This window comes from Rhizobium sp. ARZ01, from assembly GCF_014851675.1.
Lineage (GTDB): Bacteria > Pseudomonadota > Alphaproteobacteria > Rhizobiales > Rhizobiaceae > Mycoplana.
This window is the reverse complement of record NZ_JACVAE010000001.1, coordinates 401781-630683: the sequence shown is the minus strand read 5'-3', so window position 1 is coordinate 630683 and position 228903 is coordinate 401781. Positions and strand designations below refer to the sequence as shown.

Sequence of the window (228903 nt, the reverse complement as noted above, 5' to 3'; positions counted from 1 at the left end):
GAAGATCGAAGGCAAGTTCTCGCTGCGTGCCTCCATCACCGGCATGATCATGATGCAGGACGTGTTCGTTCCGGACGAAAACCTGTTGCCGGAAGTCTCCGGCCTCGCAGGTCCCTTCGGCTGCCTCAACCGTGCCCGCTACGGTATCGCCTGGGGTGCGATGGGTGCTGCAGAATTCTGCTGGCACGCCGCCCGCCAGTACACGATGGACCGCAAGCAGTTCGGCAAGCCGCTCGCCCAGATGCAGCTGATCCAGAAGAAGTTGGCCGACATGCAGACGGAGATTTCGCTCGGCCTGCAGGGCGCACTGCGCCTCGGACGCCTGTTCGACGAGCATCGCGCCCCGGCCGAACTGATCTCACTGATGAAGCGCAACAACTGCGGCAAGGCGCTCGACATCGCCCGCGTCGCCCGCGACATGCACGGCGGCAATGGCGTTTCCGACGAGTACGGCGTCATCCGCCACGTCATGAACCTGGAAGCCGTCAACACCTACGAGGGCACGCACGACGTTCATGCGCTGATCCTCGGACGCGCACAGACCGGCCTTCAGGCGTTCCAGTAAGCAACTTTCCGATCTTCTTCGCAACGATGCCAACGCCCCGCCTCGAGCGGGGCGTTGTGCTTTTGGCGCTGCGATGCCGGCAGGAAGTCCCGCCCGACGCTCATTTCCCAAAGAATCGGGCATCAAGTCGCAGAAGCAGCAGCCGAGCCATTCGGATAAAGGACCGCTCCTGGCCCCAAAGGGGGCCCGAGCTCAGGACATCGCGCTACCAGGTGGACGCCCCGAAGGGCGTCCACTGCAATCTTGTCATTCGCCCGCTCGATGCGACGACCGCATCTCCTTCACCTGCTGCATAACCTGTTCGAGGTTGTAGCTGGCCGGGTCCTGCATGGGCGGATAGTCGATGTAGCTCTCAAGCTCCTTCAGCCAAAGCGCCTGACCGATCGGCAGGAGGTTCCAGTCGTAGATGTAGGCGGTCGACGGAGAGCCAATCGTGCCGCCCGTTCCCATTACCGTCTTTATCTGCGTTCCGACGGAGACTTCAAATGGGTCGCGTTTGATGTTGACGACCTGAGTCCAGTGGTAGGGAATCACTCCGACGAGGAAGCCTTCCACGTTGTCGGACACCATCGCGAAGTACATCTTCCAGTTCTTGTAGCGAACGGCCGACGGGTCCTTGCCCGAGTAGTAGAAGAAGGTGTCGCGGGCCGATTTATCGGACTTGCCTTCGAGATAGTCGCGCTGGTTGACGCCGTCGAGCGTCGTCTTGGCTATGCCCGGATAAGCACCTTTCTCGATCTGCGCCTTCAGTTCGTTGCCCTTCGGGCCGCCGGCGATGTCGACCAGTGTCGGCAACCAGTCGAGCGAGGCGAAGATGTCGTTCTTGACCGTCCCAGGTTCAATATGGCCCGGCCAGCGCACGAGCATCGGCGCGCGCATGCCGCCCTCCCATGTCGTCAGCTTTCCGCCCTTGAACGGCGTTACGCCGCCATCGGGGAAAGTCTGCGTTTCGGCACCATTATCGGTGGTGAAGGCGATGATGGTGTTGTCAAGCTGCCCCATTTCTTCGAGCTTTTTCAGCACATAGCCGATGTTGTCATCCATCTGCTTCATGCCGGCTTCATTGAGACCCCAGTCCTTGCCGCCGGGCTCGCCAATCATGTTTGCGTACTTGTCCGACAGCACGGTGGTGATGTGCATGCGGGCCGGGTTGTACCAGACGAAGAACGGCTTGTTGGTTTTCTTCGGGTCGTTGCGGTCGAGGAAGTCGATGACGTGGCGCGAGATTTCTTCGTCCACGGTCTTCGAGCGCTCCAGCGTCAGCGGGCCTTCGTCCTTGCAGGTCTGTTTGGCGGCGGTCCCATCCGGCGAGGTGCAGAACAGCACGGGACGCGGCGGCGTCAGGCAAGGTGTCGTCGCCGGATCGACGGCCGCGGGATCATCGGGAATGCCGGGGATCGAGGTGTTCCTGCAAACCGGCGCGACCGTCTGCTCGGTCGGGGTCTTGTTGATGTCGGGGAAGCTCACTCCCTGCATGGCATCGAGGTGATAGAGATAGCCCCAGAATTCGTGGAAGCCGTGCGCGGTCGGCAACGCGTCAGTGTGGTCGCCCAGGTGGTTCTTGCCAAACTCGCCGGTGTTATAGCCAAGATCGCGCAGGAACCACGCTAGCGACGGCGTTCCCGGCCGCAGGTAGGACGGGCTTCCTGGCAGTTGCGGCGGGATCATGCCGGTGCGTAGCGGATGCATCCCGGTGAAGAAGGCGTTGCGACCAGCCGTGCAGCTTTGCTCGGCGTAGTAGGTCATGAATTTCGCACCCTCATTACCTATGCGATCGATGTTGGGCGTTTCGCCCACCATCAGGCCTTGGTGATAGATGCCCGGCTGCATCCAGCCGATGTCGTCGCCCATGATGAACAGAATGTTCGGCTTCTGTGCTTGCTGGGCGTTGGCCGGGCTCGCTCCGACCAGGAGCGCCGCGGCAAAGGTTGCCAATACGGCACTACTGCTGCCAATCTTGCGCTGCATCTGCTTTCTCCCTCAATAAAGGCCAGAACAACCGAACGCGGAATATGACGACGATGTGCCGAACCGACAGTTCGGTCTCCGGTGTTGGTTTGGATGTGCTAGACGCCTTCTGCGGCCCTCCTTTCCCATCGCAGTCAAAGCAACGAAAAATGCGCCCCAAAGCCCGTATGCAAGTCTCGTAGCGAGACCAGTGCACCGCCTCGAATAGATTGATGTCCGCGCCTTATGCTGAATATTAGCGTTATCTCACGAAATGAGCTGCTCTTCCAGATTGAAAGCCGCAGCGATCTCGCGGTGATCGTTGTCCGGCTGGAAAACGCTCGACCCTTCTGACGCGAAGCGGTCTCTGCTGCTTTAGGCTGAGTTGGGTTGGACCATTGTTTCCCATCTGTCGGAAAGCGCGTGCAGAGGGTGTTCGCGCTCAATTTCCCAGAATTGCGATACGTAAATTTTTACATGGCGCCTTTAGCGATTTCCAACACATAGGTGCAAAACTCCCCGCATGGTCGTTTGGGGGCATGATGCCCATTTCCGGGAGAGCATATGGTGGAGTTGGTAGACAAGCGCCAAAGCGGCGGCCTTTACGAGCGCAAATGGGAGCGCTTCAAGGTGAACCGGCAGGGCATGCTGTTGTCCGTCGGCCTTGATCTCGCGGTCCCCAAGACCCGGAGTTGCAAGCTGATCGATATCTCGCAAGGCGGCGCCAGCTTTTCCGTCAACACGACGATCGGGCTCGGACAGCACTACTATCTGACAATCGTCGGTGTCTTCGCCAAGGTCGGTTGCGCGGAAATGTACCGCAACGATCATCGCATCGGTGTCCAGTTCATCAAGGAAATCGACGAGGAACTGCTGCACGAGATCGTGCGCGCCGACTACTTCACCGGCGGCGTCGCCACGAAGAAAAAGGATGCCCCGCTCCCCTATACCAAGGGCATCGTCCGACCGCAGTTCAACCTGCAGCGCGCCTGACCGCCAAGCCGGGCGCGGGATCGCCAGCGGCGCCCGCAGCCCGCCTCTACCGCAGTGTCGTCGACGACACCGCGATAACACCTTGAAAACAACACATAATCCTTACAGAAAATCGATTTGGAATTTTGCCGGCATGCGTTAGTGTGCCGCCGGCCTGCGCTGTCGGCCTGCTCGACGCACGCAAGCAAGCTCTTCCTTGACGTCACTCAACAAGGTGCTCGCAGAATGTCCGGCTTCTCCCGCTTCACCCCGCTCGTCAACGCGCTTCCCTCCACCATCCCCTTCGTGGGGCCGGAAGCGATCGAACGGCAGCGGGGGACCAGGGTGAAGGCGCGCATCGGTGCCAATGAGAGCGGCTTCGGCCCCGCACCCTCGGTGCTGGCGGTGATAGCGCGCGCGGCCGGCGAAACCTGGATGTACAACGATCCGGAGAATTTCGAGCTGCGCGAAGCACTTGCCCTCCACCACGGTGTCTCGCGCGACAACATCGCGATCGGTGGCGGCATCGACGGGCTGCTCGGTGAAATCGTCCGGCTTGTCGTTGAGCCGGGCACGCCGGTCGTGACGTCGTTGGGCGGCTATCCGACGTTCAACTACCATGTGAATGGCTATGGCGGGCGTCTCGTGACCGTTCCCTATGTCAACGACCGGGAGGATCTGGACGGCCTTCTTGCCGCAGCCAAGCGCGAGGACGCGCCGCTCGTCTATTTCGCCAATCCGGACAATCCGATGGGAAGCTGGTGGGATGCCGACAGCGTCGCCGCCTTCGCCCGTGCACTGCCGGAGCACAGCCTGCTGATCCTCGACGAGGCCTATTGCGAGACGGCACCTGCTGGCTCCACGCCTGCGATAACGGCTTTGATCGGCCAACCGAACGTTCTGCGGATGCGGACGTTCTCGAAGGCCTACGGGCTCGCCGGCGCGCGCGTGGGTTATGCGATCGGCACGATCGGCAACGCACAGGCTTTCGACAAGATCCGCAACCATTTCGGTATGGCGCGGATTTCGACGGCGGCAGCGCTCGCGGCACTTGCGGATCAGACCTACCTGCACGAGGTGGTTGGCCGCATCGCCGCGGCGCGCGACAGGATCACGAAGATCGCCACACAGAACGGCCTGCGCCCCCTGCCCTCTGCCACCAATTTCGTTGCGATCGACTGTGGGCACGACGGCAACCACGCCCGCGCGATTGTCGACGGGTTGATGGAGCACGGTATCTTCATCCGCATGCCCGGCGTAGCGCCATTGAACCGCTGCATACGCGTCAGCGTCGGCCCAGAGGCGGAGATGGCACTGTTTGAAGAGATGCTTCCGAAGGTGTTGAAGACGGTGAACAGCAAGCGGTAGGCAGCAGCTTGTCATTTTTGGACAGCAGCGCCTTCTTCGAGGTTCTTGTAGGTTTTTGATTTCCTACTGCCTACCGGGCTGTTTTCGTCGTCTCAGTGTGTCGTCATCCAGTCGCGGGCGGCACGAAGCGCCAGCGCGAGATCGGTCTTGGTCATCGTCGCAGCGAGATCGGCGCGCAGCTCAGCGGCACGATCGCAACCCTTGATAGCGGCGATGTTGAGCCATTTGTGGGCAGCGACCAGATCGACGTCGCATCCGCGACCGGTCGCATAAGTCAGCCCCATTTCGCAGAAGGTATCGGCGCGGGTCTCGCCGCCCATCATGGCGGCCATTTCGGAGTTCTGGATGTCGAAGCGTGCCATTGTCGTTGTCCCTGTCCTGTTGTCTTCTTGTTGTATCGCCCTGTTTTGTGGAACCTTTCGAGAGCCTGCCGTCTTCTGCGGCATGTGCTTCCCGAAGGTTTTGTCGGCCGGTGTTTCCCGTGCTCGTCTTATGGCTCCACTATGCCAGCGCCCCTTCAATGGGCGCTTAAAATGCATGATTAATTTGCGACAAACAAAGTTCAAACAGTTGGTAAACTTGGGTTTTCGTTAAGCATCGGACGGTCTGGAACGCCGCGGATTTGTGTCAAAATTTACGCATTCTTCAACTTGCAATTTCAACCATTCACTAACCACGGAAAACGGTCGCAAGTTTCACCCGAGCAATAATTGGTCCTGCCCCACTGAGGAGATAGCTGGAAAATCCACGATTTCGCGCTGATTGGTGATTTACCTTTACGTGCGCGTAAGATAGCTTTCGCTGGCGTCGGAGGAGACGCAGGGGATCAGGAGCGCCGCAACGAGGCGGGAAAGCTCCGGCAACGGGAGGAAGACATGCTACGTATCACCATTCTGGCCGCCGCCCTTGGCCTCGGTCTTGGCAGCAGCGCTTTGGCGGCCGAGCCGATCGAGGGCAACTGGAGGACGGCAAGCGGCGAAACCGCCGCGATCGACAAATGCGGTGGCGGTTTCTGCATCACGCTCAAGTCGGGCAAGTTCGCCGGCAAACGGATCGGCCAGCTCGACGGCACCGGCGGCGAGTATTCCGGCTCGATCACCGACCCGGAAGACGACAAGACCTATAGCGGCTCCGGCTCGGTGAGCGGCAACGCGCTGAAGATGAAGGGCTGCGTGCTCAAGGTCTTCTGCAAATCGCAGACCTGGTCGCGGCTTTGAGGGGGTACCCGCGAGGAGCAAAGGTCTCCCGCCGGTTCGGTGAGCAACTTCGCAAAGTTGGCCTACCCATCTTCTCGTCACACCGGCCTTGAGCCGGTGTCCAGCCACGCCGCGTCTGCGGCGCGAAAGGTGCTTTTTCTCGCGCAAGGACTTGCGCGGCTGGATGCCGGATCAAGTCCGGCATGACGGAATCTCTTGGACGCGGCGCCCTCACCGCGCCCGCTGACCGAACAGGATCTTCTGCGCTTCCCTGTCCTCGGCAAGGTTTGCCTGGCGAGCACGCTCCTCCTTGCCGACCTCGATGCCGCGCTGGACCGCCGGACGGGCGAGAACGGCGTCGAACCAGCGCTTCAGGTGCGGGAAGTCTTCCAGATTCTGGCCCTGGTTCTCATAGGGACGCACCCAACCGATGCAGGCCATGTCGGCGATTGAATAGTCGCCAGCGAGGAACTCGTGTTCCGCCAACCGCTTGTTCATCACGCCATAGAGACGGTTCACCTCGTTGGTGTAGCGGTCGATGCCGTATTCGATCTTTTCCGGCGCATACTGGCGGAAATGGTGCGCCTGACCGGCCATCGGCCCGAGCCCACCCATCTGCCAGAACAGCCATTCGTCGACCTGCACGCGGGCGCGCTCTTCGGCCGGGTAGAATTTCCCGTACTTGCGGCCGAGATACTGCAGGATGGCACCGGATTCGAACACCGAAATCTGTTCGCCACCCGGGCCATCGGGATCGATGATCGCCGGCATGCGGTTGTTGGGGGCGATATTGAGGAACTCCGGCGCGAACTGCTCGCCCTTGCCGATGTTGATATACTTCACCTCGTAGGGAGCGCCGAGTTCCTCCAGCATGATGGTAATCTTGTAGCCGTTCGGGGTCGGCCAGAAAAAGAGTTCGATCGGCTTGGTCATCCGGTTCTCCATTCGATGTCAGATGGAGTTAGCGATCGCCATGATCGGCTTCAAGGCGCGCCGCCGAATTCATCCACTCCGGCCAAGCCGAACTTCGGCGGCCTCCAAGCCGACTTTCCTGAACGCCAGATGAACCGCCCTCTCAGGACGCGTTCAGTCGCGCCATGCGAGAAGGGCATCACGGAAAGACAATCTCAGGGAACGAACGATGGAAATCCTGGCCCGCCGACTGACGATCATCACGCTGCTGATGACTGTTTTTGCGATCTCGGTCGCTGCAGCAGTCGAAACCGATCAGCGCCGCCACGAGTTGAACAAGCACTACGGCACGGCAAGCGCCTGCTCGATCCCGACAATCTGCTCCGCCGCCCTTTAACCTCACCGCAGCAAGGACGCCCGCCATGCCGATCGCGCTTCTCGCCAGCCTTGCCGTCAGCCTGCGAATCCTCGTGCTCGCCGCACTGATGGTCGCGCCGCTTGCAGCCGTCACTTTTGCCGCAAGCAACGGCGTCCTCGGCGCCGGCAAGCAGGGCGCCGGCCTGGTGCTCTTCGTCACGCTGCAGCGGCAGGCGATGAGCTGAGCCGGGATAGTCGACAGCGAGGCCAGATGCGGCACATTGCGGCGCCAGCGCCCCCGAAAAAGATTTCGAATTCTCCAGTTGTACGGTAACTCTTGGGCACCTTTATTGGGAGCCCGCATGCAATCCATCCTAATCTACGGCGCCGCGGCCCTTGCAGAAATCGCCGGCTGCTTTTCCTTCTGGGCCTGGTTGCGCCTGGAAAAGTCGGCGCTCTGGCTTGTTCCCGGCATGGTATCGCTTGCGGCCTTTGCGTGGCTTCTGACGCTGATCGATTCGAGCGCGGCCGGCCGCGCCTACGCCGCGTACGGCGGCATCTATATCGCTGCGTCCCTCCTGTGGCTCTGGTTTGCGGAAGGCTTTGCCCCCGACCGCTGGGACCTGACGGGTGCTGCAATCGCTGTTGCCGGAGCCATCGTCATTCTTGCCGGTCCACGTTGAATTTTACACAGAATCGCTCGAAAGCGACCCGGTTGACCGCCTCCGGACGTTACAATCTTGTCGTTTGCGTGCAAGCTTCGCCGAACTATAATGATTCATGAGCAAACGAATCTTGTCCCAGACCGCCCTTCCATTCGCCACACCAGATCTCTTCGAGCCGCAGACCTTCGACGACCCGGTCAAGGCGGTCGAGTGCCTGGAAGCACTCTATGAGCGCAACACGCGCTTCCTGACGGATGCGTTTGTCGGACTTGCGCGGACTGGAACGCCGGTGTGCCGCTATCGCGCGTGCTATCCGCAGGTCAGCGTCGAGACGACGAGCTTCGGCCATGTCGATTCGCGGCTGTCCTACGGCTACGTCGCCTCGCCGGGCGTCTACACCACAACGATCACCCGCCCGAAGCTCTTCCGGCATTATCTGAAGGAACAACTGGGCCACCTGATGCGCAACCACGGCATCAGCGTCACGGTGTCGGAATCCTCCACGCCGATCCCATTGCACTTCGCCTTCGGCGAAGGCGCCCATGTCGAGGCGGAGGTCGCCGAAAACATCACCGTACCGCTGCGGGACCTGTTCGACGCACCGGACCTGACGAACACGGACGACGAGATCGCAAACGGTTCCTACGAAGCCGGCCCCGGCGAGGATTCACCGCTTGCGGCCTTCACGGCCCAGCGCATCGACTACTCGCTTGCTCGCCTCAGCCACTACACGGCGACCAACGCCAACCACTTCCAGAACTTCGTACTCTTCACGAACTACCAGTTCTATGTCGATGAATTCTGCGCCTGGGCACGGTTGCAGATGGCCGAGGGCGGCAATGGTTATACGGCCTTCGTCGAGCCCGGAAACGTCGTCACCCAGGCCGGAAACGACAAGCCGGATACGGACCTGACGCTGGCGCGGCTGCCACAGATGCCGGCCTACCATATCAAGCGCAAAGGCCACGGCGGCATCACGCTCGTCAACATCGGCGTCGGCCCCTCCAACGCCAAGACGATCACCGACCACATCGCCGTACTGCGCCCGCATGCCTGGCTGATGCTCGGTCACTGCGCCGGGCTTCGCAACAGCCAGACGCTCGGCGACTACGTGCTTGCCCATGCCTATGTGCGCGAGGATCACGTGCTCGATGACGACCTGCCGGTGTGGGTGCCGATCCCGGCGCTGGCCGAAGTGCAGGTCGCGCTCGAAAGCGCCGTCGCCGAGGTGACGGGGCTCGAGGGCTACGACCTGAAGCGCATTATGCGCACCGGCACGGTCGCCACGATTGACAATCGCAACTGGGAATTGCGCGACCAGCGCGGACCGGTGAAGCGGCTGTCGCAGTCGCGCGCGATCGCGCTCGATATGGAATCGGCAACGATCGCGGCCAACGGTTTCCGCTTCCGTGTGCCCTACGGCACCCTGCTCTGCGTCTCCGACAAGCCCCTGCACGGGGAGTTGAAATTGCCCGGCATGGCAACAGCCTTTTACCGGACCCAGGTCAACCAGCACCTGCGCATCGGCATCCGGGCACTGGAGAAGCTCGCCGGCATGCCGACGGAAAAACTGCACTCGCGCAAGCTGAGAAGCTTCTTCGAGACAGCGTTCCAATAGGCCGTCATCGCGCCTTCGAGGGAAGCCACGACAGGACGATGGAGAGTGCGGTGCCGACGCAGGCGCTGGCCACGATCAGCAGATGTGCATTGATGGCCGCCTCCGCCATCGCCGCAAGCGATACCTTGTCGGCGGCCGCGCCGAACGCGACCGCACCGGCCGCAATGCCGGCCGGATAGGTGCCGACACCACCCGGCGCATGCAGCGGAAGGACCGAGGATAGCTCCCCGCCGAGCGCACCACCAAACGTCGCGGTGAGCGGCGTCACGCCGAGCAGGCCGAGTACCCAGGCGAGCACGATCACCTTCACCCCCCAATTCAAAATGGTGAAGGCCCAGGCGCGGACGAAGCCAGCAGTGTCCGCCGGGATGCCGGCCTCGATCTCTTCCAGAAACTTTTCCAGCCTCTGCGGCAGGGCACTATTCAGGTGGCGGAAGATCAGGGCCTTGGCCGCAAAGAACGCAAGCGGCGAAACAAGGAACGCAATCCAGACGAACCAGGCGATCCCCCTGTTTTCGGCCCCCAACACAAGGCCGACGCCAGCTGCGGCACAAAGCGCGTGCAGATCCAAGAGCCGCATGACCAACAGCGCCGCTGTCGCACGCGGCAAGGGCACGGCGAACTGCGAACGCATCAGAAGCGGAAAGCTCGTCTCCCCGGCCCTGAACGGCAGCATGATGTTGAGGAGATTGTGGACTTGGGTGAGACGAAAGAGCTTCAGGAACCGGCGCGAGGTTTCGGCGGGAAAGTAGTCATATATGCGCTGGGCGCGAACGAGATAGGTGGCGGTCAAAAGCACAAGTGCGGCTATCGTGGTCCCGGCTCCCACCTTGGACCACTGTGACAACAGCTGCCCCCATCCCCATTGCCACTGGATGAAAGCGCCATAGATAGCGAGACAGGCGAATGTCAGCAGGCTCATGGCGTGGCGGGAAAGCCAGTATCGTTTGCTTGAATTCGGTGGCGACATCATCTTAGCTTGCTATCATGAGATCATATAATAACTTAGCGACTTGCATTTCCTGTTGGATTGCAAACGCTTTCGTATCACGACACACATTTTGAGAGAACGCAGCCGAATGAACTGACGCAATTGCTAGCCGGAGAAAGGGAAACAATTGCTGGATGAATCGCAGGCAGTGGTCGCGGGTACGCTGGAGCTCCCCGCAATTGAAATCTCGATAGTCGTTCCCGTCTTCAACGAAGAAGAGAGCGTTGAGCTTCTAGTCGACCGCGTCTGCGAGGCCATGCAAGGTTTCGAAAAGACCTGGGAGCTGATCCTCGTCGACGACGGCAGCACGGATGGTACACTCGCCAAGGCTCGCGGCTTGGTCGATCGTCCGGGCTTGGAGATGTCCATCATCGAGCTGCAGCGCAACTTCGGCCAGACTGCCGCAATGCAAGCAGGCATCGACGCCGCAAACGGTCGTCTGATCGCAACTCTCGACGGCGACCTGCAGAACGATCCGCGCGACATCCGTGCCATGGCAAAGGCCTTGGAGGATCGCGAACTCGACCTTCTCGTCGGTTGGCGCAAGAACCGCAAGGATGGGCTCTTCCTGCGCAAGATCCCCTCGTGGTGCGCAAACGCGCTAATCGGGCGGATTACAGGCGTGCGGCTGCACGACTACGGTTGCAGCCTGAAGGTCTATCGCGCCTCGATCATCAAGCAGGTCAAGCTGATGGGCGAGATGCATCGTTTCATTCCCGCCTGGGTCGCGGGCGTGGTTCCGAGCTCACGGATCGGCGAGATGGTGGTGACGCACCACCCGCGCATGTTGGGAAACTCGAAATACGGCCTTTCCCGCACGTTCCGGGTCATTCTCGACCTTTTGTCCGTGCTGTTCTTCATGCGCTACAAGGCGCGACCCGGCCATTTCTTCGGCTCGATCGGGCTGGCCGCGGGTGCGCTGAGCATGTTGATCCTCACATATCTCTTCATAGACAAATTTGCCTTCGGCGCCGACATCGGCTCGCGGCCACTCCTCTTCGTCGGCGTCATGTTGTTTTTGTCGTCGATCCAGCTCATCACCACAGGCATCCTCTCCGAAATGATGGCACGGACCTATTTCCGCGACGACGACACGCCGAACTACATTGTTCGCCACACCTTCCGGCACGGCTGACATGGTTCGCTTCCTGCGCACAGCGCCGAACGCGGTCTTCGTCCTGCTAGCCGCATATTTTCTGCTGAATTTTCTCGTTCGCCTCGCCATGCCTGATTCGCTGGAGCGGGACGAGGCGCAGCAGATCCTGCTGTCGCAGTGGCTCGCGGCCGGCTACGACACGCAGCCCCCGTTCTATAATTGGGTGCAGTACGCGATCATCAAGATCACGGGGCCGAGCGTTTTCGCAATCAGTCTTCTGAAAAACCTGGTGCTGTTCCTCGCCTATCTCTTCTATGGACTGGCGGCACGCACGGCGTTGAAGAGCCGCGATCTGGCGATCATCGCGACGCTATCGTTGCTGACGATCCCGCAGATCGCCTTCGAGGCACAACGCGACCTGACCCATACGGTCGCCGTCATTTTTGCGGCCTCGCTCTTCTTCTATGGCCTTTTCCGCACGCTCGCAGCCCCCGGTGCCGCATCCTATCTTCTGACCGGCGTGGCGATCGGCATCGGCATGATCTCGAAGTACAATTTCGCCCTCCTGCCGGCTGCAGCCCTGGTTGCCGTGTTGCTCGACCGGGAATGGCGCGCGCGCCTGTTCGACTGGCGGCTGCTCCTGACGATCGCCGCAAGTATCGCAATTGTCGCACCGCACGCACTCTGGCTGCTGGACCACATTGGCGTTGCGAGCGAAAGGACGATGGAGAAGCTGGCTGAAGAGGGAACCGGCCTGTCGTCCCAGATACTCGGCGGCTTCGCTTCCTTGGCGTTGGCCATCGTCGGATTTTCCGCCCTGACCTTCGTCGTTTTCGCCGCCGTATTTCGCGGGCAACTGCTGAAGGCCCTTTCGCAAGGCAGCCGCTGGACGCGACTGATCGAGCGGATGATGCTCGCCTTTCTGCTAGCGCTCGCCCTGCTGATCGTGTTCGGCGGAGCCGCACACATCAAGGATCGCTGGCTCACGCCGTTGCTTTTGATCCTGCCTCTCTACCTCTGCCTGAAGGTGGAAGCGGCTGGCGGGGGGGATGCTTCTCAGTTGAAGCGCTTTCTCCCCGTTCCCCTTCTCATCATGCTCGCCGTGCCAGCCATCCTCTTCGGCCGCGTCGCAATGGCAGGGCTGACAGGAGACTATCAGAAGCTGAACGTTCCCTATGCCGCCTTTGCGGCACATGTCAGGGAGATGGACAATGTTACGCCTGCCGCAATTCTGACAGCGGAAGCACACCTCGCCGGTAATCTGCGCCTGCAGTTTGCCGACGTGCCGGTGCTTTCGGATAACTATCCCGGCTTTGCACCCAAGGTGGGCTTGAGCAGCGAGTCGCCGCTACTGGTTGTCTGGCGCAACGAAAGCGGTACCGAGACGGGCATCCCCCCGAATCTGGCCCTCTATGCAACACGCGCGCAAGAGGTTGCCACTGCCGATCCGATCGTGCGTGCGATCGAACTGCCCTACATTTACGGTCGTGCGGGCGATACCTACGGCTTCGGCTACGCGCTGATCTATCCGGCGGCTCCGCCGCAATCCGACGCTGCCAAGCCCTGACGTGCGCCCTGATCCGGGCACGTTAACACTAGGAATCCGGCGTCAAAACGAAACGGGCCCGGCGCCGAGACGGCGCGCGGGCCCGATGGAGTTCAGGAGATTTCGATCCTCAGCCCTTCATTACCTTCCACCCGTGATCGAGACCCTTGCGGGTGATCTCGATCATCTGGTCGATCTCGCTGCGGGTGATGACCAGCGGCGGGGAATAGAGCATGCGGTCGGCGGTAGCGCGCAGGACGAGGCCGTTGGCGAGGCAGTGGTTGCGCACTTCGACGCCCGCCTTCTCCTTGTCCTCGAAGCGCTTGCGGGTCGCCTTGTCCTCGGCAAGCTGAACGGCAGCCATCAGGCCGACGCACTGCGTCTGGCCGACCATCGGGTGATCTTCCAGCGACTTCAGGCCGGCAGCGAGATAGGGTCCGACGTCGTCGCGGACGCGCTCGACCAACTTCTCGTCCTCGATGATGCGGAGGTTCTCCAGGGCCGCAGCCGCGCAGACCGGGTGGCCGGAATAGGTGAAGCCGTGGTTGAAGTCGCCGACTTCGTTGACCAGGACGTCAGCGACGCGATCGCTGACCATGACGCCGCCGATCGGCAGATAGCCGGAGGACAGACCCTTTGCGATCGGCGCCATGTCCGGCTCCACGCCGAAATACTGGTGGCCGAACCAGCTTCCGGTGCGACCGAAACCGCAGATGACTTCGTCCGTTACCAGCAGAATGTTGCGCGCCTTGCAGATGCGGGCAATCTCCGGCCAGTAGGTTTCCGGCGGCACGATGACGCCGGCCGCCCCCTGGATCGGCTCAGCGACGAAGGCTGCGATATTGTCCTCACCCAATTCGTCGATCTTCGCTTCCAGTTCACGGGCCATCTTCAGGCCGAACTCGGCCGGCGAAAGGTCTCCGCCCTCGCCGTACCAGTAGGGCTGGCCAATATGGACAATGCCGGCGATCGGCAGGTCGCCCTGCTCGTGCATCCACTTCATGCCGCCGAGCGAGGCGCCGGCGACGGTGGAGCCGTGATAGCCGTTCACCCGCGCAATCACCGTTTTCTTCGTCGGCTTGCCCATGGCAGCCCAGTAGACACGCGCCATGCGGAACCAGGTGTCGTTGGCTTCCGAGCCCGAGCCGGTGAAGAAGACGCGGTTGATGTTCGGACCGGCATGGGACGTGATCTTCTGCGCCAGAAGCACCGTCGGCGGCGTCGTGGTGCCGAAGAAGGTGTTATAGTAGGTCAGCTCGTTCATCTGCTTGTAGGCAGCGTCGGCAATTTCCTTGCGTCCATAGCCGATGTTGACGCACCAAAGACCGGCAAAGCCGTCGAGATACTTCTTGCCGTGATTGTCATAGATGTAACAGCCTTCGCCACGCTCGATGATGCGGGTGCCAGCCGCATTCAGCTTTTTCATGTCGGAGAAGGGGTGAAGATGATGCGCGGCATCGAGGGCACCAAGATTGGAGACGGCTGCAGGCATAGTCGACATGAATGGCTTCCTTGGGCTTTACGGGGTTCTCGCCAATTCCACCTCAAAACCGGCGAAAAATCCCTGACTCATTGAACGACGGGTCAGAATGGGTTAGGAAAATGCCTATCTGACAGGCATTTGGCAATAGAGCGGCACAAGAATCGCTCACCGCCGGATGACCTTTGAACAACCCGCCAGAGTGAAACTTGACCATGATCAACGAAAACCCGGTGGCCGGCACCACGCCCGCCAATGCTCCCTCCCGTATCGAAATCCTGCTCGTCGGCATGAACGGCGATCTACGCGGCAAGCAGATCCCGATCGAAGCGGAAAAGAAGGTCTGGGAAGGGACAGTCCGCTTGCCCTCATCGACCCAGTCGCTCGACATCTGGGGCGACGACAACGACGACATCACCGGGCTTTCGCTGTCGGTCGGCGATCCGGACGGCCAGTGCATTCCCGATCGCCGTTCGCTTGCCGCCATGCCCTGGGCGCCGGCAGGCTCGAAGCAGGTGCTCGCCACCATGCACGAACTTGACGGCACGCCGAGCTTCATGTGCCCGCGCGCGATCCTGGCTTCGTTGCTGAAGCGTTTCGAGGAGCGCGGGCTGACGCCGGTCGTTGCGACCGAACTCGAGTTTTACGTGATGGAGGATGATTGGCGTGTGACCGGCAAGCCGCGCCCGCCGGAGCGGCTGATGTATCGCGGCCAGCCGAACGGCTACCAGCTCTATGACATGAGCGCCGTCGACGCGCTTGAAGACTACCTGCAGACCGTCCGCACCTGGGCGCGCGACATGGAACTGCCGGCGGATGCGACCACCGCGGAATTCGGCCACGGACAGTTCGAGATCAACCTCCTGCATCGCCCCGATGCGCTCGCCGCCGCCGACGACTGTATCTACCTCAAGCGCATCGCCGAGCAGGCCGCGCGCCGGCACGGATTGAAATCCACCTGCATGGCCAAGCCTTATGCCGACCAAGCCGGCTCCGGCCTGCACGTGCACGCCAGCATCATCGACAAGGACGGCCGCAACATTCTCGACGCGAAGGGCGGCGATCCGAAGAAGCTGAAGTCGATCTGCGCCGGCATGCTGAAGACGATGCGCGACGCGCAACTGATTTTCGCGCCCTTTGCCAATTCCTACCGCCGCTTCCAGCCCGGCTCTTTCGCGCCCGTGGACATCGACTGGGGCTTCGGCCACCGCGGCACCGCGATCCGCATTCCGGACAAAGACGGCCCGGCAGCCCGCGTCGAACATCGCGTCGCCGGTGCCGATGTCAACCCCTACCTGCTGCTGACAGCCATCCTCGGCGGCATCCTGCTCGGCCTCGACGAGGACCTCGATCCCGGCATGGCAACCGAGCCCGGCAAGGATCCGGTCGGAGTCGGGCGGCTGACGCACGACTTCCTCACGGCGGTCGAGGATTTTCGCGCCTCGCCCTTCATCGCCGACGTCTTCGGTCCGGCCTATCAGAAGCTCTACGGCGACACGAAGCGGAAGGAAGCAATCACTTACCTCCGCACGGTCTCGGACTTCGATTACCAGACCTATCTGGCTCGGATCTGAGTTCAGGCCGCAGCCTGCGGCTTTGGCGTTGATTGTGCCGCCACCTGCGGCACGATCACCTTCAATTCGCCGGCGTGAAGTCGAAGCGAGACATCGCGGCCCATCGGCAGCAACTCGCCGTCGATGACACAGTTGACGGCGCGATCCATCTTCGGGAAATGCAGTTCGACGGCGCTGCCGGTCATCTCGGTCACGGTCGCATTCTCCCGCAGCTTGCCGCGCAGGATATCATAGGCGAGGCGCGCAACGCCCGAGGTCGCCAGCGGTTGCGCGACGTAGAAGCCGAGGTGTCCGCCCGTGATGTCATCCGCATAAAGCAGCGAATCATTGCCGAAACGGTTGTTCGACACATTGATGGCCGAGACCATCCGATGCTCGCGGACACCGTCGACATCGAACTCGACCTCGAATTGCGGTGGGTCCAGCATGACACCGATGGCCGCCCGAATATTGGCGGCAATCTTGCCGGGCCGCGAGCGGTAGGTCATGGCGTTGCGCAGCCGCACCATGCGGGCATGCATTCCTGCGGAAAACTGATGGACAAATGCACGGCCGTTGGCGCTGCCGATATCGGCATCGGCGACGGTGCCATGAGCGAGCGTTTCAACCGCCTGCCAGATGTTGAGCGGAATGCGCAGCGAACGGGCGAACAGGTTCATGGTGCCGGCGGGCACGACGCCGAGCGAGATGCCGCTCTCCCAGGCAAATCCCGCCGCAGCCGAGATCGTACCGTCACCGCCGCCGGCGAGCATCGCATCGAGGTCGGTCCGTCCGGCGCAGCGACGCAGAGCCATCTCGATATCGGCGCCCTCGACGACGTCGCAATCCAGGTGATGGCCCGCAGCGGCGAAGACCGTCTCGGCATACCGTACGTAAGCTTCCATGTCAGTGGTGCGGAAGGTGCCTCCGTCCTTGTTGAATATCGCCTGGATCCGCATCGCTTTTCTCCGAACCGTCGCGCCAGCACCCTCCCCGAAACGTTCCCAGTAATTAAATAGTTGCAAAACGGCAAAATAGCAGCAGACGCCGACGGCGACCGTCTTTTGCCGGCAATAGCAGTGCTGCCATGCAAAAATTAGCGATAGGAATTGCCGCAAATAGTGCTACTTTTGCCGCGGCCCTCGTTCTTCGTGGGCCGATCCTATTGCTTTCCCAAGAATGGCCGCCGGCCGGACCGTCTGCAATGCACCCAGGAGGAGGGTTGCGGCGCACACATCCGCTGTTTGCCGCGATTTGGGCCATCACAGGAAGCCGACGTGACCGACTTGCGCATCGCATCCGCCCCCTCCTCCGGGCAGTCCATCCTCTCCCCTCTCACCGTCGCGCTGATCATCATCGCGCTTGCCGTTGGCAGCTTCGGCATCGGGACAGGCGAATTCGCGATCATGGGTCTGCTGCCGGACGTGGCGACGACTTTCGGCGTCACCAATGCGCAAGCAGGCTACGTCATCAGCGCCTATGCATTCGGTGTCGTCGTCGGTGCACCGGTTCTCGCGGTGATCGGCGCGCGCTTTCGCCGGCGTGACCTGCTTCTGGCCTTCATGGCGGTGTTCGCGGTCGGGAACAGCGCAAGCGCGCTTGCGCCCACCTTCGAGAGCTTCCTGTTGATGCGCTTCCTGACCGGCCTGCCGCACGGCGCCTATTTCGGCGTCGCAGCACTCGTCGCGGCATCGATGGTGCCGGTGAACAAGCGCACGCAGGCGGTCGGCAAGGTCATGCTGGGCCTGACACTCGCCACCCTGATCGGCACGCCGCTCGCCGCCTTCTTCGGGCAAATGCTCGACTGGCAGTACATGTTTGCCGCCGTCGGGATCACCGGCATCCTTACCGTCATCCTGATCGCCATCTTCCTGCCGCGCGACGAGACTCCTGTCGGCATCAACGCATGGACTGAGCTCGAGGCGCTGAAGCGCAAGCAGGTGTGGCTGACGCTCGGCATTGCCGCGACCGGTTTCTGCGGCATGTTCGCCGTCTTCACCTACATCTCGCCGATCGTCACCGAGGTTGCGGGCCTTTCTCTTTCAATGGTGCCGGTCATCATGGCGGTGTTCGGCTCGGGCATGATCGTCGGCAATATCTTCGGCGCCAAGCTCGCCGACCTTTCACTGGTACGCACGATCGGATGGACACTGTTCATCTATTTCCTCGTGCTCGTCACCCTGTCGATGACGGCGCATATTCCGGCGCTGCTCTTCGTCTGCTGCTTCCTCATCGGCTGCAGCTTCGTCGTCGGGCCGGCGCTGCAGACGCGGCTGATGGACGTCGCCGGGAACGCGCAGACACTTGCCGCCGCCTTGAACCACTCGGCCTTCAACGTCGCCAATGCACTTGGCGCGCTGTTCGGCGGCCTCGCCATCAGCCACGGCTACGGCTACGCCTCGATGGGTTTCGTCGGTGCGATCATGGCGGTCTGCGGCTTCGCCGTCTTCTTTGTCTCCATCGCCCTGGAACGTCGTGACCGGCACATGGCGGCGCTGGCGGCCTGCCCGGCCGAATAGACGCAAAACGGGTGTTACCGCGGTGACACCTCCAAATTCGTGCTCTGATAGACATGTCTCCAGCGACCCGCCGACGCGATCCGAATGGATCTGGCGGGACGACACCGGGGCCGCCGCCCGGCACCGGTAGATCCAACATGTCACTCGGAGATTGAAATGCCCCGCTTTATCGATTCGCTCACCGGTTCCGACTGGTTCGGCTATTTCGCCCGCATTGTGCTGACGTCGATGTTCTGGATGAGTGGCCTTGCCAAGATGCTCGACTTCGACGCTGGTGTCGCGGAGATGGCACATTTCGGGCTGGAGCCGGCGCCGTTCTTCAACGCAGCCGTCGCACTGACGCAGCTCTTCGGCTCGGCCTTCATCATCGCCAACCGCCTGACCTGGCTGGGAGCCGGCATGCTTGCAGTCTTCACTGCGCTGACCATCCCGATCGCGCACGCTTTCTGGGCCATGGAAGAGCCGATGCGCACCCTCGAATTCTACTTCGTCGCCGAACACGTCACCGTCATCGGCGCGCTGATGGTCGTCGCCTGGAAGTCCAACCACCCGGAGACATCGAATACGGTTGCCGCTGCGGCGTAGCGGCAAAGGGGGCGCCGCCCTCCCCCCACAACTCCGGGGCGGCGCCCTGCTTACTTCAAGTCCGGCAGCCTCAAGGGGCCGCCGGTCTTTATCGTGCGGATGGCGAAGTTGGAGCGGATGTCGGAGACGCCCGGCAGCGTCAGCAAAGTATCGGTCAAAAGCCGCTCGTAAGCGGCCAGATCGGCAACCACCACCTCCGCCAGGAAATCTGCATTCCCGGAGATCAGGAAACAGGAAGCCACCTCGGGAATAGCGAGCAGCGCTTCTTGCTGCGACAGCGCGTTGTGCAAATTGTGACGGTCGACCTTGATCTCGACGAGCACGGTCAGGCCGAGGCCGACCTCCTTGCGATCTATGTCCGCCCGATACCCCTTGAGGATGCCTGATTTTTCCAGATTGCGGATGCGACGCAGACAGGGCGAAGGCGACAGATTCACCCGCTCGGCGATCTCGACATTGGTGGCACGCGCATCCTCCTGAAGGATGCGCAGGATGGCGATATCGAATTTATCCAGATTTGGCATCTTTTGTTCTTTTGAAAGCATACTATGGCAGATAATTGCGCATAGTATTCATCTTCAGCCACACTTCGCAAGGACATGCCTCGGCATTCGGCAGTAGTTTTTCTGCAGAAACAATCCGCATCCGCTGCCGAGGAATGCCGCATGTCCGTCTCGACATTTTCGCCTACTGAGCGCACCTCGACCGCAGCCGGTTATGCCGGGGCGATCGTCACCGTGCTCATATGGGCAACCTGGGTGCTCGCCACCCGCCATACCGCCTCCACATCTCTGACGACGGTTGACGTCGGCCTGCTCCGCTACGGTGTTCCCGCCATCGTCCTGGCACCGATCTGGGTCCGCATGGGCCTGTTGCCCAAAGGCGTGCCGTTGCGGCTGATCGTCATGATGGTCGCCGGCGCGGGCGCGCTGTTCTTCCAGGTGACGGCCTATGCGCTGCATTCAACGCCCGCCGCCGCGGGCGGTATTCTGCTTGGCGGCTCGATGCCGCTTGCGACCGCCGTGATCGGCATCATCCTGTTCGGGGAACGTCCGGACCGGATGCGCGTGCTGGGTCTCCTCGCCATCCTAGCAGGGCTTGCGATCCTGCTCGGCAAGGCCCTGTTCTCAGGCGGCATGACGCTTACTGGCTTCGCGTTGCTGCCATTTGGCGGGCTGCTGTGGGCAGGCTATACGCACGCATTCCGGCGCTCGGGCCTGACACCGCTGCAGGGCGGCGCCCTCATCACGAGTTGGTCGACATTCATCCATCTCGGCCTGGCTGTGATCTTTGGCACGACGCTCGCCGCGGCACCGCTGTCGGAAGTGGCGGTGCAGTTCACCAGCCAGGGCATTCTCTCCGGCCTCGTGGCCACCTTCGCTTACGGAACAGCCATCCGCGCCCTCGGCGGCACGCAGGCGGCTGCGTTCACAGCAATTACGCCGGTGCTGGTGACGCTTGGCGGCGGGCTGCTGCTCGGCGAACCGCTCGGCATGACGGAGATGGCCGCCGCCGTCGTCACCGGCGCCGGTGTCGCGCTCTCCACCGGCATCCTGTCGAAGCGGGCGTGAGACCAAGGCAGCCCGAAAGAAAAAGGCCCCGGCGAGCAATCACCGGGGCCTTCGGCGGTAAACTACTGTCATTGGTAGCGCTCCCTCCCTCCGTCACCCCGGACTTGATCCGGGGTCCAGCTGCGCCGCGTCCGCGGCGCGTAAGAGTCATTGCGCGCAAGGACTTGAGCGCGCTGGATGCCGGGTCAAGCCCGGCATGACGGATCGGTTCGCCCGCGCTCGTTGTCCGCACAACTGACGCTCACCCATGCACGATCTCGCGGTGGCGCTGGAGCCGCTTGCCGTAGGCCTGGCTGACCCGGTCGAAGATGATGGCGATGCCGACGATGGCCAGGCCATTGAAAATACCGAGCGTAAAGTACTGGTTGGCGATGGCCTTCAGCACCGGCTGGCCAAGCCCCTGAACGCCGATCATCGAAGCAATGACGACCATGGCGAGCGCCATCATGATCGTCTGGTTGATGCCGGCCATGATGGTCGGCAGCGCCAGCGGCATCTGCACGTTCTTCAGTTTCTGCCAGCTCGAGGAGCCGAAGGCGTCCGCCGCCTCCAGCACGTCCTTGTCCACCAGCCGGATGCCGAGGTTGGTCAGGCGGATCATCGGCGGGATCGCGTAGATCACCACGGCGATCAGCCCAGGCACCTTGCCGATGCCCAGCAGCATCACGACCGGAATCAGATAGACGAAGCTCGGCATGGTCTGCATCACGTCGAGGATCGGATTGACCATGTTCTGGAAGCGATCGGACCGTGCCATGACAATGCCAAGCGGGATGCCGATCGCGATCGACAGAACGGTGCAGACGAAGATCATCGAGATCGTCTTCATCGTATCATCCCACATGTCGAAGTAGCCGATGATGAGCAGCGTGCCGATGCAGCCGGCGACGATCTTCCAGTTGCGGCTGGCCAGCCAGGCGATCAGTGCGATCACGATCAGCACGATCGGCCAGGGCGTGCGCGTCATCAGCCGCTCGGACTGGATCAGGAAGAACTGCAAGGGCTCGAAGAAGGATTCGATGGCTTCGCCATAGGCGCGCGTGAAGGATCTGAAGCCCTCGTCGATCGCCTTCTTCAACTGGCGCAAAGAATCGTCGTTCATATGCGGAAAGCTGGTGAGCCAGTCCATGCCTGTTCCCCTTATAGTCATTGTTCTGCGCCATCGTTTTGTCTTCCGATGGCGGAAAAGACGACAGGCGGCGCGATGGTCGCGCCGCCTGCGGTCAAACTTTCCAGATCAAAGGGATGCCTTGATCTTCTCGGCCGCATCCGGCGATACCCATGGGGTCCAGAGCGCTTCGTTTTCCTTCAGGAACTGCTTGGCGCCATCCTCACCGCTCGCCTGATTGTCGGTCATCCAGGCCATCAGCTTGTTGACCGTGTCGTTCGACCAGGAGCGCTTGTTCAGATAGTCCATGACGTCGGTGCCGGCGCGCTCCGAGAAGCTTTTGGTCACGAGCGTCTGCACCTTGTCCTTCGGCCAGTCATTCTTCTTCGGGTCCGGGCAATCGGCAACCGTGTTGCAGCGCTTCCACTCGGCTGCATCATAGGGAACGCCATGCTCGAGCTTGACCATCTCGTACTTGCCGAGAAGGGCGGTCGGCGCCCAGTAGTAGCCGACCCAGCCCTGCTTGCGCTCATAGGCCTTGGCGATCGAGCCGTCGAGGCCGGCAGCCGAGCCGGTGTCGATCAGGCTGAAGCCTGCACCTTCACCGCCATAGGCCTTGTAAAACTGCGTCGTCGCGACCGTACCGCCCCAGCCCTGCGGGCCATTGTGGACGGCACCCTTGCTGGAGTCTTCCGGGTCCGGGAAGAGTTCCGGATGCTTCAGGGCGTCATCGATCGTCTTGATGTCCGGATTGGCGTCGGCGATGTACTTCGGGATCCACCAGCCCTGCACGGCAGCGTCGGAAAGCGCCTGGGCGGCGCCAACGAGCTTGCCCTCTTCCAGACCACGGTTGACGACGTCGGGGAGCAGGTCGACCCAGCCTTCCGGCGCCAGATCGGGCTCACCCTTTTCGATCATCGAGGTGATGGTCGGAACGGTATCACCAACGATGATTTCGGCGTTGCAGCCGTAGCCTTCGCTGAGAATGATCTTGTCGAGGCTCGCCAGAACCTCGGCGCTCTGCCAGTTCATGCTGGCGATCGTGACATCGCCGCATTCGGCCGATGCCGCGCCGGCCATGCCGAACAGGCCCAATGCGAGACAGGTGGTTGCAAGCAGGTGTTTCATGTCGGTTCCCTCTTATAGCGGCGGTGGACGCACCCCCGATGTCCGACTGCACCGCCGCAACCGGCATCATGATCCGATCTGCGGGGCATCGCCGGCCACTCCCACCGGCGAATTTGAGTCTGCTCCGCAAACAGGAGTTTTGCAGGAGTGTAAAGGAATGTCGATCAATAAGCGCCCGAGATTGGTCCGGTTGCGTCATCCGCGATGAAATTTGCCGACGCAATGATTGAAATGCAGTTAGCGCCCCACGCTATGCGCGTGGAACGCTAATTGAATGATTGAATTTGACTTTTTGCAATAGCGCGTCGGCTCAGGCCTGCACGACGACGACCTGTCCGCCCACTTTGACACGTTCGTAAAGGTCGATCACGTCATGATTGAGCATACGGATACAGCCGCTCGACATGGCATGCCCGATCGACTGCGGCTGATTGGTGCCGTGGATGCGAAACAGGGTGTCGTTGCCGCCGCGATAGAGATAGATGGCGCGGGCACCGAGCGGGTTGTTCAAACCACCTTCCATGCCGCCTGCATACTTCTGATAGCGGTCCGGGTCGCGGCCGATCATGTTCGGCGTCGGCGTCCAGTTCGGCCATTCCGCCTTGCGGCCGATGGCGGCATTGCCCGACAGCGCCAGACCGGCACGCCCCACGCCAACGCCATAGCGCATGGCGCGACCGTCACCGAGCACATAGTAGAGCCGGCGTGCCGGTGTATCGACGACGACGGTACCGGGCGCGTGATCCGTCTCATAGGCGACTTCCTGGCGACGCAATTCCGGCTTCACCTTTTCAAGCGGCATCGGCTGCAGCGGAAATTTCTCCTCCGGCAGCGCTGCATAGTTGACCTGGTGATTCGGGGCATTGGTCGTGCAGCCGGCAAGAAGGGCGGATACGCCCAGAAGCAGGCCGCGGCGGGAAATCGACATAAAATATTCCTTAAGATTCGTTTGGCGCGGCGAACCTAGGAAAATTATGGTTAATGCCCGGTTAAGCTGCGGAAATTGCAAAAGAATGCCAATGAGTTGAGAGGCTGCTCAACGGCAATTGCAAACGCACGCGTTGCGTTTCGACCATGGCTTGATGCGCCGAAACGCAAAAGGGCCGCCCTCTCCACGTCGAAGGTGGGGATGGGCCCCCATTTCTGACTGATCGGGCGGGCCGGGCCGAACATTACATGTTCGGATAGACCGGCCCTTCGCCGCTTGTTCCTGGCGGTGGTCCAGGCGGGCCGAACCGAACATTACATGTTCGGATAGACCGGCCCTTCGCCACCTTGCGGCGGCACCCAGTTGATGTTCTGGTTCGGGTCCTTGATGTCGCAGGTCTTGCAGTGGACGCAGTTCTGCGCGTTGATCACGAACACGTCCTTGCCGTCCTTCTGCACCCATTCGTAGACGCCGGCCGGACAGTAGCGCGTCGAGGGGCCGGCATAGACATCCAGTTCCGAAGTCTTCTGCAACTCCGGGTTCTTCACCTGCAGGTGGATCGGCTGGTCTTCCTCGTGATTGGTGTTCGACAAAAACACCGAGGAGAGACGATCGAAGGTGAGAACACCGTCGGGCTTCGGATAGTCGATCTTGTTGTGCTTCTCGGCCGGCTCGAGCGAGGCGGCGTCAGTCTTGCCGTGCTTCAGCGTGCCGAAGAAGGAAAAACCGAACAGCGTGTTGGTCCACATGTCGAGCCCGCCGAGAGCGACACCGATCGCCGTGCCGAACTTCGACCACAGCGGCTTGACGTTCCGGACCTTCTTCAAATCCGAACCGATGGCGCTGTCGCGCCAGCCCTGTTCGATCTCGATCGGCTCGTCATGGGCGCGGCCGGCCGCGATCGCGTCCGCCAGCTTCTCGGCGGCGAGAATGCCCGACAGCACCGCGTTGTGGCTGCCCTTGATGCGCGGCACGTTGACGAAGCCGGCCGAGCAGCCGATCAGCGCTCCACCGGGGAAGGACAGCTTCGGCACCGACTGGTAGCCGCCCTCGGTGATGGCACGGGCGCCATAGGAGAGACGCTTGCCACCCTCGAACGTGCCGCGAATAGCCGGATGCGTCTTGAAGCGCTGGAATTCCTCGAAGGGGTACAGCCAGGGGTTCTTGTAGTTCAGGTGGACGACGAAGCCGACGGCGACGAGGTTGTCTTCCAGATGATAGAGGAAGGAGCCACCGCCGGTCTTCATGCCGAGCGGCCAGCCGAAGGAATGCTTGACGAGGCCCGGCTTGTGGTTTTCCGGCTTGACTTCCCAAAGCTCCTTCAGCCCGATGCCGAATTTCTGCGGCTCGCGGTCCTTCTGCAGGTCGAATTTCGAAATCAGCAGCTTGGCGAGCGAGCCGCGCACGCCCTCGCCGATCAGCGTGTACTTGCCGAGCAGCGCCATGCCGCGCGTATAGTTCGGTCCCGGCTCGCCGTCGCGGCCAATGCCCATGTCGCCGGTGGCGACGCCGATGACGGCACCCTCGTCGTTGTAGAGCACTTCAGTCGCGGCGAAGCCCGGATAGATCTCGACGCCGAGTGCTTCCGCATGGGTCGCAAGCCAGCGACAGACGTTGCCGAGCGAGACGATGTAGTTGCCGTGGTTGCTCATCAAAGGCGGCATGGCGAAGTTCGGCAGACGGACAGATCCGGCGGGGCCGAGAAGCAGGAACTGATCGTCCGTCACTTCGGTCTTGAACGGATGGTCGCTTTCCTCGCGCCAGTGCGGCAGCAGGCGGTCGATGCCGATCGGATCGACGACAGCACCCGACAGGATGTGCGCGCCAACTTCCGCGCCCTTTTCAAGGACGACGACCGAGAGCTCCGGGTTGACCTGCTTCAGCCGGATTGCCGCAGCCAGACCCGCGGGCCCCGCGCCGACGATCACCACGTCGAATTCCATGCTCTCGCGCTCGGGCAGCTCCATCGCTTCAGTCATCTTATCTTGCCTCCAGTTTCCGCCATCCCCCGACGGGCAGCCATGCTTTGGATTTTCTCATGACAAATGCACACAGTCTTGTCGAGCCAAGCGGCGACAGTCATTAATCGGATTTGCGCATAAGATCATGCACGGACGGCGATCAAATCGGCCTGACACTGCCGATCCGCCTTGCTTTTGCCTGCCCGTCATGGGAGGAGGCGCGCCCTTCCGCCTCTCCACCGCATCGGATAGTCCATGACCACCGCCTTCGGCCTCGATTTCGGCACCACCAATTCCGTCCTGGCGACCGCCTGCGGCACAGCGACGCACTCGGTGCGTCTCGACACGCCCGCAGGCGAAACCGATACGCTGCGGACGGCCCTCTCCTTCATGAAAATGAGTGCGCACGCGCTCACATTCGAGGCGGGCCAGGCCGCGATCGCCCAGTTCATCGACAACCCCGGCGAATGCCGCTTCCTCCAGTCGATCAAGACCTTTGCCGCCTCACCGCTGTTCCAGGGTACGCTGATCTTCGCCAAGCGCTACCAGTTCGAAGATATCATGCATGCCTTTCTGTCACGGCTTCGCGACTACGCGGGCGCCGCCTTCGACGGCCAGGCCGGACGCGTCGTCGTCGGGCGCCCGGTGCGTTTTGCCGGCAGCAACCCGGACGAGGCGCTGGCAACCGAGCGGTACAATGCGGCGCTGACCCGCTTCGGCTTTCCCGAGATCCACCACGTCTACGAACCGGTCGCCGCCGCATTCTATTTCGCCCGCAACCTCGACCGCGACGCGACCGTTCTCGTCGCCGATTTCGGCGGCGGCACCACCGACTATTCGCTGATCCGCTTCGAAAGCCATGCCGGGCGGCTCACGGCAACCCCGCTCGGCCATTCCGGTGTCGGCGTCGCCGGCGACAATTTCGACTTCCGCATCATCGACAACATCGTCTCGCCTGTTATCGGCAAGGGCACGCTGTTCAAGAGCTTCGACAAGCTGCTCGAAGTACCCTCCGGCTACTATGCGAATTTCGGACGCTGGAACCAGTTGTCGATCTTCAAGACGCTCCGCGACTTCACCGAGCTGAAGAAGCTGGTGCGGGTCAGCCTCGAGCCGGAAAAGCTCGAAGCCTTCGTTGATCTGATCGAGCATGACGAGGGCTATCCGCTCTACCAGGCGGTGTCCGCGACGAAAATGCGCCTCTCCGCCGCCGAAGAGACGGAATTCTCCTTCGCCCCGCTTGGCGACAAGGCGACGCGGATCGTCCGTCGATCGGACTTCGAGCAATGGATCACCCCCGAACTGGAGCGGATCGAGGAAGCGCTCGACGACGTACTCGCCAAGACCAACACCGAAAGCGCCGACATCGACAAGGTGTTCCTCACCGGCGGCACCTCGTTCGTCCCCGCCGTGCGGCGGCTTTTCGAGAACCGCTTCGCTCGCGACCGGATCGAAAGCGGCGGCGAACTGCTATCGATCGCCCACGGCCTGGCGCTGATCGGCGAGCGCGATGATATCGCTGACTGGACCGCCAAGCTCCCTTGATTTTAATGCGGTAGAATCCGCTGATATAACACATTGAAATGCTGTTATATTTCAACCGATGACCGTTTCCTGTCCGGTGAATTTATAACACATTGAAATGCTGTTATATTTCAACCGATGACCGTTTCCTGTCCGGTGAATTGTGCGCTAAGGTCAACGCAATTCGACAATAGGGAGAGCAGTCATGGATCTCGGCATCAAAGGAAAGCGGGCGCTGGTTCTGGCCTCATCGCGCGGGCTTGGACGCGGTATTGCCGTCGCGCTTGCACGCGAGGGCGCCGACGTCCTGATGTGCGGACGCAACGCCGACGAGCTTGCGGCAAATTGTGCGGTAATCAATGCGGAGGGTCTCGGGCGCGCATCTTTTGCCGTAGCGGATCTTTTCGAAGCTGATATCGTCGATACGCTCGAGACCGCGGTTTCCAAGACTTTCGGCGGGCTCGATATCCTCGTCAACAATTCCGGCGGGCCGACGCCGGGGTCCAGCGAGGACATGACGGCCGACAAGCTGGAGACCTACTTCAACGCGATGGTGCTGCGGCTCATCACGCTGACCAACCGGTTCGTGCCGCAGATGAAGGAGCAGCAGTGGGGCCGCATCCTGACGGTCGCCTCCTCTGGCGTGATCGAGCCAATTCCTGGGCTGGCGCTTTCCAACACGCTGCGCCCGGCCCTTGCCGGCTGGTCCAAGACGCTGGCGAATGAAGTCGCGCAATACGGCGTCACGGCCAACATGCTCCTGCCGGGCAGCATTTTTACCGATCGCCTGAAGAGCCTCGATGCGGCAGCGGCCGAGCGCAGTGGCAAGTCGGTCGAGGAGGTGAAGGCAGAGTCGGAGCAGGCGATCCCGGCACGCCGTTACGGGACTGTCGAGGAGTTCGCCGCCACGGCCGCCTTCCTCTGCAGCCAGCCGGCGAGCTACGTCACCGGAAGCATCATTCGTTGCGACGGCGGCGCGGCGCGTTCGGTCTAGTACCGGGCAGTTCGTTTTCCTCACGCGTCGGCATCACAAGTGGTGGGCGCCGAGCGGCCAAGGCTTCCGCCGGCGAGGCCATTCCTGTATGGCTACGGGATGATCTCCGCCTCCGACCTCAACGCCGCCGAACTGGCCGCCCTGCTCGCGTTTCACGCAGACGCGGGCGTGGAGTGGCTGCTGGAGGAAGAGGCGATCGACCGGATCGCGGAATTCGAGGCCATGCGCGCCGCACACGCTGCGCGACAACGTGAAGGCAACGCCGCGACCCAATCCGATAGCGGAGCAGCCAGGGGAGCCGGCGACACGGCCCGCCGAGCTTCGCGGGAACCGGCGCCCGTCGCCCCGGCTGTCGCCATACCGGACAGCCAGGCCGTCGCCGAAGCCGCTTTTGTCGCAAGCAGTGCCCGCTCGCTTGTCGAACTGAAGACAGCGATGGAAGCCTTCACCGGCTGCAACCTGAAGAACAGCGCTCGCGGTTTGGTCTTTGCCGAGGGTAATCCGCAGCCCGACGTCATGGTGATCGGGCCGATGCCGAATGCCGACGATGACCGCGAGGGACTGCCCTTCTGCGGGCGGCAAGGTGCAATGCTGGACCGTATGCTCGGCGGCATCGGCCTTGATCGCACCGACGTGCTTCTGACCAATATCATCCCCTGGCGCCCGCCGGGCAACCGGGTTCCGTCGGGACCGGAAAGCGACATATGTCGGCCCTTCATAGAGCGGCAGATCGAGCTGGCCGAGCCGACTCACCTTTTGATTCTCGGCAATTTCGCCGCGCGATTCTTTTTCGGCGGCACGCAGACCATCCACCAGCTGCGCGGCGAATGGCGGGAAATCGTCATTGCCGGACGAAATATCCCGGCATTTGCCACGCTGCACCCGCAGGATCTGGCCGCCGCGCCGATCAGCAAGCGCCTTGCCTGGCAGGACCTGCTTGCATTCCGTGCAGGTCTCGCGCCATCGGGCGCTCAACCCGCCTGACAAAAACTTCCGATATTTCAGCTTCTTAACTTGCGACCCGTTCGAGCAGCACAAGGCTGAATCGCTTGATTGGCGTGGATTATGAACGAAATATTACTGAAGCCATGAAAATTGCGCATATCAGCCGGGCACAATGTCGCATTGCAATAGTTATGCTGCACTGCGATATTACACACAGGGAGGACAGATTAAGGGATATTGAATCATGACCGCCCGCCTTCGCCCCATCCATTCGAGCTTTGAGACGCTGCGCTATGCCGGCTTCCGTCCGGCGAATGGTTTTGGCGGCCTGCGCTTTCCGGCTACTGAGCAGCTGACCGCTTCCGGTTACGCCCGCATCAATCGCCCGGCCAACATCTTCGCCGAGTTCGTCCAGCGCTAAACCGCGAATTCCGCAAGGACGCCCCACCGGGCGTGCCCCTGCGTCGACACTGGATCGGAGTTTCGCCATGACAAGATTGCGCAAAATCATCTCGGACCTGCAGGACATTCGCACAGCGGTGAACGCCGCACGCGAATACAACGTACTCGCCTCGCTGCCGCGGGATGCGGCCCAGCGGCGCGACCCGCTCAAGGCTTTCATGCCGAACTGAGCCTGCCGCAACGACGATGACCAATGCACTCAGGGGGCGCTTCGGCGCCCCTTTTCTGTTTGTTGACAAGGCCTTGCTCCGACCTTTCTTCTTCGAGAATGCTGAACTGTTTCGTCATGCCGGACTTGATCCGGCATCCAGCCTGCTCAAGTCCTTGAGCACAAAAAGACTCTTCGCACCGCAGACGCGGCGCGGCTGGACCCCGGATCAAGTCCGGGGTGACGGAAGGAGGGAACGCAGCGCGAGGACAACCAGCTCGCCAGCATTCTAAGCGGCGCTTCGGCGCCCCTTTGCTTTGCGTCATCAATTGTCGCAATGGACAGCGTTACAGGGCTTGTTTAACAGCCACACTCACCCTGTTCGCTCCAGCCATCCCGGCGTGCGCCCCTTCCTGCGGAATTCCATGCTGAAGAGCCTCGTACCCTTCCTGAGCCTGCTGTTGTCCACGCTCTTGATGATGGTGGCGTTCGGGCTGCAGAGCTATGTCATTCCGGTGCGTTCGGTGGCGGAGGGCTGGTCGACGCAGACGATCACCTGGATCGCCACCGGCTATACGCTCGGCTTCACAGTCTCGTGCATCGTCACGCCGAAATTCGTCCTCGCCGTCGGCCATGTTCGCGTCTTCGTCGCTCTGGTCACACTCCTTTCGATCGCGATCCTTCTCTGCTCGCTGCTGGTGGACTGGCGGGCCTGGATGCTGTTTCGGACCATCTCCGGCTTTGCCATCTCAGGCAGCTACCTCATCATCGAGAGCTGGCTGAACGAGCGCGTGACGAACGACAATCGCGCCTCGGTCTTCTCGCTCTACGTGATGACCACCATGGTCGGCAGCGTCGGCGGCCAATACCTGGTGCCGCTTGGCGACCCGACCAACACGTCGCTCTTCATCCTTTGTGCCATTATCTTCTCCGTCTCGTTGCTTCCGACGGCTTTGACATCCTCGCCGCTGCCGGCACCTCCGACGCAGGCGCGCTTCAACGTCCTGAAGCTCTACAGGCGTTCTCCGGTCGCCGTGGTCGGTGCCTTCCTGGCGGGAGCGCTTTCCGGCGGCTGGCTGAACCTCGGTGGCGTCTTTACACAGCGGATCGGCCTGACGACCGCCCAGGGCGCGACCCTGCTTGCAGCCGTTCTCGTCGGCAGCACGCTGTCGCAGATCCCGATCGGGCGCGCCTCCGATCGGGTGGACCGGCGACTGGTAATGGTTGTCTGCGGCGTCGTCGGGGTCGTCGCCTGCCTCGGGATGATGGCGGTGCAGGGCAGCTCACCGACTGTGCTGTACATCATGGCGGCTGCTTTCGGTTCGGTGATCTTTCCGATCTATGCGCTGAACGTGGCGCACGCGAACGATCTCGCCCAGCCCGACGAATATGTCGAGGTTTCGTCCGGCATGATGATCGTCTACGGCATGGGCACGATCTCCGGCCCGTTGATGGTCGGACCGGTGATGGACCGTTTCGGGCCGAGCTCTCTGTTTGCCGTCTTTACCTTGTATTTCGCACTCTACGGCGGATACGCCGCCTGGCGGATGACGCGCCGCGATGCGGCAACCGGGCTGGTGGCAAAGACCGATTTTCGCGCGATGTCGGTTCAGCCACTCGGGGCGGAAGCCGCCGCAGCCGTTTCGCCTGCCGATGGGAGCAGAGAAGCCATCGTCGCGGACACCACCACGCCGCAGTGGTCCAAGACGTAGGCAGAGCTCGGAGGCGCCCATAAGGGCATAGGCCGGCCGCCTGCTAGGCTCAGGACTCATTTAGTAAAGCCGGAAGATGACAGCGGCTGCGATGCCAATGGCCGAGAAAAAGGTGTGAGCACATCGGTCGTAACGCATCGCACTGCGCCACCAGTCCTTGAGCTTGGCGAACAGGTTTTCGACCTTGTGGCGCCGACGGTAGAGGACCTTGTCGTAGGCGAAGGGCATCTTGCGGCTCTGCGATGACTGGATGCATGGCTTGACGCCCCTGGCCTCGAGTTCCTCGCGAAACCAGGTGCTGTCGTATCCGCGATCGGCGATCAGGTGATCGGCGGGAGGCAAGGCGTCGGCACGAGACGTGCGCCCTTGTGGTCGCTCATCTGACCTGCTGACAGAAGCGATCGGCCGTCCGTCTCCGTCGCATACGGTGTGGAGTTTTGAGTTCAGCCCGCTTGGTTCGCCCGATACGACGGGGAACATCCCCTTTTTAAGCAGGCTCGCCGCCGTACGGTGGGCTTTCAGATGCGTCGCGTCGACCATGATGCGCTGCGGCGCCGGCCCCTCGCCGGCGAGCCCAGCGAAGATGCGGTCGAACACACCCAGCCGATCCAGCGGATGAAGCAGTTGTCGAGCGCCTTGTGCGGACCGTAGCCCGACGGCGCATCCTTCCACTGAAGGCCGTTGCGGATCACGTAGACGATCCCGCTCACTACCCATCGGTCGTCGACCCGCGCAACACCATGCGAAAGCGGGAAATGCGGCGATATCCGCGCCATCTGGCCCTCGCTTAGCAAAAACAAATCACCCCTCACGGCCTCCTTCTCGGAAGCCGAGCACAGCACGGTGAGGAAGAGTTGCCCAGCAATGCGGTATTGCTTGCCTTCGACAACGTGTATGCCGAACACTACTCCCTCGCCCTCCCCGAACACTTCGAGCGAGGGCTGGAAAAGAAACTACCAAGCGATGCCACCAAGCTCGGCCTCTCGACCCTCACATTCGGCTCAACAGATCGGATTGAAAAGAAGCATCCAGTCGCCGCATGAATTTTTCGGCGCAGCACATGTGCTCTTCCATGATATGGGCAACGGCATTTCGATCTTGCGCCTTCAATGCCAGCAACAGCGCCTGATGGCTTTCAACATTGTGGTCGCCGAATTTTTCGTGCTCCTTCAGGCTCTCCGTGCGGTAGTTCACTAGGTCGCGCAAGAGGCTATTGAGGAAGCGGCACATGAACACCAGGAGCGCATTGTCGCTCACTTCGCATAATATGTCGTGGAACTCGGTTTCAGCCGACCGGCCGATTGGCCGGTTGCGGGTCCGGTTGGCCTCGATGCAGATGTCGATGTTCTCCTGCAGACGCCGGTAGTGCTCGTCCGTCAGCTTGCCCACGACATTCAGCGCGAGGGTGACTTCCAGCGTCTTGCGCAGTTCGTAGACGTCCTTGAAGTCGATCGTCTGGAAATGCAGATATTGCCTGAGTTGCTGCATGACGACTTCCAGCGATGCGGGCTGGATCTCCGGTCCGCCGTTAGGGCCGGACTGCATGGCGATCAGGCCTTCGACCTCGAGTGCCTTGAGCGCTTCACGAATGGTTCCCTTGGAGCAGCCGTAACGTTCCATCAGGGCGCGCTCGTGCGGTAGGCGGTCGCCGGGCACCATTTTGTCGCGGGCTATCCAGCGGCGAAGATCCTCAGCCACCTGATCGGACAGCTTGATCCGTTTGACTTTCGTTTGCGCCCTCGCGATGGGCTCGGAAGAGTGGCTCATTGTCGCCCTTGTGGTTGCCAGACCACGTCCGCATCCAGCGGATAAATCGGCCTGGCAAGTTTTTGAAATGAAAAGAGATCGTAGTTCGAGCTTGTTACGCCGCTGCTGGCACATTCTATAACCACTTTGGCGCGTGGTTCAAATACCGGCCGGCAATACATGCGCGACTTGAGGATCAGGTAACGCGAATCGAGAGGAGCGATGTCGGCGCAGTGGAATACACCCAGATCCCATGGCTCGTGCGGCTGCTCAGTGACGAGAATCGTGGCTTGCGAGGTCTTGAGAACGGCGGCGCGTCCCATGTGGCACAATTGCCCGGTATAGATCGGTCCAGAAACGATATACTCGCCCGCGCTCAGCGCGTGAACGATCCCTTCGAGTTGCAGCGGCGCACGGGGCGGTACAAAACCCTCGGCCGGCGTCTTGTTGCCGAGGGCGACGGCAATGTGCGCGCCCGTTCCCGCCTGCGTCAGTTGCTCGACAACCTGCGGATCGCAGAACGGCCCGGCAATGATGCCCTCCAGCCCGGCCTCGAGGGCTGCTTCCAGAACATCCATGTTGTCGCAGGTGCCGCCGGACATGCAGTTGTCGCCATGATCGAGTAGCAGCACCGGACCGGAGCCCGGCTTGCCGCCGGCCTCTAACGCCGCCGCAATGGATCGGGCAAGCGGAGCCTCATCATAAATGAAATCCGCGCGCCGTTGCCATGCGGCCAGCGCGATGTCGCTGGCAACAGCCTGGGCGGTCGGTTCATTCGCGGCAACCACGACGATCGACATGCCGGTTTCCGCGAGATCGGCGATAGCAAAGCCGCCAAACACCGTTACGGCTAAAACATCGTCGCGCTTCTCGGCTTCGCGCGCCAGATTGACGATGTCGGTCATCGCGCAATCTTCATTGGTGTTCATCTTCAGCGTATGCGCCAGCATCGGCGGGTGACACCAGGCCTGCTTTGGCTGGAGATTCCGGTGAAGGACCTGGTCGATGATGTCAGTCACGTGACGACCGGTGTCATACATGTCGATGTGCGGATAGGTCTTGAAGCCGACAATGCAGTCGCAGTTGGCGACCATGCGTTCGGTGATGTTGCCGTGCAGATCGAGCGCAACGCCGAGCGGTATGCCGGGGGCGGCCTTTCGCACGCGTTCCAGCAATTCGCCTTCGCCGTCGTCATGGCTTCGGGTCACCATCGCGCCATGCAAGTCGAGCAGGATCGCATCGCATCCAGAGGCGACGGCATTGACGATGGCTGCTGCCATCGCTTCGAATGCCGCGTCATCGACCGGGCCGCTCGGATTGGCCGTAGCGGCCAACGGCGTGCTCAGCTCCGCCCCTATGCGTTCCGCGTAGTCGTGGAACGCACCGAGCGCCGTGTTCGAGCCTTTGCCGAAGGCGCGCGCATCCTCGCCCCACTTGGGGGCGAAGGATTCGAGCGTCGTCGGCACGGGTGAGAAGGTGTTGGTTTCGTGGTTCAGGCGGGCAACAACGATACGCATTTCCATATTCCGATTTCAGGCCGCTTTGCGGACGTCCGCGTGGCGGCGGTCATATTCCAGCACTGCGTCCAGCAAAACCTGGACGCCCGCGGCGCATTCATGCGATGCGGTCGCTTCCGCCTCATTGTGGCTAAGGCCGCCTTCGCTGGGCACGAAGATCATTGTCGTCGGCACCAGGCGCGCGACATGCACCGCGTCGTGGCCCGCTCCGGAAATGATATCGCGCGCGGTGAGCCCGGCCTTGTCGGCGGCATAACGCACCGCATCGATGCATTGCGCGTCAAAGGCGACGGCATCGGTTTTGGCGATCCGCTTCACCTCCGCTTCCAGGCCGATGGTCGCGGCCGCCTCGGCGATGCAGGCTTCGACCTCACGTTCCATCTGGTCGAGCGCGGCATCTTCCGGGTGACGCAGGTCGATAGTGAAACGCGCCTGCCCCGGAATGACATTGTTGGAATTCGGCGCGACTTCGATGAAGCCGACCGTGCCGACGGCCGAGGGCGCGAAACCATGAGCGACCCGGTCGACCCCCTCGATCACTCTGGCCGCCCCCAGCAACGCGTTGTTTCGCATCGACATCGGGGTTGAACCCGTATGGGCGGCGCGGCCCGTCAGCGTCACCTCATACCAGCGCATCCCCTGCACGCCCTGCACTACGCCGATAGTCTTGTTTTCCGCCTCGAGGATCGGCCCCTGCTCGATATGCAGTTCGAACATCGCGCCGAAGGGCACATCGCCGGCTTTCACGTCGCCGCGATAGCCGATGGCTTCCAGTGCAGTGCCGAACGCCTCGCCTTCGACATCCGTGCGCCCGTCGGCATAGTCGCGGCTGTAGACGCCGGCGTAAACGCCTGAGCCGAGCATTGCCGGGGAAAAGCGCGAGCCCTCCTCGTTGGTCCAGTTTACCAGCATCAAGGGCGCATCGGTCGTATAGCCGGCGGCATGCAGGGTGCGGAGCACTTCCAGCCCCCCAAGCACACCCAGAATCCCGTCAAACTTACCGCCGGTCGGCTGCGTGTCGAGATGGCTGCCCATGGCGATCGGCAAGAGATCCGGATTTTGCCCCTGGCGCAGGGCGAACATGTTGCCCACCTCGTCGACCGTCACCGACATGCCCAGGGCCTCGCATTGTGCCGTGAACCAGTCACGGACCTGTTTGTCGTGGTGGCTCAGGGTCAGGCGCGCGACGCCACCATTGGGCAAGCCGCCCATGGCGGCCGTTTCCATCAACGTGTCCCAGAGGCGCGCTTCATTGATGATCAGGTTGGACATGAGTGCTCCATATTTCCACGCTGGGCAGCCGGGGCGACGCGTTGCGCGTCCCCTCGGTCCACTGTGTGGTCCACTTACTGTTTGGGTGGGTACGCGCTAGTTCGCCTTGACGCCCAGGTATCGGTCGCGCGCATCCTCGTCGGCTATGAATTGAGCGCCGGTGCCGTGATAGGCGATCCTGCCCAGTTCAAGGATGTAATGCCGGTCGGCCAGGGCCGTGCAAACGGCGAGGTTCTGTTCGACCAGCAGGATCGGCACGCCCGCCGCCCGGATCTTCTTGATCTGGTCGACGATCTCCTCGACGATGACGGGAGCCAGTCCTTCGACCGGCTCGTCCAGCATCAGCAGCTTCGGACCGTTGAGCAATGTGCGGGCGATGGACAGCATCTGCTGTTCACCGCCGGACAACTGGCCGCCGCCGTTGCGCCGGCGTTCCTCCAGCCGCGGGAAAATGCCGTATATGTCCTTCAGCGACCAAGGAGACGATTTGCGCTGCGCGATGCGCAGGTTCTCCTCGACAGTCAGCAGGCCGAAAATCCCGCGATCTTCCGGCACCAGCGACAGGCCGTTCTGGGCAATGCGGTAGGCCGGCCAGCCGGTGGTCTCCTTGCCCGACATCCAGACCTTGCCGCGCTTCGGCGTCAACAGTCCGGATATGCTCTTCAGCGTCGAGGATTTTCCGGCGCCGTTGCGCCCGAGAAGCGTGACGATCTCGCCGTCGCGCACCTCCAGCGAAACGCCCTGAATGATATGGCTCTTGCCGTAGTAGCTGTGGATGTCTTCCACCTGGAGAGCGGCACTCATGCGATATCTCCCGTAATCATGTTGCCGAGATAGGCGCGCTTGACCTCCGGATCCTCACGCACCATCGCCGGTGGCCCTTCGACGAGCTTTCGCCCGGCGCGCATCACCGTCACCGTGTCGCTGATGTTCATGACGATGCCCATGTTGTGCTCGATGAACAGAACCGTGTGGTCGCGGCCGAGATCGCGGATGAGGGTCTTCATGTCCTCGATATCGTCGATGCCCATGCCCGAGGTCGGCTCATCCATCAGGATGACGCGCGGCTTCGACGCCATCGCCATCCCCACCTCCAGGCGTCGCTGCTGGCCGTGCGAAAGCTCGCCCGCGGCGCGACCGGCGACCTGGGTGAGCCCCAGCCGCTGCATCATCTCGTCCGCGATGGCGAGGGCCTCGCGATTGCTTTCGGCGCTCCGCCACGGTGCCAGCGCCTGCCAGGGCGTTTTGCCCTGCGCGGCGAGCCGCAGGTTTTCCTTTACCGCAAGGTTCGGAAACAGGCTCGTCACCTGAAACGAGCGGGCAATGCCAAGCCGAACGCGGTCGTCGGCCGAGGTGTCGGTGATATCCTGTCCGTGCAGGTTGATCGTGCCTGTCGTGGCGCGAACCCGCCCGGTAAGGGCGTGGAAAAGCGTTGTCTTGCCGGCGCCATTGGGCCCGATGATCGAATGGACGCTGTTCTTCGCAATCTTGAGATCGACATCGGCAAGCGCCACGAACTTGCCGTAGCTGATCCCCAGCCCCTTGGTTGCCAGCGCGATTTCACTGTTGTTCTCGTGGCGATCGAGAGGCTGACTCATAGCACCCCTCCTTCGTGTTTCGCCGGTGCAGCGGCGGGTGTTGAACGGGATGAGGCAAGGAGGCCGACGAGCTTCTCGAGGAGACCCCACAGTCCCTTCTGCATGAACAGCGCCACGACGATCAGGCTCAGGCCAAGCAGCAGCAGCCAACGCGGCCAGACGGTGGACAGCAGGTCTGCGAGGACAAGATAGGTGCCCGCCCCCAGAACCGAGGCGAACAGGCTGGTGCTGCCGCCAATGATCGTCATGATGAGGATGATCTCGCTGTTGTGATAGTCGATGCTCGTCAGCGGCGCGACGCCGATCAGCATCGCATGCAGCGACCCGGCGAATGCCGTCACGGCTCCCGAGATGGCGAATGCGGTGATCTTGAACGCCCGCACCGGAAAGCCGACAGCGGTCGCCCGTTCCTCGTTTTCGCGGATGGCGATCAGCGTGCGGCCGAACGTCGATTGCGTCGTGCGCAGCAGCAACGCAAAGACCGCCAGGAAGCAGACCGAGACGAACACATAGTAGGCCCAGGGCTGGTTCAGGTCATAGGCGCCGATTGCCGGCCGCGGAACGTCGAGCAGTCCGTTGTCGCCGCCGGTCAGTCCGCTGAACGTATAGGCGAGGAAGAAGAACAGCTGCGAAAACGCCAGGGTCAGCATCACGAAATACACGCCTTGGCGACGGATCGACAGCCAGCCCACACCCGCGGCAATGATCGCGCCGAGCGCCACCGAAAGCGGCAACATGACCACGACGGGGATCTGCGTCTTGGTCAGCAGGATGCCGGCGACGTAGCTGCCGACGCCGAAGAAGATGCCCTGACCAAAAGACAATAGGCCGGTATAGCCGAGAAGCAGGTTGCAGGCGGAGACAGCCAGGGCGAAAATGAGGATTTCGCTGGCGAGAATGCCGGAGCGCAGGAACAGGGGCAGCAGCACGACCGTCAGCGCGGCCAGGGCGAACTGGAAAATCGGATTGTTCAGGTTTTTCATGCTCAAGCCCTCCCGAACAGGCCGCGTGGCATCGAAACGATGACCAGCGCCATGCCGAGATAAATGATCAGACGGGCGCCTTCCGGCCAGATCGTCGCCATCAGGCTTTGCAGCACGCCGACGAGAATGCCGGCCACCAGCGCGCCGATGTAGCTGCCCATGCCGCCGATGACGACGACCACGAAGGCGATGCCGAGCGCTTCGACGCCCATGAATGGCTCGACGCCGCGGATCGGCGCGACAAGCGCGCCGGCCAGCCCGGCGAGGCCCGCGCCCAGCGCGAACACGGCGGTATTGATGCGCAGGGTGTTGTAGCCGAGCAACGACATGTTTTCGGACGATTCCGAACCGGCACGGACGATTGCCCCGAGCCGGGTACCTTCCAGGACCCACCAAAGCAACGCGGCGAGAATGGCGGTGAAGACGATGACGAATATCCGGTACTGTGGATAGATGAAGTCGCCGAGGATGAACACGCCGCTGAGGGCTGCCGGCGCTGCAACGCTGCCGCCAAGCGGACCCCAGAGGATGATGACCAGCTCCTGGATCATCAGCGCGAGGCCGACAGTCACCAGGATGTGGAACGTGTGCGGCAACTTGTAGATGCGACGCAACAGCACCGCCTCGGTCAATGCCGCGAGCGCGGCGACAATTACCGTTGCCACGGGCATCGCGACCCAGAAGCTGAAGCCGCGTTCCACCATGTCGTAAGCGAGATAGGCCCCGAGCAGGTAGAACGCGCCATGAGCGAAGTTCACGAACTGAAGCAAGCCGAAAATAATGCTCAAGCCCACGGCAAGCAGAAAATAGAGCATGCCGAGCCCGATGCCGTTAAGCACCTGAAATAGATACGTCACCGCTGTTCTCCTGAAAACGGAAAGCGAAAAGGCAAGGCGGATGAAGGGGAAACAGAGAAGCTCGAGCAGCTCGCGCTCTCTGTTTCGACTCCCTCACTCGATCTCAGTTGAGATTTCGGGTCAGCGCACAACCGTTGGACCGCTACGCCCTACCCTTTGGGATCAACCCATTTTGCAACCGGCAGCTTCCGGCGTCAGGAACGACTTGCCAGCGCTAATCACTTCAGCGTAGTCGCCCTTGTCGGTCATCGCGGCCTTGGCTTTGCCCTTGAGGAGATAGTAGTCCTTGATCACCTGATGATCGCCGGCGCGGATTTCTTCCTCGCCGGTCAGGCCGGCGTATTTCTGTCCGCGCAGCACTTCCGCGACCGCAGGACCCTCGACGCTGCCCGCCTTGATGGCGGCCTCGACCAGGAGCTTCGTCAGGAGATAGGAGCCCGCGAGGGAATAGTTCGGCAGGATGCCGAATCGCTCTTGCGTCTTGGCGACGAGCTGCTTGTTGAGCGGTGCGTCGACGCCGTGCCAGTACTGCGCGCCGAAATAGACGCCTTCGCAGAGATCGGCGCCGAGCGCATCGAACTGCTCCAGGCCGGAAGCCCAGGCAATCACGATCTTCATGCGCTCCTTGAGGCCGAAACTGATCGCCTGGCGCAGCGTATCGGACGACTGCGAACCGAAATTGAGGATCAAAAGCGCATCCGGCTTGGCGGAAACGGCGTTGGTCAGATAGCCGCTGAATTCCTTCTCGGTCAGCGAATGATAGCTGTTGCCGACATGCTCGACGCCCTTTTCCGCGAACACGTTCTTGGCCGCGTTCAACAGGCCGTCGCCGAACACATATTGCGGGGTGATCGTGTACCAGCGCTTGACGTCCGGCATCTGCTCGATGATCGGGCGCACCGTCTGCTCGATGGCGCCGAACGTTGGAACGCTCCAGCGGAACGTACCCTTGTTGCAATCGGCCCCGGTGATTTCATCCGCCCCGGCCGTGGTGATGAGAACGCCATTGCCCTTGGCGGCTTCCTTGCCCATGGCAAGGGATTCGGAAGACAGAATGCCGCCGGCAAACAGCTTCACGCCGTCCTGCCCGAGCGCGTCCTGCACCTTGCGCACGGCAGTGGCCGGCTTTCCTTCGGTATCCATGTCGATGGTGGTGATCTCGCGGCCGTGTGCCGCCGCCATTTCCTCGGCAGCCAGGATGGCGCCCATCGAGGCAAATTTCCCGTTGGCGGCGAAAGCGCCGGAAATCGGCACCGGAATACCAACCTTGATCGCGTCCCCCGCGGCTAGCGCGCGCGTGATTACGCCAGGCATCGCCAGCGCCGAGCCGGCCAATGCAGAATAGGTCAAAAATTTACGACGATTAATCATGTGCTTTTTCCTCCTCAACCACGTCCTCTATCGTGATCATGCATACTATACGCATAGATTTTTTGTGCTGTCTACCGCGGCACGCTCGTCACGAGCACTCCTCGAGACCTGTTGAATTCACAGCGAAAATCGATAGTCGAAACGATCCGATCGAAGAGCTACGGACTCACCGACATGCCAAGTACGGCAGCGTGAACGGCGTTCAGGCAAAGCGGATAAAAAACTGGAGGCGAAGAATGCCTTGATTCGGCGCGCTGTTTTCTGAGAAAACCCTGGATAAGATGATCCTTGGCGAGTCTGCCAAATGAAACCCCTGAGCTCCGCTCGTCGCCGCGCCATTCCAGGAATGAATACTGCGGCGGCACGAACCGCCACGGGTGAATGTTGTCGCCCGACTACGAACATTTTCGAAGCGGCAGGTGAGAATATCGCTTGCACGCGTCAGAAAATGATCGACGCAGCTGCTCTCCTCATGCTCAACCGGCTCGCATGTCCCAGACACCCTCTTAGCCGTCCGTCTGGATCCTCTACGTCGCGGTCCCTGTCGGACTGCAACGGCAGCGTCCGTATCCTCGTTGCGTGCCGCCTCCTGCATCCGCTCATAGGCGCTGCGCACCCGGCGCCAGGGTCGTCGACTTGGGTCTGGACGATTTCATCGAGAACATCGCCGCTCTGATCGACGGCGCGCCACAACTAGTGCTTTCCGGCCGGCGCTGGGAATCGTCGCCTCGTCAAGATGCCAGATATCTCCTCGCGAAGACCTCGTCCGACGCAGGTGCTTTGCGTAGTGGACAGAATTGCGGCCCTATCGCCCTGCGCGCAGCCTCGGCCCCATCGCGCCCGCCGCATCCCCCTTGACCGCGGGCAGGGGCCCGTATCAGCAGGGCGCTCGGCGCACGCTCACAACTCTACGATGCCGTTGGAAAACGTATCGAAGAACTGATCGGCAAGCTTGCGGGAGGTTGCCTGGATCAGTCGGCCACCGAGCGCGGCAAGCTTGCCGCCGATCTCCGCGTTGGCTTTATAGGTAAGAACAGTGGCCGCGCCCGCCTCTTCGAGGTTGACTACGCAGTCGCCCTTGGCAAATCCGGCAATGCCACCATTTCCCTTGCCGACGATCCGGCAGCGGACAGGGGCATCAATATCAACGATCTCGACGGTCGCCGCAAAGGTTGCCGATACGGGGCCGATCTTCAGCTGCACCTTCGCGTCGAAGCTGGTCTCGCCGGTTTGCGTCAGTTCTTTGCAACCGGGTATGCACACGCGAAGGACTTCCGGGTCGAACAGTCTTTCCCAGATCTGCGCGCGAGGTGAATCCAGGTGATATTCGCCAGCAATTTCCATAGCTTCCTCCCGCCCGTTACGGTGATATCCCGCGGGCTTGCAAACGTTTCATGTCGTTTTGAGACCGGAGCGAAACGCACCGGCTAGACCGCGCAGTATCGCTCCTGAATGTCCTTGTCGGCCAAAAGCGTTGCTGCGTCACTCCGATAGACGACCTCTCCTTGGTCAACGATCACCGCACGATCCGCGAGGTTCAGCGCCCATTCGACGTTCTGCTCCACCAGCAACAGGGTCGTTCCCTGTTCGCGCAACCGGCGGAACAACGCACCCATCTCCTCGACGAGAACGGGCATGATGCCTTCCGAGGGTTCATCGAGCAGGATCATCTTCGGCCGTGCGATCATCGCACGCGCAATCGCCAGCATCTGCTGTTCACCACCAGACATCGTTACGCCCTCCTGGTTGAGGCGTTCCTGCAGGCGGGGGAAACTTTGCGCGATCTCCTCGATCGCCCTCGCCTCGTCGATCCCCTTGCGATCGGCGACGAGGCCGAGCTGGAGATTCTCCAGAACGGTGAGACCGCGAACGATGCGACGTTCCTCCGGTACATAGGCGAGCCCCATCGCATAGCGCTGGTGCGCCTTCATCTCCTCGATGTTCTTTCCGTCAAACCGCATCGTGCCGGTTGTACGCGGCATCAATCCCATGATCGACCGTATGATGCTCGTCTTACCGGCACCGTTGCGCCCGACAAGCGCGACGATCTCGCCCTGCTCGACCGAAAACGAGATGTTGTGGAGTACATGGCTCGCGCCATACCAGCCGTTGAGGCCGTCCAGTTCAAGCATAGCCATCGTTCTGTCCCAGGTACACGCGGCGAACTTCGGCGTTCGCCTGGATTTCCTTCGGTGTTCCGTCGGCCAATAGCTGGCCGTGATGCAACACGAGCACACGGTCGCTGAGACCCAGGATCATCTTCATCTTGTGCTCGACGAGAAGGATTGTCCGCTCAGCGGCGAGCTTCTCGATCAGCGTCACCATCTCTCGGGTTTCTTCCGGCCCCATACCAGCCGTCGGCTCATCGAGGAGGAGAAGCGCCGGCTCGGCAACCAGCGATATCGCGATCTCCAGTGCCCTCTGCTGCCCATGCGCAAGAAACTTGGCGAGCGTGTCGGACTTGGCAGAAAGGCCGACGGACACGAGCGTCCGCTGCGCCTTCTCCTCGACGTCGTGGAGTGTGCCGCGATCGGTCCAGACGTTGAAGCGCGACCGGAACGCCTGCGCCGCAACACGAACGTTCTCCAGAACGGAAAGGTTCGGGAAGATGTTGGTGATCTGGTAGGAACGCGCAATGCCGCGATGGACATAGTCATGCTGGGCAACGCCAGCCATGTCGGTTCCCCGGAACTTGAGCGTTCCAGTCGACGGCTTCAGGGCACCGGAGAGAATGTTGAAGAAGGTACTCTTGCCGGCACCGTTCGGACCGATGATCGCGGTGATCTGTCCTTCGCGGAAGTCGGCCGTTATGCCCTTCAGCGCCACCAAGCCACCGAACTGTTTGCCGACATCTGTCACGCTCATGATCGGTGTGGTCATCGGCCTGCCCTCCAGGAGACGACGGTTCCCCAGATGCCTTTCGGCAGATAGAGGACGAAGAGGATAAAGATGATGCCGACAATGATCTGCCAATGGGAGGTCCAAAGGGAAAAGACGTCTTCCATGGACAGGAAGGCCAGAGCACCGACGAAAGGCCCGAAGAAGCTTCCGGCGCCACCGAGCAGCGTCATCATCACGATCAGACCAGAGGTGTGATAGTGCAGCGAATCGAGCGGCACGATCGACAGGTGCATGGCCGACAACGTACCGGCGAGACCGCAAAGCAGTCCGGATAGGACAAAGGAGAGAAGCTTTGCCCGCTCGACGTTGTAGCCGCAGGCGCGAGCGCGGGTCTCGTTCTCGCGGATCGCCTCGATCACGGCGCCGAAGGGGGAATTCAGCACACGTGACACGAACCAAAGTGCCAGCGCCACGACGACCATGATTGCATAGTACTTGGTGATCGGATTGAGGAAATCGACCGAGAGCCCCCCAAAGTTCAGGGTGCTGACGGTAAAGCCGCGCAAACCGTTTTCTCCACCGGTCCAGGAGGATGCCTGCAACGCGGTGTAGTAGACGAGCTGCGAAAGAGCGAGCGTTACCATCGAGAAATAGATCCCCCGGGTCCGGATCGCCAACGCGCCCATCACGACGGCAAGAACGCCCGCGGCAAGAACGCCCGTCAACATCGCGACGAACCAATGCATACCGAACGCGCCGATGGCGATGCCCGTAACGTAGGCTCCGACGCCGAAGAAGGCGGCATGACCAAAAGAGAGAAGCCCGGTATAGCCGAAGAGCAGGTTATAACCGACGGCCACGAGGCCATAGATGAGCACGTTAACCGCCAGCGCCTGCGACGGCAGGATCCAGGGTAGGATGCATAACGCCAGGATGGAAAGCGGCACGCGCCAGCGAGCAAAGTTCGAGGTCTGTGTCGAGGGACGCGCGGTCCCATCGGATGCGGGTATGGTGTTTTGTGCGACGGTCATGTCGATTTCTCCTCAAAGGCCGGGCGCGGCGCGGCCGTAGAGGCCATTCGGCTTGACGAGCAGGACCAGTGCCATCAGCGCGAACATCACGATGGTCGCCATTTCCGGTGCGAAGAGTGACGTCATGCTGACGGCAACCCCGACGACGAGGCCCGCAACGACGGCGCCTGCAAGCGATCCCATTCCCCCGATGACCGTCACCACGAAGGCTTCGGCCAGCACGAGCGATCCCATTTCCGGGCTGACGTTGCGCATCGGCGCGGCAAGCACACCGCCTAGTGCGGTGATACCGACGCCGATGCCGAAAACGATCAGCCACAACCTGCCGATATCGACGCCCAGCACACGCATGATCAATGGATCGGCGGAACCCGCGCGCACGATCAGGCCGAATTTCGTCTTCTCGAGACCGAGCCAGAGCAGCAATAGAACGAGCACGACGACGCCAACGACGAAGAGGCGATAGACCGGGAAAAAGCCGATGCCGAGATCCACGACGCCGCGAAGCTGGGCGGGCGTCGAGAACGGGATTCCGTCCGTGCCGAAGAAGATGCGCACGGCCTCCACCAGCACGTAGCCGAGCCCGAAGGTCAGCAGCAGTGGATCGTCGGGTGAACGGCCATAGAGCGGGCGGATGAGGAAGCGCTCGATGAGCATGCCGAAAGCGCCAATCAGAATGGGCGCGATCAAGAGCCCCCACCAGAAGCTCCCCGACAGACCAGCCACATAGAGCCCGGCATAGGCCCCCACCATGAAGAGGGCGCCGTGCGCGAAGTTCACGATACCCAGCATGCCGAAGATGATCGAGAGCCCCAGCGCAACCATGATAAGGATCGCGCCGAGGGCAAGCCCCGAAAACAGCTGCATGGCGATCAGTTCGACTGTCATGTCCTCATCCGCCTCTCGATGTCAGTTTGGAAAACCGAGCTCGGAACAGCTCCGAAGGATGCTCTCCGCAGCCGGTTCGTTGGCCACGATGTTGAAGAGGTCAACGTCGCTCTTCATGTCGGCTTTGGCCTTGGCTTCGAGGACGAGGACCGACTGGACCGACTGGTGATCGCACTGGCGATAGTATTGCTCGCCCTTGGCAACGTCGTATTTCAGTGCTTCCAACGCGGCGATCACCTTCTGGGTGTCGGTTCCGCCCGCCGCCTCGATCGCCATCAACAGCGAGGCGATGCTTGTGTAGCCATAGGCGCCATAGTCGGTCGGCACGGCGCCGTCATAGGCGCTTCGGAACGCGTCGTTGAAAGCCTTCGCCGACGGAACGGTCTCTTCCTGACCCCAGTAGTAGTTCGCACCGCCGACGACGCCCTCGAACACCTCAGCGTCGACCGCAATCCGCTGGTTGTGCAACAGGACAGGCACGACGATCTTCATCTGATCCTTCACGCCGAAATCGACCGCCTGCTTGAGCGAGTTCGCCTGATCGCGGCCGAAGTTGCAGATGCAGAGAATGTCCGGGCGCATCGCCAGGATGCTTGGAATGAAGGTGGAGTAGTCGGGGGCGCCGAACGGATGCAGAATTTCGCCGACCGTTTCAGCGCCGATGGCATCTGCCGCACGCTTGAAGCCGCGCAGCATCTCATGACCGTAGGCATAGTCCGCAACGAGATAGGCGACCTTCGAGCCTTTCTGGAAAGTGTGCTTCGCCACGACGGCGGTCGTCATGTGCGGATTGAGCGCCTCATGGAAGGTGTACGGGCTGAAGTCCTTCACCTCGTTGATCGTATCGGACTGGCTGATCGAGATATAGAGCATGTTGCGGGCGCGGGTCACTTCGTTTACCGCAAGCTGCACGGCGCTGGACAAGGCACCGACGATCGCATGCACCTTGTCCTTCTCAATCAGCTCCAGCGTGCGCGTTGCAGCTTCGCCTGCGTTGAGTTTGTCGTCGCGCACGAGCAGCTCGACCTTCCGGCCGGCAACGCCACCCTTCTCGTTGGCAAGCTTGACGGCCAGCTCGGCGCTGCGAACCTGATCGTTAGCCTCCGCTGCGAACGGCCCGGTGAGCGGCGTGGGAAAGCCGATACGGATTACCTCTTCCTGCGCCCGCGCTATCCACGGCATGGAGAGCGCACCGACACCACCTGCAAGCCCAACGAGTGCCGCCCGACGGCTCAGTGGCAACGCCCCCAGCCTTTCAATACCCTTCGTCATCCTATTCTCCTCCCTGACTTCGGATTTCATTCAGATTGCACCAAGCGCCCTCAGAACCCGCGCCGGTGTCATCGGTATCTGCGCAATCTCTGCCCCCCGGCCAGCGAGTGCGTCGTTGACGGCATTCATGGCTGCTGCGGATGCGGCGGCTGTGCCCGCCTCGCCACAGCCCTTGGCGCCCAGTTCCGTGTCCCTGGTGGGTGTTTCCACATGGGCAATCACGATGTCCGGCATTTCACAGGCCATCGGCACGAGATAGTCGGCCAGCGAGCCATTGGTCACCTGTCCGTCCTCGTTATAGAGACACTCCTCGAAGAAGGCCGCGCCGAGCCCCTGCACCACGCCACCGCGGATCTGTTCGTCGACGAGCAGGGGGTTGATGATGCGACCACAGTCCTCAACGACCCAATGTTTGATAACCTTCACGAAGCCGGTCTCGGCATCCACCTCCACGAGGCAACCCTGCGCACCGTTCGTGAAGGCGAACGGATAGCCTTGCGGTGCAAAATGATGCGCTACGGAAAGCTGCGCTTGCGTACCAGCCGGCAACGTATCGGAGCGGAAAAACGCAATGCGCGCGAGTTCCGGGAGGCTGAGCCGTTGTTGGCCGTCGTCCGCACTGACGATCCAGCCGTCGCGAATATCGAGGCGCAAAGCGTTGCCCTGCAATATGATGGCTGCGATGGAAAGCAGATTGGCCTTGAGCCTGCGTGCGGCCTGCAGCGCAGTTTCACCGCCGATGCCAGCTCCCCGGCACGCCCAGGTGGCGCCGCCATGCGGCGTCGTGTCGGTATCGCCGGTCATCACCCGCACCGTTTCCCGCGCAACGCCGAGTTGGTCGGCAACGATCTGGCCAATGATCGTTTCCGTTCCCTGCCCTTGCTCCGTCACGGAGATCGCGCAGTGTATGTCACCGGAGGGTGTCAGCTTGATGATCGCGCCGTCCTGCGCCGAGATTCTCGCACCGCCCACTCCATAGAATGCCGGACCCGGGTTCGTGATCTCGACAAAGAGCGCAATACCGATGCCGCGCAGAACACCCCGTTCCCGCAGCGCCGCCTGCTCGCGGCGAAGGTCGTCGTAGCTCATGAGCGTCTTCAGCCGTGACAGGCAGACTTCGTGCGAGAGCTGCTCGAACCGGTAGCCCGTCGGCGACTGACGCGGATAACTGTCGTCCGGAATGAGATTGCGCGCTCGGATGTCGAAAGGATCCAGTCCCAGTCTGCGCGCAGCCGAATCCACGAGACATTCGGTAACGGCGCAGGCGATCGGATGGCCGACGGCTCTGTATTGGCTGGTCTGCACTTTGTTTTGGAAGACCACGGACAATTGCGCACGGTAGGAGGAAAAGTCATAGGGGGCGCCCATGAGGCGGACCACTTGGTTTCCTTCCACGACGCTCGTGCGCGGATAACTTGAAAAAGCCCCGACAGCGGTGACGTCATCGACGTCCATGGCAAGGATTTTCCCATCGCCACTGAAGGCTAACCGGGCATGCACGCGATGGTCGCGGGCATGAATGTCGGAGGTAAAGGCCTCCATACGGTCAGCGACAAACTTTACCGGACGGCCAAGCAGTATGGACGCTCCGACAACGGCCATCTCTTCGTGATAAACGTGCAGCTTCATCCCGAAAGATCCGCCGATATCGGGGGCGATGACACGGACGTTCCCGTCCGGAATGCCGTAGTGCCGGGCGTAGACATCTTGAAACTGATAAGGCGTCTGGGTCGCGTGGTGGGCGGTCAGCCTGTTCTCGCTCGGGTCGTAGTCGGCGACGATCGCGCGCGGCTCGAGCGTGACGGCCGTATGCCTTCCGAAGAGGAAGTCTTGCCCGACTTCAACAGCGGCCGCTTTGAACGCCTCGTCCACGCCGCCGCTGTTGATCTGGCTTGAGAAACACAGGTTGTCGCCGAGTTCCGGCGAAATCACCTCGGTATTTTCCGACATCGCCGCGCGCGGATCGGAGATCGCCGGAAGCTCTTCAATGTCCATCATCACCAGTTCGGCCGCATCTTCCGCAATGGCGCGGCTATCCGCGACGATGATGACGACGGGATGCCCCGACCAGAGAACCTTTTCGACCGCCAGCGGAAGCTGGGGAAGCGACTTCATATTCTTGAAGTGCTCGAGCGTACCGACCCAGGGGGTACAGATCTTCGCGAGGTCTGCCCCCGTCAGCACGGCGCGGACCCCCGCCAGTGCTGCCGCTTCCGCCGTGTCGAGCGACAGGATGCGTCCGTGGGCATAGGGGCTGCGGACAAACGCCGCATGCAGCATGCGTGGAAGAGACAGGTCCGTGACATAGCGGCCCTTGCCTTCGAGTAGGCGCTTGGCATTGGGCCGCGAGACGGATCGGCCGATATAGGAGTTGGGCCGATCGAGGGAGAAAAGGGCGCTCATGACCGCTCCTCCGCCGGCGTTGCGTATCGCTGCCTGGCTGTTGTCTCGATGGCATCAACGATCGCCTCATACCCAGTGCAGCGACAATAATTTCCAGACAGGGCATCGCGGATCTCGTCCCGGCTCGGCATCCCTCCGGCTGACAAAAGTCCATAGGCGCTCATCAGCATTCCGGGCGTGCAGAAGCCGCATTGAAGGGCGTTTCGTTCGTGGAAATTTCCCTGGAGATCGGCGATCGCCTGGCGCGTCGTAAGCCCCTCGATCGTCTCGACCGCACATCCATCCGCCTGAACGGCGAACATCAGGCAGGCGTGCACCGGCACATCGTCCAGCAGGACGAGGCAGGCGCCGCAAACCCCCATCTCGCAACCGGTATGGGTACCGGTCAGCTCGACCTCCTGCCGAAGGAAGTCGGCAAGCGTCATCCTCGGCGCAACGAGGCACTCGACCGTTTCCCCGTTTATTTCGAGAGAGACCGGAACTTTGCCGTTCATCCAATTGCCTCCAACCGACCCAGGAGGCGCCCGAGCAAAACGCGCGCCAGATGCCGGCGCATCGACGCCGGAATCTGGTCGTCGTCGGCAGGATCCAGGTCACTCTCGAGGGCATCCTGAGCCTCGCAAATAGTGCCGACATCAATGGAGCGGCCAAGCAGAACCTGCTCCGCCGAACGCGCACGTATCGGGGTGGGTCCGACTGCAAGAAAGGCGATACGCATATGCTCGACTGTCGCGCCATCGAAACGCGCGTTCACGCCAGCGCCGACGATGGCATAATCGCCCCTGCGCCTCGCCAGTTCATCAAACGCCGCACGCGTGTCGCCGCTCGATGTCGGAATATGAACCGCGACGATCACCTCGCCCGGCTGAAGGGCGGTCTCATAGAGATCAACGAAGAAATCCTCGGCAGCCACCCGGCGCACACCCTCAGGTGAGGCGATCTCGATGACCGCATCAAGCGCAAGCGCCATCGCCGGAAACTCCGCTGCAGGGTCGGCCAACGCCAGACTGCCGCCAAACGTCCCTTTGTTACGGATCGCCGGATGGGCGACGTGAGGGGCAGCCTCTGCGAGCAGCGGCGCATGCGTCCGCACAAGATCAGACGCCAGGATTTCACAATGCCGCGTTGCCGCACCGATACGCAAAGTGCCTTCTTCGAGCGAGATCCCCTTCAACTCCTCGAGCCGGCCGATGTCGACAAGAAGCGTCGGCGCCTGCAAGCGCAGCGCCAGTGCAGGTACAAGGCTCTGCCCTCCAGCGACAAACACGGCATCACCGTCCGCCGCGGCGAACGCCTTCATGGCATCCCCGACGGATTGCGGTCGCACATAGTCGAATGCCCTCGCCTTCAATTTCTCCCCCACCATGACCACGCAAATTTTGTGACCAGTTGGTTACAATAACCACACACCACATTGAGGCGTCAAGAAAAATTACCAGATGGTCTCAATTGCAGTTGAACATTGTCCGGGTTAGAAAGATTCGTGCGGCTGTATTCTTAGGTCGGCACGTTTTCGAGTAGGTCAGATGACGAAACAGAAGACATCTGGAAAAGACGGCAGGAAGTCGGGGGCCAACAGACCCAAGCACTACATGCGTGCGAACGAGCGTGAGCAGGTCATTCTGGAAGAGGCCGTCCGTTTCTTCGCCGAACATGGCTTCGAGGGCCAGACCCGGGAACTCGCCAAGCGCATGGGTATCACCCATTCGGCGATCTATCGCCATTTCCCCAGCAAGGAAGCTCTGATTGAGCGCGTCTACGAGCATATTTACCTCAGCCGCTGGGATGCGAACTGGGCAGGGCTCATCACAGACCGCAATCAATCACTTGAGGCGCGGCTGACGGAATTCTACCTGCAATATGTTGAACGGGTTTTTCACTACGACTGGGTCCGGATCTTCGTCTTCTCCGGCCTGAAGACGTTCGCCATCACCACTCGCTACCTGGACATCGTCCGGCTGCAGATCATCGAACCGGCCTGCCTGGAACTGCGGCACGAACTTGGTCTTCCGACCTGCGATGAAGTCTCTTTGTCAGAACGTGAGACAGAACTCTTCTGGGGCCTGCATGGCCGGATATTCTACCTTGCGATCCGCCGCTTCATCTACGCAACGCCGACGCCCACCGAACTCGAGCAGATCGTTAGGGACGGTGTCCTGAGTTTCATGATGGGTTGCCCGACAGTCATGACGAAGATCGTGCGAACGCCAATCAGCAGTCCCGAAAACCCAGAAGGGTTATCCCGGTGATATCAGGTTAACCGCGTAAGACTCCGACGACTTTCGATATCAAGCTGGCGACGACACCAGCCAGCACTTCAGCGCCCAGCGTCAGATCCAGCCTGTCGGTGTCTTCAGCGAGATTGTGGCTGATGCCGCCCTTGGAAGGCACGAACATCATGGCAATGAGAAGAACGCTCGATACATTGGCCGCATCGTGAAGAGCACGAAATGGACGAAAAGAGTAGTCTTTGGTGGCAGGATTGCCGGAAAGGTCACGCTGCCAAAAGGACAAGGCTTGCCGCGATTAATATTAGGCCGGCAACGAGCGGCGCACGCGCATTGCTGCGCATGGCTACGATTTCATCCAGTTGCTCACCTTCAGCCAAGCGTTCGAGCGCCTCCTTGCGGTAAGGCACTGCGCCGCTCTGGCCGTTTGTTTCATTGCCCACAATATTGGACCTAAGGTCCTGCTCCTCGGCCCAGTCGCGCTCTGCGCTGGCGACGTTGCCGGCTTGCAGGTTCTCGTAGGCGGTCTCGCCGCTGATCAGACCATTTTCCCAGAGCCCTATGATCGCCTTTTCATCTGTTCCGGAGAGATGGACCGCTCGACAAGCGTCTTGGGCGGCGTGACAACGATGTTGCTTATCTCGGTGTCGCCTAGCCTTGTGGCGTCATGTACCGGCGGGCGGCCTTTCTCTGCAGGCCGAGCCGGTGCTCGCGGATGATGATGAAGACCCCTGCGGAAATAACGATCACCGTGCCGATCAACATGGTCAGCGTTGGAATATCGTCAAAAAGCACGTAGCCAAATGCCATGCCGAGCACGATCGACGTGTATTCGAACGGGGCGATGGTCGAGACGTCGGCGTAGCGGTAGCTTGCAGTCAGCAACAATTGCGCCACGCCGCCGCAGAAGCCGGCAAGGGCGAGCAAGGTCAGTGCCATCCCGCTGAGTTCCACCCAGCCGAAAGGCAGGGTCGCCAGCGAGAAGACGGCGGCTGACAGCGAGAAATAAAGCACAATGGTCGGTGTTTTTTCCGTTCGCACCAGTTTGCGCACCAGAACCATGGCGATCGCACCGAGCATGGCCGATGCGAGAACGGCCGCGGCACCGAACGCCTCGGCCGTCCCGACCCCGCCTTCGCTGAACAGTGTCAGCCTCGGCCAGGTGATGATCATGACGCCGACCAGCCCGACAAGCACCGCCGACCACCGGTAGATCCCGACCGTCTCCTTCAGGAAGATTGCGGCGATCATCACCGCGATCAGCGGCATGGCGTAGCCAATTGCGATCGCTTCCGGCAGCGGCAGATGGACGAGGCCGTAGAAGCCGAAGCTCATCGAGACGATGCCGACGAACCCGCGCGCCAAGTGGCCGAGAATGTTTTCCGTTCGGAATGCATCGACAAGTTCGCCGCGGGTCGCAAGGTAGATCACGATCGGCACCATGGCGAATGCGGAGCGGTAGAAGGTGATCTGGCCGGTCGTGATGTCCTTGCCGGCCGCCTTTATCAGCGTCGCCATGCACACGAATATCACGACGGAGGAGACCTTCAGGAAGATCGCCCTCATCGGCTGTTGTTCTGCGAATTCCATGGGAAGGCGGTCTCTTGTTCGCGGCCCCGACGGGGACCGGCGACACCATCGGCGTCAATTGCGCGGCAAATCATCTTCGGGCGGATAGTAGCGCGGCATTCTTGAAAGAGGGATCAAAATTCGTGATGCGGCAGCACAGCTTTTGATGGTGGAGCCCCCAGAGCTCACCCCGTTTCAAGGCGGTATCCGGCCCTGAAACGATGCCCGGGCAGCGCATTCCTTGTGGACTGGAGGCACAGCCAAGCCCTGCCCGAAGCAGCAGCATTAGCCACCATTCAGCGCCTTCCAGATCGTCTGCGGCGTCGCCGGCATGTCGATATGGTCGATGCCGCGTGCCCGGTACAGTGCGTCGACAACCGCGTTCATGACAGCCGGACAGGCGCCGATCGTCGCTGCTTCCCCCGCTCCCTTGATACCGAGCGCATTTGTCGTCGAGGGCACGTTGCGCGTCTCGAACTTGAAGAACGGCAGTTCCTCGGCACGCGGCAGACCGTAGTCCATGAGCGTCGCCGTGAGAAGCTGGCCTTCCGGCGAGTAGACAGCCTCCTCGTTGAGACACTGGCCGATGCCCTGAACGATCCCGCCATGCACCTGGCCGAGCAGGAGAACCGGGTTCACCGTCACCCCGAAATCGTCGACGACCTGGTAGTTCACGATCTCCACCCGACCCGTGTCGGGATCGATCTCGACCTCGACGATGTGCGTGCCGTTTGGATAGGTCGCCTCGTCCTGCACGATGTCGGAAACGGAGATCAGGTCGTCCTCGGATTTCGCGGCCGCAGCAATCCCAGCAAAGCTCAACGCCTGGTCGGTGCCGACCACCCGCGCCTCTCCCGCGACCAGTTCGATATCCTCGGCCGAAGCTTCCAGTTCATCGCCGGCGATGCGCTTCATCTTCTCGGCCAGTCCCTCGCTGGCGGAGGCGACTGACACACCGCCAAGCGGGATGGAGCGCGAGCCGCCGGTACCCCCGCCCTTCATCAATTCGGCCGTGTCTCCTTGCCGCACGATGATCTTGTCGAAGTCGATCCCGATCTTGTCGGCGATGAACTGGCTGTAGGCTGTCGCATGCCCCTGCCCGTTCGTCTGCGTGCCAATGAACAGCGTGATCGTGCCGTCACCGTTCAGCTTCAGCTTCGCGGGCTCCGAGCCGGCGAAGGCGCAAGCCTCGACATAGGTCGACATGCCGATACCGCGGATGAGCCCTCTTGCTTTACTCTGCTCTGCGCGCGCCGCAAAACCGTCCCAGTCGGCAAGTTCCATCGCCTTGGTCATATGACCGTCGAATTCGCCAACATCATAGAGACGTCCACCCTGGGTCTTGTAGGGAAACTGCTCGGGCCGGATGAAATTGCGCCGACGGAATTCCGCCGGTGACATTCCGCTCTCGCGCGCAACCTTGTCGACCAGTCGCTCGATCACATAGGCCGCCTCCGGCCGTCCCGCGCCGCGATATGCGTCGACCGGCGTCGTGTTGGTGTAGAAAGCGCGGATGTGCATGTCGAGCAGCGGAATGTCGTAGACGCCCGTCGCCATGATTGCCGTCATGGTGGGGATCATCGGCCCGTACTGCGAGAGATAGGCGCCCATGTTCGCGTCCATGCGGATGCGCAGCGCCGTAATCTTGCCGCCGGCGTCGAGAGCCGCCGCGGCCTGCACGATGCTGTCGCGTCCATGGGAATCGGCCAGGAAGTGCTCGGCGCGGCTACTGACCCATTTGACCGGCCGACCAAGACGCCGCGCGGCTTCCATCACCAGCGGATATTCGCGGTAGTTGAAGGCCTTCGTGCCAAACCCGCCGCCGACGTCCGGGGTAATGACGCGGATCTTCTCCAGAGGCATACGGAAGACGTGCCCTGCGAGCGAGTTGCGTACCCCATGCACGCCCTGCGATCCGCAGGTCAGCGTGAAGCTCTGGCTCCCCTCGTCCCATTCGCCGATCGCGGCGCGCGGCTCCATGTAGTTGGCGACAAGCCGGTTGTTGACGAGCCTGATCTCGGTGACGTGATGCGCCTTTTCAAAAGCTTCTGCCACGGCCGCCGGGTCGCCGGTCTGATGCTCGTAGACCAGATTGGTGGCAAGCTCCGGCCACACCAAAGGCACGCTCTCGCCCTCGGCCGCCGCAAGCGAAACGTTGGCGTCCTCCATCTGCCAGTCGATCTCGATCAGTTCGGCCGCATCTTCGGCCTCGCCTTGCGTGTCGGCGACGATGAAGGCGACGGCGTCGCCGACATGGCGCACCCGGCCGCGACAGAGCACTGGGGCGTTGCGAACCTCATGCTTGCTGCCGTCGGGCTGGGCGACGCGCACAAGACAGGGAACATCGCCGAGATCGGCAATATCCTCGGCAGTCAGGATGAGGCGAACGCCCGGCGCCTCACGTGCGGCGTCGAGCGACGTGATCTCGAACGCCGCCGCCGCATACGGCGAACGCAGTACAAATCCGCGCAACTCGCCCGGCCTCGCGATGTCACTGGTATAGGAGCCTTCGCCCTTGAGAAGCGGAAGATCTTCCTTGCGCAATGCAGAAGCCCCCACTCCGAATTTCGGTGTAGCGATCATGCCGGCAGTGTCCCGAAGGTTTCGATAAAGCAGTCGCGACGGCACGCCGTCACCATTGTCTAAATGTTAGGCTGGTCCAGAAAAATGTCGAGGGGGCGCGCCCGCATTATTCCCCTAGTTGAAATGCAAACGGGTGATGCTCGGCAATGAGATGTTAAGCCGTAGCAAATATCAAGGGTGCGAGCCTAAGACCAATCCGTCCTTTTGCCTCTCGTCCTGTTGCTCTAAAACGGGATAGGCTGAAGGACACGAACAGGACATATCATGCGCACTGAGAGCGGCCGGATCATCCATCTGACAGACTACCGCCCGACAGACTTCGTTCTTGAACGCGTCGACCTCACATTCGAACTCGACCCGACCGAAACCAAGTGCACATCGCGCATGCTCTTCCACCGCCGCGAAGGCGCCGCCCCCGAAGCCCCACTCGTGCTGGACGGCGACGAACTGAACATGACCGGCCTTTTGTTCGACGGCATGCCGATGGAGCCGGAACGGTTCACGGAAGAAAACGATGTTCTGACGATCCGTGACCTTCCCGAGACCGGGTCCTTCGAGATCACCGTCGACACGGTCATCAATCCGGAAGCCAACACGCAACTGATGGGGCTCTACCGGACAAACGGTATCTACTGCACCCAGTGCGAGGCCGAGGGCTTCCGCCGCATCACCTATTTCTACGACCGACCGGATGTGCTCTGCGTCTACACGGTCAACATCATCGCCGACAAGGAAAGCTCCCCGCTGCTTCTCTCCAACGGCAACTTCCTTGGCGGTGCGGGCTATGGCGAGGGCAAGCACTTTGCGGCCTGGTTCGATCCGCACCCCAAGCCCAGCTACCTCTTCGCGCTCGTCGCCGGCGACCTCGGCGTCATCGAAGACACATTCACCACCATGTCCGGCCGCGAAGTGGCACTGAAGATCTATGTCGAGCACGGCAAGGAGCCGCGCGCGACCTATGCCATGGACGCGCTGAAGCGCTCGATGAAATGGGACGAGGATGTGTTCGGCCGCGAATACGACCTCGACATCTTCATGGTCGTGGCCGTGTCGGACTTCAACATGGGCGCGATGGAGAACAAGGGGCTCAACGTCTTCAACGACAAGTACGTGCTCGCCGACCCGGAAACGGCGACCGACGCCGACTACGCCAACATCGAGGCGATCATCGCCCACGAATACTTCCACAACTGGACCGGCAACCGCATCACCTGCCGCGACTGGTTCCAGCTGTGCCTGAAGGAAGGGCTGACGGTCTATCGCGATCATGAATTCTCAGCCGACCAGCGCTCGCGCGCCGTCAAGCGCGTGGCCGAGGTGCGGCACCTGAAGTCGGAACAGTTTCCCGAGGATGCGGGCCCCCTCGCCCACCCGGTGCGGCCGACGAAATATCGCGAAATCAACAATTTCTACACGACGACGGTGTACGAGAAGGGCGCAGAGGTGACGCGCATGATCGCGACCATCCTCGGACGCGATCTCTTCAAGAAGGGCATGGACCTCTACTTCGAGCGCCATGACGGGGACGCCGCGACGATCGAAGACTTCGTCAAGTGTTTCGAGGATGCGAGCGGCCGCGACCTCACCCAGTTCTCACTCTGGTATCATCAGGCTGGCACGCCGCTCGTCACCGTCTCCAGCGCCTTCGACCCGGCGAAGGGTACGTTCACGCTCTCGCTCGAGCAGATGGTGCCGCCGACGCCCGGGCAATCCGCCAAGGAGCCGATGCACATTCCGTTGCGCTTCGGCCTTCTTCTCCAAGACGGAACAGAGGCAAAGCCGTCTTCCATCGAAGGCGCCGAAGTCACCGGCGACGTCCTGCATCTGACCGAGCGCAAGCAGACCGCCACGTTCAACGGCATCGCCGGCCGTCCGGTCGTCGCCCTCAACCGCAACTTCTCCGCCCCGATCAACCTGCACTTCGAGCAGGCTCCCTCGGATCTCGCCCACGTCGCGCGGCATGACGGAGACCTGTTTGCACGCTGGCAGGCACTGAACGACCTCGCATTGCCGGACCTGGTCGAAGCATCGCGCAATGCCCGCGCCGGTACCGCAATTGCGGTGAATTCGCTCCTGGTTGACACGCTGATCGCAATCGCAGGGGATGAAAGCCTGGAGCCGGCCTTCCGTGCACAGGTCCTGGCACTTCCGAGCGAAGCTGACATCGCACGTGAACTTGGCAGCAACAATGACCCGGACGCGATTCGCGCCGGCCGCGAGGCCGTCCTTGCCTTCGTAGCCAGCGAAGGGGCCACCCTTTTTGCCGCGCTTTTCGACCGGCACCACATGAAGGGAAGCTTCATGCCAGATGCCGCTAGTGCCGGCCACCGGGCGCTTCGCAATGCGGCCCTGACCTACATCGCCATTGCGGAAGGGCTGCCTGGGCGCGCTGCCCAAGCGTTTGCCGACGCCGACAACATGACGGACCTCAGCGCAGCGCTCACGGTCCTCGCCCACCGCTTCCCCGAAGCGGCCGAGACACAAGCTGCCCTCGAAACCTTCCGCGCGCGGTTTGCCGAGAATGCGCTCGTCCTCGACAAGTGGTTCGCGATCCAGGCAACGATACCGGGTGAAGGCGCTCTCCAGCGCGTGCAGCACCTGATGGAGAGCCCGCATTTTAACCCGGCCAATCCCAATCGCGTACGCGCGCTGGTCGGAACCTTTGCCTTCTCCAACCCGACCGGCTTCAATCGCCTCGACGGCGAGGGCTATCGCTTCCTGGCATCGCAGATCCTTGAGATCGATCCGAAGAACCCACAGCTCGCCGCCCGGATCCTCACCTCGATGCGCTCCTGGCGCTCGCTGGAGGAGGTGCGCGCGGAACATGCGCTCAATGCGTTGCGAAAGATTGCAGCGGGCGAGAAGCTTTCGGCTGATGTCTCCGACATCGTCGAGCGGATGCTGAACGGCTGACGGCCAAAAAGGGCGACGTGCAAGCGCTCGACGTCCGCCGACGCAACCTGTCGGCGGACTACAACTTCTCAACCCTCAAAATTGGTTAAAAAATCCTTACCCTTTCCTCTGGACAAGGCGAATCGCGAATGATTCATTAGCTTAGATTCGGACGAACGGTGTTTCGAATCACCAGAAGAAACAGGGTGTTGGATATGGCGGACGCGCAGCGGGGACGCGCAGCCGGGGGGCGGATTCGTCTCAAATTTCCAGGCGTGGCTGCCTGGGACGAGGATCTGGCGGGGCATGCCCGGATTTTCGCCGGCCCGGCCACCTTGCGCCTGTCTCGCGCGGAGCCGGTCATCAAGCGATCGATCCCGATCCTGGTCATTGCCTTTCTGATTGTGGTTGGCATTTCGCGGCTGGCCGGCCTCGTGCTGGAGTATCAGCGCATGGATGCGGGAGTGCGCGACGGCACGTCGTTGATGGCTGCTGCCGTTGGTGCGCTGTACGCTGCCGACGACACGCTGTTTTCCGACGGGCAGCGCAATCAGGTCGAGCGCACGCTTTCCAAGCACCTGCCGCAGGACCGGTTGCCTGAAGGCGCCCTGGTTCTGTTTGCTCAGAAGAGCGGTCGTGTTTTCGCCAGTTCGCTTTCGGGCGCGGGGTTTGTCGGCATGTCGGTTGCGCGGATTGCACCCGATGTCGCTGCGGCCCAGTATTTCGGCGAGCCATCCGGGATCATGCGTGCCCGTATCGGCGATGCCGAACATTATTTCTCGATCATCGACGTCCAGAAGGGCGGTGGATTTGTGCTGGTCGCGAGCCCGCTCGACGGCATCGACGCGCAGTGGCGCAGCGAGTTGTCGCTGAATGTCACGCTCTTTGCCGGGATTTCGGCCATTCTCGGCTTCATTCTCTATGCTTATTTCCTCCAGTCGAAGCGCGCACGCGACGCGGACGCGATCTTCGCCGAGTCCAATCTGCGGGTCGAGACGGCACTGGCGCGTGGCCGATGCGGGCTTTGGGACTTCGACCTGTCGGGCCGGCGATTGTTCTGGTCGCGCTCCATGTACGAAATGCTCGGCATGACCGCGCGTGACAACTACCTGTCCTTTGGTGAGGCGGCTCGCCTGATGCATCCCGATGACGATGGCATCTATCAGGTCGCACGCGCGGTTGCGAAGGGCGAGGCGCGTCAGGTCGATCAGGTGTTTCGCATGCGCCATGCGGACGGCCACTATGTGTGGCTCCGCGCCCGCGCCCAGCTGATCCGGATGGGCTCCGGCCGCACGCACATGATCGGCATCGCCATGGACGTGACCGAGCAACATCGGCTCGCCCAGCGGTACCAGGAGGCCGATCAGCGGCTCGCTGTCGCAATCGAGTGCACCTCGGAAGCCTTCGTCCTCTGGGACAAGGACGACCGTCTTGTCATGTGCAACGCCCATTATCAGCAGGCCTATGGCTTACCGGACGAGGTGCTGGTTCCCGGCACCGAGCGCATCGTCGTCCACGCCGCGGCAGCCCGGCCGGTGATCGCACGCCGGATCGCCGATGCCAGCAGCGGCAGCAACGCCCAGACGTCCGAGGTCCAGCTTGCCGACGAGCGCTGGCTGCAGGTGAACGAGCGCCGCACGAGCGACGGCGGCCTGGTCTCGGTCGGCACCGACATCACCATGATCAAGCGCCATCAGGTGCGCCTGCGCGAATCCGAACGCAGGCTCGTCGCGACGATCGGCGACCTGTCAGCCTCGCGCGCCAAACTCGAGAAACAGAAGTCCGAGCTTTCGGTCGCGAACGCGAACTATCAGGCGGAAAAGGAGCGCGCTGAGGCCGCGAACCGGGCCAAGTCCGAGTTCCTCGCCAACATGTCGCACGAATTGCGCACACCGCTGAACGCGATCCTCGGCTTCTCTGACATTCTGCAGAACCAGATGTTCGGACCACTCGGCTCGGAGAAATACGACGAGTATGCCCGCGATATCCACGATAGCGGCCAGCACCTGCTGAACGTCATCACCGACATTCTCGACATGTCCAAGATCGAGGCGGGCCACATGCGCATCAGTTGCGACGTCATCGACCTGGCGCCGCTGATCGATGAAACCCTGCGGCTGACCTCCGTGCAGGCCGAACAGAAGAATATCCATGTGCTGCAGCAGGCCTCAGCCGGCCTTTTACTGACTGCCGATCGGCGGGCGATGAAGCAGATTCTGCTCAACCTCCTGTCCAACGCGATGAAATTCACCAACAGCGGTGGAAAGGTAAGCGTCCGGGCACGGAAACGGAACGGCGCGGTCACGTTGACGATCGCCGACACCGGAATCGGCATCCCGAAGGCAGCGCTCGCCAAGATCGGTCAGCCGTTCGAGCAGGTGCAGAGCCAATATGCCAAGAGCAAAGGCGGATCCGGGCTCGGCCTTGCCATATCCCGGTCGCTGACCCGGCTGCACGGCGGCAGCATGCGCATCTTTTCAGAAGAGGGCAAAGGCACGATCATCTCCGTCCGCATTCCGGAACGGGGAAACGCAATCCTCCCCTGCAAGGTCAGCGCCTGACGGTTTGACACCGCCTGCCGCACCGCGTTTTGCGGCGGTCAGACCTTGACCGTCGCCAGGAAAATCCGCCGCACCGCCTTCGACAGGCGCTTGATTTCGCCCTCAAGCGTCCGCAGGTCCGGGCAATCGCCGGCCCGGCAGACCAGATCGATCAGCCCGGCGGGGGCTTCCTTTGGATCAAATGCACCATCGATGCAAAGCCGCACGATCTGGGAAATCTCCGTGTAGAGCCGCAACGCCTCCTCGACCGTATCGAGGTCGTTGGCATCCATCTGTCCGGGGCCGACGATGGCAAGCGCCTCACCGGTGGGAAACGCCTTTTCCGGCAGCGCGGCACCGCGCGCGGGAGCTACCAGCATCAAAAATTGCGCGATGAATTCGATATCGACAAGACCGCCGGGAATAAGCTTGAGGTCCCAGAGATCCTTCGGCGCCTTCTCCGCTTCGATCAGGCCGCGCATCTCGCCCACGTCCTTGGCGATGCCGGCAACGTCGCGCTTGCGATCGAGAATATGCCGGATCGTCGCTTCGGTTTGCGCGGCAAGGTTCTCGTCGCCGCAGACCACGCGGGCACGGGTCAGCGCCATATGCTCCCAGGTCCAGGCCTCCTCCTCCTGATATTTGGCAAAGGACGTGATGCGGGTTGCGACCGGTCCCTTGTTGCCGGAGGGCCGAAGCCGCATGTCCACCTCGTAGAGTACGCCCTCCGAGGTCGGCGCCGATAGCGCCGAAATCAGCCGCTGCGTCATCCGGGCGTAATAGCGTGTCGCGTCGAGCGGCTTCGGACCAACCGACTCCGTCGCGGCCGACCCGTCATAGTCGTAGAGCAGGATCAGATCGATGTCGGATCCGTCCGTCAGCTCGAAGCTGCCGAGCTTGCCCATACCGACCACCGCCACGCGCCCGCCCGGGAAGGTCCCATGCGCCGTCTCGATCTCGCGTCGCACTGCATCCAATGCAGCCTCAACGATCAGGTCGGCCACGTGGGTGAAGGCGCGTGCAGCCTGCTTGCCGCCAATGGCTCCGGTCAGAAGGCGGATGCCGATCAGGAAACGTTGCTCGGCGGCGATGATGCGCAGCCGATCCAGAACGTCCTCGTAGTGGCGCGCGCCGGCGACGAAGCCCTTGATCCGTTCAGCGAGATACCTGCGCGTCGGCAACTCGGCCAAAAGCGTCGGGTCGAGCATGCCGTCGAAGACATGCGGCCGAGCGGCGATAATCTCCGCCAACCGCGGCGCCGAGGACATGACGTTGAAGATCAGCGTCAGCAGGCGCGGGTTGTTGCCGAGCAGCGAAAAGAGCTGGATGCCCGCCGGCAGGCCGGAAATGAAGTGGTCGAAGCGCAGAAGCGCCTCGTCCGCCCGCTTGCTCTGGCCGAACACCCTCAGGAGGTCCGGCGTCAGTTCCGTCAGCCGCTCCCGCGCCTCGACCGATTGCGTGGCGCGATAGCGGCCGTAGTGCCAGGTGCGGATCGTCTGCGAGATCGCCTCGGGCCGCTGGAAGCCGAGTTTGCGCAACGTCTCCAGCGTATCCGGGTCGTCGCGCTGGCCGGTGAAGACGAGGTTGCCGCCCTCCGAAGAGAGCTTGGCCTCCTGCTCGAACAGCGCACCATAGCGCCGCTCGACCGTCTTCAGCACCTTGACGAGCGCTGTGGAGAACTCCGCCGTATCGGCAAAGCCCATCATGTAGGCAATGCGCTTCAACTCGCTTTCGGTATCCGGCAGGAGGTGCGTCTGTTCGTCACGCACCATCTGGACCCGATGCTCGACGTCGCGCAGGAACCAGTAGGCTTCGGTCAATTCCTGGCAGGTGGCTTCGTCGATCCAATTGGCCTTGGCAAGTTCCACCAGCATCGGCTCCGTCGCGCGCAGTCGCAATGCAGGCATCCTGCCGCCTGCGATCAACTGCTGTGTCTGGACGAAGAACTCGATCTCGCGAATGCCGCCGCGGCCCAGCTTGATATTGTGCCCCTTGACGGCGATCTCGCCATGTCCCTTGTGCACGTGGATCTGCCGCTTGATCGAATGAATGTCGGCAATCGCCGCATAGTCCAGATATTTTCGGAAGACGAAAGGCGTAAGGTCCCTGACGAACTGCTCGCCGGCGGCTATGTCACCGGCAATTGCCTTGGCCTTGATGAACGCTGCCCGCTCCCAGTTCTGTCCGCGTCCTTCATAGTAAAGCATCGCGGAATCGACGGAGATCGCCAGCGGCGTGGCGCCCGGGTCCGGCCGTAGCCGCAGGTCGGTCCGGAAGACATAGCCGTCCGCAGTGCGTTCCTGCATGATCCGGATCAGCCGGCGAACCAGTCGCGCAAAGGTCTCCGTCGCCTCGATGCGGTCGATCACGACATCGGCCTGAGGATCGAAGAAGACGACCAGATCGATATCGGAGGAATAGTTCAGCTCGGCCGCCCCCAGTTTGCCCATACCGAGCACGATCAGCCCGGAACCCTCGCTCGGCCGGGCGCTGTCCTTCAGCTTCAGCTTTCCCCCCGCCTCGGCTGCGAGCAGCAGATGGTCCACCGCCGCCGATACCGCTGCTTCGGCCAGATCACTGAGGAAGCGGGTCGTCTGCCGGCCATCGATCAGCCGGCCGAGGTCGGCCATCGCCGTCAGGAAGGCGACCTTGCGCTTGGCCTGCCGCAACCGCGTCATCACCGCAGCTTCGCTGGTGTCGGCGTACAGCGCGGGGTCCCATGCCCGGCGCGCATCAGAAATCGCCTGATGTATCCGGGGAAGCAGCGGCTCGCTGATCGCCAGGGCGAGCAAATCCGGCGCAACCCGCGCGGTATCGCGCATGTAGGGCGACAGGGAGAACGCCGCTATGATGAAGTCTTTCAGCACGCTGTCAGATGCAAGAAGTGCTGCGACTTCGGGGCGCTCGCGTGCAATGTCCTTCAGATCCGAAAGTGCTGACTTTGCTTCAGTCTGGTTGAGCGGCCGGATTGGAGACGTCTCGATGTCGCTCAGGCACGTCGTTTCGGTAAAGGTCATTGCTATCCCCCTGGACACGCATGGGCGCTCCGCCTCCACCGTCTATCAGGCCCCGCCCCTACCCGCCAGCGTCAAGGGAAAGCGCATCGTTGCCGTGAGGCCATTGTCGCTTCCGTCGGAGGCCGTTGCCCCGAGCTCCAACCGACCGTGATGGACCTCCATCACCGCCTCGACCAGAGACAGGCCGAGACCCGTGCCCGGCTTGGTGCGGCTCCTGTCGAGGCGAACGAAGCGCTTCAGAACGTCGCCGCGTTGTTCCTCTGGAATACCAGGCCCGTCATCGGCAACTGTTATCACCGCGCCATCGCCGTTCCGCACAAGCGTTACATTGATGTGTGCCTCCTGCCCGTCCCCCTCGGCGTATTTGATCGCATTGTCGAGCAGGTTTCCGAGCGCCTGACCGATCAGTTCGCGGTTGCCCTGCACCTTGATGCCCGGTGCGATCTCCGACGTCACCGAAAGCCCGGCCTCTTCCGCCGCAGGCTCGTAGAGTTCGACGCAATCCGCCACGATCTGGGTCAGATCGACCGGGCCCATCTCCGCCACGGCCGAACCCGCCTCGACCCGCGAAATCATGAGAAGTGCGTTGAAGGTGCGGATCAGTTGATCGGATTCGGCGATCACCTCGGACAGGGCGTCGCGATAGTCGGCAGTCTTGGACTTGCCGGCAAGGGCCGCCTCCGCCTTGTTGCGGAGGCGCGTCAGCGGCGTCTTGAGGTCATGGGCGATGTTGTCGGAGACCTGACGAAGACCTTCGTTCAGCTTCTCGATCCGCCCGAGCATCGCGTTGAGCGATTCCGACAGGCGGTCGAACTCGTCTCCGGACCCGCCGACCGGCAGGCGCTGCGTCAGGTCGCCGTCCATGATGCGCTGGCTGGCGTCCGACATCCGGTCCATGCGCTTGAGCGCATTGCGACCAATAAGGAACCAGATCGCCAGCGCCCCGATGCCCATGATGCCGAGCGCAACCACGAGCGCCTGGCGGACCAGTCCGCGGAAATTCTCCGGTTCACCCAGGTCTCGGCCGACCAGAATTCGCAAACCGTTATCGAGAACGAACACATCCGCACGTGCGAGATGCCGCTCCGAACTGCCCTCCTCCTCGAACCGTTGATAGCGGAAGGGTGATTGCGTCCAGCCCTCGCGATCGAGCACGCCCGGCTGTAGCGAGTACACGTTGCCGGCGAGAATCTCGCCCGTCGGGCTGGCGATGATGTAGAGGTTGGCGCCGGGCTGACGCGCCCGCCGCTCGAGCGTCCTGAGAAGCCCGTTCATACCGTTCGCCGCATACATCTGCTTGATTTCGCCGACCTCGATCGAGACGGTTTCCCGTGTCTGCTGCTCCAGAAGCCCCTCGGACATCGAGGTCACGTAGAGGACGAGAAAAGCAGCGCAGGCGGCAAAGAGCAGGATGTAGAGGGCGGAAAGGCGAACCGCCGCCGTCCGAAAAAGCGTGGAAAGTCCGGACAGCATTTTCAGGCAGCCACCTCGTCCTTGATCATGTAGCCGGCACCGCGCACCGTGCGCAGCAGCGGCTGGTCAAAATCCTTCTCGATCTTGGAGCGCAGCCGGGAAACGTGCACGTCGATCACGTTAGTCTGCGGGTCGAAGTGATAATCCCAGACGTTTTCGAGCAGCATGGTGCGCGTCACCACCTGGCCGGCATTCTTCATCAGATATTCGAGCAAGCGGAACTCGCGCGGCTGCAGTAGTATTTCCTTGCCGCCGCGCCGCACGACATGAGCAAGCCGGTCGAGCTCGAGATCGCCGACGCGGTAAATCATGTCCTGCTCAGGCGTTCCCTTGCGACGCCCGAGCACCTCGACACGGGCGAGCAGTTCGCTGAACGCATAGGGTTTGGGCAGGTAGTCGTCTCCGCCGGCTCGCAAGCCGGTGACACGGTCGTCCACCTGTCCAAGCGCGGATAGGATCAGGGCTGGCGTATGAATGCCCTTTGCCCGCAGTTCGGAAATCAGTGAAAGGCCGTCGCGCCGCGGCAGCATTCGGTCGACGACGAGCACGTCATAACTGTTCTCCGAGGCCAGAAACAGACCGCTGTCGCCGTCCGAGGCGTGATCGCAGACGATGCCCGCCTCGCGGAATGCCTTGCAGAGGTAAGCGGCAGCATCCAGATCGTCTTCTACAATCAGTATCTTCATGGTTGAACCTTACACGCGTTGCCGCGCCCTTGAACAGTCCAGCCGCATCTGGCGTTCGGAGGAGACGCGAACGCCGCGAAATCAATGGATTTCGCGGCGTTCGGGATCGAACCGTGCGGGTTAACCCTGGTCGATCGGCAGGGCAAGGAAGCGGCTGCCGTCATCCGTTTCGACCTGGAACAGCGCCTTGGAGCGGCCGTCCTTACGTGCCTGGTCGATGACCTTGGTGATGTCGTCTGCCGACTTTACTTCCTGGTTGTTGACCGTGGTAATGCGGTCGCCTTCCTTCAGGCCGCGGTCGCCGGCGTCGGAGTCCGGGTCGACGGCGGCAACCATGACACCGTTGCCATCATCGGCCGGGCTGACGGAAATGCCGAGGTCAGCCAGTTCCTGTTCGCTCGACTGCTTGTCATCCGGGTTCGCCTGTTGCTCCGAGGCGGATGCCTGCTGGTCGCTTTCCAGCTTGCCGATCTCGACCTTGACGGTTTCGGACTTGCCGTTGCGCCAGACCGAAAGGTCGACATCCGTGCCGGGCTTGATGACGGCGACGCGCTTTGCCAGATCACGGGGGTCCTTGACGGTATCACCATTGAGCGCGGTGATGACGTCACCCTTTTTGATGCCAGCCTTCTCACCCGGGGAACCGGCCTGCGGTTCGACCACGAGCGCGCCTTGCGCGTCGGCCAACCCCAGAGATTCGGCGATGTCCTCCGTCACCGGCTGGATCTGTACGCCAAGCCAGCCACGCTCGACTTTTCCGTCCTTCATCAGGTCTGCGACCACGTCCTTGGCAACGGAAGCAGGGATCGCAAACGCGATACCGACATTGCCGCCGGAGGGCGAGAAGATCGCGGTGTTGATGCCGACCACCTGGCCGTCGAGGTTGAAGGCCGGACCACCCGAGTTGCCGCGGTTCACGGCGGCATCGATCTGCAAGTAATCGTCATAGGGGCCGGAGCCGATATTGCGGCCGCGGGCGGAGATGATACCGGCAGTCACGGTGCCGCCGAGGCCGAACGGATTACCGACAGCGACGACCCAGTCACCGACGCGGACCTTGCTGTCATCGGCAAAGTTCACATAGGTGAACTTGCGGTTCTCCTTGTTGTCGACCTTGAGGACCGCAAGGTCAGTGCGGTTATCCTTACCGACGAGCTTGGCGTCCAGCTCGGTGCCGTCATTCATGATGATGGTGAAGGCGGCGCCTTCGTCGACGACGTGGTTGTTGGTGACGATGTAGCCGTCTTCGGAGATGAAGAAGCCGGAGCCCTGCGAGGAGGGACGGAGGTGCCCCTTGCGCTTGCCGCCATCCTTGTCACCGAACTGCCGATGCTTGCCGCGGTCGCCGCGGGAGTCATCCTGCCCACCACCGAATTCGCGGAAGAAGCGCTTCAGCGGATGATCGTCCGGCAGATCGTCAAAGCCGCGGCCGCCGAAGTTGAAGCTGTAGTTGCCGTCATCCTCGACCGACTTGACATCGGACTGAACGCGGACGGACACGACTGCCGGGGAAACGGCGTCTACGACATCGCCGAAGCTTGCAACCTGCGGCGCCGTAACCTTGACCGGTTCGGCGAAGGACTGAGCGACGTGCGCCGGGATGCCGGTGGCCAGCATCATTGCTGCAAGACCGGCGACAGTCGAGGTCTTGAGGACCGTCTTGAGCGAGGGACGAAGGGAGTTTTGCTTTAACATCGCGGGATGCCTTTTCTCTCTGGTAGTTCGAATGAATTCGATGCCCCAGAGATAGGGTCCCAAACATTACGGAACACTGTCCGCGACATGAATTTTTAGTAATGTTCAGCAACAAGCTGAAAACAAATCGCTTTTCACCCGCGAGCGTCGTTTTTTCCGGCCGCGTCGGCCCCGACGATCCGCTCCAGTTCGGCGCGTTCCTCCGCCGACAACGGTTCGCCGACCGCCTTGCCCGAACGCCGTCGAACGAACAGTGCCATCGCGATTGCCCCGCCGAGGAAAAGGATCGCCGGCGCGCCCCACAGCAGCAGCGTTTCCGGCTTCAGGCGCGGCTTCAGCAAGACGAACTCGCCGTAGCGCGACACCACATACTCGATCACCGCCTCATCGCTGTCACCGCTGGCGATCCGCTCACGCACCAGCAGGCGCAGGTCGCGCGCCAGCTCCGCATTGGAGTCGTCGATCGACTGGTTCTGGCAGACCATGCAGCGAAGCTCGGCGGAGAGTGCCCGGGCACGCGCTTCCAGCGCCGGATCGGGAAGGACCTCGTCCGGGTTAACTGCAAGCGCTGGAAAGGCACTCACAACAAAGGCGGCGGCGAGAAGCAGCCTACGGATCATTCGGCGGCCTCCAGTGCTGCAACGGGCTTCAACTTCCGCGCCCCCTGCGGAGCGCCGATTCGCAACCGACGATCGAACAGCGACACCGCGCCGCCCGTCATCATGATCAGCGAACCGATCCAGATGCACAGGATCATCGGCTTCCACCAGACGCGCACGACGATGCCGCCGTCGCTCATGGCATCGCCAAGTGAAACGTAGAGCTGGCTCAGTCCGAACGTGCGGATTCCGGCCTCAGTCGTCGGCATCCGCCGGGCCGTGTAGAGCCGCTTTGACGACCAGACCTCATCGACCTTGACGCCGCCGCGGGCAACCGTGAAATGCCCGCTCTCCTCGGTGTAGTTCGGCCCCCTGCCCTGGCGCATCCCGTCGAATGTGAGGGTGTAGCCGCCCGATTCGACGGTGGTGCCGGGCTGCATCTCGACCACATGCTCGGTCTCGAAGGCCGTCACGGCGACAATACCGATCACGGTCACACCAAGACCGAAGTGGGCAAGCGCCGTACCAAAGGCCGAACCGGGCAGGCCAAACAACCGCTTGCGAGCGACGCTGGCGCTCACCTTACCGATGCCGGCACGCAGCCACAGGTCCGTGATCGCGCCCGCCAACATGTAGAAGCCGAGCGCAAGGCCGAAATAGGCAAGAACCGGCCCGCCACCATGGGTCCACTGCACGAATGCCGCAATTACCAAGCCGATACCGACGGCAGCGAAAAGCCGTTGCCCCGCTGCGAGCAGATCGCCGCGCTTCCAGGCAAGAAGCGGCCCGAAGGGAACGGCCAGCATCAGCGGCACCATCAGGAGGCCGAAGGTCAGGTTAAAGAAGGGCGCGCCAACAGAAATCTTCTCCCCCGTCAGCGCTTCCAGCACCAACGGATAGAGCGTGCCGGTCAACACAGTTGCCGCCGCAGTTGTCAGAATCAAATTGTTGAAGACCAGAGCGCCCTCGCGCGAGATAGGCGCAAACAGTCCGCCGGCCTTCAGCGCAGGCGCCCGGAAGGCGAACAGCGAGAGCGCGCCGCCGATGAAGATCACGAGGATCGCCAGGATGAACACGCCACGCGTCGGGTCCGTGGCAAAGGCGTGGACCGAGGTCAGCACGCCGGAGCGGACGAGGAAGGTTCCAAGCAGCGACAGTGAGAATGTCAGGAGCGCCAGCAGCACGGTCCAGATCTTCAGCGCCTCGCGCTTCTCCATCACCAGGGCCGAATGAAGCAGCGCGGTACCGGCAAGCCAAGGCATGAAGGACGCGTTTTCCACCGGATCCCAGAACCACCAGCCGCCCCAGCCGAGTTCGTAGTAAGCCCAGTAGGAGCCCATGGCGATACCGGCGGTCAGAAAGCTCCAGGCAGCAAGCGCCCACGGACGCACCCAGCGTGCCCAGGCGGCATCAATGCGCCCGTCGATCAGTGCCGCGATCGCAAAGGAGAAACAGACGGAGAAGCCGACATAGCCGAGATAAAGAAGTGGCGGGTGAATCGCGAGCCCGACGTCCTGCAGGATCGGGTTGAGGTCTTTGCCCTCGCCCGGCGCCGGATCAAGCCTAAGGAACGGATTGGACGTCAGCAGGATGAAAAGCGCGAACGCCGCCGTGATCCAGCCCTGGACCGCAAGCACGTTGGCTCTGAGGCGGTCGGGCAGGTTGGCGCCGAAGCTCGCCACGAGCGCGCTGAAGAAGGTCAGGATGAGCAGCCACAGCATCATCGAGCCTTCGTGGTTCCCCCACACGCCAGAGATCTTATAGATCATCGGCTTCATCGAATGGGAGTTCTCCCACACGTTCATCACCGAGAAATCGGACACCACATAGGCGAAGGTCAGGACGAGAAAGGAGAAGAGCGTCAGCAGGAAACCGGCAACCGCCGAAGACGGGGCTATCGCCATCAACGACGGATCGTTGCGCAGCGTGCCTGCGAGCGGCAGCAGCGACTGGATGATGGCCGTTGCCAGCACCAACACCAGTGCATAATGTCCAAGCTCGATGATCACTTGATGGTCTCCTTGCCGCTGAGCGTCACGCCCTGCGCCTCCAAGCGGTCCGCCACGTCCTTCGGCATGTAGGTCTCGTCATGCTTGGCAAGTACGGTGTCCGCAACAAAAACGGGATCACCATCGACGAATGCTCCCTCGGCAACGACACCCTGCCCTTCGCGAAACAGGTCCGGCAGGATCCCCGTATAGGTCACCGGCACCGTCCCGATCGTATCGGTGACGACGAAGGTCACCGTCGACCCCTCGCCGCGCTTCACCGAGCCGCCCTCGACGAGACCGCCGAGCCGGATTCGCGTGCCCGGCGGCACTTTCGTGGTGGCAAAGTCACCAGGCACGTAAAAATAGGCGATCGACTGGCTGAAGGCAAACATCACGAGCAGCACCGCCGCCAGCAAGAAGGCGACGCCGCCGCCGATAACCGCCAATCGCTTCTGTTTTCTCGTCATTGTTCGTTACCTTCGGCCGTAATCTGAAGCTCGCCGGCCAGCGCCAGCAACCGCTTGCCGTTTTCGCTGTCGGGCGGGAAGTTTTTCAGCGCCGTGCGTAGCGCCTCTTCTGCCGCCTCTCTTTGATCCAGTACCATGTAGGACCGGATGATGCGCATCCATCCCTCGAAATTGTCCGGATCCTCTTTCAGCTTGTCGGCGAGGCTCTCGACCATCCCGGCAATCATCTGCTTGCGCCCCTCGGCATCCATCTGCGACGCCGCAGCAACATCCTGCTCGGTCGGGTTTCCGGGTGCCGCTTGTTCTGCGCTGCCGGCGAGGCCGGCAATATGGCGGTTGACGAGCGGAAGCCACGGCGCGTCGGCCGGAGAATCCTTGACCAACACCTCGAAGGCGGCCTTCGCCTCCTCGCGCTTGCCTTCCTGCTCCAGCGCCAGCGCCAGGTAATACCGGGTGCGCGGGTTCTTCGCGTCCAGCGCCTCGGACTGTTGCAGGACTTCGCGCGCATCCTTCGTGACGATGCCGTCGGCAAGCGCAATCAGCACTTCGGCAAAGCCGTCAAGCCGTTCCGGCGACGGGCCGAGGGCGCGGATCGCTTCGCGATAGGCATTGGCGGAATCCTCGATCCGGCCATTGCGGAAATAGATCGGCGCCAGCAGTTCCCAGCCCGCTCCGTCATTCGGGTTTTCAACCAGATGACGCTCGGCCTTGGCGATCAGGATATTGAGATCGTTGCCAGGCTCGGCGAGACGTGCTGCCAGTGGTCGGGCAGGAAGGTCCGGATTTCCTGTCGAAATATAGAGACCGAGCCCGATGGCCGGGAGCAGAACCATGATCGCTGCCTGCGCCAGCCGATTGCGACGCTCCGAAACGACCGGTGTCGCGCTTGCCTCGCGCGCCTTGGCGGCGATCAGTCGCCTTGCGATTTCGGCGCGCGCCAGTTCCGCTTCGTTTTCGCCGATCAGTCCAGACGCCTGGTCTCGCGCGAGTTCGCCGAGTTGGTCCCGATAGACCTCGGCGTCATGCGCTTCGGCAAGATCGGCACTTCGCCCGGCCCGCAGCAGCGGTACGAGCAGGAAGACCGCAACGACAGCGGTCAGGACGGCAACGAGGATCCAGAAAAGCATGTCGTCCAATTACTGGAACGGCACGCTTTTTCCAATTGCAAAAGGGGAAATGACGGAAATTTGAGGCGTTTAGCCGCAAGCAACCGGCTCGGGCGATCGCACGATCAGCTCAGCGGCGTCCAGGTCCCGGCCGCGGTACGGCAAGCCGCGCCCCGGCTCACGGTTTCGCGCCCGCCTGCAATCAGCGTGTGGCTGTATTGCCGGCAGTTCTGCGAGCCGACCTGATAGGGGGCGGCAGCGACAACAGAACCCTGCACGCCCCGCCCCTGCCAGACGACCGGTTGCCCGCCGGGTGCGGCTTCGAGCGCGCGATACTCCGCCTCCAGCGCCCGCTGACGGTCGGCAGCCGAAAGGGAAACGCCCTTGGCGCGGGACACAAGCCCCCCCTCAAGCGCGGATATATAGGCCGCAGAGGACACGGCCACGCCCGCAGAAGCGTTCCCGGTTGCCGTCGTCCGCCCGGAGGTCGTGCTGCAGCCGACAAGGCTGATCGAAGCGACAATCACCGGAATCGCGACAACACGTGAGCTCATGTTCATCCGGTAAGTTCGCGTCATTTCATGCCTTTTCTGGCTTCTTGGATTCACGTTCGGTCCCGCCGGATGTTCTTGCCGCAGCGGTTCGCCTATCTTGCATTGTCTGCAGTGTCAGGCAACATCCTTTGCCACCGCCGGGAGCACCAGCTTCGCCAGAAGCCCTCCCAGTTCCCCTCGGGAAAGTGTAAGGTTCCCCTGGTACTCGGCGGTGATCTCGCGAACGATGGACAGACCAAGACCCGTTCCCGGCTTGCTCTCATCCAACCGTTTACCGCGCTTCAGCGCCTCCTGGATCTGGTCCGGCTCGAGCCCTGGTCCATCGTCCTCCACCTCCAGCACGATCCAGCGCCTGCGCTGCGTGTCGCCGTTATCGGGTTCCTCAGGTGCCAGCATTGCCCGAATTGCAACGGTGGTATTCGCGTAGCGCGCAGCGTTCTCCAGTAGGTTGCCGATGACCTCCTCGATGTCCTGCTGCTCCATCGCGATCATCAGATCTTCTGGCTCGATCGATAGCGTAAACTCGATATCTGCGTTCAGCCGCCGCATCACCCGCGCCAGCCGCTGCAGCACGGACGCTGCTTCCGTTCTCGCAAGTACGGACTCCCTTTGCGCGGCGATGCGGGCGCGATTGAGATAGGATTGCACCTGGCTCTGCATGGCCTCCGCCTGGTTGCGGACCAGTTCGCCATGCGGGACGGTCAGCACCCGCGCTTCGTTCAGGAGAACCGCGATCGGCGTCTTCAGCGAATGCGCCAGATTGCCCACCTGCATACGCGCCCGTTCGATGATGCGCCGATTGCTGTCGATCAACGCGTTCACCTCGCTCACCAGCGGCTGGATCTCGCGCGGAAAGATGCCACCGAGCCGCTCGGCCTGGCCCGCACGGATCTGTTCCAGCGCCTTGCGCACATGGTCGAGCGGCCTCAAGCCGATCAGGATCGCAACCGCGTTGAGAAACAGACTGCCGACACCGAAGCCGGCCAGCGCGAGATAAAGATTGCGGGAAAAGGCGCTGATGTCATCCTCAAGCACATTGCGATTGCCGGCGACGCGGAACCGCGCGGTTCGTCCGTCCTGGTCCAGCACCACCTCGGTTTCGACCACCTCGACCGTGTTTCCAAACGTGTCCTCGGTCGTGTAGTAGCGCTCGTAGCGCGTATCGAAGGGGATGGTCTCGGTGTCGGGAATGGGAATGCTGCCGTAGCCGAGCGAGGTGGAAGACATCGGCTCGCTCGGGAAGTTCTCGCCGATCGGCTCGACGATCCAGTACCAGCCGGTCTGCGGCTGCGAGAAGCGCAGATCGCCCAGTTGCGGGCTCCCCGTCAGCTGGAACTGCTCATCGGTCGAAACGGAATTGATGACGTTATAGAGCTGCGCCCGAAGCAGATCCTGGAAACTGGATTCGGCGCTGCGGCGATAGAGTGTCGAGATCACGAGTGCGATCACGACCAGGGCCAGCATCGACCAGAGCGACGCCAGCAGCAGCACGCGGAAGGTGAGCGACCGCGCGCCTCCTGGCGCCTTAACGGCCATCGGTCGGCGCTTGCATGCGGTAGCCGAGGCCGCGAACGGTCTCGATCAGGTCGACACCGATTTTCTTGCGCAGCCGGCCGACGAAAACCTCGATCGTGTTGCTGTCGCGGTCGAAATCCTGGTCGTACATGTGTTCGACCAGTTCCGTGCGCGAGACCACCTGTCCCATGTGATGCATGAGATAGGAGAGCAGCCGATACTCGTGCGAGGTCAGCTTCAGCGCCACGCCGTTGACGGTCGCTTTCGAACCCTTCGTGTCGAGCCGGACGGGACCGCAGACGATCTCCGAACTTGCATGCCCGGCAGCCCGCCGGATCAGCGCCCGGATGCGCGCCAGCACCTCCTCGACATGGAACGGCTTTGCCACATAGTCGTCGGCCCCGGCGTCGATGCCGGCGACCTTGTCGCTCCAGCGATCGCGCGCCGTCAAAAGCAGCACCGGCATGCGCTTGCCGTCCGCGCGCCATTTTTCGAGGACCGTAATGCCGTCCATTTCCGGCAGGCCGATGTCGAGGATCACCGCGTCATAGGGCTCGGCATCGCCGAGATAGTGTCCTTCCTCCCCGTCATGGGCCTGGTCGACCACATAGCCGGCGTCCTTCAGCGCTTCGGCCAGCTGACGGTTGAGGTTTTCGTCGTCCTCGACCACGAGTATGCGCATGTGTCTGTTTCCCTCCTTCCGCCGATCGCCCAGCGAGGCGATCGCCGGTCATTGCATCGGCACCCGCACCGTGATCTTGCGCGGACGCGCGTTGCCCTTGCCGGGTACCAGGACAGTGACCACGCATACACCATTTCGCGGCTGTGCGGAAAGCAGTTCGCCGCCTGTATCGGCGACGACCTGGCGCGCGGCCTCGCTGCAATCGGCCGCCGCCACCATCAGCACGTCGGCCGGACGGTCTGCGGCCGGCTGAGCGAACGCCAGGCTGGCCGCTGTTGCGGCGATGAGGAAGGGCGAGGTCATAGACACACTTTCATGGCAGTAACAATGTGGCGCCAGAATTAACCCAACGACGCTGAATGGCAAATGAATGTGGCAACGCTTTTTACGGCGTGGATGTATCCCGGTTACTTGAGTTTTCTGTGTGCAACGAGCCGTCCAGCCACGGCGACAATTCCGCCTGCGGCGGCCAGCAGCGCGGTAATACCGTCAGCAAGCTCGGCCTGCTCCGCGCCGCTGATTCCGAAGCCCGCGATGTTTGCGATGGACGCGATGATCGCCAACACACCGCCCCAGACGGTTTTCGAGAGATACCAGGCTTTGATGTCTGCACTCATGGAATGAGCCTTTCAGTTAGAGTTTCACCACTTTCTGCGCCGCGATCCCTTCGCGGACCGCAAGGCCAAGCTGACGTACGCGGATAGTGATCTGCGCCTGCACTTCGCCGAAATCGGCGATCTCATCGGCTGCCGCATATTCGAAATAGGGCTGGGTGGTCTCGACAGACCGCACGATCGCTTCACCTGCAAGAATTTCAATGCGATAGCTTTCGAATGGCTCATCGAGCGAAATGTCGTAACCCTCCCAGCTGTCCGCGTTCAGACGTGCCCGTCGCGTCCATGAAAAACCGATTGCGTCGCCCGACAGCCGTCTGCCTTTAAGATGCACGGGCGCAATCGGCGTTCTTGCGCGCACCCCGCCGGCAAAGACGATCGGCGTGATCGCCTCCGTCACGCCCCTTGCCTCGGCAATCCAGTTGATGCTGCGGCCAGCCTCGTCCGCCAGGAGCCCGAGCGGCCGAACGGCGGCATCCAGAAGCACCGCGACAGCGCCCGCCGTATGCCCCTCCGCCATCGCATCTTCGCTGCCCGCAAGCCCGCGCAGCAGACCGCTCAACCGCCAGCGCCTGGGCGCTGTTTCTTCCGCATCGAGAAAGCCTATGACCTCCCAATGTCCCGAGGGCGAGCCGATGGCAATTCGGTTTTCTCCCCCAAGCACCGCGTTTCGCGCCTTCGACGACATGGTGCCGAAGGGCAGTTCGAGCTCGATCGCGTTTGCGAGATCGAATCGCCCGACACACCCCGGCTCGAGTGCCGCGGACAACTGACCGATACGCGCCGGACGATCGAGCCGCACGCGTGCGACGTATCCATCGGTTCCGGGCGAGGACGAAATCAGGATCGGCCGCCAGGGCTTGGCATAAGCGGCAATACGCGCAAAACTCTCCTCCGGTCCGGCATCGAAACACGGCAGGTCGAGGAACTGCAGTTCAGGCAGGAACGCCGCCGATTCCAGCCCGCCGCCGGCCCGCGCCGCCTGTCTGGCAAATGGCACCTGGGCGCTCGCCTCACCGCCGGCAAAGCTCTGTGCCTCCACCTCGCGCACGGCGCCTTCCGTGACACGCGTCACCAGAAAACGACCGTCCGGCCCCTCATTCAGCCGCACCACGTCGCCCGGCATGACTGCGAGTGCGTTCAGCGGTAGCCGGAAGGTCAACTTCCGCATGCCGGCCCGATGATCGCGCAGTGCGCTTTCGATTGCCCCGGAGGCGGCACCGGCGTGCAATACCGCCGGCAGCGACAGCCGCAGCACGCGGTCATTGTCCGCCGTCATCCGCCGAGAACGCGCCGTTACCCGCTGGTAGGCGGACGTATCGGAAATATGATCCAGGATCGCCTCACCGGCATATTCGCTTGGATGCCCGCGCACCTCCTCGAAGGCCGTCTCGTCCGGCCGCTCCGCCAGAACGTCGATCGATACTGCAGGCAGTGCCGCGCGCAGGCGCGAGCGGAAGCGCAGAATGCCGTTCTCCTCCACCGCATCGATCTGAAACGCCGCCATCAGCGGCTCCAGCAGACTGCGCGCCGAGCCGGGCTCCGCGTGCACGAAACCCACGAGATCGCCGCTCACCATCGACACGTCGAAGTCGGCAAAGCCATGGTCCTTCAGGATCGCGGCGATCGCATCAGCAACCGTCGTCGCCCCGAGCCGCCCGTTCAGCCAATGGCCAAGCTGCCAGTTGTGTCCGTCGGCCCAGAGCGCGTCATTTTCCGGAAAGGCCGGATAGGGCCGCGCGTCCCAGGTCCAGACGAAAACGTGATCCGGATCGACCATGCCTGGCTCGGCGCTGCTTCCCTGCCACCAGCGGTGATGAGCATCGAGGAACCGGCGTTGCATCGCATCCGCCCGCCCGCCGCCGGAAAAGTAAGGCAGCGCGTTCTCGGCGCTCTTCGGGTCGGTGAAGACATTCGGCTGGTTTGTGCCCTTGTCGACCGCCGGGCAGCCGAGTTCGGTGAACCAGATCGGCTTCGACCGCGGCACCCAGGCTGTCGGCACGGACGCTTCCGCACAGTCGACCCGGTCGAAATGCCGGTTCGTCCACCAGCCGGTGAGATCCTTGTAGCGGTAGAGCCAGTGCCTGCCCGCCATACCGTCGGTGATCGGCGACCGCAGCCGCGCGGCCCGGTCCGCGTCGCTCGCATAGTACCAGTCGAACCCCTCGCCACCCTCGATCATCCCCCGCATGCCGGCTTCGTCGTCCGGCAGGCGAAATCCGTCCGGGTTGCCCGAAAGCGCATCGCCGTCGCGCCAGTCGGAAAGCGGCATGTAGTTGTCGATGCCGACAGCGTCGATCGCAGGCGAGGCCCAGAGCGGATCGAGGTTGAAGTGCACCTCACCGCTGCCGTCTGCCGGGTGATACCCAAAGTACTCGCTCCAGTCGGCGCCGTAGGTCAGATTCGTCACAGGTCCGACGACGGATCGCACGTCCTGCGCCAACTCGCACAGCGCCTCGACAAACGGGAAGGCCTCCGCCCCGTCGCGCAGATGCGTCAGCCCCCGCATCTCCGAGCCGATGATGAAACCGTCCACGCCGCCTGCGCCATCGGCCAGATGCGCGTAGTGCAGCACCATCCGCCGATAACCCTCATCGCCGTTGCAAAACGCTTCGACCTGGCTGCGCGCTGCTGCCGTCTTGTCGGCGCTGCCCGGCCGCCCCGTCGCCGGGTGGCAAGTGATCCGGCCCCGCCAGGGATAGGCGGCCTGACCGGTGCCGCCATAGGGGTCCGGCAGGTCATTGCCGGCCGGAACGTCCATCAGCACGAAGGGATAGAGATAGACCTTCAGCCCGCGCGCCTTCAGGTCCGCGATGGCCGCAACCACGCTCTCGTCCGATGGCGTGCCGCCATAGGCCGGCGCGCCATCGTTCCCACTGACGAGATGCGCCGCACCGCGTCCGATGCCGGCAACCCGCCAGGGCCGGCTCTCGTCGCTACGCTCCGCGACCTCCACCCCCGGCACGATCCTGCAGTGACCAGCACGCAGGTCCGTCCCGAACCAGGCAACGACCAGTGCCACCCGTTCGAGATTGGGGCAGAGCGCCTCCAACTCGTCGATCGACGCCGACCAGTCGGTCGCGGCGATCCGGTTGTTGCGGTTGATGTTGCGCCCCTCGCCCTTGCCAAGTCGCTCAGCCACCTTGCGCGGATCGTAGCCATGCTCGCTGGAGCCGGGAATGATCGTCACCGCGCGGATGCGCTTCTCCAGCGTTCCGGTCGGCCTCAGGACCTCAAATTGCAGGATCGGGATGCGGTTGCCAAAGCTGTCGAGCGGCAGCCGCTCGAAGACGGCATAGGCAAGCCCGCGATAGGCCGGCGCGTTGCCCGGCCCCTGCTTCGCCTCGATCAGTGGATCCAGTTGTTGGTCCGGCTCTCCCCGGTGGATCCGCATCGGCACGTCGGAAAGGTCGAGCTCCCGACCGTCGGCCCAAACGCGCCGCACGCCGGCAATCGGCCCCTCGCAGATGCCGACAGCGAAATTTGCGTAGTAGCTGTAGGTCTCGACACGCGGCCCAGTCGATTTGCCGCCGGAACGCTCGGAGGTCACTTCTTCATCGAAGCGCGTCGCCCAGATCAGCGTGCCGCCGACGCGTACCGTGCCATAGACCCGGTTGATCGCCGCCCCCTCGTCCGCGCCTGGGATGCGCGCATCCTGCAATCTGCTTCCCCGGATCGTCGAGCTGCCGCCAAGCAGTGCCTGATCGACGGCAGATCCGGCAATGGCGCCGATTGCACGCCCCGCGATCGCCCCGAACGGTCCAAAGATGCCGCCGAGCGCTGCGCCCGCCGCCTGGAAAAGAATTGTCGCCATGGAAGCCTCTGGCTCTGTTGTGCGTGTGTGTATGTGTGTGACTTGAGAGGTTGGTTTGGGTGAGCAGCCGTTGGCTTACGCGAGCGCTCCGCCCCCTCCTCCCGTCACCCCGGACTTGATCCGGGGTCCAGCCGCACCGCGTCGGCGGCGCGAAAGGGCATTTTTGCGCTCAAGGACTTGAGCGCGCTGGATGCCGGATCAGGTCCGGCATGACGGGAGAGTGGTTACGCTTCAGCCGTCTCCGGAAACCGAAATACGGCGCAGATCCGACGTCGCCAGGCCGGTACGATCGCGGACTCGACCACAGAAGCATGCGTCGCTCGGGATGCTGCCAGTCGACGAGAAAGACTTCGACCCGCGCACCGTCATAGCGTCCGGCAACAAGATCCGCCTCGCTGATCGCCGCCGACGAAAAGCCGCCGGCGATCTCGCTCGCCTCGGTGGCGAGCCCAGACCCCATCTCGGCGTCACTCGCCTGAAAACCGCTTGCGGCGCGATAGGTCAGCCCGGCAAACGACAGGTCGCGGTCGTGCTCGGTAAGGCCCAGCACGGTCCCGTCCTTGCGCGTTACCCGCCAGCATTGGCAGACGGTCGTCACGTCGCCCGCGAGATGGTCTGCGAGATCCTCCGGGATCTGTCTCATGGCGCGATCTCCACCAGCGGGATGGATGGAATGCGCCCGGCGTTGAATTGCGCCAGGTCGATGTCGATCCGGTCGGTGTCGAAGCGCACGGGTACGTCAAATTCGAAGCCGGCCCGCACGATTTGCCCACTTTTTGGCACGGCCCCCGCCGAGAAAGTGATGAGGCCGGCTGCATAATCGACTGAGTATTGCGCCGCGGGCACGATCGCACCGGCGACCGAGATGACGACGCTGCCCATCACCGGCTTTGCGATCGTCCGTGTCGTTGCGCCGCCCGCGTCCAGATAGGACTTGGTCAATTGAAACGCCGCTGTCGTTCCGTCACCGGTGCCGATCCGCTGGTCGGTTGCCGAAACGACCTCGTTTGGTCCGCAGGACTTACAGTCGACCGGATCGCGGAAGCGGAAACCGTAGAGCTGTCCCGCTCGGGCCTCGAAGAAGGCAAGTACTGCGTAGAGATCGTCAATCGAGCGAACGCCGGAGCCGGCATCGTATTGGCGCCTTGCATCCTGCCAGCGGCGGTTCCTGTTTTCCCGCCCGTTAGAGAGCGAGACAATGTCGGTGCGCCGCACCGGCCCGCCACTCGTTCCAAGGGCGATTCGCAGCGGAAAGCGCACTTCGTGAAATCCTGCCATGTCTCAAAGCCCCCGCTGCCCGCGCCCGACCGCCCGCGTCAGCATCGCCGCAACCTGCCCCTGCGAGCGCATGAAGCTTCCCGCATCTGTCGCGGTCACGTTGAAGACGATGCTTGTTCCGCCGCCGCCCTCGCTCGCTGCCACCCCGAGCGATCCGTCGGCACCGCGCCGCAACGGCAGGATCGCCTCCGCCCCGGCTTCGCCCATCAACCCGAGACCACCGCCCGAGGAGAAATAGGTCGGCGCGGCCACCACGCCGCCCTTGGCAAAGGGCGTCGCCTTGCCCGCAAGCCCGGAGATTCCGGACGCCAGCAATCCCTCCAGTGGCTTCAGGCCGACGGAAAGCCCGATATTGCTGATCCGCAGCGCCAGGCCCTTGAGCACGTCCTCCAGCCCCCGCCCGTCCACTGTTGCCGATTTCAACGCGCTTCCCAACGCCGTTCCGAAAGAGCGCGAGCGCGCTTCGAGGTCGTCGAAGACCGACCGCAACGCTTCCGCGCTCTCCACCGTCTCGACCAGGGGGCTGCCATCCGGTTCCGTCATCTTGCCGCTCCGTTCTCTGAAAAGGTGCTGCCGCTACATGCACGCGCCAAGGCCTGCTTTTCGGAGGGGCCAGTTCCCCCGGCGAAAGACATGTGCAAGGACAATGGCCTAAAGCGCTGAAAATGCTTCTGGAAGATCGCGGCGCGCCTAGGGTCGGACCACATGCGCTGGCACACCATCGGGAAACGCCTGCAAGAGCGCTTCCAGCCCCCGCCGGTCTGGCGCGCCATTGCCACCGCCGCGCAAGCCGGCCGCTATCGCAAACTCCAGCGGGGTCATCGACCAGAATATTTTGGGATCAAGCCGCATCCTGCAGAGGCCAATGTGCAGCACCGCCTCCCAAGGGAAAGGCGCTGTCTCATGGTTCAATTCGCCGGATGCGGCAGTTGGCCTCCTGGTAGTTCGCATAGGTCGCATCACCGGGAATGCCGATCAGCATCGGCGGTACCCCGAAGGCGAGCGCGATGTCGCGTGCCGCCCCGTTCTTCGCCTCGATGAAATCCATCTCGCGCGGGCTCATCCCCATCGCCTTCCAGTCCAGCCCGCCCTCCAGCAGCATCGGTCGGCCGGCCTGCGCGGGGCCGGAGTAGCCCTCCTCCAGTTCCGCCTTCAGCCGGTCGTACTGATCGGCTGAAAGGTTGCCGCCCTCCTTCGGCTGGTAGACGAGCGCGCCCGAGGGCCGCGCCGAGTTGTCGAGCAGCGCCTTGTTCCAGTGCGCCGCAGCGTTGGAGAGGTCGAGCGCCACCGAGGCCGCCTCAAGCGGAGCGAAGCCAAGATGATCGTCGAGCGGATGAAATAGCCGCAAATGCAGCACACCCCCGCCCTCACCCGTCGCGGCCTCTCCCGCCGGATAGCGTCGCACACTACCGCCGACCCGATACTCGTAGGCCTCGGGCCAGCCGTCGCGCCCCTCGATCACCCGCATCCGGTCCGGGCGCAGCAGGTGCAGTTCGCGCAGGCCCGCCCCGATACGGACCCCCTCGACGAAGGCGTTGCCCGAGAGCAGCAGATGCCCGTACAGCGCCTCGAAGAACTCGTTACCGCCCATCCGGCCATTCGGCCGCACGAGCAGCTCCGCCAGCGGGTCGTCCGCCAGTTCATCCTCGCCCTCGTAGACGAGCCAGGGCACCGAAGCCGCAGCTTCGGCGATCATCCGCACCGCCCGATGCGCAACGGGATTCTTCATGAACCCTTCGCGCGCCAGCGATGCGTAGCTTCTGCTGGACCACCGTGCCCGCCCCTCGGCGGTCAGTGTCACGAACCCCGTCGCCTTCTTTTCGGGGACGGCAACGCGTTGCGCCCCGGCGCGCCGCCAGGGCAGAAGAAACGGAAATCTCATGGAATTGTCCTCGTTTGTTGCGAAGGCGCGCGCCTCCACCCGGTCAGTGGCCGCGCAGCAGCCGGCTATCGCTGGTCTGGCTCCACGGCGGCGCCCAAAATGGCAACCAGCGCAAGACGAGACCCTATGGTCTTATCGAACACTGGTTGCGATCATACGCCCCATGACTTCGAACCCGAAGGCGGCGGTTTTTGCGAACTGCCACGTCGAAAAGGTCGAAAATGCTTCGGCATTTCCTGCAAATTCTCTCCTGCAGAGCCGCAACAATCTGCCGCACAGATTGGACGAGGCTAGTAGATCCCGCCCCTAGCTGGTCGTGTAGCTGAGCGCGGAATAGTAGTGACGCGCGTAGTTTGCGATGTCCTTCGCCCGGTCGTACCCATTGATGATCTGCCGTGCGGCGACCCACTCCTCTTTCGCTCCGTTGAAGAAGTCCTTCAGCGGTCGACTGGTATAGAGCCCCTTGATCATACCATCGAACAGCATTGTCAGCGCCCCGGCAGGCTCCAGTGCGTCATCCGGCGAACCTTCGATGGCGAACTTTCTATAATTGTTCTTGCCGGTGATCTGCACAAGGCCGCGCCCGCGGTAGCGCCAACCGTCACCGCTCTCCTCGTCGCCGTTGCCAAGCCTGTTTGCATAGACCCGGTTTGCGATCTTTTCCGGCTTTCCGGCGTAGCTCGCTGCTTCCGCAGCGTTATCGAAGTACTTGCCGAACACCTCCATCAGGCGTTTTGACGAATAGTTGAGATTTTCCCGCACCGGCTGCATCCGTCTGCCAGTTTCGTGGTAGGCGGTGGCAAGCATGTAGGCGAGCCAGCGGTCGTCGTCCGTGGGAGTGTTCTTCTCCCACCGGTCGAGGATCGCCGAATGGCCGGCAACCGCTTCCTTGTCGGGACCGTGGTTGTAGAGGTACGTCTCCACCCGTTCGAAAAAGAACGCTCTATTGATCGTCATCTCTCCCTCCCGCGCCGCATCACGGGCATGGCGACGCGCGTTCCGGGCGGACCTAACCGCCCCGCGTGCCAGCACTCGATGCCCAATAGCTTCAGGCTTCACATTAAAGCACAATCATAATCGAAATACACTCATTAAGTGCTTTTCTGTTAATTACAATCCATAGACGTATTCAAATGCCACGTATCTTGGGCTCACCACGCCGGTCCAGTACCAGGGCCGTGAGCGCCCAGACGAGCGCATCCAGCCGATCAGGTGAACGGCCGGAGGAAAGCCCGTCCGGCCCGAAGTCGCACATCTGGTCTTCAAGTTCCGGGAAACTCCCCGCATGCACGACGCGCCCCTGCTCATAGAGAGCAGCAACCGGCTCGGCGCGCAGATACTTACCGCGCGTCGCCCGCACCATCGCTACCGGCAGAACCGTATCGATGCTTCTCAACATGGCGGGAACCATCTCGCCGCCCTGGTTCACCTCGGCGACGATCCGGTCGGCGTCAAAACGGCGAAAGGCACGCACCACCGCATTCGCCCAGCCTGCCGGGCTGGCCCCGGTTACGGAGGCATCCGCCAGCACCACCGCCCTTCCCGTTCCGTCCAGCCCGGCGACGACGATGCCGCAGCAGGAGTGGCTCGATGCCGTCGCCGGCGGGTCGACCGCCACGACGATCCGCGAGAGCGGCCCCGGCATACGCTGGCGCACCGCCTCGATCCGTTCCCGGTTCCACAGCGCGTCCTCACGATCGCTGATCAATTCACCGTCGAGTTCCTGCCGGCCAAGCCGTGTCCCGCCATAGCGCTCCTCCATCGCTTCGAGGAAGCCCGCCGCCAGGTTCCCTGCATTGTCGGTCGTGCGGATGCGCCGGAGCACTGTCCCCCGGTCGGCCGTGAGGCTCCTCAGCAGCGGGATTGGTCTGGGTGTCGTCGTCACAAGCGCCTGCGGCCTCTCGCCAAGCCTGAGGCCGAACTGCAGCATGTCCCATGTCTCCTGCGCATGCCGCCATTTTCCAAGTTCGTCGCACCAGGCGAGATGGAACTGCGGTCCACGCAGGCTTTCGGGATCCTCTGACGAAAAGACTTGCGCGATCGACCCATTGGGCCAGACCAGTCGCCGGCGCGATGCTTCGAATTCCGGGCGCTGGTCCCGCGCGATCCGGCAAATGCCGGATACGCCGTCGATCATCACTTCACGCGCATCCCCCAGTGTTTCCGCCACCAGCGCGATCCGCAGATTCGCCGTCGTCCGCGCCGTCTCGTGCACCCACTCTGCACCGGCGCGCGTCTTGCCCGAGCCGCGCCCGCCCATGAGCAGCCAAATGCGCCAGTCACCCTCAGGCATCTCCTGGGCGGGATGGCGCTGCATATTCCAGCGCCGCATGGCCTGGCTGATCACCCCCGCAGTGGCGCTCGCATCTCCGAAGTCGAACGGTTGCTCGTTTGCAAATTCGGCCACATCGGCATTGTCCTGCACCGCGCGTTTGGCCGCGGGAGCCGGGCTGCCACCGTTGGTGGACCGGTCGGGAACCGCGGCAGCCTCTTCCTCCCCCTTGCGCTCCAGCGCTGTCAGGGCGTCGAGTGCGGCCTTTCGTACAGCCTCGCAACGCTCGCCGGCCCGGTCCGCCTCTTTTGTCATGCGATCCGCCATGTTCAGGAATGCGCTTCGAACTTTCCTTGCAAGCCTCCCCTGCTCACGGGCCGTTCTTCCCGTCGCTGCCGGTCCCCATCGCCGGATCGGCGGCCGGCGCCTTCCCGCATCGCTCATAATCCGCCTTCCATTGTTCGAAATAGGCATCCGCCTTCGCCTTCACGCGCCGGTCGAACTCAGCGACCACCGCGTCATAGTCGGCCACCTCGCCGCGACGCTCATTGGTATCGCGCCGCTCGCTCAGAATGGTGCGCTGTAGGCTGTCGATCTTCTCGAGCGTCCGCACGATCAGGGAAACCGCTTCGATCGCCGCCTTCGCATCGGCCTGGGCGAGCTTGCGGTCCGCTTCGTCCTCGGCCGTGTCCGCCACTTGCTCCGCCGTGCGGCGCTGGCTTTGGAACCGTTGGAACCGCTCGCGCAGTTCCTTCGTCATCTCAGCCAGCATCGCCTGCATCTCGTCGAGCGGATCGCCGTCGGACTCCGCCTTTACGTCGAGGCACACGGCTGCTGTGTTGGCGCAGCCTGATTCCTCCCACCCTGAGCCACGGGCAAATCCGTCATAAGGGACCTGCGTCGTCGACACGCCGAACAGGGCGGCATCGACATTGTCGAATGTGTGCATGCATCGGCTCCGGAAAAAGAGAAAGCGCCGCAGTCCTTTGGGGATCGGGCGCTTTCCGTCTCAACTCTGTGCCAGCCGGCCGGCGGGCGGATATCGTCAGATATGAGAACCGGTGGTCGTTCGTCTCTTTGCCTTGCCGAGTACCTCCTGGCAAGACCGAGCTTCATCGAACGCTTCTGCCGCCTGCACGTTTTCCCGGTAGCGATCTCTTCTTCTTCCGGGACCTTGCCGCGTCTTCCGGTGGCTGGGCGATCTCTCCGCCCGCACTTTTCCGACTGTAGTCAAACACTAGCAAAGCACCGTGACGCTGTCAAGGATTTTTTTCCTATTTCTGCGATTTCGATCATCGGCGCAGCCTCCCCCCACGTAGGCTGCCTTCCGGGCCGTCGCGATCCGTGCTATTTTTTCGCATGACATCCGAGGACCTTGTACAGATGGCGCTGGCCCTGCCCGGCACCGAGGAAAATGCCCATTTCGGCAAGCGCGACTTCCGGGTGGCGGGGCGCATCTTCCTGTCCCTGCCGGAAGCGGGCCGAGCCGTTTGCAAGCTGACGCGCGGTCAGCAGGCCATGCTAGTGGAAACACAACCCGGCTTGTGCGCGGCAGTTCCCGGCGGTTGGGGCCACAAGGGCTGGACTTCTCTCTATTTCGATAGTGCCGAACTCGATACCGTCCACCACATCGTCGAAACGGCTTGGCGCAACGTTGCCGACGCCATGAATGACGGTGCCACCAAGCACTGAGATGCCTCTCAGGAAGCAACGTTCCCATTCAGGACAATGAGTTGTAGATTATGGTTTCGTTTATTTGCCCAGATGAATAGAAGTCGCTCTCTATCGCTGGATCGTCGGCGCTTCCCGATCGCGTCCGGTTCAGCGCGCAAACATCCCTTCACACGACCCACCCCAGGCAATCGAAAGGGTTCATATGCGAATTGCGATGATTGGCGCCGGCTACGTCGGCCTCGTTTCCGGCGTCTGCTTTGCCGACTTCGGCCATGAAGTCGTTTGCGTGGACAACGTCGTCGAGAAAATCGACGCCCTGCGCAAGGGTGACATTCCGATTTACGAGCCGGGGCTGCGGGAACTGGCCCTGTCGAACAGCGAGGCCGGCCGCCTGAATTTCTCCACTGATTTGGAGGCGGCCGTCGCCTGGGCCGATGTCGTCTTCATCGCGGTGGGTACCCCATCGCGGCGCGGTGACGGTCACGCGGACCTCACCTACGTCTACGCGGTCGCACGCCAGATCGCCCAGGCAGTCGATGGCTACACCGTGGTCGTCACCAAGTCGACCGTCCCGGTCGGCACCGGCGACGAGGTAGAGCGCATCATCCGCGAGACCAACCCGGACGCTGACATCTCCGTCGTCTCGAACCCCGAATTCCTGCGGGAAGGTGCGGCAATCAGCGACTTCAAGCGCCCCGACCGCATCGTTGTCGGCACCGACGATCCACGCGCGATCGCCATGATGACCGAGGTCTACCGTCCCCTCCACCTCAACGAGGGCCCGCTGTTCTTCTGCGAACGCCGTACGTCGGAATTGATCAAATACGCCGCCAATGCGTTCCTCGCCATGAAGATCACCTTCATGAACGAGATCGCCGACCTCTGCGAGCGCCTGGGCGCGGACGTGCAGAAGGTTGCCAAGGGCATTGGCTACGACAAGCGCATCGGTGACAAGTTTCTCCATGCCGGCCCGGGCTATGGCGGCTCTTGCTTCCCCAAGGATACGCTGGCACTCGTCAAGACGGCGTCGGATGCCGAAAGTCCGATGCGCCTGATCGAGACCACCGTCGCCATCAACGACAACCGCAAGCGCGCCATGGCCCGCAAGGTAATCGCCGCCTGCGGCGGCACGGTGCGCGACAGGAAGATCGCCGTTCTCGGCCTGACCTTCAAGCCCAATACCGACGATTTGCGTGAGGCCCCCTCCCTTACCATCATCCAGGCGCTGCAGGATCACGGCGCGCGCATCGCCGCCTTCGACCCGGAGGGCATGGAGGGTGCGCGTCAGCTTCTGCCGGAGGTCGAGTTCGGCAGCGATCCCTATGCCATTGCAGCCGGGGCGGACGCGCTCGTGCTCGTGACCGAATGGGACGAGTTCCGCGCGCTTGACTTCCGCCGGCTGCACGCAACGATGGCTTCACCGATTCTGGTCGACCTGCGCAACGTCTATCCGCCGCAGGAAGTCAGGCGCCACGGGTTCGAATATATCGGCATCGGCCGGGGCAGCGACAGGAACTGAGATGCGATATTTCATCACCGGAACGGCCGGATTCATCGGCTTTCACCTTGCGCGGCGACTGCTGGAGGAAGGACACGAAGTCGTCGGCCTGGACGGAATGACACAGTATTATGACGTCAGCCTCAAGGAAGCGCGCAATGCAGCGCTGATCCAGTTTCCAACGTACCGCTTTCATCGCCTCATGCTCGAGGAGGCAGCCCCGCTCCGGGAGGCGCTGGAAGAGGCGCAGCCGGATGTCATCGTCCATCTGGCAGCCCAGGCCGGTGTCCGCTACAGCCTCGAAGAGCCGAAGTCCTACGTCGAGACCAACATCCTCGGCACCTGGAACCTTCTGGAGGCGGCGCGGTTCGTCAATCCCCGCCACCTGATGCTCGCCTCCACCTCCTCGGTCTATGGGGCCAACGAGACCATTCCGTTCCGCGAGACCGACCGGGCGGATGAGCCGTTGACGATCTACGGCGCCAGCAAGAAGGCGATGGAGGTCATGGCGCACAGCTACGCCCACCTTTACCGCCTTCCCACCACCGCATTTCGCTTCTTCACGGTCTATGGCTCCTGGGGACGGCCGGATATGGCGCTGTTCAAGTTCACCAATGCCATTCTTGAGGGGCGTGAGATTGAGCTTTACGGCGAAGGCCGGATGAGCCGCGACTTCACCTATGTCGGCGATCTGGTCGAGGGTATGCTGCGCCTGTCCGCGGTCATCCCCTCGGAAGAAAACCGCATTGCCACGCCCGCCGGGCTCGACACCCTGTCGCATCAGGCGCCGTTCCGTATCGTCAACATCGGCGGCGGCCGGCCGGTCGGGCTGATGGATTTCGTCGCGACGCTTGAAGGAGCACTCGGCCGGCTGGCGCGTCGCAAGTTCCTGCCAATGCAGCAAGGCGACCCGCCACGCACCTATGCGAGCCCGGATCTGCTGTTCGCGCTCACCGGCTACAAGCCCGCAACCCCGCTTGCCGAAGGCGTGAAGGACTTCGTCGACTGGTATCGGGACCACTACGCCAGCCACCCGATGGCAGCTCCCGGCGGATCGACCTGAAGTCGGCGCAGAACGTTCCCCGGCACCGGTCCCGCTTCCCTGCTGCATTATCTGCCGTGCTTCACTGCGTGACGCCACGTTCGTTGAACGAGCAACGCAGCGTCAACAATCCGCCACCTTCTGCCGTACCAGTCGTTGGGCTATCTCGTTGTTGGCGAAGCAGACGAATGCGCGCACTTCTTCGGCAGACAGCTTGTAAGATCATCATCTGAAGCTCGCAGGAACGCTGTTTCAACCGTCCAAGGACCAGACATGAACAAGGCGATTGAGGCGCATATCCTTTCCGAGCGGTTTCTGCAGAAGCTTCGCCTCGGGTCCGGCCTCGTCATGCTCACATTCGTGGCGATGCATTTTATCAATCATGCCACTCTGCTTATCTCGCTCGGCACCGCCAACCGGGTCATGCAGGTGGTCTCAGCCATCTGGCGCAATCCGCTTGGCACCACCCTGCTCTATGGCGCCCTCGTCACGCATGTCCTCCTAGTGCTGCGGTCGATCCATCTGCGCCGAACGTTCCGCATGCCGCCGCGTGAGGCCGCCCAGATCGCGCTCGGTCTGCTGATCCCCTTCCTCATCATCGAGCACGCCGTTCCCGCCCGCCTGTCGCAGCCTCTCTACGGCATCGTCGTCGACTACCAGACGGTCGTTCGCAGCCTGTGGGTGGTCAATCCGCTCCAGGGCCTCCGGCAGACCGTCGCTTTACTGGTGATCTGGACGCACGCTTGCATAGGCGTCTATTTCTGGCTGCGCTTTCGCAGCTGGTACCGAACCGCATCGCCCTATCTGCTGACGGTCGCGATCCTCGTTCCCGCGCTTGCACTCCTCGGCTTTGCCGATACCGGTCGCACGTTCGCCCACATGGCGCAGAGTGCCCCGAAAATCCTCGATCCCGCCTATGCCCGAAGCCTGACGGCAACCCCGCCACCGATCGACCCGGCGATCGTCGCCGAGGGACTGGGGCGCATCAAGGCGGCGCTCTACCTGATCTTTTTCGGCGCAATCCTCCTTGTCCTTATCCTCCGACGTTTGCGCATGCTGGCCGAGCGCGCCTCGCAGATCACGATCCGCTATTCGAACGGCGCGCTGGTGCGCGCCCCGCGCGGCCTCAGCCTGCTCGAAGGCAGCCGCTACGGTCAGGTGCCGCACTACTCGGTCTGCGGCGGCAAGGGCCGCTGCTCTACCTGCCGCGTCCGCATCCTCGAGACTGACGGCCCGCTGCCGCCGCCGGGGCCGATCGAGGCCGCCACTCTCGCCCGCATCCATGCCGATCCGGGCGTCCGGCTCGGCTGCCAGCTTCACCCGACCGCTAACCTGAGCGTCGCCTTGCTGATGGCCCCGAACGCCGATGACGGGCTTCCAGTCGCCACGGAGCCTGTCCGCCCGGGCCGTGAGGAAGAGATCGTCGTCTTGTTCTGCGACCTCCGAAATTTCACCGACCTTTCGGAAGCGCGCCTTCCCTATGACGTCGTTTTCCTGCTGAACCGCTATTTCGCCATCGTCGGACAGGCAGTCGAACAGGCGGGCGGGCGGCTCGACAAGTTCATCGGCGATGGCGCCATGGCCCTGTTTGGACTGGGCGGCAAACGCGAGGACGCCTGTCGCCGGGCGCTGTCGGCAGCGGCCGCAATCGTGCGCGACCTCGGCCAGTTGAACGAGGAACTGTCGCGTGACTTTGCAATGCAGCTGCACATCGCGATCGGCATTCACACAGGCCCCAGCGTCGTCGGCATGATGGGCTATGGCGCGACGAAGAGCCTGACGGCGATCGGCGATACGGTCAACGTCGCAAGCCGGCTCGAGACAACGGCCAAGGAACATGACGTCGCAATTGCCATCTCGGAACCGGCCTTGCTGCAATCGGGAATGGCAGTCGACGGGCTGAAAAGCAGCGAGGTCGCGATACGCGGCCGCAGTGCGTCGATGCGGGTCTACCTCATCACCGACGAGGAGATCCGAAGGCTCGCGCCCAGGCTGGAGAAGGCGTGAGAGCCTTTCTCAGTCCCTCTTGCGGTACAGGAAGTACCGATTTTCCGGAACGCTCTCGGGCACCTTCAAGGCCTGCAGCGCCGGGTGCTCCAGCGGCAGGCCGCTTGCCGCGATCCCGCCGGCCGCAAGCATCCCAGCTACCATCTGCGGCAGCCAGGTCAGCGTCACGGCGTCCTTGTCCGGATAGCCCGTGCCGATATCCGCATGCACGAATGCCGCGTCCCCTGTCTCGAATGCCCTGCCCGTCTCGTTGATCTCGCCCAGCACAAGATTTTCCGCCTCGGGAATGGATGAGGCGTGCGCCCGGCAATCGCGATCGAAGGCGACGATCCGGCGATCGGCAAAGCACTCGCGCAGGTGATCGAACGTGCGCCCGTTACCGAGCCCGATTTCCATCACCGCCCCCTCGGACGGTAATTCCAAATCGTGGCTGATATGATTGAGGATATCGCGCTGCGCCGTCAGGCGGCGGATGAAACTGTCGAGACGGCTCATTGCCCGCAAACTCTCCTATGCGTCACGCCTTGACGATGTTTTCGCCGTCGATCCCGCGCCGCGCAAAAGCGTTGCGCGTATCTATGATCAGCGGCGACCATCTGGCCAGTGCGGCATAGTCTATCGAGTCGTGATCCGTCGAGATCAGCACCGCGTCGTAGGCGGAAACCGCCGCCTCGTCCAGCGCGACCGACTTCCGCCCCTTCAACGCCATGTACTCACGCGTCTTCGGGATCTCCGCTACGAACGGATCGTGATAGTCCGCCTCGCCCTTACGCTCCTCGATCAGTTCGATCAGCTTGAGCGAGGGACTTTCGCGAATGTCCGGGACGTTCTTCTTGTAGGCGAGCCCGATGACGAGGACGCGTGAGCGGCTGAGCGCCTTGCCGAGCCGGACGTCCAGCGCCTCCGCCAGCCGCCCGACCACATGGCGCGGCATGCTGGAATTGATCTCGCCGGCCAGTTCGATGAAGCGCGTGGGCAGCTCGAACTCGCGGGACTTCCACGTCAGGTAGAAAGGATCGATCGGGATGCAGTGCCCGCCGAGGCCCGGTCCCGGATAGAACGGCATGTAGCCGAACGGCTTCGTCTTCGCCGCATCGACTACCTCCCAGATGTCGATGCCCATCGCCTCGTAGAGCACCTTCAACTCATTGACGAGGGCGATATTGACCGCGCGGAACACGTTTTCGGTCAGCTTCACCGCTTCGGCCGTGCTGTTTGACGAGACCGGCACGATGGCCTTCACCACGGCACCGTAGAAAGCCTGCATCAGGCCGGACGCGGCCGGTCCGTCGCCGGCGACGATCTTCGGAATCGTCGCCGTGTCGAAGTCGCGGTTACCGGGGTCCTCGCGTTCCGGAGAAAAACCGAGGAAGAAGTCCGTTCCGGACCGAAGTCCGCCGCGTTCCAGGATCGGCCGCACCAGTTCGTCCGTTGTGCCCGGATAAGTGGTCGATTCCAGCACGACCAGTTGCCCGGGTCGCAGCGTCCGGGCGATCGCCTCGGCGGTCCTTGCGACATAGGACATGTCGGGCTCGCGGTGCTTCGTCAGCGGCGTCGGCACGCAGATGATGATCACGTCGCAGGACGAAAGCTGCGAAAAATCCACCGTGGAGCGGAACCGTCCCGCTTCGCTCTCGGCTTTCAGGGCCGCATCCGGCACCGCGTCGATATAGGACTTTCCGGCATCGAGCGCGACGATCTTTGCGGGATCGATGTCGAACCCGGTGACGTCAAATCCGTTTCGCGCAATCGTGATCGCGAGCGGAAGCCCGACATAGCCGAGCCCGATGACACCGGCGCGCGCGCTCTTGTCGGCAATGGCCTGCAGAAGATGTTCGGCGGAAGAAGGAAGCAAGGTCAAGGCGTTGTACCCGTTCAATCGTAGGGGTGACCATTGCGGGCAAATCCGTCGCGCGTCAAGCAGGCGAAGCGTTGCCGACGAGCCGAGACGAAACCGAAAAACAGATTTCTTCGGCACCGCTTCTGGTTTCGCGATGGCCCCCCACTTATATCATGCAACGGCGTCGCCAGGCCGAAACCAGCGGGGGCGAAGCTTTTGAGCAGAAGCGGGCGGGCTTCACATCGACAAGGACAAACGATGAACACGCGTGTAGCCGACGTTTCGAACATCCTCCTCGACCGGGTTTCCGCATGGCTGAAAACCACAGCCCTGAGCGGCGAAAGCCTGGAATATCTCATCACCGGGTTTTGCGAGCGGCTTGCCGCGGCGGGCCTGCCGCTTTTGCGCGTCCACTTAAGCTTTTCCATGCTGCATCCGCTCTATGACGCGCTGGGCTTCACCTGGATGCGCGGCCAGGGCGTCACCGTCGAGGGTTTCCGGGCCTCCGGCGGGGACACCGAGCCGTCCCGCTTCCTGCTCAGCCCCTACTACTATCTCCTCAGCAACAATCTCGACCACCTGCGCCGCCGCATCGATCCGACGGCCCCGTCTGAATTCCCGGTCTTCGACGACCTGAAGGCGATCGGCGTGACCGACTACATGGCGTTCGTCCAGTCCTTCGGCGAAGCGCCCGGCCAGGGCATGGTCGGCTCGTGGTCAACCGATGCGCCCGGCGGTTTCAACGACAACGTCATCGAGGCGCTTCTGAAGGTCCAGAACAGCCTCGCCGTTGCCGCCAAGATGGCTGTGCTCGGCAAGCTCGCCGACAACATGCTGATGACCTATCTCGGCGGCAACGCCGGCAAGCGCGTGCTCTCCGGCCAAATCCGCCGCGGCGATGGCGAGACTATCCGCGCCGCCCTGGTCATGGCGGACATGCGCCAGTCGACGGTTCTGGCCGAAAAGGAGGGCCGGCAGGCCTATATCGACACGCTGAACCAGTTCTTCGACGCCATCGCGATGCCCTTCAACCGCAACGGCGGTGAGATCCTCAGCTTCATCGGCGACGGTTTCCTCGCGGTCTATCCGTGCGGCCGGCACCGCGAGCCTTCGCAGGTGGCGGCAAAAGCGGCGATGTCTGCCGTCCGTCATGCCACAATGCGGATGAACGAGCTCAACGAGAAGCGCCGCAACGACGGGCTTGCCGATATCCGTTACGGCATCGGCCTGCACGTCGGCAACGTCATGTTCGGCAATGTCGGCCTCAAGGATCGCCTCACCTTCTCCGCCTTCGGCTCGGCCGTGAACGAGGTGCAGCGGCTGCAGGGGCTGACGAAGAAATATTCGCAGTCGATCGTCGCAAGCCAGACCTTCGCCACCTATTGCAGCGGCGAATGGGTCACTCTCGGCCAGGAAAAGCTGCGCGGCGTGCGCCAGAAGCTGACCGTGCTTCTGCCCGGCCAGACCAACCTCAAGCTCGACCGCGCCGAGGCCCTGGAAGCAGATGGCCGCGACGGGCGGTCGGAAGCCGAGCAGGTCATGCTGCTGTATCGTGACGCCCGCACGACCCGCGGGGGCGAACCGCGTTCGAAGGTTCCGATGATCGCGCGCGGGCTCAACTAGATCAGAGCCCGAGAATTTCAAAGCCGACTGGGCCCTTGCCTACGTGATTGCTTGCAACTGCAGGCGTCCGGCGGGTCGCGCGCCACCGTTCGCCGGAGTTGAATATTTACCCTATCTAATACATCCTCCCTCCCTGTCAGACATAAAATCAGTCACTCGGAACGGATGATCTTGATGGAGCCTGACCCGAACCCGGCGCGCCGCCCTTTCGACGGAGACGGTGCCGTTGCGCCATCGACCTGGAAGGCGCCCCTCTTCGACGGCTTCGAGGGCGACGGTTTCGCGCCCGCGGGCGGGCTCTACTATCGCGACAATGTCGAGCAGAGCGCCGGCACCGTCGAATTCCAGCGCGATGTCACCTATGGCAGCGCCGGCGCGCTGAAACTGAGCGTGCGGCCGATCTGGAACGGCAAGCATCACCGCAGCGAACGGGCGGAGATCTGGGAACACACGGCGCTGCGCGTACCCTATAACCAAGCCGTATGGTATGGCTTTTCGGTCCGTTTCGCCGATCCGATACCGCAGGACGACCACCGCCATCTGATCGCCCAGTGGAAGCGCGAGATCGGGCCGGGAGCGAAGGGCGACTACAGTCCTTTCCTGGCGCTCCGCCTCGTTCGCGGCCGGCTGTTTGCCACCGTCGAAACGACCTTTCCGTCAAGCCGGCGCAACCCTTCCGTCTCGACCGGCACATCGGGCCGCACCCCGGTCTGGCTCCGTCCGGAAAAGCGGCAGATGCGCGCGCTGGTCGCCACCGACCCCCACTGGGAGCAGCACGATGCGCGTCTCTTCAAGGCCTATTCGGATCGCATCACCGTCATCGACAGGGGAAACGGACTGCCGGCGCCGCAAAGCGGCTGGATTGATTTTGCGGTGCTGACCCGGCCAGGCCCGGATGGCACCGGACACATCGAGCTTTTCGCCAACGACCACTGGGTAGTGACGGTCCGGGGTCATATCGGCCACGACGAGCCGGGGCTTGGCTCCCGGCAGTACTTCAAGTTCGGCCCATACCGCTCTGCGACCCAGGGTGAATGGACGCTGTATTACGACAACTTTCGCCGTTCTGTCCGCAGCGAAGACGTTCTCGGACCTACGGGGCTTGCAGCGCTAAGGGCCGATGCGGCGGCAAGGCTCCACGCAAGCAATTGATTTTAGTACGATATAATGGTGTCATATTCGTATGAAAGACACGCGGCAAATACGATGGACAGGTTCAAAAGCCTCCGTTAGTCTGCCAAAAATGACAAGGCACAAAAAGTAACCGAAGGATATTCCGGACATGATCTTAGGGGCAGATCTGTTACGGATCGAAGATCTCAGCATCTCGTTTGCAATGCTCGGGGGCCAGGTCGATGCCGTGAAGAGAGCAAGCCTGCGGGTTCTGCCCGGCAGGGTCACCGCGCTCGTCGGCGAATCCGGCTCGGGCAAATCCGTCATCAGCCAGTCGATCATGCGCATCCTGCCGCGCGTTGCAACCGCCAGCGGCAGGATTCTCTTCAACGACCCGCTGACCGGTGAGCAGACCGACATCCTGAAGCTGTCTCAGGACGGGCCGGACATCCGTGCCATCCGGGGCCGGCGTATCGGCAAGATCTTTCAGGAACCGATGACGTCGCTGTCGCCACTGCACACGATCGGCGACCAGGTGAGCGAAGTACTCACCATCCATGAGGATATGTCGAAGGACGAGCGCCGCGAGCGGACGATCGAGATGCTACGCATGGTCGGCTTTTCCAAGCCGGAGCGCGCCTTCAACATGTATCCGTTCGAGCTGTCCGGCGGCATGCGCCAGCGCGCCATGATCGCGCTCGCGCTGATCTGCCGGCCGGCGCTGCTGATCGCCGACGAACCGACCACAGCGCTCGACGTGACGATCCAGGCGCAGATCCTCCGGCTGCTGAAGGACCTGCAGCAGGAATTCAACATGGCGATGCTGCTAATCACCCATGATCTCGGTGTCGTCGCCAATGTCGCCGACGAGGTGGTGGTGATCTACCACGGCGAGATCATGGAGGCAGGCCCCGTCGAGGACATCTTCCGTCGGCCGGCCCATCCCTATCTCAAGGGCCTGATGGCCGCGGTGCCGCATTTCGACATGAAGCCCGGCGAACGGCTGAAGGCGCTGCGCGACGTGCCGGTCAATGCATCGCACCTGATCGGCACGACCGGCAGTACGAAGGAGGCCGCCGGTTCGGAGATCCTGCTTTCGGTGCGCGACGTCACCAAGTCGTTCCAGATCCGCAAGGGCGGCTTCTTCCGACCCTCGGTGGAAGCGCCCGTTCGTGCGGTCGACGGCGTCAGCTTCGACATACGCCGCGGCGAATGCCTCGGCCTCGTCGGCGAGAGCGGCTGCGGCAAGACGACCGTCAGCAAGATGCTTATGCGCGCCGTAACCCCGGATTCCGGCTCGATCACCTTCAACGACCGCAATGGTCCGGTCGACGTGCTCAAGGCCGAGGGCTCCGACCTGCAGAAGCTGCGCGCCAAGATCCAGATGGTGTTCCAGGATCCGGTCTCCTCGCTGTCGCCGCGCATGACCGTGCAGAACATCCTCGCAGAGCCGCTGGAGATCCACGACCGCGGCACGTCCAAGTCCCGCCAGGAGACGGTCGGCGCCCTGATGGAGGTGATCGGCCTCAACCGCCGCTACCTGAACCGCTATCCGCACTCGTTTTCCGGGGGCCAGCGCCAGAGGATCGGCATTGCCCGCGCGCTGGCGCTGGGACCCGAACTGCTCATCTGCGACGAGCCGGTGTCGGCACTTGACGTATCGGTGCAGGCACAGATCCTCAACCTCTTGAAAGACCTGCAAAAAGACCTCGGCTTGACCTATCTGTTCATTTCGCACAATCTGGCTGTTGTCGACTATATGGCCGATCGGATCGCGGTAATGTGCGCAGGGCGGATCGTCGAGCTTGCGCCGCGTGAAACGCTCATGCGGGCGCCCGTCCATCCCTATACGAAATCGCTCCTTGCAGCGGTGCCCTTCCCCGATCTCGACCGGCCACTGGACTTCTCGGCGCTGAAGGCTGCGAGCGCCAGCGACATGCGGAACTGGTCCGCACAGTTCCAGCGAGATCCCGGCGGCGACGGGCTGGCGACGGTGGATCTCGGCGAGGGTCACCTCGTGCTCGCCCGTCGGAATGCGGATGTGAAGGAGCTGCGCCCGTGATCACGCGTCGAACCCTTCTTGGCATGCTCGCCTCTACTTGCCTCCCGGTGTCTCTGGCGCAAGCAGCGGCCATGCTGCACGAACCGGAGTTCTTCAAGGACAAGCTCGCCGACGGCTCCCTGCCGCCGATGGCCGAGCGCATTCCGAAGGTTCCGCGCGTCGTCAACATGGCATCGATGGGGCGCACGCCCGGCCAGTATGGCGGCTCGGCGCGCATGATCATCGGCGGCCAGAAGGACATCCGCCTGATGACCATCAACGGTTACGCACGCCTCGTCGGCATCGACGAGCATCTCGTGCTGCAACCGGATATCCTCGAGAGCTTCGAACAGGTCGAAAACCGCGTCTATACCTTCCGGCTTCGCGACGGACATCGCTGGTCGGACGGACACCCCTTCACGACAGACGATTTCGTCTACTATTGGGAAGACGTGCTCAACAACAAGGAGATGCGTCCGCGCGGCCTGCCGCTCGATCTCCTCTCCGAAGGCCAGCCACCCCGCTTCGAGGTGGTCGACCCGCTGACGGTACGTTACTCGTGGGACGTCCCCAAGCCCGATTTCCTGCAGAGGCTCTCGGGACCCCAGCCGCTGACGATCGTGCTTCCAGCCCATTACATGAAGCAGTTTCATGCGAAATACGCCGATGCCGACACGCTAAAGAAGCTCGTCGAGGAAGAAGGCACCGACGACTGGACCGGCCTGCATATTAACCGTTCGCGGACCTACCGCCCGGAAAACCCGGACCTGCCGACGCTCGACCCGTGGCGCAATACGATCGCACCGCCGGCCGAGCAGTTCATCTTCGAGCGCAATCCCTATTTCCACCGCGTCGACGAAACAGGCCAGCAGTTGCCCTATATCGACAGGGTGCTGTTGAACGTCTCTGCCTCGGGCATCATCCCCGCCAAGGCCGGGGCCGGAGAAACCGACATCCAGGCGAACGGCCTCGACTTCGCCGACTACACGTTCCTCAAGGACGCCGAGAAGCGCTACCCGATCAAGGTCCGCCTGTGGGAGCACACGCAGGGCTCGCGCATCGCGCTGCTGCCGAACCTCAATTGCGGCGACCAGGTTTGGCGCGACCTCTTCCGCGACGTCCGCTTCCGCCGGGCGCTGTCGGTGGCGATCGACCGCGAGGAGATCAACAAGGCGAGCTTCTTCGGGCTGGCGCGCGAGAGCGCCGATACGATCCTGCCGCAAAGCCCCCTCTTCAAGGAGGAGTACCAGCGCGCCTGGGCACAGTTCGATCCCGGCCTGGCCAACCGGCTTCTGGACGAGGCTGGGCTGACCTGGAACGAGGACGAAAGCCTGCGCCTCCTGCCGGACGGACGGGAAGCGAGCCTAATCGTGGAATCGGCCGGCGAGAGCACGCTGGAAACCGACGTGCTGGAACTGGTCACCGACCACTGGCGGGAGGTGGGGCTGAAACTCCATGTACGCACCTCACAGCGCGACGTGTTCCGCAGCCGCGCACTTGGCGGCGAGATCATGATTTCGGTGCAGCAGGGCATCGACAACGGCATTCCGACCGCAGACATGTCGCCGTCCGCACTGGCGCCGACCGGCGACGAGCAACTGCAATGGCCGGTCTGGGGCTTGCACTATCTCTCTGCCGAACAGAAGGGCGAGGCGCCGGACCTTCCCGAAGCAAAACGGCTGGTCGACCTGATGAAGCTCTGGAAGCGCACGACATCGACTGCCGAGCGCGAGGGGATCTGGAGGGAAATGCTGTCGATCTACACCGACCAGGTGTTCTCGATCGGTATCGTCAACGGAACGCTGCAGCCAGTCCTTACCAACAGGAAGATCAAGAACGTGCCGGAGAAAGGGCTGTACGGCTTCGACCCGACTGCTTTCATGGGAGCCTACATGCCCGACACCTTCTGGTTCGACGGGAGCGCCTGACCGATGCTGCGATACATCCTCTGGCGCATCGCCGTCATGGTACCGACGCTCTTCCTGATCTCGGTCCTCGTCTTCACCATCATCGAGCTGCCGCCGGGTGACTATTTCGAGAGCTACGTCTCGGAATTGCGGGCCATGGGCGAAGAGGCCGACATGGAGGAGATCGATGCGCTGCGCGAGCGCTACGGTTTCGACCAGCCGGCGCCGATCCGCTACTTCCACTGGGTCGGCGGCATGCTCCAGGGCGATTTCGGCTACTCCTTCGAGTACCAGCTCCCCGTTTCCGAAGTGGTCGGCGACCGGCTATGGCTGACAGTGCTCGTTTCCTTCGTCACCATCCTGTTCACCTGGCTGCTGGCCTTTCCGATCGGCATCTATTCGGCCACGCATCAATATAGCTGGGGCGACTACGGCCTGACGTTCTTGGGGCTCCTTGGCCTCGCCATCCCCAATTTCATGCTGGCGCTGATCCTGATGTACTTCGCCAACATCTGGTTCGGCACCTCGATCGGCCACCTGATGGACCAGCAGTACCTCAACGAGCCGATGAGCTGGGCCAAGGCGAAGTCGATCCTCGAGCACCTCTGGATCCCGGTCATCATCATCGGCACCGCCGGTACGGCCGGGATGGTGCGCCGGCTTCGCGCCAATCTGCTCGACGAATTGCAGAAGCAATACGTGGTGACGGCGCGCGCCAAGGGCATGAACCCGTTCCGCGCGTTGGTGAAATATCCGCTCCGCATGTCGTTGAACTTCTTCATCTCCGACATCGGCTCAATCCTGCCGCAGATCATTTCGGGCGCTGAAATCACGGCCATCGTGCTGTCGCTGGAGACAACCGGGCCGATGCTGATCAAGGCATTGCAGAGCCAGGACATGTATCTGGCCGGCTCGTTCCTGATGTTCCTTGCCTTCCTCACCGTCATCGGCGTGCTGATCTCCGATATCGCGCTCGCCCTTCTCGATCCGCGCATCCGACTTCAAGGCGGGAGCACCAAATGAATTCACCGCTGCCGCCATCCGGCTCCCCCCTGCAGCATTACGTTTCGACTGCTCCCTTCGATCCCTACTCGGTCGAGGCGATGACGGCCGGCCAGGCCAAGGTCTTCCAGGCCTCGCAGACGCGACTGATGTGGTGGAAGTTCAAGAAGCACCGACTGGCGCTCGCCTCCGCCATCTTCCTGCTGGCGCTCTACTTCATGATCGTCATCGCCGAGTTCCTGGCGCCCTATAACCTGCACACGCGCAACATGGACTTCATCCATGCCCCGCCGCAACGGGTGCGCCTGTTCCACGAGGGGCAGTTCGTCGGGCCGTTCGTCTACGGGCGCGAGATGACGCTCGACATGGACACGCTGCGGCGCGTCTACACCGACAACAAGAACGACGTGCAGAAGCTGCGCTTCTTCTGCTCGGGCGACCCCTATCGCTTCTGGGGCCTGTTCGATGCGAGCACCCACCTCGTCTGCCCGGCCGAGGGTGGCGAGATGTTCCTGCTCGGCACCGATCGGCTCGGCCGAGACGTGCTGTCACGCATCATCTACGGCGCCCGGATCTCGATCACCATCGGCCTGATCGGCATTGCGGTGAGCTTCACGCTCGGTATCGTCATCGGAGGACTCGCAGGCTATCACGGCGGCTACATTGACCTCTTCGTCCAGCGTATCATCGAGGTCCTGCAGTCGATCCCGAGTATCCCACTGTGGATGGCGCTCGCCGCGATCATGCCCGTCAGCTGGAGCCCGATCCTGGTCTATCTCGGCATTACCGTCATTCTCGGCCTGCTCGACTGGACGGGGCTCGCGCGCGCTGTTCGCTCGAAGCTCCTCGCCCTGCGCGAGGAGGACTACGTACTGGCGGCGCAACTGATGGGCGCCAAGAGCAGCCGCATCATCGGCCGCCATCTCGTGCCCGGTTTCATGTCGCACCTGATCGCGACCGCAACCATCTCGATTCCCGGCATGATTCTCGGCGAAACCGCACTCAGCTTCCTCGGCCTCGGCCTGCGCCCGCCGATCACCAGCTGGGGCATCCTGCTCACCGAGGCGCGCAGCGTCAGTGTCATCGCCTTCTATCCGTGGCTATTGTTCCCGATGATCCCGGTCATTCTGGTGATACTCGCGTTCAATTTCCTTGGCGACGGCTTGCGGGACGCGGCCGATCCGTACAAATAACGAAATTGTGCGATGCATGATTAGCGAATCCTAGTACTGGCTTCTAAGTTCGGTCGTTCAACCTGTGTGGAGTATCCGATGACACGACGTCTGGAAGACGCCCGGATTCTGATGTACAGCCATGACACGTTTGGTCTTGGCCACCTGCGGCGCTGCCGCACGATCGCGCACTCGCTGGTCGAGGATTTCCGCGGCCTCAACGTCCTGATCATCTCCGGCTCCCCGATAGCCGGCGCCTTCGACTATCGCGCCCGCGTCGATTTCGTGAAGATTCCGAGCGTCATCAAGCTGCGCAACGGCGAATATACGTCGATGGAACAGCATATCGACCTGCACGAGACGCTGAAGATGCGGCAGTCGATCATCCGGCACACGGCCGAGAGCTTCCAGCCCGACATCTTCATCGTCGACAAGGAGCCGATGGGGCTGCGCGGCGAGGTCGAGGAGACGCTCGCCTATCTGAAAGCCTGCGGCACGACGCTGGTGCTCGGCCTGCGCGACGTCATGGATGCGCCGCATCTGCTCGACGCCGAATGGAAGCGCCATGACGTCATGGGCAAGATCGCCAAGTATTATGACAAGGTCTGGGTCTACGGCCCGCCGGATTTCTACGATCCGCTGGTCGGTCTCGATGTCCCGGCTTCGGTTCGGGCACGCATGAACTTCGTCGGCTTCCTGCAGCGCAGCGTCTCGCAGGAGCAGGGCTCGGAACACCGGCCTAAGGGCGACTATATTTTGGTGACCACCGGCGGCGGCGGCGACGGCGCCTCTCTGATCCACGACGTCGTCCATGCCTACAAGGAGGATCCGGACCTGACGCACAAGGCCCTGATCGTGCTCGGCCCCTACATGCCGGCCAATCAGCGGCAGAAGCTTTTGCGCAAGGGATCGAAGATCCCCTATATCGAGGTGATCGAGTTCGACAACCGCATGGAGGAACTGATCGCGGGCGCGACCGCAGTCGTTGCCATGGGCGGCTACAACACCTATTGCGAGATCCTCTCCTTCGACAAGCCGGCACTGATCATCCCCCGCGTCAACCCGCGCGAGGAACAGCTGATCCGGGCCACCCGCGCCTCCGAACTCGGCCTCGTCGAAATGCTGTCCCCGGAAGAATCCCGCCAGCCGCTGGTCCTTTCCAAGGTGCTGAAGGCGCTGCCCCATCGCGCGCCACCGTCAAAGACATCAAAGGCATTGAGACTTGAAGGATTGCCGCACATTTCCCAGATCGTCGGCGACCTGCTGGTGAGCCGGGACAACACGCGGCTCTCCATTGTACAAGGCTGACAAGAATTGACATCGCAGAAGAAAATCGCCGTCATCCTGAAGGGCTATCCGCGGCTGTCGGAAACCTTCATCGCCCAGGAACTGCTGGGGCTGGAAAGGGCCGGCTTCGATCTGACGCTCATTTCCATGCGTCATCCGACCGATACCAAGCGCCATCCGGTCCATGACGAAATCCGGGCGCCCGTGCATTATCTCCCGGAATACCTGTACCAGGAACCGCTGCGCGTCGTTCGTGGGCTCGTCAAAAGCTATCGGCTGCCCGGCTTCAAGGCCGCCTTCCGTGCGTTCCTGAAAGACCTGCGCCGTGATTTTACCCCCAACCGCTTCCGCCGCTTCGGGCAGGCCGCCGTGCTTTGCGCCGAATGGCCGGCGGGAACGGACTGGCTGCACGCCCATTTCATCCATACGCCCGCATCCGTGGCGCGTTATACGAGCCTGATGAACGGCATCCCCTGGACCTGCTCGGCGCATGCCAAGGACATCTGGACCTCTCCCGACTGGGAGCTGGAAGGCAAGCTCTCCGACACACGCTGGACGGTGACCTGCAACCAGACCGGATTCGACCGCCTGCGCGTGCTGGCGAACGGCAAGAACCACGTCCATCTGAGCTATCACGGCCTCGATCTCGATCGCTTCGCCCCCTTTCCGGGCGAGCATTCGATGCGCGACGGATCTGACCGGGACAACCCGGTGACGATCGTCAGCGTCGGCCGCGCAGTCGACAAGAAGGGCTATGACGTGCTGCTCAATGCACTGTCGCTGCTGCCCGCCGAACTTTCCTGGCGGTTCATCCACATCGGCGGCGGGCCTAACCTTGCAGCCATGAAACAGCTCGCCGAAAAACTCGGCATCGCCGGCCGGATCACCTGGAACGGCGCGCTCGACCAGCAGGACGTGCTCGACCACTATCGCCGTTCGGACCTGTTCGCACTTGCCTGCCGCATCACATCCGATGGCGACCGGGACGGCCTGCCGAACGTGCTGGTAGAGGCGTCGAGCCAGCGGCTGGTTTGCGTATCGACCAACATCTCCGGCATCCCGGAGCTTCTGAAGGACGGCGAAAACGGTCTCGTCGTGCCGCCGGAGAATCCGAAGGCGCTGGCGACCGCGATTGAACAGCTGATCCGCGACCCGGCGCTGCGCAAACGGCTCGGTGAGGCAGCGGAGCAACGCGTTCGCTCCGAATTCGACCACCACACCAGCATCCGCCAGCTAAAGACCCTCTTCGAAAACGAATGGCAGGCCGCCTGATGAGCGAAATCGGAATGCCGGGGCCGCGCGTTTTCTTCTACGTCCAGCACCTTCTCGGAATCGGCCACATTGCCCGCGCCAGCCGCATCGCCCGGGCCCTCGTCGGGGACGGCTTCGACGTAACCATGGTCACGGGCGGGGCGCCGGTACAGGGTTTTCCCGGTGCCGGCATCAAGCACGTCGAGCTGCCGCCCGTGGTCGCAGGCGATGCCGGCTTCTCCGGCCTCGTCGATCTCGCGGGCAACCCGGTCGACGACGCCTTCCGCGATCGCCGTCGCGATCTCCTGCTCGCAGCCTTCCGGGAAATCAGGCCGGACATTGTCATCATCGAAGCTTTTCCGTTCGGCCGCCGCCAGGTGCGCTTCGAACTTCTTCCGCTGCTGGATGAAATCGCCGGTATGAAGGAACGACCGATCGTGCTCTCCTCGCTGCGCGACATCCTGCAGGAGAAGAGCAAGCCCGGCCGCGACGAGGAGAGCGTGGCGCTTGCGACCAGTCACTTTGATGGCATCCTCGTCCATGGCGATCCGTCCTTCGCAAGGCTGGAGGACAGCTTCTCGCTGGCGGAACGGATCGCTGACAGGGTCATCTACACCGGGCTTGTCGCCGCCCCGCGGCCCGCCCCGCCCTCCGAGCGTTTCGACATCCTCGTCTCGGCCGGCGGCGGCGCCGTTGGCGCTGCGTTGAACGAGGCCGCCATAGGCGCTGCGCGCGCCCTGCCCAAGGCCCTGCGCTGGTGCCTCATCGCGGGCCCCAACCTGCCGCAAACCGCCTTTGAAGCCACCGTCGACAGTGCTCCCGACAACGTCTCCGTCGTACGCTTCCGGCCGGATTTCCCAAGCCTGCTTGCAGCCGCGCGGCTCTCCGTATCCCAATCCGGATACAACACCGTATGCGACATACTCCGCGCCGGTTGCCGCGCCGTCTTCGTGCCGTTCACTGCCGGCGGCGAAACCGAGCAGACCGCCCGTGCCCTGCGTCTTGAGAAGCTTGGGCTTGCCACGGTCGTTCCGGAATGCACGCTTTCGCCGGAGGGGCTGACACGGGCGATCGAAACGGCGCTGCAACGGCCGACACAGAACCTGCCGCCGCTCGACCTCGACGGTGCGCGAAGAACGTCGAGCATCCTGCGCGCACTTCTCGCCGGAACCTCCGTCAGCGACCTTGCGCGACAGACTTCTGTGCGATGAGGCACCCCAGTATTCCTGCACTTTGCCAAGCCGGATGCGCCAGGCCCTTGCAATCAATGTAAAAACGCATTTCACTGCAATGTGACTGGGGCCGGGGCGACGCAGCGATTTTCGCCTTTTCTGGAGCTTTCACGATGCCTATATCGCGGTTTGGCAACGTGACGGGGCAACCTTCACACCACGCGTGTGGTAGCCTTTCACGCCACGCGAGTGGCGGTCGCTACGGCGCACCGTCAGGTTACGACGCGCGCATCCCTGATTTCTCCTCCACGGTCTGAAAGTTCATGGAAAAAGGCCTGACACACTATATCTGGACTCACACGCGCAAACAGCAGCTTTGGATTCTGCTGATCGTCGCGCTGTCGATGATCCCCTATTTCATGTCGTTCGATCTGCCCAAGCAGATCGTCAACGGACCGATCCAGGGGCAAGGCTTCGAGGGTGAGGCCGCACGGCAGCTCTTCATGCGGATCGAGTTCGCCCTGCCGTTCTTTGGCAACGTCGTGTTTTTCCCGGGGATCGAGCTGAACCGCCTGCAGATGCTGATGGCGCTCAGCCTGGTCTTCCTAGGCCTGGTCGTCATCAACGGCCTCTTCAAGCTCTACATCAACACCTACAAGGGCCGGCTCGGCGAACGCCTTCTGCGCCGCATTCGCTTCGAGCTGGTGGATCGGGTGCTCCGCTTTCCACCTTCAAAATTCAAGCGCATGAAGGGTGCGGAGATCGCCAGCATGGTCAAGGACGAGGTGGAGCCGCTCGGCGGCTTCACCGGCGACGCCTTCGTCGCCCCGGCCCTGCTCGGCGGTCAGGCAGCGACCGCGCTGTTCTTCATCTTCGTGCAGAACGTCTGGCTCGGCATGATTGCCGGCATCATCGTCGCCGTCCAGGCGGTGCTCATCCCGCGCATGCGGCGCCGGCTTCTGGTTCTCGGCAGGGAAAGGCAATTGACCGCGCGCGAACTGGCCGGCCGCGTCAGCGAGATCGTCGACGGCATCGGCACGATCCACGCCTACGATACGTCCAACCTCGAACGCGCCGACGTCGCAGCTCGGCTCGGACGGATCTTCAAGATCCGTTACGACCTCTACCAGTGGAAATTTCTGGTCAAGTTCATCAACAACTTCCTGGCCTCGGTCACGCCATTCCTGTTCTACAGCATCGGCGGTTATCTGGCGCTGCAGGGTCGGCTCGATATTGGCCAGCTCGTCGCCGTGATCGCCGCCTACAAGGATCTCCCCGGCCCGCTGAAGGAACTGATCGACTGGGACCAGGCCCGCCAGGACGTGCAGGTCAAGTACACTCAGGTTGTCGAGCAGTTCAAGACTGACAACCTGATCGATCCTGCCCTGCAGGTCGTCTCGGTCGATGAGCCGCAACGTCTCGACGGCCCGCTGTCGGCTTTCAACCTGACGCTTACCGACGACAGCGGCGCACCTACCCTGGAACATGTCTCGATCCAGTTCGCCCCCGGCGAATTCACCGCGATCATCGGCGGGGCCGCGGCCGGCGGCGAGGCGCTTGCCGAGGCGATCGGCCGGACCGTCTGGCCGGAATCCGGGCGCATCTCGGCGGGAAGCACGGATCTGTTCGACCTTCCGGAGTCGGTGACCGGACGGCGCATCACCTATGTCGCCTCGGATGCCTACTTCTTCTTCGGCTCGCTGCGCGACAACCTGCTCTACGGCCTCAAGCACGCGCCACTCCGGGATGCCGAGTATGACGATGCACACATAGGCATGCGCAAGTGGGAGATCGACGAGGCGAAGGCTGCCGGAAACCCCGACTTCGACATCCACAGCGACTGGATCGACTACGAAGCGGCGGGCGCAACCGGCCCGGACGACCTCTTCCACTCCGTCGCCGCGGTTCTCGACTGCGTCTACCTGACCAAGGACATCCTTGAACTGGCGCTGCGCTCCACCATCGATCCTGCGGCGCACGAGCAGTTGGCGACCCATATCGTCGCGCTGCGCCAGACCTTCCGCGAGGAGCTGGAAAAGGCCGGTCTCGGCAACCTCGTCGTGCCGTTTGAGCCGGATCGCTACAACGTCGAAGCCACGCTTGGCGAGAACCTCCTGTTCGGCAACGCAATCGACGAAGAACTGATGGGACGCGGCATTGGCCGCAACAAATACTTCATCGACGTCGTCACGCGCAACGGCCTCGACCGCACCCTCTACGAAATGGGTTACGAGATCGCCGAGAACGCGGTCGAGCTCTTTGCCGGCCTGCCGCCGGATCATCCGTTCTTCCAGCAGCTCACCTTCATGACGGCGGACGACATCCCGCATTATCAGCAGTTGCTGCAGAAGCTGAAGGGCAAGGACTACTCCGAGGTCTCCGACGAGGACGGGCGCGATATCATCCGCCTGAGCTTTGCCTACATCGAGCCGCGGCATCGCTTCGGTCTCCTGAGCGATGAACTGATGACCAAGATCGTCGAGGCCCGCCGCCAGTTCCACGAAGGCATGCCGGAGGAAATGACAGGCGCGTTCGAACGCTACGACCCGGACACCTATACGGCCTCGGCCAGCATCATGGACAACGTGCTCTTCGGCCGCGTCAGCCATCGCCAGGCAGACGGCCCGGAGCGTGTACGCGCCATGGTGATCTCGCTGCTCAGCGAGCCCGGCCTCTTTGACCAGGTCCTGTCGATCGGTCTGGAATTCAATCTCGGCCCGGGCGGACGGCGGATCACCCAGGTGCAACGCCAGAAACTCAATCTTGCCCGCGCGCTGCTGCGACGGTCCGATTTCTATGTCTTCAACCGCCCGTTGCCGGCACTCGATTCACGGACGCAGGAACAGATCTGCCAGAACGCGCTGACGCTGGTGCGCAACAACGGCCAGGAATCGGCGATTGTCTGGGTGCTGTCGAACACGTCGCTGACGGATCTTTTCGATCGGGTTTTGATCTTCGACAAAGGCCGGCTCGTGGGAGACGGTAAACATGCCGATCTCGCAGACAATGCGACATTCAAGGAATTGGTGTCATAATGAAACGATAAGGCCAAAGCGCCGCAGTGAATGGGGACGGAAAAGGCGATGCTGCTGAAAGACGAGGTACAGATGTTGCGGCGGGTGCCGCTGTTTGCCGGAGTGGATCCGACGAAGCTGAAGCTTCTCGCATTCACATCGGATCGCGTGGCCTACGCGGCCGGCGAAATCCTGTTCCGGCAGGGCGACAGTGGCGATGCCGCCTATGTGATCCTGACTGGCCGCGCCGACATTCTGGTGGAAACGCCGGGCGGCCAGATCAAGGTCGCCGAGGTCGAGAACAACTCGATCGTCGGCGAAATCGCGATCCTCTGCGACGTGTCACGTACGGCGACGGTCAAGGCCACGACCAGCCTGGAGGCGCTCAGGATCAGCAAGGAGCACTTCCTGAAGCTCCTGAGTGATTTTCCGGAAGTAACGATCGAAGTCATGCGGGTGCTGGCAAGCCGCCTCAGCCGCACGACGATGGAGCTTTCGGACGAGCGTGCCCGGGCGAGGAAGTCCGATTGACGGTTTCACACAGGAACGATTTGGTTTGCCGGGCGTTGAAGCCGGATCAAGGCGCATTTTCTGGCCGGATTCGGGCTTTGGGAGGCACAGATCGCCCGCGTCAACTTCTTTCTCGCAAAACGGTTTCACATTCGCTACGCTTAAGGCACCATTTGTGTCTAGGGCACCGTAAGGAACTATGGAAGGCTTAGGGCCTTCGCCGCCTTCGGCGATCTGGAAGAGGTCAGGCAGATAATGAACATGCTGGAAAGGCCGCCGCATTCGAGGCATAGGACGAAAGGCCCTCGCCGGCTGAAGGAAAGTAACGGCGCGGAAAACACCATGTCCGTGCGTTTCTGGGGCACACGCGGCAGCATCCCGGTCTCAGGCCCCCAGTTCAGCCGTTATGGCGGCAACACCATCTGTGTCGAGATCCGCTGCGGCGACGAGGTCCTGATCTTCGACGCCGGTTCCGGCATCCCGCCGGCGGGTCTCGCTATGAAGGCAGAGGGCGTGAATCAGGTCGACCTGTTCTTCAGCCACTGCCACTACGACCACATCATCGGCCTCCCCTATTTCAAGCCTCTCTACAACCACGAATGCGCCGTGAAGATCTGGTCCGGACATCTGGCCGGCACGATGACGACACGTGAGATCGTCTGCGAGTTCATGCGACCGCCGTGGTTCCCGGTCGATCCGAAGATCTGCCGTGCCCATCTGGCCTATGGCGACTTCCGCGCCGGCGACGTGCTTGAGCCGCGTCGAAACGTGACGGTACGCACCGGCAATCTGAACCATCCCGGCGGTGCGATCGGCTACCGCGTCGAATGGGGCGGCCGATCGGTGGCGATGATCACCGACACCGAGCATGAACCCGGCACACTCGATCCGGAAGTTCTGAAGCTGATCGAAAACGCCGACCTCTTCATCTACGACTGCTGCTATACCGACGAGGAGATGGAGATCTTCAAGGGTTTCGGCCACTCCACCTGGCAGCAGGCGATCCGCCTGGCGCGCGCCGCCAATGTTAAGGAGATCGCCTTCATCCATCATGCGCCCTGGCGAACCGACGCGGAACTGGAAGAGATCGACCGCCTCGCAGCCGCCGAGTTTCCGCACGCCTTCTCCGCCCGAGACGGCCAGGTGCTGGAGTACGTGGCAAGCGACGGCTAACACTCCCACCACACTCGGATCATGTACTGGCCGCTCACATGCGCTCGCCCGGCAATTGGCTGGCCTGTTCGACCCAGGCGGTGAACTGTGCTTCGTCGAGCCTGTCGTCCTCGTGGATGTCGAGGTAACGCACTTCCTTCTGCTTGGAATTTCCGGGAGGGACAGGAGACAGCGACGTACCGCGGAAGAAGGCCACCTTGATGTACTTCGTGAAGCAATGGTAGCTGAGGAACCAGCCCTGGTCCTCGACGCCATAGAAGGGCGAGTTCCATTTGACCGCTTTGCGCACGCCGGGAACAGTGCCAACGATGAGCGCGTCGAGACGGCGGCCGACATCGCTCTTCCAGCCCGGCATGGCCGCGATATAGGCTTGCACGGGGGCATCGCCGTAGCCTTTCGCGATCTGCGGATTGCCGCCGGAAAGCAGGGTCGGCTTGTCGCCGGCCGGGGAGGGCTTGCGCTCGGCGCCGGGGGATCGCGTTCCCCTGTTCGCCTTCGCCTCCCCGGAAGCCGCGTTGCTCCCCGGCTGTGCCTCCGCCGACGTCTTGGTCGTCTCATCCGACATTGCATTCACTCCCTTGATGGAATGAACTGAAATCAAGCACAGGATATCGGTCGCAGCGAGTCGTGCACGGAGGAACGCAAGGGACGGCGTTCGCATTGAGATGCAATACCCCCCTCACTCTTCTCATTCGCGCCGTCCACAGTTCAAACAGTTCTATCACGGCCGATCTCGTTGCACGTCCCGACTTATTGCTTTGCGATCCGCTGCTCGTTCTTTCAGCAGCATAAAACTAGTCCGTCATGCCGGACGTGATCCGGCATCCAGCGCGCTCAAGTCCTTGAGCGCAAAAGACTGTTTCGCGCCGCAGACGCGGCGCTACTGGACCCCGGATCAAGTCCGGGGGGACGGGGGAAGCTGTTTACGACGATTGCTGGGTTTTCAGCACTCTTAGACCGGCGACTATGGTCGACAGCTTAGTCCATCTGCAGGCGGGATGGCGAGCCGTCCGTTCGAACAAAGCTTCCAAGAAAATCCACACCGCTTCGTCGTGGACGAGATGATGGGTGAGCAAGCCGAGCGTACCGCCGCCCGTTTCCATTACCCGCAAGCGCGCCACCATTTCCGCGACCAGATCGCCGGTATCCCGTCCGCCGCGCGTTCCCCGCCAATCCATCACATCGACATGCGTATTGATCGCCGGCAACCCCAAGTCCCTTTCCGGACCGAATACTGAGAGCGCGCTGTAGCCGATCCCGCCGAGCCACGGGATCAGCTTCGGATCGATCCGGTTCCAGGGCGGTACCAGCACGGGCACGAAGCGTGGCCCGTGGAGGTGTCGCAGATGCGCAACTCCCTCTTCCAGTGAGGCGAGAACGGCGTCCGCCGGGCGATGGGCGCCCAGTTCCTGCTTCTTTTCCCCAACGGGAGCGAAGTTCTCGTGCGACCATCCATGCACCGCGACCTCGACCTGCGCGGCAGGGTGAAGCCGGTGCGCCAGCGCCTCGCCGGTGAAGGCGGGGATAACGGCAAGCGTTGTCGGGACGACGTGAAGGGCTGTCAGCGTCAACAGGCGCTCGAGGGCCGCTGTCGGCTCGACCGCGTCGTCGTCGCGCAGCCATAGCGTTGCGACCCGCCCCGCCCGCTGCCACCGACCTAGTTCGTCCAGAAGCGGCTTCCAGGTTGCATCATCACACATGATCGGCTCCCAGATGCTTGCGCAGGATCTCATCCAGTTGCTGCGCCGCGCGTTCGATCGAGCATTCTTCGATCACGAAGCGGCGCGCAGCGTCTGCCATGCGGTCGCGTTCGGCACCGTCGGTCAGCAACCGTTCGAGCGCTTCGGCATAGGCTGCGATGTCGCCGGCCGACGTCAACAGCCCCGTCACACCGTGCCGCACGACCTCCGGCACCCCGGCGACCGCTTGTGCCACGACCGGCAGACCGGCCGCCTGCGCCTCCAGATAGGCGAGCCCATAGGCTTCGCCAGTGCCCGGCCAGGCATAGATCGAGGATTGGCGCAGGATTTCTGCGATCTCCTGCGTGCCACGCTGGCCGTGCCAGACGATGCGGCCGGGCGGCATGGTGGCGAACAGGGCCTCCACCTCCTCACGCAGCGGTCCGTCGCCGACGACGGACAGCGCCCAAGGGAGATGCGACAGGCGTTCCAGTGCCGCTGCCAACATCCGGTAGCTCTCCATCTTGTCACCGGGACGCATCATCGCCACGGCGGCAAGCCGGCCGGCCCGGGGACGCGGTGCTTCGGAGAGAAACGGCGTCCGATCGATGAACGGTTGCAGGAGCACATATCGCCCCTCCGGCGCGCCTTCGACGAGGCCGTCGCGGTCACGGCGAGTGAAGCAGATGTTCACGGCTGCCGCACGCACTGTCTCGATTAGGCGCGCCTGGTTGTCCGCCCAAATCCCCTGGTTGCGCCGTCGCGAATAGGACGCCTCGGCAGTGAGGTAAGCAAGTCCGAACCTGCGGGCGAGTTCCGGGCCGATCAGGTCGGGTGCCTTGTAGTAAGGGTGATAACAAAACCACGCATCGGGGGCGCCTTCGACGCTCCAGAGTTTTGTAAGCCGGTCGACCTCTGCAGTCGCCTCGCGTTCGATGTCCGCCCGCCCGCTTCCGGCCGGATCGGATGAGAAGGTCCGCAGTTCCGAGGCGATGGTCACCGTGTGGCCGGCAGGCGCAAGCGCCTCGATCAGAAGCCGCGCCATGAGGCGGTCGCCCGAGGGAACCGGGTGGTTCGGCGATTTCAGCGGAGAGTAGAAGGCAATTTTCATCAGCGAGCGTCTTAGCGCATCGGCGCGCGATTTGGAAATGACTCGGCATCCGGGCAGGCATAACGCCTTGAAAACAGGCGCGGATCTTCCCGCAAAATTGATACGCAGCAAAACAAATATGCGCTAGTGTCGCGGGCGACATCAAGGAGGACCTTCTCGAATGCCCGCCATGCTGCCGTTCGCCCGCACCGCTTTCGTCGCCCTTGCCCTGCTTGCCGCACCGGCCTCTTCCTCCGCCGAGGACGGGGCGCAACCAAAGCTCTATGATGGCTTCGACGGCGCGGACTTCTCCGAGGCCGGCGGGCTCTACTATCGGGAGAACGCCGAGCAGAAGGCCGGGACGGTAACGTTCCAGAGCGAGGTGAAGCGCGAAGGCGCCGGTGCCTTGAAACTCAGCATCCGGCCGCTCTGTGACGCGGAGAGTGAAGGCTGCAGCGAACGGGCGGAAATCTGGGAGAAGACCGCGCTGCGCGTGCCCTACGACAAGGGTGTGTGGTTCGGCTTCTCCGTCCTGTTCGCCGATCCGATCCCGCAGGACGATCACCGCTATCTGATCGCCCAGTGGAAACGCGAGATCGGCCCGGACGCGGAGGGCGATTTCAGCCCGTTCCTCGCGCTGCGGCTCGACAACGGCAAGCTCTTTGCCACGATCGAGAGCAATTATCAGGACGGCACCGAGGCCCAAATGAAGGACGGCGTCCCCTCCTGCCCTGCCGGCAGCACGCCTGTGTGGCTCCGGCCAGAGACCAACCAGATGCGTTCGCTCATTGCGTATGACGCGTCCTGGACCGCTGAGGACGGTAAGGGGTTTCCAAGCTGCACGGAAAAGCTCGTCCAGACCCACCACGGCAACCCGCTACCGGAGCCCTCCTCCGGATGGATCGATTTTGCCATCTATTCAAAACCCGGTCCGGACGGGACCGGGCACATCGAGATCTTTGCCAACGGCAAACCTGTTGTCACGGCGAAGGGCTATATCGGCCACAACGACCGTGGATTGGGCGAGAACCAATACTTCAAGTTCGGCCCCTACCGCGCCGCGGGTGAAGGCGAGTGGACGCTCTACTACGACGATTTCCGCCGATCACCGGACTGCATCGATGTGCTGCGGGACGAGAAAGCCTGCGCGCTCGGCAAGTGATGCGGGCGCGTGCACTCGCAGCCTCTCCAGCGCTCTGGCTGTAACTTCGGCGTGGTTTATCCGATCGATGAAACGGCGCGCGCGTGGGATAGGATCGTGCAGGAACTGATCTGGCCCCAACATCTTGCGCTGATTTAGTTCATCCGTATCGAGCAAGCGGTAGTCCACTTTCCTGATCTCGCAGCTCCATCCTTCATGTAGGCGAATCCACCCTTTGCTGTGATGTTCCAACAGCCGATCCCGCCCGCAATAGCTGTGATAGTCGAAGGCGATCGTGCCGTCCGTCACATAGATGTGGGCGCCCGGATATCCCTCGTCCGGGACGATGTGTTCGGCGTAGAACCCCGCAAGAGGCGGACGCTCGAGGAATACGCCGGCGAGAATGTGGCAAGCGCCGTAGCCAAAGAAGATCCGGTCGGGCAGCGCCCAGCGCTTCTCAGGATTTCTTTTGATACCGGGCTTCAGGACGTACATGCCGCGACGCTAGGCCCACTTCGCCGTGCATGTCAAAGGTCCCTGCAGTAAACGTTGTGCTTTCTCTTGGGACTGATCGGCGCTCGCATGCGCCTACCACGGCTTCCAGGCGATCAGCAGCCCGCCACCCTCCTGCCCGGCCTTCTCGCAAAGTTCAACAACGTCCTCGATTGGCGCACGCCGCGCCACCTCGCCGGCAACCAGCGCCGCGTCTGCAATCGTCACCGCACCGCCGCGGCAGACGACGGTGAAGAGCAGCGGGCCGGTCGCCCACCAGGCCGGCGCGTCGGGCAAGGCGGCCGCGGCACCGGGGAGCGCATCGAGAATGCGCCGGAAAACCGGGTGCCCCGGCGGGGCGGCGATGAGGGAATTGGTCAAGAGCAGGCTCCCGGAACCCATATCGCGCGGGGTCTTCTCCGCCAACGCCGTGAGGCCGATGAGCGGCATGACGTCGTGGAAGGCGACGTCGCGCCGCGCCGGATACCAGTCGCAGTCCAGATAGATGCCGCCGAAGCGGTCGAGAATAGCGTAACGCACAACGTCTACGGCACCCGGCAGGTCGCCAGCTTCACGCATCGCCGCAAAGACAGGGTCCCGGTCCATGCCGGCGGCCGCAAGATCCGCCTCGCGCCACAGCCGATATTCATAGCCGTGCCGCGCGGCGTACTCCGTCCAGGCTCTGGTCGCCGTCGGCACGTCAGCAGCGCCGATCCACACCTGATGAATGATGCGCGGCACCGGCTGCCGGCCCGCTTCGGCCAGCGCAGCCCGCTCGGTCGATGAGAACTTTCCGTAGCGCGCCAGAAGCTCCGGCGGCGGAACCAGCGTGTGCTGGTAACCGATGCGCCGGATCGGGTCGTTCTGGCGTTTGGCAATTTTCAGGTAGGCCGAATGCAGCTTGCGCGGCAGACCGAGAATGGTCAAGGGACCGAGAGCCTGGTTGCCGGGATCGGCCTCGACCGCGTCGAGGACGTGAAGAGCCTCGTCGAAACGTCCCGCCTCCCGAAGCTGCTCGGCCTGCTTCAGCCGCGCCTTGAAGCTTTCCCTGCTTGTCATCCGCAATCCCGCCGACAGTCCATCCGCATCCCTGGGCTAGCGCGGAAGGCAGAGCGACGTCAACGGGTAAGGACGTTGCGTTCCATTCCGGCGCGCCTTTGGTGAGCGCGCCGGAATGGCACCAAGCGGTGAACGTAAGCTGAGCTGGCTCAATCGCGCCCGCCGAAACGGCGCGGGGGCATCAGGAAGCGTGCGATCGTCTCCTTCTGGCCGGGCTCGAGAACGCCTTCCAGCGCCGACTTTGCGGCTTTCAGCTTTTCGGCCTTTTGCGCGCGATTTTCCACGCGTGCGATCATGCGATCGAGCATGTCGAAGCCGCCCCGGTCGGCGCGATCCGTACCTGCGGGCTGCTGATCGGCAGCCGGCGGCGTCTGAGCCTCTTCGCTGCCCGGAGCAACTTCCGCCGCCTCACTTTCCGTCATCGCGGGTTCATCGTCCATCATCATGCCACCGCGCAGCGGCATCGGCGTGGCGAAATCGACGAAGGCGGCGGTGAAGGTCCGCCAGGCATCGAGTTGCCCCACCTTGATGCCGGCCGCCGTTTCAGCTGCGGCAAGGCGAATTGCCAGCCGCTCGCCGAGGATGCCCGCCTGCCAGCGGCGGGGACCACGGTCGCGATCGCGCCCGTGGTCCCCATGATGGTAGCCACGGTCCATCCGGTCACCGTCACGCTCGCCATGCATGCCAGCCTCCATGCCGGACTGCATCATGCCGGGTTGCATCATGCCGGGTTGTGTCGGCCGCTCGGTGTCCTGGGCCAATGCGGCGAGCCCTGTTGCGACCGCCAACGGCAGTGCCAGGGTCAGCACGAGTCCCTTCCGAATTTTCTTGGAACGGGGTGGGATAACGTCAGTCATCGTTCTGTTTCTCCTTGGAATTTGTTCCCTGCGAGGACAAAGCTAGGAGCCGGACATGTCTGGTCTATGGCCCGAACATGTCAAAACGCAATCAGGCGATGAATTCTGCGTGATCAGTCGCGTGAACAGCGACGACGTCAGCGGTTTCTCGCCTTGCCCACTTCCAGCGGCCAGGTCACGAGATAGTCCTCGTAATCCTCCACTTCGATCCCCTCCTCGCTGACCGTGCGGCCGCGGGCGGAGATGCCGGCCTGGTGCACCGTTTCCGGATCGCCGGAGACGAGGTAGTGCCACCAGTAGAGGTCCTCGCCATCGCGGATCAGGCGGTAGGCGCAGGTGGGCGGCAGCCAGCTAATCTCGTCGACCGACTTCACCGTCAGGCGGATGCAGTCAGGCACCGTCGCCTGGCGGTTCTCGTAGTCCTTGCACCGACAGCTGTGGTCATCGAGCAACTGGCAGCGGATCGAGGTCCAGACCACCTCGCCGGTATCCCAGTCCTCCAGCTTGTTGAGACAACAGAGACCGCAACCGTCGCAAAGGCTCTCCCATTCGCCATCCGTCATCTCGGCCAGCGTCTTGGTCTGCCAGAACGGCCGCTCGTTGCCGACATCGCAATCGGCCAGCGGAGCCTTCTTCATCTCGTTCGTCGCGCTCATGCCTGTCCAGTGGACCCAACCGCCTGAAAGGTCAAGCAAAAGCAATGCGTCCCGCCGCAATCCGGCCTTTCCTCAATGAGTGATTGAGCTCCTTCGGCCGATTGCAGCCATCGCGCACGGATTGGAGCCGGAAACGGTTCGGAAACCATGTTGTTTTATCCGTGACGATTGCCTGATATCGTTACGCAGGACCCGGCGAGTTTCGCCGCGCGCATGAGGATGAAGCCTTGCAGGATCCGTCGCCAGAGGAAAAACCGCGCCGCCGCAGACGCCATATTCTGCTGCGGATCGACTCCTGGATCGATTCCACCATCTGGAACGCCGGCTTCCGTCTCGCCGAATGGTGGGAGGAGATCACCATCTTCTTTCGCCGCTTCATCTTCAAAGGCTGGAAGCGCGTCTTTTTCGAGCTCATCGGCGAAGGCATGAACCTCGGGACGGCAGGCTTCATCCTGCTTCTCGCCCTTGCACTTCCCGCCTTCGAAGAGACGAAGGGAGACTGGCGCAACAAGGGCGATTTTGCCGTCACCTTCCTCGATCGCTACGGCAACGAGATCGGCCATCGCGGCATCATCCACGAGGATTCCGTGCCGATCGACGAGTTACCCGACCACCTCATCAAGGCGGTTCTGGCAACCGAGGACCGGCGGTTCTTCGAGCATTTCGGCATCGATTTCCTCGGCCTTGCCCGCGCCATGACGGAAAATGCACGCGCCGGCGGCGTGGTGCAGGGCGGCTCGACGCTGACCCAGCAGCTTGCCAAGAACCTGTTTCTCAACAATGAGCGCACCCTCGAACGCAAGATCAAGGAGGCGTTCCTGGCTCTCTGGCTGGAGGCGAACCTCTCCAAGAAGGAGATCCTGCGCTTCTATCTCGACCGCGCCTATATGGGCGGCGGCACCTTCGGCGTGGCCGCCGCTTCGCAGTTCTATTTCGGCAAGGACATCACCGATGTGGACCTCGCCGAAGCCGCCATGCTGGCCGGCCTGTTCAAGGCGCCGGCGCGTTACGCCCCACATGTCAACCTGCCCGCTGCCCGCGCTCGCGCCAACGAGGTCCTGACCAACCTTGTCCAGGGCGGATTGATGTCGGAGGGCCAGGTGATCGCCGCCCGCCGCAATCCGGCAAGCATCATCGACCGGGAAGAGAAGACGGCGCCGGACTTCTTTCTCGACTGGGCCTTCGACGAAGTTCAGCGCATTGCCCGTCCCTTTGCACAGCACTCGCTCATCGTACGCACCACCATCGACACGGGCCTGCAGGCCGCGGCCGAAGAGGCGGTCGAGACGGGGCTGCGCCAATATGGCGAGAGCTTCCACGTCAAGCAGGGTGCGCTTGTCATGGTCGAGAATGGTGGCGCCGTGCGCGCCATGGTGGGCGGGCGCGACTATGGCGAAAGCCAGTTCAACCGCGCCACCAAGGCGCTGCGCCAGCCGGGCTCGTCCTTCAAGGTCTACACGTTTGCAGCCGCAATGGAGAAGGGCAAGACGCCGGAATCGACCATCGTCGATGCACCGATCACCTGGCGCGGCTGGTCGCCGCAGAACTATGGTCGCAGCTATTCCGGCAAGGTGACGCTCATGACGGCGATCGCCAAATCGATCAACACCGTTCCGGTGCGCCTGGCCAAGGACTTCCTCGGTACGGAGGTGATCGCCCAGACCGCCAAGGCGATGGGGGTGGAGACGCCGCTGCGCACTGACAAGACGATGCCGCTCGGCACCTCGGAACTGACCGTTCTCGACCAGGCGACCGCCTATGCGGTCTTCCCGGCCGGCGGCGCGCAGTCACGCCGTCACGGCATCACCCAGATTCTCAATTACGGCGGTGACATTCTTTACGACTTCGATCGCGACGAACAGCCGGCCGGCCGGGTGCTTTCCGAAACCGCCAATGCCAATATGAACCGGATGCTCGTCAACATTCCGGTGAACGGCACGGCGCGCAAGGCCGCGCTTGACGGCGGCATCGTCACCGGCGGCAAGACGGGCACCACCCAAGCCTACCGCGACGCCTGGTTCGTCGGCTTCACCGGCAACTACACGGCAGCCGTCTGGTTCGGCAACGACGACTATACCTCAACCAACAACATGACCGGCGGCTCGCTGCCGGCGATGACGTTCAAGCGCCTGATGGACTATGCCCACCAGGGCATAGAGCTGCGGCCAATTCCGGGTATCGAGAACCCCCTGCCCGGCGCAACACCGAAAACGGAGACGGCCTCGACCGGGACGGCGGCTGCGGAAGATGCCCTTCCCCCGCTCATCCGCCCGCGCTCGCTGTCCGTTGGCACGACGCGGCTCCTGCGGTCGATTGCCAAGGACCTCAAGGATGCCAAGCCGCTTTCCGCCAGCGGCCGAGTGGCGGCGCTGTGAGGGCATCATTGCTCTCGTCACCTAAGGCGACATTGAGTCTCGCGCTGAAGGTCGGAGCACCGGTCCCATCGACATCGTTTTCGAGCGCAGACCTGTCTCTGCAACCGAGATGGGAATCGATTTTGATGCGGAATCATGCAAGGTTCTGCCAATTGCCGCGCATCGGGACCATCCCCGGCCGTGCGCACGAACATTGTCGCATGTCCAACCGGTAGGCCCATTTGTTCCGAATTCCCCTCCTTGTCGCGCTGGCCCTTGCCATCACCTTCGGCCTCGGCACGCTCTCGGTCGTCTGGGCGTTGAAAGCGACGATCGGGTTTGGCTCGATCGCGCTCGGCCCGTGGAATGCCTTTCCCAAAGCCCAGACGAATAGTGCCGATCCCTATGCCAAGGCGCACCGCGCGCGGGACGGGGCGCTGCTCTTCGGTAGCGCTGAGGGGTTGGTGTTCCGCGCGTCGCATGACAACAGCGGGCGCACGCTTTCCGGGCGCTGTGCCTACGACGTCATCGGCCTGACGCCTCCTGCCCGCTTCTGGACGCTGCATGCGACCACCCAGGATGGAAAGCCGCTCTCCCTCGACCGCAATCTGCCTTCCGGACTCAATTCCTGGACGGTTCTGCGGGGCGCCGACAGCAATTTCGTCATCCACGTGGCCGCGCAAGCGCAACCTGGCAACTGGCTGGCAATTGCACCGGGCCAGCCGTTCCGCCTGGTACTGACGCTGCTCGATACGCCGACGGCCGGCAGCTCCGGTGTGATCGACCTAGCCATGCCGGTGGTCAACCAGACCGGATGCGCCGATGCGTAGCGTCCTTTTTGCAGTCCTTATCGGTCTCCTCGGCGCAGCAGCGCTTCATATCCTGATCATCCTGGCGGTCCCAGGTTTCACGGGCAACGACGCCTATACGCGGATTGCCGAGCTCGGCGAGCCGCAGCACTTTTATCCTCTGCGCAACGAGCCGATGCCGGGCAATGGTCCGATCAACGACGATCCGGGCCTGCGGATTGCTGTCTGCGCATTCTCGATTGCCGAACACCCCGTGCGGCTGTTCGCACCGGCCGGCGTCCCCTTCTGGTCGATCGGATTGTTTGACAGTTCGGCAAACGAGGTGTTCAGCATGAACGATCGCACCGCAGTCAGCAGAGCGCTCGACGTCGTCGTGGCAACGCCGATCCAGTTGAACGCAATCCGCAAAGCCCTGCCGGATGATCTCTCCCGGTCGATCCTCGTCGAAATGACCGACGAGGACGGCTACGCGGTGCTACGCACCTTCGTACCGACCGCGACGATGGACGAAGCGGCCCGGTCCTTCCTCGGTAATGCCGGCTGCGAGCCGATCGAGGACAGCGCCGAGTGACGACGGCCAAAACCTGCGCTCACTTCCGAAACACCTAGCATGTCTCCCGAAAGTGAGCAGCGGTCTAGGATCGCAACGCACTTCAGACCATCCCCCGCCTTCACAGCAGAAAGTCGGACGCATCCATCTTGGCGAGCGTGAAGTTGTCGATCGTCAGCTTATCGGTGCCGAAAGCGATGACCACGGCGCTGCCGGACTGGACGGCATGGTTCGCCTTCAGATCGGCGAAGCTCGTCACCGCGGCAAAGCCGGAGAGGTCGATCTTGTCCCCGCCGTTGGTGAAGTCGGTGATCCGGTCCGCCTGGTAGCCAGTCTTGAAGACGAACACGTCCTTGTCGGCACCACCGGTAAGCGTGTCGTTACCCGTTCCGCCAATAAGCCGATCTGCGCCGGCACTACCGGAAAGCCTGTCGTGGCCGGCCGCACCATCAAGCGTGTTAGCGCCGACGGCCCCTATCAGGATGTCGTGGTAGGACGAACCTTTCACGTTCTCGATCGAGGAGAAGGTGTCGCCCGCCGCATCCCCACCGCTTGCCGTACCCTTCGCCAGGTCGATCACGACGCGTGCGGCGGATGCGGCGTAGCTTGCCGTATCGACACCGTCACCGCCGACAAGCTTGTCGGCGCCGGCCCGGCCCTCAAGCAGGTCATTGCCCTTTTCACCAGACAGCGTGTTGGCGCCGGCGGACCCCGTCAGAATGTCGTGATAAGCCGAGCCCTTGAGGTTCTCGATCGAGTCGAACTTGTCACCCGCGGCCTCGCCGCCGCTCGCCGTCCCCCTTGTCAGGTCGATCACGACGCGTGCGGCGGATGCGGCGTAGCTTGCCGTATCGACACCATCACCGCCGACAAGCTTGTCCGCCCCGGCCCGGCCCTCAAGCAGGTCATTTCCCGCTTCGCCAGACAGCGTATTGGCGCCGGCGGATCCTGTCAGAATGTCGTGATAGGCCGAGCCCTTGAGGCTCTCGATCGAAGAGAAGGTGTCGCCCGTGGCCTCGCCGCCGCTTGCCGCTCCCTTCACCAGGTCGATCACGACGCGCGAAGCGGAACGGGCATAGCTTGCCGTATCGATCCCGTCACCGCCGTTCAACCGGTCGGCACCGCGCCCACCCTCAAGCACGTCATGTCCCTCTTCGCCATCGAGACGGTTGTCGCCGGCATTGCCGACCAGTGTGTTGGCGAGCGCGTTGCCGATAGCGCGCGTGTCGTCGGCGCCGATCAGCGTCAGTTGTTCGAGGTGGTCATCGAGCGCGAAGGAAACGGTCGAACGGACCGTGTCGATCCCGCCGTTCAATTGCTCCACAAGCACGATCGACGCATCGTCGACGATGTAGGTGTCATCGCCTGTGCTGCCGGAAACCGTGCCGGTGATCTCTCCACCGCGACCGTCATAGAGGTCATTGCCCCCGCCGAGCTGCACGCCCCCCTCGATACGGCCCGTGTTGAAGATGGTGTCCGCACCGGCGCCGCCGAGAAGGGCTACGAAATTCACGCCGTGCGCTCTTATCACGCCGGAATTGTGGAGTTCGGCAGTCTCACCGGTCCCTGAGAATATCTGCACGGTGTTGAAGCGTGAAGTGATCAGGCCGGAGTTCGCGACGCTTGTGCCATTGCCCCCGACGCCGACGGCCGAAGCGCTCCAACTCTCGATCGTTCCACTGTTGATCAGGGTCGAGTCTACGCCATTCAGCCACACACCATTACCATCGACGCTCGTGACCAGGCCTGCATTGGAAACGGTCACGGCGTTGCCGAAAACCAGGATTGCTCCCCCCCTGCCCGAAAGCGTGCCGGTGTTGACGACGTGCGTGCCGTCGCCATTGCCCAGGATTCCGTAGGAGCCGGCATCGATCCTGCCATGGATCGTCAGCTGGGTTCCATTCGCGTAGGTCCAGATGCCGACGTCGCCGGTGACGATCGAACCAGTCTCCCCGACCATGACTCTATTGCCGGTCGCCGACGTGATATCGCCGAAGGAGCCAAGCCGGACGCCGAGATGCCCCATAACCTGGCCGTCGATCTGTATTACCCTGCTCTGTCCCGCCCCCGATGCATTGATCGCCGTGTTTTGCACGAGAAGTGTCGATCCCTGTGCCAACAGCCACTGGCCCTGCGTGGCAGTCGCATCAATTTCGCTGGTGCCGGATACGGGAAGTTGGGTCGCTGTCATGCTGGTGCTCTCTCCTAATTGGTACGGCGGGACCATAGCTCGCGTGAGGAGTGAGGCTGTTTCTCAGGTAACAGCGCGGCAAACATACGGCACGAACGACAAAGCCCCGGCGGGAAAGCCGGGGCTCTGGGGATGCGAAGGTGGCCGCTTCGCTGATCAGGGGTGTCGTCGCCCGGATGATCCGTCGACTTCGCGTTCTCTACACGATGGCGATATCGTCGACTGAGGGATTGTTAGCGCGAAGCGGCAACTAGTCCTGTTCGCCCAACGCACCTCTAGGGGAGATCCAGGGCTTGATAGTTCGGAACGGAGCTGCGCTCACCGTCGGGCGTCGTTACCGATATCCGCCAAATTTCTCCGCGCGGCACGTGTCTTTGCCGCGATCATGGCGGGGGTCAGCCGCTCGTAACGCACACCGGTGAACAGCAATACGGCTGCGGGCGCCTCGTGCCAGACCTTGTTGCGTCTGGGAGTGCGCGACAGTCGTTCCTGCAAGCGTACCACGTCTGCCATTCTCGCCTCCTTAACAAGAATCGAGACGGATGAAGGACTGCACATATTTCACCCTGCCCGTCCTACGGGCCCAGTGCCACCAGATCCGTCTTCGATCGCGGCGCAGAACATCAACTGCCGCTATCGAACCTGGAACGGTAGTAGGGGGTAGATGGTTTCCCGAAGCGGGAAAGAAAGTTCACCCTCACCGTCCAAGGGCATCCGGTACATTGCACCTTGCCTTGGTGCGCCGCTGCGTCGGCAACTGCACGAAGCAACGTTCGCATGCGGGGAGCATAGCATGTGATTTGAGTTTGCCCATGCCCTTCCCACGTTCGAATCGTAGCGGCAATACGGTTAACATCTTGCTAATTCTTTTCGTCTACTTGTTAGCAATCATGAGTTTCAAGCGGCTGTGGTTCCATTCGAACCGCTAACCCGCCGCACTCCTGCCTATCCGAAAGCCGTAGGATGGCATGCTGTGCACCGGGCAAGTGCTGCATTCGCGTAGAGTGGTAGGTCGTGGGGGACAGATTTCGCGAACTTGAAAGACCGCAGTCGGGGCGGCCCAAGGACATCGTCCTGATGGCGACCGTTTCCGGCTTCGAAAGTCTCGCGCGCCCCACCCGCTCCGACCTGAAACAATTCCACGAACTGTTCCTTGCAACCTACCTCGCCTCCAGCGACGAGGCTCGTCGGCAGGCGGTCGCCGCCCTTTCGCAATGCGCCACCGTGCCGGAAGCAACGGCTCTGTTCATTGCCCGCCAGCCCATCGCAATCGCGGCCATCTTCCTGACCCGCTCGCAAGCGATCAGCGAGGCCACGCTGATTGCGATCCTGCGCGGCGCGTCGCCGGCGCACGTGCGCGCCATCGAACGGCGCGACAATCTCTCGCCCAAGATGGTCGAAAGCCTGGTCGCGCAACATCAGGATCATCGCAGCCGCGGCGCTTTCGAAAGCGCCGACGCCCCGGCCGCCGGAGGCCAGCAGCGGGAAGAGGCGTTGCGCGAGGAAATCAAGGCGTTGGCGCGCGCGCTGATGCCAAAGCAAACCGGGCTCGCCCCGCTCATACCCATCACGGACATTCACCTGGTCCTGGTCGTCCGTTTCGCGCGTGCCGGCGAGACGGGGATGCTTTCGGTGGCGCTTGCCGATGCACTTGGTTCAAGCCAATGGCTCAGCGAGCGCATCCTGCTCGACATCTCCGGCCAGCAGCTCGCAACGACGCTCATAGCGCTCGCCACACCGATTTCGGACTGCACTTTCGTTCTCGGCCGTCTTTATCCGCACCTTGCCGAGGCCGGCGCGACGGGGACGCGCGCCGCCATGCTGCTTGCGGATCTCGAGCAGGCGTCCTGCCTCGAGCGCGTCGAAAGCTGGCGCCGAGCTGACGCATACACCCACCAAGGCCTGCCGCGCGCAGCCGCCAACACCGTCGCCGCAGAGCGCGATGTCGATGACTCTTCCGTCGCGGGGCTGCGGCGGACGGCGATCTAAGCGCATCCGACGCGCGCGCCCAGAGTCCAATCGAAAGCAAACGGGATAGCGAGCAGGCGTGCTCAGCGACCAACCGACCCCTCTCGCAGATCGGCCCGCACAGCGGCGAGCATCATTCCGACGAACATGCTCGCAATCAATACGGCGAAGGCAGGCAGAACGACAAACATCACGATCTCCGGTAGGGCTCGGCAATTCTGGAGCCGTTATCCCACAATCGGTCGGCTGGGCGTTGTTACCGGCGAAACAAGGGATCGTGGCGTTCGGGCTGTCCCTGTTCGATCAGGTCGCCGATCTCGTCTGTCTCCAGCGCCACAACCCACAAATCGGGATCAAACCGGATCTCGCGATCAAGCGCTTCGGAAATCGTAGCGGAGGGCTGTCGATCAAGCCGGAGCTCGAACAGCCGCTTGCCGCTATCATCGCTGTCGAAGAAGCTCTGCGGCGCCGGCGCATAGAGCGTTTCCGTCCCGTCGCGAAAGGACTGGCGGACGAAGACCGCACCGCCCTCGGTAGCCCCCTTCCGCTCGATCGCGCCGAATTCGCCGCGCGCGAAGACGTTGCGGACGAGGGCAGAGGCAAAGATTTCGGATTTCAGGCGCATCAGGCTCAATACCGGCAGGCGGGCCGAGAGGCAACCCGCACCCCCTGTGTAGCCCTGCGCCCCGATTTCTCAGACGCGGATTGCCAGGCGCAATCCGCCCCAATGCCTGCCGTTGACCGTGATCGGTGCGGATATGTCCTTCATCAGCACAAACTGTCCGCCACCCATGTCGCGGCGGTAGGTCTGGACAAGGAACGGCTCCTTGCTGCGGCCGGCACCGAGCCCGACACGGTCGTCGAATATCCGCCGGTTGCGACAGTTTGCAGTATTCCAGGCGGCGTCTCCGGGGCGCTGCGGCTCGGAGAACTTGCGATTATGCGTCGGCAGGTAGCCGCCCTCGTCGACAGCGGCGCAGAAAACGACGCGCTGATCCATCAGCAGCACCGGCTCCTGAAGATCGGGCAAGACACGATCCATGAGTTCGCTATTGCTCGTCAGGTATTGGACCGGATCCGTTCCCGGAATCGGCCGATAGCGCCGATCGAAGAGCGCATCCATGCCAATCGCCCCGGAACGAACCGCCGCTTCGAGGCGGCCGGAGATCTCGCCAGCCAACGCCTGAACCTTGCGGATGAAGGGACTGTCCGGCGTCTCGATGCCGGCATTCGCGGTCGCCTGGATGATGCGCTCGGAGATCGCGACGACATCGTTGACCCGGCCCGAGGTCGCTTGGAGCGTCTTGTCGGATTTGAGAATTTCAGAAGACACGGTCGACAGCGTCTGCGCCAGATCCGCGCATTGTTGGTCGACGTCCCCCGTCGTCGCGGCAAGCGCCGATGCCCCATCGAGGATCTGCGCCATGACGCCGCCGACCTCGGCGAACGATCCTTTCACGCCGGCCGCGGTGGTTCGCACCCCCTCGGCCGACAACCGGGCCCCCTCGCCGGCGGCGACGAGCCGGTCGATACGGTGGGTCAGTTCCTGCAGCGTCGACTGGATCGACGCGGTCGTTTGCGAGGTCTGCAAGGATAGCGCGCGCACTTCGGCTGCGACGACGGCAAAGCCCTTTCCGGCGTCACCCGCCCTTGCCGCCTCGATTGCCGCGTTGAGCGCCAGCAAATTGGTCTGGCGTGCAATCGTGCCGATCGCGTCGGCAAGCTTGCCAACATCGGACAGCGCACCGGCAACGGCGGATATTTCGCTGCCGATCTCGTTCGAGGCGGTCACCATCTGATCGATGGCCTGAATGGATCCATCGAGTTGCAGCGCCTGCTCGCCAATCAGGGTTCGGGCATTGGCGGCAAGCTTGTCAGTCTCCCCGAGGGTGCGCGCAACCTCCCCATTGGCGGCGGCGACTGCTTCCGCCGAGCGGGTCAACCGGGCAAAATGCGCCGCGTGCGCCGCCGACTGGTTCGCCGTGTCCTGAATTGCCCCCGCAATGTCGACGAGATGAACACCCAGCCGGGACGCTTCGCCCGCGAGCTTCGCGATCACGCCGCGCAACGGCTGTGCGTCCCCCTCGCCCGAATCGAACAGGTCTTCGATAGTCTCTGTGGTCGTAATTGCTGAACTCACGCTTTCCTCCCGTAAGCCGGGAAAAGAATGCGGCCGTATGGTTAACGCTTCCTTTCGAAGCGGAAGCGGCGAGGTCTTACAACTTTGGTCGAAAACGCGGCCAAACCGGGCGGGATGGTAGTAAGCGCCTCACTGCGCCGGCTCAGAGTGCGCCGATTTCCTTCAGCTTGCTGAGCACCAGTTCGTTCGGCTCTCCGGTCGCCGGCAGACGGTAGTGCTTCTCGAAGGCGCGGATGGCCTGGCGGGTCTTTTCGCCAGCGACACCGTCCACGGCGATGTCAGCATAGGCGATGTTGCTCAAGCCCTTCTGGATCTTCATGACGAGCCCGCTCGCCGGGGCGGGGATCGGCGCCGGGGGCGCTAAGGCCGTGTTGCCTTCGGCGGCCCGGATGGCGGCAGCGACCGGATCGACATCGGTGCCCATGTCGGACGCATTGCCGCCCGGCAGCGGCCGCTCCGTCGGCAGGACGGCAACCTGGGCCGGCGTATCGCCATGCAGTTCGGCAAGCAGTTTCTCGTCTGGAGCGCCGGTGACGGTAAGGCCGCGCTCCTCCTGGAAGCGACGGATCGCGGCCATCGTGGCTTCGCGCATGTACCCGTCGGTAGCGCCGGCGTAGAAACCCTGCCGCGCCAGTTCGGTCTGCAACTCGAGAACGAGTTCCGAAGGCTGCGCGCCTTGCGATGACGCTGCATCCTGCCCCTGTTCGCCCTCGCGCTCGATAAGGAACGTCGTGACATCGCTCGGCGGCTGGCGCAGCGCCGAAAAACCAAGTGAATTCTGCGCCGAGCGGGTCTTCATGATCGGCGAGGGGTGGCCGCCGGGCTGATACCAGAGCGCGTTGGCGGCAACGAAGGAAAAGACGACGGCGAAGGCCGCGCCACCGCCGATGACAGACGGATGCCGCGCGGCGAACGCGCCGAGCGCAAGAATGGAGCGCTGGAGGATGCCGGGTTCCGCGGCCTGCCGCTTGCCAGCGTTGCGACTACGGCCGCCGCCCCGTTCAGGCTGTTTTCGCGTGCGTGCCGTCATGGCCCCTTTCCTCATCACCTTCGGTGAATGATCCCTCCGTCATTCGCATCGGTATGGCATTGTTCCGGCCGCGGGAAAACAAGCGCGGCGGGAATTCCCCAGCGTTGGCATCCTCACCGCATCTCTCACCGGCGGAAGGTGCGATCGATCCATCTGCGGGAATGGTCACGGTGACCTGTGTCCCCTCGCCCGCGCTGCTGCGGATTGCAAAGGTACCTCCGTGCAGGGCTACGAGGCCCTTGACCAGGGACAGGCCGAGGCCGGTCCCCTCGTATTTGCGCGTGTACTCGTTCTGCACCTGCACGAACGGCTGGCCGACCTCGTCCAGCTTTTCGGTGGGAATGCCGATCCCCGTATCGCTGACGCAAAGCACGAGATCGCGGCCCGACCGCGTCGCATCGATCGTAACGACACCGCCCTTGTCGGTGAACTTGACGGCGTTGCCGACAAGATTGATCAGGATCTGCTGGAGCGCGCGCTGGTCGGCAATCGCCTCGCCAACGTCATGCGGCACGCGGCTGGTCAGTTGCACGCCCTTCTGGCGAGCCTGCAGCGCCAGCATCTGCTCGCAGGTGCGAACGCTTTCAGCAACAGCAAACGGTTCGAATACCAGCTCGTAGCGGCCGGCTTCGATCTTGCTGACATCCAGCATCGTGTTGACGACGGAGAGCAAATGCCCGCCCGACTGATGGATCAGGGCGACATATTCGCGCTGGCGGTCGTTCTCCAGCTTGCCGAAGTACTCGCCGGCAAGGATGTCGGAGAAGCCGAGGATCGCATTGAGCGGCGTGCGCAGCTCGTGGCTGACGGCGGCGAGGAAGCGGGTTTTAGCGTCGTTGGCGGACTCCGCTTCCGCAGCCTTGCGCGCGCTGACGCTGCGCAGACCGGCCTCAACAGAGATGTCGCGCGACTGGGCGACGATCGAGGCCAGCAAGCCGGCCGTGTCGCGGATCGCCGTCATGTCGGTGCGCACGTGCAAGAACTGCTCGCCATCCGCAGTCTTCCTGCGCTGCTCGAGCCGAAGGTCGACGCTCACCTGACTTTCGCCCTGACGCAGGCGGTCGATCGCCTGCAGGAAGCCGAGCCGGTCGGAAACGTGAATCTGGTCGATGAACCCGCGCGCAAGCGGATCGCGCATGCCAGCCAGCATCGCTTCGCGTTCACGGCCGTGGACGGCGGTGACATAGCCGCGCGGATCGTGCAGGGTAACGAGGCCGGCAAAGAGGTCATAGCAGGCAGTGGCGGACGGCTCCGGAACTGCATTTGCGGCCATAACCGCGCTCTGCCTGGCCCCATGGCGACCCAACGCCGAGGACGTCGCTGTCGCAAGGAGACCGCCGGCAGCAGCAAGAGCTGCGCCTGCCGGCAGGGCCGAGGAAAGCGGCAGGATCATCGACAGTGCGAGCGGCAGGACCGGGGCCGCGACAAGCGCGGTCAGAAAGATCGCGCGCAGGCGGGCGGGCGTGCGGGCATCGTCGCCCGAGGTGCGCACGTCACCCGTAACAGCTGCCGCGGTGGCTGCCATTCTGTCAGCGATGTCATTCAGAAAACGCACGCAATACCCTGCCGTCTTTCGTTCTTTTATCTGCCTGTAGAATCGCACCGGCGGCTTAGAAAAGATTAAACATGGCCCGCCCGAAAGGGGCCGAAAAAGGTAAAAAAGCCTGTTTCAAAGCGATACAGGCGGCATTTGGATTTCGTGGTTAACGGGGCGTAAGCGATTAAAAATACGGCATTTTTTCGGTCGCGTTAACCTCTTTGGCCATCCCATTGCGCCGAGAACGCCTGACACCAAGGACCTTCGCCCGAACCACGCTGCCACGATGCTTAACGGCGGTCGCTAAAATTTGAGTGAAATGCACATCAAAGGGCCGATCCTTCAAATTTTATGCAATTTTGAGGAAAACCCGAGCGATTCCGGCAAAGGGCCATTTTCCTGCCACCGCTATGCTCGCATCAATGGTTCAGAACCGGTCGGACATCGACGGGGGATGGCGAAGAGGCAGCGGCCAGCAAGAGCCGCGCCGAAACGAGGATGGGCAAGGCAATGTGGTTTCTGATCAAGGGAGCGTTCTGGTTTTCGCTGGTGCTGGTGCTCCTGCCGCTGTTCGATCACGACGCGACGACGAAACTGGAACAGGGTCCCGCCGTCGAACTCGGCGACACCGTGAGCGCCGCAAGCGAAGCCATCACCTATCTCTCCGCCATGTGCCTGCAGAAACCCGACGTCTGCGAGAAGGGCGCCGAAACGTTCGTCGCGCTCGGCCACCGGGCCCGGGAAGGCGCCCGCGTCGCCTATAAGCTGCTCGATTCGCAGTTTGCCGACCCGGCCGAGAACACCGCCGCCGCCGAAGCCGCATTGGAGCAGCCTTTGCCAGCGCTCGCCGACGCCGCAGATGACACCGAAGCCGACAACGTCGTCACCGGCACAATCGCCATTCCGTCGCGCCGGCCCGACCCGGCACAGTAACGCCCAGCTTTATAACTGCCTGCCTTGTTGCTCCTGCAACCGCCGCGAGGATTGCCCATGCCTCGCGGCGTTTCTTTTTCTATGGACACGGCAAAGCACTATGGCTGGTTCAAATCCGGTTCCTGCTGCATTATATGTCCAACCGAGAGTACAGTTTGGACGCGACATGACAGACCTTGCCCAGATCATCGACGACTTCGCCTTCCTTGACGAGTGGGAGGACCGCTACCGCTACGTCATCGAACTCGGCAAAGCGCTGCCGGACTTAAGCGAAGACAAGCGGACGTCGCAGAACAAGGTGCAGGGCTGCGCCTCCCAGGTCTGGCTCCTCACCCATTCCGACGGCGCAGGCGATCCGGTGCTGACCTTCGAGGGCGATTCGGACGCCCATATCGTGCGCGGTCTCGTTGCGATCGTGCTTGCCGTCTATTCCGGCAAGCGGGCCTCGGAAATTTCCCGCACCGATGCGCTCGACGTGTTCGGCAAGATCGGTCTCGTCGAGCATCTGTCTTCGCAACGCGCCAATGGCCTGCGCTCGATGGTACGCCGCATCCGCGACGAAGCCTCCGTCCGCGTCGCAGCCTGAAGGATACGCAGCGGCCGATCGGGCCGTTGCGCTTTCCCAAGCCTCATGCCGGTCCGCCACTTTCGCGGCCGGAGCGGACCGCCATATCCGGCCGATAGCCCTCGGCGCCCCAGGCGTGCTGGTGCCGCTTGGACGACGGTTCTGGCGCATAGTGACGCGACAGCGCCATGAGGGCTGCGCGTAACATCAGCTTGGCCGATCGTGCAGGCCACTGCCGTTCCCGTTCCACCGTCTCCAGCCCCTTCGTGAAGCAGCAGACGTCAAACGCGACACCGGAAAGCTCGGGGCCCATCGCCTCGGTCGCCCGCTGCAAGCGCTGCCGTGCGGCCGCTGCAGTGTCCGAAATTTCGCGTGCCTGCCCCAATTCTCCCCCGGTGCGGCTGGCGAGCCGCGGCTCCCAGGCCATTGTCAGACGCGGCTGCAGGCCGGCGCGGTTGAAGTCTCGCGCGAACTGCTCACCCGCAGCGATTGCAGCTGCGGGAAGAAAGAGGACGCCCGCCTTGTCCTTCAGGCGCGACAGCGCAAAGAGCGGCGATTCCAGCTGATTGACGCGTACCGGCTGACGCGCGGCTGCGACCTCCATCGTTCGTTCGGCGAGCGCGCGATGCTGGTCCTGGAAACCGTCGGTACCGGACAGGAGCCGTTTGATGAAGTTGCGGGTTTCAGGCTTGGCCTGCAACGCCTGCCCGCGCCGCCCCGCCAGACCGAGCCGCAGCGCGTGCTCGAGAACAGCGCTCGGCACCGTCGCCGTCTTGCCGTCAAGCGTTTCCAGCACCACCGGGTCCTCGCCCGACATCGTCACATCTCCGGCGGACGCCACAAGGAAGCGCAACAGGTCGGCAAGCGGGCGCTTTGCGGAAAAAGCTATGTCGGGCCGGGACTTACTCATGCTCTGTCATCCCCGTCGTACCGAAAACCGTGAGCGTTATCCGCTCCACCGTTGCAACGAAGTCATCGAATGCTTGGTCGTCGCGCCGGTCCTCGACCACGTTGCACGCATGGGCCACAGTCGTGCGATCGCGCCCGAACGCCGTGCCGATATCGGCAAAGGTCATCTGCAGTGCAACATGGCAGACATACATGGCGATCTGGCGGACATGGGCCGCCGCCCGGCGGCTGTGACGCCGCCGCAGCACCCGATCGCTCGACAGTGACAACAGTTCGGCGACAAGCTGGCGCACCACGCGACAGACGGAGCGCACCGTCGGCTCGCACAGATGGAACATCCCCGCCCCGGTGAACACTTGGGCCAGCAACGTGGCACGCCTCACCCGCAAGCGGCGCTTGCCATCGCCGATCGAGGTTCGAGAATGAAGGGGATTTGCGGCACTCGCCGGGGAAGTAAGGGCATCACGCATCAGCACGCACTCCATTGATAGGAATTTATTCATACACCCTACACAAGATGCGGGGATGAACGGAAGTGCTCAGATGCAATCGCGCCTTGAAATAATGAGGAAATTGTAAATCCTCGTCCCCGAATAGGCTTTTATTCCTTTGCTGAGACAAAAAAAAGCGGGCCGCTTGCGCGACCCGGTCTGTTCGATCCGATTTGCAATGCCGATGCGTCCGCTGGACGCGAGCGAGGCAACCGAGTCCCAAGGAAAGTGCACGATCGGTTCAAGATCAAACGGATCGTGCTCGCGATCCTATCGCTTGGCGGCCTTGCGGCGCTGGCCGAGACCCATTTCCTTCGCGAGCCGGGAGCGCGCCTCGGCGTAAGACGGGGCGACCATCGGGTAGTCCGCCGGCAGGTCCCACTTCTCGCGGTACTCTTCGGGCGTCATGCCGTAATGTGTCATCAGATGGCGCTTCAGCGACTTGAACTTCTGGCCGTCTTCCAGGCAGATGATGTAGTCGTTCTGAACCGACTTGCGGATCGGCACGGGGGGCTTGGGTTTTTCGGCCTGCACGGGCGCCTCGACTACCGCAGCGGGTTGCGAGGTGTTGTTGAGTGCGGCGTGCACGTCTGCAATCAATGTCGAGAGCTCGGAAACCGGTACGACGTGATTGCTGACATAGGCGGCAACGATATCAGCGGTCAATTCTACCAGCAGATTTGAGCCGTTGCCGTCGGAAGTCTCAGTCATTGTGTTCTCCTGTCGGACGATCCATCTGCCACACACGGTGACAGCGGAACCAAACTGCGATTTTGCGCAAAGCTTACCTTGTTTTGGCTGGATCAACCTGCCCGCATCCGTGAAAGGACGGCCCCGCGGGGACAGATTTCATAACGCGCTAATATTACTTCCGATACCGGAGCGCCCCTCACCCGTCCAAATCTTAGCCACAACCACGTTCGAAAAGGAGCACCTTAGAATGGCCGCAACTTAGACTGGAGTTCATCGCGCAAGCAAAATCAACATAAGAGCTTTACTTGGATTGGAATAACATTGTTTCCCGGAAAGTCCAATAATATTTTGGAGATCACAATCCGTGTCTTGTACATCACCCATTTGGGTGAGAACCTAAAAAAGAATGGTGAATAGGGCGTTTTCGTTACGAATTGCCCGCTCCTCACTTCTTGGCGTGATCACGCATTTCATCGCAGACCGCGCGGCGCGACAGCCGATATCCCGCCTGGTGTGCCGCTTTTGCAACAAGATGCGCCGCAACCGGGGCGGTCAGGATGAAGAAGGCGAAGCCGGCGGACGCGCGCGCTAAGATGGCAAAGTCGCCCGCATGCAGGCCGGCGGCGATCAGCATCAGCCCGGAACCGATCGTACCGGCCTTGGAGGCTGCATGCATGCGGGTGTAGACGTCCGGCAGGCGCACGACGCCGACAGCCGCCAGGAAGGTAAAGATGCCACCGACGACCAGCATGGCCGAAACGACGAGAGCCAGAACAAACTCGATCATCGTTCCCTTCCCTTCTTCGTCGGCCGCTTGGCCCTTGAGGGCACCGATTTCGCCCTGCCGTCGGTAGAACCGGCCATCGGGTCCGCCTCGTCGACAGGCTTGCCCTGGGTAAGCACAAAGCGCGCAAAGGCGACGGTGGAGAGAAAGCCGACCAGGCCGAGCGCGATGGCGATGTCGACATAAAGGTTGAAGCCGGTCTTGATTGCCACGACGGCAAGGAAGCCGATCGCGATCGCCACGAGCATGTCGAGCGCTACTATCCGATCCGGCAGCGTTGGGCCGCGAATGACTCGGTAGGCCGTCAGGAAGAAGGCCATGCACGTGAGAAACAGCGCGAAGGCCGAGGCGGCATTGACGATGGCTTGAGCGTTCATCAGCGGAGTGCCTCCAGGATCTTGCGCTCGAAGCCGTTGGCGATGTCGCGCTTCGTTCCGACCGGGTCGGAACAATCGAGGGCATGAACATAGAGGAAGCGCCGATCCTCGGAGACGTCGACGGACAGCGTGCCGGGCGTCAACGTGATCAGGTTGGCAAGGAGGGTTATTTCGATGTCGCGGTCCACTGCCAGCGGAAAGGCGAAGATGCCCGGCTTCAGATCCATCCTCGGCCTTGCGACGAGCACGGCGACGCGCCAGGCGGAGATTGCCAGTTCCTTGACGAAGAGGATGGCAAGCGAGAGGAGCTTCAACGGCCGGAAGACCGTGCGGCCGCCGGCGAAATCACGCCTGATGATCCAGAGCGCCAAAAGTCCAAGCAGAAAGCCAAGGATGAGGTTGAGCGGCGAAAGACTGCCGGTCACCGCGGCCCAGACAATGGCAAAGACGACTGCGATCAAAAACAGCATCAGCGCACTCCTTGCGGGAAGACGGATCCGACATAGGCCGAAGGCTCCAGAAGCAGTGCTGCGGCCGACTGGACCTGCGACAGCAGCGTATCGGGAAAGAGCCCGACCAGAACCGTAACCAGCACAAGCAAGCAGAGCGGAACAAGCGCACTGGTCCGCGGCACTGCATCGGCGACGGCGGAGGCTTCGGCCGGCCTCCAGTAGGCCAGTGTCCAGACGCGGCCAACGGCAATCATCGTGAGGAACCCGGTCAGAAGCACCGCCCCCGCCAGCCACCAGGCGCCGATGTCGATTGCGGCCTTCGCCACCATCACCTTCGGCCAGAATCCCGAGAATGGCGGCATGCCGGAGACGGAGAGAAACAGCACGAGCGACAATGCCGAAAAGAAGGCGGTCCGGCCGTAAATGCCACCGCTCCTATGCAGATCGAAGCTACCCGCAATCCGGCCGGCGACGCCAGCCGTCATGTAGAGCGCCGTCATCACCACCATGGAATGCAGTGCATAGAAGAGCGCACCGCCGACACCGCCGGGGCCACCGACCGCAACGCCGGCGAGCATCACGCCGATACCCGAAATCACGAGATAGCCGAGCAGGCGGCGGATGTCGCTCTGGCCGATGGCACCAAGAGCGCCGAAGATCATGGTCGCTGCGGCCGCCGCCGCCAGCATGAAGCTCAACTCCTCTCGCTCGACGGGGAAAAGCATGACCATGACGCGGACGAGCGCATAGATGCCCACCTTGGTCAGAAGGCCGGCGAACAGTGCCGACACGACGACGCGTGGCGTGTGATAGGACGCAGGCAGCCAGAAATTGACCGGGAAGGCTGCAGCCTTCATGCCGAAGGCGAGCACGAAGAGGCTGGCAAGGGTCATCAACGGCAGGTCGCCGCGCCGCTCGGCCGCCTTGACCGTGATGTCGGCCATGTTGAGCGTGCCGAACAGGCCGTAGAGATAGCCGACGGCGATGAGGAACAGGGTCGTGGCGATCAGATTGAGGAAGGCGTACTTGACCGCACCGTCGATCTGCTTGCGCTCGGATCCGAGTACGAGGAGGCCGAACGAAGAGATCAGCAACACCTCGAACCAGACATAGAGATTGAAGATGTCACCCGTCAGAAACGCCCCGGACACCCCGGCCATCAGCAGCATCAGGAACGGATAGAAGCCATAGCGGCGGCCCGACGCGTCGATGTCCTCGGCCGCAAAGACGCCGCCGGCAAGCGCAATCACCGCGGCGAAGAAGGCAAAGAGCGCGCCGGTGAGATCGACGGTGAAAGCAATGCCGAAGGGCGGCAGCCAACGCCCCATCACCATCGTGACAGGGCCACCTTGCGCGACGTGCCAAAGCAACAGGCCGTCGAGCCCCAAAAGCACGAGCAGCGCGGCGATGGCAAGCCAGGGCTGGATGCGCACATTCTTGCGCAGCATCAACAGAACGGCACCGCTCGCCAGGCACCAGACCACGGGAAGCACGACAAGCCAGTCGGCCAGCGGCGCGGACGACATGACGAGTGCCTGGGATAGATCGATCGCGGAACTTGCGGCCATCGGAAGTCCTAGTATCCGGTCGGGGGCGCGCCGTCGGCTTCGGGCTCGGCCACGCGCATTTCATTGGCATTGTCCGTCCTCAAGTCCTGGAAGGCGCGATAGGAGAGCACCAGCAGGAAGGCGAAGAACGAAAACGAGATGACGATTGCCGTCAGGATCAGGGCCTGGGGCAGCGGGTTGGCGGTCACCGCCATCTGCCGGTCGAGGTCGGCCGGAATGATCGGCGGTACCTCGCGGACGATGCGCCCGGTGGTGAACAGCAGAAGGTTCACGGCATTGCCGAGGATCGCGACGCCCAGAAGGATGCGCACGAGGAACTTCGACAGCATCAGATAGACCGCCGCGGCGAAGAAGAGGCCGATCAGGATCGAAAACAGCGCTTCCATCAGATGTCGTCCCTTTCGAGCGCGAGCGCGATCGAGGTGATCGCGCCGACAACGACGAGATAGACGCCGAAATCGAACAGCATGACAGTCGAAAGCGGGATCTCGACGCCGAAGAGGGTGGGATAGATCCACAGGCCGGTCATGAACGGCACGGCTGACAACATCGAGATGAAGCCGGCGATGCAGGCGAGGACGAGCCCGATGGCGGCGATCGTCAGCGGGTGGAACCAAAGCGCCTCGCGCACCGGCTGGATGCCGCGCGCGATGCCGTAGATCGCAAGCCCCGAGACAGCGATCAATCCGCCGATGAAGCCGCCGCCAGGCTCATTGTGGCCGCGCAGCAGCACGAATACCGAAAAGAGCAGCATCAGTGCGGTCAGGAATGGGGCGAGCGTGCGAAAGATGACGGTGTTCATCGGCGCGTCTCCTTCGCAGGTTCGGGCGCCGGCTTGCGGATGCGGATCAGCGAAAGAATTGCAAGCCCCGTCGTCATGACGACGGCGATTTCGCCGAGCGTATCCGTACCGCGGAAATCGACGATGATCACGTTGACGACGTTGGCGCCGTGCGCGATCGCCTTGGAGTACAGATTGAAGAAATCGGTCAGGACCGGATCGAAACGCTCTTGCGTCACGCGCAGCAGATAGAGCGAGAAGCCGAGCCCGCAGGCGATCGCGATCGTGGCATCGGGAATCCTCTGCGCCAGCGGGCGGGCATCGCGCGGTTGCAGGTGCAGCCGTGTCATGACCAGCGCCAGGATCACCACGGACAGCGTCTCGACCATGAACTGGGTGAACGACAGGTCAGGCGCACCGAAGAGCAGGAACAACAGCGCCACGGAAAACCCCTGGATGCCGAGGGCGAGGATCGCGTTGAGGCGGTTTTGCGCCGTCAGCACGCCGGCGACCCCGGCCAGCGCCAGTGCCATCACCGCAAGCTCATGGAATTGGGCATCCGCCGGCCAGATCGGCAGTTGCGGCCACTCGTCGTACCAGGCGAGCGGCAGGAGCAGCGCCAGCGCCACCACGACGAAGGTCGCCGTCAGGTAGACCTCCATCCGCCCCGGCTGCAGCAGGCGCGACAGGCGGTGGGCGAAACGCACCAGCCCGGTCATGAACTGGTCGAAGCCGCGATCCGGCCCCCAGCCGATGTCCTCCACTAGCCGGTCGGCGGCGGCCCGCGCACGGTCAAGCACCAGAAGCACGCCGATGCCGAGCGCGATCGTCACCGCCGACAGCAGGAGTGCGGCGCTGGCATGCGGCACCGCCGAAATCGTCACCGTCTCGGGCTTGCCGGCAATCGCGCTGGCAAGTGGTGAGGAAACCAGCGGGTGAACGACGGAGGAGAATAGCCCGGCGGCGAGGCCGCCAACGGCGAGAATGACCGGGCCGAGCCACAGGAGCAGCGGCCCCTCGTGCGCCGTCTTCGGGGTTTCGACCTTTGCGCCGAGAAACGGTTTCAGCGCGATAGCGAAGGCGACGGCGAACATCAGCGCATTGCCGACCACCGCTGCCAGCGTAAACACGATTGCTCGAAGATTGGCCCCGCCGAGAGCGGTGTAGACTTCCTCCTTGCCGAGAAAGCCGAAGAAGGGCGGCAGACCGCCCATCGATAGTGCGGCCAGCACGGCGGCGGCGAAGGTGATCGGCATGGCGCGTGCCAGACCGCCGAGGCGGGTGATGTGCCGCGTGCCGGTCTCATGGTCGATGAGGCCGGCCACCATGAAGAGCGCGCCCTTGAAGAGCGAGTGCGCCACCAGATAGAGCGCGGCCGCGGCCGCCGCATGCTCGGAGCCGAAGCCGGTCAGCAGGACCAGCAGGCCGAGCGAGGAAACGGTGGTGTAGGCGAGCATCAGCTTCAGGTCCGTCTGGCGGATTGCCAGCACGGCACCGACAAGCAGCGTCAGCCCGCCGAAGGCCGGAAGGATCGTCTCCCACTGCGCCGTTCCACCGAGAACCGGATTAAGCCGCATCAGCAGGTAGACGCCCGCTTTCACCATGGTCGCCGAGTGCAAGTAGGCGGAGACGGGCGTCGGCGCCTCCATCGCGTTCGGCAGCCAGAAATGGAAGGGGAACTGGGCGGACTTGGTGAAGGCGCCGCCGAGCACGAGCACGAGGATCGCCAGATAGAACGGGCTCGCGCGCACTTCCTCGCCATAGGACAGAAGCAGTGAAAGCTGCGTAACGCCGGTGACATTCCAGATTACGAGCAGGCCCGCAAGCAGGAACAAGCCGCCGCCGCCTGTCACTACTAGCGCCTGCAAGGCGGCGCGACGCGAGGCCTCGCGCGCATGATCGAAGCCGATCAGCAGGAACGACGTGATCGAGGTCAGTTCCCAGAACACGAACAGCATCAGGAAGCTGTCGGAAGCCACCAACCCCAGCATTGCGCCCATGAACATCAGGATGAAGGAGAAAAAGCGCCCCTGATGCGGATGCCCCTTAAGATAGCCGCCGGAATAGAGGACGATCAGCGTGCCTATGCCGGAAATCAACAGCAGGAAGGTCAGCGACAGGCCGTCGATCAGCCAGGAGAAGCTGACATTGTAGGACGGCACCCAGTTGTAGCCGCCGGTAACGATTTCGCCGCGCGAGACCTCTGGAAGGAAGCGGGCGAAATGCCAGAAGATCGCAGCCGGAAAAAGCGCGAGCGGCCAGGCGGCCCGATGGCCAAGAAGACGGGTGAGCAAGGGGGCTGCAAGCGACCCGAGGAAAGGCAGACAGAAGGCGACAAACGTCAATGCCATGGTGTCTGGTTGCATGCCCTCTCCTGCGCGTCTGCACGGTTCTCCGTGTTCGTCCGTGAGGACGTTCTAAGGTGGTATGGCCGAAATCGCCACCTTTAAAACGCAATATTGTTGCTTTTCCCCGTGCAAGCACGAAGGAAAGCAATGCCCCGTCTCTGCCACGCCAGATGCTCCACCGTCGTTGCCAGCGGCAAAATGCATCGAACACGAACCCGACCGTGACCGTGGTCTCACGCGGGAGATAGGGCGCAGGCCGACAATGTGCCCCCTCGATTGCATTCCCCCTGCCCTACTCCTACATGCATGGCTAAGGAGGACCCCATGAGCGACGTTTCCAACCTGAAAGTTTTCAAGACGGACGAGGAGTGGCGCCAGTTGTTGACACCGGAGCAATACCGGATCACCCGGCAGCACGGAACGGAACGGGCCTTCTCCAGCCCCGACTTCGACAGCTCTAAGACCGGCACCTATCACTGCGTCTGCTGCGATCGGCCGCTCTACAGTTCGCAGGCAAAATTCAACTCGGGGACAGGCTGGCCGAGCTTCACCCAGCCGATCGATCCGCATGCGGTCACAAACCACCGCGACCTGTCCTACGGCATGAACCGGGTCGAGATCCGCTGCGCCGATTGCGACGCCCATCTCGGACATGTCTTCCCCGACGGCCCACCGCCCACCGGTTTGCGCTATTGCATGAACGGCGTGGCGCTGACCTTCGCGGAGGAATGACGGCAGGAGAAACCGGCAAACAATCAGCGACTTGCGCAATCAGCCTCGGAAACTGATCCCGACCGCCTGACGTAACGTGCGCGTATTCCCCCATTTTCCGTTCACTGATTTGGGCGCTGCAGGCATAGTTCCATGCACGTCAGGTCCAGCCACCGGCCGAACTTCGTGCCGACTTCCTTGAACCGGCCGACGGCGCGAAACCCGAAGCCCTCGTGCAGACGGATCGAGGCCTCGTTCTCGGACTCGATGCCGGCAATCAGCACATGGATGCCGGAGGATCGGGCGCGGTCGATCAGGTTTCCGAGCAGTAGCCGGCCGATGCCGTTGCCGCGTGCATCCTTGTGCACGTAGATCGAGTGCTCGGCGGTGTGGCGATAGCCGTCGAAGGCGCGCCAGTCTCCATAGGAAGCATAGCCGACCACCTTGCCGTCCAGTTCGGCAACGACAACGGGAAAACCGCGTTCACGCCGGCCGCGAAACCATTCGAGGCGGTTGTCGAGGTCGACCAGCGTGTCGTTCCAGATCGCGGTCGTGTTTGCGACGGCGTCGTTATAGATCTCCATAACCGCAGCCATATCGTCTTCGCGGGCATCGCGGATGAGTGTCGCTTGCTCCATATTCCCTGTCCGTTATCGCTGATTCACGTCTACTTAAGTGGTTTTTGTCGGCAAGCCAAACCAACCGCTGCTAACGGGGCGACGCCCATCAGGCACTCATGCAAGTGACGACGGCGGAATAGTGGACGGCGGCCGCAGCGACGACAAAGCCGTGCCAGATCGCGTTCTGGAATCGCAGGTTCTGCCAGACGAAGAAGATCACGCCGGTCGAATAGAGCAGCCCGCCGATCAGGATCAGCACCATTGTCGAGCCCGGAAGGGTTTCGTATAAGGATTCGGCGGCAAATACGCCGCTCCAGCCCATGGCGAGATAAAGCAGGATTGCCAGCCGGTCGTAGCGCCCCGGGCGGAGGAATTTTAGCGCTATCCCCGCCGCCGCGATGCACCAGACGGCGACGAGCATGCCTAGCAGCAGGGGGTCGTCCCAGCCCCGCTGGAGGAAGGGCGTATAGGTTGCGGCAATCAGGACGAAAATCGCCGAGTGGTCAAACCGGCGCAAGTACCATTTGACCTTCGAGACAGGCCAGAGGTTGTAGGCAAAGGAGATGCCGAGCGAAAGGACAAGCCCGACGCCGTAGATCCACGCGGCGGCAAGCTGACCACTGGAGGCCCACACCGTGGCGTAGAACAGCAATGCCGTCACGCCAACCAGGGCAAGCACGACGCCGACGCCATGAACGATGCCATCGGCAATCAGTTCATGGCGATCGTACTGCCATCTGAAACCTTCGAGTTCCATGCGACCCGTTCCACGCTATACATGTGTGCACGCTCAGACTTCGGAGGCGCGTCCGGCAGGTCGGGACCATCGGCGCCATGCATGCCCCACTCCCTTCCCGTCCGGGAGCGCCCCGTGGCCTTGCGGAGGAATTAATGGTGCCAATAGCAGGCGTCATCTTCAAGGCCTACGTCAGGCCAAGTGCCGGAACTGGCTTCACTTTTGGTAACGGCTGTAATGGTTCGGAGCGCCGCGCAATTGCAACGCTCCGACGCTTTGAAACCGCACTCCAGCCCGCGGACATATCCGGCCTACAGCTGAGCATCCTATCTCTTGATGCATTCCTCGCAGAGCGCCGCCTGGGGAACGGCCTCGAGCCGCTTGGGCGAGATCGGATTTCCGCACTTGGCACAGATGCCGAACGTTCCGGCTTCAATGCGATCGAGCGCGGCATCGATCGCCGCCAGCTCGTCCAAGCCAGTGTTGCCGAGTTCCTCCAGCACCTCGTCGTTTTCCCGCTCGGTCGCCCGCTCTTCGGCGTCGGGATTGGGCGTAGCCTCCAGGTCGCCCTCGATCTTGTGCAGGCGGCGGTAGAGTTCATGCTTGCGGCCGAGAAGCCTGTCCTTGAATAGTGCGGTATCCAGCATGGATTTTCCTTTCTTGAGTATTCCTGCCCCTGCTGCGCCGCCCGTCCCAATGCCCGGCGCTCGACCTAATTTGAACCTGCAGACAGTCCGGTGCGAAAACCGGCCCGATCTTCGAGGGAATGCGCTAGCGATCGACGAGTACGGAAATCGGCGAGTGACGCACGACCCGTTCTGCCGTCGCACCCAACAGGTAGTTTGCCAGCCCTGGACGGTGCGAAGCAAGAATGATCAGGTCGGCCTTGTGTTCCTGGGCGGCGGCGATGATCTGGCGCGCGCTGCCGCCATAGCGAATGTCGATCACGGCGGAGATGCCAAGATCCTGCCGCATCCGGCCAAGTCGCTCTTCAGCCTGCTGAATCTCCATCTCGACCAGGGCGGCCGGGAACTCGATCGAAAGATAACCCGTCGCGACTTCGATCACATGGACGAGAACGATTTCGCCGCCCTCGGCTAGCAAGCCGACTGCCCTGCGAATGATCTGCTCGCCTCGCTCCAGTTGGTCCATGGCAACGGGAACAATGATCTTGTTATACATGCCCGGCTCCTTCTTCAGCTTCACCCCATGAAGATGAAGCTACGTTGTCTGCCGAGACTGCGCGCCGCATTGACAAGGATCAAGACAAATCTATGTGGTAGCGCCGCAATGACAGTAACGAAAGGTTGCACCAACGCCCACGAAAGCGAAACCGCTCGAATTGCCCGCCGCATCGTCAACGCTGCATTGACGAAATTTCGCCAAATCGCCATCTTTTCTGAACGGTGACGCTCGGCCATATTCCTTGCCAACAACGGTTTCGTCGAAACCGAACCGGCATTCGCCCCGCAACCTTGACAGCCGGACGCGGCGCGACACGTCGGAACTTGAATTGGAGGTTCTCAATGTCCGAAGCCACAGCGCTTTCCTCGCCCGATCATGCCGTCAACATGCCCGCGCATGTCGATCACTCACACCTCGTCGTCGTCGATCTGCCGCTGACATCCGACTGGTACCAAAAGGTGATGGGGCTTTCCGTGCTGGAAAAAAGCGCTTCGGGCCACACGCTGGGAACCGGTGGGCGCCCACTGCTGACGCTGACGACCGATGGGAACGCTGTCCGCGCGTCGCGACGGACGCCCGGGCTGTTTCACAACGCCTTCCTCGTACCCACCCGCAGGGAGTTGTCGCGATGGCTGGCGCATGCCGCCCATAGCGTGGTCCGGCTGACCGGCGCGTCCGATCACCTCGTCAGCGAGGCGATCTACCTCGACGATCCGGAAGGCAACGGCATCGAGGTCTATCGCGACCGCAAACGCGAGGAGTGGAACTATCTGGCCGATGGCATGGTGGAGATGGCGACGCTGCCGCTCGACCTGCAAAAGCTCTATGACGAAGCGCCAAAGGACAACTGGACGGGGCTGCCGGAGGATTCGGCGATGGGTCACATCCATTTGCAGGTCACGGACATCCCGCAGGCCGACGCCTTCTTCCGCGACGTGCTGGGTCTTGATCTGATGGCGCGCTATCCCGGCGCAAGCTTCTTCGCCTCAGGCAAGTATCATCACCACATCGGCGCGAATGTCTGGAATTCGCGCGGGGCACCCAAGCGCGAGGCTCACATGACCGGACTTTCCGACTACACGATACGCTTCAGCGATGCCGACCGGCTCGAAAAGGCGGTGGCCAAGCTCGACGAACTGGAGATCGCGACCACCAGGAACGGCGCCGGTATTTCGCTGATCGACCCTTGGGGCATTGGTCTGAAACTGTCAGCCTAAACGCTGAGACTGCCCGCTCCTGCCCCGTATCAATCGTAGAGGTAATGCGCGTCCCAATCCTCGCGCGCCACCATCTCGCCGATGCGGAATTTGAAGGTTGTGACATCGAAACGGTCCGGCGTGGTCTCGCATTTGAAGGCCAGCCGGTACCACTCGCCCTCACTGCGGAAGACCGCTCCCTTCGCCTTGAGCACGTTGTCGGCGGTCACGGGATCGCCGAACGAATAGGCGATCACCTTGTCCGGCCGGTAGCCCAGCTTTGCAGCCTTGATGCGGTTCATCGCCTCCAGGTCGCAGCGCTGCTCCATCCGGGTCTGCGGATCTAGTTTTTCGAACTGGCCGCGCAAACGTGCATCCATCGCATGCGCGGTCGGCGCAATGGCACAGGCGGTCACGAACAGGGCGATGGCGGTCTTCATGCGATGAATCACTCCGGGCTGGGTCGTGCGGTCCCTGCGAGGGAAATGGGGCAATTGAGAGTCACAATCGGGACATCGTCGCCTTTTCCCCGCTATTTGATGTGCTACGCTTCCTTTCATTTCGCGATCCGGAACCGGAATCCTTGCCGTGCGTTACCGGCGCAGCGAGGGGAGAAGCGCGATGCACGAGATGCTGAGCAAGAGCGAAAATGGCCAGGGGGCGAGCCTCCTGCCGGAAGAGCCACCTCCCCCCATGGACGGATTGGAATTGACGTCGCGCTGGGCGATGATCGGCATCTTCATCATCATGGCGCTCGGAGCCATCTACGTGATGGCACCGATACTGATCCCGCTGACGCTTGCTGTTGTGACCGGTCTGATCCTTGCCGTCGCGGCAGAGAAGCTGAACGACCTGGGCATCCCGCCATTGCCGACGGCGCTGCTGCTCGCCACATCGTTCGGCATCGGTGTCTTTTTCGCGGCCGTAGCGCTCTCGGGTCCGCTGATGCGTCTTGCCGGGCAAGCGCCGGACCTCGTGAACGCGACGATCGAGCGCATCACACCGCTTCTGAACAGGCTCGAATGGCTCCACATCAACCCTCGCAGCCTCACGGCGGGCTCCGTCACGCTCGACAGCGCCCTGGAAAAAGCAGGCAGTCTCCTCGGTATCATAACGGCGGGTGTCACTCCGGCGCTGGTCCAGGTCTTGATATTCTTCGCCGCACTCGTCCTGTTCCTTTCGGGGCGACTGAGGCTGCGCCGCATGCTTGTCCTCGCCTTTGCCGAGCGTGAGCAACGCCTCACGGCCATCCGCGTGATGAATGCCATAGACCGGTCGCTCAGCTACTACTTCGCCACCGCCGCACTCGCCTATGGCGCGCTCGGGGTTGTCACGACCCTGATCGCCTTTGTCGGCAATCTGGGCGTACCCTGGATGTGGGGCCTTTTCGCCTTCGTCACGTCCTTCGTGCCGTTCCTCGGCGTCACCGTCATGACGCTGTCGCTGGTCGCCGCGGGGCTGCTGGCGCATGACACCGTCCTGATCGGGCTGACGCCGGCGCTCGCCTTCTTCCTGACGCACCTCGTGATCGAGAACTTCGTGCTGCCGTCTGTCATGGGAAAGCGGCTGGAGGTCAACGCCTTCATCATCTTCACCGCGATCGTCTTCTGGAGCTGGATGTGGGGGGCTGCCGGCGCGATGCTGGCGCTGCCATTGTCGATCATCGGCATGACGATCGCGGACGAATTGCGCACCGACAACAAGCAGAAGCCGGTTTTGCCGGGCTAGGTCCTGTCAATCGGTTCAGTCCCGCCCGTCAGAGGGCGGGCGCAGGTTCCACGGCATCCGCATCGGACAGGCGAATGAATGTGACACCCTTTGCCTTCAATGCCAGGATGCCCTTCGCAACCCCTGCGCCTGCAGCATGGGACGGCTGGTTGATATGGGCGATCACGACGTCGCCGTTGCGCGCCGAAGCGACCCGCCGTTCCGCGGCCTTCGCCCCCAGCAACGAGCCGTCGTCTCCATTCACCGAATAGCCGGCGATCCGGTAACCGAGCCTTGATATCTCCGTGATCGAGGAGGCTGTATACTTGGCCGTGGCTCCGCGAAACCAATGTGGCGGCGGCGCGCCGGCGCCAAGGATTGCCTCACCGCCAATTTCGACCTCGCGCGCCACAGATTGCGGCGAGCCTGCCGCGGTGATGCCGTAGACCGAGGTCGGGTAGTCAACGGCGGGCACATGCATGGCGCCGTGATTTTCGATTTCGAACTGCTCGGGATGAGACCGCAGCACCGCCGTCGCTCGCGGATTGTGCTTCAGCCAACGGGCCGTGACGAAGATCGTCGCCGGGATCTTCTCACGCAGCAGAACGTCGAGGATGCGCATATCGACCTTGCCCATGCAGGCATCGAAGGTGAGCGCGACACGCGCCGGCCCGGAGTGGCTCTTCGCAACGTGCAACCTGGGTTCCACCAGTCGCGGGCCAGCAGCAGCGGAACCGATGAGGGAAAGCACAAGGGTGGCGGAAGCAAGGATGCGGATCATTGAAACAGGGACTGTAGGGCGAGACAATTGAATTGCGCATTCCATCGGAAAGCGCCGGGACTGAGGCATCCGGATATCGGAGCGAACGATACTCCGGAATAAACGGACTACCTTGATTGTCTGTTAAGCTCTGATGTGATCGGAGGCCGGATATGCGGCAAGGGAGCGGATACGGTGCATTGGCGATCGCCCTGCATTGGCTGATCGCCCTGATGATCCTCGGCCTTGTGGGCCTCGGCTTCGTCATGCGCCGTATGGCGATAGACCCTGCTCTCCAGTTCTCGCTCTACCAATGGCACAAGTCGATCGGGATCGCGGCCCTCGGCCTTGCCTGCCTGCGCGCCGCGCTATGGCTCTTCACCCGTCATCCGCCACCGGTGCCGAGCCTAAGCCCGATCGAACGGAAGGCCTCGCATGCGACGCATGTCGCGCTCGCGCTCCTGTCCCTTGCCGTGCCGGTTGCGGGATGGGCCGTTGCCTCGACCTCGACGCTGAACATTCCGACCTTCTTCTTCAATCTGGTCGTCATCCCGTCTCTGCCGCTGGCAAGAAGCGGCGCGGCAGAAGACTTCTGGACATTGGTCCACGCGAGCGCCGCCTATGTTTTGCTCGGGCTGGCCGTGTTCCACGCCGCTGCCGCGCTCTATCACCATTTTGTCCGCCGTGACGAGGTGCTGCTGCGAATGCTCGGGCGATCGCCGCAGGTTCTCCCGGATCCAGTTCGCCCGGATTCTGGCCCGACGCCCACGGGACCAAGCACCGGAACAAGTGAAGGAAGCAAAAGATGAAATATGCTGTCGTGACGCTCGCCGTCCTCCCGGCCCTTCTCGGTACTCCTTGCGCAGAGGCGGCACCCGAATTGTCTCAGGTGGCCGGTACCTATGACATCGGCGCATCCTCGCAGATCCGTTTCTCGGTGGACCAGGTCGGCGGTGGCGGCATCAATGGCAGGTTCACCAAGTTCTCGGGGCGCTTCCGCATAGACGGCGGCAGTATCGGCGCGTCGACCGTCTCCTTCACCCTCTATCCGCAGAGTGTGTCTACGCCCGAGCAACGCATGGAGAATTTCCTGCGCTCGAGCGCCGTCTTCGATGCCGACGCCTATCCGACCGTGACCTTCCGCTCCACCGCCGTGCGGCAGACCGGCGACAATACCGCAGTGGTCGACGGCATGCTGACCGCCCGCGGCATCACGCACCGCGAACAGTTCGCGGTGCGGCTACAGGGCCTCAACGGCAACGCGATTGCCTTCAACGTGAGCGGAAACGTCTATCGCTCGCGCTATCACATGGACGTCGGCACGCCGATCTATCTCAACGTCGTCAAGTTCGACATGGACATTCGCGGCCAGCGCCGGTGACAGCTGCCAACATCTCTCCGTCATGCCGGCCCCCGAGCCGGCATCCAGCCGCGCCGCGTCTGCGGCGCGATTGGTCCTTCTACCCGCGCAAGTACTTGCGCTGCTGGATGCCGGATCCAGTCCAGCATGACGGAAGAGTGAGACAAGCGCTCGAGAAGGCAAGTGTCTTGATGCAAGGCGCCTGCACCTCTATCTCTGTCCTTCTGTCCCGCCTGATTTGCCGGAGTACTCAGCTTGACCGCATTCAAGAACCTTCCCACAGCCCCGATCGCCACGAAGAAGCCGGTCGAGGACACGCGCCACGGCATCACCCGGATTGACGACTATGCCTGGTTCCGCGCCGACAACTGGCAGGCGATGTTCAAGGATACCTCCATACTCGACCCGGAAATCCGCGCACACCTTGAGGCCGAAAACTCCTACATGGAAGCGGCGATGGAGGATACGAAGGACCTGCAGAAGGTGCTCTTCAAGGAGATGCGCGGGCGCATCAAGGAAGACGACATGTCGGTGCCGGTCAAGGATGGCCCCTATGCCTACGGCACCTCCTATGTGACGGGCGGCGAGCAGCCACGCTATTTCCGTCAGCCGCGCGACGGCGGCGAGCAGACGCTCCTGCTCGACGGCGACAAGGAGGCTGCGGGCAAGGGGTATTTCCGTCTTTCCGGGCTGGACCACTGCACTGATCACTCGCTCGGCATCTGGGGCTATGACGACAAGGGCTCCGAATATTTCACGCTGAAGGTGCGCGATCTGGCGACCCTCGAGGATCGCGGCGATCTGATCGAGAACACCGGCGGCGGCGGCGCCTGGGCGCCTGATGGCAAGAGCTTCTTCTACACGCTTCAGGACGAGAACCACCGCCCCTCGAAGATCTTCCACCACGTCCTCGGCCAGCCGCAGTCGCAGGACCGCCTCGTCTACGAGGAAAAGGACCCCGGCTTCTTCATGTCGGTCGGCGGCTCGCTGCTCGATGACTTCATCTACATCGACATCCACGACCACGAGACGAGCGAATACCGGCTGCTCTCGACCAAGGATCTTTTGGCGGAGCCGGCGATCGTCTCGCCGCGCAGCACGGGCCTGGAATACTCCATGACGGAAGGCGGCGACGTCTTCTTCATCCTGACGAACGCCGACGGCGCCAAGGATTTCAGGATCATGCAGGCGCCGGTGAACGCACCGGGCCGGGAGAACTGGAGCGAGGTCGTACCGCATCGCCCCGGCACGCTGATCCTCAACCACCTCGCCTTCGCCCGTCACCTCGTCTGGCTGGAGCGCCACGAGGGCCTGCCGCGCATCATCGTGCGCGACCGCAAGAGCGGCGAGCAGCACGAGATCGCCTTTGCCGAAGAGGCCTATTCGCTCGGGCTTTCGGGGGCTGCGGAATACGACACCGACGTCATCCGCTTCTCCTACTCCTCGATGACGACGCCGTCGCAACTGTTCGACTACAACATGGCGACACGCGAGCGGACGCTCCTGAAGACACAGGAAGTCCCTTCCGGCCACAACATCGACGACTATGTTACCCGCCGCGTCTTCGCGCCTGCCCATGACGGCGAGCGCGTGCCGGTCACCCTGCTCTATCGCAAGGACACACCGCTCGACGGTTCGGCACCCTGCCTGCTCTACGGCTATGGCGCCTACGGCATCTCGATTCCGGCCGGCTTCAACACCAACTGCCTGTCGCTCGTCGACCGCGGCTTCATCTATGCCATCGCCCATATCCGCGGCGGCAAGGAGAAAGGCTATGCCTGGTACGAAGACGGCAAGATGGACAAGAAGACCAACACCTTCAAGGACTTCATCGCGTCGGCCGACTATCTGAATCAGGAGAAGTTCACATCCTACGCAAAGATCGTCGCCGAGGGCGGATCGGCCGGCGGCATGCTGATGGGCGCGGTCACGAACATGGCACCGGAAAAATTCGGCGGCATCATCGCCGCCGTCCCCTTCGTCGATGTGCTCAACACCATGCTCGACGACACCCTGCCGCTGACGCCGCCCGAATGGGCCGAATGGGGCAACCCGATCGAGAGCGAGGCCTTTTACAAGCTGATGGCCTCCTACTCGCCCTACGACAATGTGGCGGCACAGGCCTACCCGCCGATCCTCGCCCTTTCCGGCCTGACCGACCCGCGCGTCACCTACTGGGAGCCGACCAAGTGGGTCGCCAAGCTGCGCGAGAAGGCGACCGGCGACGCGCCGATCCTGCTGCGCACCAACATGGGCGCCGGCCATGGCGGTGCTTCGGGACGCTTCCAGCGGCTGGAAGAGATCGCCTTCGAATACGCGTTTGCGATCAAGGTGGCGGGGAAGATGTAGTCTTCTGGCAAACGTCTGGTCTGATATCCTGTCCTGACCCGACCACCAGCACATCCGGAGACAAGCATGCCGGTCTATGTCGCCCTGCTTCGCGCCATCAATGTCGGCGGCGCCGGCACGCTGTTGATGTCCGACCTCAAGGCACTCTGCGAGGCGGCCGGCCTCGAGGACGTCCGAACCTATATCCAGAGCGGCAACGTGCTTCTGCGAACGAAGCTATCCCGGAAGGATGCTGCAAGGATGCTGGGAGATGCGCTGGCCGAGCGCATGGGCATGGCACCGGGCGTCATGTTGCGGACGGGCGAGGAACTGGCGGCGATCGCCGCCAACAATCCGTTCCCGGAGGCCAAGCCGAACTACCTGATGGTGAACTTCCTGTCTGAGCCAGCGCCAAAGGATGCGCTGGACAAGATGGTGGCACCCGACGGAGAGCAGGCGCACCTCGCGGGCTGCGAGATCTATGTGCATTACCCCGACGGCTCCGGCCGTTCGAAGCTCAAGCTGCCGGCGCTGAAGCTGGCGACGGCGCGCAATCTCAACACGGTGCGCAAACTCGCCGAATTGGCGCGCCAGATGGAAGGCGGCTAGCCGACCGTTTTGAAATGGCGTTGGCAATATCGCCGACGCAACCAAATTATTGACGAAAGACAACCGGACGTGGCAGCGTTCCATCGGTCCGGTGGCAACGCCGCTCAATCGAAATGCCTGGAGGTCGCCATGAAAATGCGTGCCGCATCGATCCTCGCAGCCGCTGCGCTGTTTCTGAACGCGGGAACAGCGTTCGCGCAAGCGGCGCTCTCCCCGGAAAAGGCCAGGGCGCTGGCGCGCGACCTCTATTTCTACGCCTATCCGATCGTGTTGATGGACATGACGATGAAGCAGGCGACCAACGTGCCGAACGCCACCACGGTTCCGATGCGCGCGCCGGTCAACCAGTTCGCCCACTTCCGCACCTATCCGAGGGCCGATGCGCGGGACATCGTGCGCTTCAACTTCGATACGCTCTATTCCTTCGCCTGGGCCGATCTTTCCCAAGAACCGCTGATCCTTTCGGTGCCGAACACGGGCGGCCGCTACTATCTGGTACCCTCGCTCGACATGTGGACGGACGTGTTCAGTTCGCTCGGCTCGCGCACGACCGGCACCAGGTCCGGCAGCTTCGCCTATGTCGCGCCCGGCTGGAGCGGAGACTTGCCCGAGGGCGTCGAGCGCATCAATGCGCCGACCGCGATGATCTGGCTCATGGGCCGCACGCAGACGAATGGCCCGTTGGACTATGACAATGTGCACAGGGTGCAGGACGGGCTGAGGCTGACGCCGCTGAGCCAGTGGGGCAAGGACTACACGCCGCCGGCGGAGAGCCCGGTCGATCCATCGATCGACGGCAAGACGCCGCCGCTGGTACAGATGGAAAAGCTTGACGGCATCGCCGTGTTCGACCGGCTGGCAGACCTCATGCAGAAGTACCCGCCACATCCGAACGATTATCCGATCCTGTTCCAGATGAAGGCAATCGGACTGGAACCGGGCAAGGACTTCGATCCGGCGAAGCTCGATGCGGAAACCCAGCAGGCGCTGAACGAAGGCGCGAAGGCCGCGCTTGCCGAGATGGTGGCACGCATCAAGACCATCGGCACCCATGTCAACGGCTGGTCTGTCATCACCGACAACACCGGCACCTACGGCACATCCTACGAACAGCGCGCCGTCGTTGCCTTGGGGGGCCTCGGCGCCAACCTGCCGGCCGACGCGGTCTATCCGACGGCCTTCTTCGACGCAGACGGCCAGCCGCTGACGGGAACGAGCAAATACGTGCTACGGTTCGAAAAGGGCCAGGAGCCGCCGGCCGACGCCTTCTGGTCGATCACCATGTATGACGACCAGGGCTTCCAGGTGCCGAATGCGATCAACCGATTTGCGATCGGAGACCGGGACCAGATGGTTCGCAACGCGGACGGTTCGCTGGAGATCCTTGTTCAGGCGGAATCGCCCGGAAGCGAGAAGGAGAGCAACTGGCTGCCGGCGCCAAAGGACGGCCCCTTCGCCCTGACCATGCGAATCTATTCGCCGCGCGCGGAAGCCCTCGACGGCCGCTGGACGCCGCCGGGGGTGAAGCGGGTCGACTGATCCTTTTCCTCCGTCACCCCGGACTGGATCCGGGGTCCAGTATCGCCGCGTCTGCGGCGCGAATGAATCTTCGGCGATCGGGACCTGAGCGCTGGATGGCGGATCAGGTCCGGCATGACGGGGCTCTGGTCACTCGCTCGAAAAGCTGGACGCCTGGGCGACGTGCATCAAATATCGTATTGTTGAACGTGGCCGTCCGGTCGCCGCTCTCGCCCGCCGCGAAACAGCATCTTCACGAAAGCGCGCAGCACCAACAGCTGTTTGGAAAGGCTCTTCGGCTCCTTGAGCGCTTTCGACATGACGATGCCGCCTTCCAGAACCGTCGAGACCATGTCTGCGAGCTGGTCGACGTCGATCGGCTCCCTCGGCTCGTAGACGGCCATGATTTCCTCGAAATAGCCGCGGAAGCGGCGCCTCCACATCAGCGCCGCCTGGCGGTTGATTTCCTGTATATCGCGGTCGAAGGCCCGCTCGTAGACGCAGAAGGTCGCGACCAGGCAGCCCGGATGGCCGCGCGGAAGATCGGCAAGCTGCTCCGACAGCAGCTTCAGGCCAAGCATGAAGGCCTGTAACGGGTCGTCGGCCAATTCGCGCGCCCGCCCGAAGATCTCGTCGTAGATCCTTGTATCGTTCTCGATATAGCGCTCGAGGAGCGCCTTCGCCAGTTCGTTCTTGTCGTGGAAATGGTAGAAGAAGCCGCTCTTGGTGATGCCGGTCTCGGCGATCAGTTCCTCGATCGAGGTCGCGCCGAAGCCCTTGGAGAGCACGGCCGCTTCAGCCACGTCGAGGATCCTTGCGCGCGTCTCCTCACCCTTGCGCATCGTTGCCTCCAGTACCAGCGGTACAGTTTTCTCTCTTCACGCCGGTCCGACGGCGTCAACATTGGCGTGAAAGTGACGTGCAAGCAATTGATCTATCTCTAATATACCATTTTCTTTGACCCGCTTGACCACAAGTCGCCTAGTTTTACAGGCGAAAAACAGGCAAAAATCCACACGCGTTTCGGAATATGTGGATTCTCGTTCCCGTGAAGGCGAGAACGCCGAAAGCAGTACAAAACCATAAAAATCATAACATGGGATCTCGTTGGCACGTTCGGTCGAACGGGCGGCTCTTGCATTTTCCGAAGCGAAAATTGGAACGAGTGGAGACAGTTATGGCAAAGTACAGACATGGCCTGCCGCTGACGAAGGGCGGACGTTTCCTCACCGATGGCGGCATGGAAACGACTTTGATCTTTCATGAAGGACTTGAACTGCCGCATTTCGCCTCGTTCGTGCTGCTTTCCACAGCAGAGGGCCGGCGGAAACTCAGAGACTATTACGTCCGCTATCTCGACATTGCCCGCAGCGCCGGCACCGGCTTCGTGCTCGATACCGCGACCTGGCGGGCCAACCCGGACTGGGCAGCAAAGCTCGGATACGACGCGGCTGCGCTGGACACGGCCAACCGGGTCGCGGTCGACCTGGTGACAGAGCTCCGGGCGCAATACGAGACGCCCGGCCAGCCGATCGTGTTGAGCGGTGCCATCGGTCCGCGCGGCGACGGCTACAAGGCGGGCAACATGAACGCGGAGGAGGCCGAGGACTATCACTCGGTGCAGATCGCGACCTTTGCGGACACCGAAGCCGACGTGGTCTCCGCCATCACGCTGAACAATGTGGATGAGGCGATCGGCGTCGCCCGTGCCGCAAAGCGGCATGGCATGCCCTGCATGATCTCGTTCACCGTGGAGACGGACGGCAGGCTCGTGACGGGCAGGACATTGCAGCAGGCGATCGAAGCGGTCGATGCCGCCACCGGCGGTTATCCACTCCACTTCATGATCACCTGCGCCCATCCCAGCCACTTCGAGGATGCGCTCGACCACGGCAGCGCCTGGATCGGCCGTATCGGCGGCATTCGTGCCAATGCCTCGCCGAAGAGCCACCAGGAGCTGGACGAAAGCGAAACCCTGGACGCGGGCGACCCCGTCGATCTGGGGCGACGCTATCAGCAACTGCTCCGCCGCATGCCGCAATTGCGCGTCCTCGGCGGGTGTTGCGGAACGGATCATCGACACATAGGCGCCATCTGCGCGGCGTGCATGCCACAGCCAGCGATGAGCGCATGAGGAGAAAAAACTCATGACCACGACTGACCATCGACCACACGGGTTATTGGGACGCCTGTTCGGCGGATGGCTCGAGCGAGCGAACTACGACTGGGGCTGCGGCCCGATCGACCTGCCGGAAGCCGACGTGCTCAAGGAGCGCCTCGTTTGCGAAGGCGATCTACCAAGCCTGCCGCGCAGACCTGTGCGCGGCCGTGCAGCCGGCCACTAGCCCGCTCATGGCATCGCAGGGCGGCCCGTTGCGTACGGGCCGCCCTATTTCTAGTACCGCCATCATCACGAAGATCCCCATTTACCCTGACCCGATCCGGGTCCAGCTGCGCTGCGTCTACGGCGCATGGGAGCCTAATGCGCTCAGGACTTGAGCGCGCTGGATGCCGGATCAAGTCCGGCATGACGGGATGTGGTACCGATCTCAATATGGGGTAGAAAATGCATTGCCGGTGACCAGGCATGGACCCACACTTTTGTTCGCGCCATGCGTTCCTATCTAATAAGGTGACACAGAAGCACCAACGAACGCATGCGAGCAGACCATGACCGAAGCGGCGCCTACCCTGACCAAGCGAAGCGATCCCGCTCCCATTGCCTTCGACAACAGCTATGCGCGGTTGCCGGCGAATTTCTTCACACGAATCGAACCCACGCCGGTTACCGCACCCCGGCTCATCAAGTTCAACCGGCCGCTCGCTGTCGAAATGGGCCTCGATGCCGATGCGCTCGAGCGCGACGGTGCCGCAATCTTCTCCGGCAATCGCCTGCTTCCCGGATCCGAACCGATCGCCATGGCCTATGCCGGACATCAGTTCGGCCAGTTCGTTCCGCAACTGGGCGACGGTCGGGCGATCCTGCTCGGAGAAGTCGTGCGCCCGGACGGCGAGCGGCGGGACATCCAGCTCAAGGGTTCGGGCCAGACGCCGTGGTCGCGGCGCGGCGACGGGCGGGCAGCACTCGGCCCGGTCTTGCGCGAATACATCGTCAGCGAGGCGATGCACGCGCTTGGCATTCCGACGACACGGGCGCTCGCGGCAGTGACGACCGGCCAGCCGGTCTATCGCGAGACAATCCTGCCGGGGGCGATCTTCACCCGCGTCGCCGCAAGCCATATCCGCGTCGGCACATTCCAATACTTTGCCGCACGCGGCGACACCGACAGCATCCGTGTGCTCGCCGACCATGTGATCGGCCGGCACTACCCCGAGCTTGCCGGCACCGACGGTCGCCATCTCAAGCTGGTCGATGCGGTGGCGGAGCGGCAGGCCAGGCTGATTGCGCGCTGGCTCGGCGTCGGCTTCATCCACGGGGTGATGAACACCGACAACATGGCCGTCTCGGGCGAGACCATCGATTTCGGTCCCTGCGCCTTCATGGACGTCTACGACCCGCGCACCGTCTTTTCATCGATCGACCAGATGGGCCGCTACGCCTATGGCAACCAGCCGCTGATCGGCCAGTGGAACATCGCCCGCTTTGCCGAGACGCTGCTGCCGCTGATACACGAGACGCCCGACGAAGCGGTGGATCTGGCCAACGACGCGGTGACGCGTTTCATGGAGCGGTTCCAGGAACATTGGAAGACGGTGATCCGCGCCAAGCTCGGGCTCAGCGAGCACGAAGAGGACGAGGACACCGATCTGATCCGCGCCTTCCTGGCGCTGCTGCACGCGCAAAAGGCCGATTTCACGCTCGCCTTCCGCCGGCTTTCGGACGCGGCGGCGGATGAAGGCGCGGATGAAGGCGCGGATGCGGCCTTCGCGGCGCTGCTGGACGATCCGCTGGCGGCCGCGCCCTGGCTAATCCGCTGGCGGGCGCGGGCGCTGCGCGACAATCGCTCACCCGGTGAGCGCGCGGCCGCAATGCGAAGCGTCAATCCAGCCTTCATCCCCCGCAACCACAAGGTTGAGGAAGCGCTGGCCGCGGCGACTGAGGACGGCGACTTCTCACTGTTTGAAGCACTGAACGGCGTGCTGTCGCGGCCTTACGAGGATCAGCCGGCGTTTGCCGCCTATGCCACGCCGCCGAAGCCGGGCGAAGAGGTGCTGCAGACATTTTGCGGCACTTGAAGGGCACCTTCCTGCCACATCCGCCCGTGTCAGGCGGATTGTTCGCTTTCTCGACCGGATCAACAACGGCGGCCGATCTGGAACTCGGACAGCAGCAATACGTACTCTCCTACGCTGCCGTAACGTAAGCAAGGCTCGCATAAGCTGTACAACCTAGCCTCCTCCTGAATAGCTTTTCAGGGAGAGATTTTTATGAAGATCGATAGTGGGCTTCTGGCAAGCTATGCAATCGCCCGCCAACACCGACCCTCCTCCGACGAGGACGGCTTCAGCGAATCCAACCGTGGCAGTACCGTTCCCCGTGACGTCACACCGAGTGTTGCCCCGTCGATGCCGGCGTCTTCGGGCTTCGCCAGTGCCCTCTGGCTCATCGGCGTTGAAAAGGACGCAAAAGCGGAAAATGCCGCCGCAGCCAGCGCGGACCTTGTTGCCGAATTCATGGAATGGTCGAACATGTCGCCCGCCGAGCGAATCCGCGCCCAGATGCTCGAAGAGATGGGCCACAGCGAGGAATCACTGAAGTCGCTGCCGGAAGCCGAGCGCGAGGCGATCGAGGACGAGATCCGACAGGCGATCGAGGAGCAGTTCGGGATCGAATCGACTGTTACGGCTCCGCTGACTGGAACTGATGGCGGTCCGACGCTTTAGGCGACATGCAGTAAGCGTCCAGTTTTCCTTTCCTTTCTGCAGCTTGCAGGTAATCGGTAACCGCACCGGACAAAAGATCCGGCGATTGCGCCTGTGCTGCGCGGGACACCGACGACGCCGCATCTGCCTTCAGCGGACATGCGTCCGTTCGGGGCATGCGCTGGCGGATATTGACGCCCGCGTGGACACTCGAGTGACGAGATACGGTGACCCGCACGGGTTATCGATGTAGCTTGCGCAGCGATTCTCCACTTCATTGCGCAGCCACATGGAAACTTCGCTCTATCTGCCCGTAAAAGGCTTTCTCGAAAAGGCAGGTTACACTGTCAAAGGCGAAGTTGGCGGCTGCGATCTTGTCGGCCTCAGTGATGACGATCCCCCCGTTGTCGTGATCTGCGAGCTGAAACTGACCTTCAATCTGGAACTCATCCTGCAGGCCGTCGACCGGGCCGCCGTCTCGGATGAGGTTTGGATCGCTGCCAGGATATCGGCCAAGGGCAGAGGGCGGGAGACCGACAAACGCTACCGCGACCTCTGCCGCAGGCTCGGCATTGGCATGCTCGGCGTTTCCGACGCCGGCGATGTCAGCGTCATTGTCGGCTCCATCTCACCAATGCCGCGCACCAATCTGAAACGGCGTTCGAGGCTCATGCGCGAACACCGGAATCGGCGCGGCGATCCCGCACTTGGCGGCAGCACGCGCGCACCGGTCATGACGGCATATCGCCAGCAGGCGCTCGGCTGTGCGGCTGCTCTGGCTATAGGACCGTTGCGTGTTCGCGATCTAAGAACGGACATACCGGAGGCAGGAAAGATATTGCTTTCGAACGTATATGGTTGGTTCGAGCGGCTTGAGAGAGGCATCTATGGATTGACCGATGCTGGTCGCGAAGCACTAGTCCGATGGCCGCAGCCAGATAGGCAGTCAGGCCAGTAGCTCGTCCAGCCCTTTAATGCCAGTCAGCTGTCGTAGTGCGTTCCCGTGGCCAAAAGCGGTCACGACTCACCTCCCGGTATCCTGCCGCAGCAAGTGCTTGTGCTCGGAGGGGGCATCGTGGCATTGGGACGACCTTCCCCCTGGAGACTGGACATGACCAAAATTGCAAAGGCTGGACGAACATGGAAAAGGCTGATGCTCATTGCATCTCTTTTCACGTGGTCACCCGCAAACGCCACACCTGTGCTCGTCGTGGATGCCGAAAGTCACCAGGTGCTCCATCAGGAGGATGCGGGAGTTCCCTGGTATCCGGCCTCGACAACCAAACTCATGTCGGCGCTCGTCGTGTTTGAAGCGCTTCGATCTGGCGAAGTCACCTTGTCGACGCCGGTCACCATGACGCGGAACGCCATGAAACAGGCCTTTCTGGAGTCCGGCCTGACCTTCGGGCGAACGATGACGCTGGAAGACGCGCTTTTTGCCATGATCACCGCATCGGCAAACGACGTCTCTGTAGCCCTGGCAGAAGCCGTGGCGGGCAACGAACCAACTTTCGTCCGGCGAATGAATGAAGCGGCAGCGCGCCTTGGGCTTACGGGCACGCATTTTTCCAACCCGAACGGGCTGTTTGACCGGAACAACTATACGACCGCGCGCGATCTCGCGATCCTTGGAATGGAAGTGGATCGAAAGTTCCCCGAATACCGCCGCTTTTTCCTGGCCTCCGCAGTCACGATCGACGGCAAAGAAATCAAGTCCAACAATCTGCTGCTAACCCGTTTCAACGGCACGATCGGCATGAAGACCGGTTTCCTATGCGCCTCCGGACGAAACTTCATCGGACTGGCCACGCGCAATGGAAAGCGCGTGATGGTGGTTATCATGGGCGCGACTACAGAACGGGAACGTAACGAACGATCAGCGCAATATCTGACGCAAGCCTTTGATGGCCGCCTGTCATCCGGTGCAGGGCTTGTCGACAATCTGAAAAACCGTACCGATGTCGCGCCGCCGGATATGCGCATTCAACTCTGCACCGATCAGAGTGCGGACTACGAGGCTGCCCGAAACAGGCTTTATCCAATGGGCCTGCCGGGCCACGAATCCTATTTGCGCGACCAGATACCTGGGCAGGTCCATACGATCAGCACCTGGGCCAATGACAACGCAGCGGATGTACCAATCCCCACTCCACGTCCTTCATAACAACAGCAACGACCTGGCTCACTGACTGAGGCCAATGACCGTAATTGGCGCGAAACGGCCGGTGCCATTTATGATGAGTTGGATGGACTAGTTGTCTCCGGTCTGCCAAAAGACCCGAGGACGCGACTGCCGTTATCTTTAGAACGGGGTCGGGCAACCGATTGACGTCACGTTGCTGCCGCGAGATCACGCAGGCCGTCCTACCATTCCTGACCATCCTACCATTCCTGGCCGTTCGAGACCGAGTTGAATCACCGGGCAATGCCTGTTTTTTGGCGCACGAGGGTAGGATTGATTCTGCAGGGCACGCTGCTTTTTGCGTTGACTTCGGCGTAGAATCGGAGAATATCCGCCGCATGATCACGCACGCACCCATCGCCGCGACGTATTTTTGGCTGTTCCGATAAGGAGCGGCTGTTTGATCATGTTCAACAAGCCGCCATCAGGCGGCTTTGTTGTTTTCAGGCACCTGGTGGCAAAAGACCCGAAGGAGCCTCGAAATGAATACCGTCATCAAACTTGAAGCCGCACCGCTCGAACGCCCGCCGGTGCTGAACATCCGTGCCGCCCGGCCGGGCGACCTGCAACAGATCCTCGACATGATGGCCCTGCATGCGGAGTGCCATGGCGATTGCGCAAAGCTTACGGCAACCGATCTCGACCGCGACCTGTTCGGCCCGTCGCCGTGGGTCACGGCATTGGTCGCCGAAGCATGCGGCAGGCTCATCGGTTATGCCATTCTGGTGCCGATGTACCTGGCAGCCGAAGGCCGCAGGGGCATGGAACTTCATCAGATCTTCGTCCGCAAGGACCATCGCGGCACCGGTATTGGCCACCATCTGGTCGCCCGTGCGCGCGAACAGGCCCGGGCGGCCGGATGCAGCTACATCTCCGTCAGCGCCGCCACCGGTAATTTCCAGGCGCACCGGTTCTACGAGGAGATGAACTTCAAGGCTGGTCCGGTCACCGGCATGCGCTACATTCAAGCGCTGGCCTAGCATGTCGCCCGAAAGTGGGAACCGGTTTCGGGACAAAGACATGCGCCGGCATAGACCGGATCATTCGCCTCAGGTCGCGCCCACCGCGCTGATCTAATGCGCCGCCTGATGTGTTCGTTTGACGAAAGAAGGAGAGGATGATGACAAAGCGGATCGCGATCGGCCTCACCGAGGGCTTCGCTGACTGGGAATGCGCCCTTCTGATGGCGTCTGCCCGCACCTATTTCGGGTTTGAGGTCGTGCCTGCTTCTCCCGGCGGCAGTGCAGTCACCTCGATGGGCGGGTTGAATGTCACGCCCGCGGCGGCGGTTGAGACCGTGACACCCGCCGAGTACGACGCGCTGGTGCTCTGCGGCGGAACCATCTGGGAGACCGACGCTGCTCCCGACATGTCGGCGCAGATCCGCGCGTTCCACGAGGCCGGCCGGCCGGTCGGCGCCATCTGCGGCGCGACGCTGGCACTGGCGCGCGCTGGCGTGCTCGACCATAGCGGCCACACCAGCAACGCAGCCGAGTTCCTGGCAACGGCCCCGGAATATCGCGGCCATGCACTCTATCGCGACCAACCGCAGGCGGTTCGCGATGGTAACCTCATCACGGCCCCCGGGACTGCGCCGATAACCTTCACGGCGGAAATCTATCGGGCGCTCGGCTTCCACAATCCCGAGTTGGATCACTATGTGAAGCTCTACGGCCGCGAACACGGATGAAACGTCCGTACCCCCGAGATGGGCGAACGACGCCGTGCTGGAAGCGCTGCCTCTGATCAGGTGTTTAGGCAGGTCTCTACTACTGCGCGCGGCACTGGCCGATCACTAAAGTAGCGCGTCGAGCGGCGGCGATTGACGTCCTCGTAGAGATCAAAGCCTGCACCCGAGATATCATCTCCTCCGTCAAGGCCGCATCAATGGGCGGGGATCGCCTTCAGATAGGCCGCGATCGCTTCGCGGTCCGCCGCCGGCAATCTGGCCATGTTCTTTTGCACCGCTACCATCGCGCCGCCGACCGAATCGAAATCGGGGGTGAAGCCGGTTTCCAGGTAGTAGGCGATGTCGCTCTCGGTCCATCCGCGCATGCCTTTCTCGCCCGGGGTGATGTTGGGCACCCGCCCCTGGCCGCCTTCGGGGTTCGGCGCACCCGCAAGCCACAGATCCGGTTTCATGCCGCCGAGTGCGTCGCGCGGTGTATGGCATTCGCCGCAATGGCCGGGGCCTTCCACCAGATACTGGCCCTGTTCGACCTTCGCATCGGGCTTGGCCAACGTCACACGCGGCTTGTCGTCAAGATAGAGGAACTTCCAGCCACCAAGCAGGATGCGCTGGTTGAACGGAAACGACAGCGCGTGCGCCGGCGCGACATTGGCGCTCTCCGGCAGCGTCTTCAGGTAGGCATAGAGGTCGTTGATGTCGCGCGGCGTCATCCTGGCATAGGAAGCATAGGGAAAGGACGGATAGAGGTGTTCGCCCTTCTTTCCGACACCGCGCACCATCGCGTCGCCGAACTCCGACAGCGTCCAACTGCCGATGCCGGCGGCGGGGTCGGGGGAGATGTTTGGCGGATAGAACGTCCCATAGAGGCTTTTCAGCGGCGCGCCGCCGGCGAGCACCAGCCTGTTCTCATCCGTTGCCCCAGGAGCTGCGTGACAGCTTGCACAGCCGCCGGCCCAAAATACCCGCTCACCGTTCTCAAGGTTGGGCTCGCCCAGCCCATCCCAGGTTTCCCCCGGCATTCGCTGCGGCGTCGTGATCGACAGATACGAACCGACGCCCGCGACCGCAGCGACCAGCACAACGGCCGCAAAAGTGCGAAATCTCATGGCTTTCGTCCCCGGGCATGAAGCCCACCCCAAAATCGACAGATAGGCGCGTTGTACGCCCGGCGCACAACCCCGACAATCGGCAGTGATGCCGGAGCGTGCATAGTTGCAGATCGCTGCCGCGCATTATGCGTGCCCAATCCGGACATGCGACGAGCGACCATCACCGTATCGTCGCACGGCGACAGCGAAACGCAAACTCTCCCGAGGAGACGATCCCCGAGAGAGTGCGCCAATTTGTTGGGAAGGGGCTACTTCTTTATCCGGTAGGTCTCATGACAGGCAGCACAGTCCTTGCCGATCGGCCCAAGAGCCGCGGCAACACCAGCCTGGTCGGCCGGAAGCGATGCAAGGGTTGCCTCAGCCGCCTTGCCGAGCTGCGCAGTCTTGGCCTTGAAGTCATCCATGTTTTCCCAGATCTTCGGGCTTGCTTCCGTCTCTGCGCCGGCTTCAGTCCCGGCGGGGAACTGGTCGGCAAACGTCTTGGAGACGTCGCTCATCGTCGAGAGCGAGGCCTTGACGATCTCGGCGTCATAGGGCTTCTCGCCCTTGGCGATGCCAGCCAGTGCACCCATTGCCCCACCGACCTTCTTCATCATCTGCTGGCGGGCAACTTGCGGCTCGTCTGCCGCGATCACTGCGCTGGCACCGAGTACGGCAAGGGCGGCGGCGGCCGCGATTGTCTTCAGCTTCATCAATAACTCCCGATTAGGATTCCGCCGGACGGGTCTTCCCGCCCGGATCGCTCTTTCAAAGCGGCGGCATGATTACACGTGCTGCCGACAGTCCAAGTAAAATCTTCTTGAAGATGCATGAGGCCTGTGAATACGGCCGGGCCATCGCGTGCATTTGCCCTTCATTCACTCTGTGTGGCTATCCTCCGCGAAGACAAAGGGATTGAGAGCGATGGCCAATCAAGCTGCCCCGGCTCAGACACAGGGAATATCGGCGACAGCCGCGGTTGCGATTGCTGCCAGCCTGTTCGCGGCGATCGCATGGAGCATCCTGGCGGTCACGGACACGGATAGATCCGCGATCACATTGGGCTGGTCGAATAAAGATTTCGCCAACTACTGGATTGCTGCGCGCCTTACCCTCCAAGGAGCGGTCGGAGAGGTGTTCAGCGCTCATGAAGTGTACTTCGCGCATATGCAGGCAATGTTCGGGCCTGACTACCCCTGGCATGCCTGGAGCTATCCGCCTCACTATCTGTGGACGATCCTGCCCGTCGGGCTGCTCGACTACAAAAGTGCGCTGATCGCCTATCTGCTTGCCACGTTTCTACTCTTTTGCGCTTCGATTCGAACGGCCGCGCCCTATGCGACGCCGCGTCAGTGGCTGTTTCTGCTGCCTGCAGTCGCCACCAACGCGATCGCCACCCAAAACGGCTTCCTCACCTCTGCGCTTGTCCTGATCGGGCTTGCGTCTCGCTACAACCGCCCCATACTCGCCGGGCTCTGCATTGGCCTCCTGACAGTCAAGCCGCAACTCGGGCTGCTTTTGCCCTTACTGCTGCTTTACGAAAGGCGTTGGCTGGTGATCATGGTTGCAAGCTTGACGGCCCTCGGGCTCGCCATGGCCTCAGTTGCAGCCTTCGGCCTCTCGACCTGGAGGGGGTACATCGAGCATGTCGCACCGTACATGACCGACGTGATGCGCTACGGAACCGGCATTTTCCTGCATATGATGCCTTCCGTGTACGGCTCGGCCCGCAGCCTTGAACTTTCGTCTGACGTGGCGACGGCGGTACACTTTCCGGTCGCGCTCATATCGCTGTGCCTGTGGTTCCTGAGCCTCAAGCGCCTGCAATCGGACTGGGCGCGCGCGGCGAGTACAATCTTTGCAACCTTCGTCATCAGTCCCTACAGCCTCAGCTATGACCTGATTGCCCTGGCCTCGGTCGCAGCGCTGTGGCCGCTCCCGGGAGCAAATCCTCCGGGCAAGGCTCTTCGCGCCTCCCTTTTCGCGGTTGCGATAATGCCGATCCTCATGCCCGTGCTCGGTCTGTCCGGCTGGCCCATCGCATCACTCCTGATCCCGCTAGCCTGGCTTCTCCTTATGAGAAGCGAAGCGGCATCCTCTCCCTCCCTCCGCCATCGCCAACCCTCAGCGCTTTAGTGTGGCGCCTCGGAAATCGCCCGATCCAGTGCCGCCTCGACGTGCAATTGCACGACGTCGAAGGCGGCGACGGGATAGTCCTCCATGCCCGCCACCAAGGGAAGCTCCGTGCAGGCGACGGCGAGGGCCTCGGTTCCTTGCCCTGCCAGATCGCCCGCCATCGACAGCAGCGTCTCTCGCGCCTCTTCGGTAATCCTGCCCAGTGTCAGCTCTTCGACGATAATCCGGTGCAACGCATCGCGCTGTTTTTGCGGCGGCACGAGGACCACCAGTCCGAACTTGTCCCGCAAGCGTGCCGAAAAGAAGCCCATCTCCATCGTGTATCGCGTTCCAAGCAGGCCAAGCCTGGTCAGGCCCTTCGCGCGAACCGCCTCACCCACGGGATCGGCGATATGCAGGAGTGGAAGGCGCAAGGCGGCTTCGACGCGGTCGGCCACCGCATGGCCACTGACCGCGGTGATCATCGCGAACGCCGCACCCGCGCCCTCAAGCCGCCGCCCGGCATCGATGATCAGGTCGGCGACCTCATCCCAGCGCCCCTCCGCGGCCATGCGGTTCAGCGCGTCGAAATCCAGCGTGACCAGCACCGAGCGGGCATTGTGGTGTCCGCCGAGGCGACGATGGGCGGCGAGGTTCAGGAGCCGGTAATAGAGCGCGCTGGATTCCCAGCTCATCCCGCCGATCAAACCGATCAGCGCCATCGGATAGTCCGCCACATTTCCCCTCCTGTGCTTGGGCTCCTCAGGTCTGCCCCTGATGCGACGTCCAGATATCGGTCCAGATTTTCCATTCGCCGTCAATCTTGCGCCAGATGAAGACGTATTTGCCGCTGACGGCGGCGCCGGTTTCCTTTACTCGCGCCGCATAGGTGCCGATTTCCCGGGCGCACCCCGGTGCGATTTCGGCAACGTCCGTCGTCGTCAGTGTCGGTTGCTCGAAGGCGTCGGTTGCAGCGGCCCAGAAGGCCTGGATGGCAGCCCGTCCCTTCAGATTGTCCGGTCCCGGCGGCAACAGGTCGGCATCGTCGTCGAAGAAGTCGCCGGCGCCGGCGGCTCCCGGCGTATTGAGGGCGGCCGCGTAGCGTTGGGTCATTGCCTTGATCGTGTCGCTCAATGACATGGAAGCCTCCCTGATGGTCGCCCCGGCCCCGATATTTCAATTATAGCACGAAACGTGGCTGCCCTGACGGCTCTCGCCGTGAACGAAAAAGCCCCGGCCTTTCGGCCAGGGCTCGATACAATCGTGAAAAGGATAAGCGGCTTACTTCGTTGCCGCTTCGTACATTTCCAGCACGTAGTCCCAGTTGATCAGGCTGTCGACGAAGGCCTCGAGGTACTTCGGGCGGGCGTTGCGGTAGTCGATGTAATAGGAGTGCTCCCACACGTCGACGCCGAGGATCGGGGACGCGCCGTGGACGAGCGGGTTCTCGCCGTTCGGGGTCTTGGAGATGACGAGCTTGCCGTCCTTGACCGACAGCCAGGCCCAGCCGGAACCGAACTGCGTCGTGCCGGCGGCGATGAAGTCAGCCTTGAACTTGTCGTAGCCGCCGAGGTCGCTGTCGAACGCCTTCTGCAGCGCGCCCGGCAGGCTCTTGCCGCCGCCGCCCTTCTTCATCCACTTCCAGAAGTGGATGTGGTTGTAGTGCTGGCCGGCATTGTTGAAGAGGCCCTGGTTGGTGCCATAGGACTTCTTGACGATCTCTTCGACCGTCAGGTTGGAAAGGCCGGCTTCCTCGGCCAGCTTGTTGCCGTTGTCGACATAGGCCTTGTGGTGCTTGTCGTGATGGTACTCCAGCGTCTCGCGCGACATGAACGGCACGAGCGCGTCGTAGTCGTAGGGCAGCGGCGGAAGTTCGAAGGCCATGGGATATCTCCTCTTCATGCGGAATTTTTTTCAATGAAATCCGTGGAATGGAACATAGGGGGCCGACCTGTCGCAGACAACCGGTTGCGATGCCAAAATTTGCGCTTTGCCAGCAATTTCCTTCCGCAGCGGGCGTGGGAGGCCGGGTGAAGGCGTGTCGACCGACTGGCGGACTGATCCGGCATCCAGCCACCGCGCGTCGGCGCGGTGAATGACGTATCTCGTGCGGTCAGGCGAAAGGGTCTTTTGCGCGCAAGGACTTGCGCGCGCTGGATCCCGGCTCGGCGGCCGGGATGACGGCGGGGTGAGCCGGGATGACCGGTGGAGGCTCAGCCCTTCGCGCTGGAATGCGCCCAGTCGAAATAGAGGTCGCGGGCCTTTGCCGTGACCGGACCCGGCTGCAGGCTGCGGTCGTCGAGGCGGTTGACGGGCACGACCTTGGAGTAGTTGCCGGTGGTGAAGATCTCGTCGGCCTTCTCGAAATCGGCGACCGACAGCGTCGTCTCGACAACCTCGAAGCCGGCCTCGCGCAGAAGCTTCATGGTGCGGAAGCGGGTGATGCCGGCAAGGAAGGTGTGGTTGGCGGCCGGGGTGAAGACGACGCCGTCCTTGACCATGAAGACGTTGGACGAACCGGTCTCGGCGACGTTGCCGAGCATGTCGCGCACCAGCGCGTTTTCGAAGCCGCGCTTATTCGCCTCGACGAGGATGCGGGCGTTGTTCGGATAGAGGCAGCCGGCCTTGGCATCCGTCGGCATGCATTCGTTGGTCGGGCGGCGGAAGGGCGAGACGGTCAGCGAGTTGCCGCCACGGTCATTGCCCAGCGGCGCCTCGAACAGGCAGAGCGCAAAGCGGGTCGATTCCGGATCAGGCGCCACGACACTGAACGGGGAGCCATGCTCGGCCCAGTACATCGGCTTGATGTAGATCGCCGTCTTGCCGTCGAATTTCTTCACGCCTTCCCAGGCGAGCCCCTCGATTTCCTCGGCGCTCTTCGTCGGCTTCATGCCGAGATTTTCGGCCGAGCGGTTGATGCGCTGCGAATGCAGGTCGAGGTCGGGGGCGATGCCGTCGAACCAGCGTGCGCCGTCGAACACGGTGGAGGCGAGCCACATGGCATGCGAGGTCGGCCCGATCAGTGGCGGGTTGCCGGAAATCCATTCGCCTTCAACATAGGTCCAGGTGGGGGTGCGCGGGGATGTATCGACTGCCATTTGAGAACTCCTTTCGGCACATCAGGTCCGGCCCGGCGATCCGGGTCAATCTGGAACTGGCGTGACGCAATTAGGCAATGCTGTCCACTCACGATCTTGAATGAATGTATCAGCGATTGTCATGGATAGGCCGGTGGAACGGGTGTTGGCTGCGTGGCATAGATAGCGGCAAAGCAAGAATGAGGGGCCACCTGATGAAAGCGATGCACTACGAAGCCTTCGGTGCTGCTCCGGAGATCCGCACCCTTCCCGACCCGACGCCGACCACAGGCGGCGTCGTCATCAAGGTGGAAGCGACCGGGCTTTGCCGCAGCGACTGGCACGGCTGGCAAGGGCACGATCCGGACATCAAGCTGCCGCATGTGCCCGGACACGAGCTTGCCGGCACGGTGCTTGCCACCGGCAAGGCGGTGACGCGCTTCAAGGTTGGCGATCGGGTGACGGTGCCCTTCGTCTCCGGCTGCGGCCATTGCCAGGAGTGCCGCTCGGGCAACCAGCAGGTCTGCGAGGAACAGTTCCAGCCGGGCTTCACCCATTGGGGCTCGTTTGCCGAGTATGTCGCGCTCGACTATGCCGACCAGAACCTCGTGCACCTGCCCGAAAGCGTCAGCTATGCCACGGCTGCAAGCCTCGGCTGCCGGTTTGCCACCTCGTTCCGTGCCGTCTGCGACCAGGCAAAGGTCAAAGGCGGTGAATGGGTGGCGGTGCACGGCTGCGGCGGCGTCGGCCTGTCGGCGATCATGATCGCGGCTGCGCTCGGCACCAATCCGATCGCAATCGACATTTCCGAAGAAAAGCTAGCCTTCGCCCGGAAGATGGGTGCGGTCGCGGCGATCAATGCCCGCGAGGTTGCGGACGTGGCGGAAGCCGTGCGCGAGATCACCGGCGGTGGCGCACATGCCTCGATCGACGCGCTCGGCTCGCCGGTCACCTGCTTCAACTCGATCAAGAACCTGCGCCGGCGCGGCCGCCACGTGCAGGTGGGGCTGATGCTTGGCGAACACGCGACACCACAGATCCCCATGGCGCAGGTGATCGGCCACGAGTTGGAGATCTACGGCAGCCACGGCATGCAGGCCTGGCGCTACGACGCGATGCTCGCAATGATCGCACAAGGCAAGCTGCAGCCCGAAAAGCTAATCGGCCGCGAGATCAGCCTCGAGGAAGCCGTGCCGGCGCTGATGACGATGGACACGGCCACTGACCTCGGCATCAGCGTGATCACGCGGTTCTAGAACGGCTGTTTTCGCGACGAGAGGTTGGGCTGGATGCACTCAACGTGCATTGCTTGTGCAGCACGCCGCTAGCCTCAGCCACCACCGACAACCGGCTCGCGCCTCCAATAGCAGACCTTATCGAACCGGAGAAATAGCTATCGAAATCAGCGCGGGAAGAATGGTGAGTTCGCTAGCCTCCGGCGTCCACGGTTCGCGGGGCATGACGGAAGTCGCCCGCCTCTGCCTTCTGAATCTGGTGGCATCGAGCGCCAGGACGGGCTCTGATGACGCGATAAACGACCGCCCTTGCGCCCAGGTTGTAAACGTAGCAGATTGCCCTCAAGTGCCCGCTTCATTTTAGCCACTGATAATGCAGGGAATTTCTTAGATGGCGACGTATACAACGAATGGTCTCGGTGTTGAATCCTATTCGTCATCCGATATTGGCAAGGCCGGCTGGCTTGGATACGGATACAAGTGGGGTGGTCCGCTCGGGACAGGCGTTACCCTCACATACAGTTTTCCAGTGACCGGATCAAAATTTGCCGACAACTACTCTTATGAAGGGGAGCTGGATGGTTGGGGCTCTTTGACGAGTACTGAGATTTCTTATGTCAGATACGCCCTCCAAGCTTGGGCAGGTGCGGGAGACGTCAAATTCAAAGAGGTTGCCGACAACACTAAGGTCGTAGGGGAATTGCGGTTCACACAGACTGACACCATGGACGACCGATCCGCCGCCCATGCGTATTATCCGTGGAACCACACTTCAGCTGGCGACGTCTGGTTCAATACCGCTCACTTCAACAAGAAAAATGGCGACCTCAAGAAGGGATCGTATGACTATTTGATCATTCTGCATGAAGTCGGCCACGCACTCGGATTGCAGCATCCTTTCGAGATCATGCGGATGCCTTCGAGCTTGGACAATTTTTTCAACACCGTTATGAGTTATACGGCGTCCCCGTGGTCCGCCGACCAAGACAACTATGCGTCGTTCTATCCGACGACGCCAATGTATTACGATCTCCTGGCAATTCAGACGATCTACGGCAAGAACCTGTCGGTCAATAACGGAAACAATACCTACACATTCAAGGACGGGACCAAATACTGGCAGGCGATCAACGATACAGGTGGTGTTGATACCATCGCATATAGTGGTATCGAAAACAGCACGATCAACCTGAACCCCGGCAAGTTCAGCAGCATCAGCGAGCGCATTCATTTTTCATACGGTAAATCATCGCGCGCGACGGTGACGATCGGACCCGACGTCATCATCGAGAATGCCATCGGCGGCAATGGTAATGACACATTGATCGGCAACACGGTCGCCAACGTGCTGAATGGCGGTGTTGGCCGCGATACGATGTACGGCCGCAAGGGTGGCGACACCTACTATGTCAACAACTCTGGCGATATTGTTGATGAGAGCGTGAGCGGATCCGATGGAACAGATACCGTCAGGTCATCCATCTCGTTCAGCCTGGCAAGCACGAAGGTCGTCAGGGGTTCTGTCGAGAATCTCATCCTTCTGGGGTCAAGCGCTCTTTCCGGCACGGGCAACGGGCTCAACAATACAATCGTCGGCAACTCCGGCAGCAATGCGCTTACGGGGAATGGAGGCAATGACGTCCTCAATGGCGGTGGCGGCCGCGACACGATGCGCGGCGGTTCGGGGAACGACATTTACTACGTCGACAACACCGGTGATGTTGTCGACGAGAGCCTGAAAGGCTCGAACGGAACCGACACGATCCGGTCCTCAATCTCGTTCAGTCTGGCCAACACGAAGATCGTCAAGGGCTCCGTTGAACACCTCCTCTTGACTGGTACGGCCAACATATCGGGCGCCGGAAACTCCCTTCACAACACGATTACCGGAAACTCGGGCACCAATCTGCTCACGGGGAATGCTGGCAACGACACGCTAAATGGTGGTCTTGGTCGCGATACGATGCGTGGCGGATCAGGTAGCGACACCTACTATGTCGACAATACCGGAGACATCGTTGATGAAAGCCAGTCTGGCTCCAATGGAACAGACACCGTCAGGTCATCCGTTTCGTTCAGCTTGGCACAAAGCTCTACGCTCAAGGGCTCGGTCGAGAATCTGGCGCTTCTTGGCTCCGCAGGCCTGTGGGGAACGGGAAACTCTCTGAACAACGCCATCTCAGGTAACTCTGGGAACAACTCGTTGTCTGGCGGCTCAGGTGATGACGTCCTCAACGGCGGCTCAGGAAACGACATTCTCAACGGGGATCGCGGCCGCGACACGATGCGCGGCGGAGCGGGGAATGACACTTATCACGTCGACAATGTCGGGGACGTCATAGACGAGAGCCTGAGCGGCTCGAACGGAACCGACACAGTACAGTCTTCGATCTCGTTCAGTCTGGCAAACACTGCCGTCCTCAAAGGAGCGGTTGAGAACCTTCTCCTCCTCGGCTCCGCAAACCTGTCGGGCACAGGCAATTCACTCAACAACACGATCACTGGCAACGCAGGACACAATCGGCTTAGCGGCGGCGCGGGAGACGATGACATATCGGGAGGCGCCGGTGACGATGTCCTGAGTGGTGGACATGGACGAGATACCCTGACTGGCGGAGTCGGGTTCGATATTTTTGTGTTCGACACCGCTCCGGGTGGTGACAATGAAGATACGATAACGGACTTCAATACCCTGGAGGATCGTTTCCATCTCGACTCACTGATCTTCGGCCTTGATCAGGCTGGCGACAAGCTGACACCTGACCAGTTCTGCCTGGGCGTTGCCGCAATCGATGCCGATGACAGGATCATCTATGATTTGGCGAGCGGACTGCTCTCGTATGACAAGGACGGCTTCGGCGGACAGGACGGGGTGGTCTTCGCTCGGCTCACCAATCAAGCCGGTATTGATCACGATCGTTTCTGGATTGCCTAAAGGAGGCGGCCAAGGATTTTGCCACATCGGCAACGGATTATAGATCATCCCGCCCATCTTCAGTGACCTTGCTAACGCGCCTGTGCGGCAGCCGATCGCGTTCCCGGCCAAGCCAAGGGCGCCGTCGCCGCAAACTATCTCGCCCTGCACAACCATCGTCAACAATGGTACTCGCAAGGTCCTCGGCTTTTGCCGGAGCCGATACGCATAGCATGACCGCTGACGCCATCAGGGCAAAGTTAAACTTCTCATGTTATCAACCTGTTAGAAGATTTTTCGTGAAGCTTATCCGTATTCTTTAGCCGATCGGAGCGCCAATCTGAAGATTGCTGCCGTCCCATACTGGTGTATCTCGGCCCTGTTTTCGGAAGGGCGGCCGACCAGTGGCAGTCGGCGCAAGCAGGTGGCAAGAGCGGTGACACCAGGCGAAGACACTACTCATCCACCTGCCCTTCCGGCCGATATCTGACAGTGCCTTTTCCCATATTGTGCAGCGCACCGAAAATTGACATTATCGCGCGCTAATGATTTGGAATGAAAGCATTTTTGGAGGAAATCGCGTGTCTTACGCAGCCTATGTCTTCGACGCCTACGGTACGCTGTTCGATGTGCATGCGGCCGTGCGTCGTCACGCGGGCGACGTCGGGCCCAACTACCAGCTCTTTTCCGAGGTGTGGCGGGCCAAGCAGCTGGAGTACTCCTGGACCCGCGCGCTGATGGGGGCCTACAAGGATTTCTGGAAGCTCACCGAAGAGGCGCTCGACTATACGTTCCAGCGCATTCCCGGCGTCGACCGGGCGCTGCGATCAAAGCTGCTAGAAGCCTACTGGAAGCTCGATTGCTACCCCGAGGTCCCCTCGGTGCTCCGCGCCCTGAAGGCGCGCGGCGCGCGCATCGCCGTTCTCTCCAATGGCTCACCGGAGATGCTGAGATCGGCAGTGACCAATGCCGCACTCGAAACCGTGATTGACGACATCTTCTCGGTCGACGCACTGAAGACCTACAAGACGGCGCCCGCCGTCTACGACATGGTGACGACCAGCTATCGGCTCTATCCGAACGTTGTGTCGTTCCAGTCGTCGAACCGCTGGGACGTGGCCGGGGCGACGAGATTCGGCTTCCGCACCGTCTGGATCAACCGGACCGGCATGCCCGACGAATATCCCGACCTCGGGCCATCGCTGATCCTGCCAACGCTGGAAGCGCTTGAGTAAACGAGGGCGAAATCCGAAGGGAGGCGGCACATGGCCTGGTCGGCGGCGCAGTATGTCAAGTTCGAGGACGAACGGACGCGGGCGGCGCGCGACCTGTTGGCCCAGGTGCCGGCCCTTCCCGACGGAATCGCCTACGATCTCGGCTGCGGACCGGGCAATTCCACCGAACTGCTGGTTGAGCGTTTCCCCTATCACTCGATCGTCGGCGTCGACAGCGACGGCGACATGCTGGGCGCCGCGCGCAAGCGGCTACCTGACATCGAATTCGCCCGCGGTGACCTGTCCACCTGGACGCCGCCACAGCCGGCCGCGCTGCTTTTTGCCAATGCGGTGTTCCAGTGGGTGCCCGATCACATCGCCGTGCTTTCGCGGCTGATGGAGGCGCTCGTATCCGGCGGCATTCTGGCCGTGCAAATGCCGGACAACCGCGGCGAGCCGAACCACACCGAAATGGATGCGACCACCGAAGACCCGCGCTGGGCCACATATTTCTCGACGCATCACCCGCGCCGCCCGCCCCTGCCCCCGACGATAGCTTACTATGATGCTCTGGCGGCCAAGGCAGCACGCGTCGACATCTGGCACACGATCTACAACCACCCGATGGCGGATGCGGCAACGATCGTGGAGTGGCTCAGGGGCACGGGCCTGCGCCCCTATCTGGCAAAGCTCCCCGCCGATGAACAGGAGCCCTTCCTCGAGGCCTACCGGCAGAGGCTGGAAAACGCCTATCCGCCGGCCGCCGACGGACGCGTGCTGCTGCGGTTTCCGCGGCTATTCATGGTTGCAGTCAAGGGATAGCACGACTCTGCTGAAGGCGGGCAACCGTTGAGCGCGCCGCGCCATCGGCCGGTTGCGGCCCGCCGCGTCCGCGATCGCCAGCGCCATCTATGGAAGGCGATTAAAGCCCAGACGTTGACCGTCATGATTAGAGCACTCAACCATGGAGGGAAATCCAATGGCGTCGCAAATCATAACGGCCAATATCGTTGGGGCAGGCATACAGATCCAATTGGCGAGCAGTGAGTTCGCATATGTCGATTCAGGCGTGACAGTCGGCGCCACAAACAATTCGTGCATCGTCGCAAGCGGAAGCAACATCTCGCTTAATATCCAGGGATCCGTCGTCGGCAGATACTCAAGCGTCATTCTCGGAACTGCGGCAGACAACGACGGGAACAAACTCCTGATCGGCGAAAATGGCTCTTTGCGCGGCTTCACCACAGGTTTGGAAATCTTCGGATCCGAAAATTTCATCGACAACAGGGGCCTGATCTGGGGGACCTACGCAGCCGTCCTGATATACGATGCCGGCGGAACGACAACGATTACGAACTCAGGCGTGATCGAGGGGGAAAGAGGGATTATCAACGCAGGTAATCAGATAACCTACCTCCATAACAACGGCCTCCTGCGTAGCACCAACAGCAAATACGCCTTTGACTCCGATTTCAACGCTAATGACCGGATCTACAACAACGGAAAGATCGAAGGTCTGGTCGATCTTGGAGATGGGGACGACGTGTACGACGGCCGGCTCGGGACGATCATCGGTGAGATCCGTGCCGGTGGCGGCATTGACACCCTCTATGGCGGCAAAGGGAATGAAGTCATGTGGGGTATGGACGGGGCCGATGTGCTCGAGGGCGGCGCCGGAAACGATGTCCTTGACGGCGGCAACGGCGCGGACAGGATGAAGGGCGGCGCCGGAAACGACACCTATGCGGTCGATGACAGCGGCGACACGATCAACGAGACGGGCGGTTCGGGCATCGACACGGTGAAATCGTCCATCAGCTTCAGCCTCGCCGCGTCCGCGAAGGTCATCGGCGCCTTCGAAAACCTGACCCTCACGGGCACGGCAGACCGCGCTGGCACCGGCAACAGCCTCGCCAACATCCTTCTTGGCAACAACGGCAAGAACGCGCTGTCGGGCGGCGCGGGCAACGACAGGCTGTACGGCAATGACGGCCACGATCTGCTTGACGGCGGGCTCGGCATCGATGCGCTGACCGGCGGCGCCGGTAATGACACCTTCCTATTCAATGCCAAGCTTGGCGCCACGAACATCGATACCATCACCGACTTCAAGGTCGTCGACGACACGATCCGGCTCGAGAACGGCATCTTCACCGCCCTGACCAAGACGGGCGGGCTCGCCGCCTCCGCGTTCCTCGCCAATACCAGCGGCAAGGCCGCCGATGCGGGCGACCGCATCATCTACGAAACCGATACGGGCAAGCTGTTCTACGACGCGGACGGGACCGGCAAGATCGCTGCGGTGCAGTTCGCGACGCTGTCCAAGAGCCTGGCGCTGACGCACGGCGACTTTTTCATCATCTGACCGGCAATGGTACATGCACCGCGCGATACGGTTCGTGCGGTGCGCTCCTCTTCGCAAGCGGGCACGCGGTACGTCTTCTCTGCTAAAAATGCCGCTTCAGTCGAACGGGCACGGCCAGGTCGGCGGCGCGGTGAAGCCGGCAGGCAGCCTTGTCGAGGCGTTGCCGCATGCGAGATCGATCTGCTCCTGTTCGAGGCCGGTCGAGGACGAAAGGTCCAGCCCCTCGATGCGTGTCAGAAACAAGAAGGCGTGGGAGAGATCAAGCCCGCCTTCGAATATCGCCTTGCTCAAATCGGCGCGGGAGAGATTGGCGTAAGGGAAGCGCACGCCGGTCAGAACCGCGCCGGAAAAATCGGCGCGCCCAAGCTCGGCTTTCTCGAAATCTACGCCGGTGAGGTTTGCGCCTTTGAAACTGGCACGTTGTAACTCTGCAGAAGCGAAGGTTGCACCGGCAGCGGAGACCTTGTCGAAACCCGTTCGGAAGCCCTCGATTCGGTTGAAGTTGGCCTTCTCCGCGGTGGCGCCGGTAAACCACGCACGCGCCAGCGACGCCTTCTCCAGGTTGGCTCCATTCATGTTCGTCCGACTGAGGTCGGTCAGCATCAGATCGGCGCCGGTGAGATTTGCGCCCCGGAAATCGCTTCCCTCCAGCATGAGGGCTCTTTTGGAGCATTCACTCCAATCGATGCCCGGCTCAGGTGAACTGGAGCAGTCGGCGGCACGTGCTGCGGGAGCGGCGGCCGTCACCAGCGCAAGCGGCAGGCCAACGGCGAGAAGCTGGAAAAACACACCCGATTGCCTGGAAAACCAACTGGAGCGATGGCTGTCTTCGGCTGCCTTGAGAGCCTTGCGCCCCACCGGAACCTCTTGGCCATTCAGCTTGCTCATTATGCCACTCCAGTCGTGCATTTCATTGCGTACAGGCTCGAACCCGGTGAAGGACCGCGTCACCAAAGTTCTCTCATAGCAGTCGGCAAATGAAAAGGATGGTTCGCGAACACCGGCCGCAAGGGCATTCCTTTTGCAACCGTACTCGGCTAAGGCTTCTCGCCGCCGCCATGCCGGCTGAGGGAGCTCTCATGCAATCCGAACAGTCCGTTCACGCCCACTCGATGCCCGACTGGCCGGCGATCGTTGCCGTGGTTCTTGGCGTCACGGCGTTTTCGGTGGCGCAGGGCGTCACATATCCGCTGATCTCGCTGGTGCTGGAGGCGCGCGGCGTCTCCTCGACGATGATCGGCGTCAATGCGGTGGGTTTCGCGCTGGGGCTGGCGGCGGCGACCCTTTTGATCGGCCGCCTGACACAGCGGTTCCAGCCTAGGCACCTGATCATCGCCGGTCTCGTCGGCTGCTCGCTCTGCCTTGCTACCTTTGCCGCCTTTTCGTCGACGCTGGTCTGGTTCGTGACCCGCTTTCTGCTCGGCTTCTGTGCCAGCTTGATCTTCATGCTGAGCGAGGCCTGGCTGAGTATCGCCTGCCCGGACCGGCTGCGCGGGCGCATCTCGGGCCTCTATGGCGCATCGATCTGCGCCGGCTTCGCCGCAGGTCCCCTGGCGATCCCGCTGTTCGGCACCGAGGACGGCTTCGGCTTCGCGCTCACCGCTGTCTATCTCGCGCTCGTCGCCTTCGCCACGGCCACACTGATGTACTCGACAAGAACCGCGCCCGAGCCGTCATCAACACGTGATCTCTTCCGGTTCTTCGGCCAGGCACCGATGCTGATCGCCATGGTCTTTGCCTTCGGCTTTGCCGACATAGCAGCAATCTCGGCCATGCCGGTCTATTTCGTCAGGACGGGTCATTCAGAGGCTTTTGCTGCGATCAGCGTCACGGTGCTGGCGCTGCCGACCGCCCTTGCCCAGCCTTTCATCGGCTACGCCCTCGATCGGCTGCCGCGCCACCGGGTTGCCGTGGGCACCGCCTTCGTTGCGGCCCTCAGCTACCTCGCTATACCCTTCATCGACACACCGGCGCTGATCCTTGTCACCTTCGCGATGATGGGAGCGGCAAGTTTCTCGCTCTACACCTGCGCGCTCACCATGCTCGGAGAGAATTTCCGCGGCAGCATGCTGGTCGCCGGGAGCGCTGCCTATTCCCTGATATACGCGATCGGCAGCGGTGCCGGATCGAGCCTCACAGGCATCATCATGGAGGTCGGCGGATCGGACGCAGGCCCGCTGTCTGTGGGAGCAGCCCTTACCGTCTTTACCGCCGCCTTCGTGCTGGCCAAGCGATAGTACTTTGCGCCAATCAAGCCGCAGACCGATCAGACTTGCTACGCCGGCTGGTTCCCCGCTGATTTGGAAACGGGTGTCTCCACCATCAATGCGACGATCCGCCTGACGACCGGGAGCACGAAGAGCGCCACCGGAAAGGCAACGACATAGGATACGCCCCAGGCCTGGAGGATACGCCAGTGAACATCCTCGACTAGGCCGACCACACGCAGCGTCGAGATGGCGGAAACGACACCTGACATCAAGAGCGACAGGATCATCGGCATGACGATCACCTGGGAGCGCGCCGGCAGCTTGCGCAGGCGACCCAGACGGCGCGACGGATCGGCCGTGACGCTCACGACAGCCACTCCCTTTTGATCGGATCGATGGATGCCACCAGGTCGAGCGCAAAGAAGGCGCGCGTATGCGCCAAGTGCATGTGTGTGTCGAGCGCCGCATGGCTGGCGAAGTCCTCGACCAGCAGGAAGAGACCCGGCTCCGATATCGACTGGTAGAAATCGAACTCCCGGCACCCGGCTTCAACGATCGTCGCCTTGCGCAGTTCAGCAAGGGCGGTGCGCATCCTGTCGGCCTGCCCCGCCCGTGCCTGGAGGCGAACCACTTTTCTCACGCTATCCTGTCTGTCCGTCTCGGCCATGCTGGGCTCCTCTCGTTCGGGAACCCATGTGTTGCATCCAAACCCTTCTGTGCGATATTCCCTAATGCCGCGCATTTAATGTGAGATTTTGCACAATGATGGACTGGGACGACCTGCGCTATTTCGCGGCCCTTGTCGATGACGGATCGCTTTCGGCCGCCGCCCGCCGCCTGAAGGTGGATCACGCGACGGTGGCGAGGCGGATCAGCGCTCTGGAGGCAAAGCTCGGCATTCGCCTGGTGGACCGCCGCCCCCGTCGCTATCTGCTGACGCCAGAAGGGGTTCGGGTTGCCGAGCATGCACGGCGCATGGAACTGGAAGCCTTCGCGCTTGAGCGATCGATACAGTCTCCGCCAGGCGCAAGGGTGGTCGAGATCTCGGTGAGTGCGCCGCCAATGATTGTCAGCGGCCTGATCACGCCGCGGATTGCCGCGTTCCGCGCGACGAACCCAAACATCCGGCTTCATCTTCTGGGCAATATCCGAAACATTTCTCTGACGCGCCGCGAGGCGGACATCGCGCTGCGCCTCAGCCGCCCCACGGATACGACACTTGTCATCCGCAAGGCCGGGACGATCCTCTACCGGCTTTATGCGTCGCCGCAGTATCTCGCCTCGCACATGCCACCAGACTACGAGTTCGTAGCCTTCGACGAATCCGTCGGCGAGATAGCCCAGCAGCACTGGCTTGAGGCGGTCGCGGGAGCGCGCCCGATCACATTCCGCACGAATGAACTTGCGATCCAATGCGCCGCAGCCGAAGCCGGCCTCGGCATTGCCGCCCTGCCAGATTTTGCAGCGAAACGGCTCGGGCTGTCGGAAATGGACGAAACGACCGGAGCCTTTGCCCGCGAGGCCTGGCTTACCTATCATCAGGACCTTCGGAACAACGCCGCCGTCTCCACGGTCGTCGCGTTCCTGGCAGACTGCCTGCCGAAGTGATTGCGGAAATGCGCGGCATTAGGTAGCAAAGGCCACCAAAGCGGTTTCGGTGCCGTACTTGCCCGCCATTCAGTCGATGTCTGTCTGAATCCAGCGGGTGGAGTGGTGAATGTCGATCGTCTGTAGCCGTCCTGGACCAATATTCTCGAACCTGTGTGGAACGCCCGCGGGTCCCAATACGGCTTCTCCCGCGCCAGCTTCGATCACATCGTCTCCAACAAAGAACCTCGCCCTTCCCGCGACAACGACAAAGGTTTCATCATAAGGATGAACATGCAACCGTGGGCCTTCTCCTAGCGTATCATTGCCATAAGCAAGAACAGTGATTGGCCCATTTATAGCCTCTCCCGGGAGTACGCCGCGCCACGGGCCCTCCGCCTGGGAATTGTAAACGTAACCTTTGGTAGCGGCTCTACCGTCAGGTGTGACTGTTTCTGGATCAAAATCTCTTCGCGTCACAGCTCAACTCCGTGAAACACTGTCTATTCGAAGGTATGGCTGCAAACTAGTGCGTGCCCTACCACCTCAGCGATACTCGTAAAACTCTTTCGATCGGCACTTTATCTCTATTTGTGACAGAACATCCTTCTTGATGAAAGTCGAGACCATCGTCACCCCGCTCCGCCCCAGGGACACGAGACTGCGCGTCGAGATGGCTGCTCATGGCGCGTAGTGGACAATGTGCGACGTCTGCTATTGGCCCAAAGCCGCCAACGCCGCATCGTTATCGGTTAGTGGCATTTGCTACATAGTTCCGGAAATGCGACGGCGCCCAAGGCATCTCACGAGGAGCTCTCTTCCGTCGCTCCAGGCACCTCGCGAATAGCCTTTCTGCCGTCACCCCGGACTTGATCCGGCATCCAGTCACGGCGCGTCGGCGCCGTGAATAACCTCGCCTGTTTCCGTGGGACTGCCTAAGTCTTTCGCGCGATGGACATCGCGCGCTGGATGCCGGATCAAGTCCGGCATGACGGAAACATCGGGTGCTGCTCGAAGGCATGAACGGCGCACAAAACTCCACAAAAAATTGGGGGCGAACCACCGGCCCGCCCCTCACCGTCATCGATATATTTGCCGCTCGCCTTAGACGAACTGGCTGAGGCCCGGGACGGAACCGACCACTTCGTCGACGACTTCGCTGCCGGCGTGTTCGCGTGCGACCGCGATCGTCTCCTTGGCAAGGCCTGTGATCTCGCCCATGCCAAGGCCCTGACTCATCAGCTGCTGACCAAGCGCCATAACGCCGCCGCCCATCTTGCTGAGCAGACCGCCGAGCAGACCGCCGGAGCCCTCGCCATTGTACTTTGCGACCAGCTCGGAAGCGCCGGGAATGGCTTCGATCATCTGCGCAACCGGCCCTTCGGCCGCCTCACGCTGGAGGAAGCCGAGCATCATGCCGATGGCTTTTTCAGCCGTGGCCGGCTCGATGCCAACATTTTCGGCGACGCGATTGACGAGATCGTTCATGGAAAGTCCTCCAGTATGCATTTGACGTTAACGTCAACGTTAACGGAATCGACCAACGAACTCAAGCGTGGGGAAAGCCAATTTATCGTACACAGGTCTTTCTCCCCTGTCACCACGGGTGTTGAAGTTCCGCATTCACCCTATAAAGTCTTCGAGGCGATTCAATGAATTCATCCGGGTGATACGGCACCGGAGTGCCCTCGCCAAGGGCCGGCATGCACAAGGGAGAAACCACAGTGAGCGAGACCATATTTCAGGACGGGAAGCTCTATATCGGAACCAGCCGCAAGCCGGACAACGCCATCAACAAGCCGGAATATCTCGAACTGAAATTCGGCAACCGGCATGGACTGGTGACCGGGGCCACCGGCACCGGCAAGACGATCACCCTGCAGATCCTCGCCGAAAGCTTCTCCAACGCTGGTGTCCCGGTCTTCTGCGCCGACGTGAAGGGCGATCTTTCCGGCATCGGCGCTATGGGCGAAGCGAAGGACTTTCTCCTCAAGCGCGCCGAAGAGATTGGCCTCCAGCCCTACGATTTCCACGAGTTCCCGGTGATCTTCTGGGATCTCTATGGCGAAAAGGGCCATCGCGTCCGCACGACCATAACCGAGATGGGGCCGCTGCTCTTGTCGCGGCTGATGAATGCAACGGACGCGCAGGAAGGTGTGCTCAACATCGCCTTCAAGATCGCCGACCAGGGCGGGCTGCCGCTGCTCGACCTGAAGGACCTGCAGGCACTGCTGAACTACATGGGCGAGAACGCCACCGAGCTTTCCAACCAGTTCGGCTTCATCTCCAAGGCTTCCGTCGGCTCGATCCAGCGCGAACTGCTGATCCTTGAACAGCAGGGCGCAGAGCATTTCTTCGGCGAGCCCGCCCTAAAAATCTCCGACATCATGCGCACCACCAATGACGGACGCGGGGCGATCTCGGTGCTGGCCGCCGACAAGCTGATGATGAACCCGAGGCTTTACGGGACCTTCCTGCTCTGGCTGCTCTCCGAGCTGTTCGAGGAACTGCCGGAAGTCGGCGATCCGGACAAGCCGCGGCTCGTCTTCTTCTTCGACGAGGCGCACCTGCTCTTCAACGATGCGCCGAAGGTTCTGATCGAGCGCGTCGAACAGGTGGTCCGCCTGATCCGCTCGAAGGGCGTGGGCGTCTATTTCGTCACCCAGAACCCGCTCGACGTGCCCGAGACCGTTCTGGCCCAGCTCGGCAACCGCGTCCAGCACGCGCTGCGTGCCTATACGCCGCGCGAGCAGAAGGCGGTCAGGACCGCCGCCGACACCTTCCGCCCCAATCCGGATTTCGATTGCGCCACGGTTATCACCCAGCTCGGCACCGGCGAGGCATTGGTCTCGACGCTCGAGGGCAAGGGCGCGCCGTCGATGGTGGAGCGCACGCTTGTCCGTCCGCCGGCCTCGCGCGTGGGACCGCTCACCGATGCAGAACGCGCCAACGTGCTGAAGGTCAGCCCGGTTGCCGGCCTCTACGACGAGGATTTCGACCGGGAATCGGCCTACGAGATGCTGGCAGCACGGGCGAAGAAGCTCGAGGCGCAGCAGCAGGCCGAACAGGAGGCAGCGCAGCAACAGCAGAACGGCGGCAGCCGCTGGACGCTGCCGGGCTTCGGCGACGACGAGCCGACGCCTTCCGGCACGGCCAAGCCGAAGGGCCGCACCGGTTACCAGCGCGAAACGGTCGTCGAGGCGGCGATGAAATCCGCCGCCCGCAGCATGGCCAACTCGCTTGGCCGCGCCATCGTGCGCGGCATCCTAGGAAGCCTGAGGCGGTAGCTCTACCACGACGTTTGAGTTTCTTTGGGCGGTCGTTTGGCCGCCCAACGGAACCGACTCCCGGTCCATTCATCAATTGCAGCGGCTACCCGACCGCACGATTTGATTGACTTCCGCTCCGATGAAGCGGCTTGATGATCCTTGTCAAACCGCGAGGAGGTTGCAGGATGCCTACCTTCATCATCGAGCGAGACATACCCGGAGCGGACAAGCTGAGCGCAGACCAGCTCTGCAATGTATCCGCCACGTCGAACAAGGCCATGCGGGAGCTCGGCAAGCCCTACAAGTGGATCACGAGCTACGTCGCCGGTGACAAATTCTACTGCGTGCACGAGGCGGACAGCGCGGACGTCATTCGCGAGCACGCCAGGCTCGGCGGTTTTCCGGCAGACAAGGTGACGGAGATTACCGCCATTATCGGCCCGACCACAGAGACGGACGGCAAGATGGGCTCGTAGCCGCGAAATGCCGACAAGTTGCCGCAAGGCGCCGGGATGTGCCATAGGCGGGCGTTGAAACGGCCGCCCGCAGCATGGCCAAATCGCTCGGCAGCCATCGTGTTCTTGGGAGGCTTGAGGCGGTGACCTCTATCGCGTTTTTTTTGCGATGGTGAGATCAATATGGTGTTTTACTTTCGCTTCGAAACGCTATTGAACTGAAGCGAGCGTTGTAGTTTGCGGTACCGTTGGCAGTTCGTTCAGCATCGACGCGATCGCGCTCCTCACAAGCCCTGCGATCGTTATTGCTTCCTCCAAGGTGATCGCTGCCTCAGGGTGAACAATCGGGTTCCTATATAGATCTTTCAGCTGAGCTAGAACGGCGATCACTTTTGGGTTCGCGTGCGGTGTAAGCGCCCGAATGTAAACGCCCAAATTTCTTTGCTTCGGTTCCGCATGACCCTTTGCCACCTCCGAATAGTAACGTCGTACGACGGCTTCCAATGCCCGGAAAAGATGAAACGCGCCAGCAGTCCCCAGTTCAAACGCTATACATCGAGCCGCTTCCCTTGCGTCAAAGACCGCTTCTGGAACTTTCGTTTGGAGATCAGGCGGCATTATAGCCTCTCCACCACTGAGCAGCGCCTCGGTACTGTAGGGCGGCTTTCCCGAAACAAAGAATGTCGGCAGCGTAGCTAACTCCGCGTTTAGAATAGTTTTAAACTCTTTTCGCCTATGCTCAATCAACCATGCATCCGCATCATCCAGGCTACCAGTATTTTTTCGCGTGAGTATATCAGAAAGTTTTGCATGCAACTTCTCAGCCGCTGAACGCGAACTGATGATTGAATTACTGTACAGACTTTGATTTAATAGCGCATCCAGATTGAAGTGCGCGAAATAAATTTGCCCCCAGTTTTCCGTAAGAGGCGTTCCCGGTTTTATATCCTGAAGTGCATCTACTGCCTGCACAACGTCAATCACCCATGTCAATGAAATCCTAATCAATAGGCACTCCGTTACCTGAGACCGCCGCTGCGGCGATCATAAAATTACCTGCAGCTTACCGTATTCGACATCGACGGAAACCAATCGTCTTCGCGCCCCCACGTTAACGCTGCGTTTCCTCAAAATCCACACTCGCTTCGAGTCTGCAATTCTTGCTTGCGAGCAGCACCTTCGCCGGTACTTCACCCAACTTGCAATGGCCGTCTACCTCTGATTAGCTCCTCGCATACGCAAAACCGGACCGATTCCCGCATGACTGTCGCGCGGCGCCGGCGCCTGATCCGGCGCCAACGGAGTTCTGTCGGCCTCGCGCTCGTCGCGGCCATCTCGTTTCTCGCCGGCATGACCGACGCGATCGGTCTGATGGCGGTCGGCGAATTCGTCTCGTTCATGAGCGGCAACACCACCCGCGCCTCCGTCGCGATCGCCGATGGCGACACGTTTCGCGCGATTCTGCTGTTGACAGGGCTCGCTGCCTTCGTGTTCGGCAACAGTGCTGGGGTCATCATCGCCAGCCGCTTCAGGTCGCATGGCGTGCTGCTCTGCGTAACCGCTCTGCTTGCGGCCTCCGCACTCGTTCCGGATATCCGCGAGGCACGGTTCCTGCTTCTGATCTTCTCGATGGGAACGATCAATGCAGCCGTCGAGCAGATCGAAGGACTGCCGATCGGCCTGACCTATGTCACCGGTGGGCTTTCCCGTTTCGGACGCGGTCTCGGGCGCTGGATCCTGGGTGCGCGCAACAACCAGTGGCTCGTCCAGCTCGTACCGTGGAGCGGCATGCTGGCGGGCGCAATCGCCGGCGCAATGCTGCAGCGTCACACTGCCGGCGCAGCCGCCTGGGCGCCCTTCATCGTCGCCGCGCTCGTGACGGCGGCCTCGATCCTCATCCCCCGGCGCTGGTCGGCCCGTTTTGCCCCGCGCTAGGGCTTCACCGCCGGAGATTGCAATCGGCACCGCTTGATGCTATCGAAACCCTCTCGAATTAACCGCGCGAAAGGAGGGCGGACGTGAGATTCGATTTCCTGCCCAATCTGACGCATGGTCCCGATCGTGCCCTGCAAATGCGTTTGCAGGGCTGACCAGAGACCGTTTTCTCGACACCTGTCCCTGGTCTGCCCCTCGTGGCAGCGTGCGTCCATGCGTGACGTGCGCAAATTTCAATGCTTCCGAGTTCGAACGCGCCCTTCGATGATGGCTGAGGCCCTCGATGCGGCGTTCGCTTGGATTTCGATCAGGGATCGATCATGTCGCTCATCAATATCCGCAATCTCGGCGTCACCCTTGCCGCGCCGCTTTTTTCCGGCTTGAACCTTTCTGTCAACGCCGGCGATCGCATCGGCCTCGTCGCGGCGAATGGCCGGGGCAAGTCCACGCTCTTCCGCTGCATTGCCGGCGATATCGAACCCGGCGAAGGCGAGATCACCAAGGCGCGCGGGCTGACGGTCGGCCACGTCGAACAGAATGTGCCGCCCGCCCTGTTTGGCGCCACCTTCCACGAGGCCGTGCTCGCCGCCTTGCCGGCCGATCAGGCCGAGCATGAAAGCTGGCGCGTCGATGTGGTGCTGGAATCGCTGGAGGTGCCCGAGGCGTTTCGCACGCGCGCCCTCTCGCAGCTCAGCGGAGGCTGGCAGCGGCTGGCGCTTCTGGCCCGGACCTGGGTCACAGAGCCGGACGTGCTGCTGCTCGACGAGCCGACGAACCATCTCGACCTGAACCGCATCTTCCAACTGGAAGAATGGCTCAACACCCTGCCGCGCGACGTGCCGGTGGTCATGTCCAGCCACGACCGCGCCTTCCTCGACGCCACGACCAACCGGACGCTGTTTCTGCGACCCGAGCGGTCGCAGGTCTTCGCCCTGCCCTATTCGCGTGCCCGGGCGGCGCTCGATGAAGCCGATGCCGCGGACGAACGGCGCTACCAGCGCGATATGAAGACGGCGCAGCAGCTGCGCCAACAGGCGGCCAAGCTGAACAATATCGGCATCAATTCCGGCTCCGACCTTCTCGTTGTGAAGACCAAGCAATTGAAGCAGCGGGCGGAGAAGTTGGAGGATTCGGCCAGGCCTGCGCATCTCGAACGCTCGACCGGCGCTATCCGGCTCGTCAACCGCGGCACGCATGCGAAGGTGCTGGTCACGCTGGAGGACGCGGCAATCGAGACTCCGGACGGCACCCTGCTTTTCCGCACCGGAAAACAGTTCGTCTGCCAGGGCGACCGCATCGTGTTGCTCGGACACAACGGCGTGGGGAAGACGCGCCTCGTCTCGGCGCTGAAGGCGGCGATCGAGGGCACGGGCGTGGCCGGCATCAAGGCGACACCCAGCCTCGTGCTCGGTTACGGCGACCAGGCGCTTGCCGATCTCGCCGATGCCGAGACGCCGTTGCGCACGATCATCCGGCGCTTCGACATCGGTGACCAGCGGGCGCGCACGCTGCTTGTCGGCGCGGGCATGACGATCGAAATGCAGGGGCAGCCGATCGGCCGGCTTTCCGGCGGCCAGAAGGCACGGCTGGGCATGCTGGTCCTGCGGCTGACGAACCCGAACTTCTTCCTGCTCGACGAACCCACCAACCACCTCGACATCGAGGGGCAGGAGGCGCTGGAAAGCGAGCTGACGGCGCATGAGGCAAGCTGCCTGTTCGTCTCGCACGACCGCAGCTTCGTTCGCGCTGTCGCCAACCGCTTCTGGCTTGTCGAAAAGCGCCGGCTGGTCGAGGTCAATGGGCCGGAGGCATTCTTTGCGGCGGCGGGGAAACGGGAGTAACCGCCCTTTCTCCCCTCCCCGCTGGGCGGCCGCAATGTCCGCGGCCGCCTACTCGCCGGGTCGCTCGAGGCGCGGATCGTTGCCAAAATCGGTGCACGAAAACTCGATGCGCATCGCGGGGAACTCGCAGATCGCCTGCACGCCGTGCGTCGATAAACGGATGCGCCAGGTCTGGCGCTCCAGCGGCTTCGGCTCGGCAAAGGCGCGGGCCGAAAGGAGCGCAACATTTGCGCCACTTTCGGGATCGCGCACCGATCGGTATCGGATCGCTTCAATTCCGGCCAACCGGGCCGTCTCGGCAAGCGCCTGGCAGGCGGCATAGTCGATCGGATTGCTCCAATACTGGTGATCGCGAACAAGAGGCGGCATCGTGAGATCGATCGCCGCCTTTGTGCCGGTCGCCACCGAGAAGGCCGTGTAATCAGCGGCATTCGCAGGAAACGGCGTTTCGGGCGATTCCGCGTAGAACAACAGTCGGTAGAAGGCCATTTCCGCGAGAGCGGTTGTCACCGCTTCTGCGGCATAGAAGACACCCAAAGTGCGCCCGGCCCTGCGAAACCGGGAGCCATGCGGATAGATTGCGCCGTAGCGGAAGGGTGTCGCGAGCAGGTAGTCGAGGCCCGCGCACTCGGGTGGCAGCACGGGCTTGCTTTCCTCGAGCAACCCTTCGAGCAGTGTTTGCTCCTCCAGCGTGTCGACAAGCTTCAGCGTCGAGACGCGATGCTGCGCCTCCACCAGTCGCCAGACCGGCTTTGCAAAGGCGCGCGCCTCAGACGAGAGCGCGTCGGGCGTCCAGATAGGCAAGGACATCGGTGAGGCCGGAAATGGAAATAATGCGATCGATGGGCCGGCCGCCGAGGACGCGATTGTCCGCAGTCATCCATATGCGGGAGACCGCCTCGTCACCGCCGGTGATGGCGTCGAGCGACCGGAACAGACGGACAAGCAGAACAGCGAGTTCGAACGGCTTGCTGCCGCGCTCCAGCGTAAAATCATCCCTGCGCATGCGCGACACGCTTGCCTCGGAAAGGCCGAGCACGCCAGCCAGCACACGCGCCGAAAGCCCGAGCTGCTCGGCGGCGCGCACCACCGCCTTGGTCATCACCGCCCCTTCCCCTGCCGGAGCGGAAGCCTGCCTGATATCGAGCGTAAGCATGACACCCATCCTTTCCTTTGAAAATTATAGCATAGAAAATTTCGAAGGAAAGGTTCGTTGCTGCGATCCCGAAGACCAATTCGGAATCGCAGTGGGACTGATCGCTTTCCTCAGACAACCGTGGTTTTGACGTTCAGGTTATCGCGGGTGGCGTGGCTATAGGGGCAAACCACATGGGCCTTCTTGGCAAGGTCCTCGACGATTGCCTTGTCGACGCCGGGGACGGAAACCTCAAGCGCGGCCTCAATGCCGAAGCCGGTGCCATCTTCGCGCGGGCCGATGCCGACGGTCGCCGTCACTTTCGCTTCATCCGGGATCTTTATCTTCTCCTTGCCGGCGACGAATTTCAGCGCACCGAGATAACAAGCAGAGTAGCCGGTGGCGAAGAGCTGCTCTGGATTGGTGCCGCGGGCACCGTCGCCGCCGAGTTCCTTCGGCACGGTGAGCGTGACGTCGAGCACGCCGTCTTCAGAAGCGCCATGGCCTGCACGGCCGCCGGTGGCGGATGCCTTGGTGGTGTAGAGTATCGGCATGTCTGATCTCCTTCCTGGTTGATGGTCGATATGTAGCGCATAACTCAATTGCGCACAATATAATTTTGCACATTGCACTTTCAGGGCACTGCTGCGACAATGGCGCATGACCCGCAAACCTCACACGGCCGATGGACAAATGCCTGACGACGGGATGCTCTTTCTCGATCGCCAGCTCTGTTTTGCCATCTATTCGGCGGCGCACGCGTTCAACCGCACCTACAAGCCGCTGCTCGACCCTTACGGACTGACCTACCCGCAGTATCTGGTGCTGCTGTCGCTCTGGCAAGACGACGGCAGAAGCGTGAAATCGCTGGGCGATGCCCTTCACCTCGATTCCGGCACCCTCTCCCCGCTGCTCAAGCGGCTGGAAGCCAGCGGCTATATCGAGCGCACCCGCGACCGGGCTGACGAACGGCAGGTGTTGATCACGCTGACGCGAAAGGGCAAGGACATGCGGCAGGAGGCCAAGGCCATCCTGAAGGAGATCGGCAAGGCGGCCGGCTGTTCCGCCGATGAACTTGACGGGTTGAGCGCCAGCCTCCGGGACCTCGCCGGCAATCTGCGAAATTTGCAGAAACTCGCCGATGATTGACGGATCGCGAATGACGCTGGAGGAATGCCAATGCTCCGCTGAGCGATGACCGGCGCTGCGACCTCGAAAGCCGCTCACGGCCGATTACCCGGGGGAGATCGCAGCGCTTATTGCCGTTTTGGGCATGCCTAATCGGCCTATCGAGCTGGTAAAAAATGGCAAAGCGATATCGTACGACCTTTCGCCTTCGACGGCTGATACTGGACGAGATGGAGGCGGCATCACGTGTGCTGCGCGCCTCGTTCGACGAACGTCTTCCGTGGCTCGCCGGCCTTCATACACCGGCGGAGGATCGCGCGTACTTCCGCGAACATCTCCTCAAGAGCTGCGAGATCTGGGGCGCTGTCGACAGCGAACTTGTAGGCATCATCGCTTTCCGCGACGGATGGATTGATCAACTTTACGTCCTGACGAGCCGCCAGGGACAAGGTGCGGGAAGCGCGCTTCTCGGCGTCGCCACGACGCGCAATTCGCACCTCCAGCTATGGACGTTCCAGCGCAACGGACCGGCGCGTGCCTTCTATGAACGACACGGCTTCGTAGCGATCAGCGAAACCGACGGCAGCGGCAACGAGGAGCGCGAACCTGACGTGCTCTACCGTTGGGAACGGGATAGAATTTTGGCGGATCAACCAAGCTGAACCCCGCGTTCTGCCAACTTTTAAATCACGACGATCGGGGACCTGTTGGGCACGCGGTTGTAGAGATCGATGACATCCTGGTTCAGGAGACGCACGCAGCCGGAGGAAACGGCGCGGCCGATCGATTTCCATTCCGGCGTGCCGTGCAGACGGTAGAGCGTGTCCTGGCCGTTCTGAAAGATGTAGAGGGCACGTGCGCCCAGCGGATTCGACAGGCCGGGCGACATGCCGCCGTTGCGGGCGGAATACGGACGCAGTTCGGGCTGGCGCTCAACCATCGAATCCGGCGGGGTCCAGCGCGGCCAGGCCTGCTTCCACTGGATGACGCCTCGCCCGGACCAGGCAAAACCTTCTCGGCCAATCCCGACGCCATAGCGCATGGCCCGGCCGCCCGGCTGGGTGAGGTAGAGATAGCGATTGGCGGTGTCGACGATGATCGTGCCGGGCGCCTCGCCGAACGGATCCTCCACCTCGTGACGCAGGTAGCGGGCGTCGATCTGCCTGTAGGGGACCTGCGGAACGGTGAAGCCGCCGTCGATGCGCGTGGCATAGATCCCCGCATATTGCGGATCGAGGCTCGGGATGCCTGTCGGCAGCATGGCCTCTTCGTAGGGCCCCTGGTCAGGATCGCGGCCCTCGAGATACGCACCGGGGACCCCTTCGAGGGCCGGATTGCGATAGACCGGGTCGGTCTCCCAGCGGAAGCGATCGGTATTCATCGAAGAGGTGCAACCGGCGAGCGCAGTTGCCGTCGCCAGCCCGGAGAAGCGCAGGAAACGGCGGCGGGAAAGAAGAAGTTCTGGGGCCATGATCTAGCGACGCAATCCGTGAAATACCGAGAAACGCAAGCAGCAATCGGGCACGCACCTACCTCTGCCAACGAGATAAGATCGTCACCGTGCCGCAATTGTGGCATCGCCGGCTGGCGCGTGGCTTGCCACGATCACTTTCTTTCACAATTCAGGTAGTGACGGGAAGCAACCGGCGATTACGTTTCTGCTCCTCCGCTCGCCTCCACCAACGCCATCAGCGTCTCCAGCCGGTCGGCATCGCGCGGCAGCTTGTCGTCGCGCAGGCGCGAGATCCGGGGAAAGCGCATGGCAACGCCGGACTTGTGGCGGGTCGAGCGGTTAATGCCTTCGAAGGCAACCTCGAGAACAAAACCGAAGTCCGGCTCGGCACGCACCGCACGGACCGGGCCGAAACGGTCGACCGTGTTGTTGCGCACGAAGCGGTCGAGCACCTCGAGCTCGGCATCGGTAAAGCCGAAATAGGCCTTGCCGACCGGCACCAGCATGTCGCCCTCCGGCCCGCCCGCCCAGACGCCGAAGGTGAAATCGGAATAGTAGCTCGACCGCTTGCCATGGCCGCGCTGAGCGTACATCAGCACGGCGTCGACGTTATAGGGATCGCGCTTCCACTTGAACCACGGCCCCTTCAAGCGACCCGCCTGGTAGGCGCTGTCGAACCGCTTGATCATGACGCCCTCGATCACCGGATCGGGCGGTGCGGAGCGCAGGCGGTCGAGTTCCTCCCAGTTCGAGAAGGGCACGAGCGGCGAAAGATCGAAGCGGTCGTGCGGCGCCTTCTCGATGACCTCAGTCAGCCGCGCGCGGCGGGTCGAAAAGTTTTCCGGGCGAACGTCCTTGTCGCCGTCGAAAAGCACGTCGTAGGCACGTACGAAGGCGGGGTAATCCTCCAGCATCCGCGCATTCACCGTCTTGCGGTTCAGGCGCTGTTGCAGGTCGGAGAAGGTGCGCGTCTGACTGTTCGAACGCGACGTGCCACCGACCAGGAGCTCGCCATCGATCACGCCCTCGAAGGTGATGGCGTCGAGGATGTCCGGGAAGGCTGCGGAAATGTTGTCGCCGGATCGCGAGTACAGCCGGCGCGTCGGACCGGAAGCGGAGAGCTGGACGCGAATGCCGTCCCACTTCCATTCGGCGGCGAAATCGGCCGGATTGAGGCTGTCGAGATCGCCCTCGCCGACCGGATTGGCAAGCATGACGGAATGGAAGATCGCAGGTGTTGCCAGCACCGGGCGTTCGGCGCGCCCCTCCAGCCAGGCAAACAACGGCTCGTAGGGCGGCTGCAGGCCGTGCCAGAGCGTTTCGATCTCGGTGATGTCCTTGCCGGAAAAGTCCGAAAGCGCCTGCTTGGCGAGCCGCGCCGAGACGCCGATGCGCAAGCCGCCGGTGACGAGCTTGATGAAAGCGAAACGGGCAGACGGGTCAAGCCGATCGAGCAAGTCGCGCACGACGGAGCGGACCTCGGTGCGACCGAGCGCGTTCATCCGTGTGACGACGGCGCCGAGCCGCGGCTGGCCGGCGTCGGCAATCCGGTCCTCGCGCTCCTGGTCCCAGACCAGCGAAATGGTCTCGGCGAGATCGCCGACATAGTCGTAGGAATAGCGAAACAGCACCTCGTCCATCCGCTCCAGCACGAGATCGCGCAGCATGGCGGGCTTGACGCTCTTCAGGTCGAGCGTGCCGGCGATCGCGGCCAGTCCGTAGCCACGATCGGGATCGGGCGTGTCACGGAAATAGTCGGCCAACAGCTTCAGCTTGCCGTTGCGTGACGGCGTCAGGACGAGGCGGTCGAGGAGTTCGGCGAAGGCTTTCATGTGAACTTAGCTAGCAGACGTCTGCGGTCCTTCAAGTTCCGTTGCCAATACCATACAACCACATATAAATCATCTACCTGAAATTGCATACGGCAAGACGATGACAGCTGAGATTGATGCAGAAGTGTTAAGTTGGTATCGGCAGTTCTCGCACGAGCATGGCCACCCAGACGACCATATAGCGTACAATCACTTCACTCTGATCGACGTAGGGGGCTTTGCACAAAGCGATGCGGGGATCATAGATCGATTGCCAGAATCGTATCGCTATTTTCTCCGTGAGGTTGGAGAGGGGCGCCTTAGGCAAGACAGTCACGGGAAATTCACCCCCCACTACGACAACGCATTCCTGTCATATGAAGAGATCGGGAGCATTCTCCGACGGGAGACGGTAGACTGTGATCGCACCAAGCTTCGGAGAATTTATCCTGCGCCTCAGGGAAGACGTCTGCTTTTACAGCAACACGTGAAATGGATCTCCGGGCGGTCTCGAGCCACGACGCGGAATCCAAACCTCGTTTCTCATCCTCAGTCGCCCTCGTCCTCGTAGCCGACCAGATGCAGCGGGCGGGCGGGAATGCCCGCGAGTTCGCACCAGCGCACCAGCGCCTCCTCGCGGCCATGTGTCACCCAAACCTCGGAGGGTGCCAGTTCGCGGATCGTCTCGGTCAACTCGGGCCAGTCGCAATGGTCCGAGATCACCAGCGGTAGTTCGACGCCGCCCTGCTTGGCGCGCTGGCGCACCATCATCCAGCCGGAGGCGAAGGCGACGAGCGGCTCGTTGAAGCGGCGCGCCCAGCGCTCGCCAAAGGCGGATGGAGGCCCGACGACGACCGCACCCGAAAGATCGGCTTTGTCACCCTTTTCCAGCGTCGCCGGACGTAGGTCGCCGAGTTCGATGCCGCGGCTGACATAGTATTCGCAGAGATTTTCGAGTGCGCCATGGATGTAGATCGGCTTGTCGTAGCCGCAATCGCGCAAGAGCCGGATCACCCGCTGCGCCTTGCCGAGCGAATAGGCGCCGACGAGGTGCGTGCGTTCGGGAAACTGTCTGAGCGAGGTGAAAAGCTTGCCGATCTCGCCACGGGGATCCGGGTGATGGAAGACCGGCAGGCCGAAGGTCGCCTCGGTGATGAAGACGTCGCAGGCGACCGGCTCGTAGGGCGCACAGGTCGGATCGTTGCCGCGCTTGTAGTCGCCGGAGACGCAGAAGCGGGTGCCGTTCACGGCAATCGCAATCTGCGCCGAGCCGAGCACGTGGCCGGCAGGATGGAAGGATACGCGCGCACCGCCAAGATCGATCTTTTCGCCATAGGCGACCGGCTGAGCCATGCCGCAGAAATCCGCCCCGTAGCGGATTGCCATGATGTCGAGCGTCTCGCGCGTTGCCAGCACTGCGCCGTGACCGGCACGGGCGTGGTCGGAATGGCCATGGGTGATCAGGGCTCGCGGCACAGGGCGCGTCGGATCGACGTAAAAATCGCCGGCGGGACAGTAGAGGCCGGCGGGCGCGGGATAGAGCAGACGATCTGGCTTCATGCCGGACAGGATAGGGACATTTGCGCCGCCCGCCAGAGCCATTTCTGCAACCAGCGCAGTTCGGAGCTACTGAGAAAGTAGAAAGGGGAGCGGACATCAGAGCGTACAAGCACGAGGCCGTGCGTTCATACGATTTTATGTGGCGAATGGCACCGACCGATAACGATGCGACATTGGCCGCTTTGCGCCAATAGTAGCCGCCCCTACAATCCTACAGCCGAGACAATTTGAACTTTTTCACGCGTAGTGGTTGGCGCTCGCGTCGAGCTTGGCACGGGCCTCGTAGAGGGGTAATTTCAAGCCTACCATAGAGGCACCTCAATCTGGCCTGCTCTCCAGATTACTCAAGCTTTGGTATAGCGAAAAATGCTGCCCCAAACCGGGCGGTGAACCAATCTGCACCGAACTCGCTGCAGCGCATACATTGAGAGCGTCAGGACATCATGATGAGACAGGGAACCACTAAATTTGCATTCCAGCAGGTTGATGTCTTTTCCTCCAAAGCATTGCTGGGCAATCCGCTGGCGGTTGTCATCGGAGCAGATTCCCTAACCGCATCTGAGATGGCTGCTTTCGCGCGCTGGACAAACCTTAGCGAAACGACCTTCCTTCTACAGCCGAGGTCGGCGGATGCCGATTACCGCGTTCGCATCTTTACACCTGTTGCTGAGTTGCCCTTTGCGGGCCACCCCACTTTGGGGAGCTGCCACACATGGCTGTCGTCCGGTGGAAGGCCAAAGAGTGGCGAGATTGTCCAGGAGTGCGAGGCGGGACTAATTCACATTCGGCGCAACAATGGACGACTTTCCTTCAAAGCCCCCGAGCTGCGCCGATCAGGCCCGGTGGAACTCGACACACTGACGCGAGTCCTCAATGGCCTGCGGTTGACCTCTGATGACATCGTCGACGCCAATTGGGTGGACAATGGCCCTGGCTGGATCGCTGTCCTATTGCGCTCCAGGGCTGACGTCCTCGCGCTTCGTCCGGATTTCGCCATCCTGTCCGGATTACGGGTCGGTGTCGTTGCCCCCTGGGATCCAACAAAGGATGGACGGGAAGCGGAATTCGAGGTGCGTGCCTTTTCCGCCGCCGGTTTTGAAGACCCGGTAACCGGCAGCTTGAATGCAGGCATCGCTCAATGGTTGATCGGTAACGGAATTGCTTCTTCATCATACATTGCCAGCCAAGGTACCGTCCTTGGACGGGAAGGACGTGTTTATGTGGAGCTGGTCGAAGATCAGATTTGGGTCGGTGGCGACGTTACGACTTGCATCGAGGGCGTCGCTGCCCTCTAAAATGCTCGTTATAGGCTAACTGGCCGCCACGATCGCATCGCTATCGATGGTATTCGCAAAGTCGGATGCGCCCCGCATCGAGGCGATACTGCATCAGCACGATACTGCATCAGCATCTGCATATCGATAATTACAAGCGCTTGTTCCAATTTCCAATCCTCTCCCGACCTGTGTAGTCGACGAATGGGGCCTACCACGGCCAATCATGTCCGCGAAGGGCCGTAAGCAGACGTGGTGGCATTTGCTACACAATTCCGCGATTTTGCCCCTCACCCTAGCCCTCTCCCCGCAAGCGGGGAGAGGGGAATGTGGCCCGCTTAGACATTGGGAGGGCAGGGTGCGGGGCGTGGGTGCCCGGCATGGCGGATGAGAAGCAGAAAATAGCCTGTGGCCCCAGACCGGAGCACTCCCCTTCAGGAAATAGCCGTCAGGCCGGCGCGCAATGCACTGGCATCGATGCCATCAAGCCCCGCTTCAACTGCGGCGTGGGTCTCGGTCCAGATCGGCACGGCGCGGGCGAGAAGCGCCCTGCCCGCCTCGGTCAGAAATAGCCGGCGGCCGCGGCGGTCGCGCGGGTCGGGCGAGACAAGCACAAGGCCGCGTCGTTCCAGCGGCTTCAGCGCCGCCGTCAGCGTCGTCCGATCCATCGCCAACAGCGAAGCGACCGGCCCCATCGGCGGTGGCTCGGGTCGATTGAGCGACATCAGCAGCGAAAACTGGCCGTTGGTCAGGCCAAGCGGCCGCAGCGCCTCGTCGAAGCGCCGCGCCAGCGCGCGCGCGGCTCTCTGGGCATGCAGGCAAAGGCAATGATCGCGCACATGCAGGGCCGTCTCGAAGGGAAGCTTTGTATTCTCAGCCATATCAGCTACTGTTGATATCAACATAATCTTGTCAAGAGGTTCCGTCGTCGCATCCGATGCGCGCTACCACTTGAAATAATGTAACGGCGCCCAAGTTCGTAGACTGGTTGCAGACGGCGCCGTCAGGGCGCGCCATTGGCACACCGATCGAAGGAGGCGACATGCAGAACGAAGTCACCACGCAGCATCATTGGCTCCAGCGCCTCGTTGGAGACTGGGACGTTTCCGCCGATGCGATCGACGGCCCGCCAACAAACAGCACCTGGACCGAGCGTGTCCGCCTGCTCGGCGGATACTGGGTCCTATGCGAGGGCCGCGGCCTCATGCCCGACGGCAAGGAGGGCGAGACGCTGATGACGCTCGGCTACGATCCGGCGCGTGACCGCTACATCGGCACCTGGGTCGGATCGATGATGAACTATCTCTGGCACTATGACGGCGTGATGGAGCCGACCGGTGATCTCCTGACGCTCCACTGCGAGGGCCCGGACTTCCAGAACCCCGGCAAGCGGGTACCCTACCAGGACATCATCACCTTCATCGACGAGCGGCACCGCACACTCACCGCCCTTGTGCGCAAGAACGACGGCAGCTGGAACAAGCTGATGGAGATGCATTATTGGCGCCGGGGTTAAGCCCACCACTAATCAGGAGGCGCTGTGATCGGGCACGGCCGGCTGGCAAGGGGCAAGATGGCAATGCGATGCGCGATAGGCCCCGCGCATCAATGCATGTTGCCCGCATCCCGATCCAAGCCCCCCCCCCTCAGAAGAGGAACGAGTCGTCGGTGAGGATAACTGAGCCTTTCAGGCGGATCATCAAATCCGTTTTGCCGTCACCATTAGTATCGCCCATCAACAAGGTTTCCGATCCGCTCTTCTGATACCGCAGTTGCCCGGCGTCTTTCGTAAATGCGCGTTTACCCACGAAATCAAAGTCCTGCATACCTGCAACCTTTGAATTGGCGTCCCAAAAGTGCAAATCGATGACATCGCCACCCTTCGCGCTGAAGTCGGTAATCAAGTCAGCAGATTTCTTCGTGCTGCCCGTATCCCCCTTGCGGAAGACGAAGTGATCTGCGCCCTTTCCTCCAGTCAGTGTGTCGGCACCTTTCCCGCCAGTGATGAAATCAATGTGTTTTGATCCCTTTAGGGAGTTTGCCTTCGACGTGCCCTTGATCTCCTTGGCAAAGACGACGCTCACGGTGACATACGTATCCTGCGTGAACGATCCACCTTGGCGCGCGGGGTGGCATTATGCCAGGCCTGTTCGATCGCTGTTGCTTCGCGCCTTTTCGTTCCATTTCCGTTCAATGTCCTGAGACGGTGTGCGTGCTGGCCTGAATCGCGGCGCTGGCGCCCTCCAGTTGTCCCGTTTCGGCACAATTTGAGCTGGCATGCTTCATGCATCCACGTCTGCAAGGAGCAGACATGGTTAGCAGACGGTTATTTCTATCTTCCATAGGCCTGGGCCTGACCGCCCTGCCCGCGCTCAGTGCCGGCACGCCGGTGCTGAACGTCGATCTGCGCGGCGCGATCGATGCGTCCGCGCATGGCGTCCGCCCGGGGGGAGACGACCGCAAGAGCAAGGCATTCGCCAAGCTCCTGCGCGAGGCTGCGGCGAAGAACCTGCCGGTTTTCCTGCCGCCGGGCGACTACCATGTTTCCAACATCGAACTTCCCGGCAACACCCGACTGACAGGCGTTCCGGGCGCGACACGCATCCTCTATGGCGGCGGCGGCCATCTCTTTGCGGGGCAAGACGTCGGCAGCGTCGTGCTCGAAAATCTCGTCATTGACGGCGGCAATCGCTGGCTCGACGACACGGTGCAAGGCCTCGTCCACCTCGGCGGCGCGCGCGAGATCCGTATCGAGAACTGCGAGATCAAGGGCTCGGCCAGGTCCGCGCTGTATCTCGAACGCTGCGGAGGGCGCATCGAGAACAACCGCATTTCCGGCGCTGCGGACTTCGCCGTCTACGCGATGGAAAGCAGCGGCCTGTCGATCACAGCCAACACGGTCGTCGAGTGCGCCAACGGCGGCATTCTCGTGCATCGCTGGGAAAAGGGGCGAGACGGTACGATGGTCTCCGGCAACCGTATCGCGCAGATCGCTGCGACGAAGGGCGGCACCGGCGAGTATGGCAACGGAATCAACATATTTCGCGCCGATGACGTGATGGTTACAAACAACCACGTCTCCGACTGCGCCTTCTCGACGATACGCTCCAATGCCGGATCGAACGTGCAGATTGCTGGCAACACCTGCCTCAACTCCGGTGAGACGGCGATCTATTCCGAGTTCGGTTTTGAAGGCGCCATCGTCAACGGCAACCTGATCGATGGGGCCGCCAACGGCATCCTCATCGTCAACTTCAACGAAGGCGGCCGGCTTGCGACGGTGACGGGCAATGTGGTGCGCAACCTGCGGCTTGAAGGGCCTTACGTGCACGACGGCGCAGGTTTCGGTTTCGGCATCGCGGTGGAAGCGGACACCGTGGTCAGCGGCAACACGGTCGAAAACGCACCGAAATACGGGCTGATGCTCGGCTGGGGGCCATTCATGCGCGGGCTTGTCGTGAACGGAAACCTCGTGCGCGGCACGCCCGTCGGCTGTGCGGTGACCGTGGTCGAGGGCGCCGGCTCGGCGCTGATCTCTGGCAACATATTCGAGGAAACGCCGCAAGGGGCCATTGCCGGTTATCGCTGGAACGAGCGGGCCACCGGAGAGCTTTCGGACGAACCCGAGCGGTTCGCGCATATCACGATTGAGCGCAACCGTACGGGATAAGTCGGGCAGGCGCTCCCGCGGCGCGCGTCCCGGGGACGTGCCCGCGGTCAACTTCTAAACGGCCGCCGGGGATGACAGGGCGGCCGCGAAACTCGCCCCTCCGCTTGCCCGAACGCCGGAGGGGTGATGGGGCGGATGGGGAAGGCTGCTCTGCGTGCCTTCCCCATCTTCGCACCCGTCACATCTTGTGGACTTCGCCTTCCTTCTGACCGTGCTGCTTTTCGTCCTTTTTCTTTGGCGGTCCGACATCGAACTCGACCGCGACCGGACCGGCCTTCTCGAAGTTCAGCGTGGCAGCGAACTTCTCGCCCTCCTTGAAGGGCTGCTTGATCGCCATGAACATCACGTGCAGCCCACCGGGCTTCAGCTCGACTGCGGCGCCGGCGGGGATTTCGATGCCGTCCTTCAGCTGGCGCATCTTCATCACGTCGTTCTCCATCGCCATTTCATGGAGTTGCACATCGTCGGAGACTGGCGAGGTGATGGAGACGAGGCGATCGGCTTCCTTGCCGTGATTGACGATTTTCATGAAACCGCCACCGACCGGCGCCCCCGCCAGCGTCGCTCTCGAGGCCGGATGATTGATTTCGAGGTTTCCAGCCTTGTAGTCATGCGCAAATGCGCCAAAGGCAGGAGCGGCACACAGAATGGCTGCTGCCAGCATTTTCGGAAGTATTTTCATATCAATTCCCTTTCGTTGGGTGAGAAATTTGAAAGCGCAGATGACTCGCAACCGGCGCAGAACTTGTTAAACGGGCCTCATTCGTACAGCCCTTTTGCTTGCTGAACATTCGAGCACCATTCCGTTCGACGGAGATTGTCCAAACGCAATTTCCTACACGCTTTTCGCCCGAATTCCGGTCGGCATGGATCGGACCGGCAGTCCAGTCGATTGCCCGATGCGAAGCCGAAGCAGCGCCAGGCTGCCGTGAAAGCGTGGAAATATCCGTAGCGGCATTTGCCGGTACGCCGGATAAAACGGTCATGCGATGTTTCCGTCGAAATGAGTTGGCAAGCCATGCGCGTGCATGGCGGCTCGAGATCAGATCGACAGGTGGGGTGGCGCCGTGGGAGGTGCCCCAGGCTCGTAACGCTGGCCGGTGACCACAGCCTCGATGAGCGGGCGATCGCCGACGACCCGGAAGGGAACAACCTTCCCTACGAGATCGGCCGGCGTGGGAAGAAGGATCGCGCCACCAATGCGGCAGGCCTCGCAGCCTGGACCAAGACCCGATTTGGCCTTGCCATGCTCGATGCCGTCATTGATGCAGAGGTCGGCGATGGTGCCGTCCGGCAGCGTGATGGCCGCCAATTCGGCCGGCGACAACGGTGCGGCGACAACCGGTTTATGAGCGAACGACAAAAATACAAGGGCGAGCATGCAGAGCATGCGCACAAGCACAGAAGACTTGCTACCCTTAAGGTCCATCGTTTCCTCATCATCCGCATGATCGCGAATGCTGCCGCCATAGCTCTTCTTCCAGCGGCAGGTCAATGCGGCAATGTGTACAGAAGGTGGCGACGAAGCCATCACGACATTTCATCGATCGATCACGCCCACAGCCTATGACCTTGCGACGCAAACACCTAGTGTGCGCCTCCAGAAACGGGGAGAATCGCACATGCTCACGATCTATGGCGTCTATCGCTCGCGCGCTTCGCGCAACTACTGGATGGCCGGTGAACTCGGCATTCCGTTCGTCTCGGTGCCCGTCATCCAGGGATACCGGCTCGATAATCCGACTGCCGCCGACGCGCCGCTCAACACGCTCTCGCCGGCGTTCCTGAAGGTCAATCCGGCCGGCCTGATCCCCTGCATTGACGACGGCGGCTTCGTCATGAACGAATCCTTGGCGATCAACCTTTACCTCGCCCGCAAGCATGGCGGCCCGCTTTCCGGCCAGACAGTGACGGAAGAGGCGGAAATGTTGCAATGGACAATGTGGGCGGCAACCGACGTGGAACCCCACGCCGTCAAGATCATCCTGACGCTCGACAAGAACGCCACCGACAGCGAAGAGGGCCGGCTTACGATCCGCGCCGCCACGGAAGCCTTGAAGAAGGCGTTTGCACTTCTCGACACGCGACTTGCCGCGACCGGCCATGTTGTCGGCGACCGCTTCACCGTGGCGGATCTCAACCTTGCGGAAGTGTTCCGCTACGCGATGAGCCAGACAGAACTCTTCGATGCCGCGCCGAACGTAAAGGCCTGGCTTGCCAACTGCCAGGCGCGGCCGGCCTTCAAGGCCATGTTCGAGGCGCGCGTCAAGGAAGCGGAATAGGAATTCTCTCGGCATTGTCGCCGATGCTTTCGGCAATCGCCTGTTTCATCCAGCCCTTGAACAAACTGACCTTGCGCGGCTCCCGGATATCGGGGGCCGTGACGAAGTAATAGCCCATGCCCGTCCTGACGCGGATGTCGAAGGGTGCCACCAGCCGCCCCTCCTGCAGCGCCCAGGACGCAAGGATCGGCCAGGCGAGCAGCACCCCCTGCCCCGCCAGTGCCGCGTCGAGGCAGAGCGAGGCGTCGCTGAACACGTGACGCGTTTTCGGCGCGGGCTGATCGAGCCCGGCCGCCTTCAGCCACACGTCCCAGGTGAACGGATCGTTGGCGTCGATCACCGCCGGCATGTCGACGAGGTCCGCAGGCGTACGCAGCCGTTCGGCCAGCGCCGGCGTGCAAACCGGAAACATTTCCTGCGGCAGAACGAATTCAGCTTTCACGCCCGGCCAGTTTCCCGGCCCGATGCGGATCGCAAGATCGACATCCGAGCCCGACAGGTCAGCAAGTGCCGTTGTCGATTCGATGCGCAGACTGATCTCGGGATGGGCGGCGCTGAAGTGATGGATACGGTGGATCAGCCAGCGCTGGGCGAAAATCGGCGCCACGGATATGACGAGGATCGCATCGTCGCGATGCCTGGCGCTTCCAACCGCCTCCGACAGCTCGCGAAAGCCGGCGTTCAGTTTCTTCAGGAAGGACGCACCGAATGCGGTCGGAACCATGCCACGTGTGGTGCGGTCGAAGACCGTCCGTCCGAGTTGGCCCTCCGCCTTGATCACCTGCTGGCTGACCGCACCGACCGTCACCCCTAGCTCGTCGGCCGCCGCCTGTAGCGAGCCGAGCCGGCCGACGGCCTCGATCGCGCGCAGCCCGTTCAAATGGATGGTGTTCAAGCTCTTCATATAGAATTTCTATACGATGGCCCTGAACTCCTCAATTGAATTCGACGGCTACAAAGGCGATTCTTTCGGCGGATCAATCCTCCCAAGCCTTGATCTGCCGCCACAATGGATCACGCCGGAACATGCAGGAGAGAACAATGTTCAAGTATTTCTTCAGCAGGACCAGGCGGGCCGCCGCCCCGCTATCCGACCGCCGCAACGTTCCGGCCGACTGGATCCGCGACCCACTTGCGCATCCACAGATCGAAGCGATGGACGAGCGCCAGCGCGGCGACCTGCCGTTCCGAGCTTTTCCGACCATCAGGGATGGTTGCCTGGATACCCCTCCCTGCGGTTGAAGCAGCGGTCGGGCGAAGGACCACCTCCCGCGTTGCGAGAAACCGCGCTATGATCGCACCTCCGCTCGGAGGGCCGTTCGATGACCGAAACCGCAACGAATGCGCTCGCATCGAGGCTGGAGCGCCTGGCGCGCGATCTTCCCGGTGTGGAGACAGGCACATCCTACGGCGCCATGGCGCTGAAGGTGGCAGGGAAGCTGATCGCCTGCGCCAAGACCAACGACGTGATCGTCCTTTCAATGCCGCTGGACGAGAAGGAACACTTCATCGAAATGGCGCCCGACGTCTATTTCGAGACGCCGCACTATCACGGATGGCCGGCAGTACTCGTCCATGCGGACGCAATCAGCGATGCGGAGTTGCGCCAGCGCATCGCGGAGGCCTGGCTCAGACGTGCGCCAGCCAAGCTGCGCCGCGCACATCGCCCCGAGGCAACTGACGTTTCAGGAAAATAGGCGTCGCGCACCGTCGTGCCACTTGCGCAGGCCGCCGTTAGGCCTCTTCCCGCTCGACGGCGCGCTGTACGGCCGGACGCTCCAGCATGCGGGCGCGATGTTCCGCCACCTTCGGGAAGAGCGAGGGGGCCACGCCATCCCCCTTCAGCCAGCCGCCGATGGTGAAGAGATAAGGGTCGGCGACGGAATAGGCGCTGCCCATCGCCCAGGGACCGGTGAGCATCGTCTCCTCGATCAGGCGGAAGCACTCCGCCATGTTCTCCGGCACCTTCGCCTTCATCGTTTCGACCGCCGCGGCATCGTCCGACCACCGGCTGCCGCGCCGGCCATGGGCATGCGCCACGTGAACGGTCGAGCAGAGATAGGAATTGAAGGCCTGCATACGCGCAAAGGCGAAGGCATCGTCCAGCGGCGCCAGTCGCCCGCGCGGCGTCACCTGGGCGATGTAGGCGAGAATCGCCGGTGTCTCGGTGAGGATCCCGCGATCGGTCGCAAGTGCCGGCACACGCCCCTTCGGATTGATAGCCAGGTACGTGGGCGAGCGCTGTTCGGAATTGGCGAGATCCAGCCGTTGCACCTCGAAGGCGAGCCCGCTTTCCTCAAGCGCGATGAGCGAGGCAAGCGCGCAGGTGCGCGGCGCGTAGTGCAGGGTCAGCATGGTTTCCTCCGGTCCCGACTTGTCGAATCTCAGGCACACTCTGCCAGTGGCCGCCTTCTGCCGCCAGTGGCCGGAGCTGACAGGAGGCGAAAAGTCGCCAGCCGCGCCACGACATCACGGGATCGCGGCCACCGTTCTCAACCTTGCGCCATATGCATCATCTCCCAGACATGGCCGTTGATGTCCTGAAAGCTGCATCCATACATCGGGCCGAACTCGATGTTCGACTTCCATTCACGGGCACCGGCAGCGAGCGCCTTGGCTTTGAACTCGTCCACCTCCGCGCGGGATGCAGCCGACACGCAGGTCAAGACCTGCGTGTCCTTTTCCGGGTCGCCGACAGCACCGTTGACGAAGTCCTGAAAGCGCTTCTCGACAAGCAACATGACGAAGATGTTCTCGGCAACGACCATGCAGGCCGCTTGCTCGTCGCTGAACTGTTCGTTGAAGGTAAAGCCGAGGGCGCCGAAGAAGCGGCGCGTGGCCGGCAGATCCTTGACGGGCAGGTTGACGAAAATCATGCGCATACGGTTGCTCCTTTTTCTCGGTTTTCATGTCGCGGAGGTGCGACGCGACCGTCGAATGCCTCAAGGACGTAACAGGCAGGTTGGTTCCGACACAGCGCGTGTATTTTTTGGCCGGATCCGTACCCGCGCACAGTTGTGCATCCGAAACCGTAGCATACCGGATGATACGTCCTGCAATTACTCTCTTCGCTGTAAGAGTTTCCAGCATATAATTTGCGCTGGCTTGTTGGAGGGCCACTACGTTCGACGATAGGCCCAACTCGCAGACGCTTTGGCACCACTGGATACCACGTGCACTGGTCAAGACCCCTACGATTACATCTCAGCGTTCTCGTCGCGACGCTGCTGCTGTGCATTGCGACGCCGTTGATCTGGATGGCCTTCAGCCAGGGACGGGAAGCTGCAATCCTCGCTGGCGAGAAGCAGATGCGGCAAATGAGCCTGCGCCTGGTCGACGGCTACAAATACGCGCTGGAGGGGGGATATGAGGCCGTCGCCGTGGCTTCCACGCTGCCGCAACTGGTTTCCCGCCCGCCCTTGGAGCTTGAAGAAAAGCAGGCGTTCTTCCTAGAGGTCCTGCGAAACGTCCCGAACGCCACGAGCATGCTTGGCGGTTATCCGGATGGCTCCTATTTACAGGCAATAAACACAGCAAATCCACATATCCGAACAACCCTTTCGGCGCCAGACGACACCGCTTTTGCCGTCCGGATAGTTTCTTCAAATGAAAAGGCTACGCGGGTCGAGAAGATGCAGTTTCTCGATGCCAATGGACGTTTGATCGGGCAACGGCCAGTTGCGGACACGACATTCGATTCAAGAGAGCGCCCATGGTACCGGTCGGTGGCCCGGTACGGCACGCCCGTATCCGTTGGCCCCTTCGTCAGCGGAACGCTGAAAGTTCCGACGCTCACCATTGCGGTTCCCATGAAGGACAACCGCCAGGTCGTGGTCGGGGTCAACATACACCTGGAAACCGTCAGCCGGCTGCTCGATGCGCGGGAAATATCGCCGCGCGCGCGAAGCTACATCCTCAATGAACAAGACAAACTCGTAGCGCATTCCGACCCGGCCATGATGAGCAGGGTACTCGGCACCTGGTCGGGTCGTGGAGCAGGTGATGGCGTGACGGTAGCGCAGGACAGGACAGTCGAAACGGTGATCCGGTTCCGTCGCGATCCGAACATCGCAAGCGGGAAGATGGCCCGGTTCGATCTCGATGGCGAGAGCTATCTGGTGCAGATCGCGCCGGTCACCTTCTCGGATCTATTCAAGGGCAGTTCGGTCGCAGTCGTCGTGCCGCTCGATGATCTCGTGAGCCAGGCAAACCGGCAGCTCTTGCGCAACCTCGCAATGGCCGCAGCCTTCGTGCTAGCCGGGATCGGCGCCTCGGTCCTGCTCTCCCGCCTGATCAGCCGCTCCCTTTACCGACTCGCGGACGAAGCCCGCCGGATCGGCGATCTCGATTTCGCCGGCAATGTCTCCGCGCACTCCCACATCAGCGAGATCAATACATTGGCGGGCGCGCTGGCCGCCTCACGGCGCGCCATCGCCCAGTTCGCGCTCTATGTTCCCCGGGAGGTGGTGCGGCGGATCGTCAATCCGGCGGACACGTCAACGAAGGCGGCAAGGCAGGAAATGACTGTCCTTTTCACCGACATCCGCGATTTCACCACGATCTCCGAACAGCATCCGCCCGAGGAAGTCGTCGACATATTGTCCGGCTACTTCGAGATGCTGAACCACATCATCGAGCGCCATGGCGGCACCGTCGTCCAGTATCTCGGCGACTCCGTCTTCGTCATGTGGAATGCCCCTGTTCCCGATGCCGATCACGTCGAGAAAGGTTGCCGCTGTGCACTCGCCATGAAGGCTGCCATCGACGATCTGAACGAGAGGAACCGCAGCAACCGCCGCCCCGAACTTGTAACACGGTTCGGTCTTCACAGCGGGCAAGCGGTCGTCGGCAGCTTCGGTGCGATCCAACGCCAGCAGTACACGGCCATGGGCGATACGATCAACGTTGCGTCGCGGCTTGAGGGATTGAACAAGGAGTTCGGCACCACGATCCTTGCAAGCGGGGCAATCCACGACGTGGTTCAGCGCCTGTTCGTCTTCCGCCCAATCGGCCCGGTGAAGGTGAAGGGGCGCGCCGAGGCGGTCGAGATATGGGAACTGGTCGCCGAACGTGTTCCGGGCGCAGCGGATCTCTCGAATCCTGCTGGTCAAGCCGGCTGAAGTGGGATGCGGACCAGAACGCGGGGCCCAGGGCCCTCCTGGCCCGCGCGTGCTTACGCCCCCATCAGGCAGCCAGCGCCCCGCTCACCCTGACATCGCCGACATGGATGCCGTTCCAGTTGCGCATGGCGTGATTGGCGTGCTCCATCAGCGAGGCCTTTATCTCCGGAGTGTCATCGAAGAAGCGCGCAAGCGTTGCCGCCACCATCGCATCGGCCGCGCGCGAGGCGCCGTCCTCGCATTTCAGCGCAATCGCGATCCCCTTTTCCGGTATCGCGGCGCAGAACACGCCTTCAGCGCCGATCTTGGCAAAGATGCGGCCCGGGGCGATCTGCATCAACTGCGTGCAGGAGCGGCGGCTGCCGGCGACATAGAAAGGTTCGGCCATGCAGGCTTCAATCAGCCGGCCGGAGGCGCGGGCGCGGACGGGCGCGAGGCCGGTTCCCGTCGCCATCCTGGCAAATCCATGCGCCAGCGCCTTCAGCGGCACCGCATAGGTTGGGATCGAGCAGCCGTCGGTGCCGCAATTGTCGTGCGCAAGGGCAGCCCCTGTCAGGCTTTCCATGACGCCGCGGATTTCGGCCTGGATTGGATGGTCGTAGCCGACATAGCCTTTCGGATCGGTGCCGGTGTGGCAGGCGGCACAGACAAAACCCGCGTGCTTTCCCGAGCAATTGTTGTGTAGCGCGCTCGGCCGCTCGATCGTGCGGGCCTGATCGATGAGCACGGGCTGCTCGAAGGACCAGTGGGCACCACATTCCAGGACCGAGACGTCCCGGCCGGCAGCCGCCAGCATCCGTTCGGCAAGCGCCACATGTTCCGGCTCGGCGTTATGGGAGGCGCAGGCCAGCGCCAGTTCCTTCGCCCCGAACCCGTAGGCATCGGCCGCGCCGCTTTCGATCAGCGGCAGCGCCTGCATCGCCTTGCAGGCCGAACGCGGAAAGACCGGCGCATCGATGTCGCCGAGAGAAAAGACCACCTTTCCGTCCCCATCGACGGCAACAACCATGCCGCGATGGCGGCTTTCGACGCGATTGCCGCGCGTGACCTCGACCAGGACGGGATTTTCCATGCTTATTGCCCTCAAATTTCCGAATTCAGGTGCGGTCTTATCCGAATTCCAGGGACGTGCACACTCGCTTTGGGCACGGCCCCGCATGAAATTTTTGAGGCCCGCATGAAATTTCTGAGAAACCTGTTCGTCCTCTTTTTCGCGATTTATCTCATCCCGGCGCTCGCCTCCGCAGGGTACTGGTATGTCAAGGACAGACCGCAGGGCTGGCGCGAGGCGAACTGGACGTCCGCCGGCATCCTGCCTGATGCCAAGGACACACCGCAGGCGACCATTCATATCTTTTCAGCCGCGACCGGCGGCATGAAGGGCGCTGTTGCGAGCCACGCCTGGATTGTCACGAAGGAGGCGAATGCATACGGCTACAACCGCTACGACAAGGTCGGGTGGGGCACGCCGGTGCGCCGGAATGCCTACGCGCCGGACGCCTACTGGTATTCCAACAGGCCGCGTCTGGTCGTCAGCGTCAGCGGCGACGAGGCGGCCCGGCTGATCCCTGACATCTAGAAGGCGATCGCCGCCTATCCCTATTCGAAGCCCGGCGGCTACCGCATCTGGCCGAACCTGCTCAACGTGAGCGCAGCGCTATGGGCATTTGTACAGTCGGTCGGCGATTTGGCGGAAGTTCGATGATGCCGCATACGCTCGTGTCTACGTTGAGCAACAGCAAGCCGCTGCCATTCGGGAACACTGTCATGATGCCCGATGTCCAAGAACGGCGCCGAAGGTCGGCCAAGCCCTTAAACATATTTATGCTGCGGGCCAGTTCCGAAGCATTGAGCAGCCGGTGTTGACCGCCTCTCTCTCGAATAAGTTCGAGCCAGGAATCGATCGATGGACAACTGTCGGCTCGCGCCGCGCTAGCGGCAGATGTAAGCAGTAAACCGACCAGTGCGGCACGCAGTCCTGTCCAACTCTTTGTGATGTTCTTGTTCATAGTCGCACCTCGAATCCTGATAGCCTCGGAAGGCGTCCGATATGAGAAGTGCGCTGACCGATCCGCGAACTTGGGGGCCAAGCTACAAAAACTACACCTCAGGTGTAGCCAGATAGACGGCCACAATGAGCACTCGATTTACTCAGAATGGCCGTTGTCGATTGCTTTGACAAACGAAATGGACTTACATTTAGGATCAGCGAAATTGGCGAATGGGGCGCTTGCGATCCATGCCAAGACACCTACCGTCGCGGCCGGATTCGGCTGTTCTGTTGGGACTGGACAGTTCGCTTTTGCGGAGTCTGAGCGCGGTTGCCGAGACGGGCAGCTTCGTCGGTGGTGCGCGAATAATGCACCGGACGCCATCGGCGATCAGCATGCAGATGAAGAAACTCGAAACACTGATCGGACAGTCGATCTTTGCACATCAGGGGCGTTCGGTTGTCCTGACGCCAGCAGGTGAAGCGCTTCTCACTTATGCGCGGCGCGTCCTTGGGATCGCTGACGAGGCAATGATGCGCTTTAACTCCCTGTCACAGAGGAGCATCGTGCGAATGGGGATGACGGATGAGTATGCCGTTGCGTTCCTCCCTTCGCTTCTCGCCAACTTTGCGGCGACGCATCCCTTGGTGGAGATTGATGTAACTTGCCGTTTGAGCACCGTATTGTCCCAGATGCTAGATAACGGCGAACTCGACGTCGCTCTCGTTACGGCGGACTCAACGGGGAGAGCAGGACCGCCGGGCGGGGGGATCTATCGTGACCGGCTCGCATGGGCGGGTACCGTGCACGGGACCGCTCACCTAAGACGTCCGCTGCCGATTGCAGTGGGTACGCCGAGCTGTATGTGGCGGAAAGCTGCCATCGACGCACTTGATGCCGCGGGCATTTCCTACCGCATCACTTGTACGAGCGAAAATTATGCGGGGCAGCTCGCACCAGTACTTGCCGACCTTGCCGTCGCACCATTGCCGTGCGCGGTCCTGCCGGCCGGCCTGTTACCACTGGGACCTGAAGACGGACTTCCCTCAATTGGGTACTTTGAGATAGCGTTGCGGCGCAGTCATCACGCCCCCGATGAACTGATGTCGGCCGTCATCGACCACGTTGGGGCTTATTTTCAGGCCCGCCAGATTACATAGCCTCAATGTCTGCATTGGGCCGCCCACAAGCGGACATTGATCTTCAGCCACCAGACCGCGACGGAAAAGTAGCCGGGCGGCCTTGCCGACCGTTCGAATTTTTTCGAAGCTGAAAGGCCGGGGCGATCCGGCTCTTCAGATACCGAGCATTTTCTTCGCCTCGCCGAGTGCTGCCTGCGAGCCTGCGTGATCGCCGGACTGGTGCAACTGTTCGCCTTGCTGGCGCAGCTGTTTGACCTTGGCCATGTCGGCTTCTGACAGGGAGGCGTTCGGGAGTGCCGCGTCAATTGCCGCCATCATGGTGGGGCACTGATTGGCGAAGGCATTCACAGGCGCGAGCGCCAAAAAAAGGGCAATTGAAATCCTGACAATCATCGGGGTCGCTCCTCCAAAGCCCGGAGCGCGGATGCCTCTCCGGCAACTAATGGATGATAGCCCAGCATCGGCCCAGCGCCAATGGCGGGCGACCAAGACAAGTATTGCCGCAAACTAAAGCGCCACGGAGACCGTTTTGCCGATACGATCGTATCCCGATTATGCTGTAAAATGATCTGGTAACGAGTGAAGGAGCATCGGCAATGGCACTCTACCTGACACGCTTCAGCTACACACCGCAAACCTGGGATCGATTGACACGAAATCCCGAAGACCGCCGGGATGCCGCGCGCGGTTACATTGAATCCGTCGGAGGTAAGCTTCACGGCTTTTGGTACGCATTCGGATCGCACGACGGGTTTAACCTGTGGGAGGCACCCGACAACGTCTCGATGGCCGCCGTCGCAAATCGCGATTGGAGGCGGTGGCGCTGTGTCAAAGTTCGAGACGACGCCACTGCTTACGGTCGAGGAAACACTGGAGGCTATGGAGTTAGCAAGAACAGTTGGTTATCGATCGCCAGGAGCGTAGGTGTCGGTCTGGCACCTATCCAGTTTGGTATGCCTTTGGGCCAGAAACGGTCGTTGGTGGCATTTGCTACGTAATTCCGGACAAATGCGAGGTTTGGCAATGCGATGGAACGAAACCGGCTTGCCATTGATGGGAGTGAAGAGTGGTCATGAGCGCGATAGAAAGCAGCATGCGGTGGCTTGCCACTGTGGTTCTGTCCGGTTCCGCGTGCGGCTTGCGGACGAGTTCAACACGATCCGCCGTTGCTCATGCTCCTACTGCCGCATGCGCGGCGCCATTGCCGTTTCGGCACAGCTCGCAGATATCGAATTCGATCAGGGCGAAGACAATCTGACGCTCTATCAATTCAATACGGGTACGGCGAAGCACTATTTCTGCAAGACCTGCGGCATCTACACCCATCACCAGCGCCGCTCCAACCCAAGCCAGTTCGGCATCAACGTTGCCTGCATCGAAGGCGTCAGTCCCTTCGACTTTGCAGCAGTGGAAGTCATTGACGGTGTTTCGCACCCGTCAGATTCCGGCTCCAGCCCCAGGGTTGCCGGAGTCCTTCGGTTCGAGCCAACGGCCTGACGCCGCACCTGCCTGTTCACGTCAGAGGTACACCACCTCCATGTCGGCAAGAAGGGCCGGATCGGCGATTGATTCGATAGCGACAATCCGGTCGCCCTCGACATCCATACGCACGACCACCTTGAGCGCTCCGCCGAGAACCACGGCAAGACCGAGCTGGCCGTTGATGAGGGCGAGCTTGGCCGCGGTTGCCTTGCCCTTGAAATTGGTCGCGACGGCCTGGGCGCCATGCATTTCGGCGAGCGAGCCGAGCCTGACGGCATCGGCATCCGCATGGAAGACGACATCAGGATCGAGCACGGCGAGCAGGCCGGCGAAATCACCGTCGCGTGAGGCTGCGAGGAAAGCCGCGACCACGCCCTTGCGCCGCTCGTAGTCGGCCGACGGCGTCTCCGGCAGGCCCTGCACACGGCGGCGGGCGCGGCTTGCGAGCTGCCGGGCGGCGACCGGCGAGCGGTCGACGATGCGCCCGATCTCCTCGAAGGGTACATCGAACATGTCGTGCAGAACGAAGGCGAGGCGCTCGGCCGGCGTGAGGCGCTCCAGCACCACGAGCAGCGCCAGCCCGACCGAGTCGGCCAGGGCCGCCTGCTCGTCCGCAGCAATGCCCGGGTCGGCGTGCTGCACCTCGCCTTCGTCGCCATCGATCGGATCCTCGCGGCGCTTGGTGCGGGCGCGCAGCATGTCGAGGCAGATGCGGCCGACAACGGTCGTCAGCCAGCCGCCCGGATTGTCGATACCGTCGCCGCCCGTACGCTCGAGCCGGAGCCACGCTTCCTGCACTGCGTCCTCCGCCTCACTCTTCGAACCCAGCATGCGGAAGGCGACGGAACGCAAACGCCCACGCTCGGCCTCGAAATGGTCGGTCCAGAAATTTTTCTCGCGCATCGGTCACACTCCCTCGTTTGGCTGCGTCATGGCCATGACGAACGAAACCGCACCGGTGTGACAGGGTTCGCAGCCGTCGAAGCTGAAATCATTGCAAGGAGTTTCAAAATGCAATCCCGCATGAACAATATCATCACCGTTCTTCCCGATGTCATGACCGCCATGCAGAAGCTGCAGGGTGCGGCCCAAGATTCCGGCCTTCCGGAAAAGACTGCCCATCTCGTGCACCTGCGTGCCAGCCAGATCAACGGCTGCGGCTTCTGCGTCGACCTTCACCCGCGCATGATGAAGAAGGCCGGTGAAACCGACCGGCGCATCTTCGCCGTCGCCGCCTGGCGCGAGGCCCCCTTCTACACCGATGCGGAACGGGCCGCGCTTGCTCTCACCGAAGCGCTGACCCGCATCAGCGACCGCGAAGAGCCCGTGCCGGATACAGTCTGGAATGAAGCCGCCCGGCACTATGACGAGAAGGCGCTGGCCGCACTTGTCGTCGAGATCGCGGCGATCAATGTCTGGAACCGCTTCAACGTCGCGACCCGTCAGGTTGCAGGCGAATGGAACCCGTAACGCCTGAAATCGCGGCCCTGTCCTTTCGGGGCCGCGAATTCCCGTCGGAAGTCACGGCTTGAACTTGCGCTTGCGCCGTGCGACGTCATCCTCGAACACAGCCGCATACCAAGGTCGCCTCCATGTCCGACAGCATCGCCAGCCCGAAGGAAGCCGCGCCGCGGCTCTCCAGCCTGTTCTGCCGCGCTCACCTGTTCGGCACACTGATGCTCGGCGGCGGCATCGCGATGCATGCGATTGAGACTTACATCACCGCGACCCTGATGCCCTCGATCGTGCGCAACATCGGCGGGCTTCCGCTGTTCGCCTGGGCGACGACGCTCTATGTGGCTGCCTCCGTGGTCGGCTCGATCTTCGTCGCCGTGCGTCCGGCCCGTGTTTCGCTGAACCGTTGCTATGTGGGCGGTGCTGTTATGTTCGGTATCGGCAGCCTGATCTGCGCCATCGCGCCGGTCATGGAGGTCGTGCTGCTCGGCCGTGCGGTGCAGGGTTTCGGTGCCGGGCTGCTCGTCACGCTCGGCTATTCCTTCATCCGCTTCGTCTATCCCGAAGCGCTTTGGAGTAAGGCCTCGACGCTCTACGCGGCGATCTGGGGTGTCGCGACGTTTCTCGGGCCGACCATCGGCGGCTTTTTCGCCGACGGGAACGCCTGGCGCGAGGCCTTCGCCATCCTCGTTCCGATCGCGCTAGTCATGGCGTTCCTGGCGCCGCGCCGGCTGCCGCGCGGCGAAGATCGCCATTCGGCCTCGGCCGCCCCCTTTGCCCAGATCGCCTTGCTGCTCGCGTCCGTCCTGCTGGTTTCCTTTGCCGGCTCCGTCGAGGCCGTGCCTCTTCGAGGCGCCCTCGCCGCTCTTGCCGCCGTTGCCATGGTCTGGATGGTGGCGATCGAGCGAAAAGCGAAGGCGCGGCTTTTGCCCTTGGGGGCCGTTCGGCTTTCCTCGGCGCTGGCCCGCATCTACCTGATCATGCTCCTGATGCTCGTCGCGCTCGCCTCCGACATCTACATTCCCTATTTCCTGCAAGGGCTGCATGGCGTGACGCCGTTGGTCTCCGGCTATCTGGTAGCCTTGCTGGCACTCGGCTGGACCGCATCGGCCTTCCTCACCGCAGGACTTTCGGGACGGCGCGCCGTCGTCTCCATCACGGTCGGCACGCTGATCGAAGCGTTTTCAACGGGCATGCTCCTGTTCCTGCTGGCGCGCGACAACCCGGCCGGCAGCGTCGCAACGCTGGTGCCGGCAACGATCGCGATCTTCGGCATGGGCTTCGGCGTCGGCATGGGCTGGGCGCATCTGGTGACGCTGGTGCTGAGGCTCGCACCCGAGAACGAGAAGGACAAGGCATCTGCGGCGATCACGACAATGCAATCGCTCGGCAGCGCCTTCGGCGCAGCCCTTGCCGGTGTTGCGGTCAACAGCACAGGGCTTCTCGATCCGGGCGGTGTTGCAGGCAACATCTCGGCGGCAAGCTGGCTCTACGGCCTGTTCGCGCTTCCCGGTCTCATCGCCTTTGCCCTGGCGGCCTCGCTGCTGCGGCAGCGCTGACGCGCACCCGCTCAGTCGAAGGTGAGCACCACCTTGCCGATGTGATCACCGTGCTCCAACGTCCGGTGGGCGGCCGCAACCTCGGCGAAGGGCAGAACCGACTGGATCACCGGGGCGACGCGTCCGGAATCGAGATGCGGCCAGACCTTTTCCAGAAGCTCGTCCCGGATCGCCTTCTTTTCGGCCACCGTCCGCGGCCGCATGGCCGAACCCATCACCCTCAGGCGCTTGGTGAGGATCGGCCCAAGACTAACCTTCTCGGCAATGGCCCCGCCAAGAAAGGCGATGATCGAAAGCCGCCCGTCGAGCCCGAGCGACTTGAGGTTCCGGTCGAAATACGCCGCACCGATCATGTCGAGGATGACGTCGACGCCGCGCTTGCCCGTTTCCTCGGCGATGACGGCGGCAAAATCCTCTGTCCGGTAGTTGATCGCCCGGTATGCGCCGAGCCCGACGCAAGCCTCGCACTTTTCCGTCGAGCCGGCGGTAGCGTAGACCTTCGCGCCGAAGGCGACGGCCAACTGGATTGCGGTCGTGCCGATGCCGCTGGTACCGCCATGGATCAACACCGTCTCACCGGATTTCAAACCGGCCATCATGAAGAGATTGGCCCAGACAGTGAAAAAGGTCTCCGGCAGGGCTGCGGCCTTGACCGCATCGTACCCCTTCGGAAACCGCAGGGCCTGGGTGGCCGGCACCGCGCAGTACTGCGCATAGCCGCCGCCGTTGGCGAGCGCGCAGACCTTGTCGCCCAACGCGAACTCCGTCACCCCCTCGCCCAATCCGACCACTTCGCCGGCGACTTCGAGGCCGAGGACGGGGCTGGCGCCCGGCGGCGGCGGGTAGTCGCCCTTGCGCTGCATGATGTCGGGCCGATTGATGCCGGCGGTGGCGACGCGGATGAGGATCTCGCCGGGTCGCATCTGCGGAAGCGGCCCCTGCGCCATCATCAGGTTTTCGACCCCGCCAGGTTCGCTGACATCGACAAAGTTCATGGTTTCGGGCAGCGGCATGGCGTTTCCTCCGAGTTGTCAGCGCAGGCGCACTTTCAATTCAAGCTATCTACAACATAGCGGAAAGTGCCTGCGAAAGTCAGGCCAGAAGGGCCCGCAAAAATTAAATTTCAGTCATCTTGCGACTGCCACAATTCGTCACAAATCATTGAAATCTCATGATTTCATGAGCTTGTAAAATTACCTATCTTTAATTTGAAGTCGCCATTGGACCGGTCTAATTTTCACGCCGAAGCCGGGAAGCGCCGGCGGTCTTGACCGCGACACGACGCCTTCCGGACGGCTTCGGAAAGAGCCCTCTCGGAGGGCCTAAACAGGACAACTCTGATGCGTGTTCTTCTTTCCAATCTCGCAATCGTTGCCCTTCTGTCCGTTCCGGCCGCAGCCCTTGCAGCCCAGACGGCAACCGGAACGGTCAAGTCCTACAGCCCTAGCCACATGAGCCTCACACTCGCCGATGGCACGATGTACATCCTGCCCAAGGGCTTCAAGGATCCCGGCCTGAAGGCCGGCGAGAAGGTCTCGGTATCGTGGGACATGGTCGGGAAAAAGCATGAAGCCCATGCTGTGAAGATCCTGCAGTAATTCCACAGGCTTGAGCGGCCTGCCCCGACACTACAAAGGGCCGCTCAGGATAGGCCGGGCTTGCGGCTGTGTGTGTGCGCAAGCTGTCAGACCGAAAGAGGGCGGATCCGGTGGCCGGGTCCGCCCTTCCTCCTTTTAAGCCTCGATTGCGCCCGTCAAATGCGCAGCGTCAGCATGACAGCGCCGGTCGCGATGAAGCACACCGCGAGCCAGTGCATGGGCGACAGCCGCTCGCCCAGAAACACCGCCGCAAAAGCCGCCACCAGCACCACGCTCAGTTTGTCGACCGGCGCCACCTGCGAGGCGTTGCCAAGCTTCAGAGCGCGAAAGTAGCAGAGCCAGGAGGCCCCCGTCGCAAGGCCTGACAGGACGAGAAACAGCCAGCTTTTCGCCGAAACAGTCGCCGGCTCCTGCCAGCTTCCCGTGACCGAAAGGATGAAGGCGATCGAAGCGAGAATGACGATCGTGCGGATGAACGTGGCGAAATCGGAACTCACCCCTTCAATGCCGACCTTGGCGAATATGGCGGTCAGTGCCGCGAAGACCGCCGAACCCATCGCCCAGAGCTGCCAGGATGCGAGGACAGACTTCACGGCAGGCCCGCCGAAGCCAAACGAGCGAGGAACAGGCCGGCGATGACCGCGCCAAGCGACAGGACAACGCTCGCAAACACATAGGCCGCCGCGAGACCCAGATTTCCCCGCTCCCACAAAAGCGTGGCGTCGAGTGCGAAGGCGGAAAAGGTGGTGAAGCCGCCGAGCACGCCGGTCGTCAGAAGCAGTCGCCACTCCTGCGGCAGATGCCCACGAAAGGCGAAGAAGCCGGCAAGCAAACCCATCACCATGCAGCCGAGGACGTTCACGGCAATCGTTCCGAGCGGAAATCCGTTGCTGGAAATTCGGTCGGCCAGGACGTTGACGCCGTGCCGACTTGCGCCGCCGATTCCCGCGCCGATGAAAACAATGAGATAATTCATATCGTTACCCTTCCACGCTGTGGCGGTAACGGAAACGACCCACGAGCGGCTGCATTTCGCGCGCCTGCACCGGGAGACCTTCCGGTCCGCCTTGGCAGGAGCTATCAGCCGATACGGCGGTTGTCGGGGAGCTCCATCCCCATCACACAACGGCTGTTTATCGCAAGGGCGGCGGCGGTGTCAAACCGACACGACGCCGCGACCGTCCGACTAAAGCGCGGTGCCTCACGCCTTGCGTAGCGCCAGACCGAAGAAGATCAGCGACCATCCCTGCATTGCCAGGTCGAAGGCGAGGAACAGGCCAAGCAGCCACAGGCTGTTGACCGGCCAGCCGATGAGGAAGACGATGCCGGCCAGTGCCGTGACGATGCCGCCCGCAAGCAGCCAGCCCCATCCGGCACCCTCGTCGCGCGAGTGAAACGCCACCCAGATGCGGAAGAGGCCGGAGACGAGGAGCGCGCAGGCCATGAACAGCGTCAGGACCTTCGACGTGAGGACCGGATTGGTGAAGGCCAGCACGCCCGCGGCAAGATAGAGCAGCGCGCTCAGCACCCAGTAAATCGTGTCCTTCCACGCCTTCACCTGGAAGGCATGGGCCAGATAAACGCAGCCGCCGATGATCATCAGCATGCCGACATAGTAGACCGTGACCACCGTCGCCCACAGCAGATTGCCGGCGGCAATGATGCCGAAAGCAAGGAGAGCGACACCGAGGGCGACGAACCAGCCCCATTTTCCACGCACTTCAGACAAGCGAGGTATTTCGGAATGAACAGCCATGACCACCCCCAATAGCTGAAACAAAACAAGCTGATCGTACCACGAAATCGACAGTTGTCATGATCGGCGACATACGCGCAGCAGCACCTGTCACATTTTTATTGATTGGCCAGTCAATTAAAAATAATGTGGCGGCCAGGGAGGCGAGATATGCCCAAGGTCGGAATGGAGCCGGTACGCCGCAAGGCGCTTGTGGACGCGACGCTCAAGGCGGTCGGCGATCACGGCTCGCTGGCCGTGACGATGTCGGAAATCGCCCGGCACGCGGGCGTATCGCCGGCCTTAGCGCATCACTATTTCGGGTCGAAAGAACAGCTGCTGCTGGCGACAATCCGGAGTCTACTCAGGCAGTTACGCGAAGATGTGATCAAGGCGATTCAATCCGTTCAGGCGCCGCGTGAAAAACTCTCGGCAATCATCCGCGTAAACTTCCAGGCGGATCAATTCGCTCCGGAAACGATCGCCGCCTGGCTCGCCTTCTACGCCGATGCCCAACGCTCGGAGGAAACGCGGCGGCTGCTCGTGCTCTATGCGCGCCGCCTGCGCTCGAACCTCGTGGCCAACCTGAAACGGCTTTGCCCGGCCGATGACGCAGTTCGCATCGCCGAAGGCGCCGCCGCGATGATCGACGGGCTCTATATCCGGCAAAGTCTAAGGTCCGTTCCCATCAGCGTCGATTCCTCGATCGCGCTCACTGAGGATTATCTGAATGCGCAGCTTCAACCGATCGGAGTCAATGCTGCGGACGCATCCGCCCCTCATCCGCCTGCCGGCACCTTCTCCCCGCTTGCGGGGAGAGGGCTAGGGTGAGGGGCAACGTCATGCCCGCAATCTTCGCTCTCGCCTCAAGGATCCGCATCCCGTGACTGCCAGAAAGCCGAACATCCTGATCATCATGGTCGACCAGTTGAACGGAAAGCTCTTTCCGGACGGCCCGGCGGACTGGCTGCATGCGCCACATCTGAAGGCACTCGCCAAGCGGTCAGCCCGCTTTCGCAACAACTACACGTCCTCGCCACTGTGCGCCCCTGCCCGCGCCTCCTTCATGGCCGGGCAACTGCCGAGCCGCACGCGGGTCTATGACAACGCCGCCGAGTACGTCTCTTCGATCCCGACCTTTGCCCATCACCTGCGCCGCGCCGGCTACTACACGGCGCTGTCGGGGAAAATGCATTTCGTCGGACCGGACCAGTTGCATGGCTTTGAGGAGCGGCTGACGACCGACATCTACCCGGCCGATTTCGGCTGGACGCCGGATTACCGCAAGCCCGGAGAGCGGATCGACTGGTGGTATCACAACATGGGCTCGGTGACGGGTGCCGGCGTTGCCGAGATCACCAACCAGATGGAGTATGACGACGAGGTCGCCTTCCTCGCCAATCAGAAGCTCTACCAACTCTCGCGCGAGAACGACGACACGGACCACCGTCCCTGGTGCGTCACGGTTTCCTTCACCCATCCGCACGACCCCTATGTGGCGCGGAAGAAATTCTGGGACCTCTACGAGGACTGCCAGTATCTGGAGCCTGAGGTCGGCATGCTGGAGAAGCAGGACCCGCATTCGGCGCGCATCCTGCACGCCTGCGACTACGCCAGCTTCAGCATCACTGACGAAAATGTTCGCCGCTCGCGCCGCGCCTATTTCGCCAATATCTCCTATCTCGACCAGAAGGTCGGCGAACTGGTCGACACGCTCACCCGGACAAGAATGCTGGACGACACGCTGATCCTGTTCTGCTCCGACCACGGCGACATGCTCGGCGAGCGCGGCCTGTGGTTCAAGATGAACTTCTTCGAGGGTTCGGCACGCGTGCCGCTGATGATATCCGGCCCCGGCGTCACCGCCGGCCTGCATCTCGCACCGACCTCCAACCTCGACGTCACGCCGACCCTCTGTGACCTCGCCGGCATCTCGATGGACGAGGTGATGCCATGGACGGATGGCGAAAGCCTAGTGCCGGTCATCAACGGCGAAGAACGCACCGCGCCGGTGCTGATGGAGTACGCGGCGGAAGCCTCTTACGCACCGATCGTCGGAATCCGCGAGGGCAAGTGGAAATATATCCATTGCGAACTCGATCCCGAACAACTTTACGATCTCGAGGCCGATCCGTTGGAGCTGACCAATCTGGCGTCCTCCTCCGACCCAATCGTCAAGGCGACGCTGGAGGCCTTCCGGCAGATGCGCGAGGCGCGCTGGGACATGGAGGCTTTCGATGCCGCCGTGCGCGAGAGCCAGGCGCGACGCTGGCTGGTCTACGAGGCGCTGCGCAACGGCGCTTACTATCCCTGGGATCACCAGCCGCTGCAAAAGGCTTCCGAGCGCTACATGCGCAACCACATGAACCTCGACAACCTCGAGGAATCCAAACGCTACCCGCGGGGAGAATGAGATGAGAGCCCAGCCGAAAGCCAGCCACTTCATCGACGGCGAATATGTCGAGGACACCGCCGGCACGCCGTTCGAGAGCCTCTATCCCGCCACCGGCGAGGTGATCGCGCGGCTGCATGCGGCAACGCCCGCGATCGTCGAGAAGGCGATCGCGGCTGCCAAGCGCGCCCAGCCCGAATGGGCAGCGATGAGCCCGACGGCGCGCGGGCGCATCCTCAAGCGCGCCGCCGAGATCATGCGCGAGCGCAACCGCGAGCTCTCGGAGCTTGAGACGCTCGACACAGGCAAGCCGATCCAGGAGACCATCGTCGCCGACCCGACCTCCGGCGCCGACAGTTTCGAGTTCTTCGGCGGCATCGCCGCGGCCGGGCTCAATGGCGACTACATCCCGCTCGGCCAGGATTTCGCCTTCACCAAGCGCGTGCCGCTCGGCGTCTGCGTCGGCATCGGCGCCTGGAACTATCCCCAGCAGATCGCCTGCTGGAAGGGCGCGCCGGCGCTGGTCTGCGGCAATGCGATGGTCTTCAAGCCCTCGGAAAACACGCCGCTCGGCGCCCTGAAGATCGCCGAAATCCTCATCGAGGCCGGCCTGCCGAAGGGGCTCTACAACGTCATCCAGGGCGACCGCACGACAGGTCCGCTGCTCGTCAACCATCCTGATGTCGCCAAGGTGTCGCTGACCGGCTCGGTGCCGACGGGCAAGAAGGTGGCGGGTGCTGCGGCCTCGGCGCTGAAACACGTCACGATGGAACTCGGCGGCAAGTCGCCGCTGATCGTCTTCGACGATGCCGACCTCGAAAGCGCTATCGGCGGGGCGATGCTCGGCAATTTCTACTCGACCGGCCAGGTCTGCTCGAACGGCACCCGCGTCTTCGTCCAGAAGGGCATCAAGGAGCAATTCCTGGCGCGGCTGAAGGAGCGGACGGAAAAGATCGTCATCGGCGAGCCGATGGACGAGGCGACGCAGCTCGGGCCGATGGTGTCGAAGGCGCAGCGCGACAAGGTGCTGGACTATATCGGCAAGGGCAAGTCGGAAGGCGCGACGCTTGTTACCGGCGGCGGCATCCCGAACCATGTTTCCGGCGAGGGCTACTACATCCAGCCGACTGTCTTTGCCGACGTCACCGACGAAATGACGATCGCGCGGGAAGAGATCTTCGGGCCCGTCATGTGCGTGCTCGACTTCGACAATGAAGAGGAAGTGATCGCCCGCGGCAACGCCACCGAGTTCGGCCTCTCCGGCGGCGTGTTCACCCGCGACATCGCCCGCGCCCACCGCGTTGTCGACCAGCTCGAAGCCGGGACGCTCTGGATCAACACCTACAACCTCTGCCCGGTCGAAATCCCCTTCGGCGGCTCCAAGCAGTCCGGCTTCGGCCGCGAGAATTCGCTGGCGGCGCTTCAGCACTATTCGGAGCTGAAGACGGTCTACGTGTCGATGGGGTCGGTGGAAGCACCGTATTGAGAAAAAGCCCCTCTCCAACCCCTCCCCTTGTGGGGAGGGGTTGGGGAGGGGCCATCGAACAGGAACTGCTGGGTAACGGCAATGCAGAACGCAGATTACATCATCATCCGCTCCGACACGGTGCCGGCCCGCGGTGCGTTTCTGTATGAGTCAGTCGTAGTGCCTCAGCCGAGAGGGCTTAACGACCACGCGCTTCCAGAGGGCATAGATACAGAGACAACACAACGGTACATACCAGAAGAAAAATGCGATACCCGTGGCCTCTTGGAGTACCGCGGCTATAAGCACGCACGAGAACACACAAAGACCGATTCTGAGTTTTCTTTTCAAGAAGGAGAACGCCGAAATTTCTTGTCGCGTATCTCGATAAACGTTCTCCGTCCCCTCGGCGCGGCGTTCTCTTTCTTTCTCTTCCTTCAGACGAGCATTTTCTACCGCGCTCAATCGCTGCAGCAGTTTCTTTCGGAAGCCTTCTCCGGGCATTTGAAGTCCGCATCCCCAACTAAGTATACAACCACAGACCTAATTTCGATCCTTGGCGTTTTCAACGGAAACGAGCCATGCAGGTCGATGAAACACGCAACAATGCCTAACGAAGCTTAAGCGGAACATCATCATGCAGCAGGCAGATTACATCATCGTCGGATCGGGTTCGGCAGGCTCCGCACTGGCCTATCGCCTCTCGGAGGACGGCAAGAACACCGTCTTGGTTCTGGAGTATGGCGGGTCGGACATCGGGCCGTTCATCCAGATGCCGGCGGCGCTCGCCTGGCCGATGAGCATGAAGCGCTACAACTGGGGCTATCTTTCCGAACCGGAGCCGAACCTCAACAACCGCAGGATCACCGCACCGCGCGGCAAGGTGATCGGTGGGTCATCGTCGATCAACGGGCTCGTCTATGTGCGCGGCCACGCGGAGGACTTCAACCGTTGGGAAGAGCTCGGCGCGCGTGGCTGGGCCTATGCGGACGTGCTGCCCTATTTCAAGCGGATGGAGCACAACCACGGCGGCGAGGACGGCTGGCGCGGCACGAATGGGCCGCTGCACGTCAAGCGTGGACCGGTGAAGAACCCGCTGTTCCACGCCTTCATCGAGGCGGGCAAGCAGGCCGGCTTCGAGCTGACCGAGGACTATAACGGCTCCAAGCAGGAAGGTTTTGGCCTGATGGAGCAGACGGTCTGGCAGGGCCGGCGCTGGTCCGCGGCGAATGCTTATCTGAAGCCGGCGATGAAGCGGCCGAATGTCGAGCTGGTGCGCTGCTTTGCGCGGAAAATCGTGATCGAGAGCGGCCGCGCCGTCGGCGTCGAGATCGACCGCGGCGGCAAGATCGAGGTGGTGCGCGCCAACCGCGAGGTGATCGTCTCGGCCTCCTCGTTCAACTCGCCGAAACTACTGATGCTCTCGGGCATTGGTCCAGGACAGCATCTGCAGGACATGGGGATCGAGGTGAAGGCCGACCGGCCGGGCGTCGGCGCCAACCTGCAGGACCACATGGAGTTCTATTTCCAGCAGGTCTCGACCAAGCCGGTATCGCTCTATTCGTGGCTGCCGTGGTTCTGGCAGGGCGTGGCGGGCGCGCAGTGGCTGTTCTTCAAGCAGGGGCTCGGCATCTCCAACCAATTCGAGGCCTGCGCCTTCCTGCGTTCCGCGCCCGGCGTCAAGCAGCCAGACATCCAGTACCACTTCCTGCCCGTGGCGATCTCCTACGACGGCAAGGCAGCCGCCAACACGCACGGATTCCAGGCCCATGTCGGCTACAACCTGTCGAAGTCGCGCGGCAGCGTGACGCTGCGCTCGGCCGATGCGATGGCCGATCCGGTCATCCGCTTCAACTACATGAGCCATCCGGAAGACTGGGAGAAGTTCCGCCATTGCGTACGGCTGACGCGGGAGATTTTTGGCCAGAAGGCCTTCGACCACTATCGCGGGCCGGAAATCCAGCCGGGCGCGAAGGTGCAGACGGACGAGGAGATCGACGCCTTCCTGCGCGAGCACCTGGAAAGCGCCTACCACCCCTGCGGCACCTGCAAGATGGGTGACCGCAACGATCCGATGGCGGTGGTCGATCCGGAGACGCGCGTCATCGGCGTCGACGGCCTGCGGGTCGCCGATTCATCAATCTTCCCGCACGTCACCTACGGCAACCTCAACGGTCCCTCGATCATGACCGGCGAGAAGGCCGCCGACCATATCCTCGGCCGGCAGCCCCTGCCCCGCTCCAACCAGGAACCGTGGATCAATCCGCGCTGGGAGACGAGCGACCGGTAAGCCCGGCGCCGGGTCAGACGAAGGCGATCCAGCGCCCGGCCACGAGCGTCGCGGCCCAGAGCGTCAGTGAGAGCAAAGCCTGCAGCCTGAGCAGCGGTGACACCTTCCCATGGTTCACCGCAACCATCCACCGCGTCGTTCCGTGTACGGAAAGCGCATTGACAACGCCGCAGGCGAGCAGCGCCAGCTTGACCAGGAAGGCCGGGTTCGACGCGTATTCCATCGGGCGCACGGAAAACAGACAGATACCGGTCAGGATCGCGAGCGCCACCCCGATGGCAGCGCTTGCCGAAAGATAGGGTCCGAGAGCGGAGAGCGGGTAGCGGCGAAACAGGCCGAGCAGGCGCAGGTCCAGCGGCATGATCGCGCCGACGATCAGGCCGATCGACAGGATGTGCGCCGCGTTGACGAACAGGTAGAGCGTGCCCGACGCCTTCAGCGCCGCGGCGATCGGCGAGGCTGCGATCCATTCGAGCCCCTCCATGCCCACACTCAATTCATCTTGATCCGCTCGGGATAGATATCGAACACCTTGCCGTTAACGGTGATGCGCACGGCCTTCATCCGCTTTTCATCGGGATCGAGCGAGCGATTGCCGAGAACGACAACCTGGTCTCCCTGCTTGGCCGAGCCTTCCACAAAGCCGGAACGCTGCGTCTGGCGCGGATTGCCCAGTTCGATCTTCCACAGCCCATCGCTTGCCGTCTCGACGTCGAGGGTGGGATGCGGCGGGGCGATCACGACCGTGCGAATGATGCCCTTGAGTTCGGTCTGCTCTTCTTCAGCCCATGTCCAACCGTGATGCGCGAAGGACGCCGTTGCGGCGAAGGCTAATATGGCGGCAACGGCCAGTATGCCGGTCAAGGGACGCATGGCGCATTCCTTTCGATCCTTGGGTCACAGGACGAAAGTTAGCGTGGACGCGCGCAAAGGCGAGTCGGATCACCAACCCTTGAACAAGCGCAGGCCATCTCGACGTTGGCGCCGGAGTTGCAGGCTGCCAAAGCGACGGGCGTCACTATAGAACACGGTGGCCCTTCGCCCGCTCAGTAAAACAGCTTCCATCGTGTCGGGCGGAACGACAGGATCGAGCCGTTGGTGGCGGCCGCTTCGAGCGGGATTTCGATCTCCACGTGGCATGGGTCCTCGGCGGATCCTAGTTCCACCTCGGCGATGCGGGTGCCGGCAAGTCGGCGGCTCGATGTGACGGGACCGGTGAAGCAGGGCCCCTCTTCCACCAGCGAGACATCCTGCGGTCGGAAGAACAGACGCCCCTCGCCGTCGCGCTGGGCGGCAAGCCCGGTGGACTCTCCATGGAAATGCACGGTGCCGTCGATCACCGTTACCGGCAGGTTCGCACTCTCGCCGATGAAGGAGAAGACGAAGGGCGAGTTCGGCCGATCGTAGACATCGTCCGACGATCCTACCTGCTCGATCTTGCCCTGGCTCATCACGACGACACGGTCGGCGAGTTCCAGCGCCTCCTCCTGGTCGTGCGTGACGAAAACGGTCGTGTGGCCGGTGCGGTCGTGGAACTCGCGCAGCCAGCGGCGCAGCTCCTTTCGCACCTTGGCATCGAGCGCACCGAAGGGCTCGTCGAGAAGCAGCACCTTCGGTTCGATCGCCATGGCACGCGCAAGCGCCACGCGCTGGCGCTGGCCGCCGGACAGCTGGTTGGGAAAACGTTTCTCCAGCCCGGTCAGTTGCACCATGTCGAGCAGCTCCAGCGCCCGGCGGCGGATTTCCGCCTTGGGCGGACGCTGGTGGCGCGGTCGGACCGTCAGGCCGAAGGCGACGTTTTCCGCGACGTTCATATGCCGGAACAGCGCGTAATGCTGGAACACGAAGCCGACGTTGCGTTCCTGCACCGATTTATAAGAGGCGTCCTCGTTGCCGAAGAAGATGCGGCCCAAGGTCGGTTGCTCGAGGCCTGCGATCAGGCGCAGCAGCGTCGTCTTACCCGATCCGGAGGGGCCGAGAAGAGCGATCAGTTCGCCGGATTCGATCTTCAGCGAGACATCGTGCAGCGCCGGATAGAGATCGAATTCCTTGCGGATTTTTTCAACGCGAATTTCCATGTGCGCTCTGCTCTTCTCAGTGTTTCTGGCCGGCCGACAGCTCGGAACCGTAGCGGGTTTCTAGAATGGCCCGGAGCACAAGCGTCAGGAGCGCCAGGAGCGCCAGAAGCGAGGCAACCGCGAAGGCGCCGACGATGTTGTAGTCGTTGTAGAGGATCTCGACATGCAGCGGCATCGTGTTGGTCAGGCCGCGGATATGGCCGGAGACCACCGAAACGGCGCCAAACTCGCCCATCGCGCGGGCATTGCAGAGCAGCACGCCATAGAGCAGGCCCCACTTGATGTTGGGCAACGTCACATACCGAAACGCCTGCCAGCCGCTGGCGCCGAGCGAGATCGCCGCCTCCTCGTCGCCGGTGCCCTGCTCCTGCATCAGCGGGATGAGTTCGCGCGCGACGAAGGGAAAGGTGACGAAGATTGTGGCGAGCACGATGCCTGGCACGGCAAACACCACTTGCAGACCATATGACTTCAGGAACGGGCCGAGCACCGAGTTCGCACCGAAGAGCAGCACATAGACAAGGCCGGAAATGACCGGCGAGACCGAAAACGGCAGGTCGATCAGGGTGATCAGGAAGGCCTTGCCGCGGAATTCGAACTTGGCGATCGCCCAGGAAGCGGCAAGGCCGAAGATCATGTTGGCGGGCACCGCGATAGCCGCAACCAGCAGCGTCAGCCTGATGGCGGAAACCGCATCCGGTTCGCCAAGCGCCGCAAGATAGGCACCCCACCCTTCCCGGAAGGCCTGCGTAAAGACGATCACAAGCGGCAGCAGCACGAAAAGGGTGAGAAAGGCGAGAACCGCAAGGATCAGTGCCCAGCGGACCGGCGCGCTTTCGCTGATCGGGTTCTTGAAGTGCTCATTGCTCATAGCCGAACCTCCGCCTGCTCCAGGCCTGAATGAAATTGATCAGGAGAAGCATGAGAAACGCGATGACCAGCATGACGGTCGCAATGGCGGTCGCAGCGCCATAGTCGAACTCCTCCAGCCGGATGACGATCAAGAGCGGTGCAATCTCGGAGACGAAGGGGATGTTGCCGGCAATGAAGATGACCGAGCCGTATTCGCCGATGCCGCGGGCCAACGCCAGCGCGAAGCCGGTGAGGATCGCGGGCATCAGGCCAGGAAGGATGACGCGAAAGATCGTCTGGAAGCGGTTGGCGCCCAGCGAAGCGGCCGCCTCTTCCACCTCCTGGTTGATCTCCTGCATGACAGGCTGGACGGTGCGCACCACGAACGGCAGGCCGATTGCGATCAAAGCAACGACAATGCCGATCGGCGTGTAGGCAACCTTGATGCCGAGCGGGGTCAGCAGGCTGCCGATGAGGCCGTTCGGCGCATAGATCGATGTGAGCGCAATACCGGCAACCGCTGTCGGGATGGCAAAGGGAAGATCGACGATCGCATCAACGATGCGGCGGCCGGGAAAGTTGTAGCGCACCAGCACCCAGGCGGTGATGACGCCGAAGATCACGTTAACGACGGCGGCGATCAGCGCGGTGGAGAACGAGACCTTCAGGGCGCCGAGCGTGCGCGGGTCCAGGACGAGGCGGATGAAGTCGGCCCAGCCGAGGGAAGCGGATCGCCAGGCGAGTGCCGCCAGCGGAATGAGAATGATGAGCGTCAGGTAAGCCAGCGTAAACCCGAGCGTCAGTCCGAAGCCCGGAATGACGCTCGGGGTTTTCCAGTGCCAACGCGCAGCGCTGGGGGTGGATGCCATTCGATCTCAGTTCCCCGGCTTGTAGACCTGGTCGAAGATGCCGCCATCGCCGAAGAATTCCGGCTGCGCCTTCTTCCATCCACCAAAGGCCTCGATCGTCAGGAGTTCAAGCTTCGGAAACTTCTCCAGGAGCTTCGCATCGACGGCGGAGGGATCCGACGGGCGATAGAAGTTCTTGGCCGCGATGTTCTGGCCTTCCTTGCTATAAAGATACTCAAGGTAGGCATTTGCAAGCTTTTCCGTTCCCTTCGCTTCCGCGTTGCCCTTCACGACCGCAACGGGCGGCTCGGCATAGATTGAGAGCGGCGGAGCGACGATCTCGAACTGGTCAGGTCCGAGTTCTTCCAGCGCAAGCCATGCCTCGTTCTCCCAGGCGAGCAGAACGTCGCCAATTCCCCGTTCGACGAAGGTCGTGGTGGAGCCGCGCGCGCCGGTATCCAACACCGGCACGTGCTTGAAGAGCGTGGTGATATATTCAGTCACCTTGGCCTTGTCGCCGCCGAATTCCTTTTCGGCCCAGGCCCAGGCGGCGAGGAAGTTCCAGCGGGCACCGCCGGAGGTTTTCGGGTTCGGCGTGATGACCTGGACGTCGTCCTTGATCAGGTCGCTCCAGTCCTTGATGCCCTTCGGATTACCCTTGCGCACCAGGAACACGATTGTGGACGAATAGGGCGTCGACTTGTTCGGCAGCAATTCGCGCCAGTTTCCCGGGATCTTCTTCGTCTTTTCGACGATGGCATCGATGTCTGCTTCAAGCGCGAGGGTAACGACATCGGCCTCGAGACCATCGATCACTGCGCGGGCCTGCTTGCCGGAGCCACCATGCGACTGCTGGACCGTGACATCCTCGCCGGTCTCTGCCTTCCAATGGGCGGCAAAGGCGGTGTTGTACTGCTTGTAAAGTTCGCGGGTCGGATCATAGGACACATTCAACAGTGTGCTCTGCGCCACGGCCGCCGAAACGGCGCCGACAGCGAGGCCAACGCCAAGCAAGGCAACACTCAAGCTTTTGGAAAAAATAGACATTTTCTACTCCCTCTTCCTTGGTGCACAAAGTCTATGAAGTTAGTAGAGTTAGTCAACAATGAAACCGGGCTTCGCAAAAGTGGTTCCCTGCAACGCCCACGGAGGCAAAATGGTTCCTCGGTGTTAAAGCCTCGACGACATGGTTATGTCGCCAAAACCCCGCGGCAGGAAATGCGACAGGCACCTCAATATCGGCTTTAGAGGCGGTCGATCACGCATCCTGCGCACCATCGTCAGTTGCATCCGAACGCGAATAAACCTTCAGCGGCGGCCCGCAGAGGGGACTTTAGGGCAATACGGACAAATGCAAAAGCATGGGTGCCTTTGGCGCCAGGCAAGCATTGCATAGTTTGAAACGGAAAGGGGCGGCTGATGCCGCCCCTCTTGATTTGCCGACACACTTAGACTCGAGCGCTCAGAGCAGGAAATCGCTCGCGTCGAGATCCTTGAGCTTGAAGTCGTCAAGGACGATGATGTCGGTGCTGCTGATTTTGATGTGGACGTCCGTTCCCACCTGCGCGGCCTTTTTCAGAACCGAACTGACCGACGAAAAACCATAGGACCGAAGATCGATATCGTCGATGTTGTTCTGGAAGTCCGTGATCGTGTCCTTGCCGTAACCCTTGGCAAACACGAAGTCGTCGGCCCCGCCGCCACCGGTCAGCGTGTCGTTGCCCTTGCCGCCGTTGATCTTGTTCGCACCGCTGTTCCCCGTCAGCTTGTCGGCGTAGCTCGAACCGGTCAGGTTCTCAATGGAGACGTAAGTGTCGCCCTTCGCATCGTTGGTGTTGGCGGATATCTTGGCAAGGCTGGCGACAACGCCCTTCGTCGCACCGGTATAGGATGCCGTGTCGGTACCCGCACCGCCATTCAGCTTGTCCGCACCAGCACCGCCGATCAGCGTGTCGTTGCCGGCACCGCCATCGAGTGCGTCGTTG

At 62.2% G+C, this 228903-nt stretch carries 220 protein-coding genes, 4 pseudogenes and 1 riboswitch (2 of these 225 running past the window's edge); of the genes and pseudogenes, 95 read left to right on the top strand and 129 right to left on the bottom strand.

The features are described 5' to 3' along the window. Window positions 1–565: the 3' portion of an acyl-CoA dehydrogenase gene (locus IB238_RS02960; RefSeq protein ID WP_192243413.1), read on the top strand. The gene continues 659 nt to the left of window position 1, outside the view; only the last 565 of its 1224 coding nucleotides appear in the window; its start codon lies off the left edge, out of view; it ends in the stop codon at window positions 563–565. A gap of 246 nt (window positions 566–811) precedes the next feature. Here the strand turns inward: IB238_RS02960 and IB238_RS02955 are convergent, their stop codons facing one another. Next, window positions 812–2533: an arylsulfatase gene (locus IB238_RS02955; RefSeq protein ID WP_192243411.1), complete on the bottom strand. Its 1722-nt coding sequence runs from the start codon at window positions 2531–2533 to the stop codon at window positions 812–814. Between the two features lie 543 nt (window positions 2534–3076). Between IB238_RS02955 and IB238_RS02950 the strand changes: the two genes are divergently transcribed. After that, the gene (locus tag IB238_RS02950; protein ID WP_192243409.1) at window positions 3077–3505 is read left to right on the top strand and encodes a PilZ domain-containing protein; all 429 of its coding nucleotides are present in this window, start codon (window positions 3077–3079) and stop codon (window positions 3503–3505) included. Window positions 3506–3730: 225 nt separating this feature from the next. Continuing rightward, the gene (locus tag IB238_RS02945) at window positions 3731–4852 is read left to right on the top strand and encodes a pyridoxal phosphate-dependent aminotransferase (RefSeq protein ID WP_192243407.1); all 1122 of its coding nucleotides are present in this window, start codon (window positions 3731–3733) and stop codon (window positions 4850–4852) included. Window positions 4853–4944: 92 nt separating this feature from the next. Here IB238_RS02945 and IB238_RS02940 read toward each other — a convergent pair whose 3' ends face one another. After that, window positions 4945–5214: a sel1 repeat family protein gene (locus IB238_RS02940; RefSeq protein ID WP_192243405.1), complete on the bottom strand. Its 270-nt coding sequence runs from the start codon at window positions 5212–5214 to the stop codon at window positions 4945–4947. 513 nt (window positions 5215–5727) lie between these two features. Here IB238_RS02940 and IB238_RS02935 point away from each other — a divergent pair. After that, window positions 5728–6069, top strand: coding sequence for a DUF2147 domain-containing protein (locus tag IB238_RS02935; RefSeq protein WP_192243403.1), 342 nt, complete (start codon window positions 5728–5730; stop codon window positions 6067–6069). A 210-nt stretch (window positions 6070–6279) separates the two neighbouring features. Here IB238_RS02935 and IB238_RS02930 read toward each other — a convergent pair whose 3' ends face one another. Beyond that, the gene (locus IB238_RS02930; protein WP_192243401.1) at window positions 6280–6981 is read right to left on the bottom strand and encodes a glutathione S-transferase N-terminal domain-containing protein; all 702 of its coding nucleotides are present in this window, start codon (window positions 6979–6981) and stop codon (window positions 6280–6282) included. 208 nt (window positions 6982–7189) lie between these two features. On the opposite strand from IB238_RS02930, the gene IB238_RS02925 reads away from it, so the two are divergent. The 4 genes from IB238_RS02925 to IB238_RS02910 all read left to right on the top strand — a co-directional run bounded on the left by IB238_RS02925 (window position 7190) and on the right by IB238_RS02910 (window position 9600). After that, window positions 7190–7357, top strand: coding sequence for a hypothetical protein (locus IB238_RS02925; RefSeq protein ID WP_192247839.1), 168 nt, complete (start codon window positions 7190–7192; stop codon window positions 7355–7357). A gap of 25 nt (window positions 7358–7382) precedes the next feature. Beyond that, entirely contained in the window at window positions 7383–7562 is a 180-nt protein-coding gene (locus tag IB238_RS02920; protein WP_192243400.1) for a hypothetical protein, read from the top strand. Window positions 7563–7679: 117 nt separating this feature from the next. Next, window positions 7680–8000 carry a YnfA family protein gene (locus tag IB238_RS02915; protein ID WP_192243398.1) on the top strand — a complete coding sequence of 107 codons (321 nt, stop codon included), beginning with the start codon at window positions 7680–7682 and terminating at the stop codon, window positions 7998–8000. A gap of 97 nt (window positions 8001–8097) precedes the next feature. After that, window positions 8098–9600 carry an AMP nucleosidase gene (locus IB238_RS02910; RefSeq protein ID WP_192243396.1) on the top strand — a complete coding sequence of 501 codons (1503 nt, stop codon included), beginning with the start codon at window positions 8098–8100 and terminating at the stop codon, window positions 9598–9600. Window positions 9601–9604: 4 nt separating this feature from the next. Here IB238_RS02910 and IB238_RS02905 read toward each other — a convergent pair whose 3' ends face one another. After that, window positions 9605–10573 carry a lysylphosphatidylglycerol synthase transmembrane domain-containing protein gene (locus IB238_RS02905; RefSeq protein ID WP_192243394.1) on the bottom strand — a complete coding sequence of 323 codons (969 nt, stop codon included), beginning with the start codon at window positions 10571–10573 and terminating at the stop codon, window positions 9605–9607. 148 nt (window positions 10574–10721) lie between these two features. Here IB238_RS02905 and IB238_RS02900 point away from each other — a divergent pair, with 148 nt between their 5' ends. Continuing rightward, window positions 10722–11726, top strand: a complete 1005-nt coding sequence (locus tag IB238_RS02900) for a glycosyltransferase family 2 protein (protein WP_192247315.1) — start codon at window positions 10722–10724, stop codon at window positions 11724–11726. Between the two features lies 1 nt (window position 11727). Beyond that, window positions 11728–13254, top strand: coding sequence for a glycosyltransferase family 39 protein (locus IB238_RS02895; protein ID WP_192247313.1), 1527 nt, complete (start codon window positions 11728–11730; stop codon window positions 13252–13254). A 109-nt stretch (window positions 13255–13363) separates the two neighbouring features. Here the strand turns inward: IB238_RS02895 and IB238_RS02890 are convergent, their stop codons facing one another. After that, the gene (locus IB238_RS02890) at window positions 13364–14734 is read right to left on the bottom strand and encodes an aspartate aminotransferase family protein (RefSeq protein ID WP_192243392.1); all 1371 of its coding nucleotides are present in this window, start codon (window positions 14732–14734) and stop codon (window positions 13364–13366) included. Between the two features lie 194 nt (window positions 14735–14928). Here IB238_RS02890 and IB238_RS02885 point away from each other — a divergent pair, with 194 nt between their 5' ends. Then, window positions 14929–16287 carry a glutamine synthetase family protein gene (locus IB238_RS02885; protein ID WP_192247311.1) on the top strand — a complete coding sequence of 453 codons (1359 nt, stop codon included), beginning with the start codon at window positions 14929–14931 and terminating at the stop codon, window positions 16285–16287. 2 nt (window positions 16288–16289) lie between these two features. Here IB238_RS02885 and IB238_RS02880 read toward each other — a convergent pair whose 3' ends face one another. After that, entirely contained in the window at window positions 16290–17225 is a 936-nt protein-coding gene (locus tag IB238_RS02880) for a diacylglycerol kinase family protein (protein ID WP_192243390.1), read from the bottom strand. A gap of 318 nt (window positions 17226–17543) precedes the next feature. On the opposite strand from IB238_RS02880, the gene IB238_RS02875 reads away from it, so the two are divergent. Further along, the gene (locus tag IB238_RS02875) at window positions 17544–18785 is read left to right on the top strand and encodes an MFS transporter (RefSeq protein ID WP_192243388.1); all 1242 of its coding nucleotides are present in this window, start codon (window positions 17544–17546) and stop codon (window positions 18783–18785) included. Window positions 18786–18941: 156 nt separating this feature from the next. Next, complete coding sequence (locus IB238_RS02870) at window positions 18942–19370, top strand: DoxX family protein (protein WP_192243386.1); 429 nt, start codon at window positions 18942–18944, stop codon at window positions 19368–19370. A 50-nt stretch (window positions 19371–19420) separates the two neighbouring features. Here the strand turns inward: IB238_RS02870 and IB238_RS02865 are convergent, their stop codons facing one another. Next, window positions 19421–19894 carry an Lrp/AsnC family transcriptional regulator gene (locus tag IB238_RS02865; RefSeq protein WP_192243384.1) on the bottom strand — a complete coding sequence of 158 codons (474 nt, stop codon included), beginning with the start codon at window positions 19892–19894 and terminating at the stop codon, window positions 19421–19423. Between the two features lie 141 nt (window positions 19895–20035). On the opposite strand from IB238_RS02865, the gene IB238_RS02860 reads away from it, so the two are divergent. Then, window positions 20036–20941 (top strand): DMT family transporter, encoded by a 906-nt coding sequence (locus tag IB238_RS02860; protein WP_192243382.1) that lies wholly within the window; start codon window positions 20036–20038, stop codon window positions 20939–20941. 241 nt (window positions 20942–21182) lie between these two features. On the opposite strand, the gene IB238_RS02855 is transcribed toward IB238_RS02860, so the two are convergent. The 4 genes from IB238_RS02855 to IB238_RS02840 all read right to left on the bottom strand — a co-directional run bounded on the left by IB238_RS02855 (window position 21183) and on the right by IB238_RS02840 (window position 26084). Beyond that, window positions 21183–22070, bottom strand: coding sequence for a proline/glycine betaine ABC transporter permease (locus tag IB238_RS02855; RefSeq protein ID WP_192243380.1), 888 nt, complete (start codon window positions 22068–22070; stop codon window positions 21183–21185). Window positions 22071–22178: 108 nt separating this feature from the next. Beyond that, window positions 22179–23177 carry an ABC transporter substrate-binding protein gene (locus tag IB238_RS02850; protein WP_192243378.1) on the bottom strand — a complete coding sequence of 333 codons (999 nt, stop codon included), beginning with the start codon at window positions 23175–23177 and terminating at the stop codon, window positions 22179–22181. Between the two features lie 310 nt (window positions 23178–23487). Further along, the gene (locus IB238_RS02845) at window positions 23488–24105 is read right to left on the bottom strand and encodes a L,D-transpeptidase (protein ID WP_192243376.1); all 618 of its coding nucleotides are present in this window, start codon (window positions 24103–24105) and stop codon (window positions 23488–23490) included. A gap of 314 nt (window positions 24106–24419) precedes the next feature. Further along, window positions 24420–26084 carry an electron transfer flavoprotein-ubiquinone oxidoreductase gene (locus tag IB238_RS02840; protein WP_192243375.1) on the bottom strand — a complete coding sequence of 555 codons (1665 nt, stop codon included), beginning with the start codon at window positions 26082–26084 and terminating at the stop codon, window positions 24420–24422. Window positions 26085–26321: 237 nt separating this feature from the next. On the opposite strand from IB238_RS02840, the gene IB238_RS02835 reads away from it, so the two are divergent. The 6 genes from IB238_RS02835 to IB238_RS02810 all read left to right on the top strand — a co-directional run bounded on the left by IB238_RS02835 (window position 26322) and on the right by IB238_RS02810 (window position 31851). Continuing rightward, the gene (locus IB238_RS02835) at window positions 26322–27611 is read left to right on the top strand and encodes an Hsp70 family protein (protein ID WP_192243373.1); all 1290 of its coding nucleotides are present in this window, start codon (window positions 26322–26324) and stop codon (window positions 27609–27611) included. 184 nt (window positions 27612–27795) lie between these two features. Continuing rightward, complete coding sequence (locus IB238_RS02830; protein WP_192243371.1) at window positions 27796–28584, top strand: SDR family oxidoreductase; 789 nt, start codon at window positions 27796–27798, stop codon at window positions 28582–28584. A 99-nt stretch (window positions 28585–28683) separates the two neighbouring features. Next, entirely contained in the window at window positions 28684–29568 is an 885-nt protein-coding gene (locus IB238_RS02825; protein ID WP_192243369.1) for a uracil-DNA glycosylase, read from the top strand. 205 nt (window positions 29569–29773) lie between these two features. Then, window positions 29774–29950: a hypothetical protein gene (locus IB238_RS02820; protein WP_192243367.1), complete on the top strand. Its 177-nt coding sequence runs from the start codon at window positions 29774–29776 to the stop codon at window positions 29948–29950. 67 nt (window positions 29951–30017) lie between these two features. Beyond that, a complete protein-coding gene (locus IB238_RS02815) occupies window positions 30018–30161 on the top strand; it encodes a hypothetical protein (RefSeq protein ID WP_192243365.1) in 144 nt (47 codons plus the stop codon). 403 nt (window positions 30162–30564) lie between these two features. Continuing rightward, on the top strand, window positions 30565–31851 hold the full coding sequence (locus IB238_RS02810; RefSeq protein WP_192243363.1) for an MFS transporter: 1287 nt from the start codon (window positions 30565–30567) through the stop codon (window positions 31849–31851). 60 nt (window positions 31852–31911) lie between these two features. On the opposite strand, the gene IB238_RS02805 is transcribed toward IB238_RS02810, so the two are convergent. The 19 genes and pseudogenes from IB238_RS02805 to IB238_RS02720 form a co-directional block, all read right to left on the bottom strand. Next, a protein-coding gene (locus IB238_RS02805) for an IS5 family transposase (RefSeq protein ID WP_192247308.1) occupies window positions 31912–32627 on the bottom strand; the annotation gives its coding sequence in 2 pieces (ribosomal slippage) (window positions 31912–32459 and window positions 32459–32627; 717 coding nt in all). A gap of 214 nt (window positions 32628–32841) precedes the next feature. Continuing rightward, window positions 32842–33618: an FCD domain-containing protein gene (locus IB238_RS02800; RefSeq protein ID WP_192243361.1), complete on the bottom strand. Its 777-nt coding sequence runs from the start codon at window positions 33616–33618 to the stop codon at window positions 32842–32844. Next, window positions 33615–35114, bottom strand: coding sequence for a M81 family metallopeptidase (locus IB238_RS02795; RefSeq protein ID WP_192243359.1), 1500 nt, complete (start codon window positions 35112–35114; stop codon window positions 33615–33617). Before IB238_RS02795 ends, IB238_RS02800 begins: the two co-directional genes overlap by 4 nt. Window positions 35115–35129: 15 nt before the next feature. Further along, the gene (locus tag IB238_RS02790; RefSeq protein ID WP_192243357.1) at window positions 35130–36386 is read right to left on the bottom strand and encodes a Zn-dependent hydrolase; all 1257 of its coding nucleotides are present in this window, start codon (window positions 36384–36386) and stop codon (window positions 35130–35132) included. A 96-nt stretch (window positions 36387–36482) separates the two neighbouring features. After that, entirely contained in the window at window positions 36483–37190 is a 708-nt protein-coding gene (locus IB238_RS02785) for an ABC transporter ATP-binding protein (RefSeq protein WP_192243355.1), read from the bottom strand. After that, window positions 37187–37984, bottom strand: a complete 798-nt coding sequence (locus IB238_RS02780) for an ABC transporter ATP-binding protein (RefSeq protein WP_192243353.1) — start codon at window positions 37982–37984, stop codon at window positions 37187–37189. Before IB238_RS02780 ends, IB238_RS02785 begins: the two co-directional genes overlap by 4 nt. Next, the gene (locus tag IB238_RS02775; RefSeq protein WP_192243351.1) at window positions 37981–38967 is read right to left on the bottom strand and encodes a branched-chain amino acid ABC transporter permease; all 987 of its coding nucleotides are present in this window, start codon (window positions 38965–38967) and stop codon (window positions 37981–37983) included. Before IB238_RS02775 ends, IB238_RS02780 begins: the two co-directional genes overlap by 4 nt. Window positions 38968–38969: 2 nt before the next feature. After that, a complete protein-coding gene (locus IB238_RS02770; protein WP_192243349.1) occupies window positions 38970–39824 on the bottom strand; it encodes a branched-chain amino acid ABC transporter permease in 855 nt (284 codons plus the stop codon). 162 nt (window positions 39825–39986) lie between these two features. Continuing rightward, entirely contained in the window at window positions 39987–41195 is a 1209-nt protein-coding gene (locus IB238_RS02765) for an ABC transporter substrate-binding protein (RefSeq protein ID WP_192243347.1), read from the bottom strand. A 630-nt stretch (window positions 41196–41825) separates the two neighbouring features. After that, window positions 41826–41982, bottom strand: a pseudogene (locus IB238_RS24430) (DDE-type integrase/transposase/recombinase); the annotation flags it as partial. Between the two features lie 113 nt (window positions 41983–42095). Further along, on the bottom strand, window positions 42096–42539 hold the full coding sequence (locus IB238_RS02760) for a carbon monoxide dehydrogenase subunit G (protein WP_192243345.1): 444 nt from the start codon (window positions 42537–42539) through the stop codon (window positions 42096–42098). An 83-nt stretch (window positions 42540–42622) separates the two neighbouring features. Continuing rightward, the gene (locus IB238_RS02755) at window positions 42623–43327 is read right to left on the bottom strand and encodes an ABC transporter ATP-binding protein (protein WP_192247306.1); all 705 of its coding nucleotides are present in this window, start codon (window positions 43325–43327) and stop codon (window positions 42623–42625) included. Next, window positions 43320–44075 carry an ABC transporter ATP-binding protein gene (locus tag IB238_RS02750; RefSeq protein WP_192243343.1) on the bottom strand — a complete coding sequence of 252 codons (756 nt, stop codon included), beginning with the start codon at window positions 44073–44075 and terminating at the stop codon, window positions 43320–43322. The genes IB238_RS02755 and IB238_RS02750 overlap by 8 nt, the downstream gene beginning before the upstream one ends. Further along, on the bottom strand, window positions 44072–45067 hold the full coding sequence (locus tag IB238_RS02745; protein WP_192243341.1) for a branched-chain amino acid ABC transporter permease: 996 nt from the start codon (window positions 45065–45067) through the stop codon (window positions 44072–44074). The genes IB238_RS02750 and IB238_RS02745 overlap by 4 nt, the downstream gene beginning before the upstream one ends. Before the next feature lie 12 nt (window positions 45068–45079). After that, complete coding sequence (locus IB238_RS02740; protein ID WP_192243340.1) at window positions 45080–45955, bottom strand: branched-chain amino acid ABC transporter permease; 876 nt, start codon at window positions 45953–45955, stop codon at window positions 45080–45082. A 21-nt stretch (window positions 45956–45976) separates the two neighbouring features. Continuing rightward, window positions 45977–47227, bottom strand: a complete 1251-nt coding sequence (locus tag IB238_RS02735) for an ABC transporter substrate-binding protein (protein ID WP_192243338.1) — start codon at window positions 47225–47227, stop codon at window positions 45977–45979. 30 nt (window positions 47228–47257) lie between these two features. Then, window positions 47258–49630, bottom strand: a complete 2373-nt coding sequence (locus IB238_RS02730; RefSeq protein ID WP_192243336.1) for a xanthine dehydrogenase family protein molybdopterin-binding subunit — start codon at window positions 49628–49630, stop codon at window positions 47258–47260. Further along, window positions 49627–50124 (bottom strand): (2Fe-2S)-binding protein, encoded by a 498-nt coding sequence (locus IB238_RS02725; protein WP_192243334.1) that lies wholly within the window; start codon window positions 50122–50124, stop codon window positions 49627–49629. Before IB238_RS02725 ends, IB238_RS02730 begins: the two co-directional genes overlap by 4 nt. After that, a complete protein-coding gene (locus IB238_RS02720; protein WP_192243332.1) occupies window positions 50121–50981 on the bottom strand; it encodes a xanthine dehydrogenase family protein subunit M in 861 nt (286 codons plus the stop codon). The genes IB238_RS02725 and IB238_RS02720 overlap by 4 nt, the downstream gene beginning before the upstream one ends. A gap of 241 nt (window positions 50982–51222) precedes the next feature. On the opposite strand from IB238_RS02720, the gene IB238_RS02715 reads away from it, so the two are divergent. Continuing rightward, entirely contained in the window at window positions 51223–51879 is a 657-nt protein-coding gene (locus IB238_RS02715) for a TetR/AcrR family transcriptional regulator (RefSeq protein ID WP_192247304.1), read from the top strand. Window positions 51880–51886: 7 nt separating this feature from the next. Here IB238_RS02715 and IB238_RS02710 read toward each other — a convergent pair whose 3' ends face one another. From IB238_RS02710 to IB238_RS02700, 3 genes are all read right to left on the bottom strand, one after another. Beyond that, window positions 51887–52144, bottom strand: coding sequence for a hypothetical protein (locus IB238_RS02710; RefSeq protein WP_192243330.1), 258 nt, complete (start codon window positions 52142–52144; stop codon window positions 51887–51889). Between the two features lie 365 nt (window positions 52145–52509). Further along, the gene (locus IB238_RS02705) at window positions 52510–53448 is read right to left on the bottom strand and encodes a DMT family transporter (protein ID WP_246723469.1); all 939 of its coding nucleotides are present in this window, start codon (window positions 53446–53448) and stop codon (window positions 52510–52512) included. A 264-nt stretch (window positions 53449–53712) separates the two neighbouring features. Continuing rightward, on the bottom strand, window positions 53713–56010 hold the full coding sequence (locus tag IB238_RS02700) for a xanthine dehydrogenase family protein molybdopterin-binding subunit (RefSeq protein WP_192243328.1): 2298 nt from the start codon (window positions 56008–56010) through the stop codon (window positions 53713–53715). Between the two features lie 264 nt (window positions 56011–56274). Between IB238_RS02700 and pepN the strand changes: the two genes are divergently transcribed. Both pepN and IB238_RS02690 read left to right on the top strand, forming a co-directional pair. After that, the gene (gene pepN, locus IB238_RS02695) at window positions 56275–58923 is read left to right on the top strand and encodes an aminopeptidase N (protein ID WP_192243326.1); all 2649 of its coding nucleotides are present in this window, start codon (window positions 56275–56277) and stop codon (window positions 58921–58923) included. Between the two features lie 194 nt (window positions 58924–59117). Continuing rightward, window positions 59118–61463: a PAS domain-containing sensor histidine kinase gene (locus IB238_RS02690; RefSeq protein ID WP_192243324.1), complete on the top strand. Its 2346-nt coding sequence runs from the start codon at window positions 59118–59120 to the stop codon at window positions 61461–61463. A gap of 38 nt (window positions 61464–61501) precedes the next feature. Here IB238_RS02690 and IB238_RS02685 read toward each other — a convergent pair whose 3' ends face one another. From IB238_RS02685 to IB238_RS02580, 22 genes are all read right to left on the bottom strand, one after another. Then, a complete protein-coding gene (locus IB238_RS02685; RefSeq protein WP_192243322.1) occupies window positions 61502–64459 on the bottom strand; it encodes a bifunctional [glutamine synthetase] adenylyltransferase/[glutamine synthetase]-adenylyl-L-tyrosine phosphorylase in 2958 nt (985 codons plus the stop codon). A gap of 45 nt (window positions 64460–64504) precedes the next feature. Then, window positions 64505–65929, bottom strand: a complete 1425-nt coding sequence (locus IB238_RS02680; RefSeq protein ID WP_192247301.1) for a HAMP domain-containing sensor histidine kinase — start codon at window positions 65927–65929, stop codon at window positions 64505–64507. Between the two features lie 5 nt (window positions 65930–65934). After that, on the bottom strand, window positions 65935–66618 hold the full coding sequence (locus IB238_RS02675) for a response regulator transcription factor (protein WP_192243320.1): 684 nt from the start codon (window positions 66616–66618) through the stop codon (window positions 65935–65937). A 120-nt stretch (window positions 66619–66738) separates the two neighbouring features. After that, window positions 66739–68313, bottom strand: coding sequence for a Do family serine endopeptidase (locus tag IB238_RS02670; protein ID WP_192243318.1), 1575 nt, complete (start codon window positions 68311–68313; stop codon window positions 66739–66741). 134 nt (window positions 68314–68447) lie between these two features. Continuing rightward, window positions 68448–68933 carry a cytochrome c-type biogenesis protein gene (locus IB238_RS02665; RefSeq protein WP_192243316.1) on the bottom strand — a complete coding sequence of 162 codons (486 nt, stop codon included), beginning with the start codon at window positions 68931–68933 and terminating at the stop codon, window positions 68448–68450. Next, window positions 68930–70921 (bottom strand): heme lyase CcmF/NrfE family subunit, encoded by a 1992-nt coding sequence (locus tag IB238_RS02660; protein ID WP_192243314.1) that lies wholly within the window; start codon window positions 70919–70921, stop codon window positions 68930–68932. The genes IB238_RS02665 and IB238_RS02660 overlap by 4 nt, the downstream gene beginning before the upstream one ends. Beyond that, window positions 70918–71370: a cytochrome c maturation protein CcmE gene (ccmE, locus tag IB238_RS02655; RefSeq protein WP_192243312.1), complete on the bottom strand. Its 453-nt coding sequence runs from the start codon at window positions 71368–71370 to the stop codon at window positions 70918–70920. Before ccmE ends, IB238_RS02660 begins: the two co-directional genes overlap by 4 nt. Beyond that, entirely contained in the window at window positions 71367–72497 is a 1131-nt protein-coding gene (gene ccmI, locus IB238_RS02650) for a c-type cytochrome biogenesis protein CcmI (RefSeq protein WP_192243310.1), read from the bottom strand. The genes ccmE and ccmI overlap by 4 nt, the downstream gene beginning before the upstream one ends. 104 nt (window positions 72498–72601) lie before the next feature. Continuing rightward, a complete protein-coding gene (locus IB238_RS02645; RefSeq protein WP_192243308.1) occupies window positions 72602–73054 on the bottom strand; it encodes a hypothetical protein in 453 nt (150 codons plus the stop codon). 90 nt (window positions 73055–73144) lie between these two features. Continuing rightward, a complete protein-coding gene (locus IB238_RS02640; RefSeq protein WP_192243306.1) occupies window positions 73145–74566 on the bottom strand; it encodes an ATP-binding protein in 1422 nt (473 codons plus the stop codon). After that, entirely contained in the window at window positions 74556–75227 is a 672-nt protein-coding gene (gene feuP, locus IB238_RS02635; protein WP_192243304.1) for a two-component system response regulator FeuP, read from the bottom strand. The genes IB238_RS02640 and feuP overlap by 11 nt, the downstream gene beginning before the upstream one ends. A 48-nt stretch (window positions 75228–75275) precedes the next feature. Next, the gene (locus IB238_RS02630) at window positions 75276–75530 is read right to left on the bottom strand and encodes a hypothetical protein (RefSeq protein WP_192243302.1); all 255 of its coding nucleotides are present in this window, start codon (window positions 75528–75530) and stop codon (window positions 75276–75278) included. A gap of 104 nt (window positions 75531–75634) precedes the next feature. Next, window positions 75635–75844 carry a hypothetical protein gene (locus tag IB238_RS02625; RefSeq protein WP_192243300.1) on the bottom strand — a complete coding sequence of 70 codons (210 nt, stop codon included), beginning with the start codon at window positions 75842–75844 and terminating at the stop codon, window positions 75635–75637. A gap of 16 nt (window positions 75845–75860) precedes the next feature. Then, window positions 75861–79655 carry a glycoside hydrolase/phage tail family protein gene (locus IB238_RS02620; protein WP_192243298.1) on the bottom strand — a complete coding sequence of 1265 codons (3795 nt, stop codon included), beginning with the start codon at window positions 79653–79655 and terminating at the stop codon, window positions 75861–75863. Between the two features lie 169 nt (window positions 79656–79824). Continuing rightward, the gene (locus tag IB238_RS02615; protein WP_192243296.1) at window positions 79825–80298 is read right to left on the bottom strand and encodes a DUF2163 domain-containing protein; all 474 of its coding nucleotides are present in this window, start codon (window positions 80296–80298) and stop codon (window positions 79825–79827) included. Then, entirely contained in the window at window positions 80295–80933 is a 639-nt protein-coding gene (locus IB238_RS02610) for a DUF2460 domain-containing protein (RefSeq protein WP_192243294.1), read from the bottom strand. Before IB238_RS02610 ends, IB238_RS02615 begins: the two co-directional genes overlap by 4 nt. 3 nt (window positions 80934–80936) lie before the next feature. After that, entirely contained in the window at window positions 80937–81476 is a 540-nt protein-coding gene (locus IB238_RS02605) for a phage tail tape measure protein (protein ID WP_192243292.1), read from the bottom strand. 147 nt (window positions 81477–81623) lie between these two features. After that, entirely contained in the window at window positions 81624–81884 is a 261-nt protein-coding gene (locus IB238_RS24875; protein ID WP_192243290.1) for a rcc01693 family protein, read from the bottom strand. After that, window positions 81835–82815 carry a phage portal protein gene (locus tag IB238_RS02595; protein WP_192243288.1) on the bottom strand — a complete coding sequence of 327 codons (981 nt, stop codon included), beginning with the start codon at window positions 82813–82815 and terminating at the stop codon, window positions 81835–81837. The genes IB238_RS24875 and IB238_RS02595 overlap by 50 nt, the downstream gene beginning before the upstream one ends. Window positions 82816–83121: 306 nt before the next feature. Beyond that, entirely contained in the window at window positions 83122–83772 is a 651-nt protein-coding gene (locus IB238_RS02590) for a hypothetical protein (protein WP_210333450.1), read from the bottom strand. A gap of 172 nt (window positions 83773–83944) precedes the next feature. Then, window positions 83945–85147 (bottom strand): terminase family protein, encoded by a 1203-nt coding sequence (locus IB238_RS02585; protein ID WP_246723570.1) that lies wholly within the window; start codon window positions 85145–85147, stop codon window positions 83945–83947. 310 nt (window positions 85148–85457) lie between these two features. After that, window positions 85458–86036 carry a hypothetical protein gene (locus tag IB238_RS02580; RefSeq protein WP_192243284.1) on the bottom strand — a complete coding sequence of 193 codons (579 nt, stop codon included), beginning with the start codon at window positions 86034–86036 and terminating at the stop codon, window positions 85458–85460. A gap of 410 nt (window positions 86037–86446) precedes the next feature. Between IB238_RS02580 and IB238_RS02575 the strand changes: the two genes are divergently transcribed. The 4 genes from IB238_RS02575 to IB238_RS02560 all read left to right on the top strand — a co-directional run bounded on the left by IB238_RS02575 (window position 86447) and on the right by IB238_RS02560 (window position 91308). Then, window positions 86447–86779 (top strand): MmcQ/YjbR family DNA-binding protein, encoded by a 333-nt coding sequence (locus tag IB238_RS02575; protein ID WP_192243282.1) that lies wholly within the window; start codon window positions 86447–86449, stop codon window positions 86777–86779. A 184-nt stretch (window positions 86780–86963) separates the two neighbouring features. Then, the gene (locus IB238_RS02570; protein WP_192243280.1) at window positions 86964–88280 is read left to right on the top strand and encodes a UDP-glucose/GDP-mannose dehydrogenase family protein; all 1317 of its coding nucleotides are present in this window, start codon (window positions 86964–86966) and stop codon (window positions 88278–88280) included. A gap of 1 nt (window position 88281) precedes the next feature. Beyond that, window positions 88282–89322, top strand: a complete 1041-nt coding sequence (locus IB238_RS02565; protein WP_192243278.1) for an NAD-dependent epimerase/dehydratase family protein — start codon at window positions 88282–88284, stop codon at window positions 89320–89322. Window positions 89323–89574: 252 nt separating this feature from the next. After that, entirely contained in the window at window positions 89575–91308 is a 1734-nt protein-coding gene (locus tag IB238_RS02560) for an adenylate/guanylate cyclase domain-containing protein (RefSeq protein ID WP_246723467.1), read from the top strand. A 9-nt stretch (window positions 91309–91317) separates the two neighbouring features. Here the strand turns inward: IB238_RS02560 and IB238_RS02555 are convergent, their stop codons facing one another. Together IB238_RS02555 and IB238_RS02550 are read right to left on the bottom strand one after the other, a co-directional pair. After that, window positions 91318–91803: a class I SAM-dependent methyltransferase gene (locus tag IB238_RS02555; protein WP_192243277.1), complete on the bottom strand. Its 486-nt coding sequence runs from the start codon at window positions 91801–91803 to the stop codon at window positions 91318–91320. Window positions 91804–91825: 22 nt separating this feature from the next. Then, on the bottom strand, window positions 91826–93163 hold the full coding sequence (locus IB238_RS02550) for a nucleotide sugar dehydrogenase (protein WP_246723569.1): 1338 nt from the start codon (window positions 93161–93163) through the stop codon (window positions 91826–91828). A gap of 243 nt (window positions 93164–93406) precedes the next feature. Here IB238_RS02550 and IB238_RS02545 point away from each other — a divergent pair, with 243 nt between their 5' ends. From IB238_RS02545 to IB238_RS02490, 12 genes are all read left to right on the top strand, one after another. Then, a complete protein-coding gene (locus IB238_RS02545) occupies window positions 93407–94771 on the top strand; it encodes an adenylate/guanylate cyclase domain-containing protein (protein ID WP_192243273.1) in 1365 nt (454 codons plus the stop codon). 174 nt (window positions 94772–94945) lie between these two features. Continuing rightward, window positions 94946–95923 (top strand): polysaccharide lyase, encoded by a 978-nt coding sequence (locus IB238_RS02540; protein ID WP_192243271.1) that lies wholly within the window; start codon window positions 94946–94948, stop codon window positions 95921–95923. 130 nt (window positions 95924–96053) lie between these two features. Continuing rightward, window positions 96054–97946: an ABC transporter ATP-binding protein gene (locus tag IB238_RS02535; protein ID WP_192243269.1), complete on the top strand. Its 1893-nt coding sequence runs from the start codon at window positions 96054–96056 to the stop codon at window positions 97944–97946. After that, window positions 97943–99853, top strand: a complete 1911-nt coding sequence (locus IB238_RS02530; RefSeq protein WP_192243267.1) for an ABC transporter substrate-binding protein — start codon at window positions 97943–97945, stop codon at window positions 99851–99853. Before IB238_RS02535 ends, IB238_RS02530 begins: the two co-directional genes overlap by 4 nt. A 3-nt stretch (window positions 99854–99856) precedes the next feature. Continuing rightward, entirely contained in the window at window positions 99857–100855 is a 999-nt protein-coding gene (locus IB238_RS02525; RefSeq protein WP_192243265.1) for an ABC transporter permease, read from the top strand. Beyond that, window positions 100852–102027 carry an ABC transporter permease gene (locus tag IB238_RS02520; RefSeq protein WP_192243264.1) on the top strand — a complete coding sequence of 392 codons (1176 nt, stop codon included), beginning with the start codon at window positions 100852–100854 and terminating at the stop codon, window positions 102025–102027. Before IB238_RS02525 ends, IB238_RS02520 begins: the two co-directional genes overlap by 4 nt. A gap of 78 nt (window positions 102028–102105) precedes the next feature. Then, window positions 102106–103314, top strand: a complete 1209-nt coding sequence (locus IB238_RS02515; RefSeq protein WP_192243262.1) for a glycosyltransferase family protein — start codon at window positions 102106–102108, stop codon at window positions 103312–103314. A gap of 6 nt (window positions 103315–103320) precedes the next feature. Then, on the top strand, window positions 103321–104565 hold the full coding sequence (locus IB238_RS02510) for a glycosyltransferase family 4 protein (protein WP_192243260.1): 1245 nt from the start codon (window positions 103321–103323) through the stop codon (window positions 104563–104565). Then, window positions 104565–105755, top strand: coding sequence for a glycosyltransferase (locus tag IB238_RS02505; RefSeq protein ID WP_246723466.1), 1191 nt, complete (start codon window positions 104565–104567; stop codon window positions 105753–105755). Before IB238_RS02510 ends, IB238_RS02505 begins: the two co-directional genes overlap by 1 nt. 284 nt (window positions 105756–106039) lie before the next feature. After that, window positions 106040–108751, top strand: coding sequence for an ABC transporter ATP-binding protein (locus IB238_RS02500; protein ID WP_192243258.1), 2712 nt, complete (start codon window positions 106040–106042; stop codon window positions 108749–108751). Between the two features lie 48 nt (window positions 108752–108799). Next, on the top strand, window positions 108800–109261 hold the full coding sequence (locus tag IB238_RS02495; protein WP_192243256.1) for a cyclic nucleotide-binding domain-containing protein: 462 nt from the start codon (window positions 108800–108802) through the stop codon (window positions 109259–109261). Between the two features lie 321 nt (window positions 109262–109582). After that, entirely contained in the window at window positions 109583–110413 is an 831-nt protein-coding gene (locus IB238_RS02490; protein ID WP_192243254.1) for an MBL fold metallo-hydrolase, read from the top strand. Between the two features lie 34 nt (window positions 110414–110447). Here the strand turns inward: IB238_RS02490 and IB238_RS02485 are convergent, their stop codons facing one another. From IB238_RS02485 to IB238_RS02475, 3 genes are all read right to left on the bottom strand, one after another. Beyond that, window positions 110448–110978: a DUF1801 domain-containing protein gene (locus tag IB238_RS02485; protein ID WP_192243252.1), complete on the bottom strand. Its 531-nt coding sequence runs from the start codon at window positions 110976–110978 to the stop codon at window positions 110448–110450. Window positions 110979–111336: 358 nt separating this feature from the next. Continuing rightward, window positions 111337–112113, bottom strand: coding sequence for a polysaccharide deacetylase family protein (locus tag IB238_RS02480; protein ID WP_192243250.1), 777 nt, complete (start codon window positions 112111–112113; stop codon window positions 111337–111339). Next, window positions 112106–113203: a glycosyltransferase family 4 protein gene (locus tag IB238_RS02475; RefSeq protein WP_192243248.1), complete on the bottom strand. Its 1098-nt coding sequence runs from the start codon at window positions 113201–113203 to the stop codon at window positions 112106–112108. Before IB238_RS02475 ends, IB238_RS02480 begins: the two co-directional genes overlap by 8 nt. A gap of 169 nt (window positions 113204–113372) precedes the next feature. On the opposite strand from IB238_RS02475, the gene IB238_RS02470 reads away from it, so the two are divergent. Further along, window positions 113373–114344 (top strand): polysaccharide lyase, encoded by a 972-nt coding sequence (locus IB238_RS02470; RefSeq protein ID WP_192247293.1) that lies wholly within the window; start codon window positions 113373–113375, stop codon window positions 114342–114344. On the opposite strand, the gene IB238_RS02465 is transcribed toward IB238_RS02470, so the two are convergent. From IB238_RS02465 to IB238_RS02450, 4 genes are all read right to left on the bottom strand, one after another. After that, complete coding sequence (locus IB238_RS02465) at window positions 114288–114818, bottom strand: hypothetical protein (protein WP_246723465.1); 531 nt, start codon at window positions 114816–114818, stop codon at window positions 114288–114290. The genes IB238_RS02470 and IB238_RS02465 overlap by 57 nt on opposite strands. 93 nt (window positions 114819–114911) lie before the next feature. Then, window positions 114912–115874: a glycosyltransferase gene (locus tag IB238_RS02460; RefSeq protein ID WP_192243246.1), complete on the bottom strand. Its 963-nt coding sequence runs from the start codon at window positions 115872–115874 to the stop codon at window positions 114912–114914. Window positions 115875–116023: 149 nt separating this feature from the next. Further along, entirely contained in the window at window positions 116024–116731 is a 708-nt protein-coding gene (locus IB238_RS02455) for a hypothetical protein (RefSeq protein ID WP_192243244.1), read from the bottom strand. A 137-nt stretch (window positions 116732–116868) separates the two neighbouring features. Then, window positions 116869–117369, bottom strand: a complete 501-nt coding sequence (locus IB238_RS02450) for a YcgN family cysteine cluster protein (RefSeq protein ID WP_192247291.1) — start codon at window positions 117367–117369, stop codon at window positions 116869–116871. A gap of 245 nt (window positions 117370–117614) precedes the next feature. Here IB238_RS02450 and IB238_RS02445 point away from each other — a divergent pair. From IB238_RS02445 to IB238_RS02435, 3 genes and pseudogenes are all read left to right on the top strand, one after another. Next, window positions 117615–119708: pseudogene (locus tag IB238_RS02445) on the top strand (transglycosylase domain-containing protein); the annotation flags it as partial. 275 nt (window positions 119709–119983) lie between these two features. Beyond that, window positions 119984–120571, top strand: a complete 588-nt coding sequence (locus tag IB238_RS02440; protein ID WP_192243240.1) for a DUF1214 domain-containing protein — start codon at window positions 119984–119986, stop codon at window positions 120569–120571. Further along, window positions 120564–121121 carry a DUF1254 domain-containing protein gene (locus tag IB238_RS02435; protein ID WP_192243238.1) on the top strand — a complete coding sequence of 186 codons (558 nt, stop codon included), beginning with the start codon at window positions 120564–120566 and terminating at the stop codon, window positions 121119–121121. Before IB238_RS02440 ends, IB238_RS02435 begins: the two co-directional genes overlap by 8 nt. Before the next feature lie 100 nt (window positions 121122–121221). On the opposite strand, the gene IB238_RS02430 is transcribed toward IB238_RS02435, so the two are convergent. Beyond that, window positions 121222–123291, bottom strand: coding sequence for a calcium-binding protein (locus IB238_RS02430; RefSeq protein ID WP_192243236.1), 2070 nt, complete (start codon window positions 123289–123291; stop codon window positions 121222–121224). A gap of 318 nt (window positions 123292–123609) precedes the next feature. Further along, complete coding sequence (locus IB238_RS02425) at window positions 123610–123804, bottom strand: hypothetical protein (protein WP_192247835.1); 195 nt, start codon at window positions 123802–123804, stop codon at window positions 123610–123612. Between the two features lie 564 nt (window positions 123805–124368). Between IB238_RS02425 and IB238_RS02420 the strand changes: the two genes are divergently transcribed. Further along, complete coding sequence (locus IB238_RS02420) at window positions 124369–125280, top strand: hypothetical protein (protein ID WP_192243234.1); 912 nt, start codon at window positions 124369–124371, stop codon at window positions 125278–125280. Between the two features lie 235 nt (window positions 125281–125515). Here the strand turns inward: IB238_RS02420 and IB238_RS02415 are convergent, their stop codons facing one another. The 4 genes from IB238_RS02415 to IB238_RS02400 all read right to left on the bottom strand — a co-directional run bounded on the left by IB238_RS02415 (window position 125516) and on the right by IB238_RS02400 (window position 129984). Further along, on the bottom strand, window positions 125516–125884 hold the full coding sequence (locus tag IB238_RS02415) for a DUF1491 family protein (protein WP_192243232.1): 369 nt from the start codon (window positions 125882–125884) through the stop codon (window positions 125516–125518). Between the two features lie 69 nt (window positions 125885–125953). After that, the gene (locus IB238_RS02410; RefSeq protein WP_348648191.1) at window positions 125954–127399 is read right to left on the bottom strand and encodes a methyl-accepting chemotaxis protein; all 1446 of its coding nucleotides are present in this window, start codon (window positions 127397–127399) and stop codon (window positions 125954–125956) included. A gap of 142 nt (window positions 127400–127541) precedes the next feature. After that, the gene (locus IB238_RS02405; RefSeq protein WP_192243230.1) at window positions 127542–128429 is read right to left on the bottom strand and encodes a peptidoglycan-binding domain-containing protein; all 888 of its coding nucleotides are present in this window, start codon (window positions 128427–128429) and stop codon (window positions 127542–127544) included. Further along, window positions 128401–129984: a HAMP domain-containing sensor histidine kinase gene (locus IB238_RS02400; RefSeq protein ID WP_348648190.1), complete on the bottom strand. Its 1584-nt coding sequence runs from the start codon at window positions 129982–129984 to the stop codon at window positions 128401–128403. Before IB238_RS02400 ends, IB238_RS02405 begins: the two co-directional genes overlap by 29 nt. Window positions 129985–130476: 492 nt before the next feature. Between IB238_RS02400 and IB238_RS02395 the strand changes: the two genes are divergently transcribed. Beyond that, a complete protein-coding gene (locus IB238_RS02395) occupies window positions 130477–130899 on the top strand; it encodes a DUF5330 domain-containing protein (RefSeq protein WP_192247285.1) in 423 nt (140 codons plus the stop codon). A 166-nt stretch (window positions 130900–131065) separates the two neighbouring features. Continuing rightward, complete coding sequence (locus IB238_RS02390; RefSeq protein WP_192243228.1) at window positions 131066–131485, top strand: SufE family protein; 420 nt, start codon at window positions 131066–131068, stop codon at window positions 131483–131485. 43 nt (window positions 131486–131528) lie between these two features. Here IB238_RS02390 and IB238_RS02385 read toward each other — a convergent pair whose 3' ends face one another. The 10 genes from IB238_RS02385 to IB238_RS02340 all read right to left on the bottom strand — a co-directional run bounded on the left by IB238_RS02385 (window position 131529) and on the right by IB238_RS02340 (window position 139885). Continuing rightward, complete coding sequence (locus IB238_RS02385) at window positions 131529–132374, bottom strand: DUF6456 domain-containing protein (RefSeq protein ID WP_192243226.1); 846 nt, start codon at window positions 132372–132374, stop codon at window positions 131529–131531. Continuing rightward, window positions 132367–132843, bottom strand: a complete 477-nt coding sequence (locus IB238_RS02380; RefSeq protein WP_348648189.1) for a helix-turn-helix domain-containing protein — start codon at window positions 132841–132843, stop codon at window positions 132367–132369. The genes IB238_RS02385 and IB238_RS02380 overlap by 8 nt, the downstream gene beginning before the upstream one ends. 291 nt (window positions 132844–133134) lie before the next feature. Beyond that, window positions 133135–133575 (bottom strand): MucR family transcriptional regulator, encoded by a 441-nt coding sequence (locus IB238_RS02375; RefSeq protein WP_192243224.1) that lies wholly within the window; start codon window positions 133573–133575, stop codon window positions 133135–133137. Between the two features lie 427 nt (window positions 133576–134002). Next, entirely contained in the window at window positions 134003–134344 is a 342-nt protein-coding gene (gene mnhG, locus IB238_RS02370; protein ID WP_192243223.1) for a monovalent cation/H(+) antiporter subunit G, read from the bottom strand. Then, window positions 134341–134718, bottom strand: a complete 378-nt coding sequence (locus IB238_RS02365; protein ID WP_192243221.1) for a cation:proton antiporter — start codon at window positions 134716–134718, stop codon at window positions 134341–134343. Before IB238_RS02365 ends, mnhG begins: the two co-directional genes overlap by 4 nt. Then, on the bottom strand, window positions 134718–135191 hold the full coding sequence (locus IB238_RS02360) for a Na+/H+ antiporter subunit E (protein ID WP_192247281.1): 474 nt from the start codon (window positions 135189–135191) through the stop codon (window positions 134718–134720). The genes IB238_RS02365 and IB238_RS02360 overlap by 1 nt, the downstream gene beginning before the upstream one ends. Further along, entirely contained in the window at window positions 135188–136738 is a 1551-nt protein-coding gene (locus IB238_RS02355; protein ID WP_192243219.1) for a Na+/H+ antiporter subunit D, read from the bottom strand. The genes IB238_RS02360 and IB238_RS02355 overlap by 4 nt, the downstream gene beginning before the upstream one ends. An 8-nt stretch (window positions 136739–136746) precedes the next feature. Then, window positions 136747–137124: a Na+/H+ antiporter subunit C gene (locus IB238_RS02350; protein WP_192243217.1), complete on the bottom strand. Its 378-nt coding sequence runs from the start codon at window positions 137122–137124 to the stop codon at window positions 136747–136749. Then, window positions 137124–137540: a Na(+)/H(+) antiporter subunit B gene (locus IB238_RS02345; RefSeq protein WP_192243215.1), complete on the bottom strand. Its 417-nt coding sequence runs from the start codon at window positions 137538–137540 to the stop codon at window positions 137124–137126. Before IB238_RS02345 ends, IB238_RS02350 begins: the two co-directional genes overlap by 1 nt. Continuing rightward, window positions 137537–139885, bottom strand: coding sequence for a putative monovalent cation/H+ antiporter subunit A (locus IB238_RS02340; protein ID WP_192243213.1), 2349 nt, complete (start codon window positions 139883–139885; stop codon window positions 137537–137539). The genes IB238_RS02345 and IB238_RS02340 overlap by 4 nt, the downstream gene beginning before the upstream one ends. A gap of 306 nt (window positions 139886–140191) precedes the next feature. On the opposite strand from IB238_RS02340, the gene msrB reads away from it, so the two are divergent. Next, the gene (gene msrB / locus IB238_RS02335) at window positions 140192–140599 is read left to right on the top strand and encodes a peptide-methionine (R)-S-oxide reductase MsrB (protein ID WP_192243211.1); all 408 of its coding nucleotides are present in this window, start codon (window positions 140192–140194) and stop codon (window positions 140597–140599) included. Between the two features lie 101 nt (window positions 140600–140700). Here the strand turns inward: msrB and IB238_RS02330 are convergent, their stop codons facing one another. From IB238_RS02330 to IB238_RS02310, 5 genes are all read right to left on the bottom strand, one after another. After that, window positions 140701–141216: a GNAT family N-acetyltransferase gene (locus tag IB238_RS02330; RefSeq protein WP_192243209.1), complete on the bottom strand. Its 516-nt coding sequence runs from the start codon at window positions 141214–141216 to the stop codon at window positions 140701–140703. An 88-nt stretch (window positions 141217–141304) separates the two neighbouring features. Beyond that, window positions 141305–141955, bottom strand: coding sequence for a hemolysin III family protein (locus IB238_RS02325; RefSeq protein WP_192243207.1), 651 nt, complete (start codon window positions 141953–141955; stop codon window positions 141305–141307). 305 nt (window positions 141956–142260) lie between these two features. Further along, complete coding sequence (locus tag IB238_RS02320; RefSeq protein WP_192243205.1) at window positions 142261–142581, bottom strand: TraR/DksA C4-type zinc finger protein; 321 nt, start codon at window positions 142579–142581, stop codon at window positions 142261–142263. A 124-nt stretch (window positions 142582–142705) separates the two neighbouring features. Continuing rightward, window positions 142706–143116, bottom strand: a complete 411-nt coding sequence (locus IB238_RS02315; protein ID WP_192243203.1) for a universal stress protein — start codon at window positions 143114–143116, stop codon at window positions 142706–142708. Window positions 143117–143136: 20 nt separating this feature from the next. Next, on the bottom strand, window positions 143137–143355 hold the full coding sequence (locus tag IB238_RS02310) for a hypothetical protein (protein WP_192243201.1): 219 nt from the start codon (window positions 143353–143355) through the stop codon (window positions 143137–143139). Window positions 143356–143460: 105 nt separating this feature from the next. Between IB238_RS02310 and IB238_RS02305 the strand changes: the two genes are divergently transcribed. Beyond that, entirely contained in the window at window positions 143461–144336 is an 876-nt protein-coding gene (locus tag IB238_RS02305) for a VOC family protein (protein ID WP_192243199.1), read from the top strand. A gap of 29 nt (window positions 144337–144365) precedes the next feature. Here IB238_RS02305 and IB238_RS02300 read toward each other — a convergent pair whose 3' ends face one another. Continuing rightward, entirely contained in the window at window positions 144366–144755 is a 390-nt protein-coding gene (locus IB238_RS02300) for a DUF930 domain-containing protein (protein WP_192243197.1), read from the bottom strand. 181 nt (window positions 144756–144936) lie between these two features. Here IB238_RS02300 and IB238_RS02295 point away from each other — a divergent pair, with 181 nt between their 5' ends. Next, entirely contained in the window at window positions 144937–146043 is a 1107-nt protein-coding gene (locus tag IB238_RS02295) for an AI-2E family transporter (protein WP_192243195.1), read from the top strand. A gap of 28 nt (window positions 146044–146071) precedes the next feature. Here IB238_RS02295 and IB238_RS02290 read toward each other — a convergent pair whose 3' ends face one another. Beyond that, window positions 146072–146803: a polysaccharide deacetylase family protein gene (locus IB238_RS02290; protein WP_192243193.1), complete on the bottom strand. Its 732-nt coding sequence runs from the start codon at window positions 146801–146803 to the stop codon at window positions 146072–146074. A 152-nt stretch (window positions 146804–146955) separates the two neighbouring features. Between IB238_RS02290 and IB238_RS02285 the strand changes: the two genes are divergently transcribed. From IB238_RS02285 to IB238_RS02265, 5 genes are all read left to right on the top strand, one after another. Further along, window positions 146956–147591: a cytochrome b gene (locus IB238_RS02285; protein ID WP_192243191.1), complete on the top strand. Its 636-nt coding sequence runs from the start codon at window positions 146956–146958 to the stop codon at window positions 147589–147591. Beyond that, on the top strand, window positions 147588–148163 hold the full coding sequence (locus tag IB238_RS02280; RefSeq protein WP_192243189.1) for a YceI family protein: 576 nt from the start codon (window positions 147588–147590) through the stop codon (window positions 148161–148163). The genes IB238_RS02285 and IB238_RS02280 overlap by 4 nt, the downstream gene beginning before the upstream one ends. A 234-nt stretch (window positions 148164–148397) precedes the next feature. Then, complete coding sequence (locus tag IB238_RS02275) at window positions 148398–150491, top strand: S9 family peptidase (RefSeq protein ID WP_192243187.1); 2094 nt, start codon at window positions 148398–148400, stop codon at window positions 150489–150491. A 66-nt stretch (window positions 150492–150557) separates the two neighbouring features. After that, a complete protein-coding gene (locus IB238_RS02270) occupies window positions 150558–151079 on the top strand; it encodes a DUF1697 domain-containing protein (RefSeq protein WP_192243185.1) in 522 nt (173 codons plus the stop codon). A 129-nt stretch (window positions 151080–151208) separates the two neighbouring features. Next, complete coding sequence (locus tag IB238_RS02265) at window positions 151209–152618, top strand: DUF1254 domain-containing protein (RefSeq protein ID WP_192243183.1); 1410 nt, start codon at window positions 151209–151211, stop codon at window positions 152616–152618. A gap of 167 nt (window positions 152619–152785) precedes the next feature. Here the strand turns inward: IB238_RS02265 and IB238_RS02260 are convergent, their stop codons facing one another. Further along, window positions 152786–153439: a TetR/AcrR family transcriptional regulator gene (locus tag IB238_RS02260; protein ID WP_192243181.1), complete on the bottom strand. Its 654-nt coding sequence runs from the start codon at window positions 153437–153439 to the stop codon at window positions 152786–152788. Window positions 153440–153774: 335 nt separating this feature from the next. Here IB238_RS02260 and IB238_RS02255 point away from each other — a divergent pair, with 335 nt between their 5' ends. The 8 genes from IB238_RS02255 (at window position 153775) to IB238_RS02220 (ending at window position 161293) form a co-directional block, all read left to right on the top strand. Continuing rightward, the gene (locus IB238_RS02255; protein ID WP_192243179.1) at window positions 153775–154731 is read left to right on the top strand and encodes a homocysteine S-methyltransferase family protein; all 957 of its coding nucleotides are present in this window, start codon (window positions 153775–153777) and stop codon (window positions 154729–154731) included. Between the two features lie 13 nt (window positions 154732–154744). After that, a complete protein-coding gene (locus tag IB238_RS02250; protein ID WP_192243177.1) occupies window positions 154745–154942 on the top strand; it encodes a hypothetical protein in 198 nt (65 codons plus the stop codon). A gap of 325 nt (window positions 154943–155267) precedes the next feature. Further along, window positions 155268–156794, top strand: coding sequence for a protein adenylyltransferase SelO (locus IB238_RS02245; protein WP_192243176.1), 1527 nt, complete (start codon window positions 155268–155270; stop codon window positions 156792–156794). A gap of 192 nt (window positions 156795–156986) precedes the next feature. Continuing rightward, a complete protein-coding gene (locus IB238_RS02240; protein WP_192243174.1) occupies window positions 156987–157442 on the top strand; it encodes a hypothetical protein in 456 nt (151 codons plus the stop codon). A gap of 268 nt (window positions 157443–157710) precedes the next feature. Further along, window positions 157711–158379 carry a DUF2161 domain-containing phosphodiesterase gene (locus IB238_RS02235; RefSeq protein ID WP_192243173.1) on the top strand — a complete coding sequence of 223 codons (669 nt, stop codon included), beginning with the start codon at window positions 157711–157713 and terminating at the stop codon, window positions 158377–158379. A gap of 45 nt (window positions 158380–158424) precedes the next feature. Next, on the top strand, window positions 158425–159585 hold the full coding sequence (locus tag IB238_RS02230) for a D-alanyl-D-alanine carboxypeptidase family protein (protein ID WP_348648187.1): 1161 nt from the start codon (window positions 158425–158427) through the stop codon (window positions 159583–159585). A gap of 500 nt (window positions 159586–160085) precedes the next feature. Continuing rightward, window positions 160086–160583, top strand: a complete 498-nt coding sequence (locus IB238_RS02225) for a GNAT family N-acetyltransferase (protein WP_192243171.1) — start codon at window positions 160086–160088, stop codon at window positions 160581–160583. 140 nt (window positions 160584–160723) lie between these two features. Then, window positions 160724–161293, top strand: a complete 570-nt coding sequence (locus IB238_RS02220; RefSeq protein ID WP_192243169.1) for a type 1 glutamine amidotransferase family protein — start codon at window positions 160724–160726, stop codon at window positions 161291–161293. Window positions 161294–161487: 194 nt separating this feature from the next. Here the strand turns inward: IB238_RS02220 and IB238_RS02215 are convergent, their stop codons facing one another. Together IB238_RS02215 and IB238_RS02210 are read right to left on the bottom strand one after the other, a co-directional pair. Next, window positions 161488–162399 carry a cytochrome c gene (locus tag IB238_RS02215; RefSeq protein ID WP_192243167.1) on the bottom strand — a complete coding sequence of 304 codons (912 nt, stop codon included), beginning with the start codon at window positions 162397–162399 and terminating at the stop codon, window positions 161488–161490. 251 nt (window positions 162400–162650) lie between these two features. Next, window positions 162651–163094, bottom strand: a complete 444-nt coding sequence (locus IB238_RS02210) for a cytochrome c (protein ID WP_192243165.1) — start codon at window positions 163092–163094, stop codon at window positions 162651–162653. A gap of 211 nt (window positions 163095–163305) precedes the next feature. Between IB238_RS02210 and IB238_RS02205 the strand changes: the two genes are divergently transcribed. Next, window positions 163306–164517, top strand: a complete 1212-nt coding sequence (locus IB238_RS02205) for a glycosyltransferase family 87 protein (protein ID WP_192243163.1) — start codon at window positions 163306–163308, stop codon at window positions 164515–164517. Here the strand turns inward: IB238_RS02205 and IB238_RS02200 are convergent. From IB238_RS02200 to IB238_RS02185, 4 genes are all read right to left on the bottom strand, one after another. Continuing rightward, window positions 164514–165233, bottom strand: coding sequence for an amino acid racemase (locus IB238_RS02200; protein WP_348648186.1), 720 nt, complete (start codon window positions 165231–165233; stop codon window positions 164514–164516). The two genes, IB238_RS02205 and IB238_RS02200, sit on opposite strands and share 4 nt — an antisense overlap. Window positions 165234–165258: 25 nt before the next feature. Then, window positions 165259–165636, bottom strand: a complete 378-nt coding sequence (locus tag IB238_RS02195) for a DUF4440 domain-containing protein (protein WP_192243161.1) — start codon at window positions 165634–165636, stop codon at window positions 165259–165261. 141 nt (window positions 165637–165777) lie between these two features. Next, entirely contained in the window at window positions 165778–166380 is a 603-nt protein-coding gene (locus IB238_RS02190; RefSeq protein ID WP_192243159.1) for a superoxide dismutase, read from the bottom strand. A 329-nt stretch (window positions 166381–166709) separates the two neighbouring features. Next, a complete protein-coding gene (locus IB238_RS02185) occupies window positions 166710–167594 on the bottom strand; it encodes a branched-chain amino acid aminotransferase (RefSeq protein WP_192243157.1) in 885 nt (294 codons plus the stop codon). A gap of 194 nt (window positions 167595–167788) precedes the next feature. Between IB238_RS02185 and IB238_RS02180 the strand changes: the two genes are divergently transcribed. The 5 genes from IB238_RS02180 to IB238_RS02160 all read left to right on the top strand — a co-directional run bounded on the left by IB238_RS02180 (window position 167789) and on the right by IB238_RS02160 (window position 175301). Further along, a complete protein-coding gene (locus tag IB238_RS02180; protein WP_192243155.1) occupies window positions 167789–168829 on the top strand; it encodes a zinc-dependent alcohol dehydrogenase family protein in 1041 nt (346 codons plus the stop codon). 370 nt (window positions 168830–169199) lie between these two features. Then, window positions 169200–171743, top strand: a complete 2544-nt coding sequence (locus tag IB238_RS02175) for a M10 family metallopeptidase (RefSeq protein WP_192243153.1) — start codon at window positions 169200–169202, stop codon at window positions 171741–171743. Window positions 171744–172303: 560 nt separating this feature from the next. After that, window positions 172304–172957, top strand: coding sequence for a haloacid dehalogenase type II (locus tag IB238_RS02170; protein WP_192243151.1), 654 nt, complete (start codon window positions 172304–172306; stop codon window positions 172955–172957). Between the two features lie 30 nt (window positions 172958–172987). Then, window positions 172988–173758 (top strand): trans-aconitate 2-methyltransferase, encoded by a 771-nt coding sequence (tam, locus tag IB238_RS02165; protein ID WP_192243149.1) that lies wholly within the window; start codon window positions 172988–172990, stop codon window positions 173756–173758. Window positions 173759–173915: 157 nt separating this feature from the next. Then, the gene (locus IB238_RS02160; protein WP_210333448.1) at window positions 173916–175301 is read left to right on the top strand and encodes a calcium-binding protein; all 1386 of its coding nucleotides are present in this window, start codon (window positions 173916–173918) and stop codon (window positions 175299–175301) included. Window positions 175302–175397: 96 nt separating this feature from the next. Here IB238_RS02160 and IB238_RS02155 read toward each other — a convergent pair whose 3' ends face one another. Further along, a complete protein-coding gene (locus IB238_RS02155) occupies window positions 175398–176189 on the bottom strand; it encodes a pentapeptide repeat-containing protein (protein ID WP_192243145.1) in 792 nt (263 codons plus the stop codon). Between the two features lie 191 nt (window positions 176190–176380). Here IB238_RS02155 and IB238_RS02150 point away from each other — a divergent pair, with 191 nt between their 5' ends. Then, window positions 176381–177538, top strand: coding sequence for an MFS transporter (locus IB238_RS02150; protein WP_192243143.1), 1158 nt, complete (start codon window positions 176381–176383; stop codon window positions 177536–177538). A 38-nt stretch (window positions 177539–177576) separates the two neighbouring features. Here IB238_RS02150 and IB238_RS02145 read toward each other — a convergent pair whose 3' ends face one another. Together IB238_RS02145 and IB238_RS02140 are read right to left on the bottom strand one after the other, a co-directional pair. After that, the gene (locus IB238_RS02145; RefSeq protein WP_246723566.1) at window positions 177577–177849 is read right to left on the bottom strand and encodes a DUF2798 domain-containing protein; all 273 of its coding nucleotides are present in this window, start codon (window positions 177847–177849) and stop codon (window positions 177577–177579) included. 26 nt (window positions 177850–177875) lie between these two features. After that, on the bottom strand, window positions 177876–178178 hold the full coding sequence (locus IB238_RS02140) for a putative quinol monooxygenase (protein ID WP_192243141.1): 303 nt from the start codon (window positions 178176–178178) through the stop codon (window positions 177876–177878). A 95-nt stretch (window positions 178179–178273) separates the two neighbouring features. Here IB238_RS02140 and IB238_RS02135 point away from each other — a divergent pair, with 95 nt between their 5' ends. After that, window positions 178274–179119, top strand: a complete 846-nt coding sequence (locus IB238_RS02135; protein ID WP_192243139.1) for a LysR family transcriptional regulator — start codon at window positions 178274–178276, stop codon at window positions 179117–179119. Between the two features lie 69 nt (window positions 179120–179188). Here the strand turns inward: IB238_RS02135 and IB238_RS25015 are convergent, their stop codons facing one another. Together IB238_RS25015 and IB238_RS02125 are read right to left on the bottom strand one after the other, a co-directional pair. Next, window positions 179189–179578 (bottom strand): cupin domain-containing protein, encoded by a 390-nt coding sequence (locus IB238_RS25015; protein ID WP_192243137.1) that lies wholly within the window; start codon window positions 179576–179578, stop codon window positions 179189–179191. A 624-nt stretch (window positions 179579–180202) separates the two neighbouring features. Further along, a complete protein-coding gene (locus IB238_RS02125; RefSeq protein ID WP_192243135.1) occupies window positions 180203–180586 on the bottom strand; it encodes a DUF2780 domain-containing protein in 384 nt (127 codons plus the stop codon). Between the two features lie 248 nt (window positions 180587–180834). Between IB238_RS02125 and IB238_RS02120 the strand changes: the two genes are divergently transcribed. Then, window positions 180835–182385, top strand: coding sequence for a helicase HerA-like C-terminal domain-containing protein (locus tag IB238_RS02120; protein WP_192247273.1), 1551 nt, complete (start codon window positions 180835–180837; stop codon window positions 182383–182385). A gap of 167 nt (window positions 182386–182552) precedes the next feature. Continuing rightward, window positions 182553–182843, top strand: coding sequence for a DUF4242 domain-containing protein (locus IB238_RS02115; protein ID WP_192243133.1), 291 nt, complete (start codon window positions 182553–182555; stop codon window positions 182841–182843). A gap of 189 nt (window positions 182844–183032) precedes the next feature. Here IB238_RS02115 and IB238_RS02110 read toward each other — a convergent pair whose 3' ends face one another. After that, window positions 183033–183830, bottom strand: a complete 798-nt coding sequence (locus IB238_RS02110) for a hypothetical protein (protein ID WP_192243131.1) — start codon at window positions 183828–183830, stop codon at window positions 183033–183035. A 252-nt stretch (window positions 183831–184082) separates the two neighbouring features. Between IB238_RS02110 and IB238_RS02105 the strand changes: the two genes are divergently transcribed. Then, complete coding sequence (locus IB238_RS02105) at window positions 184083–184757, top strand: YoaK family protein (protein WP_192243129.1); 675 nt, start codon at window positions 184083–184085, stop codon at window positions 184755–184757. A gap of 320 nt (window positions 184758–185077) precedes the next feature. Next, window positions 185078–186598, top strand: coding sequence for an ABC-F family ATP-binding cassette domain-containing protein (locus IB238_RS02100; protein WP_192243127.1), 1521 nt, complete (start codon window positions 185078–185080; stop codon window positions 186596–186598). Between the two features lie 48 nt (window positions 186599–186646). Here IB238_RS02100 and IB238_RS02095 read toward each other — a convergent pair whose 3' ends face one another. The 3 genes from IB238_RS02095 to IB238_RS02085 form a co-directional block, all read right to left on the bottom strand. Next, the gene (locus tag IB238_RS02095) at window positions 186647–187408 is read right to left on the bottom strand and encodes an RES family NAD+ phosphorylase (protein ID WP_192243125.1); all 762 of its coding nucleotides are present in this window, start codon (window positions 187406–187408) and stop codon (window positions 186647–186649) included. Next, window positions 187368–187754, bottom strand: a complete 387-nt coding sequence (locus IB238_RS02090; protein ID WP_192243123.1) for an MbcA/ParS/Xre antitoxin family protein — start codon at window positions 187752–187754, stop codon at window positions 187368–187370. The genes IB238_RS02095 and IB238_RS02090 overlap by 41 nt, the downstream gene beginning before the upstream one ends. Before the next feature lie 110 nt (window positions 187755–187864). Continuing rightward, window positions 187865–188287: an organic hydroperoxide resistance protein gene (locus tag IB238_RS02085; RefSeq protein WP_192243121.1), complete on the bottom strand. Its 423-nt coding sequence runs from the start codon at window positions 188285–188287 to the stop codon at window positions 187865–187867. A gap of 106 nt (window positions 188288–188393) precedes the next feature. Between IB238_RS02085 and IB238_RS02080 the strand changes: the two genes are divergently transcribed. Together IB238_RS02080 and IB238_RS02075 are read left to right on the top strand one after the other, a co-directional pair. Next, on the top strand, window positions 188394–188882 hold the full coding sequence (locus IB238_RS02080; RefSeq protein WP_246723464.1) for a MarR family transcriptional regulator: 489 nt from the start codon (window positions 188394–188396) through the stop codon (window positions 188880–188882). A 155-nt stretch (window positions 188883–189037) separates the two neighbouring features. Then, on the top strand, window positions 189038–189523 hold the full coding sequence (locus IB238_RS02075; RefSeq protein ID WP_192243119.1) for a GNAT family N-acetyltransferase: 486 nt from the start codon (window positions 189038–189040) through the stop codon (window positions 189521–189523). Between the two features lie 20 nt (window positions 189524–189543). Here the strand turns inward: IB238_RS02075 and IB238_RS02070 are convergent, their stop codons facing one another. The 3 genes from IB238_RS02070 to IB238_RS02060 all read right to left on the bottom strand — a co-directional run bounded on the left by IB238_RS02070 (window position 189544) and on the right by IB238_RS02060 (window position 193685). Further along, a complete protein-coding gene (locus tag IB238_RS02070) occupies window positions 189544–190332 on the bottom strand; it encodes a L,D-transpeptidase (protein ID WP_192243118.1) in 789 nt (262 codons plus the stop codon). A gap of 179 nt (window positions 190333–190511) precedes the next feature. Beyond that, complete coding sequence (locus tag IB238_RS02065; protein ID WP_192243116.1) at window positions 190512–192146, bottom strand: cisplatin damage response ATP-dependent DNA ligase; 1635 nt, start codon at window positions 192144–192146, stop codon at window positions 190512–190514. A 528-nt stretch (window positions 192147–192674) separates the two neighbouring features. Next, complete coding sequence (locus IB238_RS02060) at window positions 192675–193685, bottom strand: ligase-associated DNA damage response exonuclease (RefSeq protein WP_192247269.1); 1011 nt, start codon at window positions 193683–193685, stop codon at window positions 192675–192677. 446 nt (window positions 193686–194131) lie between these two features. On the opposite strand from IB238_RS02060, the gene IB238_RS02055 reads away from it, so the two are divergent. Continuing rightward, window positions 194132–194980 carry a PhzF family phenazine biosynthesis protein gene (locus IB238_RS02055; protein ID WP_192243114.1) on the top strand — a complete coding sequence of 283 codons (849 nt, stop codon included), beginning with the start codon at window positions 194132–194134 and terminating at the stop codon, window positions 194978–194980. A gap of 413 nt (window positions 194981–195393) precedes the next feature. On the opposite strand, the gene IB238_RS02050 is transcribed toward IB238_RS02055, so the two are convergent. Next, the gene (locus tag IB238_RS02050) at window positions 195394–195840 is read right to left on the bottom strand and encodes a MarR family transcriptional regulator (RefSeq protein WP_192243112.1); all 447 of its coding nucleotides are present in this window, start codon (window positions 195838–195840) and stop codon (window positions 195394–195396) included. A 161-nt stretch (window positions 195841–196001) separates the two neighbouring features. Between IB238_RS02050 and IB238_RS02045 the strand changes: the two genes are divergently transcribed. Next, window positions 196002–196475: a DUF1579 domain-containing protein gene (locus IB238_RS02045; protein ID WP_192243110.1), complete on the top strand. Its 474-nt coding sequence runs from the start codon at window positions 196002–196004 to the stop codon at window positions 196473–196475. A gap of 130 nt (window positions 196476–196605) precedes the next feature. On the opposite strand, the gene IB238_RS02040 is transcribed toward IB238_RS02045, so the two are convergent. Then, window positions 196606–197043, bottom strand: coding sequence for a hypothetical protein (locus IB238_RS02040; protein ID WP_192243108.1), 438 nt, complete (start codon window positions 197041–197043; stop codon window positions 196606–196608). A 227-nt stretch (window positions 197044–197270) separates the two neighbouring features. On the opposite strand from IB238_RS02040, the gene IB238_RS02035 reads away from it, so the two are divergent. Next, window positions 197271–198629 carry a TIGR03808 family TAT-translocated repetitive protein gene (locus IB238_RS02035; RefSeq protein WP_192243107.1) on the top strand — a complete coding sequence of 453 codons (1359 nt, stop codon included), beginning with the start codon at window positions 197271–197273 and terminating at the stop codon, window positions 198627–198629. Between the two features lie 178 nt (window positions 198630–198807). Here the strand turns inward: IB238_RS02035 and IB238_RS02030 are convergent, their stop codons facing one another. The 3 genes from IB238_RS02030 to IB238_RS02020 are packed head-to-tail and all read right to left on the bottom strand — an operon-like array spanning window position 198808 to window position 200160. Next, window positions 198808–199311: a copper chaperone PCu(A)C gene (locus tag IB238_RS02030; RefSeq protein ID WP_192243105.1), complete on the bottom strand. Its 504-nt coding sequence runs from the start codon at window positions 199309–199311 to the stop codon at window positions 198808–198810. A 1-nt stretch (window position 199312) separates the two neighbouring features. Next, a complete protein-coding gene (locus IB238_RS02025; protein ID WP_192243103.1) occupies window positions 199313–199615 on the bottom strand; it encodes a hypothetical protein in 303 nt (100 codons plus the stop codon). Window positions 199616–199671: 56 nt separating this feature from the next. After that, window positions 199672–200160, bottom strand: a complete 489-nt coding sequence (locus IB238_RS02020; RefSeq protein ID WP_192243102.1) for a hypothetical protein — start codon at window positions 200158–200160, stop codon at window positions 199672–199674. Window positions 200161–200251: 91 nt separating this feature from the next. Here IB238_RS02020 and IB238_RS02015 point away from each other — a divergent pair, with 91 nt between their 5' ends. Further along, a complete protein-coding gene (locus tag IB238_RS02015; RefSeq protein ID WP_192243100.1) occupies window positions 200252–200911 on the top strand; it encodes a glutathione S-transferase family protein in 660 nt (219 codons plus the stop codon). Here the strand turns inward: IB238_RS02015 and IB238_RS02010 are convergent. Next, window positions 200895–201815 (bottom strand): LysR substrate-binding domain-containing protein, encoded by a 921-nt coding sequence (locus IB238_RS02010; RefSeq protein WP_192243099.1) that lies wholly within the window; start codon window positions 201813–201815, stop codon window positions 200895–200897. The two genes, IB238_RS02015 and IB238_RS02010, sit on opposite strands and share 17 nt — an antisense overlap. A gap of 137 nt (window positions 201816–201952) precedes the next feature. On the opposite strand from IB238_RS02010, the gene IB238_RS02005 reads away from it, so the two are divergent. Beyond that, window positions 201953–202153 (top strand): hypothetical protein, encoded by a 201-nt coding sequence (locus IB238_RS02005; RefSeq protein WP_192243097.1) that lies wholly within the window; start codon window positions 201953–201955, stop codon window positions 202151–202153. An 80-nt stretch (window positions 202154–202233) separates the two neighbouring features. Continuing rightward, complete coding sequence (locus IB238_RS02000) at window positions 202234–202608, top strand: MmcQ/YjbR family DNA-binding protein (protein WP_192243095.1); 375 nt, start codon at window positions 202234–202236, stop codon at window positions 202606–202608. 37 nt (window positions 202609–202645) lie between these two features. On the opposite strand, the gene IB238_RS01995 is transcribed toward IB238_RS02000, so the two are convergent. Continuing rightward, complete coding sequence (locus tag IB238_RS01995) at window positions 202646–203266, bottom strand: glutathione S-transferase family protein (RefSeq protein ID WP_192243093.1); 621 nt, start codon at window positions 203264–203266, stop codon at window positions 202646–202648. Window positions 203267–203403: 137 nt separating this feature from the next. Next, window positions 203404–203793, bottom strand: a complete 390-nt coding sequence (locus IB238_RS01990) for a VOC family protein (RefSeq protein WP_192243091.1) — start codon at window positions 203791–203793, stop codon at window positions 203404–203406. Window positions 203794–204084: 291 nt separating this feature from the next. Between IB238_RS01990 and IB238_RS01985 the strand changes: the two genes are divergently transcribed. After that, entirely contained in the window at window positions 204085–206031 is a 1947-nt protein-coding gene (locus IB238_RS01985) for an adenylate/guanylate cyclase domain-containing protein (RefSeq protein WP_192243090.1), read from the top strand. A gap of 64 nt (window positions 206032–206095) precedes the next feature. Here the strand turns inward: IB238_RS01985 and IB238_RS01980 are convergent, their stop codons facing one another. Beyond that, window positions 206096–207103 (bottom strand): asparaginase, encoded by a 1008-nt coding sequence (locus IB238_RS01980; protein WP_192243088.1) that lies wholly within the window; start codon window positions 207101–207103, stop codon window positions 206096–206098. A gap of 105 nt (window positions 207104–207208) precedes the next feature. Between IB238_RS01980 and IB238_RS01975 the strand changes: the two are divergent. After that, window positions 207209–207607, top strand: a pseudogene (locus tag IB238_RS01975) (DUF3750 domain-containing protein); the annotation flags it as partial. 64 nt (window positions 207608–207671) lie between these two features. On the opposite strand, the gene IB238_RS01970 reads toward IB238_RS01975, so the two are convergent. Then, the gene (locus tag IB238_RS01970; RefSeq protein ID WP_192243084.1) at window positions 207672–208040 is read right to left on the bottom strand and encodes a hypothetical protein; all 369 of its coding nucleotides are present in this window, start codon (window positions 208038–208040) and stop codon (window positions 207672–207674) included. Between the two features lie 212 nt (window positions 208041–208252). Between IB238_RS01970 and IB238_RS01965 the strand changes: the two genes are divergently transcribed. Next, window positions 208253–209182 (top strand): LysR substrate-binding domain-containing protein, encoded by a 930-nt coding sequence (locus IB238_RS01965; protein WP_348648185.1) that lies wholly within the window; start codon window positions 208253–208255, stop codon window positions 209180–209182. 135 nt (window positions 209183–209317) lie between these two features. Here IB238_RS01965 and IB238_RS01960 read toward each other — a convergent pair whose 3' ends face one another. Continuing rightward, window positions 209318–209557, bottom strand: coding sequence for a hypothetical protein (locus tag IB238_RS01960; RefSeq protein WP_192243080.1), 240 nt, complete (start codon window positions 209555–209557; stop codon window positions 209318–209320). Between the two features lie 203 nt (window positions 209558–209760). On the opposite strand from IB238_RS01960, the pseudogene IB238_RS01955 reads away from it, so the two are divergent. Next, window positions 209761–210088: pseudogene (locus IB238_RS01955) on the top strand (GYD domain-containing protein). A gap of 129 nt (window positions 210089–210217) precedes the next feature. After that, window positions 210218–210661 (top strand): GFA family protein, encoded by a 444-nt coding sequence (locus IB238_RS01950; RefSeq protein ID WP_192247267.1) that lies wholly within the window; start codon window positions 210218–210220, stop codon window positions 210659–210661. Window positions 210662–210682: 21 nt separating this feature from the next. Here IB238_RS01950 and IB238_RS01945 read toward each other — a convergent pair whose 3' ends face one another. Beyond that, window positions 210683–211549 carry a sigma-70 family RNA polymerase sigma factor gene (locus tag IB238_RS01945; protein ID WP_192243078.1) on the bottom strand — a complete coding sequence of 289 codons (867 nt, stop codon included), beginning with the start codon at window positions 211547–211549 and terminating at the stop codon, window positions 210683–210685. 108 nt (window positions 211550–211657) lie between these two features. Between IB238_RS01945 and IB238_RS01940 the strand changes: the two genes are divergently transcribed. Together IB238_RS01940 and IB238_RS01935 are read left to right on the top strand one after the other, a co-directional pair. After that, window positions 211658–212116 (top strand): carboxymuconolactone decarboxylase family protein, encoded by a 459-nt coding sequence (locus IB238_RS01940; protein ID WP_192243076.1) that lies wholly within the window; start codon window positions 211658–211660, stop codon window positions 212114–212116. A gap of 122 nt (window positions 212117–212238) precedes the next feature. After that, window positions 212239–213660 carry an MFS transporter gene (locus IB238_RS01935; RefSeq protein WP_192243074.1) on the top strand — a complete coding sequence of 474 codons (1422 nt, stop codon included), beginning with the start codon at window positions 212239–212241 and terminating at the stop codon, window positions 213658–213660. Window positions 213661–213671: 11 nt separating this feature from the next. On the opposite strand, the gene IB238_RS01930 is transcribed toward IB238_RS01935, so the two are convergent. Continuing rightward, a complete protein-coding gene (locus tag IB238_RS01930) occupies window positions 213672–214673 on the bottom strand; it encodes an NAD(P)H-quinone oxidoreductase (RefSeq protein WP_192243072.1) in 1002 nt (333 codons plus the stop codon). 327 nt (window positions 214674–215000) lie between these two features. Here IB238_RS01930 and IB238_RS01925 point away from each other — a divergent pair, with 327 nt between their 5' ends. Further along, complete coding sequence (locus IB238_RS01925) at window positions 215001–215258, top strand: DUF1344 domain-containing protein (RefSeq protein WP_192243070.1); 258 nt, start codon at window positions 215001–215003, stop codon at window positions 215256–215258. A gap of 155 nt (window positions 215259–215413) precedes the next feature. On the opposite strand, the gene IB238_RS01920 is transcribed toward IB238_RS01925, so the two are convergent. The 3 genes from IB238_RS01920 to IB238_RS01910 form a co-directional block, all read right to left on the bottom strand. Next, on the bottom strand, window positions 215414–215851 hold the full coding sequence (locus IB238_RS01920) for an EamA family transporter (protein WP_348648184.1): 438 nt from the start codon (window positions 215849–215851) through the stop codon (window positions 215414–215416). Beyond that, window positions 215848–216234 carry a fluoride efflux transporter CrcB gene (gene crcB / locus IB238_RS01915; RefSeq protein WP_192243069.1) on the bottom strand — a complete coding sequence of 129 codons (387 nt, stop codon included), beginning with the start codon at window positions 216232–216234 and terminating at the stop codon, window positions 215848–215850. The genes IB238_RS01920 and crcB overlap by 4 nt, the downstream gene beginning before the upstream one ends. Window positions 216235–216322: 88 nt before the next feature. Continuing rightward, a riboswitch (Fluoride riboswitch) is annotated at window positions 216323–216384 on the bottom strand. A 75-nt stretch (window positions 216385–216459) separates the two neighbouring features. Beyond that, on the bottom strand, window positions 216460–217014 hold the full coding sequence (locus tag IB238_RS01910; RefSeq protein ID WP_192243067.1) for an HdeD family acid-resistance protein: 555 nt from the start codon (window positions 217012–217014) through the stop codon (window positions 216460–216462). 150 nt (window positions 217015–217164) lie between these two features. Here IB238_RS01910 and betI point away from each other — a divergent pair, with 150 nt between their 5' ends. The 5 genes from betI to betA all read left to right on the top strand — a co-directional run bounded on the left by betI (window position 217165) and on the right by betA (window position 223140). After that, complete coding sequence (gene betI / locus IB238_RS01905) at window positions 217165–217824, top strand: transcriptional regulator BetI (RefSeq protein WP_192243065.1); 660 nt, start codon at window positions 217165–217167, stop codon at window positions 217822–217824. 52 nt (window positions 217825–217876) lie between these two features. Continuing rightward, window positions 217877–219406 carry a choline-sulfatase gene (gene betC, locus IB238_RS01900; protein ID WP_192243063.1) on the top strand — a complete coding sequence of 510 codons (1530 nt, stop codon included), beginning with the start codon at window positions 217877–217879 and terminating at the stop codon, window positions 219404–219406. 1 nt (window position 219407) lies between these two features. Then, window positions 219408–220871: a betaine-aldehyde dehydrogenase gene (gene betB, locus IB238_RS01895; protein WP_192243061.1), complete on the top strand. Its 1464-nt coding sequence runs from the start codon at window positions 219408–219410 to the stop codon at window positions 220869–220871. 81 nt (window positions 220872–220952) lie between these two features. Then, window positions 220953–221474, top strand: coding sequence for a hypothetical protein (locus IB238_RS01890; protein ID WP_192243059.1), 522 nt, complete (start codon window positions 220953–220955; stop codon window positions 221472–221474). A 13-nt stretch (window positions 221475–221487) separates the two neighbouring features. After that, window positions 221488–223140 carry a choline dehydrogenase gene (gene betA, locus IB238_RS01885; RefSeq protein ID WP_192243057.1) on the top strand — a complete coding sequence of 551 codons (1653 nt, stop codon included), beginning with the start codon at window positions 221488–221490 and terminating at the stop codon, window positions 223138–223140. Window positions 223141–223153: 13 nt separating this feature from the next. Here the strand turns inward: betA and IB238_RS01880 are convergent, their stop codons facing one another. The 7 genes from IB238_RS01880 to IB238_RS01850 form a co-directional block, all read right to left on the bottom strand. Further along, entirely contained in the window at window positions 223154–223624 is a 471-nt protein-coding gene (locus tag IB238_RS01880) for a DUF6644 family protein (protein ID WP_192243055.1), read from the bottom strand. An 8-nt stretch (window positions 223625–223632) separates the two neighbouring features. Continuing rightward, window positions 223633–224013, bottom strand: coding sequence for a DUF6152 family protein (locus tag IB238_RS01875; RefSeq protein WP_192243053.1), 381 nt, complete (start codon window positions 224011–224013; stop codon window positions 223633–223635). 173 nt (window positions 224014–224186) lie between these two features. Then, entirely contained in the window at window positions 224187–225218 is a 1032-nt protein-coding gene (locus IB238_RS01870) for a sulfate/molybdate ABC transporter ATP-binding protein (RefSeq protein WP_192243051.1), read from the bottom strand. A gap of 16 nt (window positions 225219–225234) precedes the next feature. Then, window positions 225235–226089, bottom strand: a complete 855-nt coding sequence (gene cysW / locus IB238_RS01865; RefSeq protein ID WP_192243049.1) for a sulfate ABC transporter permease subunit CysW — start codon at window positions 226087–226089, stop codon at window positions 225235–225237. Next, a complete protein-coding gene (gene cysT, locus IB238_RS01860) occupies window positions 226079–226939 on the bottom strand; it encodes a sulfate ABC transporter permease subunit CysT (protein WP_192243047.1) in 861 nt (286 codons plus the stop codon). The genes cysW and cysT overlap by 11 nt, the downstream gene beginning before the upstream one ends. 6 nt (window positions 226940–226945) lie before the next feature. Next, window positions 226946–227965, bottom strand: coding sequence for a sulfate ABC transporter substrate-binding protein (locus tag IB238_RS01855; RefSeq protein ID WP_192243045.1), 1020 nt, complete (start codon window positions 227963–227965; stop codon window positions 226946–226948). Window positions 227966–228380: 415 nt separating this feature from the next. Further along, window positions 228381–228903: the 3' end of a calcium-binding protein gene (locus IB238_RS01850; RefSeq protein ID WP_192243044.1), read on the bottom strand. 1136 nt of this gene lie beyond the right edge of the window; only the last 523 of its 1659 coding nucleotides appear in the window; its start codon lies off the right edge, out of view; it ends in the stop codon at window positions 228381–228383.

Coding starts and splice junctions, on each gene's coding strand:
- IB238_RS02800 (WP_192243361.1), bottom strand. CDS start 33,618: ATGAGCCACTCTTCCGAGCCCATCGCGAGGGCGCAAACGAAAGTCAAA.
- IB238_RS02580 (WP_192243284.1), bottom strand. CDS start 86,036: ATGCACACATTCGACAATGTCGATGCCGCCCTGTTCGGCGTGTCGACG.
- IB238_RS02620 (WP_192243298.1), bottom strand. CDS start 79,655: ATGGCGACAATTCTTTTCCAGGCGGCGGGCGCAGCGCTCGGCGGCATC.
- IB238_RS02305 (WP_192243199.1), top strand. CDS start 143,461: ATGTCCGAAGCCACAGCGCTTTCCTCGCCCGATCATGCCGTCAACATG.
- IB238_RS02490 (WP_192243254.1), top strand. CDS start 109,583: ATGTCCGTGCGTTTCTGGGGCACACGCGGCAGCATCCCGGTCTCAGGC.
- IB238_RS02125 (WP_192243135.1), bottom strand. CDS start 180,586: ATGAACGATCTCGTCAATCGCGTCGCCGAAAATGTTGGCATCGAGCCG.
- IB238_RS02615 (WP_192243296.1), bottom strand. CDS start 80,298: ATGAGACAGATCCCGGAGGATCTCGCAGACCATCTCGCGGGCGACGTG.
- IB238_RS02930 (WP_192243401.1), bottom strand. CDS start 6,981: ATGACCAAGCCGATCGAACTCTTTTTCTGGCCGACCCCGAACGGCTAC.
- IB238_RS02315 (WP_192243203.1), bottom strand. CDS start 143,116: ATGTATAACAAGATCATTGTTCCCGTTGCCATGGACCAACTGGAGCGA.
- IB238_RS01930 (WP_192243072.1), bottom strand. CDS start 214,673: ATGCCGCTGCCCGAAACCATGAACTTTGTCGATGTCAGCGAACCTGGC.
- IB238_RS02585 (WP_246723570.1), bottom strand. CDS start 85,147: ATGCGGCGCTGGAATATGCAGCGCCATCCCGCCCAGGAGATGCCTGAG.
- IB238_RS02910 (WP_192243396.1), top strand. CDS start 8,098: ATGAGCAAACGAATCTTGTCCCAGACCGCCCTTCCATTCGCCACACCA.
- pepN (WP_192243326.1), top strand. CDS start 56,275: ATGCGCACTGAGAGCGGCCGGATCATCCATCTGACAGACTACCGCCCG.
- IB238_RS02535 (WP_192243269.1), top strand. CDS start 96,054: ATGATCTTAGGGGCAGATCTGTTACGGATCGAAGATCTCAGCATCTCG.
- IB238_RS02060 (WP_192247269.1), bottom strand. CDS start 193,685: ATGAAGCCAGATCGTCTGCTCTATCCCGCGCCCGCCGGCCTCTACTGT.
- IB238_RS01970 (WP_192243084.1), bottom strand. CDS start 208,040: ATGAACAAGAACATCACAAAGAGTTGGACAGGACTGCGTGCCGCACTG.
- IB238_RS02025 (WP_192243103.1), bottom strand. CDS start 199,615: ATGACCGTTTTATCCGGCGTACCGGCAAATGCCGCTACGGATATTTCC.
- IB238_RS01880 (WP_192243055.1), bottom strand. CDS start 223,624: ATGGAGGGGCTCGAATGGATCGCAGCCTCGCCGATCGCCGCGGCGCTG.
- IB238_RS02135 (WP_192243139.1), top strand. CDS start 178,274: ATGATGGACTGGGACGACCTGCGCTATTTCGCGGCCCTTGTCGATGAC.
- IB238_RS02885 (WP_192247311.1), top strand. CDS start 14,929: ATGATCAACGAAAACCCGGTGGCCGGCACCACGCCCGCCAATGCTCCC.
- IB238_RS02745 (WP_192243341.1), bottom strand. CDS start 45,067: ATGACCGTCGCACAAAACACCATACCCGCATCCGATGGGACCGCGCGT.
- IB238_RS02915 (WP_192243398.1), top strand. CDS start 7,680: ATGCAATCCATCCTAATCTACGGCGCCGCGGCCCTTGCAGAAATCGCC.
- IB238_RS02705 (WP_246723469.1), bottom strand. CDS start 53,448: ATGGAATTCGCAGAACAACAGCCGATGAGGGCGATCTTCCTGAAGGTC.
- IB238_RS01945 (WP_192243078.1), bottom strand. CDS start 211,549: ATGCGCGAGAAAAATTTCTGGACCGACCATTTCGAGGCCGAGCGTGGG.
- IB238_RS02570 (WP_192243280.1), top strand. CDS start 86,964: ATGCGAATTGCGATGATTGGCGCCGGCTACGTCGGCCTCGTTTCCGGC.
- IB238_RS02765 (WP_192243347.1), bottom strand. CDS start 41,195: ATGATTAATCGTCGTAAATTTTTGACCTATTCTGCATTGGCCGGCTCG.
- IB238_RS02105 (WP_192243129.1), top strand. CDS start 184,083: ATGACTGTCGCGCGGCGCCGGCGCCTGATCCGGCGCCAACGGAGTTCT.
- IB238_RS02385 (WP_192243226.1), bottom strand. CDS start 132,374: ATGAGTAAGTCCCGGCCCGACATAGCTTTTTCCGCAAAGCGCCCGCTT.
- IB238_RS02855 (WP_192243380.1), bottom strand. CDS start 22,070: ATGGACTGGCTCACCAGCTTTCCGCATATGAACGACGATTCTTTGCGC.
- IB238_RS02560 (WP_246723467.1), top strand. CDS start 89,575: ATGAACAAGGCGATTGAGGCGCATATCCTTTCCGAGCGGTTTCTGCAG.
- IB238_RS02925 (WP_192247839.1), top strand. CDS start 7,190: ATGGAAATCCTGGCCCGCCGACTGACGATCATCACGCTGCTGATGACT.
- IB238_RS02075 (WP_192243119.1), top strand. CDS start 189,038: ATGGCAAAGCGATATCGTACGACCTTTCGCCTTCGACGGCTGATACTG.
- IB238_RS02825 (WP_192243369.1), top strand. CDS start 28,684: ATGATCTCCGCCTCCGACCTCAACGCCGCCGAACTGGCCGCCCTGCTC.
- IB238_RS02235 (WP_192243173.1), top strand. CDS start 157,711: ATGGAAACTTCGCTCTATCTGCCCGTAAAAGGCTTTCTCGAAAAGGCA.
- IB238_RS02590 (WP_210333450.1), bottom strand. CDS start 83,772: ATGACGATCAATAGAGCGTTCTTTTTCGAACGGGTGGAGACGTACCTC.
- IB238_RS02480 (WP_192243250.1), bottom strand. CDS start 112,113: ATGTGTGATGATGCAACCTGGAAGCCGCTTCTGGACGAACTAGGTCGG.
- IB238_RS02645 (WP_192243308.1), bottom strand. CDS start 73,054: ATGACGCGAACTTACCGGATGAACATGAGCTCACGTGTTGTCGCGATT.
- IB238_RS02595 (WP_192243288.1), bottom strand. CDS start 82,815: ATGAGATTTCCGTTTCTTCTGCCCTGGCGGCGCGCCGGGGCGCAACGC.
- IB238_RS02155 (WP_192243145.1), bottom strand. CDS start 176,189: ATGAGCAAGCTGAATGGCCAAGAGGTTCCGGTGGGGCGCAAGGCTCTC.
- IB238_RS02255 (WP_192243179.1), top strand. CDS start 153,775: ATGGCAAAGTACAGACATGGCCTGCCGCTGACGAAGGGCGGACGTTTC.
- IB238_RS02790 (WP_192243357.1), bottom strand. CDS start 36,386: ATGTCCAACCTGATCATCAATGAAGCGCGCCTCTGGGACACGTTGATG.
- IB238_RS02895 (WP_192247313.1), top strand. CDS start 11,728: ATGGTTCGCTTCCTGCGCACAGCGCCGAACGCGGTCTTCGTCCTGCTA.
- IB238_RS02055 (WP_192243114.1), top strand. CDS start 194,132: ATGAGACAGGGAACCACTAAATTTGCATTCCAGCAGGTTGATGTCTTT.
- betI (WP_192243065.1), top strand. CDS start 217,165: ATGCCCAAGGTCGGAATGGAGCCGGTACGCCGCAAGGCGCTTGTGGAC.
- IB238_RS02950 (WP_192243409.1), top strand. CDS start 3,077: ATGGTGGAGTTGGTAGACAAGCGCCAAAGCGGCGGCCTTTACGAGCGC.
- IB238_RS01875 (WP_192243053.1), bottom strand. CDS start 224,013: ATGCGTCCCTTGACCGGCATACTGGCCGTTGCCGCCATATTAGCCTTC.
- IB238_RS02465 (WP_246723465.1), bottom strand. CDS start 114,818: ATGTACGTCCTGAAGCCCGGTATCAAAAGAAATCCTGAGAAGCGCTGG.
- IB238_RS02350 (WP_192243217.1), bottom strand. CDS start 137,124: ATGGAAGCGCTGTTTTCGATCCTGATCGGCCTCTTCTTCGCCGCGGCG.
- IB238_RS01990 (WP_192243091.1), bottom strand. CDS start 203,793: ATGCGCATGATTTTCGTCAACCTGCCCGTCAAGGATCTGCCGGCCACG.
- IB238_RS02220 (WP_192243169.1), top strand. CDS start 160,724: ATGACAAAGCGGATCGCGATCGGCCTCACCGAGGGCTTCGCTGACTGG.
- IB238_RS02290 (WP_192243193.1), bottom strand. CDS start 146,803: ATGATCCGCATCCTTGCTTCCGCCACCCTTGTGCTTTCCCTCATCGGT.
- IB238_RS02890 (WP_192243392.1), bottom strand. CDS start 14,734: ATGTCGACTATGCCTGCAGCCGTCTCCAATCTTGGTGCCCTCGATGCC.
- ccmE (WP_192243312.1), bottom strand. CDS start 71,370: ATGACGAGAAAACAGAAGCGATTGGCGGTTATCGGCGGCGGCGTCGCC.
- IB238_RS02795 (WP_192243359.1), bottom strand. CDS start 35,114: ATGCGTATCGTTGTTGCCCGCCTGAACCACGAAACCAACACCTTCTCA.
- IB238_RS02065 (WP_192243116.1), bottom strand. CDS start 192,146: ATGAAAGCCTTCGCCGAACTCCTCGACCGCCTCGTCCTGACGCCGTCA.
- msrB (WP_192243211.1), top strand. CDS start 140,192: ATGAGCGACGTTTCCAACCTGAAAGTTTTCAAGACGGACGAGGAGTGG.
- IB238_RS02180 (WP_192243155.1), top strand. CDS start 167,789: ATGAAAGCGATGCACTACGAAGCCTTCGGTGCTGCTCCGGAGATCCGC.
- IB238_RS02505 (WP_246723466.1), top strand. CDS start 104,565: ATGAGCGAAATCGGAATGCCGGGGCCGCGCGTTTTCTTCTACGTCCAG.
- IB238_RS02450 (WP_192247291.1), bottom strand. CDS start 117,369: ATGAAGAAGGCTCCGCTGGCCGATTGCGATGTCGGCAACGAGCGGCCG.
- IB238_RS01965 (WP_348648185.1), top strand. CDS start 208,253: ATGGGGCGCTTGCGATCCATGCCAAGACACCTACCGTCGCGGCCGGAT.
- IB238_RS01980 (WP_192243088.1), bottom strand. CDS start 207,103: ATGGAAAATCCCGTCCTGGTCGAGGTCACGCGCGGCAATCGCGTCGAA.
- IB238_RS02280 (WP_192243189.1), top strand. CDS start 147,588: ATGAAATATGCTGTCGTGACGCTCGCCGTCCTCCCGGCCCTTCTCGGT.
- IB238_RS02405 (WP_192243230.1), bottom strand. CDS start 128,429: ATGACGGCACGCACGCGAAAACAGCCTGAACGGGGCGGCGGCCGTAGT.
- betA (WP_192243057.1), top strand. CDS start 221,488: ATGCAGCAGGCAGATTACATCATCGTCGGATCGGGTTCGGCAGGCTCC.
- IB238_RS02780 (WP_192243353.1), bottom strand. CDS start 37,984: ATGAGTCAGCCTCTCGATCGCCACGAGAACAACAGTGAAATCGCGCTG.
- cysW (WP_192243049.1), bottom strand. CDS start 226,089: ATGAGCAATGAGCACTTCAAGAACCCGATCAGCGAAAGCGCGCCGGTC.
- IB238_RS02185 (WP_192243157.1), bottom strand. CDS start 167,594: ATGGCAGTCGATACATCCCCGCGCACCCCCACCTGGACCTATGTTGAA.
- IB238_RS02665 (WP_192243316.1), bottom strand. CDS start 68,933: ATGATCCGTAGGCTGCTTCTCGCCGCCGCCTTTGTTGTGAGTGCCTTT.
- IB238_RS02555 (WP_192243277.1), bottom strand. CDS start 91,803: ATGAGCCGTCTCGACAGTTTCATCCGCCGCCTGACGGCGCAGCGCGAT.
- IB238_RS02685 (WP_192243322.1), bottom strand. CDS start 64,459: ATGACCTTTACCGAAACGACGTGCCTGAGCGACATCGAGACGTCTCCA.
- IB238_RS02940 (WP_192243405.1), bottom strand. CDS start 5,214: ATGGCACGCTTCGACATCCAGAACTCCGAAATGGCCGCCATGATGGGC.
- IB238_RS02020 (WP_192243102.1), bottom strand. CDS start 200,160: ATGGCTTCGTCGCCACCTTCTGTACACATTGCCGCATTGACCTGCCGC.
- IB238_RS02160 (WP_210333448.1), top strand. CDS start 173,916: ATGGCGTCGCAAATCATAACGGCCAATATCGTTGGGGCAGGCATACAG.
- IB238_RS02080 (WP_246723464.1), top strand. CDS start 188,394: ATGACCCGCAAACCTCACACGGCCGATGGACAAATGCCTGACGACGGG.
- IB238_RS02085 (WP_192243121.1), bottom strand. CDS start 188,287: ATGCCGATACTCTACACCACCAAGGCATCCGCCACCGGCGGCCGTGCA.
- IB238_RS02000 (WP_192243095.1), top strand. CDS start 202,234: ATGACCGAAACCGCAACGAATGCGCTCGCATCGAGGCTGGAGCGCCTG.
- IB238_RS01940 (WP_192243076.1), top strand. CDS start 211,658: ATGCAATCCCGCATGAACAATATCATCACCGTTCTTCCCGATGTCATG.
- IB238_RS02215 (WP_192243167.1), bottom strand. CDS start 162,399: ATGAGATTTCGCACTTTTGCGGCCGTTGTGCTGGTCGCTGCGGTCGCG.
- IB238_RS02095 (WP_192243125.1), bottom strand. CDS start 187,408: ATGTCCTTGCCTATCTGGACGCCCGACGCGCTCTCGTCTGAGGCGCGC.
- IB238_RS02485 (WP_192243252.1), bottom strand. CDS start 110,978: ATGTCGGATGAGACGACCAAGACGTCGGCGGAGGCACAGCCGGGGAGC.
- IB238_RS02760 (WP_192243345.1), bottom strand. CDS start 42,539: ATGGAAATTGCTGGCGAATATCACCTGGATTCACCTCGCGCGCAGATC.
- IB238_RS02225 (WP_192243171.1), top strand. CDS start 160,086: ATGAATACCGTCATCAAACTTGAAGCCGCACCGCTCGAACGCCCGCCG.
- IB238_RS02205 (WP_192243163.1), top strand. CDS start 163,306: ATGGCCAATCAAGCTGCCCCGGCTCAGACACAGGGAATATCGGCGACA.
- IB238_RS02390 (WP_192243228.1), top strand. CDS start 131,066: ATGACAGACCTTGCCCAGATCATCGACGACTTCGCCTTCCTTGACGAG.
- IB238_RS02010 (WP_192243099.1), bottom strand. CDS start 201,815: ATGAAGAGCTTGAACACCATCCATTTGAACGGGCTGCGCGCGATCGAG.
- IB238_RS02295 (WP_192243195.1), top strand. CDS start 144,937: ATGCACGAGATGCTGAGCAAGAGCGAAAATGGCCAGGGGGCGAGCCTC.
- IB238_RS02520 (WP_192243264.1), top strand. CDS start 100,852: ATGAATTCACCGCTGCCGCCATCCGGCTCCCCCCTGCAGCATTACGTT.
- IB238_RS02700 (WP_192243328.1), bottom strand. CDS start 56,010: ATGATCGCTACACCGAAATTCGGAGTGGGGGCTTCTGCATTGCGCAAG.
- IB238_RS02630 (WP_192243302.1), bottom strand. CDS start 75,530: ATGACCTCGCCCTTCCTCATCGCCGCAACAGCGGCCAGCCTGGCGTTC.
- IB238_RS02830 (WP_192243371.1), top strand. CDS start 27,796: ATGGATCTCGGCATCAAAGGAAAGCGGGCGCTGGTTCTGGCCTCATCG.
- IB238_RS02380 (WP_348648189.1), bottom strand. CDS start 132,843: ATGCGTGATGCCCTTACTTCCCCGGCGAGTGCCGCAAATCCCCTTCAT.
- IB238_RS02365 (WP_192243221.1), bottom strand. CDS start 134,718: ATGAACGCTCAAGCCATCGTCAATGCCGCCTCGGCCTTCGCGCTGTTT.
- IB238_RS02935 (WP_192243403.1), top strand. CDS start 5,728: ATGCTACGTATCACCATTCTGGCCGCCGCCCTTGGCCTCGGTCTTGGC.
- IB238_RS02090 (WP_192243123.1), bottom strand. CDS start 187,754: ATGCTTACGCTCGATATCAGGCAGGCTTCCGCTCCGGCAGGGGAAGGG.
- IB238_RS02330 (WP_192243209.1), bottom strand. CDS start 141,216: ATGGAGCAAGCGACACTCATCCGCGATGCCCGCGAAGACGATATGGCT.
- IB238_RS02545 (WP_192243273.1), top strand. CDS start 93,407: ATGAACACGCGTGTAGCCGACGTTTCGAACATCCTCCTCGACCGGGTT.
- IB238_RS02670 (WP_192243318.1), bottom strand. CDS start 68,313: ATGTTAAAGCAAAACTCCCTTCGTCCCTCGCTCAAGACGGTCCTCAAG.
- IB238_RS02675 (WP_192243320.1), bottom strand. CDS start 66,618: ATGAAGATACTGATTGTAGAAGACGATCTGGATGCTGCCGCTTACCTC.
- IB238_RS02880 (WP_192243390.1), bottom strand. CDS start 17,225: ATGCGGATCCAGGCGATATTCAACAAGGACGGAGGCACCTTCCGCACC.
- IB238_RS02945 (WP_192243407.1), top strand. CDS start 3,731: ATGTCCGGCTTCTCCCGCTTCACCCCGCTCGTCAACGCGCTTCCCTCC.
- IB238_RS02870 (WP_192243386.1), top strand. CDS start 18,942: ATGCCCCGCTTTATCGATTCGCTCACCGGTTCCGACTGGTTCGGCTAT.
- IB238_RS02150 (WP_192243143.1), top strand. CDS start 176,381: ATGCAATCCGAACAGTCCGTTCACGCCCACTCGATGCCCGACTGGCCG.
- IB238_RS02190 (WP_192243159.1), bottom strand. CDS start 166,380: ATGGCCTTCGAACTTCCGCCGCTGCCCTACGACTACGACGCGCTCGTG.
- crcB (WP_192243069.1), bottom strand. CDS start 216,234: ATGAATTATCTCATTGTTTTCATCGGCGCGGGAATCGGCGGCGCAAGT.
- IB238_RS02470 (WP_192247293.1), top strand. CDS start 113,373: ATGCTGCCGTTCGCCCGCACCGCTTTCGTCGCCCTTGCCCTGCTTGCC.
- IB238_RS02355 (WP_192243219.1), bottom strand. CDS start 136,738: ATGGCCGCAAGTTCCGCGATCGATCTATCCCAGGCACTCGTCATGTCG.
- IB238_RS02015 (WP_192243100.1), top strand. CDS start 200,252: ATGCTCACGATCTATGGCGTCTATCGCTCGCGCGCTTCGCGCAACTAC.
- ccmI (WP_192243310.1), bottom strand. CDS start 72,497: ATGCTTTTCTGGATCCTCGTTGCCGTCCTGACCGCTGTCGTTGCGGTC.
- IB238_RS02845 (WP_192243376.1), bottom strand. CDS start 24,105: ATGTCGATTTCCCGCCGCGGCCTGCTTCTGGGCGTATCCGCCCTTCTT.
- IB238_RS02260 (WP_192243181.1), bottom strand. CDS start 153,439: ATGCGCAAGGGTGAGGAGACGCGCGCAAGGATCCTCGACGTGGCTGAA.
- IB238_RS02820 (WP_192243367.1), top strand. CDS start 29,774: ATGACCGCCCGCCTTCGCCCCATCCATTCGAGCTTTGAGACGCTGCGC.
- IB238_RS02500 (WP_192243258.1), top strand. CDS start 106,040: ATGGAAAAAGGCCTGACACACTATATCTGGACTCACACGCGCAAACAG.
- IB238_RS02540 (WP_192243271.1), top strand. CDS start 94,946: ATGGAGCCTGACCCGAACCCGGCGCGCCGCCCTTTCGACGGAGACGGT.
- IB238_RS02195 (WP_192243161.1), bottom strand. CDS start 165,636: ATGTCATTGAGCGACACGATCAAGGCAATGACCCAACGCTACGCGGCC.
- IB238_RS02860 (WP_192243382.1), top strand. CDS start 20,036: ATGTCCGTCTCGACATTTTCGCCTACTGAGCGCACCTCGACCGCAGCC.
- IB238_RS01925 (WP_192243070.1), top strand. CDS start 215,001: ATGCGTGTTCTTCTTTCCAATCTCGCAATCGTTGCCCTTCTGTCCGTT.
- IB238_RS02515 (WP_192243262.1), top strand. CDS start 102,106: ATGACACGACGTCTGGAAGACGCCCGGATTCTGATGTACAGCCATGAC.
- IB238_RS02320 (WP_192243205.1), bottom strand. CDS start 142,581: ATGCTGGATACCGCACTATTCAAGGACAGGCTTCTCGGCCGCAAGCAT.
- IB238_RS24875 (WP_192243290.1), bottom strand. CDS start 81,884: ATGCGAACTACCAGGAGGCCAACTGCCGCATCCGGCGAATTGAACCAT.
- IB238_RS02775 (WP_192243351.1), bottom strand. CDS start 38,967: ATGAAAAACCTGAACAATCCGATTTTCCAGTTCGCCCTGGCCGCGCTG.
- IB238_RS02265 (WP_192243183.1), top strand. CDS start 151,209: ATGAAAATGCGTGCCGCATCGATCCTCGCAGCCGCTGCGCTGTTTCTG.
- IB238_RS02835 (WP_192243373.1), top strand. CDS start 26,322: ATGACCACCGCCTTCGGCCTCGATTTCGGCACCACCAATTCCGTCCTG.
- IB238_RS02430 (WP_192243236.1), bottom strand. CDS start 123,291: ATGACAGCGACCCAACTTCCCGTATCCGGCACCAGCGAAATTGATGCG.
- IB238_RS02715 (WP_192247304.1), top strand. CDS start 51,223: ATGCGTGCGAACGAGCGTGAGCAGGTCATTCTGGAAGAGGCCGTCCGT.
- mnhG (WP_192243223.1), bottom strand. CDS start 134,344: ATGATCGAGTTTGTTCTGGCTCTCGTCGTTTCGGCCATGCTGGTCGTC.
- IB238_RS02840 (WP_192243375.1), bottom strand. CDS start 26,084: ATGACTGAAGCGATGGAGCTGCCCGAGCGCGAGAGCATGGAATTCGAC.
- IB238_RS02300 (WP_192243197.1), bottom strand. CDS start 144,755: ATGAAGACCGCCATCGCCCTGTTCGTGACCGCCTGTGCCATTGCGCCG.
- IB238_RS02050 (WP_192243112.1), bottom strand. CDS start 195,840: ATGGCTGAGAATACAAAGCTTCCCTTCGAGACGGCCCTGCATGTGCGC.
- IB238_RS02210 (WP_192243165.1), bottom strand. CDS start 163,094: ATGAAGCTGAAGACAATCGCGGCCGCCGCCGCCCTTGCCGTACTCGGT.
- IB238_RS02605 (WP_192243292.1), bottom strand. CDS start 81,476: ATGACGGAACCGGATGGCAGCCCCCTGGTCGAGACGGTGGAGAGCGCG.
- IB238_RS02100 (WP_192243127.1), top strand. CDS start 185,078: ATGTCGCTCATCAATATCCGCAATCTCGGCGTCACCCTTGCCGCGCCG.
- IB238_RS02070 (WP_192243118.1), bottom strand. CDS start 190,332: ATGGCCCCAGAACTTCTTCTTTCCCGCCGCCGTTTCCTGCGCTTCTCC.
- feuP (WP_192243304.1), bottom strand. CDS start 75,227: ATGCGCATACTCGTGGTCGAGGACGACGAAAACCTCAACCGTCAGCTG.
- IB238_RS02785 (WP_192243355.1), bottom strand. CDS start 37,190: ATGAGTGCCGCTCTCCAGGTGGAAGACATCCACAGCTACTACGGCAAG.
- IB238_RS01960 (WP_192243080.1), bottom strand. CDS start 209,557: ATGATTGTCAGGATTTCAATTGCCCTTTTTTTGGCGCTCGCGCCTGTG.
- IB238_RS02310 (WP_192243201.1), bottom strand. CDS start 143,355: ATGGCCGAGCGTCACCGTTCAGAAAAGATGGCGATTTGGCGAAATTTC.
- IB238_RS02740 (WP_192243340.1), bottom strand. CDS start 45,955: ATGACAGTCGAACTGATCGCCATGCAGCTGTTTTCGGGGCTTGCCCTC.
- IB238_RS01995 (WP_192243093.1), bottom strand. CDS start 203,266: ATGCTGACCCTGCACTACGCGCCGCGCACCTGCGCGCTTGCCTCGCTC.
- IB238_RS01855 (WP_192243045.1), bottom strand. CDS start 227,965: ATGTCTATTTTTTCCAAAAGCTTGAGTGTTGCCTTGCTTGGCGTTGGC.
- IB238_RS02270 (WP_192243185.1), top strand. CDS start 150,558: ATGCCGGTCTATGTCGCCCTGCTTCGCGCCATCAATGTCGGCGGCGCC.
- IB238_RS02435 (WP_192243238.1), top strand. CDS start 120,564: ATGCGTAGCGTCCTTTTTGCAGTCCTTATCGGTCTCCTCGGCGCAGCA.
- IB238_RS02575 (WP_192243282.1), top strand. CDS start 86,447: ATGACATCCGAGGACCTTGTACAGATGGCGCTGGCCCTGCCCGGCACC.
- IB238_RS02375 (WP_192243224.1), bottom strand. CDS start 133,575: ATGACTGAGACTTCCGACGGCAACGGCTCAAATCTGCTGGTAGAATTG.
- IB238_RS02625 (WP_192243300.1), bottom strand. CDS start 75,844: ATGAGTGCAGACATCAAAGCCTGGTATCTCTCGAAAACCGTCTGGGGC.
- IB238_RS02340 (WP_192243213.1), bottom strand. CDS start 139,885: ATGCAACCAGACACCATGGCATTGACGTTTGTCGCCTTCTGTCTGCCT.
- IB238_RS01890 (WP_192243059.1), top strand. CDS start 220,953: ATGCAGAACGCAGATTACATCATCATCCGCTCCGACACGGTGCCGGCC.
- IB238_RS02865 (WP_192243384.1), bottom strand. CDS start 19,894: ATGCCAAATCTGGATAAATTCGATATCGCCATCCTGCGCATCCTTCAG.
- IB238_RS02755 (WP_192247306.1), bottom strand. CDS start 43,327: ATGCTTGAACTGGACGGCCTCAACGGCTGGTATGGCGCGAGCCATGTA.
- IB238_RS02175 (WP_192243153.1), top strand. CDS start 169,200: ATGGCGACGTATACAACGAATGGTCTCGGTGTTGAATCCTATTCGTCA.
- IB238_RS02850 (WP_192243378.1), bottom strand. CDS start 23,177: ATGAAACACCTGCTTGCAACCACCTGTCTCGCATTGGGCCTGTTCGGC.
- IB238_RS02035 (WP_192243107.1), top strand. CDS start 197,271: ATGGTTAGCAGACGGTTATTTCTATCTTCCATAGGCCTGGGCCTGACC.
- IB238_RS02045 (WP_192243110.1), top strand. CDS start 196,002: ATGCAGAACGAAGTCACCACGCAGCATCATTGGCTCCAGCGCCTCGTT.
- IB238_RS02730 (WP_192243336.1), bottom strand. CDS start 49,630: ATGAGCGCCCTTTTCTCCCTCGATCGGCCCAACTCCTATATCGGCCGA.
- IB238_RS02030 (WP_192243105.1), bottom strand. CDS start 199,311: ATGAAAATACTTCCGAAAATGCTGGCAGCAGCCATTCTGTGTGCCGCT.
- IB238_RS02115 (WP_192243133.1), top strand. CDS start 182,553: ATGCCTACCTTCATCATCGAGCGAGACATACCCGGAGCGGACAAGCTG.
- tam (WP_192243149.1), top strand. CDS start 172,988: ATGGCCTGGTCGGCGGCGCAGTATGTCAAGTTCGAGGACGAACGGACG.
- IB238_RS02735 (WP_192243338.1), bottom strand. CDS start 47,227: ATGACGAAGGGTATTGAAAGGCTGGGGGCGTTGCCACTGAGCCGTCGG.
- IB238_RS02725 (WP_192243334.1), bottom strand. CDS start 50,124: ATGAACGGCAAAGTTCCGGTCTCTCTCGAAATAAACGGGGAAACGGTC.
- IB238_RS01935 (WP_192243074.1), top strand. CDS start 212,239: ATGTCCGACAGCATCGCCAGCCCGAAGGAAGCCGCGCCGCGGCTCTCC.
- IB238_RS01950 (WP_192247267.1), top strand. CDS start 210,218: ATGGGAGTGAAGAGTGGTCATGAGCGCGATAGAAAGCAGCATGCGGTG.
- IB238_RS02525 (WP_192243265.1), top strand. CDS start 99,857: ATGCTGCGATACATCCTCTGGCGCATCGCCGTCATGGTACCGACGCTC.
- IB238_RS02955 (WP_192243411.1), bottom strand. CDS start 2,533: ATGCAGCGCAAGATTGGCAGCAGTAGTGCCGTATTGGCAACCTTTGCC.
- IB238_RS02455 (WP_192243244.1), bottom strand. CDS start 116,731: ATGACTGACGTTATCCCACCCCGTTCCAAGAAAATTCGGAAGGGACTC.
- IB238_RS02690 (WP_192243324.1), top strand. CDS start 59,118: ATGGCGGACGCGCAGCGGGGACGCGCAGCCGGGGGGCGGATTCGTCTC.
- IB238_RS02475 (WP_192243248.1), bottom strand. CDS start 113,203: ATGAAAATTGCCTTCTACTCTCCGCTGAAATCGCCGAACCACCCGGTT.
- IB238_RS02420 (WP_192243234.1), top strand. CDS start 124,369: ATGGCGACCGTTTCCGGCTTCGAAAGTCTCGCGCGCCCCACCCGCTCC.
- IB238_RS02005 (WP_192243097.1), top strand. CDS start 201,953: ATGTTCAAGTATTTCTTCAGCAGGACCAGGCGGGCCGCCGCCCCGCTA.
- IB238_RS02920 (WP_192243400.1), top strand. CDS start 7,383: ATGCCGATCGCGCTTCTCGCCAGCCTTGCCGTCAGCCTGCGAATCCTC.
- IB238_RS02240 (WP_192243174.1), top strand. CDS start 156,987: ATGAAGATCGATAGTGGGCTTCTGGCAAGCTATGCAATCGCCCGCCAA.
- IB238_RS02395 (WP_192247285.1), top strand. CDS start 130,477: ATGTGGTTTCTGATCAAGGGAGCGTTCTGGTTTTCGCTGGTGCTGGTG.
- IB238_RS02425 (WP_192247835.1), bottom strand. CDS start 123,804: ATGGCAGACGTGGTACGCTTGCAGGAACGACTGTCGCGCACTCCCAGA.
- betB (WP_192243061.1), top strand. CDS start 219,408: ATGAGAGCCCAGCCGAAAGCCAGCCACTTCATCGACGGCGAATATGTC.
- IB238_RS02565 (WP_192243278.1), top strand. CDS start 88,282: ATGCGATATTTCATCACCGGAACGGCCGGATTCATCGGCTTTCACCTT.
- IB238_RS02905 (WP_192243394.1), bottom strand. CDS start 10,573: ATGATGTCGCCACCGAATTCAAGCAAACGATACTGGCTTTCCCGCCAC.
- IB238_RS02640 (WP_192243306.1), bottom strand. CDS start 74,566: ATGGCCGTTAAGGCGCCAGGAGGCGCGCGGTCGCTCACCTTCCGCGTG.
- IB238_RS02810 (WP_192243363.1), top strand. CDS start 30,565: ATGCTGAAGAGCCTCGTACCCTTCCTGAGCCTGCTGTTGTCCACGCTC.
- IB238_RS02140 (WP_192243141.1), bottom strand. CDS start 178,178: ATGGCCGAGACGGACAGACAGGATAGCGTGAGAAAAGTGGTTCGCCTC.
- IB238_RS02495 (WP_192243256.1), top strand. CDS start 108,800: ATGCTGCTGAAAGACGAGGTACAGATGTTGCGGCGGGTGCCGCTGTTT.
- IB238_RS02245 (WP_192243176.1), top strand. CDS start 155,268: ATGACCGAAGCGGCGCCTACCCTGACCAAGCGAAGCGATCCCGCTCCC.
- IB238_RS02750 (WP_192243343.1), bottom strand. CDS start 44,075: ATGACCACACCGATCATGAGCGTGACAGATGTCGGCAAACAGTTCGGT.
- IB238_RS02415 (WP_192243232.1), bottom strand. CDS start 125,884: ATGCGCCTGAAATCCGAAATCTTTGCCTCTGCCCTCGTCCGCAACGTC.
- IB238_RS02460 (WP_192243246.1), bottom strand. CDS start 115,874: ATGACAAGCAGGGAAAGCTTCAAGGCGCGGCTGAAGCAGGCCGAGCAG.
- IB238_RS02610 (WP_192243294.1), bottom strand. CDS start 80,933: ATGGCAGGATTTCACGAAGTGCGCTTTCCGCTGCGAATCGCCCTTGGA.
- IB238_RS01910 (WP_192243067.1), bottom strand. CDS start 217,014: ATGGCTGTTCATTCCGAAATACCTCGCTTGTCTGAAGTGCGTGGAAAA.
- IB238_RS02325 (WP_192243207.1), bottom strand. CDS start 141,955: ATGGAACTCGAAGGTTTCAGATGGCAGTACGATCGCCATGAACTGATT.
- IB238_RS02345 (WP_192243215.1), bottom strand. CDS start 137,540: ATGAACACCGTCATCTTTCGCACGCTCGCCCCATTCCTGACCGCACTG.
- cysT (WP_192243047.1), bottom strand. CDS start 226,939: ATGGCATCCACCCCCAGCGCTGCGCGTTGGCACTGGAAAACCCCGAGC.
- IB238_RS02250 (WP_192243177.1), top strand. CDS start 154,745: ATGACCACGACTGACCATCGACCACACGGGTTATTGGGACGCCTGTTC.
- IB238_RS02285 (WP_192243191.1), top strand. CDS start 146,956: ATGCGGCAAGGGAGCGGATACGGTGCATTGGCGATCGCCCTGCATTGG.
- IB238_RS01870 (WP_192243051.1), bottom strand. CDS start 225,218: ATGGAAATTCGCGTTGAAAAAATCCGCAAGGAATTCGATCTCTATCCG.
- IB238_RS02815 (WP_192243365.1), top strand. CDS start 30,018: ATGACAAGATTGCGCAAAATCATCTCGGACCTGCAGGACATTCGCACA.